Raw genomic sequence first — 228,337 nt, 5'->3', positions numbered from 1 at the left:
CGCACTTTTTATGGAAATGAACTGCCGCCCACAACACAAACGCGTCGCTAACGGGGCGCAAATATAGAACACCTTTTTATTATAGCAAGGACTTTTTTAATTTTATTTTTATTTGTTTTTTATAACCCTTTTAATGATCTTGTTTATAGTCGATTACAATAGTAAATTTTTACAAACTAATAGCAACCTAACTATACTTCACTTATTATAGTTGTTTATCATAAGCCTATTAGTTTGGTGTATTAGGGATAGTAGCGGCATCCTTTTGTATAAAACAAAAGATATAGCGGATAGCCCGCCGCTTTTGCTCCTTAAAAGTAAAAGCGGAATACCATAAATATTTATTAGAAACTTCACTTTGTCCTTTATATATATAGGTATATCTTTGTGGGCTAAAATTTACACTAAAATATAATGATAAAAATTACTCTGCCTGACGGTTCTGTTAGATCTTTTGATAAAGATGTAACTCCTTATGAAGTGGCTGTAGATATTAGCGAAGGATTCGCAAGAAATGTTATCTCAGCAAAATTCAATGACGAAGTTGTTGAAACCTCCACTCCATTGACCACAGATGGCAGTCTTACATTATATACATGGAGAGATGATGAAGGTAAAAAAGCTTTTTGGCATTCATCTGCCCATGTCTTAGCTCAGGCATTGGAAGAACTATACCCTAATGTAAAGCTTTGGGTTGGTCCTGCTATTGAAAATGGGTTTTACTATGATGTAGACCTCGGAGAGGATGTCATTTCTGAGAAGGACTTTAAGGCCATTGAAAATAAAATGATAGAGATTGCTCGCGGGAAACACAATTTTGAAATGCGAGAAGTTTCTAAAGCTGATGCCTTATCTTATTATAAAGGTAAGAATGAATATAAAGTTGACCTAATTGAAAACCTTGATGATGGCACTATTAGCTTTTGCGACCATTCAACTTTTACCGACTTATGCCGTGGTGGCCACATTCCTAATACAGGTATTATCAAAGCTGTAAAAATACTGAGTGTTGCTGGGGCTTATTATAAAGGTGATGAAAACGAAAAACAACTTACTAGAGTTTATGGAATATCGTTTCCGAAACAAAAAGAGTTGACAGAATATTTAGAGTTACTGGAAGAAGCCAAAAAACGTGATCACAGAAAACTTGGAAAAGAGTTAGAACTTTTCACCTTTTCACAAAAGGTTGGACAGGGTTTACCATTATGGTTACCGAAAGGTGCTGCTTTAAGAGAACGCTTAGAAAACTTTCTTAAAGCCGCTCAAAAGAAAGCAGGTTATGAAATGGTGGTCAGCCCACATATTGGTCAAAAGGAGCTGTATGTTACTTCTGGGCATTATGCTAAATATGGAGAGGATAGTTTTCAACCTATAAAAACACCTAAAGAAGATGAGGAGTTTCTTTTAAAGCCAATGAATTGCCCACATCACTGTGAAATATACAACAACAGACCTTATTCCTATAAAGAACTTCCTAAGCGTTTTGCCGAATTCGGTACGGTATATAGATATGAACAGAGTGGTGAGTTACATGGCCTAACACGTGTTAGAGGTTTTACGCAAGATGATGCCCATATTTTCTGTACGCCCGATCAATTAGATAGCGAGTTTAAAGAAGTCATTGATTTAGTGCTATATGTCTTTGGCTCGCTAGGATTTGAAAATTTTACAGCACAGGTATCGCTAAGAGATCCCGACAATCCTGAAAAGTATATAGGTAGTGATGAAAACTGGAAAAAAGCCGAAGATGCTATTTTGAATGCTGCAATTGACAAAGGATTAAATTATATTGTTGAGACGGGTGAGGCGGCTTTTTATGGACCGAAATTGGATTTTATGGTTAAGGATGCCCTTGGAAGACAATGGCAATTAGGTACAATTCAAGTAGATTATACTTTACCAGAACGTTTTGATCTTACCTACAAAGGCAGTGACAATGAGATGCACAGACCAATTATGATTCACCGTGCGCCTTTTGGAAGTATGGAAAGATTTATTGCTATTTTACTAGAACACACTGGCGGAAATTTCCCTCTTTGGCTAATGCCAGAACAAGCTATTGTACTCTCTGTAAGTGAGAAATATGAAAAATACGCCGAAAAAGTTTTAAATTTGCTAGAAAATGACGAAATTCGCGCCCTCGCAGACAACAGAAATGAAACTGTAGGTAAGAAAATTCGTGAAGCTGAAATGCAAAAGTTTCCGTTTATGATTATCGTAGGCGAACAAGAAGAAAAGGATAATACAATTACTGTGCGTGAACATGGTGGTGAAGACCTTGGCACAATAAGTGTAGAAGACTTTTCGAGAATTATAAAAGAAAGAGTAAATAAAAGTTTAAAAACTTTTAAATAATTAACGTTTAATTTAAATATATAAGTCATAGCAATACGTAGAAACAGAAGAAGTTATAACAGACGTGAATCCCAAGAGGATAAACACCGTATAAATTCTAAAATTAGATCCGAAGAAGTAAGAGTTGTTGGAGACAACGTAGAGGTAGGAGTATATCCTATTAAGAAAGCGCTTTCCATGGCTGACGAGCAAGGTTTGGATCTGGTTGAGATTTCGCCAAATGCGAAGCCACCTGTTTGTAAGGTCATGGATTATAAAAAGTTTCTTTACGAACAAAAGAAACGAGAAAAAGCGTTAAAATCTAAAGCAACAAAAGTTGTTGTTAAAGAAATTCGTTTTGGTCCTAATACAGATGACCACGATTACGAATTTAAAAAGAAACATGCTATTAAGTTTTTAAAAGATGGTGCCAAATTAAAGGCATTCGTTTTCTTTAAAGGACGATCTATAGTATTTAAAGAGCAAGGACAAATCTTATTATTAAGATTGGCACAAGATCTTGAAGAGTATGGTAAAGTAGAACAAATGCCAAAGCTTGAAGGTAAGCGAATGATTATGTTCATTGCTCCTAAAAAGAATAAGTAAAACCACCTACGCCTAGGCTTCGGTGGATGAAAATAAGCGAAACGTAAATTAAAACTAGGACAAAATGCCTAAAATGAAAACAAAATCGAGTGCTAAGAAACGTTTCAAACTAACTGGCACTGGTAAGATTAAAAGAAAGCACGCTTTTAAGAGTCATATATTGACAAAAAAATCTAAAAAGCGTAAGCTAAGATTGACTCATGATACTTTGGTACACAAAGCAGATGAGGACAATATTAAAACAATGTTACGTTTAAAGTAACCCTGTTTTAATCGGTTAAAACAATTTATAAACCCTGGAGTTAGGCAAAATTATTTAGCAAGTACCAATTTTGGTCGCCTACTACAAAAAACAATTAAAGAAATGCCAAGATCAGTAAATTCAGTGGCGAAGAGAGCTAGAAGAAAAAAAGTTCTTAAGCAAGCAAAAGGATACTGGGGAAGACGTAAAAATGTCTGGACAGTAGCAAAAAATGCGGTTGACAAAGCGATGCAATACTCGTATAGAGACCGTAGAAACAAGAAAAGAACATTCCGTTCGTTATGGATAATGCGTATTAACGCTGGTGCAAGACAACATGGAATGAGCTATTCAAAATTTATGGGAGGATTAAAAGCTAACAATATCGATTTAAACCGTAAGGTTTTAGCCGATTTAGCAATGAACCACCCAGAAGCTTTTGAAGCTATAGTTAAAAAAGTTAAATAAGGCTTTTAGCCAAATTAATAACAACATTTCGCTTAATAAAAATCCGATTCTCACGAATCGGATTTTTTGTTTTTAATCTTTACTTCCCAAAGGCTGTAATCACTAAATGTCTTCTAGAAGCATTATTTCTATGCTCACATAGATAAACTCCTTGCCATATACCTAGGTTAAGCTTCCCATCTGTTATCGGAATTTGAACTGATGAGCCCATTAAAGATGCTTTTATGTGAGCAGGCATATCATCAGAGCCCTCGAGGGTGTGCTTATAGTAAGGTTGATTTTCGGGCACCATTTTATTTATGTAACTTTCGAAATCTTGCCTAACTGTAGGATCAGCATTTTCATTTATAGTTAAACTTGCCGAAGTGTGCTTTATAAAGACTTGTAATTGACCAATAGAAATCCCCTTAATTTCAGGAATAGCGTTTAATATTTCAGAGGTTATCAAATGAAATCCTCTGGGATGAGCTCTTAATCTAATCTCTTTTTGAGAATATTTCATCTAAAATCTATTTAGATTCATCTGAAATTTCATCAATGGCTAACTTAAATTCTTCCCAATCAACAAGTTCATCACCATCCGTATCATAGCCTTCTATAAGTTTTGAACTTACAATACCACGAATAAAACCACTTATTTCCGCTTGTTTCAATAGTCTTTTAATTTCGTCTTTTGATAGTTTTCCATCACCATCCTTGTCAAAAAATGCAAATGCTTCTTCTGGAGTGTCAAAATGATTAGTGATTAAAATTTGAATTTTATTTAGTATATCTTCTTTTCTTCCCATTTTAACTTGGATTAATTACCAGTTTAAAATACAAAAAACTTATATGATATCATGTTTTCTGCTTCTTCTTTTTAGCAGCTGGAAACAAAACATTGTTGAGTATTAATCGATAACCCGGCGAAGTTGGGTGTAGATCTAGTTCTGTTTTTGGATCTCCTACTCTATGGGTGTAATCTTCTGGGTCGTGACCTCCATAAAACGTAAAGAAACCTTTTCCTTTTATACCATGAATATATTTGGCTTCACCATTGGTTCTATTTTCACCCATAACCAAAACATTAGATTTTATTTGATCTCTTGTAAATGATGTTGTCTGTCCCATAAAACCCTTTACCAAAGATGTATGGTTTTGTGTCAACATGGTTGGAATAGGATCCCATTTAGCAGAATACTCCATCAGAGAAAAATAGTCTGTTTTGAATGGAATTTGACGCTTCTGTGTCATATCGATAGATGAAAACTCATAAACATTTGGGCTTCTTTCTAAAATATAATCCTTAAAAGCAAATGTTTTTGAATAGTCAATTTTATTTTGATAACCAGGATCGCTGCCATCTCCATCAAACATAGGTTCACAGATATCAACTCCTTCTGCAGATAGTGCAATATCAAAACTATCTGTTGCAGAGCACATGGCAAACATAAATCCGCCACCAACAACATAATCCCTTATCTTCAATGCTACATCTAATTTGGCATCAGATACTTTATCATATCCTAATTTTGTCGCCAAGGCTTCCGCAGCTTTCTTTTCTTCTATATACCAAGCGGCAGAACGATAGGTTCTGTAAAACTTTCCATATTGGCCGGTAAAATCTTCGTGATGTAAGTGTAACCAATCATAGAGCAATAATTCATCCTTTAGAACTTCTTCATCATAAATGGTTTCATAAGGGATCTCTGCATACGTCAAAACCATAGTTACGGCATCATCCCAAGGTTGTTTACCATAAGGAGTATAAACAGCAATCTTTGGTGCCTTCTCTAAAACTACAGCTTCTTGGTTTACGGCTGGGCTACTGATTTTATCTAAAATTTCAGCAGCTTTAGAATCTGAAATAACCTCAAATGAGACTCCTCTTATTTGGCATTCGCGTTGAATGATATCTGCATCTGGCAATAAAAATGATCCTCCTCTGTAATTGAGTAACCATTTCACCTTAAGCTCTCGCTCGAGCGTCCAATACGTAACACCATAGGCCTTTAAATGATTCTCTTGCGATTCGGCATCCATAGGAATAAGAATATAAGAAGCATACGCATTAAAGCTGAAGAAAAGGGTAAATATTATTAAGACTATTTTTTTCAAGTTCATAGATTTAGAACGAAATATAGTCAAATTTTAGTCTATCGCTATGTGATTTATAATTCTTTTAAGACCTATAAAGCATATCTCAGTAACTTATTATAGTGTGGCTGACTCTGGTTTAGAAGTTCATTAAGATGCTCTGGGAATGGTTTCTCTTTTGGTTTATACTTTTGAAATCCACTTGATTTGTGCACATTATGATACCAGAATTTAGCCCATAATCCATCTTCTTCTCGTTGTTGTGGCTGCCAAGACAACATGTTTTCATCGAAAGGTATTTTGGCAAAATCACATAACTTTTGAAGTGTTTTTCTAGGGTTTTGTAATACTTTTCTAGAATCTAACACCGAGAAACGAATATTATGTTTTTTGAAATAGTCTAGTAATTCTATATGCAACTCATAACCTACATCATGAAGAGATGGATTTTTAATAACCTTATCAAAAGAAGGCAACATGTCTATCGGATCTCTAGTTAAAATCACATTAACGGTTTCTTTCATAAAATCCCTATCCAAATCCAATAAATGATGCGTCATATGCTTAAAGAACAGCACTGGCTTTTCAGTATTGGTCAACAGCATATCCACAACTTTATCTCCATCATTCTCCATGGTTTCTAGAATATCTTCTGCGCCTGGATGATAACTATGTGCTTCAGGATGATTTCTTAAATAAAAAGCATAAAGTGGTTCGTCAAACACTTTAGTATCTGATCGTTGCGCGAAGGAATACATTAAAGCTGTTGAAATATTGCGCGGCCCAGACCATAAACATATACGTTTTGTTTTAGCCATGTTTTACATTAGTTTCAATTAGTTCTTCATAAAGGTGGCTCAGTTTTCTCGTCATTTTACCAAATCCTCCTTCTCCAATGGTTCGTCCATCAATTTTTGTCACTGGAGTTAAACCTCCAAAAGTTCCGGTTACAAACGCCTCATCAGCTCCGTACACATCAAATAATGAAAAGTCTTTTTCTTTACAAGGAATATTATTTGAGCTACAGACCTCAATAACTTTGGCTCTGGTAATACCATTCATACAATATTTGCCGGTTGACGTCCAAACCTCACCATCTTTCACAATAAAAAAATTTGTGGCATTACAAGTAGAAACGAAACCGTTAACATCTAACATCAATGCTTCGTCTGCACCAGCTTCTATGGCCTGAATCAACGCTTGCACTTCATGCAGTTTACTATGGCAATTTAATCTTGGGTCTAAATAATCTGGCGAGCCTCTTCTGATTGTACTTGTAAATAAGCTAATTCCTTTTTCTTTTGAATCTTTGGATGCTTTTTTATACTCAGGAATTATGACCACATTAGGTCCTAAGATTGTTAACCTTGGATCTTGTGATGGTGTTTTTTTTATGCCTCTTGTAATCATTATTCTAACATGAACACCATCCGTCATGTTATTGGCATTTATGATTTTCCAAACTCTATTTGTCAGCTCTTCTTTTGTGAACGGTAACGACATCCCAACAGTCTTTGCTGATTGCCACAAACGTTTAAAATGATCTTCCAAGAAAACCAAAACACCATTATGTAATCGCAAGGCTTCCCAAACACCATCACCTACTAAATAACCACTATCAAACACAGATATCTTAGCTTCATTACGTTTAAAAAGTTCATCATTAATAGATATAAGAATAGAATCGTTTCTAGAATCATCTTGAGCATTGTGAGTGCCGTGTACCATACCAGTAATTTTTAAAGTAGAAAGATACTTAAAATTAGATATTTACAGCAAAAAAACTATGATCCTATTCTATTGTAGTTTGCTTACCAGAAAGCAAACTAGCAATGATTTTAGTACTTGGAAACTGGTCTAGAATAATTTTGATGAATACAGTTATTGGTATCGCCATAATTAGACCAGGAATTCCCCACAGAAAACCCCAAAACATAAGCATAACTAAAACAGCAATAACATTAATTGAAAAAGATTTACCCATAAATATAGGTTCTAAAATGGCTCCAAAAGTTACTTGTACTAAAGTTATTGCCAGTACAAAAAAGAACAACGTACTTGTTGGGTCTAACTCTACAAAGGCAAAGATTGAAAGGAAAATCACAGATATAAACGAACCAACCATCTGCACAAAATTTATGGCAAATGCAAATAGACCCCAAAAAATAGGGAAACTCACATCAAAAAATACACACATTAAACCCGTAAATAAGCCAGTTAGGGCACTTACTAATACTTTTACCTTAATAAATTTTATAAGATCTTTTTCAATCTTCATAAATGTTTTTACAGAAGTATATTTTTGCCTCAGCAATGTGTTGTTTAGAAGTTTATGAACATTTATTGATTCAGCCAACCATAGTACCACAAAAAACACGGTCATTAAAAGCATCGTTAAAAATGAATTTAAAAACCCAATTGTAGAGCCTAAATTTTCTTTTTGAAAAAATTGAGCCAGAGGGTTTTTATTGTCTTCAAATTCAATCCCAAAATTTTCAAAAGCATAAACTTTTAAATCACTCAATTTCTCCTCTGCCTTAGGAATGAACTCAGATTTTGTTGCTAATATTTCCTTACTAGATAATCTCACCAATTCAACTCCCAATTTTAAACCACCTGCAACCAAAAGCAAAACAATAATTATGCTAATAAATTTAGGTACGTTACGTCTGCCTAACCACCGCATTAATGGTAAAAACAATAACGCAATAAACATTGAGAATATTAATGGAATGAATATAAAGGAGAGTATTTTAAGTAGATAAAATACTAGTGGAATTACTATAATCAACAACAGAATATTTGTTGTACGTCTCTGTTCTAACATGAGGCAATTTTCTTAAAATAGCGAAATGTAAAGATACGTCAAAAAAGAATTGTGAAACTTATAAAATGCTGTTAAAAAGGTACTCCGTCATCTTCAGGCCCATCAAAAGCATCAGATGGGTTTGGTAAATTATCTGGTCTAAAAGTATCGTCATTGGCTGCGGCATTCATTTTTGAATGGAATTCACCAAAAGGTGTATCAAAATCATCGAGATTATCAAACTTACCTAAATGGCCAACGAACTTCAGTCTTATATTGTCCAATCCACCATTTCTGTGTTTTGCCACAATAAACTCTCCTTGTCCTTCGGTTGGTGAGCGTTCTTCATCATCCCACTCATCAATTTTATAATATTCTGGTCTATAAATGAAGGACACAATATCCGCATCTTGCTCAATCGCACCAGATTCACGTAAATCTGATAACAATGGTCGTTTACTACCACCACGTGTTTCTACAGCTCGAGATAACTGTGACAACGCAATAACCGGGACACTTAATTCCTTAGCCAAAGCCTTAAGGTTACGTGAGATAGTTGAAATCTCCTGCTCACGATTTCCCCCTTTCTGACTTCCACCAGCAGTCATTAATTGCAAGTAGTCAACCATAATGACTTTAATATCGTATTGTGATTTTAGCCTTCTCGCTTTAGCACGTAAGTCGAAAATAGATAATGATGGTGTATCATCAATAAACAGTGGTGCCTTTTCTAGGGTCTTAACTTTTACGTTAAGCTGTTCCCATTCATGCTTTTCTAATTTTCCTGTTCTTAGTTTTTCAGAAGATAAACCAGTTTCACTAGATATTAGCCTAGTGATTAATTGAACAGATGACATCTCTAAAGAGAAAAATGCTACAGCCTGATTAAAATCTACAGCAATATTCCTCGCCATAGTTAATGTTAAAGCGGTTTTACCCATACCAGGACGAGCAGCGATAATAATTAAATCTGAAGGTTGCCAGCCAGAAGTTAACTTATCTACTTTATCAAAACCTGTCGGAATTCCACTAAGACCTTCTTTATTCGAAATATCTTCTATCTTCTTTTTTGCCTGGATAACCAAACTCTGAGCCGTCTCGGTTGATTTCTTAACATTACCTTGAGTAACTTCGTAAAGCTTGGCTTCTGCATTGTCCAACAAATCAAAAACATCTTTGGTTTCGTCGTAAGCCTCTTCAATAATTTCGTTAGAAATCTTAATTAAGCTTCTTTGAATATACTTTTGAAGGATAATACGTGCATGAAACTCAATATGAGCTGAAGATGACACACGTTGAGTCAAAGAAATGAGGTAAAAATCACCTCCAATTAAATCTAGTTTTTCATCTTTCTTTAATTGGCTCGAAACGGTTAATAAGTCGACTGGTTCACTATTTTCAAATAATTTGAAAATTGCTTCAAAGATGTGTTTATGCGCATCTTTGTAGAAAGACTCAGGACTTAAAATGTCAATTACTTCGTCAACACCTTTTTTGTCAATCATCATTGCCCCAAGCACAACTTCTTCTAAATCAATGGCTTGAGGTGGTATTTTACCCTTCTCTAAGCTGATGATAGTGCTTTTATCGACTTTATAGCCAGGTATTGGTTTTGGTTGTTTCATAAGGAACAAAAGTAGTTAAATAGTATCGACGAACTGCATACTAATCAATTTTCAATCTCAACAGGTCTTCAACAATCTAACTGTTAATAACTTAAATATATTGTTAATAGCGATAAAAAAAACCGAAGCTTAAACCTCAGTTTTTTTTAGTTACCTATGTTTAGTGGATTTAATCTTTATAGACTCCCATTTCATCATATTTTTCCATGCGTTGTTTCACCAGTTCTTTTGGTGATAAGTTTTTGAGCTCTTCATAAGATTTAACTATCGCATCTTTAACAGCTGAAAATGTTTTTTCTCTATTAGTATGAGCTCCACCAAGTGGTTCTTTAATAATTTGGTCCACAAGCTTCATGCGCTTCATATCCTTAGCAGTTAGTTTTAATGCCTCAGCAGCTTGTTCTTTATATTCCCAACTTCTCCATAAAATAGAAGAACAAGACTCTGGTGAGATAACCGAGTACCATGTATTCTCTAACATCATCACTTTATCTCCTACTCCAATACCCAATGCACCACCTGAAGCTCCTTCTCCAATGATGACAGTAATGATTGGCACTTTAAGACGTGACATTTCTAGAATATTTCTTGCTATTGCTTCTCCTTGCCCTCGCTCTTCAGCTTCCAGTCCTGGATAAGCACCAGGAGTATCTATTAAAGTCACAACAGGAATTCCAAATTTTTCGGCAGATTTCATTAAACGCAAAGCTTTGCGATAACCCTCTGGATTCGACATTCCGAAATTACGGTACTGTCTTGTTTTTGTGTTATAACCTTTTTGTTGTCCAATGAACATGTACGATTGATCTCCAATTTTTCCAAGACCACCAATCATGGCTTTGTCGTCCTTAACATTTCTATCTCCATGAAGTTCTAAAAATGTCTCTCCGCAAAGCGCTTTAATATGGTCTAAAGTATAAGGTCTGTCTGGATGACGAGACAACTGAACACGTTGCCAAGCTGTGAGATTCTTATAAATTTCTTTTTTGGTCTCAGCTAGTTTTTTCTCAATCTGCTTACAGGTTTCGGTGACATCTACATCACTTTCCTCACCAATGATTTGACATTTAGATAGCTGTTCTTCTAGTTCTTTTATGGGTAATTCAAACTCTAAGTATTCCATACAATTTGAAATTGTTTTTTGTTTTAGTTAGTATGCAAATATAATAAGTTAATTGATAATTGTATTGGTTTTGGTTTTTCGCTTTTTGTAGTTTTTCAATACCGCATCCATAAGTACAGTTGCAATCACCAGAGTAGCACCTATATAAAACTGTGGAGACATTTTCTCCGTTTCGGGAAATAATATCAATGCCATAGCTATACCATAAACTGGTTCTAAATTATAGCTTAAAATTACAGTGTACGGACTAATATATCGCATTACTTCAACCGCTCCTATAAAAGCATATGCTGTACAGACTGATGCTAAAATGAAAATATAAATCCAATCCATTTGCGAAAGCGTAAAAAATTCAGCATTGAATTCCATACCTGACAAAAGGATAAACACTGTTAAAAAAAGCACACCGCTTATAAACTCGTAAAACGAAATCACCGTGGCATTATAACGTTCAATAAATCGTCCATTAATGACTGCAAACAAGGTTGAAAACAGTGCTGAAAGCAGACCTAAAACAATACCGTTGATATATCCCATTTCACTACTAGTTATTAGGAATACACCCAAAATCACTATTAGACCAAATAAGATTTCGTAACCTAAAATTCGTCTTTTGAAAAATATAGGCTCTATAAACGAAGCAAAAAATGCGCCCGAAGAAAACATAGCCAATGCAATGGATACATTAGCTTGATTAATGGCTTCAAAAAAAGTGATCCAATGTAGCGCTATAATGATACCCGCAGCAGAAAATTGCAAAAAGGTACGTTTAGTGATTTTAATGTTTAATCTGATGATTTTAATGTATAAGAGCATCAAAATTCCGGCTATAGCCATTCTGTACCAGACCAAAGCTAAAGCGCCAATAGTGATCAATTCACCTAAAATAGCTGTAAAACCAGCAATGAAAACCAGCAAGTGTAAATGAAGGTAATGCTTTAGTTTAGCGTTTGGCATTTTGCAGAAGGTATACTGCTAAAATACCAAATAATACATTAGGAAACCATACCGCGATGATTGCAGGGAAATTAGACTGTTCTGCCATAACACCAAAAATCTTATCGAAGAAAACGTAGATCATGGCTATGGCAATACCAAATGCCAAATTGACTCCCATACCTCCACGACGTTTAACGGATGAAACCGCCACAGCTATAATGGTAAGAATAAATATGGAAACCGGTAAGCTCCATTTTTTGAGCAGAACAACCTCATAACGACCTATATTGGGTGAACCTCGTCTTTTCTCTGCTTCAATAAATTTTAACAGCTCTCCATAGGATTTGGTTTCAGCTGCATATTCAACAGGTGTTAAGTCTTCAAGTTCAAAAGGCAATTTTATATCTTTTCTTCTTTCCTTTTCTACAGTTTCTATTCCGTTTTCAAAGGATCTCTTCAGAAAAGATGTCAGTCTATATGCACTGTCTTTTTCTATATATCTAATATTATCAGCAAATATTTTATACTTCAACTCATTGCCCTCAAAATGTTCGTAAGTAAAATTCATACCCACTTTACGTTCAGGAATAAAATTACTTACATAGATATAATCATTATCATTGATTTGCTGATAAACATCTCTTGTCTTTTGTACTTGTTTGTTCTTTTTTAAGTATTTGAATTTAAATTCATTAAAGCCTTGACTTGCAATTGGTGCTAAATACATGCCCAAAACCAAAGCAAATCCAGCAACAATGGTGGCACCTATTAAGTATGGTCTTAAAAATCTAGAAAATGACACTCCTGAACTTAAAAAAGCGACAATCTCTGTATTATTGGCCAACTTAGACGTAAACCAAATCACGGATAGAAATAAGAACAGTGGAAACAATAGGTTAGCAAAGTAAACCGTAAAGTCTATATAGTATGCGGTTACTTCACCAAAAGGGGCTTTGTTCTCTAAAATTTTACCTACTTTTTCAGCGAGATCTACTGTAATTCCTATAGGAATAAACAGTAGCAACATCATGAGAAATGTAAACAAGTAACGTTTTAATATGTACCAATCTAAGATTTTCAAGCCTTATAATCTTTTATCCATTTGTTTTACCATCTTGTCTTTCCAGGCTCCAAAATCACCTTCTATAATATGTTTTCTCGCTTCTCTTACCAACCACAGATAAAAACCAAGATTATGAATAGTAGCTATTTGCATACCTAGCAACTCTTTAACCGTAAATAAATGCTTTAAATAGGCTTTACTATACTCGGTATCTACAAAAGTGATTCCCATTTCATCTATTGGTGAGAAATCATCTGCCCACTTTTTGTTTTTAATGTTAATGGTTCCATGAGCTGTAAACAACATACCGTTTCTGGCATTTCTTGTTGGCATCACACAATCAAACATATCTACACCTAACGCTATATTCTCTAGTATATTGATTGGTGTACCTACTCCCATAAGATATCTTGGTTTATCTTCTGGTAAGATATCACATACAACTTCGGTCATGGCATACATTTCTTCGGCTGGTTCGCCAACGGATAAGCCTCCTATGGCATTTCCTTCAGCTCCTGCATTAGCAATATATTCTGCAGACTGTTGTCTTAAATCTTTATAAGTACTTCCTTGAACTATTGGAAAAAACGTTTGTTCATAATCGTATTTGAACGGTGTCTTTTTTAAATGCGTTAAGCAACGCTCTAACCAACGGTGCGTCATGTGCATAGAGCGTTTTGCATAGTTATAATCACAAGGGTATGGTGTACACTCATCAAATGCCATTATTATATCTGCTCCAATACTGCGTTGTACTTCCATTACATTTTCTGGAGTGAAAAAATGATAACTCCCATCGATGTGAGACCTGAACTTTACTCCCTCTTCCTTAATTTTTCGGTTTGCAGATAATGAATACACTTGATAACCACCAGAATCCGTCAAAATATTTCGATCCCAGTTCATGAACTTGTGTAGTCCACCAGCTTGTTCTAAAATTGGTGTTTGTGGTCTTAGATATAAATGATAGGTATTACCAAGGATAATATCTGGATTGATATCGTTCTTTAACTCGCGTTGATGTACTCCTTTAACAGAAGCTACCGTACCAACAGGCATAAAAATCGGAGTTTCAATTGTACCATGATCCGTAGTTATAACTCCAGCTCTGGCCTTTGTGTCTTTATCTTTTGCTAAGCGTTTAAAATTCATCAAAATTATGTCTGCTGGCAAATATAAATAACTCAATTGCATTCATGTCTTAATAAAGTTTAAAATTGTTAGCAAATCCTCAAAATCGTTAATAAGTGACTGCAATCCGTTTTTGTAAGGGGCTTATAAAAAACTATTTTTGCACCATCAATTTAAGCAACGCAATATGCCAAACATTCAGCAATTAGAAGATTTAACTACTCAAGTTCGTAGAGATATTTTACGTATGGTACATAAAGTAAATTCTGGGCATCCAGGAGGTTCACTTGGTTGTGCCGAATTTTTTGTTTCGCTTTATAACGAAATTATGGAAACCAAGGACGGTTTTGATATGGACGGTATTGGAGAAGATCTATTCTTTCTGTCCAACGGTCATATCTCACCAGTTTTTTATAGTGTTTTAGCAAGAGCTGGATATTTTCCTGTTGATGAACTCAATACGTTTAGGTTAATAGATTCTCGTTTACAAGGTCACCCAACCACTCACGAAGGTTTACCAGGTGTCCGTGTAGCCTCTGGTTCGCTAGGACAAGGAATGTCTGTGGCTATTGGTGCTGCTGAAACTAAAAAACTAAATAACGATAAGCATTTAGTTTACAGTTTGCATGGTGATGGCGAGTTACAGGAAGGACAGAATTGGGAAGCTATAATGTATGCTGCCGGAAACAAAATAGACAACTTAATTTCTACCATAGATGTAAACGGTCAACAAATTGACGGAGCCACGCATAATGTTTTACCTCTAGGAAATTTAAGAGCAAAATTTGAAGCCTTTGGATGGACCGTTTTAGAAATAAAAAATGGTAATAATATTGAAGCCATTCTAAAAGGTATGGCTGAAGCTAAAACAATGACCGGAAAAGGAAAACCTGTTTGCGTGCTTTTACAAACGGTAATGGGTAATGGTGTGGATTTTATGATGCATACACACGCTTGGCATGGCAAGGCACCAAATGACGAGCAACTAGAAATAGGCTTAGCGCAAAATCCTGAAACTTTAGGAGACTACTAATAGTTATTAATTAAAAAGATACCCACTTTCGTGGGCATTACTATGAAAACATATACAAACACAGGAAATAAAGATACACGCTCTGGCTTTGGAGCTGGTTTAACAGAATTGGGCAAAACCAATGAAAATGTTGTCGCACTCTGTGCAGATTTAACGGGTTCATTAAAAATGGATGAGTTTAAAGCCAACCACCCAGAACGTTTTTTTCAGGTTGGTATTGCAGAGGCTAATATGATAGGTATTGCAGCAGGTATGACCATTGGAGGTAAAATTCCATTTACTGGGACTTTTGCTAACTTCTCAACAGGTAGAGTTTATGACCAGATAAGACAAAGTGTTGCTTACTCAGATAAAAATGTAAAAATATGTGCGTCTCATGCTGGTGTAACTCTTGGTGAGGATGGAGCAACCCACCAAATTCTTGAAGATATTGGCTTAATGAAGATGCTTCCTGGGATGACAGTAATCAACACCTGTGATTATAACCAAACAAAAGCGGCAACTTTAGCTATAGCAAAACATCATGGTCCTGTTTACTTAAGATTTGGAAGACCTAAAGTGGCTAACTTCACTCCAGAGAATGGTGATTTTGAAATAGGAAAGGCTGTAAAACTTACCGACGGAAACGATGTTACCATAGTGGCAACAGGTCATTTAGTTTGGGAAGCTCTAGAAGCAGCAAAAGCATTACACGAAGAAGGTATTGGTGCTGAAGTTATCAATATTCACACTATTAAGCCTTTAGACGACAATGCCATTTTAGATTCTGTTTCTAAAACAGGTTGCGTAGTAACTGCGGAGGAACACAACTATTTAGGTGGTCTAGGAGAAAGTGTTGCCAGGGTTTTGGCATTGCACCAACCAACACCTCAAGAGTTTGTTGCTACAAACGATACATTTGGTGAATCTGGTACGCCAGCTCAACTCATGGATAAATATGGTTTGAATAGTTCTGCTATAGAGAAAGCGGTAAAAAAAGTTTTAAAAAGAAAATAACTTCATCTTGGCAACGTTTTTGATATTAGATACCTAATCTTAAAAACGAACAATATGAAAAATTTAAAAAAGTCAGCTTTCTTAGCTGCAATTTTAGCATTATTTAGTTTTAGTATAAGTGCTCAGGAAGGAAGTGCTTTTGGGTTTAAAGGCGGTTTAAACTATAGTGCCAACGGAGATTACTTTGAATCCATCGGTGAAAATGCAAAAAACCCTGATCGTAATATCGGTTACCATGTTGGTATCTTCGGTAAAATTGGAGACAGACTTTACTTTAGACCAGAATTAATCTACACAGCAACAAAAAGTGATTACGAGAATAATGATTTTAATGTAAGAAAACTTGATGCGCCACTTTTGGTAGGTCTAAAAGTTCTAGGGCCAATAAGTGTTTTTGGAGGTCCTTCACTACAATATATCCTTGATACAGAATTTGATGGGATTGAAATAGATAATGTGGAAGACGATTTTACAGTAGGTCTAAATTTCGGAATTGGATTAAGCTTTAATAAAGTTGGAATCGATTTGAGATATGAAAGAGGCTTTAATGATAACGAAGCTACTTTTATAAACAACAATTTAGGTTCTGGTACAGCAAGTAGAATTGATACAAGACCAGATCAATTAATCTTAAGTTTATCTATTGCTTTATAAAAAGCATCAATAAATATCAAAAAAAAAGCCGCTCATAAGCGGCTTTTTATTTTTATAACATAGAATCTATGAATCTTCCTGATTAGATTGGGTAGAATCTGCATCTAAGTAATTAGGAATTCCATCATTATCTGAATCGTCATTGGTAGGATCACCATCTTCATTTAAATCTTCATGAATGGTTAATACACCGTCTCCATCATCATCCAAATCTATATAATCTGGCGCTCCATCTTCATCAGTATCATCATCTAATACATCAAGGTTACCATTAAGATCTTCTAGGTGTGAAGGTACACCATCACTATCATGATCATCTTCTTGATATTGTAACAATTCAAACTTAAAAACTAAACTAGAATATGCAGGAATATCTGGTTGACTTCCAGAAAAATAAGCTAATCCTGATGGGATGAACATTACTCCCAAACCATAATCGTCGTATTCTACAATACCATTGTTAGTCATAAAACTACTCGCGGTATTAAATTCTGGTAAAATAAGTTGCCAGCCTCTAATTACTCCGCCAGCAAATCCTATACCTTGCATAGGCAGATCAATTGGTGTAGCTACTCCATCAAATATATCTTCAGTCTCAACTAAGAACCCTTCATATCTTACACGTACTTCATCCGTAAATTTAGGAGCTTCACCTCCACCTTGATTAAGTCGTAAAATATAATATTCGTAATCAGTTTCTAGATAGGTTGTAGAATGTGTTTCTACAGCATTAATAAGCAGAGTATTACCGTCTGGTACAGTTTCGCCCTCTAACAATTCAGTAATAAGGATATCATCTATTCTGTGATTGGTACCACTTTCAAACAAGCTAGAATTGTAGTAATGTGTATTTAAATAATCCATGATAGAATCCTTATCTGCCATTTGCTGTTCGGTTCTATCTCTTTCTTCAAATGTTACAGTAGGTCCATCATCTTCTTTACAAGAATTAAAGACGACTACAAGTGCCATTAAACAAAGTGTTAATTTTAGAGATTTTAGTTTCATATTTTTAGTATTTCATGTAATAGGTTACCACAAATCCATTACAAGGTTCATTATTGCTTAATTATTGGCCGCAAGATACATTAAAATAATATTTTTGTACAATAAGATTAACGTAGATTTTAGTTAAAAAATATATGCGTATTGATAAATATTTATGGTGTGTGCGGTATTACAAAACTCGCAGTGTTGCAACAAAAGCTTGTAAAAAAGGGCACATTAAAGTTAATGGTGTTGTAGCAAAACCATCGCGAGAGGTGTATCCAACGGATAAAATTGAGTTAAGAAAGGATCAAGTCATTTACCAATTAACGGTTAATGACATACCTCCAAATCGTGTCGGTGCCAAGCTTGTAGATATTTATAGAACGGATACAACTCCTAAAGATGCATTTGCTGCTAAAGAACTCTTAAAGTATAGCAAAGATTATTACAGGAAAAAAGGAACTGGGCGACCTACAAAAAAAGACAGACGAGATATTGATGACTTCTATGAGGAAGAATAATAAATAACCATTCTTTATCTTTGTAAAAAATAGCAAATGACACTAACAAAAAATACAATTTTAAGTCACAAGGAAATTGAGCATAAGATAAAACGTATAGCTTATCAGATTTATGAATGTAATGTTGATGAAACTGAAATTGTAATAGCTGGTATTGAAAGTAACGGTTACATTTTAGCTCGAAAAATAAAACAACAGCTAGATAAGATTTCTGATATTGAGTCTAATCTATGTAAGGTTACTATAGACAAAAAAGAACCGACTAGCCCTATAAAAACATCAATTGATAAAGAAGATTACACCAATAAATCTATTGTACTCATTGATGATGTCTTAAATTCTGGCAGTACACTTATATATGGTATAAAACACTTTTTAGATGTGCCTTTAAAACAATTTAAAACGGCTGTTTTGGTAAACCGCAATCATAAAAAATTCCCTGTTAAGGCAGATTTTAAAGGTATCTCTTTATCTACCTCGCTTTTTGAGCATGTGCATGTGAATTTGTCTAAACAACCTTATGAAGCTTATTTAGATTAACTCTAACAGAATAGCTTCTAAAATGTCTTTCTTTGTTTGATGATCTGTTGTGATTATATGCTGTGCTTGGTTGTAATATTGCGTACGTTCAAAAATATGTTTCCCGATAAATTCCAACAATTCTTCTTCTGAACTTAAATGGCTAATCAATGGTCGATTATCACGTTCTGCATAAAGCCTTGTAGCTAAAAGCGGTATCGATAACTTTAAATAAATAGTCACAACCTTTTTATCATCATTTAAAATCTTTAAATTATTTCCATAACATGGAGTACCTCCACCAAGAGCCAACACAATATCATTATAAGAGTCGATGATTTCTTTTAGATATTCAGTTTCTTTCTTTCTAAAATAGATTTCTCCTTTATCCTTAAATATATCTGAAATCGTTGCGTTTTCTTTTTCAGAAATATAGTCGTCAAGGTCTAAGAAATTGTATTTCAAAAGAGTAGCCAATTCCTTACCTATAGTAGATTTTCCTGATCCCATATATCCCATTAAAACTACTATCATTGGCGCTATATTTTGATTATTAATTGACTAGAGAAGCACACCACAAAAAAACAAAAATTTAAGCAAAAAAAGTATTGTTTTATTAATTAAACATTTTATATTTGCACCCTCGTTAAAGAGAACAATTATTGACCGGGTAGCTCAGTTGGTAGAGCATCTCCCTTTTAAGGAGAGGGTCCTGGGTTCGAGCCCCAGCCCGGTCACAAAAAGTTAAGCAAAAAAAAGCTTAACTTTTTTTTTATCTTTACTTCATTACTTTGCGCACGTGGCGGAATTGGTAGACGCGCCAGCTTGAGGGGTTGGTGGACATTAGTCCGTGGAAGTTCGAGTCTTCTCGTGCGCACTTTCTCATTTATTTTCCTTATTTTTTGTTAATTAAACTAATCTTACGAATATTAATCTTATTTTTGTTTAACTATTCGTAAAAAAAAGTGAACAATATTAAGAATCAATTTAGTATTAAAGATTTAGAAAATCTTACAGGTATTAAAGCCCATACCATAAGAATATGGGAAAAGCGCTATAATTTGCTTCAACCTAAGCGTACTGACACCAATATTAGATATTACGATCTCGCCAATTTTCAGAAATTATTAAACGTTAGTTATCTTAATAATAACGGGTATAAAATTTCTAAAATAGCAACTATTGAAGAGCACAAAATACCCCTTCTAGTTAGAGAAATAGCATCAGAAAACAATTTTGAAAGTCATGCAATAAATGCCTTTAAGCTGTCAATGCTAAATTTTGATCAAACTCTTTTTTACAATACTTACAATGGCCTATTAAAAGAAAAACCCTTCGATGCAATTTTCTACGATATATTTATTCCGCTTTTAACGGAAATAGGTCTTTTATGGCAAACTGATACTATTACTCCTGCCCATGAGCATTTTTTATCATCACTAATACGACAAAAAATATTAATCAATACTGAAAAAATTCAATCTAAACAGGTTAACAAGTCTAAAAAAACATTTGTACTGTACCTTCCTGAAAATGAAATACATGAATTGGGCCTGATGTTTATTAATCACCAATTGGTCAGTAAAGGATATCAATCTATTTTTCTTGGATTTAGTGTGCCATTAGAAAGCTTGGTAGATCTCAAAAATTACTATGATGAAATCATTTATATATCCTACTTTACCGTTAAACCAGAGAAGGATAACATTGAAAAGTACATAAATGATTTTAATAATTTACTTGTAGGTAAAACCAATACCAAACTTTGGATTTTAGGACAAATGCTAAACTCATTAGATTTAGATAATCTTCCAGAAGGTATTGAGGCATACAAAAGTATACAAGCATTATTAGATAATGTCTAATATATAAATGAGTAGAACAATTTCTATAATAGGTTCGGGTTTTTCAGCATTGTCTGCATCCTGTTATTTAGCTAAAGCTGGATACAACGTATCAATTTATGAAAAAAATGATACCGTTGGAGGAAGAGCTAGGCAGCTCATTAAAGATGGGTTCACTTTTGATATTGGTCCAAGCTGGTATTGGATGCCAGATATTTTTGAGAAGTTTTTCAATGATTTTGGGAAAAGCACAAGTGATTACTATCAATTAGACAAATTGAGCCCTGCCTACAAAATTTTCTTTTCTGATGAAGTTATTACTATTGGCGACCACATGGACCAGATTTGTGAAGAATTTGAACGCATAGAAAAAGGCAGCTCAAAACCTCTACGCAAATTTATCTCTCAAGCTCAAGATCACTATGATATTGCCATAAACAAAATAGTTTTAAAACCTGGTGTCTCCCCTTTTGAACTGGTTACTAAGGAAACAATTACAAAAGTAGATCGGTTTTTTAAGACGATCAGTTCTGAAATTAGAAAGAAATTTAAAAATCCAAAATTAATTTCAACCTTAGAATTTCCCGTGTTATTTCTAGGTGCAAAACCAAGTCAAACACCGTCATTTTATAGTTTTATGAACTACGCAGATTTTGGATTGGGAACATGGCATCCAAAAGGAGGAATGTACGAAATTGTCAAAGCCATGAGTAAATTGGCTGAGGACCTAGGAGTAACGATTAATACTAACAGCAATGTTGAAAAAATTGTTACAGAAAACAATAGAGCTATAGGTATAATAATCAACGGGAATACTGTTAGATCAGATATCGTTTTAAGTGGTGCAGATTATCACCACACGGAAACTTTATTAGATAAAAAAAATAGACAATACTCAGAAACTTATTGGGAGAAAAGAACATTTGCTCCTTCATCATTACTCTTTTATGTTGGTTTTAGTAAAAAACTTAAACGGATAGAGCACCATAATCTGTTTTTTGATACTAACTTTGAAAATCATGCTGAGGAAATATATGATGATCCGAAATGGCCTGAAAATCCATTATTTTATGTTAACTTTCCATCTGTTACGGACATTAGCATGGCTCCAGAGGGTTGCGAAACGGGATTCTTCCTCATCCCAATCGCACCAGGATTAGAAGACACTCCAGAGCTTAGACAACAATATTTTGATATTATAATAAACCGTTTTGAAAAACGAACAAATCAAAATATTAAAGAACATATTCTTTTTAGAGAATCATTTTGTGTTAATGATTTTATAAGTGAATATAACTCTTACAAAGGCAACGCCTATGGTATGGCAAATACCTTAAGACAAACCGCCTTTTTAAGACCAAAATTAAAAAGTAAAAAAGTAGATGGACTTTACTTTACTGGGCAGCTTACAGTCCCTGGACCCGGAGTACCACCATCGTTAATATCAGGAAAGCTTGTAGCTGAATTGATTGAAAAGAATGAACATTAAAAGTTAATTACATTAAGCCTATGAAATCAATTTTTGACAACGTATCTAAAGAGTGTAGCAAAGCAGTAACAAATGCTTATAGCACATCGTTCTCAATGGCTACAAAAATGTTATCCGATAGCATAAGGCAGGATATCTACAATATTTATGGGTTTGTAAGATTTGCTGATGAGATCGTAGATACTTTTCACGATTACGATAAGGAAAAGCTATTTAAAAATTTTGAAAAGGATTTGGAAAATGCCTTAACGGATAACATTAGTTTAAACCCCATTTTAAATTCATTTCAAGAAACCTATCATAACTACGGCATAGACAAACATCTTGTCGATGCATTTATGGACAGTATGAGATTAGACCTTAGTAAAAAGGATTATTTGACTGAGGAAGAGTATAAATACTATATTTATGGTTCTGCGGATGTTGTTGGGCTTATGTGTTTAAAGGTTTTTGTTAAAGGAGATAATGAAAAATATGAAGACTTAAAAGACTCTGCAATGAGTTTGGGCTCGGCTTTTCAAAAAGTAAATTTTCTACGCGATTTAAAAGCAGATTTTGAAGGTTTAAATAGAACATATTTCCCTAATACGGATTTAAACAATTTAGATGAAATTTCTAAACAGAATATCATTTCAGACATTGAAGCAGACTTTGCAAAGGGCTTAAATGGTATAAAACGATTACCTTTAGACGCTAAATTTGGTGTGTTTATGGCTTACCGTTATTACAATAAATTATTACAAAAACTCAAAAAGACACCTGCTTTAGAAATTAAATCTGCGAGAATACGCGTACCCAACTATAAAAAAGTAGAGTTACTTACTCGGAGTTATGTAAAATATCAATTGAACTTACTCTAAATTTTTAAAAGACGACTATTATGCAAACTGTTTTTTGGATATTGATTTTCTTAGGAACATTTTTTATTATGGAATTTAATGCATGGTTTACACACAAATACATAATGCATGGGTTTTTATGGAGTCTCCATAAAGACCACCACCACAAAGACCACGATAGCTGGTTTGAGCGAAATGACGCCTTCTTCATCTTCTATGCTGCAGTAAGCATAATATGCTTCTATCTCTGGAATTATGAAGGCTTATGGTACACATTGCCTATAGGCTTGGGGATTTTAATGTATGGTATTGCCTATTTTATTGTTCACGATATATTTATACATCAGCGTTTTAAGTGGTTGCGTAATATCGATAATAAGTATGCACGTGGTGTTAGACGTGCGCATAAAATCCATCACAAGCATTTAGGAAAGGAAAAAGGTGAAAATTTTGGAATGTTAATCGTACCGTTTAAGTATTTTAAATAGGTTACTCTGCCAGCAATTGGCCTAACTGGTTTCTTACAGTTTCACTATACCAGTCCACAGCACCAGATTCATCAATGACTATCTCTCCTTTTTTATTGATGATAAAAGTTCGAGGAATTGATCTTGTAATTAATTCTTTTGGAACGTCAGACCTTCTGATGTAAACAGGAAATGTATAATTCTTTTTGTTTTTGAAAGCTTGTATGGTCTTAGCAGACTCGTTAGTTACAAATAAAAACTCAACCTCATTACCATATTTTTCATATAGCTTTTGCAAACTCGGCATTTCCGCTATACACGGTGCACACCAAGTAGCCCAGAAATTAATCAACACCACTTTATTTTTTGTGTCATTAAAATTTAAAACCTCTTTATTATCTGATTTTAATATCCAATTGGAATATGTAACCTTTACTCTTTCGCCCTCTTCTATTAGTGATGATTGATTGATATAGCTCAATCCTTTATGCAAAACCACTTGAATGTGGGTTCGTGTCGCAGGAATTATCAGAAGAACAATTGCTACTACAAATATGATACTTGAAATATTTACCCGTTTGCGTTTAACCATAAAAATTAACATCAATGAAGCGTACTATTCAATAAAGAATACATACGCTTCAAATCTAACAAAATAAATGGAGTTTTTTAATTTCTGGTCACTAATCCCGTCGGTAAAGACGCTAGATTTAGACCAAAAGCATGGGTTGCTGGTGCGGTATCATTCCCAGCAGTTCCAACTAAAGGTTTTATAGCAAAAGGAGCAGGCGAATCGTCTGGTACAGGCTCTACCGAAATCACTACTGTTCTTCCTCTAATATCCAATGGAAATGTTTCGCCTGTTGGTGCATTCATAAAGAAATCTTCTCCAGGTACTGGTGGTCCTGCCTGTGCGGTACCGCTAAAAGATGCGGCACTATCTACAGCATTGAATTGTGTAAAAGTCCCTGTCGATAAAGGCCCTGAGTCACCCACAACCCATCCTTCATAAGCCCATCCAACTGGCAAAGTCGGTAAATTAAAGTTTGGAGATGGTGGCATACCTGGTGTACCGAACCAAACACCATATTGATCATTCATATTATTACCAGAAGTCTCATCCGTTGGAGTTCTTAAAAAGAAGGCTCCCGAAGCATTACTAAAATCTCCTATGAGATCCGTATTAACTGAAGCTGTACTGCCTGAAAACTCACCACGTAATATCTTAGTGGCTGCTGGTGCTGGGTCATTATCAACAGCTGGCTCAATTGAAAGCACAAAAGCCGAGGCCTCATTTAGTTGCATAGTATTTACCGAAAAACTCTGTGGAAAAACTACGCTACTAAATGTACCGGTAGAAACCGGGTTTTTATCTACAATAATCCAACCTTCATAAACATAATCTGTTCCTAAGGCTTCTAAACCACTCAGGTTTAAAGTCAACTCAGAATTTGTTGGACTGTTGTCGTCGTCACTACTGCAAGACGTGGCAAAAAAACCAAATGCCAAGGCTGCAAAAAACATTTTTTTAATCATCACTTTTTTTATTTTAAAATTTGTATTCCAAAATTAAAGTGTGAAGTTGTGATAAAATGTTAGCTAGCTAACACTAAGCTATATTTTTGAGTAATTTTATTTCTTTTCTATTGAAATCTATATGGTTATGGTTCTTCAACTCGTTCATTAAGATGTTGAGAGTTGGTCGTGAAGTACCGATTAAAGAGGCTATATCTTTTTGTGTATAAGGATGCTTTATGATCTTATTTCCTGTTTTTTCACAATCGTAACCGTAATCTGCACAAAGCTCATTAATGAATTCCACTAGACGGGTTTTAGTATCTTTAAACATTAATAATTGAAGTCTACGCTCTAATTTTTTAAACTTAAAACCAATAAACTTATAGACTTTAAAACTAAAGGTTTGGTTGTCTCTCATCAATTGGTGCATTGTATTTACTCCTACTGGACAAATTGACGTTTTATTGTCTATAGATTGGGCAAATTCATCTCTTTTTTGCTCTCCGAGTATGGCTTTTTCACCAAAAAGCTCTCCTTTACCTAGAATGGCCTTAATAACCTCAGAGCCATCTTCTTTGTAATAGCCTATTTTAACTTTTCCTTTTTCTATGAGGTAAATCTTATTGGCATTGTCTTCTTCAAAATAAATATAATCACTCTTTCTATAAGAATTAAAGTCGTGGCAATCCTTATATTTTTTGAACTTGTGTGGACAGAGCACCTTAAAAAGGTTAACATCGTCAAAGAACCATATTGACTGCATTTTTAGGGAAGGTTTTGTTAGATTAAGGCTTATGTCGTAAGATTTTACAAATCCTTACAATAAAAAAAGCCCTTAAATTTTAAGGGCCTTTCACAATCTATATATAAAGTACTTTATTATCTATTCTGCTCTTTAATTAAATTTAATGCAGAACCTTTATTGTACCATGCAATTTGCGCCGTATTATAAGTATGGTTTAATGCTATGGTATCTTTAGAACCATCTGCATGAACCACCTCAACATGTAGTGGCTTATCTGGTGCAAATTCATTTAAATCCAAAAAGTTGAACGTATCATCTTCTTGTATTAAATCGTAATCAGACTCATTAACAAACGTAAGTCCTAACATACCTTGTTTCTTAAGGTTAGTCTCATGAATACGCGCGAATGATTTTACAATTACAGCAGCTACTCCCAAATGTCTTGGTTGCATAGCGGCATGCTCTCTAGATGATCCTTCACCATAATTATGGTCACCGACAACTACTGACCAGATTCCATTCTTTTTATATTGACGCTGCACATCTGGTACGCCTCCATATTCTCCAGTTAATTGATTTTTAACAAAATTAGTTTTTTGGTTAAAGGCATTTACAGCACCAATCAACGTATTATTAGCAATGTTATCTAAATGTCCTCTAAAACGTAACCAAGGACCTGCCATAGAAATATGGTCGGTTGTACATTTACCAAACGCTTTAATTAATAGTCTTGCCCCTGTGATAGAGTCTCCAATAGGCTCAAAAGGCGTCAATAACTGTAAACGCTCTGATGTAGGATTTACATCAATATTTACCTTACTCCCATCTGCAACAGGCTCTAAATAACCATTTTCTTTAACGTCGAAACCTTTTGGAGGTAATTCCCATCCTGTTGGCTCGTCTAACATCACTTCTTCGCCATTTTCGTTAATTAACGTGTCCTTCATTGGATTAAAGTCCAATCTACCAGCAATGGCAATCGCAGCTGTAATTTCCGGTGAAGCGACAAAGGCGTGCGTATTTGGATTACCGTCTGCACGCTTAGCAAAGTTTCTGTTAAATGAATGTACAATACTGTTTTTAGGAGCATTTTTAGGGTCACTATATCTTGCCCATTGCCCTATACAAGGTCCACAAGCGTTAGTGAAAATCTTAGCATCTAATTTTTCAAACACCTGAAGGATTCCGTCCCGCTCTGCTGTGTAACGTACCTGCTCAGACCCTGGATTAATACCAAATTCAGCTTTGGTTTTAAGTCCTTTATCCAAAGCCTGCTGTGCGATTGATGATGCTCTCGACAAATCTTCGTAAGACGAATTGGTACAAGAACCTATCAATCCCCATTCTACCTGCATTGGCCAATCATTAGCCTGTGCTTTTTCAGTCATGTCCTTACCTACTTCTGTAGATAAATCTGGTGTAAAAGGTCCGTTTAATAAAGGGCCTAATTCTGAAAGGTTGATATCTATAACCTGATCGAAATACTGCTCAGGGTTTGCATAAACCTCATCGTCTGCAGTAAGATATTCTCTTATTTTGTTTGCTTCTGCTGCAACATCTTCTCTGTCTGTTGCTTTAAGGTAACGCTCCATAGAATCGTCATAACCAAATGTAGATGTTGTCGCGCCAATTTCAGCTCCCATATTACAGATAGTTCCTTTTCCTGTACAAGACATTGAAAGTGCTCCAGGCCCAAAGTATTCCACAATAGCACCTGTTCCACCTTTTACAGTCAGAATTTCTGCTACTTTAAGGATGACATCTTTTGGAGCTGTCCAGCCAGACAATTTACCTGTTAATCTAACACCAATTAATTTTGGAAATTTCAGCTCCCAAGCCATACCGGCCATGACATCCACAGCATCTGCACCACCTACTCCAATGGCTACCATACCTAAACCTCCTGCGTTTACAGTATGTGAATCTGTACCAATCATCATTCCTCCAGGAAAAGCGTAATTCTCTAACACTACCTGATGAATAATACCAGCTCCTGGTTTCCAAAATCCTATACCATATTTATTTGATACTGATTCTAAGAAATTAAATACCTCACTACTAGTACTGTTTGCGTGTTTTAAATCTGTAGCTGCACCATCCTTTGCCTGGATTAAGTGATCACAATGTACCGTTGTTGGTACCGCAACTTTAGGTTTACCAGCTTGCATAAACTGTAAGAGTGCCATCTGCGCTGTTGCATCTTGGCACGCTACACGGTCTGGTGCAAAATCCACATAATCTTTTCCTCTTTGAAAAGCTTTAGTAGGTTTGCCATCCCACAGGTGAGAGTATAATATTTTCTCTGAAAGGGTTAATGGTTTTCCAACAATCTCTCTCGCAGCATCAACTCGCTCCGTCATGTTAGCGTAAACCTTTTTAATCATATCAATGTCAAATGCCATATAGTATTTTTATGAGGTTGATAATTCAATTTTTTAGCAGTACAAAATTACGAATTCCTTAGCGTTTTTAAAAATATGTAACGAAATCGCATTTTTATTGAAAATAAATCACAAACTATTTATATCTCTGATAATTATATGAATAATTAACAGTAAAACAGGGATTTATATATCAATTTAATAAATTCTATTATTTAGAATAATTATGAATTTAAGGCTTTGTCCTATAAATTCTCAATAATATGAGGATGGTTACAACAATTCCAATGACCATAAATAGATTGCCAATTGTGAAAAGTTCACTTGCAAAAGTCCAATGCTGAATTTTAAAAAGTGTACCAATAATGGTAAAAGCAAGACCAATCAAAAAAATGATTATTGCAGGAATAAGTCTTCTTTTACTAGTTTTCATAAGATTTAAAATAGGCTTTCAATAATTTTTTCATCACTTACACCTTCAGCATCTGCTTTGTAGTTTTTAATAATTCTATGTCTTAGAATTCCTGTTGCAACAGCTTGAATGTTTTCTATATCTGGTGAAAACTTCCCAAGTGTAGCAGCATGAGTTTTTGCCGCAAGAATTAAATTTTGAGATGCACGTGGTCCTGCTCCCCAATCTACAAACTCCCTTACAATATCTGCAGCAGAATCTGCTTTTGGTCTTGTTTTACTCACCAAAGAGACAGCATATTCAATAACATTATCTGCCACCGGAATGCGTCTAATCACATTCTGAAAATCAATGATCTCTTGTGCAGTAAACAAAGGGTTTACGGTTGCCTGAACATCTGTAGTTGTGGTTTTTACCACATCCACTTCTTCCTTAAAAGAAGGATACTCTAAATTGATCGCAAACATGAAACGGTCCAACTGTGCTTCAGGCAATGGATATGTTCCTTCTTGCTCAATTGGATTTTGGGTTGCCAATACAAAATAAGGCAAGTTAAGTTTATAATTGTGACCTGCAACGGTTACAGCGCGCTCTTGCATTGCCTCCAACAACGCTGCCTGAGTTTTTGGTGGTGTTCTGTTAATCTCGTCTGCCAAAATAATATTAGCAAAAATTGGCCCTTTAATGAACTTAAAATGACGATTTTCATCAAGAATTTCGCTTCCTAAAATATCACTAGGCATTAAGTCTGGTGTAAATTGTATACGCTTAAAGTCTAAACCTAAAGCTTGGGCAATAGTATTTACCATCAAGGTTTTTGCTAAGCCTGGCACACCTATTAAAAGCGAGTGCCCACCAGAGAATATAGAGATTAAAATTTGATCTACTACATCATCTTGACCAATAATGACTTTAGCGATTTCTTGCTTTAGTGCCTTATATTTTTTTACAAAGTTTTCGATTGTGGTAACATCAGACATATTCTATTGTGTTTTTAGCCAGTTACTTTGGTAATCACAATCTCTGTATTCACCGTTGATCTTTATATAAGTCTCTGCAATGGTTTCTTTCTGCCATTTCTCTATGGCTTTTATTTGTTTATCCTGTAATGCAAGTTCCTTAATTTTTAGATAGTCTCTAGAGTAATCAGCCTTATGGTCATTAATTCTGTCCGTAACCGTCATAATCTTAAACTTAATTCTATTGATTCTATCTTCATCTTGTATTACTGGGCTAACCTCACCATCTTTTAAATCTTGAATCTGAGTGTACATCTCAGTGTCCATTTTGGTTAGTTCAAAATTAAAGTCTTGTGTTGTAGGATTGGTTAATTGACCTCCTTCATACTTGGTCTCTTTTTCATCACTAAACTCTCTAGCAGCTTCTGCAAAAGAAATGCTTCCATCAACTATTTTTTCCCTAACCATGTCTATTTCATCTTTTGCCTTCTGAATTGCTTCTGCCGTCAACTTTGGTCTCAATAAAATATGTCTTACGTCGTACTCTTGCCCTCTAATTTTTTCGAGATATATAATATGGTATCCAAAATCTGTTTCGAACGGTTCTGAAATTTCACCTTCTTGCAAGTTGAAAGCCACATCTCTAAACTCCTTCACCATTCTTGGTTGCTTTCTATTCATAGTTGGCAATAACCCGCCATTGTTTTTAGAGCCTGTATCTTCAGAATAAAATAATGCCTTAGTTGTAAAGCTGGCTCCGTTTTCTTCCACATCCTTTTTATAACCTTTAAGCTTTTCAATAACTTCTTGTTTTGCCTCTTCGGTAACCTCTGGAATAACAACAATCTGAGCAACCTTTAATTCCGTACCAAACGTTGGTCTTTCATCTTCTGGAATGTCATTAAAAAACGTTCTTACTTCCTCAGGAGTTATTTCAACATCTTTAATGACCTTAGTTTGCATTTCTTGAGCCAGATAATTATTCTTATTTATCTCATACATTTCTTCTCTAAGCGCTTCTTCAGAATCCTTCTTATAAAATTCTAACATTCCTTGCATGTCGCCATTTGTCTGCGCCATGATACCTTGTATTTGCTGCTCTACTAAAGACTGAATGTACAGTTCGTTAACTATTACACTATCTTGAACAGCTTGATGTGCATATAATTTTTTCTCCAAAAGGCTACCAAAAAGTTCGCAGCGTGTTATACCAGATAAATCCGCACCTTGGGCTTCTAACTGAGCAATTTCACGATCTAAATCAGACTCTAAAACAATGTAATCACCAACTACGGCTGCCACACCATCGGCTTTAATCCGTGTTTGGTTTACAATACTATCCTTAGCTTTTATTTTAGGTGTTTCTTCATCAGGAATAATTTCTTGTGAATGAATAAAACCAAAAAAGAACATACAGCAAAAAGCCGCTGTGCTAGTTATATATTTGAAATTTATTGTTTTTAATTGCATCTTTTGTAATATCATTTTCTAGTTGCTTAATAAGCTCTAACTTCCGTTTATTTATAACAATTTGTTTTATTGAAGGCATGACGTAATCCAATGGTGCATAATCATTATGCAAACGTACGTCATTAACTTGCATCAAATATAGGTTTAATGAATCTTTGAGTTGTAAGAAATTAGTTTTTTTTAACAGTTGGTTTTTATTTTCTTGATTTACAACAGGAACTTTTTCTGCTACCTGATTATATTTTACCCATAGTGAATCATTAAGTGAATAGCTCTTAAACTGCACAGACAAAGAGTCTAAATAGCGTTTATCCTTTAATTTGAAGCGTCTAAATCTCTTCTTTATGGTATCTAAATTAATTGGGTTTAAGGGTAAACTTATATATCTAAACTGTAATAGATCATCATTGAGTTTAAAAGACTCTTTATTGGCCTCATAAAATACTTCAGCTTCATTTTTGTTAACAGCCGTATCTATATTTTTCTTCACCAAAGCTTCTAAATAAGCTTTTGTGTAGAGGTCGTTCTTATATTGATCAACCAGTTTAGAAAAGTCTTCTTGCTTGTCTTCAGAAAGATTTAATAAAGCGCCATCCATAAGCAACAATTGTCTTGCCCAACGATTAATGTAAGCGTTGACCATAAGGAGACTGTCCTCTTTGCTTGCACCTTCGGGTACTACGTCCGCAACATCCTCTTTGTATAAATAAGAGTCGTTTACTCGTGCTATGGGTTCGCGATCATCAGTTGTTTTAAAGAAATCACAACCGTGAAGCAAAATACACGTGGTTAATATAAAGAGGGATTTTTTCAAAAAAATTATTGTTTTCTAATTTTAGATTTCACGTTCTGTAACACGTCTTCATTGACCTCAACGCTAAAACGTTTGTAAAGACCATCTATCCAGTTGGCCTCTAGTTGTTCTTGATAATCATTGATCACATTACCTTTTGCTTCTTTCAAGCTTTTGTTTCCTGCTGGTAAAACAGCCTTTACATCAAAGACATGGAATGCATCGTTGTGCTCATAAATTTTAGACACGCCTTCCTTTACTTCAAAGCTGGTTGGTAACTTACTATCATTTATATCGTAGGTGCCTTTGGTGAAAATGATGTTCTTTTTAGAGTCCGTATTCAACTCGGCATTAATGTCCTCCTGAGATTTACCCTTTTTCATCATTTTTAAAACCTTTTGGGCATTAGCTTCATTAGCAGAAGAAGCCATCACCACTTCTACTCTTTCATTCCATTGATATTTAGACTTATTTTTGTTGTAATATGCTTCTAATCCCACTGAGTCCTTTGAGGCTTTATTCCAGACTTCTTTTTCCATTAAATCAAACAACAATAATCCATCTCTATATTCCTTTAGGATATTAGCAAAATCTTGATTTTCTGACTCTAGGTTATCCTCTCTATATTGTAGAATCGATCTTTCAAAAAACTTATCTAATTCTTTATCTACGACCACAGAAAATGGCACGCTTTTATTTCCATAAGCACGCTGAGCAGACATGAGATGACGGCCAAATTCATTGTAAGTAAATGGTCTATCGTTGATTGTGAAAACCGTCTTGTCCTTATCGAAGTTTTCTGGCAGTCTCCATGAACGTGAAAAAAAGTCTTTGGATAGTATAGACTCAAAATAGGCTTTAGCTTCAGGATTATATGAGATTTCGTAACGCTTTTTCAACTCATTTACCATCGCTGTATTTATCAACTTAGACCTAGAGTCTCTTTTAACCCTTGCTTCTAAAGTAGGTTTTAACTCATCAAAAGTTTGAATGGGCTTAAGTTCTATTCGCTTAACAATATGCCAACCGTATTCTGTTTTAAAAGGTTGGCTTATATCTCCATCATTCTTTAATGCAAAAGCCTGGTCTTCAAACTCGGTAGAGCTCAGTTGACCACTTTTGAAAGGCGTTAATTTTCCACCGTTTTTGGCAGAGCTTTTATCATCAGAGAATTGCTTTGCCAAAGACTCAAAATTTTCGCCTTGTTGTATTTTTTTATAGATATCATTGATGCGTTGTTCAGGGTTTAAGAGTGAGTCCTTTTGCTCTAATGCAATCATGATATGCGCAGCTGTAATCGTACCTCTTGATGGTCGCTTGTCATTAACTTTTACAACATGATAACCAAACTGGGTTCTAAACGGCATGGAAATTTCACCCTTTGGTGTGTTGAAGGCTGCCGTTTCAAAATTATATACCATCTTAAATGCAGAAAAATAACCTAAGTCTTCTAAAAAAATGGTTTGCCCATTGTGCATGTCTTTCTTTACCGCATCAAATCCTTCATTTAAAACACGCTCCCTTAACTGTAAAACTTCATTATATGCATTTAATGTGTCCTTAGCATTTTCGTCCAACCTTACCAATACATGTGACGCATTAATGTCCATATTACTTCGGTCATAAGCCTCCTTAACCAAAGCTTCAGTAACTTTGTTTTCTGAGAGGTAATTCTTGGTCAGTTGATTTTTATATCTTAGAAATTCGCGCTGGTAATTTGCATCCTCATGCAATTTTAATCGTTTGGCTTCTTTTAATTTTAACTGATATTCTGTAAACAATTTTAAGTAGCCATCGACATCCTTTTGACTTTCGTCTTTTACTAAATCTAAATTTTTGTTGTAAACCCTTAAAAATTCTGAAGTCATTATAGGTTCGTCATCTACTTTCAACAGTACTTCATCTTTCTCTTGAGAAAAAGAAACGTTTAGTGCAAGCAACGCTAAAAGCATTAATTTAAATTTCACTTTCATATCTGTTCTTCTTTAAATCTTAACAATATTTAACCTAACGCTCTTAATTTAGAGGTTCAGCAAAAATAACATAAATCACCTATTCTACAAGTTGAAGAGCACGCATAATTTAATTGATATGTGAAGATCAACAATATGGTTATTACAACTTCTAAAATGGTAGAAACGTCGATAAATTAAAGTTAGTATTAGTGCTTTTATTTATCTTTAAATCTTTATCGTTATAACATGAAATATACGACTGAAATTATAATAAAAAAACCACTGAAAGAGGTCATAAACAAAATGAACTCTACCGAAAACATGAAGCATTGGCAAGAGGGTTTGGTTGGTGCGGAACACATTTCTGGTACACCTGGTGAATTTGGAGCCAAAATGAAGCTAAACTACGATTTCGGCAAACGCAAAATGGAACTGATCGAAACTATTACTAAACAAAATTTCCCAAATGAATTTCATGCTACATACAACACAAAAGGTGTTAGAAACATACAACAGAACTACTTTGAAAGTACTCCACAAGGTCACACCAAATGGATTTGCAAAAATGAATTTGAACCTACAAACTTTGTAATGAATACCATGTTGTTTTTAATGCCGAGGGCCTTTAAAAAACAAACCAAAAAATACATGACCAACTTTAAAAATTTTGTCGAAAACGGCAACTCAGTTGCCAATGCGTAGGCTAAAATTAATATGGGACTTTAGAGGTCCTGTCAGTCAGAAAACAGCAGAGCACCATTTGGTTCATCTAAAAGAATATATTGCTATAAACGATTTGAATATTACTATAACAGGTGTTGAAACCTTAAGTGAAATGCACAGTATTGCTTTCTTAGTTGTTGATGAGTCTGAAATGATACCTGTTAGAGATGCGTTAAAACCTCATCGAGGACAAGTTTACACCGAGGCTTAAAACAATCGCTTTAGGAAAGCCTGTATAAATCGTTTTGGTGGTACTGAAAGAATGATCTTTGAATCTTCAAGTAAACTCGACTCTTCATCTAAAAACTTGAATATGGTTTTAACATCAGCCTTTTTAAACATGGATGAAAATAATGCCGCTCCCTCATTATTATGATTCGCCAATACATCTAAGAAGATAGCATCGTAAAAGTGAAATTTTGATTTTCTATGAAATTTAGACAAGTCACTTTCCTGTTTTAAGAACCCAATTAAAGCCTTTGTTTTTTTTATTGTATTACTAAAGGTATAGCCTGTACTGGCTTTTGTCCATCCGCCTGCTGTGCCTATGTTTAAAATATGTTTAGAGTTCAATTCTGAAAACTTAAAAGCCGTCATTGGTATAGAGCCTTTTTCTTTCTCTATAACTTCATAATCTCCAATTCCTCGTTCTTCCAAATAATCTTTAATGGCATCCTCGTATTCTGGTTGTTCTAGTAAATCTTTTGAAAACAAGGTGTATTCAAACAGTGCTGTATTTTTATCCATTGGCAAGACATACATAAAACGTGTATTACCGTTCTGTGGCACTGTAAAATCCATGAAGGTTGCCATTGAATCATCAAAAGTTTCCTCTTTAGTTTTTACGAACCAACCAACAAAGTGCTGTTGCAGAACCGGATACTTTTTTTGAGACTCATACACTGAAGGGTTATGCCAACTATTAAATAGTTTTGAGCCAACATAACTCCCTTTTTTGGTAATAACCTGTACTCCATCTTTAAGTTCAGTAAAGCTATCTACAGTATTATTTATAAAGGTGATGTTTGGTTTTTTAAGTATAATTTCCCATAGTGATTTATAAAAATCTTCACTACGAATCATTTTATAATGGTATGGAGAAATATCAATCTGTTCTGAATAGGTTTTGCTTCCGAAGAAAACATTAGGCCAAGTTTTAGTGAGTAAATCGTCCCACTCACCTTTACCCTCTTCCCAACAGCACCAGGTTCTGTCGTTACCTTTAGCCTTTGCTTTATCAATGATTAAAATCGATTTATCATCAAAATAAGTGTCTTGTGCCATGCGATATGCCAGCATTAATCCTGAGGCTCCTGCTCCTAAAATGATATAATCGTGTTTCCTCATTTGTTGTTTAAAACGACCGTAAAGATACGGTTTATTGTAACTTGGGATTCTAATTTTTTTGAGCTAACTTAGAGGAAATACTGCTTAAAAAGTTGCTATAGATTTGACGCAACTCATTAATAGGTAAGGCAAATTATAAATCAAATAACATAAGTCATGAAAAAAAGTCTACTGATTATACTACTCTCAATCCTTTCATTTAGTTGTGACGAAAGCGAAAATAAGACCGAATCTTCTGAGGTTGAAGCGACACTTATTGCCAAAGGAAATCTTCATGGAGCCGGAGAAGAAAATATAGATCAACAGAACCTCGTTATTACAGACCAGAATTCCTGGGATTCGTTATTAAATCAAATGAACACCGTGAATAATGTATCAGACGGTTTTACAGAAACGGATATAGACTTCTCCAAATTCACAGTTATAGCAGTAATTGATGATATTAAATCAACTGGAGGACACAGTTTAGATTTAAATATTTCTATTGATTCTGAACATATTGTAGTGAACATCTCTGAATTAAGTCCTGAAGGAGTCGCAACAACTGTAATCACCCAACCTTACATTATCGTGAAAATACCTAATTCTGATTTACCTATAGTATTTCAGTAAACTACTATTAACCTATTATCTCGAATAATTTGGCGCTTCCTTAGTAATAGTCACATCATGCGGATGACTTTCATGAATACCACTTGCGGTAATCTTTACAAAACGACCATTCTCTTTTAAGGTTGCAATATCTTTGGCACCACAATAACCCATACCGGCTCTAAGTCCGCCTACAAATTGATGAATACTTTCATACAGTTCTCCTTTGTATGGCACACGACCAACGATTCCTTCTGGTACTAATTTTTTAATATCGTCTTCTACATCTTGGAAATAACGGTCTTTACTACCTTGTTTCATAGCTTCAACAGAACCCATCCCTCTATACGATTTAAACTTACGACCTTCGTAGATAATAGTTTCCCCTGGACTTTCCTTTGTCCCTGCTAAAAGTGAACCCAACATAACCGTATCTGCACCAGCAGCAATGGCTTTTGGAATATCACCTGTATAGCGTATTCCACCATCAGCAATCACAGGAACACCAGAGCCTTTAATCGCTGCAGCAACTTCTAACACAGCTGAAAATTGTGGAAACCCAACACCAGCCACAACTCGTGTGGTACAAATTGAACCAGGACCAATACCAACTTTTACTGCATCTGCACCTGCTTCCACCAAATATTTAGCAGCTTCACCTGTTGCTATGTTACCAACAATGACTTCAAGACTTGGAAATTTATTTTTTATTTCCTTAAGTATCGTTACTACACCTTTTGTATGACCGTGAGCTGTATCTATAACTACAGCATCTACTCCTGCATTAACCAATGCTTCTGCCCTCTCTACGGCATCACCTGTTACGCCTATAGCAGCTGCTACGCGTAATCTTCCGTAAGTATCTTTATTTGCTATAGGTTTTTGAGTCACCTTAGTGATATCTCTAAAGGTAATTAAACCTGCAAGCTTATCACCTTCAACTATTAGTAGTTTTTCAATCTTGTTGGCTTGTAAAATTGCCTCAGCATCTTTCAATGAGGTTCCAACTGGTGCTGTCACCAGATTCTCAGAAGTCATAACGTCAACGATGGGTTTGTCATTGGCATGCTCAAAACGTAAATCACGATTGGTAACAATACCTTTTAGTACACCTTTGTCATCAACAATAGGAATTCCTCCAATACTATGTTCTCGCATGGCATTTTTTGCGTCAGCAACAATAGCGTCCATAGGCAAAGTTACTGGATCGATTATCATACCGCTTTCCGCACGTTTTACTTTACGGACTTTACTGGCTTGCTGTTCTATGGTCATATTTTTATGAAGCACACCGATACCACCTTCTTGGGCCATGGCAATGGCCATTTTACTTTCTGTAACCGTATCCATAGCTGCTGAAACCACAGGAATGTTAATCGTAATGTTTCTAGTAAATTTTGTTTGAATATTGACCTCGCGAGGCAATACTTCAGAAAAGGCTGGAACTAAAAGGACGTCATCGTAGGTAAGACCTTCACCTAGGATTTTGTTTTCGTGTGCTGTCATGGCAATTAAGATTTAATTGCGTGCAAATTTACGCTTTTTATTTCACTTAACTCGCCTGAAAAAAGTTTAAGTATAAATTCATGAAGACCTTATTAATCAATAAGCATTACCTGAATAAAGATTCAACTAATATTTGATACAATGTTACTAAAATGTGACCTCTAACGTCGTAAACCAATTCCGCGGAGCAGAAGGGATAATTCCTGGGCCCGGATAACCGGTTGCTCTTCTTGTGAAATAGGCATTATCAAAAACGTTATTGACACCAGTTTCTAGCTTAAACATTTTGTAAGTGTAGGATAACGAAATATCTAAAATATCGTATTCTGGGATTTCGCCTATGACTCCACTTAAGTTTGACTCCAAAGAATTGGTGGCATCTGTAAACTGTCTCCCCAAATATGTGTATTGCGCATTAGCCATAAGATTTTTATAGCCAAATCTTAAGCCCGTTTTTAAATTAAGGTCTGGCACAAATTCTACCTCATTGCCTTCAATACCTGATTGTTCTGAACTTGTATATTCTGATTTAATTATTGAGGTATTGATAAAGTAGTTGAAACTGTAATCGTTATTCATTCTAAGGATTTTCTTCAAGTTAAAATCGAATAAGGATTCTACTCCGTACATTACAGCATTACCAATATTTCCACGTTCGCTAACCACACGACCATCATCCAAACCTTTTTGAACAAAGCCAATCCTGTCATTATAAAACAATGCAAAAGCACCTACATCGTAAGAGACAAAACGTTTGTAGTTACCTCTAAACCCTAAATCTACTGTAAAACCATCCTCATCTGTGATTTCTGGGTTTATAGTAAATGCCGGATTATTTATATTAATATCCGAGAAGGTTACCGAACGGTAATTTTGGGAAATATTTCCATAGACCTCTCCGTTTGAATTGGGTTTATAACTCAAACCTAAGCCTAGTAAAATGAAATTACGCTCAAAATCGCGATTGTCTTCAACGGTTTCTTCAAAAATAACATTACCAGCAGCATCTGTATTAATCCGTTGATAAAAACCTTCGCTTTCTGTTTTTATATACTCAAATCTAAAGCCTGGTGTTATTGAAAACTTATCATTTAAATACAAAATGTTTTCACCAAAAACGGCAATATTCAGATTTGGGAAATCAAAATCGGACTGATCTGGATAATTTGGATAGTCTTCTGTCTGTAAATTGAAATTTGGCCCAATACCAGCCGAACCTGGTCCTTGTTGCTGGCTGTTATTAGCGTTATAAAATTTTGAACCAATTAAAAACGTAGCGTCTTTATTGAAGAGTTTATATTCGCTCAATAACCGTGCTTCAAAACCATAGTTATTGAAATTCCCTTTTATTAAATCACGTTCTTGTCCTGGATCTACCTGATCTACGCGATTGGTTCTAAATCCCAATGCATTTCTGGTAGCATTCAACCCAAAAAAGTTAAATGTAAAGTTTGTTTTTTCTGAAAACTGATGAGCTAATTTAAAGTTGTACAACAACCAATCTACTTCAAACCAGTTACGCGCTCTATTACTCTGATAGGGATCTTCATTGAACATATTGTCCGTTAAACCTCCCGCTTGCTGAGCCAAATAATCGAGATAGGTTAATTCTGCTGAAAGCTTGGTACGTTCGGAAAGCTGATAACCAATGTGTGCAAAGATGTTTTTAGATTCAAATTCTGAATTTGGTCTAAAGCCATCTCCCCTTTTATAATTGAAAAATGTGTAGTAACTCCACTTGTCTTTTGTACCACTTACACTAGTGAAATTGGTATATAATCCAAAACTTCCCAAGGTATTTCTTGTAACTAACTCAAAAGGCTTGTTAGGATTTGGTTCTTTCATTACAAAATTGATAAGTCCTCCAAACTGTGTACCGTACTGCAAGGATGCAGCACCTCTAATCACCTGAATTTCCTTTAAACCTTCAGCTGCTGGCGAATAGTAACTTTCTGGATAACCCAACACATCTGCGCTGATGTCATAACCGTTTTGTCTGGTATTAAAGTTTGCCGTTCTATTTGGGTCGAGACCTCGTCCACCAATATTCAATTGTAAACCTGCATCATCATTTTGGTAAATGTTCAATCCAGCGACTTGACTGTAAATTTGCCTTGCATTATTCGTTGCTAAATTTGCCATGGACTGCTCCACTAAAACCACTTCGGTTTTTTTACCAGCATAGATTGCAGTCTCTTCGACATCCCTCAGTCTGCTCAACTCAAAGACTTTAGTTTTTCTGGCTGTAATTTCAACAGCAGTTAATTCCTCACCCAATGGTTCTAGAGTTTGGTTTAAAACCACATCTCCATTAATGGTAATCTGCACTTCCTTAATTTTAAATTCATAGGAAAAGAACACCAAAGTTATATCCGTTTTCTCAGTTGAGAACTCGTAATACCCTTGTGTATTGGTTGTTGTCAATCGACCTGAAACTTTATCATAAACCTCAACCTTATTGATAGGTTGACCAGCAGTGTTAGTAATTGTACCAGATACTTTTTGTTGAGCAAATGCCATGTAACCAACAATTACAAATATGAACAGTAAGCTATAATCCTTTAATTTCATCCTTTAATGGTAAAATCCAGTTTTTGGGTTTAAATGATTCTTTTTGTTTTAGCAAATCAACATCTGGATCAATAAAACGCTGACTTCGTCTTCCGTTTAAAGCCACATAGCTATCCACATAGATTTCTAAATTTTCGTGTCCTTGCGATTCAAAATGTTGTCCTAAATAATGTGCATACTCTAAAATGAAATCGGGTTGGGTACTCATTTCTTTTTGCTGCAAAGGTGTTAGGAAGTCTGAATTATTCACCAAGAACGATGTTTTGGTCTTTCCGTTAACCACTTTAAATTCGGCATAGCCTGTTTTTTCTATTAACATTACGCGCCATGAAAACCGATAACCTTCTTCTTTCCAAAACAGCTCACCTGGATACAGTACATAACGAAACGGTAAGAGTAACTGAATGGTAAAGAAAACCGTTAAGACCGGAAGTATTAAGTTTTGTCTTTTGTAATGGTAGACTTGAGTTTTAAGCTTTGTTCTAGTGGTCTTAATATTCTTGAATAATGTTCTAAATACACTAATAATTCGCTCGTGAATATTAGCATCGAAAAATATCAATGCAGATACAATCATAATGTACGGAAACATCCCTATTGGGAATAATACTCTGGTAAATACATGAAAGAACACGACTAAAGCAAATGCCACCCAACGCGTTTTTCGGTACAACAATAAAAATGGAATACATAAATCATACAGCATACCAGACCAACTCATAGCAACATGAAACCAGTGTTGTTGCATAAGGGTTTCGCCAATAAAGGGTAAATCATATTTAGATGGTAACCATATTTTTAATGGCTGTGCTTTAAACAACCAGTCGCTATTAATCTTGGCCAAGCCAGCATATACATATACAATTCCTAACAATAATTTTATACTATCAATTGTCCATTTAGGGATTTGGTTATATTCTTTTTTCTTGATTAAATTATCTAATGAATAGTAAGCATTGGCAGGCAAAAAACACATTAAAAAACTTAAAAGGCTTATAAAATAGTAGTGGTTGAGATACGTGGTCTTATCCATTAACTCAATGTAAGTAAAGCTTAGAAAGAAGGTAATTATAGCAATACGGTATTTTAAGCCCAATGCAACGCATAGCGCTGATAAACCGCAAACCACAAAAATAATATAGGTATAGTTACCCAAGGGTTTTACCCAATCTAACCCATAATAACTGAAGTGAAATTTTGGGTTTATATATAATGTCTCAATCCAGCCATAAGACCAAAACCTAACGATACTTAACAGCATCATAAGACCAAAACCAATTCTAAAAACAGCTAAAGGCGCTGCATTGGTTTTTGTATTTATATATGTGCTTATGGTCTTTGGCATAAATAAAAAAAGGATTCCCAATTAAGAGAACCCTTAGTTTCATATTATTTTGAATTAATCTCCGTCACTATCCGTAAAATCGATACTTACGTTAAACGCAGAAGCCATATCAACCTTTAGCAATACGACCGCACCTTGAAGCAAATCATACGCTTGGGTCATTTGGGTATTATCTTCCATAACCTGTTGACTAAAGCTATTGTTTAAAGATTGTATTTGTTGTTTTGTAGCTAAAAATTGGGCATTGATATCGTCCCTTAACTGTGAATTCTCTAAATAATCCAAGTAAGATGCAAAACTTTGGGAAGATGCTCCTGAGCCAACTATTGCTTGCCCATTAAATACTTTCTCAATTGTTTCCAACCCAAGTAATGCCAATTCTTTAGATACATCGTTTTTGTAATATGCTTCTACTTTTTCTGGCAATGGATCTACAGAAAAATTACCTGCAGGAATTCCTATTTTGTTAGCTCTCAATCCTTTTTCATAATAGTAAATAAAATCATTGACCATTTTATTGAAAGATCCTGTAGCGCTAGAAGATGTATTGTTTATAAAACTGTCTCTGTATGACCCTTGCCAATCACTTACCACAGTATTAATTATCGTTCTCATTTGAGCGATCACATCCGTGATATAATTTGCGTAACCTTCAAAATTAGGGTTGGTTGTAAACTTATCTAAAGGGGTTGTGTCTGAATCTGCCACGCCATGAATTAAAAAATCCAATGCCGGAAACCCTTGTGCATCATAATAGGAAATAGCATTTAAATCGTAATTACCCGATGCTGCACCTGCTTCAATATCTGAGACAGTAACAGGATATCTATTGAAGAATACAACAAATCCACTATTCTCATCTGCAGAAAGTGTTTCTGCAATACCAATATTAAATATCTCCACATGCTGCCATGCTTTGTAGGCCTCTAGCCAAGCATCACTCAATATATTCAAATTGGTTTGGTTAATGTCATTGATAAAGTCGCTTTTCGCGGTTTCCATATCTGACATTTTAGACTGAAAATTAACCAATGCAGGAACGATAATATTATCCGCATAATTGGTTAACAAAGCTGTTCTATCAAAATTATCATTACTGCCTCCATTGCTGTCATCTGAAGATGAACAGGCAACGATTACACTAACAATACTTAGAATGAAAACTATTTTCTTTAACATAGTTATATTTTTTTCATTTTTTGGTTTGCAAAAATACATTGTTTTCAACAAACCATAATCATCATTTTGAGACCAGTCGAGGAACAAATGAACTCGTTATGATATTGCTTTTCGACTGAGCTCAATATGACATTAATTATTCTTTTTTTTTAACTAATTGCTTGCTTGCTCTAACGTAAAGTTGAAACGTGCAGCTATTTCACTGGCCATGTTATCCAAGGTTGCTGATGTTACATCCCAAAATCCGTTGCCTTCCATTAATTCCGCTATATAGGCATCAACTTCTGCTTTTGTAAAGTATGGTGCATCAGTTCCTGGTTGTCTTGTAAATTGTAAGCTATAAACAAAACCAAACCCTTCAGATAAATCATGGAAAGCACTTGCGTAATCTGTTCCTAAAGTAGCTTTGCTAGACTGTAAATAGTAAACTGCTCTTATGCCAATAATTTCAGAAATTTTTTCTCTTATAATTTCGGCTTGCTCATCTCTTACTTCATAATTCTTAGCAACGATTGCTGCTCTACCCAATTTAAAGGCATCGTAAATATCTTGAGCTATACCAGTAAAATCTTCATCACTATCAACACGAGCTAGATATTTATTTAAGAAATTATCCGCTCCAAGTTGTGGCGCTAAAGGATCATCTGTACCATATAAGTAACCAAACGCTTCATCCCATTTGTGCTCCATATTGGTGTAGTTTTTCCCTTCTGCTAAAATTTCAGCATCGTTATCTGCTCTGTTAGTGCCAGCATCTAAAACCGAAGTACTTAGGTAGTTGTTTAGCATTTGATCTACCATAAGCGCACCAATTAATGCTTTGTTGATGGCTTGGTTATACTCAAGACCTTTTCCGTTTACATAGCGCATAGAACCACCAGCTTCTTGTATCTGACCTGCATTACCAGCAGTAGCCGTATTTTCCCAATTTGGAAAAACTTCTGATACCTGATTTGCTATCCAGCTATCAAAATCTGCTTTTATGACATTAGCTTCAGTTGTATTTGCAGAAAAATAATCCATTGAAGCAGCGGTTTTACTTCTTATATTTTTGGTAGATTCGTTTAATGCTGTAGTTGAAAAATAATTTCCGGTATTGGTAAACATACCATCTAATTCAGTTTCAGTCTTGGTATTGTCATTTAAGGCAGATACAAACTCACCACCCATTTCAATACGTGTAGTTTGTCCGTTATAATCTACTGTTGTACTCCCGTTTCTTTCAAATTGAAAAGTTGCAGGTGCGACGACTTGGTTACCAGCTGAACCATTATCATCATCACTAGAGCATGATGTAAACAAAGCTCCTACTACAAATAAACTCAAGGCAATTTTCTTCATTTTTTAATCGTTTATTATTCTTATTAAGACTTATTATAAATAATTTATTGCATTCCGAGTGCAAAAATAATACTCAATGGGAATTCTACAAAGTTTATTTAGATTAATTTTAAATAAAAATATAAAAATTTGACTTACAGATATTTAGATTTCAAAAACACGCTAACCTACTGATTATTAAAACATAATGATTTAACGAAGAATTCAGAAAAAATCTTTCTAATTTGCACCTATACCCGGAAGCTACTATACATAATAAGTTTAAATTCAGAAGAAAGTAGCACATACAAAAAAAGGCTTTCATCAAAAGTGAAAGCCTTAACTTTTATAATTTTAATCTGTTTTTTAATTTTCTGCCTGCTCTACCGTAAAGTTAAAACGAGCAGCTATTGCAAAAGCTATTTGGTTCAACGTATCTTCAGAAACATCCCAAAAACCATTGCCTTCCAAAAGCTGAGCTAGATACACATCTACTTCAGATTTAGTAAAGTATGGCGCCGATGAACCTGGTTTACGGGTAAATTGCAATGCATAAATAAATCCATATCCTTCAGATAAATCATGGAATGCGTTTGCCTTGTCAGAGTCTAAGTTAGATCTGCTTTGGCGTAAATAATAAATACATCTAACACCCATAATCTCAGAAAATTTTTCTCTAAGAATATCTATTTGTTGGTCTCTAAGTTCATAGTCCTTAGCTACAATTGCAGCTCTACCCAATTTAAACGCATCGTATATATCATCTGCTATTCCATTAAAATCAGGGTCTACATCTACTCGAGATATATATTTATTCATAAATAGATCTTGATTAAGCTGTGGGTTTTGGGCATTATCAGATCCAAAAGCCAATCCAAATGCTGCATCCCAACTATGTTCCATAGCGGTGTAATTACTTCCACTTACTAATACCTCATTATCATTGTCAATTCTATTAGTGGAGGCATCTAATACCGAAATACTTAAATAATTGTTTAACATCTGGTCTACCATTAAACCGCCAAGTAACATTTTACCTAAGGCCTGATTGTATTGCATACCTTTAGCATTAACGCGTCTAGTAGTAATGCCATCTGCTTCAACCAGCATACCTGCAACACCTACTGATGCCGCTGAATTCCAATTAGGATATACCTCATTTGCCTGACCAGAAATCCATGCATCAAAATCTGCTTTTATGGTATTTGCTACAGTCTGATTGTTTGCATAATAATCGAAAGATGCCGCTATATTACTTCTTAATTTAAAAGGGCTTTGATTTAATGTAGTCGTTGAAAAATAATTACCAGTATTGGTAAACATTCCATTTAATTCCGCTTCAGTTGATCCATTATCACTTAGTGCAGAAATAAACTCATCTGCCATGGCAATGCCATTTGCTTGTTGGCTATAGCTTACCGTACTACTGCCATTTCTACTAAATTGGTACGTGGATGGAACTTGGAATTGATTGTCGTCAGAATTGCCGTCATCACTGCTAGAACATGATGTAAATAGTACCACTATTAACACCATCATTGGGGCTAAACATTTCATTTTTATAGGGATTAAAATTACTTACTATAGGGTGATGTCTAAGACTGAAAAGTTAGGTTTTCAACTTATGACACTTGAAACAAATATACAATATGGAAATTAAATATTTAACTCTTTTAAATATTTCATTAACACAGATAAAAGCTTAAATAATACAAAATTGTATTAATAACTAGTTATCAGATAGTTAATCTAACAACAGTAAATTCTAGTATAAACTATCTCTTTTGAAATGAGCAATTTAACATTAGTATTTCATTACATGAAGGTAAATAAATAGATTAAAATAATTTTCTAAAGCGAGAGATAAGTATATTTTTGGTTCTCCAGATAAACTTATATGCAGTAGGTATAGGATCCGTAAAAATAAATTTCAATGCTGTGTTGTTTCTCATAAATTTTATATTGAAAACAAATAATTTTTCTTGCTTGATTTTCTTTATTAACCCCTTTAAACTTAGATATTTCACACACTCATATTCTGGTTTATTGAACTCTTGTCCTAAACTTGATAGGCAATATAAATAAGGGAAGTTGACACCTGCAAGCAACGATGCTTCAACTGACACCCAAAATCGTGTATTGACCTCTATTGCTTTAAATTGATTGGTATGATTATCATATCGCATATCTATATGGGCTACTCCACTCCAATTAAGTGATTTCATTAATTTTTTAATGACCTTATAAAGTTCTTCCTCATATAGAAACTCTAAACCAAACTGAGGTGAAAATTGGTTGGCGCCCATCATATTTCCTTTTTGGATTGTATGTGCTAAAATCTCACCATTTCTGCACAACACACTACAATCTATATCGTAACCTTCAATATACTCCTGTATTATATTTTCATATTTAAATTCTGCCTTATTAAAATGTTTTTTTAAGTCTCTTATAGTATCAAATTTAAAAATGCCTTGACCTCCACCAAAACCTTCAATTGGTTTTATTATCACAGGAAAATCTAGATTTTCTATTTTCTCCAAATCTTCAATCGCTGTAACAGTAACACTTTTTGCAAAAGGTAATTTGTTGCCTTTTAAATGTTTAGTCAGTTGGTTTTTGTTAAACGCAGTCTTGTAATCAGTCAGAGAAGGCAAGAGCCCTATTTTATCTTGCTCTTTAATTTTTGATTGTAGTTGAATAAGTGTTTTTATTCGCGTTTCAAAAATTGGCATAATCACATCAATATTATGCTTTTCTACTTCAGTATTTATATGCTCTATCCAGTCTAAATCAGAATGGGTTTGTACATAATATGAAAACCCCTTTATGTAACGAGAATATCGCATTGGGTTATGTTTATTGCTAGACATCACATAGATATCGATATCCTTTTCTTGAGACAAACAGTTAACAATGTAGAGTAAGAGATGACTTTCACCATCTGGAATTAAAACCGATATGTTTTTTTTCTTTGAGCTAACTAGCATCTAAAACTACTTTTTTAGCACTTTTACTCCCAAAATTTATAGGCAAAAAGAAAAGAATACAAAACCACATCAAAGAAATTTGTATACCATGCATTATTGTTCCGTTGAATACAAATCTTATCAATTGATCAAAAAGAAACAGTGACAGATAAAAGTTTGGTGTGAATTTTAGCAAGAAAATCAACGCGCCTCTATCAAATAAAACTCTGTTGCCTGATTTTACTTTTAGCCAATAAGGGTCAGTATTTACTTGATTCTGCTCATATTCAATATCGCTATTCAAAAAATATAATCCTACAAGAGGTCTGAAGAATGGGCGTACATTTCTGTTGATATAAACCTCAGATTTAAATTTAGGCCAGATTAGGAATATGAGGAGTATGATGACAATATCCTCAAAAAAATGACCGAACCTAAAAAGTGTCATCGTATACAATACTGCATGGAACAAAATAATCATCCAAACCGCTAACAAATGTTTTTTCCTAAACAATAAAAGAATTGCTATGCTAAACTCTATGAGCATGGAACTCCACGACAAAATCTTGGCAAACAACATCTCTGGCATTAATGCTGATACTGATAAGTAAAACTGATTTTCTTGGGAGTTCACCAACCAATTATGCATAAACTGTCCACTCCACCAATCAGGTTCAAAAATCTTATTTGTTGCAGCTCCAAAATACACTAAACTTAATTGTAAATATAATAGCCATGGCAACTCCTTCTTTTGGGTTAGACCTGCCAATAAAAATGCACAACCACATATAAACAGATGATTTCTAAACATTGGTTTAGAAGCCATTAGCATAACAATTAATGTACTGCCTAAGATAATGGACATTGTTCGTGGCTGTAGGTTAAAAAGTAACAACAAACCCGAAATTAGAAAAAGGCTTTTTATTGAAATTTTAAAAATATCCGGATAATTTAACACAGTATCTAAAGGCCTCAAAAAAGGCAAAAAAGGATCGCTTATATAGCCTAAAAATCCATGAACAACAAGCAACAGAAACAATAGCTTGCACATTAGCAATATATTGGGCTGCATATTTTCTACATTAAAATTTAGTGGAAAATATGGGCTACGGATTATATGTTTTATTGATTGAAATACCATATCCGTTCCTCGTTGCCATTGGTTGCGTATTTAACTTTTACAGAGGCATTATCCTCTTTTCCGTATGTAGATTCGTATTGCCTAATTATGCTAAAGACATTGTTGATGCTTCTAGGTTCCCAGCCTTTGGATTTATAGCGATACCTTTTTGCTATTTCCTTTTTGGTCAGAAATTCACCATTTACCTCTACATCAATATCTAAATAGGTATGTTCATCAAAAGGTGCCCAACAGAAAAACCGCTCTGGGACAAACTTGGCGTATATAATCAACACAATTTGCGAAATGATAAAAAGAATCCCTATTGTTTTTCTCAGTTTCATTGATTGGATTTAAATATAAAATTCTGCCGTAATTCTTTTGTTTACTCAATTCAATCCAAGAGTTACAAAATAAAAACAGCATGAATTTACATATCAATCTTAGCGCAAACCATTGACATAGAAAAACATAATCGTTTAAGGTGATTGTTTGCGTGTTGAAACAACTCTAGATTGCAGTAAAATAGGTTAAAAATCAGTGGTACTGAGTAAAAATCTTAGTAGCCTCGTTATAAGCACTTTCAAAACTCATGGCATTTAAATCATGAGCCTTTTTTTGGGTAAAGTAAGACAACATTTTCTCAGTTGGCATATTACCAGTTAGATCGTCTTTTGCCATAGGACAACCACCAAATCCTTGTATGGCACCATCAAAACGTCTGCAACCTGCTTTATAGGCTGCATCAATTTTTTCGAACCAGGTGGTTGGTGTGGTATGGAGATGAGCACCAAATTCAATTTTTGGATATTTAGGAATTAAATTAGAAAAGAGATAATCAATAATCTCTGGATCAGAACTACCTATAGTATCACTCAATGATAGAATGTTCACACCCATTTTTGCCAAACGCTCAGTCCACTCACCTACTATATCAACATTCCAAGGATCTCCATAAGGATTACCAAAACCCATAGAAATGTACACCACAACTTGCTTATTGGCTTTGTCTGCAATCTCTAAAATCTCGGAAAGTGTAACTACGGATTGGGCAATAGTTTTATGCGTATTACGCATTTGAAAGTTCTCTGAAATAGAAAACGGAAACCCTAGATAGCTAATTTCAGAATGTTGAGACGCGTCGTTAGCACCTCTAACATTAGCAATTATGGCAAGTAACTTACTTTTAGTAGTGCTTAAATCTAACTGAGATAACACCTCAGCGGTATCGACCATTTGCGGAATCGCTTTAGGTGATACAAAACTTCCAAAATCTATGGTGTCAAAGCCCACACGAAGCAACGATTGAATGTACTGTATTTTCTTTTCCGTTGGAATAAATTCCTTAATGCCTTGCATAGCATCTCTTGGACATTCTATGAGTTTTACCGCTTTATTCATTGGTTCAAATATAAGGGATAAAATACGTTTTTAAATCCTACAATAAAATGAAAATTGCAATCCCAATAAACACAACAATCTGAAGCCATTTTAAAACCAAACCTGAGTTTCTATGTTTTGTTATATACTTTTTTATCTGTCCTGCAAGCAAAGCAATTGAGGAAAAAATAATAAAAGACACCAACATAAAAATACCTCCCAGAATATAGAACTGAATCACAGTACTCATACTTTCAGAGAATAGAAATCCTGGGAAAAAAGCTAGAAAAAAAATAGTGACTTTTGGATTAAGTACATTCATAAAAAAACCCTGAATAAATAAACCTTTAAGGCTCTTTTTAGGCACGGTATTGGCATCCAAATCCAATTGTGAGCTAGACTTATGTACTTTATAGGCCAAGTATAGAAGATATAGAGCTCCCAATACCTTAATTGCGAAAAATAAATCTTCATTTGCTTTAATAATCGCCGAAACACCAAAAGCCAAAAGTGTAGTATGCACTATACAACCTGTAATTAGACCACTTACAGTAGCAAGTCCATGAGACTTTCCGTTGGTAATACTTTGCACCAAGACATAAATATTGTCTGGTCCTGGCGAGATTGCTAATGCCGAGGTCGCCAAAGCAAAGGAAAAAAGTATGTTGTAGTCCAAGGGTTAAAATTTGCACTAAAATAAGTAAAATTGATACATGCCGTAAAGCTTAAAATTCAAAATGACTAAGTTATTAGACTCATTAAGAATGGTATTTATAGGGAAAGGTTTGTCAGTACCTCTAGATATTACCGAAAGTAAAAAGCTGATTCTCAATTACAAGGTTTAATTCCCTATTCATCGGTTAAATCATACAAAAGTTTACTAAAATTTATATTTTAGTGCACTTTTTTCCCATTAACCTAATAAACGCTATGATTAAATTTACACAACTGCTACTCGCATTTACTCTTGTTTTTTGTTTTACCTCATCTACCACAGCACAATCAGATGAATGTGGATTCCAATATTCCCAAGAAGCTGAAAATTATTATAATTCCATTAAGGAACAAGTTAAAGTGCTAGAAGAGCAATTTATGCAAGAGCAACTCAACTCCAGATCATCTACAGTTATGACTTCTGTTCCTGTAAAAGCCCATATCATTAGAACTACTGCAGGATTTGGTGGTTTAACACCTACTGAGTTAGATGATGCTATGGCTATAATGAATACATTCTATGCTAATGCAGGTTTAGAATTTTTTCTATGCGAAGGGATTAATTATATAAATAATGATACTTATTACGACTTTGAAACATTTGAAGAAGATGCTTTAACTAGTGGCAACAATGTTAACGGTGTTATAAATATTTATTTTGCAAACTCTATTGTAAGTAGTAGTTCTGGTGGTGGTTTATGTGGTTATGCTTATTATCCAGGAGGACCAGAGACTATCTTAATGGCAAATAGCTGTACCACTAATGGCAGTACATTATCACATGAAATGGGGCACTTCTTTGGACTACGACATACCCATGGCAATAGTAATGTATATAATTCTACCGAAGAATTAGTTGATGGTTCTAACTGTGAGACCACAGGCGATTTAATTTGTGACACACCAGCAGATCCTAAACTAGGCAACAATAATGTGAATGCGGCTTGCGAATTTTTCGATTTCGCGCAAGATGGCAATGGAGAATATTACCAAGCTGATCCATTGAATGTAATGTCTTACTCTCGTAAGGTTTGTAGAACTCTATTTTCAGCGCAACAATACGCCAGAATAAATGCTATATACCAAGTCTCTAGAAATAACCTTGCCTGTCCTAACTTTAGTGCAGATTTTATAGCAGACGAAACTGAAAGCTGTTTAGACAATTTTACGGTTAATTTCACAGATAGCAGTGTTGGTGCAACCTCTTGGTCTTGGGATGTTGATGGAGATAACATCATTGATTATACAACTCAAAACGTAACTCACACCTACACCAATTTTGGAGATTATGATGTAGCGTTAACGGTCTCAAATGGAACAAACATCCTTAATAAAGTAAAACCTCAATATATTGAAGTTGGTGCACCATCAATTAGCACATCTACAATTACTATGAATCTTACATTAGATGATTGGCCTGCAGAGACCTCTTGGCAATTTTTAGATAGTAGCGATAATGTATTATATTCTGGTGGTCCTTACGAAGAAGGTGTTGACGATTTCACAACCAAGTCTGAAGTGTTTTCTATTAATACCAATGAGTGCTACAGTTTTATTATAAGTGATAGTTACGGAGATGGTATTTGCTGTTTCTCTGGCAATGGATTTTATGAGCTGTTAGACGAAAATAATGTCGTATTAGCAACTGGTGGTGATTTTAGCTTTGGTAAAGCAGATAATTTTTTCAACGGAACACTAAGCGTTGATGAGTTTAGTACTGAAAGTATTTCTATTTTTCCAAATCCTTCATCAAGCAGCATAGCAATTAAAACCAATACTTTACCCGATGCTTACAGTATCTATAATACTTTAGGACAAGTTATAAAGCAGTCATTTATTGCATCCGAAAGAGACCTTAATATTAACGTTGAGAGTCTAACTAACGGAATGTATTTTATAAAATTGAAAAAAGATAACTCTAGCCAAACATTATCGTTTATAAAAAACTAATGTTTAAGAATCTAAATATTAAAAAGGCGCAGTTTTTACTGTGCCTTTTTTAGTATTGCCTTATTAATTTCTTTTACAAGTCGAGGGCCTTCATAGATAAAGCCTGTGTATAATTGGACTAAATCGGCACCAGCTTCAAGTTTTTCTAAAGCGTCTTCTGCTGAGTGAATACCTCCTACTCCAATGATTGGGAATGCTTTATTACTTTTTTCAGCTAAAAACCTAATGACTTCAGTAGAACGTTGAGTTAATGGCTTACCACTTAATCCACCAACCTCTACTTTATTATTGCTTTTTAAACCTGTTCTAGAAATTGTAGTATTCGTAGAAATGACTCCATCAATCTTAGTAGTCTTAACAATGTCTATGATATCTAAAAGTTGGTCGTCAGTTAAATCTGGAGCAATTTTTAATAGAATAGGTTTTGAATTAGGCTTCTTAAAGTTTAGAACCTGTAAAGCTTTTAAAAGTTGAGTTAAAGGCTCTTTATCTTGTAACTCCCTTAAGTTTGGTGTATTTGGGGAGCTTACATTTACGACAAAGTAATCTACATAATCAAAAAGAGCATTAAAACAAATCTCATAATCATCAACTGCATTTTCGTTTGGTGTTACTTTGTTTTTCCCAATATTACCACCAATCAACACGCCTTTGTTCTTCTTCAAACGTTCAACCGCTTCTTGTACTCCACCATTGTTAAATCCCATTCTATTGATAATCGCCGAATCTTCCTTTAACCTAAATAATCGCTTTTTGGGATTACCACTTTGTGGTTTTGGTGTTAAGGTTCCTATTTCAATAAATCCGAATCCAAAATTGGCGAGTTCATTATAAAGTTTAGCATCCTTATCAAAACCAGCAGCTAAACCCACTGGGTTTTTAAATTTTAATCCAAATAACTCACGCTCTAAGGCTTTATCGTTAAGTAAATACATCTTTTTAAAAAGACCCTTTACACCAGGAATTTTTGAGATATTTCGTATTAAGGAAAATGTGAAATGGTGAACTTTTTCTGGGTCGAAACAGAAGAGAATTGGTCGGATTATTGCTTTATACATGAAAGAAAATTTGCTGTGCAAAAATAAGGCAATTCCCATCAAATTAAAAGAAACATATCCCAGACTTGTGCCTTAACCTACCGTTGATTATTTTTGAAAACAATCCAACATAATGATAGAGAAACAGCATATTATAGATCGTTTTATTAGCTATGTTACCATAGATACTGAATCCGACCCAAATTCAAAGACTACTCCAAGTACCGAAAAACAATGGGACTTAGCTCATAAACTGACTAAAGAACTGATTGCCATAGGCATGAAAGATGTTTCCATAGACAATAACGCTTACATCATGGCCACTTTACCTAGTAATGTAGATTATGATGTACCAACTATTGGTTTTATATCTCATTTTGACACCTCTCCTGATTTTACAGGAAAAAATGTAAAACCTAGAGTTATTGAAAATTACGATGGCAATGATATTGCACTTAATGCTGAAAAAAACATCATTCTATCGCCTAGTTATTTTGAGGACTTATTACTCTATGTTGGGCAAACATTAATCGTTACAGATGGTACCACGCTCTTAGGTGCGGATGATAAAGCCGGAATCGCAGAAATCGTTTCAGCGATGGAATATCTCATTAACAATCCTGACATTAAACACGGTGACATAAAAGTGGGTTTTACACCAGATGAAGAAATTGGTAGAGGTGCCCATAAGTTTGATGTCGAAAAGTTTGGAGCCGATTGGGCTTATACCATGGATGGCAGCCAAGTTGGCGAGTTGGAATATGAAAACTTTAATGCCGCTGAGGCCAACATAAAAGTAAAGGGCAAAATTGTACATCCTGGTTATGCCAAGGGTAAGATGGTGAATTCAATGTACTATGCTACCGAATTTATCAATACACTCCCAAGACTAGAAACACCAGAACATACCGAAGGCTATGAAGGCTTTTTCCACTTATATAGTATAGAAGGTAAAGTTGAAGAAACTCACCTAAAGTACATTATAAGAGATCACGATAAAGATAAATTTGAAGCTCGTAAAGCGCTGATGGATAAAATTGTTTTAGACCTTAATACAAAGTTTGAAGCTGAAATCTTTGAGATAGAAATCAAAGATCAATATTACAATATGAAAGAAAAGGTTGAACCTGTAAAACATATCGTAGATATTGCCGAGGAAGCCATGAAATCCTTAGGCATTACACCACTTATTAAACCTATACGTGGAGGAACAGATGGTTCGCAGTTGTCTTATATGGGTTTACCTTGCCCTAATATTTTTGCTGGTGGCCATAATTTTCATGGACGTTATGAGTATGTACCAGTAGAAAGTATGCAAAAGGCCGTAGAGGTAATTTGTAAGATTGCTGAGCTAACGGCTTTAAAAAATCGATAATACTAATTGTCTTAGTCTTCTAACAAAAGAATTTTCTTTATCCGATTTTTAATTTTATCGCATGGTAATTAGCTAGACTACATTCCACATCAAGACGCAACAGTAGAGGTGTTTTTTAGGGTTTTATTGAGTAATCCCATAGCAACATATAATATTGGTGATAGCAATAGTTCTTGAATTGTTCTGGCGAACCTGCTTAATGCTACAATCGGTTCTCCTGTTAAGAATAACCAATCAAACACACCAATTGCTGTGATAATACATAAGCCGGCAATATGTACCATATGCCATAGGGTAGACATCCATTTAACCTTCAACTTACCGAGATGATACGTACCTACAAAATAAACAGCTACAGTAAACAACAGTGCAATAACATGTCTAAGTTTTCTTGGAATTGATGCCGTAAATGTGTTTTCTGCAAAAAAGATGTGGTACACAGAATACAGCACAAAAATAATTAACAGCCCTATTATAAAACGCGCCTTATTCGACTTGTACAGATTCATTATTTAAATTTATTTTTCTAGCATATAACATCCATAATAAAAAGGTGAATGCGTAAATCGTTATTTTAAATAAATATTTATGCGCAAAATCGAAATAATATTCAAAATATTCGCGTAAATAAATTAAGCCTATACATCTACCAATATTGACAACATCTAGCAGTATGGCTCCCAATACAATATAAAGCAATTTTCTAAAAAAGCTAGATGGCATGCATACTATAAACCCTATATAAAGAACAATGAGTTCTAAACCGTTACAGACATCTGCAATATATAATACAGGTTTATTGTTGTGATAGATCATTGAGGTTTCTTCAGTAATGCGCTCACCTTCATAAATACTTGTCTTTACCTCTCTGACCGATTCAAAACCAGACATTGAACTAAATCGATTCAGTAGTTCTGCAGATGCTTCTCCAACATGTGTAGTTAGTGGGTAATCTAAAATCTTAGAGTCTAATAAAAACCCAACATACAAAATCTTCCATACAACAAAAAGCAATAAGGCCTTTCCGAGAAAAAGCCTTATTGGTTTTGGTATGTCTTGTAATAAATTTTTAATATTTATCACTTTTTATTATCGCGCAATTTTTTAACACCAAATGCTGCTGCGCCAATAACTAGGGCGATTAAGCCACCATCTAATGGGATTGCATCTACTGTGTCAGTAGCACCTCCTGGAGGGCCTTGAGCGTTTAGATCTGTTGTACTTACCATTGCAAAAACAATAGCTACGGTACTAATTACCTTAATAAAGGTGCTTTTTGAATTCTTCATTGTATTTGTTTTATTAATTAATAATTAACTTCTTGGTTACTGTTTTACCTTGAGAATTTAAGTGTACAAAATACGTACCCATGCTAAATTCTGCTCCAAGGTCTATAGTGATTTCCATACCACTGTTAAATCCTGTATTGTTATACAACTCTACACCTAACACGTCATAGATAGTAACTTCTAAATCATCCATTCCTAAAGGAACATTTAAGTAGAACTTACCAAGATTAGTTGGGTTAGGATACATGAGTACATTAGCGATATTTAAATCATCAATTGATAAAACAGAATTTGAAAATACTATTTTAAATCGATTATTTGCAACAGTACCTGGTAAACTAGAATCAACTGTGTAATCGTAGTTTACTATACCTGTTGCTGGTATCTCCGTATGTACATTTAAGTACGCATCGTATAAGAACGCCGTAGCTCCCTGTATAGCTGTACCTTGTGCTACTATAGTGTAGTTAGTACTTCTATAGGTATTGATTTCTAACGGAATCTCATCCTCATCTACTGGTGTTGCTCTATTCTCAATACTCAATAAGACACCATCATTATTGGTTGCAAAATTCTCATCGAGATTTGTAATGTTAACGGCATCATAAGCATCAACGCCATTATTGCCATTACTATCAAATAACACTAACACAGCATCTGTAGCGGTCCCACCGTTGGCCAATGTACCGCTCTCGTATAGTGATAAGCGCAATTGTCCTTGATCTGCCGTACTTCCATTTCTGAAAATATCAGTTTCAAGCTGAGAGTTATCTTTAGCTGATTGATCAATAACCACTTCAGAAAGACCAGCACCTGAGGTATATACCCATGCTGCTTGTCCTGCCTGTAAAAATTGATTCGCATCAGAGTCTCCTGCCGAAGCAATACCACTATCTGCAAACACCGCAGTGTATGCACCTCTTGTACCAAGAGTGGCATCCCAAACCCAGTAGAATACAGCGTCAATATTAGTAGACATACTTACAACATCTCCCATATCTACCTGAGACTGGAATGGATTACCGAATGCAACAAAACGTTGTTCTGGTACATTAACCGAAGTTACAAATGGTACACCAGTATTTTCAGGTGTTAATTCCCCTGTTGCTTTCAAGGTAGTAATAGATGGCGGAGCATCGTTATTGGTTAAATCCGTGTTTCTATCACCTCTAACTAAAATGTGATACATCGTACCAGGCATTAGATTCGTAGCGTTGGTATTTGCCAATTCTTCATATAAATAGGAATCATTATTAAATATATACGCTGACGGGTTACCGGTTTGGGTCACGTCAAAACCATCCGTATTTCCGGCAGGACCAGTAATATGTGTATCCTGTTGCCAGTTTTCTGAAATTGACTCAGATGTAAATACTGGCGATGCCAATTGACGGTATGCTCTTTTCGCTGGGATATAGCGTTCTACGGTATACTCACCAAAGAACAAACCAGAACCTGGACCTATATACGCAGTTCCTGTATCATCAGATTCAAATACAACAGCTCCGTTATTAAAATTATCAACAATACCATCGTTAGTCAATTCAACGTTTGGCTTTACAGTTATTGAAGTACCTGGGTCACAAATCACATTTGAACATTCAGCTACATAAAGATTTTGAGTTAAAACAGGATAGTTTGGTGCACCTCCTAAAATATACACGTTTCCGTATACTGATAAGCCTGGCGCAATACCACCAGCCCAGTTTCCTGGTTCTGTCCAATCGGTACTGACAGCTCCGGTCCAGAAATAATCTTCAAGTGGTAAATCACATGGATCTGGTGTCTCACAAGTAACACTTAACTCAAAGTTACCAACATCTCCAACATTCCATCCACCTATAGCGATATAATATGTCGTAGATCCATCGGATTCAAACGAAGTCTCAGCAAAGAAATCTGGTGAACCACACTCATCGTATCCTTCATCTACACTTGTTAAAGCACCAGAAGTACCAGTGTATACAAAAATCTCTGTATCAAAATCAGAACCAGCATTACACGTAGAAAGTGTTACTGTTTCTCCAGCTGTAGTTCCTGTAAATGAGTACCATACCCATGGACTATCTGGATCAGCAGGTGTGTCAGGACTATCTGGAGCATCAGCTTCATCTAAAGTAGCTCCTATTGTTGTACCTAATACTGTATCACCACAAGAAACTGCAATAGCGTCTTCGAATAAATCATTGTCTGGTGCTGGCTGTGGTTCCTCACAGCTTATCGCTAAATTGTAAGCACCAGAAGCCGAAGCAAACCCTTCAACTCTTATTAAATACGTTGTTGCACCATCTGATGTAAAGGTCACCTCAGACTGAAGCCCACAAGAATCGTCGTTGAAAAATAATAGTGTTCCATCACAAGCATCCAGGATACCAATATACGTATCGAAAGACGAGCCGCAAAGACTAACCGTTACTTCTGTACCCGCTTCAGTATCTTCAAGTTCGTAGTAAACGTCTGGTGAACCATTACCGCCTGAATTGGTAGCATTTTCTGTAGAACCAGATACTGTATCTCCACAGTCTATTGGTTCTGCATCTTCGCAGTTATCATTTTCTGGACCTTCTACAGGACATGTAAATGTAAAGTCTCCTAAAGAAGCATCACATGCATCGTCTGTTGTATCTATATTTATGGTAACATTTTGTCCACTATCATAAGGACCTAGAACATTTGTACCAAGAGTTACAGCTGTCTGTGTTGTACCATCATCGAACATTGGTGAGGAATTTCCAAGATCGGATACCTCAATAACAACGTCGAAGGTACCAGAACCCTCTGAGTTACATGTCTCATCTACATCAGCACTAGTAATTGTTGGACCTACACACGCTGGCGGTGCCTCACAAGTAATACTTAACTCAAAGTTACCAACGTCTCCAGCATTCCATCCGCCTATAGCGATATAATATGTCGTAGATCCATCGGATTCAAACGAAGTTTCAGCAAAGAAATCTGGTGAACCACACTCATCGTATCCTTCATCTACGCTTGTTAAAGCACCTGAAGTACCAGTGTATACAAAAATCTCTGTATCAAAATCAGAACCAGCATTACACGTAGATAGTGTTACTGTTTCTCCGGCTGTAGTTCCTGTAAATGAGTACCATACCCATGGACTATCTGGATCAGCAAATGTGTCAGCACCATCTGGAGCGTCAGCTTCATCTAAAGTAGCTCCTATTGTTGTACCAAATACTGTATCATCACAAGCAACTGCTATAGCATCTGCGAATAAATCATTATCTGGTGTTGGTGTTTCATCAACATCGGTTACCAATACTGTTATATTCTGAAAATCTTCTAAACCTCCGGAATCTGTTACTATAACTCTAAGGTTATAACCGTTATTACCTCCAAAATCCATAGGGTTTTCAAAATCTGGTGGATTTATAAAGGAAACCTCTCCTGTTGTAGCGTCTATGTTGAACAAAGCTCCATCTACACCATCTGTTGTTGATATAGAATATGTTAAATCTATACCAGCCAAATCATCTTCTGCATCTACAGCATCAACATCAGTGACGTCAGTTGTATTTTCTTCTACAGAAACTGTTATAGTTTGATCACCTAAAATTGTAGGTGGTGTATTAACTGGTGGTTCACAAGTAAGGCTAAGGTCAAAATTACCTATAGCATCAGAATCAAAACCACTTATATAGATATAATATGTAGTCCCAATTTCAGACTCCCAAGTAAATGTTGAAGTTAAATTAGGCCCACCTACTGGGAACTCAGTTGCGCACTCTCCATCGTCATCATTGTTCCCTTCACAGGTTAAATCTCCACAGGCTCCTGTATAGACGGTAATCTCTGTATCAAAGTCTGTCGTAGAGTTACAAGTCGAAGCTGTTACTGTATCTCCAGTTCCGTTAAAACTGTACCATACACCTACAGAAGAAGCACCGCTTCCACATCCATCACCAGCTACTCCATCTCCATTTGTTGCTCCTACGTTTGTACCACTGACGGTGTCGCCACAATCAATCGGCTCAGCATTATCACAAAGATCATTATCTGGTGCTTGTAGAGGTGATGTATACTCTAAGGTAATCCAATCACTGTATATATTATCTCCGCATATAGCACGAACCCAAACAAGAAAAGTTTGTCCTGGGTCATGTCCAGCAGTACCCGAAGGTTCGTTTACTACAGAAGCAGGCTCAGGTTCAGTTGCATCTGGTTGAGATAATGCAAATTCCCAAGAGGTTTCATCTCCTCCAGGTGTCCAAGTAAATGTAGTTGCTGTTGGCGACTGCGTTGTTGGAGCTAAATCTGTTGGTTCAGGACATTCTGGTGGTGCCACACATGTTAAATCTAACGTAAAGTCACCCGTACCGAAGTAATCGAAAATTCTTACCGTATAAGTTCCCGCTGCTGGCGCATCTAAAGTCACTTCCTCCGGGCTACCACTGTCACTACAGCCTATACTTGTAAGGTCGTCGCATGGACCAGAGTAAACAAATAGTACTCCATCAAAAGATGAACCTCCATCTACATCGTCTAGACCAACCGTATAACTGCTCAGCCCATCTGCTTCAAATGTGTAGAACAAATCCAATGCACTTGAGGACGCGAATCCGTTACACTCAGCATCGAGACCCGAAGCTGTCGCATTTTCATTGTTACCGGTTATAGTTACACCACATTCTAATGTTAGGGCTCCTGCACAACCATCGTTATCTGGTACTGGTGGAGGACAGGTATATGTAAAGTCACCTAAGCTAGAATCGCAAGCATCATCAGCTGTATCAATATTTATTGTAACGTTTGTGCCACTGTCATAAGGTCCTAAAACATTAGTTCCTAGTGCAACTGCGGTTTGTAAAGTACCATCATCGAACATTGGTGATGAATCACCAAGATCTGAAACCTCAACAATTACGTTAAACGTTCCACTACCGTCATCTGGGTCACAAAAGTCTTCTGAGACGACTGCACTGTCTATGGTTGGTGGTACACACGCTGGTGGTGCCTCACAAGTTACACTTAACTCAAAGTTACCAACATCTCCAACATTCCATCCGCCTATAGCGATATAATATGTCGTAGATCCATCGGATTCAAACGAAGTCTCAGCAAAGAAATCTGGTGAACCACACTCATCGTATCCTTCATCTACACTTGTTAAAGCTCCAGAAGTACCAGTGTATACAAAAATCTCCGTATCAAAATCAGAACCAGCATTACACGTAGAAAGTGTTACTGTTTCTCCAGCTGTAGTTCCTGTAAATGAGTACCATACCCATGGACTATCTGGATCAGCAAATGTGTCAGCACCATCTGGAGCATCAGCTTCATCTAAAGTAGCATCAATAGTTGTACCTAATACTGTATCACCACAAGAAACTGCAATAGCATCTGCAAAAAGGTCGTTAGCTGGTGCAGAACCTGAGCCTGAGCCTGGTTCTGAACCTGTCGTAACATTTACAGTGATCTGTCCTACAGATGTAGACGAAGAGGTTACTGTAAAATCAGAAAGCTCAAAAACCATATTAAAACCACCAGTAGCAATATAATAAGTCCCTGAAGGCAATTCGTTTATTGTTAAAGAACTCAATAACCCAGTTCCACCATCGTCATCATTAGCAATAAGGCCTCCGAATTCATCAAATAGACCAATTTCTGTATCAATGGTACTGCCTTCCGTATCTATAGTTATATCGTTACAGTCTGCTGAATAGTCTAGTGCTATCCATAACACACTCTGACTAGCTCCATCATATGAAATTGTAGTACCTGTCATCTCATCACAGTTATCAGCAAATAATACATCATCTAAAGGAGGAGTTGTTTGTGCAAACCCTAGCATACTAAAAGAAAACAAAAATACAAGCATTAAATGCTTCACACCTTTGGTAATTGGATGGTCATCGAACTTTTTAAAAATTGAAAAATAATTCTTTTTGGGTGGGGCCTCGAAGGTAATTTTTTCAGTCATTGAATAAAATGTTATTGGTTATAGCTAACCACAACATCATAGGACTAGAATTAATTAAATAAATAATAAATTGCAGTATACCAGTGGTAACTGCTTTAATAGTAAAGTTGGCGCTTAATTGTTTTGCTATTAACCAATCGCCTGATTATAAAGACCTTTAAAATTAATCAAAAAATTATGTTAAAGTTTTTTCTGTAAGGTTTTTCGATGAAATACAAAAAAACTAGGTTGTTTATCAATTTAAACTGTTTACTGAATGAATATTATTTTTCAATTTAAAATTTTGTGTTTTGTTTTTTAATTTAGTTGCTCCATAACTATATATAAGTTAGATTTATGAAAAAAGTCCACTCCGTTGAAGAATATGTAGAGCTCAATCCTACTTGGGCAGAAGCCTTAACACGATTGCGAAATATTATACTCAAAACAGAATTAACCGAAACGGTTAAATGGAGTATGCCAACCTATTGCCTTAATGGTAAAAACGTGTTAGGCCTAGGTGCATTTAAAAATCATTTCTGCCTGTGGTTTCATAATGGAGTATTTCTAAAGGATGAGCATAACTTACTTATCAATGCACAAGAAATCAAAACTAAAGCCTTAAGACAAATGCGTTTTATGTCAATAGATGATATTAATGACGCTGTGGTTTTGGCTTATGTTAAAGAGTCTATAGCAAATCAACGTGCAGGTAAGGAAATAAAACCCAAAAGAGTTACTAAGACTGTTGTAATTCCTGATGAGCTAGATACTGTGTTTAGGTCCAATTCAGAATTGAATACTGCTTTTAAAACTTTAACTCCTGGCAAACAAAGAGAGTATTGCGAGTATATTTCTGAAGCCAAAAGAGATGCAACTAAAATAAATCGCATCGAAAAAATCACGCCTATGATAATAGAAGGTGTTGGTTTGAATGATAAGTATAAAAACTGCTAGTGCTTCGACTTCGCTCAGCAACCAATAAAATAAACAAGCCGCTCAAAAATTTGAACGGCTTGTTCCTCAATTAATCAACCTTAAACTAAAAACCTATCCTAACACTTGGGGTTTTTACTCTAATTCCTGTTCGCCTATAGCGAGGTTGCATTTCATAATAATAATGATTATGGTACCCATGATAATAATACGACGCATGATTATAGTAATACTCACTATGATGGCAATGATGGTCACAATGGCGGTAATGCTCCTTGTAAGCATCCTGTTTTCCTCTTTTATATGCTTTATAAGCTTTTTTATCTCTCTTTTTTAAATCCTTTTCGTAGGCTTTTTGTTCTTTCCAAAATTCCTTTTCTTTCTTATCGCTTTCAGCATTAAACTGCTGTTCAAACTTTGCATCTTCTTCTCCTCTTTTTGTGTAATAAGATTTTTTATCAGTTTTTGTTTTCTCCTCTTCTTTTTCTACATCATTACTTTTTTCATCTGAGTTTTGAGGCCAACCTATAAGTGGCATAAGGCAAATAAATACAAATACTGTTTTCTTTATCATTTTCATAATTCAAAGTTTTAGTTTTAATCGTAACCGAAATTGGCTTATATATTTAAGACACCTCAAACTCAGTTTACCCTATGCCTTTTTTAAGGCACAAAAAAAGCCACTCTTTCAAGTGGCTTCCTATATTTTTATGCTATCAGCTTATTTTACAGTAGCTGGTGCGTTTAGTTTTTTACTCATTTCCATTGAGATTGCAGAACGGTCAAACTTTATTTTACCTGCCATGGTTTCTATAACACAGCTGCTATCTTTATCGTTTAACTCTACAACCTTACCGTGCATTCCGCTTTTGGTAATCACACGATCACCTCGCTTTAATTCGCTAGCAAATTTCTTTTCTTGCTTGGCGCGCTTCATTTGTGGTGCAATCATAAAGAAATACATCACGGCGAAGATGGCTATAAATGGTAAAAAAGATCCTAATCCTTCCATTAACTAGTTATTAATTGTGGTTATGACCTTCGTGACCTGGTTGCGTAGACGTCTTTTGAGGAGTTGTAGACAATGGGTTAACTGCTGTTTTACTAGGAGTTTTCTGTGGAGCATTTGGATCTTGCTCTACCATCGCTGTAATCTTAACAACTTCTGTACCTTTTTCGGTATTTGTAGTCATTGTTAAAGATTTAGAAACCTTTCCGTTACCTTTACCATTAAACTTTACAGTAAACTGACCCGTCTCACCTGGTGCAACTTCTTTAGTGTAATTAGATGGTACTGTACAACCACAAGTACTCTTAATGTTACTTACTACTAACATTGAATTACCTGTGTTGGTGTATTTAAAAATAGTTTCAACAGGAGTTCCGTTCATGATCGTTCCAAAATCATGCTCCATTTTGTCCATTTTCAATACTGGAAAATCACCAGCATTTGCATCTCTTTCTGCAGCAACAGCTACATTTTCAGATTTAATTTTACTAGCAGCATCATCTTTACAAGAAGTAAAAGCTACCATACATAATGCACTAAGTCCTAAGATTACCTTTTTCATTATTTATATTTTAATTAATTATATTCTAATTTACAGCTGGCAAAGGTAGTAATTATTTCAACGAATTAAAATTTTTAGGCTGACCTTAACATCTGGCTGAAAAAATTTATTGCACAATATATACTACATTAACCCTCTACCTGCTTTAAGATGAAGCTTGTCTGCCTGATATTCTTTTACAATTTTATCCAAAATGCCATTGATGAATAAACTACTTTTTGGTGTAGAATATTCCTTGGCAATCTCTAGATACTCATTGATGGTTACTTTGTATGGAATGGAAGGGAATTTTTGAAATTCGCAAAGCGCCATTTTAAGCAATACACCATCTACACTTGCCAAACGCTCACTATCCCAATTAGTGGTTTTAGCTGCAATTTCTTCTGCAAATTTTGAATCGTTTAAGATTGTTTTTTTTAGTAAGTCTTTTGCAAATTCCTTATCATCGTCATCCTTATAGAGGTTGGGCATTAATATGGTTTCTGGCGATGTCAGTTTTACTTTTCTCAATATTTTTAAGATGACTGTGTTTACTACAGGAAGATCATCTACCCAAGTCAGTTTTTTATCTTCAAAGTAATCATAGAGCTTATCGTTTGGTGCAATGACTTCAGAATAAACATCCAAAATAAATTGTTTATCGTGTTTAAAGGATTCCTCTGTATCGTTGATGTAATTTTTATAAAGATCACTCTTAATAATCTCTTTGAACAGAATATCTACATATTCAAAATCCAAGTCCCAATAATTAAGTTTTCTCTTTTTTAAAACATCCTGCAGCATAGCATTACTGCTTATAAATTGCAATAACTGATTGTCTTGTAATTTGATGTTTGGATTTCTATCAGTATCTGAACCTAAAAGTTTCTTTTGAAGTTTTTCGTTGTAATCCTTACTTTTTTTATTCAGCTCTGTAAGCAAGGCTAAAATAGAAAGGTATAAATCATACATACTATCTAAACTGTGCAGTAAAAATTTTTCATCTTTTGCAAGATCATCACTTTCAGTGCCTTTAAAAGCGTACAAGGATTGCATTACTTTTATTCTGATGTGTCTTCTGTTTAGCATATGTAAAGAACTACTTTTTGTTGGATTATTAAAAAAGGTGAACCTATTGAGATTCACCTTGCAAAAATACTATTATTTAACTCTGAAAAAAATTATTTAGAGTTTTCTCTTTTACGGGTTTCAATACGCTCTCGTGCGATATTTAAAGCTGCCGTATGTGTAGTTATATTATTCACTTTGGCATTATCTAAAATCTCTAAGGTTGTATTAAAAATATTTTCAGTCTTACGCATTATCTCCTGCTTATCGTAATCTTCCAATTCTGCATAAACATTGATTATTCCGCCAGCATTAATTAAAAAATCTGGTGCGTATACGATACCGCGTTCTTGCAATATTTTACCGTGCTTATTTTCTTCTGCAAGCTGATTATTTGCTGCTCCTGCAATTATCTTAGCTTGTATTTTATTAATGGTCTCGTCATTTATGGTTGCTCCTAGAGCACACGGTGCATAAATATCCATAGGTTCGCTATAAATATCACTCCCTCCATAAATCGTAGCACCATATTTAGATCGTACCTCTTCCAATCGTTCTTGATTAATATCTGCAATGGTAACATTGGCACCTTCATTAACCAAATGCTCCACTAAAGCCTCACCCACATGGCCTATACCTTGTACATAAACGTTTTTATCTTCAAGCACATCTGAGCCATATTGAAATTTAGCCGCGGCTTTCATTCCCATAAATACACCATACGCTGTTATTGGCGATGGATTACCTGCTCCGCCTTTACTTTCAGAAATACCTGTAACGTAAGGTGTCACATCTCTTACTGTATCCATATCATCTGTAGTCATACCAACATCTTCAGCTGTGATATATTTACCGCTCAATGAGTGCACGAATTCACCAAAACGTCTCATTAATTCTGGTGTCTTTTGTGTTTTGGCATCACCTATAATTACCGCTTTACCGCCACCCAGGTTTAAACCTGTGATTGCAGATTTAAACGTCATACCACGTGATAATCGCAGAACATCATTTAAGGCTTCCCACTCATTAGCATAATTCCACATTCTTGTACCTCCCAGAGCTGGTCCCAATACTGTATTATGGATACCAATAATTGCTTTTAAACCAGTATCTTTGTCGTTGCAAAAAACGATTTGCTCGTGATCGTCAAAAGAGTTTTGACCAAAAACAGGATCTATCTTTGAAAGCTCTTTAGCGCGTATTATATCTGATGTCATGTAATTTAAGATTTAAGGCTATTTGAAGATTATCTAAAAACAGCGAGCAAAAATAAATGAATATTGGAGGATTAGCAAAATATTAACGTCAAAATAAGATTATCGTAATACTTTTGACTGACCAAATACAACATGAAAGCATTAAAGCATCTTAATAAGTACTTTTTTAAGTATCGATACCGATTAATAGTTGGCATTATCATTACCATTGTGGCAAAGGTTTTTGCGCTTTTTACACCAAGGCTAGTTGGCGCTTCCATCAATGTGGTTTCTGACCGTTTGGAAGGAAAAATAACACAAGAAGTTTTTAGAGCAGAACTCATGACCAATATTTTATACTTAATTGGTGCTGCTGTGATTGCTGGTATTTTTACGTTTTTGATGCGACAAACTATTATAAACGTCTCTCGCCATATTGAATATGACCTTAAGAATGAGATTTATCAACATTATCAAATCCTATCACTAAACTTTTACAAATCTAATAGAACAGGTGATTTAATGAATCGTATTAGTGAAGACGTAGGTAAAGTCCGTATGTATGTCGGCCCAGCCATAATGTACACCATGAACACCATTACATTATTTACCGTTGCGATTATATATATGGTAAATACGGCGCCCAAATTAACAATGTATACCTTACTACCGCTTCCAATTCTTTCTGTTGCTATATATAAATTAAGTAAATTGATTAATAAGCGCAGTACGATTGTACAGCAATCTTTATCAACGCTATCAACATACACTCAAGAAACATTTAGTGGCATATCAGTTATTAAATCCTACGGTATTGAGCCACAAACCAGTACAGAATTCGATGACCTTTCTGCACAAAATCGTCAGAAACAAATCAATTTAACTAAGGTACAAGCTTTGTTTTTTCCGATGATGATTCTTCTCATAGGAATTAGTAACCTCATCGTAGTTTATATTGGAGGTACGCAATACATGAATGGCGAAATTGAGAACATTGGTACCATCGCAGCATTTTTAATCTATGTTAATATGCTAACCTGGCCAGTTGCCATTGTCGGTTGGGTGACCTCATTGGTACAACAGGCCGAAGCTTCGCAAGAGCGAATCAATGAGTTTTTAAATACCGAACCTGAAATTAGAAATAAAGCAAACGAACTAACTCCTATTAAAGGGGATATAGAATTTAAAAATGTATCATTTGTATATCCTGATACGAATATTGAAGCTTTGAAAAATGTAAGCTTTAAATTAAATTCTGGAGAAACCTTAGCGATTTTAGGGAAGACTGGTTCTGGTAAATCAACAATTCTAGATTTAATTGGTCGCCTTTACGATATTGATCATGGCCAAGTTTTAGTTGATGATAAGATTATTTCAGAACTTAACCTCCACAGTTTAAGAGAAAGTATTGGTTATGTACCACAAGATGCATTTTTATTTTCAGATACTATTAAGAACAATATAAAGTTTGGAAAGGAAGACGCTACCGATGAAGAAGTTATAGAAGCTGCACAAAACGCAAGGGTACACAAAAATATTATTGGGTTTAATAAAGGCTATGAGACTATTTTAGGCGAACGTGGCATTACATTATCCGGTGGTCAAAAACAACGTGTTTCTATTGCGCGAGCCATTATTAAAAAGCCAGATATCCTTTTATTTGATGATTGTTTATCTGCTGTTGATACAGAAACTGAAGAGAAAATCCTCAAAAATTTAGTGAAACTGACTAAAGATAAAACAACAATCATTGTTAGTCATCGTGTCTCCTCAGCAAAAAATGCGGATAAGATTATCGTATTAGAGGATGGAAAGGTTATACAGACCGGAACCCACGAAACACTTATCAATACAGATGGTTACTACAAAGAGCTTTACACTAAACAACTCTCTGAAAAAGAAATGCAATAATTTGTTTGTTAGTTAGGTTTTTTTTTAGATTTTTGATTTTGAATTTAAAAATTAAAGATTAGCTATGAGCGATTATGGAATGATGGACAAGGAAGAGATATATTCTAAAGTATTGCGCGCAGGGAGACGAACGTATTTCTTTGATGTTAGAGCAACTAAAGCAGGAGATTACTACTTAACTATCACGGAAAGTAAAAAGTTTACAAATGATGATGGATCTTATCATTATAAAAAACACAAAATCTACCTATATAAAGAGGACTTCTCTGAATTTAGAGAGATTTTGGCAGAAATGACCGATTACATTATCAACGAAAAAGGTGAAGAAGTTATAAGCGAGCGTCATCAAAAAGACTTTAAACGCGAGGATGACTTTGTAGCTCAAGAAGCAAAAACACCAGAAGATACTCAAAGCACAGATAACTTTACAGATATTAGCTTCGATGATATTTAAACTACTTTGTTAAATTATAGAAAAACCCTGATATTATCGTCAGGGTTTTTTTATTTTTAGGCTTTAACCAACATTATATTACATGCGACATATTGCGCTTTTACTTTTTTTAGCAACCACTACTCTATTTTCTCAATCCCAAACGGATTTATCATATTATTTGCCACAAGATGTTAGTTACGATTCTAATATTCCAACACCAAAAAGTATCATTGGGCATGAGGTGGGCGAATGGCATATCACTCACGACAAGTTAGTGCAGTACATGTATGCTTTAGCCGACGTATCAAACAGAATTACCATTGAAGATCGTGGAAAAACTTTTGAGGATAGACCACTTTTGTTATTAACGATTACATCTCCAGAAAATCATCAAAATCTCAACGCTATTCAAACCGCACATTTAGAAGCGACCGAAAATAATAGTGCCAATGTAGAGAGCAGACCAATTGTGGTTTATCAAGGGTTTTCCATTCACGGTAATGAACCGAGCGGTTCTAATGCGGCATTGGTAGCAGCTTACTATTTAGCAGCTGCACAAGGTCCGAAGATTGATGATTTGCTTAATAATACGATAATTCTGTTCGATCCATCTTTTAATCCAGATGGTCTGCAACGTTTTGCCTATTGGGCAAATACTAATCGTAGCATGAATTTAAATCCAGATCCCAACGATAGAGAATACAGCGAAGTTTGGCCTGGTGGACGTACCAATCACTATTGGTTTGATATGAACAGAGATTGGTTGCCTGTACAATTACCAGAATCTAGAGCAAGAATAGAAACCTTTCACAATTGGATGCCAAACATACTAACAGACCATCATGAAATGGGTACCAATTCCAGTTTCTTTTTCCAGCCAGGTATTCCTTCGCGTACGCATCCTTTAACACCAAAAATGAACCAAGAATTAACCAAAGGCATTGCAGAATACCATGCCAAAGCCTTTGACAAAATTGGTTCGTTGTATTATTCTGAAGAAAGCTTTGATGATTTTTATTATGGCAAGGGTTCAACTTTTCCGGATATTAATGGTAGCATCGGAATACTATTTGAACAAGCGAGTTCTAGAGGTCATATTCAGGAAAGTGAGAATGGCTTATTAACGTTTCCCTTTACCATAAGAAATCAATTTACCGCAGCCTTATCAACGCTTAAAGCTGCGAATAATATGCGTGAAGAAATTTTAGAGTACCAGCATAACTTTTTCAAAAATGCACGGAACGAAGCTTCAAAAGAAGGCAATAAAGCCATCGTATTTGGTGATGAAAAGGATGCAGCAAAAACGTATCATCTTGCAGAAATATTGAAGCGTCACAACATAAAATTCCACGACGTTAAATCTGATTTTTCAGCAGATGGAAAATCATACAAAAAAGGTTACAGTTACGTGGTTCCAAAAAATCAAAAGAACACAAGGCTTATCAATGCCATGTTTGAAAAGCGTACAACATTTCAAGACAGTTTGTTTTATGATGTTTCTGCTTGGACGTTTCCATTGGCTTTTAATTTAGACTATACAGAAACTACTACTGCAAATGCAGGAGCTGAAATTAATAATTTAACTCATAAAAATGGTGGAGTAAATTCTAAAAGCAACTACGCTTATTTGTTTGAGTGGCACGAATACTATGCTCCAAAACTTCTGAACGAAATCCTTAAAAAGGGTCTAAGAGCAAAGGTGAGCCTTAAAACGTTTAAGGCCAACGGCAAATCCTATGATTACGGCACTATAATGATTCCTGCTAAAAATCAGGATTTATCAAGCTCAGAAATTTATACATTCTTGGATGATGCAGCAAAGGAAAGTCATATCAATATTGACGCGGTTTCAACAGGTTTAAACGACGGCATAGACCTAGGAAGTCGTAATTTTAGAAATTTAGAATTGCCTAAAGTTGCACTATTGGTCGGTGATGGAATGACATCTTACGATGCTGGTGAAATTTGGCATCTATTAGATACACGCTACGACATCGTCGCTACTAAACTAGACACTAAAAGTTTTGGACGTGCTGATCTAAGTCGATATAACACCATCATTATGGTAAATTCTCGCTCAGGTCTAAATGACAACAATACCAAAAAATTAAAAAGCTGGATTCAAGATGGTGGTACTTTAGTAGCTTACAGAAGTGCGTTGCGTTGGTTAAACTCTAAAGAATTAATGAAAATTGATTTTAAGAAAAACAGCAATGTTACAGCAAAGAATATAAGCTACGAGCAGCGTGGTGATTTTAGAGGAGCACAGGTTATTGGTGGTGCCATTTTTGAAACCATGTTAGATCGCTCCCACCCAATTAATTTTGGTTATAAAAACGACAAATTACCAATGTTTAGAAACACCACCATATTTATAAATCCAGACAAAAACAGCTACAACAATCCGATTCAGCACACTAAAAATCCATTATTAAGTGGCTACATTTCTGAAGAAAACCTAGACAGCCTTAGCTTGTCGGTACCTTTAAAAATAGGTGGTATTGGTAGAGGAAATATCATAGCATTTACGGATAACACTAACTTTAGAGCTTTCTGGTATGGTACCAATAAGTTGTTGATGAATGCTATCTTTTTTAGGGATGAATTTTAACGTTATTGCGAGGAATGATGAACGATTGACGTGGCTATCTTTTCAATTTTAGTTATTTACAATAAGATTGCCACAGCCTAAAGGCTTCGCAATGACGGTTCAATTAAGACACTTGCGAACCGTTCTTAACTTTTGTTTCGGGATGCAATAGAAACACATCATCTTCCCTAACCGCTCCCATCACTAAGCATTCACTCATAAAATTGGCAATCTGTTTTTTGGGAAAGTTGATCACAGCTACTATTTGTCTGTTTACTAAATCCTCTTTTTGGTATTGGGTTGTAATTTGGGCTGAAGATTTTTTCACTCCTAAATCACCAAAATCTATAGTCAATTGATATGCTGGCTTTCTGGCATTTGGAAAATCATTGACTTCAATTATGGTACCTATCCGTAAATCTACCTTTGTAAAGTCATCGAAAGTTATCATTTTGTTAAGAGAATCGCCCATTAAATTTTGTAATTTTAAAGCAATAAAACTAAGGAATTAAATCGATATAAAACCATGGCACGGACAGAATCAAATATGTTACCACTAGGCACAAAAGCACCAGACTTTAGTTTAGTTGATACAAAAGACGACCAAGTAAAATCATTAGATAAACTCAAAGGAACCACAGGTACATTGGTTATGTTTATTTGCAACCACTGCCCTTTTGTGGTTCATGTGAGCTCTGAGCTTTCACAATTAGCAAAAGATTACATCTCAAAAGGCATAAAGTGTATTGCTATTAGTAGTAATGATGTGGAAAATTACCCACAGGATGCACCGCACTTAATGAAGCAAAATGCCATAGAAAATGAATATATCTTTCCATATCTGTATGATCAAACCCAAGAGGTCGCCAAAGCTTACGATGCAGCATGTACGCCAGACTTCTTTCTATTCGATGATAAATTAGAATTGGTCTATGCAGGTCAACTAGACGACTCAAGACCAGGAAACGGTATACCAGTTACAGGAGAAGACATACGAGCAGCAATGGATGCGCTGGTGGACAACAAACCTGTAAGCAAGGACCAAAAACCAAGTATGGGCTGTAATATTAAGTGGAAGTAAAAATTAATGTCTACTATAGATTATCATCTCGTTGACGTATTTACCAAAACTAAATATGGTGGTAACCAACTTGCCGTATTTCTAGATTTTGATGATTTGGCAAATGCTGATACCATGCAGAATATTGCTAAAGAGTTGAATTTTTCAGAGGTTAGTTTTATAAAGAAACAACTTAATAGAAATACTTTTGATGTTAGGATTTTTACTCCAGAATACGAAGTGCCTTTTGCAGGACATCCCACTTTGGGCACTGCTTTTGTCATTTCAAAACACATCACTAAACAACCAACACCTAAACTCAATATTCAACTAAAACATGCTACTATCAATGTTGACCTTGAAAACACTGGCTCTATAGACGAAACTCTTTTTACTATGACCCAAGCACAGCCAAAATTCATAGAAACTTATGAAATTAATACGATTGCTGAAGGACTAAATATAGACAAGAATGTCATCGATGCCTCAAAACCCATCGTAGAAATAAGCACTGGCTTACCTTACATCATAATTCCTGTGATTAATTTAGAGGCCATGAACCAATTAAATATTAAGGATTACGATCTTGAAAATTTTCTAAAAACTCACCAAAAACACAAAACTAACAGCCCTAGTAAATTGTCAACCTCATTATTTTTCGTCACCAGTGAAACTTTTGATAAGACCCATAATTTTAATGCACGGATGTTTTGTCTTGAAGGCGGAAAACTAGTCGAAGATGCTGCAACTGGCAGTGCTAATGGGTGTTTTTTGGCTTATTTATTAAAGTATGAATCGCCTAACATTTCAGCTATTGTCGAACAAGGCTTTCAAATGAACAGAAAATCATTGCTATATTTAAACGGTACAAAGGCTGATAGTGAATATCAAATCAAAGTTGGCGGTCACGTTGTAGACATAGGCTCAGGAAAATGGTCTATATAACTAAACTAAACACTATAAATTGAATATAAAACTCGAAACCAAACGTCTTATCCTAAGACCCATCAACGAAAATGATGCTCAAAATTTTTACGAGATGGATTCTAACCCGAAAGTTCATATCTATCTTGGCAATAATCCTGTGACTTCCATAAAGCAGTCCAAATCTAAAATTGAAGGGGTTTTACAACAGTATAAGGATTTTGGAGTTGGCAGACTGGCCATGGAAAAGAAAGATACTGGTGAGTTTATAGGTTGGTCTGGATTAAAATTTGAACGCGAATTACGTAAAGAGTTTGATTATTATGACTTAGGATATAGATTAAAAGAAAAATTTTGGGGAAACGGCTACGCTACAGAAGCTGCTATAGCATCACTAGATTATGGCTTTAATGATTTAAAACTTAAGGAAATTTGCGCCGCAGCAGATGTAAATCACATCGCATCTAATACTATTCTTAAAAAAATAGGCATGCAACCTTCTGGCACTTTTGAGTATGAAGGTGATCTATGTAATTGGTACATTCTAGAAAATACCCAAATACGATAAAACCTCTTTGAAAGAGGTTTTATCAATATTTAATATTAAGTACAACAGTATTTTTTATTGCTGTCGTAATGTAAAATTTATAGGTATGCTATATGGAACTCCTACTGGAACATTTCGTTGTTTTCCTGGTTCCATTTGAGGAAGTAGGCCGATAATACGTTCTGCTTCTTTCTCTAAAAGTTTATCTGGACCTCTAGACTGAATATTGGTAACGTAGCCATCTTTATTGATTAAGAAAAATACAAATACCTTTCCGTGAATATTCATTTCTGAAGCTGCTTGAGGATATTTAAAATGCTTTTGCAAATGCTCTTTCATTTTAATTTGGAAACAAGCTTTTAACTCCGCATTATTACCTGTACAACCTGGAAAAGTAGGCACCTTCTCTATTACAGCAAATGGAACTTCTATATCCTCTTCTATTTCTTCTACTTCAACCTCTTCAACACTTATCACGCGCTCCTCTATGATATCATCCTGACCTATTTCTGTACTTTCAACAAAAGTTTCTTCTATTTCTTCAACATCCTCTACTATAGTAATGGCTTCAGCAACTATTTTTTTAGGTGGCGGTGGCGGTGGAATATTAATTGTAGTAATAGGTATATCTTCCTCTAATTGTTCTGTCAACATTAAGGTATCATAACTAACGGTTTCTTTGACATAAGTTTTATGTTCTAATCCTATATAGGTTAGGAGTAACATTACGTTTAAACCAACAGCAAAATACAAACTGCTGTTTCGACCTACATTGGCTTTTGGATTCTTCTTGACTTGCATAACTTGAAAATTTTATACCTTAAAGTTACCCAAACAAAAGCGCAAAAAATATGACATTTATCATGTTTAATTGATAATCAACGAATTATATTTTATAAATTATCCAACTGGTTATCCGTACCATCTTCACTTATCGTCCAAAAGAAGCCCACAAAAAAGAATTGATCTGCAGCAGGTTTTAAGGCTCTTCTACTAAATTGTCCATTCATATCTGGTGAATTCGCATACTGATAACCGTTTACATTCTTAAAGCCCAACACATTATTAACTGAGAAGTATAGAATTTTCTGTTGATCTAAAAGATATGCCCAATTAAAACTTAAGCTATTAAATGCCTTAGTACGTTTGCTGAGAAATTCTTCGGTGTTTGGATTAGTATAAGGTCTTCCTGATGAATAGCTATAGGCCAATCCAATCTGGCTTTTCCAGCTATTTATCCAATACTTTCCAACAACGGATACATTGTGGTTGGTTGCAAAATTAGGTTGGGCAGATGCCTCAAAATTTCTATAGTTACGTTCTGTATCCAAATAAGAATAACTTACCCAATAATCTAAATTTTTAACACTTGTATTGTCTCTCCAAAAAATATCGACACCTTGAGCAAAGCCATCACCATTTGTGGTGTAATTACTTTCAAAACTTGTAAACTCTGTATCATACTTTATTAGGTTATCGTAATCCTTTCTGTAAGCTTCTGCCCTAAATATTTTACCGCCATTAACGTACTGATAGTTAAAAATGTAATGTGTAGTTTTTTCCGAATTTAAATCGTTTTCAAACTTTAAAATAGAACTATTTGGGTTTTGAAAAAAGTTGCCATAGGCTAATGAAATCTGTCCGTTTTTAGATGTCTTATATGCTAAAGCTGTTCTAGGAGAAAAATCTGTAGTATTAAATATTGAACTGTGATCTGCTCTCACACCGACTTTAAGAGCCAAATCCCTTGAAAATATTAAATCTGCCTCAGCAAAAGCTGCTGTGATGTTATTTCTAAAACCATAGGTTTCATCTATGGATCCGTCCTTAAAGTTTTCATTAAAATCAGTCACAAACTTCTCAGCGCCAAAACTCAATTTAAACCTACTATTGAACCGTTTCTTTAATTTTAGCTTAATATGTGCTGAGTTTTCTCTATCCTCTATATCACTTGTCATTACTCCTATATCATTTTTGGCATAAGTATAGCTCAAACCTGTACTTAAGGTCCACCCATTTCCAAGAACACCTTTATAGGAAGTATTGAGATAAAAATTATTGTTATTCAACTTAAAATCCAATCCATTTTCAAGATTGATATCTTCTTGGGTCAATTCAAATTTTGAAGTATCAAAAGCTGCATAAAACTTTAGCATCCCGTTTTCTAAACGTTGTCTAAACACGGTTTCTCCTTGCGCTCCTTGGTATGGTGTTTCCCAATCATTTCTGTCTTTAAAAATGGCTAAATAAGGTGCTAAATTAATATATGTTGCATTGAAACTTAAGGATGATTTTTCCCATTTCTGGGTGTTACCCAAAGCTGCACCAACAGTCATAATACCTATATCCGTTTTTTCCTGATCGGGTTCATCAATAGTATTTAATAATAACACACTAGATAAAGCCTGACCAAATTCGGAAGAGTAACCACCAGTGGAAAATGTAATACCATCAAACAAAAACGGCGAATAACGACCACGTGTAGGTATATTATTGGTTGTTGGCGAATATGGTGTAAATACTCTAATACCATCAATAAATATTTGTGTTTCGTCAGCATTGCCTCCACGGACAAACAGTCGACCATCTTCCGCTACATTGGTGGTTCCTGGTAGTGTTTGCAGAGCACCTACAAAGTCACCCAAAGCACTTGCCGTGGTCACCACATCTAAAGAGTTTAATACTGACACCTTACTGTTATCGTTGGCTTCAAACGTACCAGCACTTAAAACAACAGCATCCAAAGATTCTACATCTTCCCTTAGTGTTATTTCTAGGTTGGATAGTTTTGAAACATCATCAATAATCGTTTTGGTTTCATAAGATAGAAAGGAAATGACCAAAGTCTGCGTTCCTTTCTCTTCTGTAGTAAAATCAAATTTACCTTCGTCGTTAGATGTGTCACCATCGTAAGTGCCCTCTAAATAAATATTGGCGCCAACTATGGGTTGGTTTTTATGATCCACTACCTTTCCTGAAATTGTAGTTTGCGAATAGCTTAGGTTGATGAGACATAAGCAAATGATGGTGATTAACTTGTTCATTTTTTGATTGATTAAAAGTTCGTTTTTTGATACTGAAACAAATTCAGTATAAATTGATGAAACAAACTTCAATCATTTTTACAAGGCTAAAAATTCCATTTTACCGAACTGTAAAATTTTAATGATGAATTGAATTTTTCATCCTAAATTCCACTCATGAAGCTAACCAACATAGAAAAACAATTCTCCATCCTATTTTTTATCATCGTTCTTTTTGAATTGATTACAGGCAGTGCAGAAAACTTGAAAACGGCTCATTTCATAGCCAAACCAGCCATTGTTATAAGTTTGATTTTCCTATTTGTAAAAACTTCAGGACATCTTTCAAAAAACATAAAGAGTTTAACGCTCTTGGCACTAGTATTCTCATTGTTAGGAGATGTGTTGTTGATGTTGGTAGATCAATCACCTCCTTTTTTTACTGTTGGCTTAATTGCATTTTTGTTAGCCCATATTATGTACATCCTAGTGTTTTTGAAGCACAGAAACCAAAAGCAATCTGCCGTAGGGTTTATTATTGTGCTTGTAATATATGCGTCAGGATTGTTCTATTTGCTGAAGGACGGTTTGGGAGAGATGTTTATGCCAGTTACCATTTACATGCTAATCATTCTAGGTATGGCAACATCTGCATTTTTAAGACAAGGAAGCCTTAACACCTTGAGTTTTAAACTCGTTTTTATAGGTGCTATATTCTTTATGATTTCTGACAGTATTTTGGCTTTAAATAAATTTTATCAGCCCATTCCACTTTCCAATATTAGTATAATGGTCACCTATGCCTTGGCACAGTATTTAATTGTCTTGGGAATATTAAAAACACCCCTAAAGTCTCCTCAAGGGGACAATCCAAGCAAGTAAAATCTATTTCTTAAAAGGTCTGATGATTAGTCGTGCTGCTTTATCAAAATTGATATAGTTATACGACCAATTGAATAGTACAATAACGCGATTTCTAAACCCGACTAAAGACATTAAATGAATAAACATCCATATAAACCAAGCAAAAAATCCACCGAACTTATAATGCTTTAAATCCACCACGGCTTTATTTCTACCAATGGTTGCCATAGATCCTTTGTCATTATAAACAAATGGTTTCATCTCTTTACCATTTATAAGTTTCAACAGGTTTTTACCTAATAACGTCCCTTGTTGAATCGCAGGTTGTGCCACTTGAGGATGACCTTTAGGAAAAGCTTCAGTTTCCATTAGGGCAATATCTCCAATGGCAAAAATGTTGTCATAGCCTTCAACCAAATTAAAACGGTTAACATGGTAGCGATTGGTCTTTTCCATTAGAGCATCTGCCTTTAGACCTTTTACGGGCGCTCCCGTAACGCCAGCTGCCCAAATTAGAGTTTCGGACTGCATTTTTAAATCAGAATTTGTGGTAACGTTTACGCCATCATAGTCTTCAACGAAAGTTTTGCAATGTACTTTTACACCAAGCGCACTCAAGAATTCTTCGGCTTTCTTAGAAGCGTGTTCGCTCATGGCACTTAGTACACGCTCATTACCTTCCATGAGATGAATGCTCATATCGTCAGCGTTAAGATCGTGATAATCCCTAGGTAGAATATGATTTTTCAATTCTGCTATGGCACCTGATAACTCTACACCTGTTGGACCACCACCCACGATAACGAAATTAAGATAAGCTTGGCGTTCTTCCCTAGAATCTGCAATAGCTGCTTTTTCAAAATTTTGCAAAATCAAACTTCTTATATCCAAGGCCTGGGAGACAGTTTTCATTGGCATACTATTGGATTCAATAGTTTTATTGCCAAAAAAATTGGTTTTTGTTCCTGTTGCGAGGACGAGATAGTCATAACTCAGGTTTCCTATGTCCGTAACAATTTCATTTCGCTCTGGCACTATCTCTTTAACTTCAGCAAGTCTAAAAAAAGAAGTCTTATGTTTTTTAATGATTTTTCTCAGAGGATATGCAATGGAATCGGGTTCCAATCCCGAACTCGATACCTGATATAACAAAGGCTGAAATGTATGATAGTTATGTTTATCTATTAATACAACTTGTACATTTTTGTTTGCCAGTTTTTTAGATAAATTAACACCAGCAAAACCACCACCAATGATAACTATTCTTGGCAGGTTTGACTTAGGAATATTCATGAAAAGCAATTAATTTCTCTTACAAAGATAAGGATTAGCAAAGCCAAAATTTTATTTTTGAACAATATTGTAACAATACTTTAGTTACGACTACAAATAGATAACTAACCAATTTCATCAATTGAACAAAGAACTCGAACATAGTTTTGTTGAACAGTTGCAAAAGCATCAAAACATTGTACATAAGGTGTGTCGTTTATACACCAACAATAAGGATGCCCATAACGATTTGTTTCAGGAGATAACCATTCAGTTATGGAGGGCATATCCTAAGTTTAGAGGAGATTCTAAATTTAGTACCTGGATGTATCGTGTAGGATTGAACACAGCTATTACCCTGTATAGAAAATCGAAACGAAGGATTAACACCCAAGAGTTTGATAGTGTACAGTTTAAAATAAAAGCAGAAGAATATGATGATACTGAAGAGCAGCAATTGAAGCTTTTATACAACGCCGTGCATCAATTAAACGATATTGAAAAAGCCCTTGTTTTTCTGTATTTAGAAGATAAGGACTATAGAGAAATAAGTCAGACTTTAGGTATAACTGAAGTTAACGCACGAGTAAAAATGAATCGTGTGAAAAAGAAATTAAGAACAATTTTAAATCCGTAATACTATGGATGAGTTAGAATTATTAAAGAAGGATTGGAACAAGGATAAATCCGATTACAAAAACTATTCGGATACGGACATCTATCCTATGCTACATAAAAAATCGTCTTCTATTGTAAAGACCTTGTTTTATATCAGCATTGCAGAATTTGCATTTTGGATATTGGTAAATATACTTCCTTATCTACTGTCTGAAAAATACAGAGAACGTTTAGAAACAAGTTATGAAAACCCATTGTTTGTCGGTCTGTCTATTCTTAGTTTGGTTGTTATTGTACTGTTTATTTATTTACTTTTCAAATCATACAAAGCCATTTCCATTACCGATAGTGCGAAAAAATTAATGGAGAGTATTCTTAGAACCAGAAAGGTGATTAAGTACTATGTGATTTTTAATCTGGTGATGATTTTTATCTCTATACCTCTATCTCTTTATTTTGAATTTAATGAAAATATAGAATTTCACGACCAAGTTGAAGCCATGAACTCTACACAAACCATAGTGCTTTACGCTGTTACTGTTTTGGTTACTGGTGTATTCTTATTGGTGTTTTGGCTATTCTATAAGTTACTTTATGGTATCCTATTAAAACGCCTCAACAAAAATTATGATGAGCTTAAGAAGCTGGAAGTTTAATTTTTGTTGAGTTGTTGAGTCAAATTCGACAATTATTCAGAACAAAATAAAACTATTGGCAAGAACAAAGAAAATCAAGGGGCTTACCAATCCCTCAACTCTTTATTAAGTCGTTCTTTTTCCTCTAATTCTTCTTGCGGAATTACTTTTAAAAATGAAGGATGTTGCTCAATGGCATATTCAATCTTTTCAACAATATCGGCTATGGATTCATTTTCGTAATCAATTTCCAAAGGCTCTTTAATTTCAAAAGTCTGAAATATATTCTTCTTTTTAATTCTTAGTCCTTTTTTATCAAACGATCGTCTAAAACCGTCAATTACAATGGGTACAACAATAGGTTTGTAATGCTTTATGATATGTGCAGTTCCTTTTCTAATGGGCTTAAAAGGTGTTGTGGTTCCTTGTGGAAACGTCACCACCCAACCATCGTCCAAGGCTTTTTTAATGTTACTGATATCACTCATCTTTACCTGTCGATTGACATTCTGGCCCTTAGAACGCCACGTACGTTCAATACTAATAGAACCTGTGTAGGCAAATATCTTCGGAATCAATCCCGACTTCATGGTTTCCTTAGCAGCAACGTAATACATATTTAGCTTCGGATTCCAGAGATAGCCTACATTTTTAATGCTATCTAATCGGCCGCTTAAGCTCGCATTAAACACATGAAACATGGCAATAACATCCGCAAAATAGGTCTGGTGATTAGATATGAACAATACGTTGGTATCAGGTAGGTTCTTTATAATTTCCGAGCCTTCAATCTGTAGTTCATTAAAACCTCTAAAGCGCCTGTGCGTTAAAAGACCAAGGATTCTAATGAGCCATTTTTTTACCCAAAGTATATGTCCGAAAGGATTTTTTTTGAATAATCCCATAAATTAGTTTCAGTTTTAGTCGACTACAAAAATAACAAATATGACAAGCTATAGAACTTGTTTTAACAAGTCTTTTATTTCACCGAGCATCATGGCGGTTGCTCCCCAAACAATATGACCGTTTAATTTAAACGCAGGAACATCCACTTCAACATTAAAAGAAGTTGGCACTCTTGTAGTTATAATATTGGCATCATCTAAAAAACTATCGATATTCACTTCGATAATATCCTCTACCTCCTCGTCTTGCTTTATAAAATTCAATTTCACCTCAGACACAGCCACATGAGGGTACACCATAAAATTACTAGGAGGAATATATAAGGGAGACATGGGTTTAAGAACCTGTACAGCAGAAACAGGCACACCTACTTCTTCTTCCGTTTCGCGTAACGCAGTATCCATTATGTCCCTATCGACTTCTTCATACTTTCCACCAGGAAACCCAACTTGTGCAGAATGTACACCTTTATACGTTTTCCGTAAAATGAGCACCAAATAAGTCTCGTGCTCTGTATTAGGATAAAACAATGCCATAACACCAGCTGTTTTAGCATTTTTATGCTTGGCTTTCATTTTTTCAGCTAATTCCAGTCGGTATGGCGGAGACATTTTTGCATGCGATTGTTCGCCCAAAAGTTGAAGATGTTTTATTTTTACTACGGATTTTAAAAACGTATCAAAGCGCATTTATGAGATTTCGATTGGTTATAATTATAGCTTTATTTTTTTTGAATTGTGAAGATAAACAAACTTCAAAACAAACAAACACCTGTAAACAAAAAGATACTATTGTAGAAAAACCCAAAGAAATCCCTAAAAAGAAAACCAAACCAGAATTCCCTGTACTTACAGACAACAATGCCATGGAGTTCTTTTTAGAATATGAAAAAGAACACAAAGAAAACAAAGTGCGTATTTACACAGACTTTGGCAATATCGATATTTTGCTCTATGATAAAACCAAATTCCACAGAGCAAATTTCATTTACCTCACCAAACGTAATTATTTTGACGGTACACAGTTCTACAGAGTGGTACCAAATTTTGTGATACAAGGTGGTAGTAGTGATGATTATAACATTGCCAAACGACGCAGAAAAATTGGACATTATTTGCTTCCACCAGATACCAAACGTGGCTATACACATAAGCGTGGTGCTGTTTCCATGCCAAGTAGTGAAATGGAAAACGCCTATAAACTAGCGTCGCCTTTTCAGTTTTTTATCATTCAGCGCCCTACGGGAGCAGCTTATTTAGATAAGGAATATACCGTTTTTGGAGAAGTGATTGATGGCATGGATGTCGTTGATGAAATCAATGCCGTGGAAACAGACGAAGGAGACTGGCCACTGCATAATGTATATATAAGGAAAGTGGAAATTATAAAATAATTAAGACTTCCTTTTTTTAGATTTTAGTAACTTGTTTTCGTAATTGTTTGAATCAGCAAAACATAATTATTTGTCATGCTGAACTCGTTTCAGCATCTAAATTTTCGAATTGAATAAGATTCTGAATTCCTGTTTACCGACAGGCAGGTAATTTAGAATGACAATATTAGCTTTTGAATAACAACCATAAACTAACTACAATGATCACTAAATCAATCAAAATTGCCGCACTAGGCAGTATTATTCTCTTTGCAAGCTGTAAAGACGAACCAAAAAACGAAGACAAATTAATGACTGACAATATACTTCTACAAGAATGGGAAGGCCCTTACCAAGGTGTTCCTGCTTTTGATAAAATGAACGTAGCAGATGTAAAGGAAGCTGTTGAAAAAGGTATGGAAATGCAACTAAAAGAAGTTGAGGCCATTGCCAATAACAAAGAAGAACCAACTTTTGAAAACACCATCGTCGCTATGGAAAGTGCTGGCAAGGAATTGCAAAGGGTCTTTGCATATTACGGTATAATGAGCAGTAACATGTCTTCTCCTGAGTTTAGGGAAGTACAGGCGGAATTGGCACCAAAATTATCCGAATTTCAGTCTAAGATTTCCCAAAACGAAAAGCTTTTCCAACGCATTAAAGCGGTTTATGAGGCATCTCAAAAAAATCCGTTGGAACCTCAAGAGCAACGTGTTGTAGATTTAATCTATAAAAGGTTTGAAATGAACGGAGCAAATCTCAATGCCGAAAAGAAAAAGCGCTATGCCGAAATCAATAAGGAGCTATCAAAACTCTATACCAAATTTGCAAATAACGTATTGCACGATGAAGAAAACTATGTCACCTATCTAACCAAAGACCAATTGGGTGGTTTGTCAGAAAGCTTTATAAAATCAGCCGCAAAAATTGCAGCCGATAAGGGTAAAGAAGGCATGTATGCCATTACCAACACGCGCTCATCCATGGATCCGTTTCTCACCTACTCTACCGAACGTGAGTTACGTAAGCAGGTATGGGAGAATTATTATTCCAGAGGAGATAATGCTGATGAATATGATAATAATGAAATCATTGCAGAGATTTTAAGACTTCGTAAAGAACGTGTTGGGCTAATGGGTTACGATAATTATGCGGAATGGCGTTTACAAGACCGCATGGCAAAAAATCCAGAAAATGCCATGGATTTAATGTTAAAGGTCTGGCCAGCAGCCACAGCTCGAGTAAAAGAAGAAGTTGCAGATATGCAAGCGGTTGCCAATGAACTGGGTGACAATATTACCATTGAGCCATGGGACTATCGCTATTATGCCGAAAAAGTTAGACAAAAGAAATACGATTTAGATAGTGACGAAGTCAAACAATATTTACAATTAGATAAGCTGACAGATGCTATGTTTTTTGTAGCAGGAGAATTGTTCAATTATAAATTCACACCTGTTGAAGAAGGTTCTGTTCCTGTATTTCATGAGGATGTCAATGTTTGGGAAGTGACGGATAAGGATTCTGGTAAACACATCGGACTTTGGTATTTAGATCCTTATGCTCGAGAAGGGAAACGTTCTGGTGCTTGGGCAACCACGTATAGAAGCTCTACAACTTTTGAAGGTGAGACCAATGTTTTGGCATCTAACAATTCCAATTTTGTAAAACCCGCTCCAGGTGAGGCTGTTTTGGTGTCTTGGGATGATGCGACTACGTTTTTTCATGAATTTGGGCATGCATTGCACTTCTTTGCTGCAGATGTTAAATACCCAACCTTACAAGGTGGCGTAAGGGATTATACTGAATTTCAATCGCAATTATTAGAGCGTTGGCTATCCACGGATAAAGTGATTAATCAGTTTTTGGTGCATCATGAAACGGGAGAGCCAATTCCTGCTGAGTTGGTTGAAAAGATTAAGAAAGCATCAACTTTTAATCAAGGGTTTGGCACTACGGAGTATTTAGCGTCTGCACTAATCGATATGAAATTGCACTTAGCAGACCCAACAAACATCGACATTGATAAATTTGAACGTGAAACCTTGGACGAGCTCGGTATGCCAAAGGAATTACCAATGCGTCATAGAACACCACATTTTGGTCATGTATTTTCTGGTGAAGGTTATGCCACAGCTTACTATGGTTATATGTGGGCAGACGTTTTAACAAGTGATGCCTCTGAAGCTTTTAGAGAAGCCGAAGGTGGTTTTTATGATAGTGAAGTTGCAGACCGTTTGGTGAAATATTTATTTGCACCACGTAATGCTATGGATCCTGCGGAAGCCTATAGAAAGTTTAGAGGACGTGATGCCAAGATTGAAGCCTTGATGCGTGATCGTGGGTTTCCTGTTCCGCAGAGGTAATAATAATTTGAACACTAACTAATCAAAACAATATAATCATGAAAATTTTAAAGTACATCGCCATTATCATAGCCGTTTTAATCATTGGCTTTTTATTGTTGGGTTTATTAAAACCAGAAGTATCCTACGACAGTGAAATTGTAGCAGACAAACCCTTGCCAGAAGCTTGGGCTGTCGCTCAAGATGAAGCCAAAATGGCTGAATGGTTACCAGGATTTCAGAAAGTAGAACGTGTCAGTGGTACACCTGGTACTGTAGGAGCGGTATCTGATGTCTATTTTATTACCGATGGAGAGGAGATGGTGATTAGAGAAACCATTACCAACATTGTACCTAACGAGACCATTGAAATGACCTTCACCTCAGATTTTATGGATATGGACTATAAACTGAGTATGGCTCCAATGGATGGCAAAACAAAAATCACATCCAATACCACCACTGTGGGAAATGGCATACTAGCTAAATCCATGATGGCAATGGCAGGAAGTTCCATTAAGGCACAAGAAGAAACCAATCTTGAGAACCTTAAAAAAGCGATTGAACAAAATACTAAGGATTATTTTCCTGTTGAACAAACGATGAAAGAGGATGAAATGACTGTTGAAAATGAAGAAATTAATTAACATAGCAATTATTGCGCTGACCATCTATTCATGTGAATCGCAAACCAAAGACGAAACCACTAAAATTGTTGGAGGACGATGCGAAGGTTGTGAAGCTCTACTTGAATATGGTGACAAAAAATTGTCCAATATTGATACTCTACCAAAATTTGAAGCTTCTGAACCAAAGCTGAAAATTACGGGAACTGTTTATCAAAAAGATGGCAAAACACCAGCTTCAAATATTATTCTCTACATATATCACACCAATGAAAATGGAATATACGAAACCAAAGGTGATGAAAAAGGTTGGGCAAAGCGCCATGGCTATATCCGTGGTTGGATAAAAACAAACTCTGATGGCAGTTACACGTTTTACACCTTTAGACCAAGCTCCTACCCTAATACTTCAGCACCTCAGCATATACACATGACGGTAAAAGAACCGAATACTAATGCCTATTATGTTGATGATATTATGTTTGAAGATGATAAATTCCTAACGAATGAATTTAAGGAGCGTTTGGGACAACGTGCAGGTTCTGGTGTAGTACTTCCAAAAATGGAGAATGGGATTTTGCACGTAAAACGTGATGTGATTTTAGGTCGTAATATTCCGGATTATGACTAAGTAAATTAGAGCAATTTTTTAAACACATGAAACTAAATCTCACGTTTATTCTTCTTATACTTTTTTTTGGTTGTAAAAATCAAGAAGACATCAATTTAAGTATTGAGAATTTACCATCAAAAACCATTGATGCCCAACGTGAAATAGTTTCTGTTCTTACCGGAAACAAAAAATTAAGTACAGATTATACCATTAACAGCAGAACAACTCCAAAGGAACGTTTAATGACCAGACGATATTTATCTGAGGCTTTAAACCAATTGAATTTAAAAACACTAGAACACGATTATAGAGAACCAAACTCAAATGTTTTTATAGATCTATTGGTTAGTCCTTTCAAAGGGACTAACTTATATACAATCATTCCTTCTACCATTGAATCTGATGAATATGTTCTATTAGGAGCACATTACGATACTGCCAGAAATTGTCCTGGTGCTAATGACAATGCATCCGCTATGGCTCTTCTATATGGAGTCGCTAAAAAAATATCAAATGTTCCTGTAAGGCAAAAAAATGTGATGATTGTGTTTTTTGATCAAGAGGAAGAAGATTTAGTTGGTAGTAGAGCTTTTGCCAAATACCTTAAGAAGAAAGATTATAAGATTCACTCTGTTCATACTTTTGACCAAATTGGATGGGATAAGGATTTAGACAAAGCCGTGGAAATTGAGCTGGCAACTAAGAAACTTGAAGAAATTTACAGAGAGAAAGCCTCAGAACTTCAAATTCCTATCCACACGACCAAAGTGAACTCCACAGACCATCAATCATTTAGAGAATTGGGATATAACGCTTTGGGAATTACAGAAGAGTTTGCTAATGGTGACACAACACCGTTTAAGGATACACCAAAAGACACATTTGATACTGTTGATTTTGAGTATTTAGAATCAACGACCAATTTGGTTTTTGAAGTCATAAACCACATCGTAACCCAAAATTGACATGACTAATAAATCTAGTACTCTTTATACTGTAATTCTCGTATTGTCATTATTTCTATTTTTGATAAAAGGTTTTCAATATGCTGTATTGGGTAGTTATATACCTCTTGTTTTAGCCTTAGTAATATGTATGCTCTTTTATCTCAACCGAAAAAAGAAAAAAGCTTTGAATATACTTATTAAGATTTGGGCTCTTCTAATAATTATTTGGTCATTATTAAGGTTATTAATCGGTACTGCAGATCGATTTGGTAAAGAATTAATGGAGAATCATCTACAGGAAAACCTTGGAGTTACAGGCTCACTGATAAGTCTATTATTTTTAGTTGTTGGTTTTTATCTTTTCAATAAGAAAAGAAGACAACAATGGCTCAATTAGTCTTCTTTTTTATACAAACTCGGCAAACTAATTTTAAACTTAACCGCAAGAAGCCTAACGGTAATCACCACCAAGCCAGCTATAATAAATAAATAGTTTCTTTCTTCTAAAAATTGTAGCAGCAAGAAATACGTTAAGCCACCCAAAATACAAGCTGTTGCATAAATTTCCTTTCTAAATATTACAGGAATCTCATTGCACAACATATCTCGAATGACTCCGCCAAAGCAAGCCGTCATAGTCCCTAAAGCGATACATATAATGGGATGTAATCCTGCTACCAATCCGGTTTCGATACCCACTACAGTGTAGAGTGCAATACCAATGGTATCAAATAAAAACAGGGAGGTTCGCAAATATGAAATCCGCTTTCTAAAGATTACAGCAAATACTGCCGAAGCTGTTATGACATACACATAAGTCATATTCCGCATCCATGATACTGGCTCTAGACCTATCATTACGTCGCGTAAGGTTCCGCCACCAACAGCAGTAACAAATGCAATAATAAGAACACCAAAGGCATCCATGCGCTTATTCATGGCTACAAGTGCGCCAGAAATGGCAAAAGCTATGGTTCCTAGTATGTCTATTATTTGGAAAAACATAAGTTTATATTGTCATGCTGAACTTCTTTAACTTTGTTGAATCTTCGATTTCAGCATCTATTTGTTGGTTTAACTATTAGTATTTAAGATCCCGAAACTACATTCGGGATAAGCGATATTCTCAATTTTGAATGCTAAGACCCTTCGACAAGCTCAGCATAAGCGATTCACAAGCTTTTTCCAAAAGAAAAAGCGGTTCTCTGAGATACTTCGGCTACGCTCAGCATAAGCGATTCACAAGCTTTTTCCAAAAGAAAAAGCGGTTCTCTGCTTACATGTTTTGAGTATAGTAGTTATAGTCTTTAAGAATGGTGTCAATAAACTTAACGTCATATAACTTCGTCTCTATACCAAGCGTATCACAGATTTTATTTTTTAATAAAGTCAAGGTCTTAAAATCATTGTTCTTTTTAGAGATTGTAAAGGCTTCTTTTATAATTCTTACATCCTTATCTGTTAATTGCGTAACATTACTAAACACAGGTACGTAGTCGTCATTGATATCTTCAAGAATTGTGCTTGTTATTCTATGCTTTTTCTTTACACTAATTACAACAGTGCCAGCCGCTGCATCACCAACACGTTGTTTTTTATCAGAGAGAAGAATACTTAAAATTCCTATAGATGAAAAGAACAACCAAATGTCTATGATTCTCAACATCCAACGCACCATAAAATTGTACCATTGCGTTGGTGTACCATCAAAACGAACCACTTTTATTTTCATAATCATTTTCCCGACTGTCTGTCCTCCGAAAATGATATGGCACAACACAGAATAAAAAAATGCCGGCAAGGTAAAAAGACCTAAAAAACCACGCTTGGTCCAACCGTCTGCATCAAAAATTTCAGACAAGTTTACCAAGTTCTCCATAATGGTGATATAGGTGATTAAAATAATACCATCAATTAAGAAAGCCACCATGCGCTCACCCAAACCAATTAACTTGTAATCTAGGTTGACATTTTGTGCGGTGTTAATTGCTAATTTGCCCATGGAAATGTATATTCGTTTTAAAGAACTCTTTTAATCTTTTTTAGTTTGCTAAAAAATTGCTGTTTTTGCCCTATTTTTACCTTTTTATCGTTCCGTAGCTCTGCTATGCAACTCAAAAAAGCTCTCAATAGAACTAAAAACTTCTAATTTTCGCTTAAACTCAAAAAGTTTAAATGAATTCATAATTGAAATGATTTATGCGCGAGGCGTCTTTCGTGAAGCAAAATAAGGAAAAATGGATTGGTTTTGAAAACGCATTGGATAATAATGCTAAAATAAATCCAGACGACTTAGCTTCATACTATATTCAACTTACAAACGATTTATCTTATGCCCAAACCTACTATCCTGGAAGCAAGACGTTATTGTATTTAAATTCCTTGGCATCTCAAGCACATCAGAAAATTTATATTACCAAAAAAGAATCAAAAAACAAGATTATTTCGTTTTGGCGCGATGAGTTTCCACTGTTTTTTTACCAGTACCACAAAACCTTGTTGTATTCATTTTTAATATTCATGTCTGCTGTGATAATAGGCGTCATTTCAACTTTAAACGATGATACCTTTATTAGACTTATCTTGGGAGATGCATATGTGAATATGACTATTGAAAATATTGAGAATGGTGAACCCATGGCTGTATATAAAAGTGGTAGTAATATTGGAACCTTCTTAGGAATCACGATTAACAACATAAGAGTAGCCATTTTTGCCTTTGCGCTCGGAGTATTTTTTAGTGTGGGAACGGTTTGGGTTCTTTTTAGTAATGGGATTATGTTAGGGTCTTTCATCACTTTCTTCTACAACTATGGTATTCTCGAAAAAACCTCCACAGTTTGGCTACATGGCACTATTGAGATTTCTGTTATAGTAATTGCAGGCTGTGCTGGTTTGGTAATGGGTAATAGTTTTTTATTTCCAAAAACATTTTCCAGACGAATTGCCTTTATGAAAGGAGCCAAGGATGGACTTAAAATTGTAGTAAGTACCATTCCGTTTTTTATAATTGCTGGCTTTATTGAAGGCTTTATAACACGCTATGGTGAACAGATGCCTTGGTTTTTGGCTTATGGCATTATTTTTATTTCGCTTTTTGTCATTATATATTATTACATCATATATCCTATTTTATTACATAAAGCTTCGACTATTGAGCGCTCTGAAGCTCAATCTAATTTAATCCCCAAACCAGAATTAACGTGAACGAGAAATATATCGAATTAAGAACCCGAAGTACGTTTGGAGATATTATCAATACTTACTTTTTATTTCTAAAACATAATTTTAAAGCCTATACCAATTTGTATTTAAGGTATAACGCTATCAGTATTATCCTAACATTGATTTGTTCTTATCTACTGGTGACTGGCTTTATGGGACTGGTAAGTCGTGATTTTAGATTCGGAATGGGCAATAATGTAGCTACCGACAATTATTTTATTGCTGGTGCCATCATTCTCTTTTTAGTTGTCTTTATCACATCCTTGATCAACTATAGTTTTTCTAGTGCTTATCTCGCTGAATACGTAAAAAATGATGGTGAGATTGTTTCAAAAAATATTTGGAAAAGCATTTTAAGAAATATAGGTACTATCATACTTTTTATTCTCATTGGAGGACTTTTGTACATCGTATATATAATTATTTCTATGGTAGTATCTTTTATTCCATTATTGGGAATGATTATTCAGTATGGTTTAAGTTTTACGATGACTGCTATTTTTGGGCTAACCTTTATGTCTATCTTTTCAACAAAAAAAGGGTTTGGTGAAGCTATTTCAGAAGGTTTTGATTTAACCTTTTCTAATTTTTGGCGTGTAATTTTGTTCGGGTTGGTTATTGGGATATTAAATCTTATGATTACAGCTTTAATTATTTCTGTACCTACTTTTATTATTGGTATTTATTCCTATTTTTCTGTTGATAGTAATGTTGATATTACCTCAAGTACTTTTGCAACCCTATTATTTACTTTTGGTTTCGCTGCTTTTTTATTGTCCTTTATTTATACTCAAGCCCTGTCGCAAATATCCTATGGTATTCTGTATTACAACCTCTACGAAGTGAAGCACAATGTCTTTCTTCAAAAGAAAATAGATCAAATAGGTGCTAATGAGTAAATCAAAGCTCAGACATATAAGCACATCTATTGTGGCATCATTTTACGCTTCCATTTTATGGGCTCAAGATAATGTAGTGAAACGCGATTCATCAAATCTAGATGTAACGTACTTTAAAGATAATTTTAAGGATAATTACTCAGGAAACGATTTTAATTATTCCATCAACGATACTGGTGGCATCAATTTAATACAACGTATCCTCAGGTCCTTTTTCACCTGGTTAGGAGATACTTTTGGATTTGATATCGATTGGTTGGATTACCAAACCTTGGAATATATTGTATATGGCTTATTGGGAGTAATAGTACTTTATCTGCTTATAAAATTCCTATTACAGAGCCCAATATCTTCTGTATTTAAAAATGAAGACAAGGCTATAGAAGGTTTTACCTATGTTGAAGAAAACATAGAACAAGTTGATTTTGACAAGCTTATTAAAAAAGCAATAAAGCAAAACAACTTTAGATTAGCTACACGATACATGTATCTAAAAACGCTTAAAGTTTTGGCTAGTAAACAAACTATTGAATGGCACTATGATAAAACCAATTCAGATTATCTTAACGAGATAAAAGATTCTAAATTAAAAAGCTTATTTAAACGTGTGTCTTACATATACGACTACGTTTGGTATGGCGAGTTCCCTATAGATGAAGTAAGCTTCAATAAAAATAAAGACGATTTCAATCAACTTATAAAAACGACTAAGCATGGATAAGCGTTCTAAAATAGCGCTCTATATTATTGGTGCTGTCATCGTTTTTATGATGATTGCAGAAGTCACCAAACCCAAACCTCTTAATTGGAGAGACTCTTACTCTGCTTCCGATAAAATTCCGTTGGGTTGTTACATTCTTTTTAATGAATTGGAAACATTTTCTGCCGGTGAGATATTGACCTCAGAACGGACAATTTATGAATACCTAAAACGTGTTGATACTACAACTCCAAAATCATTGGTGTTTATCAACAACTACCTCAGTTTTGATAAAGAGGAATCATTGGCATTAATGGATTTTGCAGAGAAAGGCAACACGGTTTTTATGAGTGGAAATTACTTTTACGGTAATGCCATAGACTCATTAAACATAGCTGTAGTAAGACAATACAATAATCTTTACAAAAAAGAATCTGACCATAAATTTACTAGCCCAAGCTTACAAAAGAACAATCGCTTGTTTAAAGATGTTATAGAAAATAGTCATTTTAGCTCTATAGATACATTAAACACTACAATTTTAGGCACTGTAACCACTAAAGACGAGGATGATTTTGATGAAACCAATCCAAATTTTATTAAAGTAAATGTTGGTGAAAATGGTGGGCAGTTTATATTGCACACCAACCCTTTTGCTTTTACCAATTATCACCTTATGGCAGATAAAGCAGATTATGCTGCAACCGTTTTATCTTATTTACCAAAACAGCAAATTATCTGGGACAACAATTACAAAAGTGGGCGTAAGGTAATCACCAGCCCTCTGCGTTTTATACTGAACAACCCAGCTCTAAAATGGGCGTTTTATATCAGCTTGTTTGGCCTAATATTGTTTGTGATTTTTAGAGGAAAACGCACCCAACGTATTATACCTGTAATCAATAAACTGGAAAATGCCACAGTGGATTTTACCAGAACCATTGGAGAGTTATACTACCAACATGGAGATTTTTCCAATATCATTGAAAAGAAGATTAATTATTTTCTAGAGTTTGTTAGATCGCATTATTATTTGGACACCAATCAGCTCAATCAAAATTTTATTGAAAAATTAGCCGTTAAATCTAGCAACACAAAAGAAGACGCTAAAGCTTTAGTGGATTACTTAGTCTTTTTAAAATCGAAAACAAATCACAGTGAGCAAGAGCTCATAGAACTGAATAAAAAAATAGAACATTTTACAAAACATAAGTTATAATGGAAGATCAGAACACGCCATCATCAGAACATTTAGATGATACCAACCTCAATGAGGCAAATACCAGTAATGAACCTGTTGAACAGGCTTCAGAAGACTTTAAAAGTCGAATTGACCTCAAGCCTCTGCAAGATAGTGTTGAGCAGATAAAGCAAGAGATTGCAAAATTCATAGTTGGGCAAAATGAAATGATTGAACTGTTGATTATTTCTATACTCACTAATGGTCATTCGCTAATCGAAGGTGTTCCTGGTGTAGCTAAAACAGTGACGGCAAAACTATTGGCAAAAACCATGGATGTGGATTTTAGTAGAATTCAATTTACGCCAGATTTAATGCCGAGTGATATTCTGGGAACTTCAATTTTCAATGTAAAAAATAGTGAGTTTGAATATAAAAAAGGACCTATTTTTTCTAACATTGTTTTAATTGACGAGATTAACAGAGCTCCTGCAAAAACACAGGCGGCTTTATTTGAGGTTATGGCAGAGCGACAAATCACTATGGATGGTATTCGCTATGACATGGCACCTCCATTTTTAGTATTCGCTACTCAAAACCCAATTGAGCAAGAAGGTACTTATCGCTTGCCAGAAGCGCAATTAGACCGTTTTCTGTTTAAGATCGAAGTGGATTATCCGTCGCTTGAGGACGAAGTTCAAATTTTGGTAGATAATCACAAAAGACAAGACACTATGGATTTTAATACCATAACTGCTGTGTTATCTGCTGATTCCATTAAAAACTATCAAGATTTAATTAAGCATATCGTAGTAGAAGACAACCTTCTTAACTACATCGCTTCTATCGTAAACAATACACGTAATAATGCCAATTTGTATTTAGGTGCTTCACCAAGAGCGTCCATTGCCATTTTAAATGCTGCTAAGGCTAATGCTGCCATTAACGGTAGGGATTTTGTAACTCCAGATGATATTAAGCGTTGTACCAAAGCTGTTCTAAAGCATCGATTGGTGTTAACACCAGAACGCGAAATGGAAGCCTTTACGGTTGATAAAGTTGTGGATCAAATATTAGAAACTATTGAGATTCCGAGATAGTGAAGCGCTTATTTAAACATACCTATTTAACCTTTCGGTTTTTTATAATCGCTATCGCTTTTGTGGTGCTTTTTATTCTGGCATATCTATATCCAGGATTATTAGAAATTGCATCACTTTTATTCTTTGTGGCTGTTGGGTTAGTTCTTATTGATCTTATATTATTATTCAAACAAAAAGGGATTTCGGCCTCTAGAATTCTTCCGGAAAAATTGAGTAATGGAGACGATAATCCTATTGAAATAACACTTCAGAATAACTATAACTTTAAAACTGATCTGTTATTAATCGACGAGATGCCGTTTCAATATCAGAAACGCGATTTTGAAATTAAAACACAGCTCAACAAACACGATAAAAAGAAAATCACCTATACATTAAGACCGTTAGAACGCGGTGAATATTACTTCGGTAATCTAAATGTCTATGTAAATTCACCCATAGGTTTAGTGACCAGACGTTTTCAGTTTGCCAAAGATGCAATGGTACCAAACTACCCATCCTTTTTACAGTTGCGCAAATACATGCTTTTGGCATTTTCCAATAAGTTATTTGAGTATGGTTTGAAGAAAATTAGGCGAATCGGTCATACCATGGAGTTTGAGCAGATAAAGGATTATGTTACTGGTGATGATATAAGAAACATTAACTGGAAGGCGACAGCCAAGCGTAATCAGCTAATGGTAAATCAGTTTCAGGATGAACGGTCGCAACCTATATACAGCGTCATAGACAAAGGCAGAGCCATGAAAATGCCTTTTGAGGGTTTGAGTTTATTGGACTATGCTATAAATGCCACTTTGGTAATTAGCAATGTAGCGCTAAAAAAGCAAGATAAAGCAGGTATGTTTACGTTTTCGCGCAAGGTTGAAAATAAGGTAGTCGCTGAGCGTAGACCTTCTCAGATGAATAAAATTCTGGAAACCCTATACAACGTCAACACAGATTTTTCGGAATCAGATTTTTCGAGATTATATATAGACATAAAACGAAGTCTTACCCAGCGCGGCCTACTTCTACTCTATACCAATTTTGAAACTTTAGATGCATTACATCGTCAGTTACCTTATTTGCAAGCCATTGCTAAAAATCATCTTTTGGTAGTTATCTTTTTTGAAAATACAGAGTTACATAAACTCACAAATCTTGAAGCTCATAACACCTTTGACATTTTTCAAAAGACCATTGCAGAAAAATTTATGTATGAGAAGAAACTGATTGTTAATGAACTCCAGAAGCATGGCATTCAATCTATTTTAACAGCGCCAGAGCATCTAACCATTAACACGATTAACAAGTATTTAGAAATAAAAGCCAGAGGATTAATTTAGAAATAGCTAATGGCTAAATTAACAACTCATCACCTTAAAACTACAATTGAGTAATTACAATTATAGCAAAGAGAATGTTTGTCGGATATTTGAATCATCAATCAAAAACAAATAACCATTAAAAACAATTATTATGAAAAATTTTATTTTATCAATCACACTAGTATTAGCCACAGCTGTTGGATTTTCACAGGTAGAAGACAATGGTATTACAATCACAGTTACAATAGACAATGTAACTAATGACAACGGAAAAGTATTGATGTCTCTACACACATCTGAAACCTTTATGAAAGGGAAAGGAATCCAAGATGCAGAATCTGCAATTAAGGATGGGAAAATTACAATTACATTTGAGAATGTTCTACCAGGTGATTATGCTATTTTAGCTTTGCACGATGAAAATAGCAATGGAAGAATGGATTTTCAGGACAATGGTATGCCAAAGGAATCATTCGGTATGTCTAACAACGTTATGCTAATGGGCCCACCTCAATATGATGATGCTAAATTTAAAGTTGAAGACAAAGATTTAGAGCTAAATATTAGATTTTAATATTACGTATTCCAAGTAAAAAATTAAGGTCATTAGCAATGTTGCTAACGACCTTTTTTATGATCTGCGATTAATCATTTTTAACAGTACTTTATGATATATTTAATATCTGAAAAATAAGATTTTTCGCACCTTTGAACTTTCGCTAAAATTAAAATTCTTGTGTCAGGATTAGTGAGATAAGCCCTGAATTTTTTAAAGCAAAAGTTATTGGACACAAGATAATAAAATTGACGAAAAATCGTAAAAACCTTTGGATTAATTTCTAAGGGTTTTTCTCTTTTAATTAAACAGTTTCGCCCAACCAAGCCTTCATCATCCATACTGTTTTTTCTTGCTCGGTGATAAAATCACTCATCATGGCGTTAGTACCTTCGTCATTGGCTTCATCAGAAGATTCTAAAATAGAGCGTTCAATTTTAAGTAGTTCAGTGAGAGAATCCACAATAAGCTCAACAGCCTTATTATCTTGAGAAATGTTTTTCCCTACCGGAACTTTTGCTGCTTTGGTGTAATCATCAAACGTATGCAACGGTGTTGCTCCTAAAGTTAGAATACGTTCTGCTATTTCATCTACCTTTAGATTTGCATCTGTATACAACTCTTCAAACTTTACATGAAGATCGAAGAAAGCTCTTCCTTTAATATTCCAATGTATACCTCTTAAGTTTTGGTAATACAACTGAAAATTTGCCAACAATTGATTTAACTCATCTGCTAATTCTTTTGTTTTTTCGGTATCTAAACCTATACTATTTAATGTCATAATCTTTTCTATTTTTTGTGTAAAACAAATTTAGTTCACAACTAAAGCTTTTAAACTATAGTTTTTATAAATAGTTTTTATATTTTTATAGCCTAAATGAATACTTATGACAATCACACAACTTAAATACGCCTTAGCCATAGCGGAGCACAAGAACTTTACAAAGGCTGCGGAAAAATGTTTTGTTACACAACCTACTCTCAGTACTCAAATTCAAAAGCTTGAAGATGAATTAGATGTAACCATTTTTGACAGAGGTAAAAAACCCATTGAGCTCACAGATGTTGGTAGAAAAATCGTTTATCAAGCTCGAAACATTGTTAACGAAGCGGACCGGATTCAAGACATTGTTGATCAACAAAAAGGATTTATTGGTGGTGAGTTTAGATTGGGTATTATCCCAACTGTAATGCCAACCCTTTTACCAATGTTCTTAAATAATTTTATTAAAAAATACCCGAAAGTAAAATTAAAAATAGAAGAGCTTACCACTGAAGAAATTATAACTCGTATTAGCGATGGTCACTTAGACGCTGCTATTGCCGCGACACCTTTAGAGAGCGACAATATAAAAGAGCGTCCTTTGTATTACGAGCCCTTTGTTGCTTATGTACCTACCAATCATAGACTACGTGACAAGAAAACCCTCGAAGTTTCTGATCTTGAAATTGACGATATGTTGCTATTAGAGGATGGACACTGTTTTAGAGATGGTGTCATTAACTTATGTAAAGCCTTTAAAAATCAGATAGATGATCATTTTCAGTTAGAAAGCGGCAGTATTGAAACACTTATAAAACTGTCTAACGAAGGTATGGGCATGACGCTTCTACCCTATCTACACACTTTAGATATTAAAGAAAAGTTGAATCCTAACCTAAGGCACTTTGCCGAGCCTTCTCCAGCAAGAGAAGTAAGTTTAATATATCATAAAAGTGAACTTAAGATGCAAATTATTGATGCATTACACAGTTCAATTTCTGGTATTATTCGTGGAGCTATAGCTTTTAGTAATGTTGAGATTGTTAGTCCACTAGCAAAATAACTAGCAAAACATCAAATAAAAAAAAAGCGACTCGTAAGTCGCTTCTTTTTTATGCTTTTAAATATATTAGACATTGATTTAATTCTGGGTTTTGATTGATTAGGGACTGAATAAAAATTCTTAATTCCTCGAGTTCGTGAGGCAGTAAACGCTTTACTGCTTTTTGCACTTCCTTACAGAATAATGTCACATCAAAACTAACCTTGCTGAGTACCGTTTTAGTGTACTCGTACATTGCTCTCGCCATAGGTAATTTTAAGTTTTAGGTTCTACAAAAGTAATTTTTCTCTATAGGCTATTGTTTCAATTAACGACTTCAAGTTATAAAAAATTTGAAAGAATCTAATAAGTTTAACAGCTTATTATGTTAAAAGTATAATTACTACGTTGAGTACAAATAATTATAAAAGAGAATTCTTACATTTTAAGTCGTTGATTTACAAAAGCTTAATACTAAAACCTATTATCACCATCTAACAAATCGCCTAAACCGCCAAGAATACTGCCTTCACCTTTAGATTTTCCTCCACCTTTTGCTGCTGACGCTAAAACACGTCCTGCCAATCTACTAAATGGTAAGGATTGTATATATACTTTTCCTGGTCCACGTAGTCTTGCAAAAAATAAACCTTCACCTCCAAAGATGGAGTTTTTAATGCCTCCTACAAATTCCACATCGTAGTCCACACCTTGCGTGAAACCAACAAGACAACCTGTATCTACACGTAAAGTTTCACCAGCTTGCAAAGTCTTTTCTGCCATCGTACCTCCTGCATGGACAAACGCCATACCATCACCTTCTAACTTTTGCATAATAAAACCTTCACCTCCGAAAAGACCTCTTCCTAATTTTTTTGAAAACTCTATACCAACACTTACACCTTTTGCTGCACAAAGAAAAGCGTCTTTTTGGCAGATAAACTTTCCTCCAAATACATTTAAGTCTATCGGAATAATTTTTCCAGGATATGGAGATGCAAACGATACATTGCGTTTTCCCGTAAGGTCATTATAAAATGCTGTCATAAACAAACTTTCGCCTGTAAGGATACGCTTACCCGCTCCTAGAATTTTACCTAAAAAGCCTTTATCTTTTTGTGAGCCATCTCCAAAGATGGTGTCCATCTTAATACCATCGTCCATCATCATAAAACTTCCCGATTCTGCGATGACTGCTTCTTGTGGATCGAGTTCTATTTCTACATATTGCATTTCTTCACCGTAAATTCGGTAATCTATTTCGTGGGCATTTCTGTCTGTAAAGTCTGGTAATTTTTCCATGATATTTTTTCGTTTTTAGTTGATTCAATTATATGTTGTGGAAAATTGGTTTTTGTTACATATAAAATTATTGCAAGAATTAATGAGATTGCCACGCTTTGCTCGCAATGACATTAACTTTTAACTTTTTACTTCTAACTTTTCACTTTCAAAGTCCATTCAAAATTAAAAGAAGACACCTCCACTCCATCTTTATTAACACCATTTGAATTTAGCCAAACGGTTTGTCCTTCTCCAGTTTCAATCGCTTTTGCAATAGCCTCATCTATTTTATAGCCTTCTTTGCATTTAAAGGTGATTCTTCCTGTTGCTTTTTTTGTAAATGAGGCATTATTATTGGCTACCAACATAGAAATCTTTTTACCGCTTTCCCTTATTTTTTTCATCACCAATGCACCAGTCGTTAACTCAGCCGCCATACCTTGTACAGCCCAAAACATAGAGTTGAATGGATTTTGATTAATCCAGCGATGTTTTACAGAGACCACGCAAGTTGTATCGTCTAGATGCTTAGTTCTTACTCCCGTAAAGTAGGCTGCAGGTAGTTTAAACAAAAGGAACTTATTGAGTTTAGACGGTGATATATTCATGTTGAGGGTTTAAAATTTCCACTAAAATAATTGAAATATCCCAACACTACTAATGTTAAAAAAATGTTAATTTTTAGTACTATGCGTAACATAATACCTTTTTAAAGACATATATTTGTATAAGAAACTATTATATGCTTTTAAAAAATGATAGACAACCACCATAAAAATTTAGCGACATTCATACATTTGTCCACCTTTTCGAGGTTTATTATTCCGTTTGGAAATTTTATAGGTCCAATAGTGTTATGGGCAGCGAATAAAGAAAAGTCAGAATTCATCGATCAACATGGTAAGCAGGCCATTAATTTTCAGATTAGTGTTTTGTTGTATGCCATTATTATAGGTACCATAAGTGTTCCGTTTTTCATCTTTAAACTTTTTAGAGGTTTAGATTTTATCGATTTTCATGGATTTCATGATTTTCATATCAACGTAGGTGAACCCTCCCCTCTATTATATATAGGAGGTGGATTAGGCGCATTAGCTATAATAGCATTTATAATAGAATTAGCACTGATCGTAAGAGCAAGTTTAGCAGCAAGGGATGGAAACAACTATAAATATCCGTTGACCATTAATTTTTTAAAATAATTTAAACTGATTTATCACGCTAAAATTAATCAAAGTGTTATTTCAGTATTTCATCAATAATCAATCAAAAAATGAACAGTTTAATTGAATTAAAGAACCATATCACATGACACGAGCGCAATCAATAATTTTAAATGAAACAATATGCTGCGTGCGCGAACTGCATGTGACTTTAATAAAAAATAGAAAACACACATGAAAATAGAAAACACAAAAGCACAAATGCGTAAAGGTGTTCTGGAGTATTGCATCTTATCCATCTTAAAAGATGAAGATGCCTATGTTGCAGAGATTCTGGGCACATTAAAAGACGCAAAAATGCTTGTTGTAGAAGGAACTATTTATCCGCTATTAACAAGATTAAAGAATGCTGGACTGCTCAGTTACCGCTGGGAAGAATCCACATCTGGACCGCCTAGAAAATATTATGGTCTTACGGAAACAGGAAAACTGTTTCTAAACGAATTAAACTCCACATGGAGCGATTTACAAAATGCAGTTAACCTAGTAACCAGTACAAAAACAACGAAAAAATGAATAAAACAGTCAATATAAATTTAGCAGGTATATTCTTCCATATAGATGAAGATGCATATCTTAAATTACAACGCTATCTTGAGGCTATAAAACGTTCATTTACAGACTCTCAAGGACGTTCGGAAATCATTTCGGACATTGAAGCACGCATCGCAGAACTGTTCTCGGAGCGTATAGAAAACGACAAGCAAGTTGTTGGTATTAAATTAGTAGATGAAGTCATTGCTATTATGGGACAACCAGAAGATTATTTGGTTGATGACGAAATCTTTGAAGACGAACCACGTGCAAAACAATCGTATGACCGAAGACCAACAAAAAAGCTTTTTAGAGATACGGACAACTCATATATTGGTGGTGTTGCCGCAGGTTTAGGTCATTATTTTGCAATCGATTCTATGTGGATGCGATTGATCTGGTTATTATTAGCCTTAGGTTCTGGTGGTACGTTCATCTTTATCTATCTTATCTTCTGGGCCTTAGTGCCAGAAGCAAAGACCACAGCCGAAAAACTGACCATGACTGGTGATCCTGTGAACATCAGTAACATTGAAAAAAAAATTAAGGACGGCATTGATTCGGTTGCAGAAACTGTAAAGAATGCTAATTTAAAAGAGAAAGGGAATACGATATTAGAAGAACTCGACAATGTTACCGAAAGCATTTCGGATACAGTAAAAAATGTGGATTACAAAAAACAAGGTAATCGTATAAAGTCTAGTTCCCAAACGTTTTTTGACACTATAGGAAACATCTTAATGTTCTTCCTTAAAGTTATTGCAAAGTTTATAGGTGTCATCTTAATTATAGTTGGTATTAGCACCTTGATAGCTCTAATTGTTGCCCTATTTTCTATCGGAATTACGGATGCCGTTCACTTTCCAGGAATGGACTTTATAGATGTCGCCAATGCCGCTAATATTCCAATTTGGTTAGTCTCAATGCTTTTGTTCTTTGCTATAGGTATACCATTCTTCTTTATATTCTATTTAGGATTAAAGATATTGGTCAATAACCTAAAATCTATTGGTAATGTGGCTAAATTCACCTTATTAGGGTTGTGGTTAATTTCCATTATAGGTCTCGTGATAATTGGAATAAAGCAAGCTTCAGAACATGCGTTTGATGCTAAAGTAACGGCCAAAACCGAGTTGAATATAAAAGCCGGAGACACTATAAATTTAAGTATGACTGGCTTGGATAATTACAACAGTTATTACTATGACCATAGCAGCGGATTTAAAATTATTGAAGATGATAATGGTCGAAACCTTGTCTCTTCCGATGTTCGGTTTATTGTAAGATCAACAGCAGATTCTGTAGCCTCAATAATCGTAGAAAAAGAAGCCACTGGAAGCAATTATAACACAGCAAAAAAACGCGCAGAAAATATTAATTACAATTATGCTTTATCTGGTAATACGTTGAAACTTGATGCTTATTTAACTACAGATGTTAACAATAAGTTCAGTGAACAAGAAGTAAGATTAATTCTTTATATACCAGAGGGAACCATACTTTATACCGATAAAAATGTAAGACGATATCAACGCTACTCTATTGGGTATAACAATAATATTCTAAGAGATGCTAAAAGTGGTAAATACTTTAAAGTTATAAAGGATGATGTAGAGTGTCTTAATTGTGAAGAGGACGACGTTATAGAACTAGAAGGTGATTCACCATTTTACGAAAACACTCCTGGACCATCTTCGTCCAATGAAGAAGCGTCTGAAGTTAACGTTCAAATCAATGAAGATGGTGTTGATATTATAGTTAATGACAATTGAGGATAAAGATTCAACAGTTCGTCAGTTTTAAATTGAAAACCATAATTAAATCATACAAATTTGTATCATCAATCAATCAAAAAATGAACCAATCAATCAAATCGCTTTTGCTGTGCAGTATCGGATTCCTAATGGCTTCCGGTATTGCAACAGTTTAGGTGAAACAATCATCATTATCAATCAGAAAAAAAAACAGAAATCATGAGTACATTAGTAAGAGTAGTAGTAACAAGTATTTTAAGCATATTGATGCTGTCCTGTGACTTTTCCATGAATTTTGGAGAAGGCGTAGATGGCAATCGAAATGTTGTAACCCAAGAAAGAACCATTTCAAATGACTTTGAGTCCATAAAAGTGAGTCAAGGTTTAGATCTTTACATTACACAAAGTAATGATGTATCAATAAATGTAGAAGCAGATGAAAATCTTCACGATCTTATTATGACCGAGACAGAAAACGGTGTATTGAGAATCTACACTACAGAAAACATAAGAAGAGCGGCGTCTAGAAGAGTTAATCTAAATATAGTTGACATTTCAGCCATAAAGGCAACTAGCGGGAGTGACGTCTATTCAACCAACACCATAGATGTTGATGAGTTAGAACTTAACTGTACAAGTGGTGCGGACATAAGGTTAGATGTTAATACAACAACCTTAAATTGCCATTCTACCAGTGGTAGTGATATAAAACTTACCGGAACAACAAAAACGTTAATTGCCGAAGCTACAAGTGGTAGCGATATTGAAGCCTCGGGCTTAAAAGCGGAAACCTCAAAAGTAAAAGCCACTAGTGGTGCAGATATTTCAGTTAATACTTCAAAAGAGCTAACGGCAAGAGCAACAAGTGGTGCTGATATCAGATATTCTGGCAGCCCAGAAAAAGTAGATAAATCCGATAGTTCTTCTGGCAGTGTACGAGGAAACTAAACGCTAAAAAAAAACAAAAATAGAATTTTAATATTTTTGTAACTACTTAGCAATCAATCAATTAAAAACCGTTTTAAATTCTATATAGAGTTTGGGGCGGTTTTTGTATATATTTGTTTAATAGCTTTAAAAGTGACATTATCCTTGATTTGTGTCATATTTATAGTTTAATAAACATTATACATGAAAAAATTATTACTTATTCTGATTGCAACAATGGTGACAGCTCCAACCGTTTTTGCACAAGAAAAGATTAAAGGAGACAGAAATGTTACCATTAAACAAACGTACATAGATGATTTTCATACGATTGTTGTCAATGGTGATTTTTCTATTGAAATTGTATATAACAGTAAGCCTTCCGTAAATGTAGAAGCAGATGACAACCTACATGATGTCATACAATTTGATGTTGCAGATGGTGTACTCACTTTTGTAGAAACCATGCGAATTACATCAAAAAAGAAACTCCTTATAACCGTTAATTATGGTGATGCCCTACAGCATATTGAAACCAAAGGCGATGGAGAGATAAGGTCTTTAACTTCCATGGAGCTTGGTAATGCTACCTTGACAACTTCAGACAACTCTAGAGCTTATTTGAATATTAACGCCAAAAACTTTGTTTACAAAAGTTCTGGTAAATCCAAAACACGATTAAATTTAACGGCAGATTCAACCAAAGTAGAACTTAGCGATAATAGCAAACTAGATGCACTTATTAATAGTAAAGTAGCTGATTTTGATTTATTTCTGCGTTCTGATGCTGTTATTGAAGGCTCAGCAAACAGCTCTGTAATAAGATTGGATAACTCAACAAACTTCAATAGCCCAAAATTTGATGTTAAAACTGTAAATGCTACTTTAGAAGATAATAGTGACTTAACCATTTCGGCTGTTGACAGCATAACTATAGCGGCTTCTGGAGATAGTGAAGTCTATCTTTTTGGAAGTCCTGAAATTACCATAACATTGTTTGAAGACACAGCCAAACTTCAAAAAAAGAAACGTTGATACAATTAATTTTTAACGACAACTAGAGAAAAATCAATTTCAATCTCATTTGATACTTTAATAAGACCTAACATTTTCTTGGGTGGTTCTAACTGAAAGTCATTAATATCAATAGGCAATGTTCCGCATACAAGCAAATCGCCGTTACGTTTGTTGACCTGTATCAGGATTTCGTAAGACTTAGAGATGCCACATATAGTAATATCTACCGTTACGACCAATTCAGAATCCTCTATGCTACTCTCTGCACTAACTAAATCTATTCTTATTTTAGGATACACGTCAGATTTTAATAATTTATTAAAATCTTTATTTATTCCTTTATTTCCACAATTAAATGATAAACTCTTGAGTTCAAGTTTGGCTTTAGAAAATGATAAGTTATCACCAACCATTCTATAACTAATTGCTATAGAGTCAGATAATTCAGTAATATCGTATTGGCATTGGAAATCATTTACATTTGAATGACCTTTAATTATTAATTCACTTTCTGATGTTAAAAATGCTTTGAAAGTCTTAAAACCTGGCGATTTAAATGCATAAAAACTGCCAATACAAAAAATAAGAATACAAAAATATTTAATATTGCGCATGTACAATGAATATAGAAAGAAGGTCCCTATAAAGAGACCCTCTTATTTATTTAATTTTTATTAGAAGCTAATAACTGTTTCTAACATTAAGCCATCAAACTGACCTTCATCAAAAATACTACCTGAACTGTAGCCATCATGTTTTTGCGTCACATATTCAAGTTTTGCCATAATATTTTTGGTCAAGAACCAACCTGCAACTACATTGAATCTGGTAATTTCAATATCATCTCCAGAAATATCTTCAGAATCAACTTTGTTATATCTGGTACCTAAATAGAATTTTTCATTTTGTCCGAATCTGTAAATTAATTCACCAGCTAGTTGGGTAGCCGTTCTATCATCAGTTTCAGAGTTGGCTTTACCAGTAGCAGATTCATAAGTTCCAAAGAATTCTAAGCCTTTATATTTTACAAAAGGATTAAACATAAATGCCGTAATCTCATTTCTTAAACTAGGATTATAACGACCTGATCTAAAATTGGCCTTAGCTGTAGCATCCGTATCTTCTAGCACAAAATAATATCTAGATCCTGCTCTATCTGCAGAATACAAATATGAACTTCTAACGGCACCTGTATTGTATAAAGAACCTGTAAGTCTAAATCTAAAATCATCATTGATTTGCTTATCGTAACCGATTTTTGCTAAAAATGAAGCACCTCCAGTATCAGGATTGGCAACATCTTGGTTTAATTTACCATTAGTAAAGCCCACCATACCTAAAAATCCATTTCTCTGATAGTAAAGCTCGGCACCAACCTCTGTGGTAAAAGCATCCATAATAAGATTTCCTGCGAATGGATTATAAATGGCCTGTGCATTATCTGAACGTCTAAAGTGTGCATCACCATAATTGTTCTCCATATGTCCGACTTTTAAAGTAGTATAATTCATAAAATCTTCCATAAAGCCTTCACTAATAAAATCTAATTTATCGATTTGAAGATATCCACCCTTAACATAAGGTTCTGGGTGATGACGTGATGATAAATAAGTTCTTAAATGCATTCTAACACCATCATATAATACCACATCTATATCTAAATTTGCGGTAGCAAGATTAAAATTACCACCAATTTCCTTTAGTTCTACCGCACCAGAATTTTCGTGTGATAAATCCTGATACTGTAACGTAGATTGACCACCAATTCTTACATACACATCATTAAAGGATGTAATGGTATCTTTTGGTGCCTCAAACACGTTTATACCTCTTTTATCTGGTTGTCTATAATTGTCTAAATCTCTTTTACTCTTGTTTTGAGAAGACAAAGAGTAGCTGATCATTAAAACAAGGAAAATGCTTACTAATTTAAATGCTCTTTTCATATCTAATTGTTTTAGTTAATTTTAATTTTAATGGTTGATTTTTATTTCTGAAAAACTGATTTGAAAATAATTTTAATGTCATCGCCGGTCTTAATAGTGCCCAACAGTGCTTTAGGTGGTTCAATACCATAATCTGTCATTTTTATTGATTTTTCACCTTCAATCCATATTTTATTGTCTTTTAGTTTCAGTGTTAAATCAATAGTAATAGATTTTGTAACTCCAGAGATGGTCATATCTCCAATAACAGATACTTTATAATTATTATCTGACACCAATTCTAAACTTTTAACTGAAGACATCTTAAAAGTTATTGTTTTATACTCATCTGTATTTAATGCCTTGTAGGTGTTTTTATCCATTCCCGACTTTCCACTTTTAAGACTTTCGGATTCGACAGAAAAGGACAGGGCATTTAACTGTAAATCATCTAGGTTAGAAACAGTAATTTTACCATTCTGTGTTTCAGCATCAACATGCCAATCATGCAAGGATGATGTGCCGTGCACTTCTAAAAATGAAGCATTATCATCTAAATTGTAAGTTTGAGCTACTGAAATTTTTGTAAATAATAACAAGCAAAAAACTAAAGAAGCTGATAGGGTCTTTTTTCTTAATAAATTTGTCATAACTTTTATATTTATGGGTACAAAGATTGACATAAAAACATGGAATAATTATGACTTTTGTCATGTGAAGGTATTTTTTAAATATTTACCGAAAATATTTATATTCCAGATTACCCTATAAATAAAAAAGCCGAAGCTATAAACTTCGGCTTATCAATTATTATTATTTGATTCAATTAATTATAGGTAGAGGTAGATACCTCAAAATCAGATTCTTTAGCTGCTAAATAACGTTCTGCATCTAGAGCCGCCATACATCCAGTACCAGCAGCTGTAACAGCTTGTCTATAAACATGGTCCGCAGCATCACCACTTACAAAAACACCTTCAACATTAGTCTTACTTGTACCAGGTACTGCATTAATAATGTAACCTGTTTCATCTAAATCTAAATAATCCTTGAAGATATCAGTGTTTGGCTTATGACCTATTGCAACAAAAAATCCGGTTGCAGGTATATCAAACTTTTCATTTGTTTGGTTATTGAAAACCCTAACTCCAGTAACAACTTGGCCGTCACCTAAAACCTCTTCAGTTTCAGTATTGTATAATATCTCAATGTTTTCTGTGTTCTTAACACGGTTAGCCATAATTTTTGAGGCTCTAAACTCATCGCGTCTTACCAACATCGTCACTTTTTTACAAAGTTTAGACAAATAATGAGCTTCTTCACAAGCGCTATCTCCTGCTCCAACAATAACAACTTCTTGATCTTTATAAAAGAAACCGTCACAGACAGCACATGCTGAAACCCCTCCACCAAGTTGTAAATATTTCTGCTCAGAAGGTAACCCTAAATATTTCGCAGAAGCACCTGTAGAGATAATAACAGTTGAGGCATGAATTTCCTTTTCATCATTTACCCAAACTTTATGAACATCTCCAGAAAAATCCACCTTTGTTACCCAACCATGTCGCACATCTGTAGCAAAGCGCTCGGCTTGCTTTTGGAGTTGAATCATCATTTCTGGCCCAGTAATACCATCTGGGTATCCTGGAAAGTTCTCAACATCATTAGTCGTCGTTAACTGACCACCAGGTTGCTCACCTTGGTATAACACAGGAGCCATATTCGCTCTAGACGCATAAATGGCTGCTGTATAGCCTGCAGGTCCAGAACCTATTATCAAACATTTTATTTTTTCAATTGTATCAGACATATCTTGTATTTTATTACAGGACAAAAGTAGGATTTTTGATTAAATCCTTACATAGAAGTTATCAACACTAACAATGGTGTTATAAATATTATAAATCGCTTCACTTTGTCCTTTAAATTTCGTAATTTTTAAGTGTTAAATAGCAAAATCTAACAAATCATGACATCTAAATTCCTAATCTTTAGCCTCGCTCTGGCTCTTGCATTCTCTTGCAAGGAAGCTCCAGAAAATGACAACTCTACGGAAGTAGAAACAGAACAACAAGACAAACTTAATAGCCTTAAGGGCACATGGGAACTTACAGGCTTTTATAACTACAAAGACAATGTGGTTGTAGATTCTTTTGAGATGAATCCAGAATTTAGGCAACTAAAAATGTATTCTGATACTAAGGTAATGTGGTGCAAACACAGACCTGCAGATTCTTCGGAATGGTTTGGTTATGGCACTTACGATTACGATGGTGAACGACTGACAGAAGTCCTGGATTTTGGTTCAGCGGTTATGGATCAGGTAATTGCAGAGAAAAAGGAATTTATTTTTGAATTGGATTTACAGACGAATAAATTTCAACAAATCGAACTGGACGAAGATGGCAATAGGATATACTCTGAAAATTATGTGAGGGTGGAATGACTACAAAGAAAAGACCTCAGGTTTTAAGCCGAGGTCTTTTTTTTTTGTCAATAAACTAGATTGTTTTCTTTTTTAATCTACCGTGTCTTCTACATCGTCAACGACATCTTCTACATCATCTGCTACATCGTTTTTCGTTTCTCTACAACTTGTTAACGCTGTTGACATTGTAAATAATAATACAAATGCTAAAATTAATTTTTTCATAATGAATGGTTTTTAGTGTTAAAGTGGAATTTTATTCTTTTAAATATAATTAATTACTTTTTAACTAGGCCTCTAAATAATGAGGCTATAAAAAGTACCAAGAATATAAAGAAGATTACCTTAGCTATTCCTGCTGCTGCACCTGCTATTCCTCCAAATCCTAATATCGCTGCAATTAATGCAATTACTACAAATGTGATTGTCCAACGTAACATAATTTTATGATTTTAATGTTTAAAATTCAAAACTTGACTATCAAATTTCTTACTATAAAGTTAACTTAATCAACAGCTTATGATTAACTGATTCAAATTAAAAACTATCGTAAATCATATAAAAAAAGAAGGGCACTTATGACAAATGCCCTCCTTCGATCTAACCTACTAACTAAATTATTAATGGATATCTTCTAAAGCATTAATTTTTGTTAGACCTTCGTTAATAATATTTTTTTGTGATTGCAATATGGATTTAGTGCTCAGAGGCAGACTTGTTTCCTTTAATATCTCTTCATATTCATTTACTGCTGCTTTTTCGCCTCTTATTGCTTCTTCTAACATGGATTCTTCATCATCACTAGAAAATAGACTTTTTAAATCCATCCATGCTCTATGCACTGTCCCTGTTAGACTTCCCCCTTTATCCACATCTTGGTTAAAACTTCTAATCTCTCTCTTTAGTTCATGACCAAAGTTATAACGTTCTTGTGCTTTGTTTTCAAAGTAAGCTTTTAAAGAAGGGTTATCAACATTCTCGGCGGCCTTTTTAAATCCTTTCTCTGCGTCATAGGTTTTTTCCAACAACGCGTTTAGTTTATTTCCGACTTCTTCTGTGTATGTGCTCATAACTATTTTTATTTGATTATAGATAATTTACTTTTGGGATGTCTACCATTTATTAGTCTAAGTGTATCCCTCTTTCTTTTCTACCATAAAATTAAACAACAGCTTTAGTTAATCTTAATGCAAATGCTACAGAAATTGACACTAATGATTTAATTCATATTGTTGGTTTGTAATTGTTTATAAGCTTAAGCATTGAAGTCTCTGTTTCTGTTAATCCATCGATACTTTTACTTTAATGTTTGGAGAAATAAGGCTTAATTGTTCCATCGAGATAACTTTCGGTAATTTTTGGGTGCACATAATATTTTCTAACAACATTTCTTTTATTTCCCAAAGCTTTTACTGCGTTATCTACAGCTGTTAAGACTTTCTTATTTGCATGGTCTTTGTCTAGTTCGATTCCTAGCTTCATTAAGATTTCAAAACATATTTTACTTGCACCCCAAGTCCTAAAACCCTTAGCCGTAAATAGCTCACCGGAAATGTCTTGTAAATATTCATTAACCATCGACGAGCTATCCACGCAATGTTTTGCACCATCTTCATCGTAATACTTAAAATAATTCCCATCCAGGAATTTCCTCTCATTGCTGTATTAATTTTATAAGTTTTTTATTCTTAATCGTTACGCGGTGTGTTTTACCTCGCTTTCCTTTAAATTCAAATTTTAACTTATTTTTATATATATCTACATGCCTACTTCTAAGAGTAGATAAACCATAGGTGTTTTTTGTAGAAGCACAATAAGAATTACCAATTCTAATATGTGTTTCTTCGAGTAGGCTTATAATCAAAGCTAGAACTTTTTGCTTAGTCCATTTAGGCGACTCAAGGTCGGTCTCAATTCTCTTTCTCAATTCAGGTAAGCCTTGACCAAAGGCATACATTTTGTAAAATTCGGTTTGGTTTCTTAACCGGTTCCAATTGAAGTGGTAAATGTATTGTTTTCTCCCCTTTTCATCCCTCCCAATAGCCTATATATGAGCTATTTTATTAGAAGCTGTATTTAGGTTTTCCCAAGCGGGTGGTATAGTTAATTCTTTTATGCGTTTGAGAGTGGCTTTTTGAGTAACTGATTTACCATTTTTAGAATAGGTTATTTCACCCTTTCTAGATTCCCTCACTATATTCAACTTTTTGTCAGTTGCATATTTAAAATCAAAACTGTCGATAAATTTTTCGGGCTGGGTGTATAACCGCTTAGCGAAATCTAAATCAACAGTTTTGTTTCTCAAAGCATTTCTTCATAGAACTATCTATGATCCTTCATGTAGTTATTATAATTATTGGCTAAGTCTTTCTTTTGCTTTTCACTAAGAACTTTACCTGATAATTGAAAGAACGTGTGTTCCTCATCGTCTAAATGGTGCTCAACTTTTTCTTTCAAATTTTTGGCGATTTTTAACCATGCAGAAGAATCCATTTCGGTATCTTCTAGCTGTTCAATCAACTCGTCTATTTCATGATGCTCTGCAATACCGTGTCTAGCATGCTCTTGCATCATATCTGTTGGGATAAGAGGTTTGTAAAAATGTCGTTCTTCAGCATTTGCATGTATTGTTAATTCTTTTCTAAGTAATTTAAAAAGTTCTTTTCTTTTAGCAGTGTCTCCAGAAGTGTCCACCAATTTATCCAATAGATTTCTTTGAATATCATGATCTCTTCTTATCGCTTCGTAAATTGTCATAGTTTGTATAGTTATATTTTGTTGCTTATAAAATTAATAGGACTCTAAACCGAAGATGTGCTCATTTAAATTAAAATGTATCCCTTTTAGATGCAAATAGTAGTAAATTAGTTATATTAGCCGAACTTTGTCATAAATTTTTTAATCATACAATTATGCTTATTTGCATCCCTGATATTAGTGGTTTTACAAAATTTATGAGTGAGACAGACTATGAGCTAAATTCTAAGGTCGTACCGTCGTTATTAAACGAAATTATCTATTCTAATGAGATCGGACTAAAGGTGTCCGAAATTGAAGGTGATGCTGTGCTTTTTTTTAAAAGAGGTGAGTTGCCTCCATTAAAAGATTTAATAGCCCAATGTGAATTCTTTTATACCCAATTTTACAGACAGTTAAGGGCATTACATGATGATTTTAAAGATGTTAAAGATGGCAAAAAAATATCTCAAACCTTAGGCCTTAAAATAGTACTCCATTTTGCAAAAGGTGTAGATTCAGTACAGATAGGAAAACACATTAAACTTGTGGGAGAAGATGTAATTGTAGCTCACCGCTTGCTAAAAAATAAAATAGATTGTGAAGAATATATATTGCTTTCTAACGAACTATTAAAACAATATACCTTTAATGAAGCCGATACAAGCACATATTTGGATCAGCTGAAAAAAGGTAAAGATTATTATGAACATATAGGAGAAATCGAGTATTCCTACATTGATTTTAAACCTTTAATATAGAGCTAACTTATTTATGAAAGAAGTATTAATCAGTGCTAAAGACACTCGAGAGATTATTGAGCAACTCCAACAAAGTATAGGTGGAGAAATTATTGATTCTTGGGGAAAGTCTAGGTTAGATGTTAATAATAATACCGCAAAAGGAAACATAAGAGTAGTTACTTTTGATTGGGGAGTTAATGTTATGATATTCAACATTATATTTCATGAAGATATTACGTTAAAGATAGAAGCCACCGAGTTTAATCCGGTTCGTTTCATCTACAATTTAAACGGTGAATTTTACCATAGGTTTGGTATTAATAGCCGTGAAGAATTAGTAGAACGGTTCCAAACATTGATAACTACCAATAAAACAGATGGATTTGATTACTTTAAGTTTAAGAAAAATACCGAACTAGATATAAATTTCATTCAGATCATAAGAAAAGATTTTCTTAAAAAAAGAACTACAAAAGTATCTTCTCTAAATAGTAAACTGCAAAATGTTTTTGTTGACACCGACCACGAAAATAGATTTTCGCATTACGGAGCTTTGAATCTTAAAATGGCAGACCATGTCAAAAAACTGCATAACGTGAAGCAAAAAGGCATGGTGAAAATCTTAAAAATGGAAGCTCAAATTTACCAAATATTATCGTTACATATTCAACATTACAATAGACAGTCACAAGGCGTACCTTTGCCGACGTCTCTGGTAAAAAGTGAGTTAAAGAAAATAAGAAAGCTTGGCAACAAAATTCTTAAAGAGCCTTCACTAGACTATAATCTAGACGACCTCTCGGCAGAATGTGGGTTATCACAAGCAAAACTTCAAGATGGTTTTAAATTTCTTTTCTCCAGAACTGTTACCGAATATATAAGACATGTAAGGTTAGAATCTGCAAGAGAATTAATGAGAACAACAGATTTAAATATATCACAAATTGTGTACACCATAGGCTTTACCAGTAGAAGCTATTTTTCTAAAATATTTAAAGAAAAATACGGAGTTACACCCAACCAATTTAGGAAACAAATGGTGAGTAAGATTACAGTAGGCGCTGTATAAAATTACTTAAATATCCACTTGCGTATTAAAGCTATAAGTCCATATTTTCCAGTAAGTTTTAAAGCTGAACTTACCCAGTTTAATGGCTTTAGGTCTTCTTTATACTCATTTTTCATAAGTTTAAGTTCTTCCCAAGCAATATCTCGCTCTAACCTTAATCGTTTAAGGTTGTTCTCAATATCTTTAAATGATGAATATACTTTCATATCAATCGAAAAATTTTAAACTAAATGTTTTAATAATAAACCTGTTGATCTTTGCCCGGAGACTATAGATTATAAGTGCCACCGCCAAAAATATGATCCCAACAGATAGGTAACCCAATACCAAACTCTCAAAAACATTACCCAACTCAATAGCCAATGCTACGGCCAAGAAAATAATACCTATAAAAACTATGCCACCAATTAACAATATCTTGGCGAGCAAACTCATTGTCAGTGTAAGTTGTTGGAAGACCTTTAACTTAAAATATTGGTGAGACGTTTTTAAGTAACGCTCACCAATTTCTGACGCTTTATCGGTTGTATTATTAATATCATTAAATACACTCATTGACTAGGCTGTTTTTGCTGTCTTTGTTGATTTACTGTTTTTCTGAAGATTTTTATTTCTTTCCTTTAAGTCTTTCAACTTTGCTTCTAAGGTAGTAATGACATCTTCCGCCTTGTAACTTGCGTTAGACATAATAGATTCAACTTGACTATCTAAATTACCTTTTTGTGTTGAAATAGAATTTCCAATAGAATCTTTTAATTCTGTTGCCTTTTCTGCAAGTTGGTTTCTTCTCGCCTCAGCCTCTTCAGCGATTCGTCGTCTTGTTTCACTTCCTTTATCTGGCGCAAACAAGATTCCTAATGCTGCACCTGCTGCTGCACCTACTAAAATTCCTAAAACTGTATTTCCGTTATTACTCATATTATTTTGTGTTTAATTGTTATTGTTATTGTTATTTGTCGTTGACGCTAATATATAATCAATATACGGCCAACCTTAACTCTTTTGATATGGATTTTTGCTATTATGCCAAATACTTTTAGCGTTAAACATTTTTGTATTAGAATTAAGATAAAATCTCCAATAAATTTAAATTTGAACTAACAAACAAAACTATGAGCGACACCATAAATACAAATAATCCTTACAACGGGGAACACATTAAAACCTACAAGTTAGATTCGAAAGTTGTTTTGAATAAAAAATTAGAGTTGGCAAATGCCACCTTTAAATCTTGGAAATTGCTCGAAATAAGTGAGCGTGCTAAACTGTTACAAAAACTTGCTGATGAGTTGCTGGCAGATAAAGACTCGCTGAGCAAGCTCATAACTTTAGAAATGGGCAAACCCATAACAGAAAGCAAGGCCGAGATTGAGAAATGTGCTTTTTTGATTCAATTCTATGCACATAACGCAGACCAATTTTTAGCTGATGCCATCATAGAAACAGACGCACATGAAAGTTATATCAGTTACGATCCGCTAGGTTGTATTTTGGCGGTTATGCCTTGGAATTACCCTTTTTGGCAAGTGTTTAGATTTGCCATCCCAACACTCATAGCTGGTAATGTGGCCTTATTAAAACACGCCTCTAATGTCACTGGGTGCGCTATAGCGATTGAAAAGCTATTCAATAAGTCTGGTTTTCCAGAGGGTTGCTTTCAAACTTTATTGGCCGATCACGATACCATAGAAGAGATTATTGGCAATGATATTGTAAAAGCAGTAACCTTAACAGGAAGTGAAAAGGCTGGGAAAAGCATTGCTCAGACTGCTGGTAAACATCTTAAAAAAACAGTATTAGAGCTAGGTGGCAACAATGCTTGTATAATTTTAAAGGATGCCGATTTAGATAAACATCTAGATACCATTGTTAAAGCTAGAATGCAGAATTCAGGTCAAAGTTGCATTGCTGCAAAACGTTTTTTAGTAGAAGAAGAAATCTATGATGAATTCCTTGAGCAGTTCACCAAAAAAGTGAAGGCATTAAATTATGATGACCCTTTTAAGGAAGATACTAATATGTCCTGCCTGGCAAGACCAGATTTAGCTGATATATTAGAAGAGCAAGTTTCTAAATCTGTTGAAAAGGGAGCTAAAGTACATTATGGTAACACAAGAGGTGATGCCTATTATCAACCAACCATATTGACAAATATTACTAAAGATATGCCAGTGTTTAAAGAAGAGACCTTTGGGCCAGTTGCACCTATTATTAAAGTTAAGAATTTAGATGAGGCCATTGCAATGGCATCTAATTCTAGATTTGGTCTTGGGACTATGATATTTACCAAGGATTATAAAAAGGCTTCAAAAAAGGTTTTAGCTATTGAAGATGGAGCATACTTTATCAACGAAATGGTAAAATCAGATCCAAGGTTACCTTTTGGTGGAACAAAAGCTTCTGGATACGGGAGGGAATTATCTAAAGAAGGTATTTTGGAATTTGTAAATAAAAAGACGATATTTATTAATAAGTAAAAATATAAATTATGAAATTTGTAAAAGAAGAAGACGAAGAAAGAGATGATTATATTCTGCAGAAAGATGCGAAAACCAAATTTGGAGCAACTTTCATCATCATAACATTAATTATACTGATAATAGCCGTAGCAATTTCAGGTATATTTTTTGAATGGTACTAACAAAAAAAGCTCAGCATTTGCTGAGCTTTTTTTACTTAAAGTCGGGGTGGCAGGATTCGAACCTGCGACCTCCGCGTCCCAAACGCGGCGCGATAACCGGGCTACGCTACACCCCGAAATGGTTATCTTATCTTTTCAAAACGCATCCATAGTAATTGCAAAATCACAGCTACAATAGAAAACGGGTGCAAATATAATTTATTTCTTAAATGTAAAAGACCTTTTTATCATAAAAAAATACATTTATTTAAATCTTTAAATTGGAAATAAAAAAGAGTAATTTCGCCTTAGGCCCTTTATATTATTCCTTATCCTTTATGGCAAAAGTCTTTCAAATTCTAATCTTCCTTTTATTATTTACATTTAGTTCTTTTGCGCAAAATTTCAATGGGAAAATTTTAGATAAGGCTAACGGTATTGCGTTAGAAAATACTGCAATAATCAATCTAAAGACTTTAGACACCTCTTATTCCAATACTTATGGGAATTTTAAAATTATTGAAGGTGGCAAGTTTAAAATAAAACGGCTTGGCTACAATGAGGAAATTGTTGACATAGAACTTTCAACTTTTAAAATCATTGAATTGACTTCTGACCCTGCGCAATTAAACGAAGTCATCATAACAGCAAATCACCTACCAAAATTACTTAAAAAGTCCACCGCATCCATTGAAGTTATTGATCAATCTCAGATACAACGCTACAATAATGCCGATTTTTCTCCAATATTAAATTCTACACCAGGTGTTTTTATGCAAAGTGGAGCACTTAACACTAATCGGATAACCATTAGAGGAATCGGAGCAAGAAATCTGTTTGGCACATCAAAAATTAGAGCTTACTTTAAGGACATTCCTTTAACAAACGGAAGTGGCGAAACGACAATTGAAGATTTTGAATTGGGCTCACTATCTGAAATTGAAATTATAAAAGGAGCGACATCCAGCAGTTATGGTGCCGGATTGGGAGGAACCATTCTACTCAAACCCAAATATAATTTTGGTAATTCAACAAAGGTATCATCCGAGTTTACCGTTGGTTCATTCGGACTGATTAAGGAACTAACCAACCTCAACATTGGTCTAAATAAGAATGCCATTAATTTTACACATAGTATAACAGCGAGTGATGGTTATCGTGATAACAATGACTACAATCGCAATACGTTCACATTATCATCAAAACATATACTCAATGCTAAAAACGACATTTCAGTTCTAGCAAGTTTTGTTAATCTCAAGGCTTTTATTCCTAGTTCTTTGAATGAGTCGGATTTTATAAACAGTCCGAGTTCAGCAGCTTTTACTTGGGGAAGATCAAAAGGTTTTGAAGATTCAGATCGAGGAATTATCGGTTTAACCTGGACGCATCAATTCAATGAATCCTTCCAACAAGTCACTAGCATCTTTACTTCCTTCAGAAGCAATTATGAGCCAAGACCTTTTAATATTCTAAGCGAAAATAGTTTTGCCTATGGTTTAAGATCGAGATTATTGGGTAGTACTGAGCTTTTTAAAAAGAACTTGAATTTCACCATAGGCGGAGAATATTTTAAGGATAATTACAAGTACAAAACCTTTGAAAATTTATATGAAGATTTTGAAGAGGGAACTGGAAGCGTACAAGGAGATGAGCTTTCAAATTTTAAAGAGAACAGAAACTATTATAATCTGTTTTTTGAAAGTGATTATGAACTTTCTTCACGCACAACATTCACATTTGGCATCAACTTTAACAGAACGTCATACGATTTAGAAGACAAATTTGAAGTTTCAGACAATAATCCCGATCAATCTGGCGAGTTTAAATTCAAATCTATTGTTTCACCAAAATTTGGTGTTTCACATGCTTTGACTGATCATATCCATCTGTTTTCAAGCATTAGTCAAGGGTTTTCACCGATTTCATTAAGCGAAACCCTTTTACCGAACGGACAAATCAACCAAAACCTAAAACCCGAAACCGGCTGGAACTACGAAATAGGCAGTAGAGGACTCCTAGCAAAAGGAAAATTGCAATACGGTATTTCTGTTTATAGGCTAAACATTAGCAATTTAGTTGTATCGAGAAGAACTGCACAAGACGAGTTTATAGGCATCAATGCTGGCAAAACAAGACATGATGGTTTAGAGCTAAAATTAGATTACAGTGGATTGAGTTCAGATAAGCTTAAAATCAATACCTATATCAATTACACTCTCAACAATTTTAAATTTGATGAATTTATTGATGAAGACTCCAACTTTTCTGGCAATGATCTTACAGGAGTACCAAGTCAAGTATTTAACCTTGGTATCGATTACAGTTTCAACTTTGGGCTATATGGCAATTTTAATTACAGACATGTTGGCGAAATTCCTATAACTGACAGTAATAGTTTATATAGCGATGCTTACAGTATTACTTATGCTAAAATCGGTTATGAGAAAGCTTTTGGAGACCATTTCAGCTTAAACTTTTCCTTTGGAATTAATAACCTATTTGATACAACATATGCATCACAAATATTGGTCAACGCCTTAGGATTCAACGGTGCTGCACCACGCTATTATTATCCAGGAAATCCCATAAATTATTATGCTGCCATTCGATTAAATTATGTTTTTTAAGTATCTTGTCCTAAAAGAAAAACCATGAAATTCCTTTATTCAAAATTTGCAGTAATCTTACTAATGACATTAAGCTTCACGGCATGTGCGCAAGACAATAATCCTGTCAATAATCAAAATACCCATGAAGTCGTTGTTCCAGAATTAAATATTCCTTGGGGATTCACTTTTTTACCAGATGGAGCTATGTTAATCACCGAAAAAAGTGGTGAACTCATTCACTTTAAAGATGGTGAAAAGACGACTATTTCTGGCTTACCAGAAATATATGTTCGTGGACAAGGTGGACTTATGGATGTTATTCTTCATCCAGATTTTGAGAACAATAAATACATTTACATTTCCTATGTGTCGTCTGAAGGCGAAGGAGATGGCGGCAATACAGCAATAGCCAGAGCGAAACTAAACGGTAATACGCTTACGGATCTAGAAGTGTTGTACAAAGCGACTCCAAATACAAGAAGAGGTCAACACTTTGGCTCTAGATTGGTATTTGATAAAGACGGTTATTTATTTTTCACCATCGGAGAGCGTGGAGATAGAGACACCAACCCACAGGACATTACGCGCGATGGTGGCAAAACATATCGTATTAACGACGATGGAAGCATCCCAGAAGACAACCCTTTTGTAAACGATGCTGATGCCAAAAAAGCAATCTATTCTTACGGCCATAGAAACCAGCAAGGCATGACGCTTCATCCAGACACCAAAGAAATTTGGACGCACGAACATGGTCCGAGAGGTGGTGATGAAATAAATATTGTAGAACCTGGCAAAAACTATGGATGGCCAGTTATTAGCTACGGAGTTAATTACAGCGGAACAAAATTCACTGACCTTACAGAAAAAGAAGGGATGGAACAACCGCTTCACTATTGGGTGCCTTCAATAGCACCGAGTGGTATGGCATTTATAGATAGTGACAAATACGGAGATTGGGAAGGCAATCTATTGGTAGGCTCGTTAAAATTTAATTATTTGGATATGTGTACCATAAAAAACGGTAAGGTTGTAAAGGAAGAACGTTTGCTCAATGATATCGGAAGGGTTCGTTCTGTTGAACAAGGACCAGATGGTTATATCTACGTTGGAGTAGAAAATTTAGGAATTGTAAAACTGATTAGAAAATGATGAAAATATTTAAGCTTTTAATACTTGTATTACTGGTAACTTCATGTAATTCAGAAAAGAAGAAAACAACCAAAGTAGACTATCCGGAAAAGACACCCTTGGCTCAAAAAGACACAAAATTAACAGCCAGTATGGAACGCGGAAAATCAGTTTATAACGATATGTGCATTACTTGTCATATGGCAAATGGTAAAGGAGTACCTAAAGCATTTCCGCCATTGGCCAATGCCGATTTTTTAAGAGACAACCAAGAGGAAAGCATTAAAGGTGTTAAAAATGGCATGTCCGGAGAAATGGTTGTAAATGGCGTTACCTATAACAGTGCCATGGCGCCTTTAGGGCTTACCAACGAGGAAGTGGCAGATGTTATGAATTATATTAACAATAGTTGGGGAAATGATTATGGCGAATTTATTACTGCCGAAGATGTTGCAAAAACCATCAATAAATAGTACTAATTGGTTAAATTTGCACAACTAATATAATCTACAAATCACAATGCTTATAATCGGAATTGCAGGAGGAACAGGATGTGGCAAAACAACCGTTGTTAACACACTTCTTAACGAACTCCCTGAAGGTCAGGTAGGTGTTATTTCACAAGATTCTTACTATAAAGACACTTCTCACCTCAGTTATGAGGAACGTGTAAAGATCAATTTTGACCATCCACGTTCTATCGATTTCGATCTGTTGGCGCAGCACCTAAAAGAGTTAAAGGAAGGCAAATCCATAGACCAACCTGTATATTCTTTTGTCAAGCATAATCGTACAGGAGATACTATTTCTACAAAGCCTAGAAAGGTAATGATTGTAGAAGGGATTTTAATTCTTACCAATCCAGAAATCAGAGAATTGTTTGATATAAAAATATTTGTCCACGCAGATTCAGACGAGCGCTTAATCCGAAGATTAAAAAGAGATATTACGGAACGTGGACGTGATATAGACGAGGTTCTTACAAGGTATCAAAACACCTTAAAACCTATGCACCAGCAGTTTATTGAACCTATGAAGGAATATGCCGATATTATTATTCCTAACAACAAATACAACACAGTAGCTGTAGATATCGTTAGAACCATAATTAACGAGCGTTTATAATGGGAATCTTTGATAACAAATATTTAAAACCTTTTAAAAACATTTACCTGTTAGTTTTTATAGTATTTGCTATCTGGATGTTATTTTTTGATGCACATTCCTTATTATTTCATTACGAGCTCAACTCAGATATGAAAGAATTGGAATACCAAAAAGAGCATTATAAAAATGAAATGAAGAAAGACAACAAAGCCATTAAAGAGCTTAGTACTGAAGAAGGCATAGAACGTGCTGCACGTGAGAATTATTATATGAAGAAACCCAATGAGGATATTTTCATTATTGAATACGAAGATAGTATAGCCAAAGAAAAACAAGATGAGTAAACCTTTATTTGATGAGTTTGAAGGAGTATCTTCAAAAGCTTGGAAACAAAAAATTCAGGTCGATTTAAAAGGTGCGGATTATAACGACACCCTTATTTGGAACACCAATGAAGGTATTGATGTAAAACCGTTTTACCATTCCGATGAGTTTGAAAAATGGCCAGAAATATCAGCCAGTAAAGCCACAGCTTGGAAAATATGCCAGGCTATTGAAGTACAAAATGAAAACGATGCCAATATCGCTGCAAGAGACGCTATCGAACGTGGTGCTGAAAGCATCTTGTTTATTGTCAACTCCGAAAACATTTCAGTTTCTGATTTACTTTCAAACATCGATTTAATAACTATTGATGTTCATCTGAAATGTAATTTTCTATCAGAAGAGTTTACTAGTAAAATCAATAATGCCACGCTGAGCGAAGCTGAAGCGCCAAACAATATAACAACAATACACACAGACATCATTGGTAGCCTAGCCAAAACAGGTAATTGGTACAGCAACCTCAAGGAGGACCATTCAAAATTTGAAGGCATAGTAAAGCAAACCAATGAACTTAGCATTGACTTAAGCCTTTACCAAAACGCAGGTGCAACAATTGTACAGCAATTAGCTTATGGTTTGGCACATGCCAACGAGTATCTTAACCATTTAGATAACGTCATTGCGAGTGAAGCGAAGCAATCTCTCAAAGTGACGTTCAACGTCTCAGTCGGCTCAAATTATTTCTTCGAAATCGCTAAACTCAGAGCCTTACGACAATTATGGGCAACTCTAGCTTCAGAATATGATGTAAATACGAATTGCAAAATCATAGCAACACCAAGCAAACGTAACAAAACCATTTATGATTACAACGTTAATATGCTTCGTACCACAACAGAATGTATGAGTGCCGTTTTGGGAGGAGCAGATACTATTTGTAATTTACCTTATGACGCCTTGTATCATAGACCCAACGAATTTGGTGAGCGCATTTCTCGAAATCAACTCTTGGTTTTAAAAAACGAAAGCTATTTCGATAAAGTAAACAATCCGGCAGACGGAGCTTATTATATTGAAAGTTTAACCGAACAACTAGCAGAAAAAGCCTTAGATATTTTTAAGGATATTGAATCTAACGGAGGCTTTTTAAGTCAATTGAAAGAAGGAACGATTCAACGGAAAATTAAAGAAAGTGCAGCTAAAGAACAGGCTGATTTTGATGCAGAAAAATTAGTGCTTTTAGGCACAAATAAACATCCAAACCCTGCTGATAAAATGAAAAATGAGCTAGAAATCAATCCTTTTTTGAATATTGAAAAGCGCAAAACGTTAATTGAACCAATTATTGAGAAAAGATTATCTGAAAAATTGGAAACCAATAGATTAAAGGAAGAATAAAACTAAGTATAGATAAAATCTATAGTTTGTTTTTCATTCAAAAACGTATAAAATGTCAAGAAGAAATCTTCAACATATAAAACTTAATTCAAAACCTTCGGGTTATGAGCCACACGATGATAAAAAAGAATATATCACAGCTGAAGATATTAATTTAAAATCGACCTATTCAAAAGATGATATTGAAGATTTAGAACATTTGGATTTTGTTGCAGGTATTGCACCCAATCTTCGCGGTCCTTACTCAACAATGTACGTACGCAGACCATGGACGATTAGGCAGTATGCTGGTTTTTCAACAGCAGAGGAAAGCAACGCCTTTTACAGACGTAATTTAGCTGCTGGACAAAAAGGACTTTCCGTAGCCTTTGATCTTGCAACGCATAGAGGTTACGATTCAGACCACGAACGCGTCGTTGGTGATGTAGGTAAAGCCGGAGTTGCTATAGATTCGGTTGAGGATATGAAAATTCTTTTCGATCAAATTCCTTTGGATAAAATGTCGGTATCCATGACCATGAATGGAGCGGTTCTGCCCATTATGGCGTTTTATATCGTGGCTGCAGAAGAACAAGGCGTAAAACCTGAGCAATTGGCTGGCACTATTCAGAATGATATTCTAAAAGAGTTTATGGTGCGGAATACGTATATCTACCCACCTACTCCGTCCATGAAAATTATTTCTGACATCTTTGAGTACACGAGTCAGAATATGCCGAAATTCAACAGTATCAGTATTTCGGGTTACCACATGCAAGAAGCTGGTGCCACTTGCGATATAGAGTTGGCATACACTTTAGCCGATGGTTTGGAATACATTAGAAAAGGGCTGGAAGCCGGAATGGATATCGACACCTTTGCTCCTCGCCTATCATTCTTTTGGGCCATTGGGATGAATCACTTTATGGAGATCGCCAAAATGCGTGCAGCTCGTATGCTTTGGGCAAAATTGGTGAAACAGTTCAACCCTAAAAATCCAAAATCTTTAGCCTTAAGAACCCATTGCCAAACCTCTGGCTGGAGTTTAACAGAGCAAGATCCCTTTAATAATGTAGCAAGAACCTGTATTGAAGCTGCTGCTGCGGCTTTCGGTGGTACGCAGAGTTTACATACCAATGCTTTGGACGAAGCAATAGCGCTACCTACGGACTTTTCAGCACGAATAGCACGAAACACGCAAATCTATTTACAACAAGAAACCCATATCACCAAAACGGTTGACCCATGGGCTGGCAGTTATTATGTCGAAAAATTAACCCATGATATTGCACATAAAGCCTGGGATTTAATTCAGGAGGTTGAAGAATTAGGTGGTATGACCAAAGCCATTGAAGCTGGCATTCCGAAATTACGAATTGAAGAAGCTGCTGCAAGAAAACAAGCACGTATCGATTCGGGTCAAGATATTATAGTAGGTGTTAACAAATATCGTTTAGACCAAGAAGACCCAATACAAACTTTGGAAGTCGACAACCAAACCGTTCGCAACCAACAGATAGAACGCTTAAACCGTATCAAATCCACTCGAAATAACAAAGATGTCGAGAAAGCTTTGGCAAAATTGACCGAAGCCGCTAAAACAGGTCAAGATAATTTACTAGCTTTAGCAGTAGATGCGGCCAGAAAAAGAGCAACTTTAGGTGAAATCAGTGATGCCTTGGAAGCTGAATTCGGGCGATACAAGGCACAAATAAAATCATTTAGCGGAGTGTACAGCAAAGAAATAAAAGACGATAGCAGTTTTAAACGCGCAAGGGAGTTAGCAGATCAGTTCGCAGAACAAGATGGTCGCAGACCACGTATTATGATTGCCAAAATGGGGCAAGATGGGCATGATAGAGGTGCAAAAGTCGTCGCTACAGGCTATGCGGATGTTGGTTTTGATGTTGACATTGGACCTTTATTTCAAACACCAAAGGAAGCGGCCAAACAAGCCGTTGAAAATGACGTACATATTTTGGGTGTATCCTCTTTAGCCGCTGGACATAAAACTTTAGTACCTCAGGTTATAGAAGAACTAAAAGCTTACGGAAGAGACGATATTATGGTGATTGTTGGTGGTGTGATTCCAAAACAAGATTACCAATATTTGTTTGATGCTGGTGCAGTAGCCGTTTTTGGACCTGGCACTAAAATCAGTGATGCAGCGATTCAGATTTTAGAGATTTTGATTGACTAGTAACCCTAAATGAGCGGTAACAAACTGTTAACAACTTCAATTTCCTAAACTCGTAAATAATCGTATTTTTAAACCCTTAATAAACCAAATCATTTAATGGGTAAAATCATTGCAATTGCTAATCAAAAAGGCGGTGTTGGTAAAACAACAACCTCTGTAAATTTAGCGGCTTCTCTGGGCGCACTAGAGAAGAAAGTCCTACTTATAGATGCAGATCCTCAAGCCAATGCCAGTTCTGGCTTAGGTATTGACGTTGATGCTGTAGAAATTGGCTCCTATCAAGTATTAGAGCATACCAAATCAGCAAAGGAAGCCATTGTGGCTTCTAATGCACCAAATGTGGATGTGATTCCGGCACATATAGACCTTGTCGCGATTGAGATTGAACTCGTTGATAAGGACGACCGTGAATACATGCTGAAGAAAGCCATTTCAGAATTAAAATCTGAATACGATTATATATTAATTGACTGTGCTCCATCATTGGGACTGTTAACCTTGAATGCCTTAACGGCTTCAGATGCAGTGATTATCCCTATTCAGTGCGAGTATTTTGCGCTCGAAGGTTTAGGCAAATTGTTAAATACTATTAAAAGTGTACAAAAAATACATAATGAAGCGTTAGACATAGAAGGTCTTTTGCTTACGATGTTTGATTCGCGTTTGCGCCTATCTAACCAAGTGGTTGAAGAAGTACAGAAGCACTTTAGCGATATGGTATTTGATACCATTATTCAGCGTAACGTACGTTTAGGTGAAGCTCCAAGCTATGGCGAAAGCATTATTAATTATGACGTAAGCAGTAAAGGAGCGGCAAATTATTTAAGCTTAGCCAAAGAGCTTATAAAGAAAAATGAATTATAATGGCGAAGGCAACGAAAAAACAGGCATTAGGAAGAGGACTTTCAGCTTTGTTGAAAGATCCTGAAAATGACATAAAATCTGCGGAAGACAAAAATGCCGACAAAGTGGTTGGTAATATTGTTGAGCTCGATATTGAAAGTATTGAGGTGAATCCGTTTCAACCAAGAACCAACTTTAACGAAGAGTCGTTACGCGAGTTGGCATCGTCAATTAGAGAGCTTGGTGTTATTCAACCTATAACGGTTAGAAAGCTAGCGTTTAACAAGTACCAGTTGGTTTCTGGTGAGCGTCGTTTTAGAGCGTCGAAATTAATTGGACTCGAGACCATACCTGCATACATAAGAATCGCCAATGACCAAGAGTCTTTGGAGATGGCTTTGGTGGAGAACATTCAACGTCAGGATTTAGACCCAATAGAAATCGCGTTGTCGTATCAACGTTTAATTGACGAAATCAATTTGACTCAAGAGCAAATGAGCGAGCGTGTTGGTAAAAAGCGTTCTACCATTGCAAATTATCTGCGTTTACTTAAGCTAGACCCAATCATACAAACCGGAATGCGCGATGGTTTTATCTCTATGGGACATGGTAGAGCCATGGTAAATATTGAAAGTCAAATAGACCAACTCGAGGTATACGAAAAGATCATTTCCAATAAACTTTCCGTTAGGGCTACAGAGCAATTGGTTAAAAATCTAAACTCCGAAGACGATAAAAAATCAACTTTTGAAACTACTGAGACTCCGAAGTACATCAAAAAAGGAGCTAAGGATTTTTCAGAATATTTTGGCCATAAAATCGATGTGAAAGTCTCTAAAAATGGTGGTGGAAAGATTGTGATTCCGTTTCATTCTGAAGAAGATTTCAACAGAATTCAAAAATTAGTAAAGCGTGATAAATAAGTCACCATATTTTCTGATACTTTGTTTGTTTTCGGCAATGATCTCTTTTGCCCAGGAAAAAGACAAGGACAGCACGAGCATTGTGGTGGATAAGGACTTAGTGGTTATCGAAGAACAATCTTTTGAAAAGTCAGAGATTGATCCCTTAAGACCATCTAAAGCGGCATTCTACTCTGCTATATTGCCTGGTGCTGGTCAATTTTACAACAAGAAATATTGGAAAATCCCAATAGTTTGGGGAGCGATTGGTACAGGTGTTTATTTCTACATCAGAAATGACAAACAGTTTGACCGTTACCGAGATGCTTATAAAAGACGATTGGCTGGCTTTACGGATGATGAGTTTTCTGATGCCGATGGCAATCCATTGATTTCTAACGACGGTTTAATTCGTGCTCAACAACAATTTAGAAGAAATAAAGAAGTGTCTCTATTGGTAACCATAGGACTATACGCCTTAAATATTATTGATGCCAATGTGGATGCACATTTACTGCAGTTTAATGTCGATGAAAATCTGAGTTTAAGTCCGCATTATCAATACAACCAATGGGAGAATTCTTCAGATTTAGGACTGACACTCAATTTCAAATTCTAAACGCATGAATATAGCTTTACTCGGTTATGGCAGAATGGGAAAAAGCATTGAAGCAATTGCTTTGAAGCGTAAGCATACTATTTCACTAAAAATTTCCAATGCTAACGATGAGTTTGATTTTACCAACACCGATGTTGCCATAGATTTTAGTATTCCGACTGCTGCGGTTTCCAATATAAAGAAAGCTTTGGATGCTGGAGTTCCAGTAATTTCAGGTACTACTGGATGGTTGGAACAGTACCATGAGGTTATAGATTATTGCAATGCTAAAAACGGAACATTTTTATACGCCTCAAACTTTAGTTTGGGAGTGAATATCTTTTTTGAAATCAATAAAAAGCTGAGTGAACTCATGGCAACGGTAGATGGTTATTCGGTTAAGATGGAAGAAATTCACCATACCAAAAAATTAGACGCACCAAGCGGAACGGCCATCACGTTAGCAGAGCAAATTATTGAGAATACTGATTATAAAAAATGGACATTAGACCAGCCAAATTCTGATGAAATCCATATTGATGCCAAACGTATTCCTGAAGTACCTGGCACACATGAGGTGACTTATAATTCTGAAATCGATTCCATAAGCATTAAGCATACAGCACACAGCAGGCAAGGTTTTGCATTGGGAGCTGTTGTTGCGGCAGAATGGATTAAGGATAAAAAAGGTGTATATACCATGCGAGATGTGTTGCAAATCAATGTCTAATGTAGATTGAATAATGAATAATGACCTAAAAGATCGGACAAAGACATTCGCGCACCAAATTATAAAGCTGGTGTCTCAATTACCAAACGATTATTTATCAAATCATATTAAAAAACAATTAATCAGATGTGCAACATCAGTAGCCGCTAATTACAGAGCGACATGCATTGCACAATCAAAGCGAAGTTTTATTTCCAAAATAAGTATTGTCATCGAAGAGATAGATGAAAGTCATTTTTGGTTAGTGTTTATTATTGATGAAAATCTTTTACCTTCAGAGAGTTGTAAATCTTTGTTAAATGAAGCAGATGAACTTACAAGGATTTTTATATCATCAAGAAAAACTGCAAATTTGAACCTAAGAAATTAATCAATTGTCAATAGACAATTATCATTTAAAAAATTATGAGCTGGACACAGTGGTTTATCTTTTTACTGATATTACAAATTATACATGGCTTAGGCACATGGAAACTCTACCTTAAAGCTGGGCGACAAGCTTGGGAAGCCTTCGTGCCGGTTTACAATGCAGTAATACTTATGAAAATAATTTCTCGCCCTTGGTGGTGGGTAATTTTAATGTTTTTACCTATTGTAAATCTTATAATGATTCCTGCAGCTTGGGTAGAAACCGCAAGAGCGTTCGGAAAGACCACCAAACTAGATGCTTTAATCTGTATTGTTACACTTGGGTTCTATCTGTACTACCTCAATTATATGGAAGATGTTACCTATATTGAAAATAGGGAGCTTAAACCCAAGACCACAACTGGTGAGTGGATTACCTCTATCCTATTCGCCATTGTTGCAGCGACCATTGTTCATACGTATTTCTTTCAGCCTTTTGTTATTCCGTCGTCGTCCTTAGAAAAGTCTTTATTAGTAGGTGATTTTTTAATAGTAAGTAAAATTCATTATGGACCCAGAGTACCAATGACCACTATAGGTGCTCCTATGGTGCATGATACTATTCCTGTCCTAGGTGTAAAATCGTACCTATACAATGACAATTTTGAAGAGCGTAATTCGTCTTGGAAAAACAAACTGCAGCTACCTTATTTTAGGTTACCAGGTTTTGAAGATGTAGAACGCAATGATATTGTCGTTTTTAATCAACCAGCAGACACATTGCTGAATATGAACGATTTTAATCCAGACCGTAATTACTACAAGCCTATTGACAAAAAAACCAATTTAGTAAAACGCTGTGTTGGGTTGCCTGGTGACACTTTAGAATTGAGGAATGGCTATGTTTTTATCAATGGAAAACAAAATAAACTGCCACCACGATCACATTTACAGTTTTCTTATCGTCTCACCTTAAAAAAACCAATCAGTACACAAGGTGAGGAACGGTTATTTTATAATATGCTAGACAAAGCAGATATTGATGATGGTTTTAGATTTAATCCAAATGATGGCACGTTTTATTTAGCTGCTGTATCAGATGAAGCCGTAAACAAGCTCAGAGTACAACCTAATGTTGCCAGTGTAGAGCGCATTACCAGAGATGAAGGTGCTATAGAAGATATTTTCCCAAGAGACCCTAATTACAAATGGAATATTGATCACTTTGGTCCACTATGGATTCCTAAAGCAGGTGCTACCATACAATTAAATACTGAAAACATTACGCTTTACAAACGCGCTATTGGCGAATATGAAGGTAATAAGGTGGTGACTAGAGGTAATCAGATATTTATTAATGATCAGCCTGCAACGTCGTATACGTTTAAACAAGATTATTATTGGATGATGGGAGACAACCGTCATAACTCTATAGACAGTAGATATTGGGGATTTGTACCCTACAATCATATTTTTGGTAAGCCTGTATTTATTTGGATGAGTATAGACGGCATTAACGATGGTCTTAAAAATTGGAAGTTCCGTTGGGATCGTATTTTCACAACTGTTAGTGGTAGTGGTGAGCGTACCTCTTATTTTATACCATTTTTAGTCGTTATTTTTGGAATCTATGGATTTACTAAATGGAGAAAGAAAAGAAAAGCTAAATCTTAAGGTTTTTCTAACGTAATTATGGATTGTCTCATACATCCAACGTACTTTCCTAACATAGCGCATTTTGTTGCTATGGTTAACTCAAATTCAGTATGTTTTGAGGTTTGTGATAATTACCAAAAGCAGTCCTTTAGAAATCGTACTGAGATTTATGGTGCAAACGGAAAACTGGCTTTAACCGTTCCTGTTAGTTACACACAAAAGAACAGACAACTTTACAAGGATGTAAAAATCGCCAACGACGACAACTGGCAGCAACTGCATTTAAAATCTTTGCAGTCGGCTTATAGCATGTCGCCTTTTTTCGAGTTTTATATTGACGACCTAATGCCTTTATTCGAAAAACGATTCGACTATATTTTAGACCTAAATTTATACTGTTTTGAAATGCTTTTAGAGTGTTTGCAAATGAATTTGGTAACTTCCAAGACAAAGTCTTATGAAAAAGAGCCAGTTGGCAAAACGGATTTTAGACCACTTGTAATGCGAAACCATAAAGTCAACACGTTGGAAACTTACACACAAGTATTTACTGAAAAGCATGGCTTTATTCCAAATCTCAGTATTTTGGATTTACTTTTCAACGAAGGGCCAAATACAGAGTTATACTTAAAACGACAGAAACTGTAGGCTATGTTTAGATTCATAATCCATTACGGCTTACATTTCGGATTGCCATTGGTCATTGCCTTGGTTTTCTTTAAGAAAAACTGGCTCAAGGCTTATATTATTATGCTTGCCGCTTTTATCATCGATTTAGATCATTTGTTGGCAAGTCCTATATTCGATTCCAGTCGTTGCAGTATCAATTTTCACCCACTCCACTCCTTCTGTGCTATTGCAGTTTACTTCATATTGTTAATCCCTAAACCAACACGCATCTTTGCCATTGGTTTATTGGCGCATATTATTTCAGATAGTGTGGATTGTTTTTTAATCTAGTGCAATTGTCGCTTTAATGGGATAATGATCCGAAAGCTTGTTGTCAAAAGTCTTAAATCCATTGACCGTAAAACTTTCATCCACTAGAATAAAATCAATTCTGAGCGGAAAGAATTTAAAGTCGTAGGTTTTTCCAAAGCCATTACCAGCTTCTTCAAACGTATCCACTAAATCATCTCCTTTAATCTCTTTGTAGATGTAAGAGTAGGCCGTATTGTTGAAATCACCCGTTACAATAGTTTTGTAAGGGCATTTAGATTTATGTTTCAAGAACAGTTCTACTTGGGTTTGCTGAGCCTTAAATGTTTTACTTACTTGCTTAAAAAGTTGACCCGAAGTTTCCTTTTTCAAGATTTCAACATCAGTATTTACACCAGAGGACTGTAAATGGACATTATAAATCCTTATGGTATCCTTAGCTTTGACGATATCAGCAAATATCACATTATTGCTCGTGCCAGAAAACTCCAAAGAACCTGAGTTAATAATAGGGAATTTAGAAAACAAAGCCTGACCACGTTTAACAGCATTATTGAACGTTGTGTTATAGCCATAATAACCATTGAGCTCAACAGGATCTTTGGTTCTATATTCTTGTAAACAAAGTATGTCTGGCTGTTCTTTTTTGATGAGTTCCGTAATATCAGCTTTTACGGTCTTATTTGGTAACCATTCAAAAATATTAAAAAGCCTTACGTTATAAGACATCACAGAAATATTGTTCTCGTTTTCAACTTTTTTTGAGGACGAGAACTTATACATAGAGCTGAGATAACTCCAACCCAAAATCAACACCACCAATGATAATAGCATCTGCTTTTTTACCTGAAGCACCCAATAGATAAAAAACAGAATGTTCAATAATATCAACAAAGGCACACCAAGACTCAATACGGATAGCGTTGCAAAACTTTTAGGAGGCAGATAAGGCAAGAGGTAGGATATCAATAATAAGAAGGCTGCCAACGAATTGACAAGAAACATAATCTTATTAAAGAATTTTAATTTTTTCATACCAATTTTCAACTATCCCATTTTCGGAATTTTGAGATTAGAAGGTGCTTATTTTTTTCCAGCCTTAAAGAGAAATTCCTTCTCCTCAGCTGTAAGGCTCTCATAACCACTCTTGCTGATTTTATCGAGAATTAAATCTACTTTCTTCTGTTCATTAAACGTTTGAAACTCTTCTTTAGTCTTACCAGCATAAGTCCCTTTTGGTTTATTTCTGTGTACGGTCTTTAAATTGGATTTGGATTTAAACCAACCTGCTACAGTGTCCATGGCACGTTCAAAACCAGAACCTATGTCTTTACCTTCTTTTAATTTTATCGCATAAAAATAGCCTAGCAAAGCGCCACCAAGATGTGCTACATTTCCGCCTTGGTTCCAGCCAAACAATCCTAAAACATCCATAGCAACCAAGGCTATAGCAATATACTTGAGTTTTATATTAAAAAAAACAAGTCTAACTTCTGTCTCAGGCATATAAGCTCCCAAAAATATCAGTAAAGCACTTATACCAGCCGAAGCACCTACCAATGGTGGAGCATTTATAATAAATCCTTTAGGTAAAACATTATAAACAAAAAGAAACGCCAATCCACCAACAATGATTCCCAATAGGTAGATGTTCAATGCCATTTTAGGACGAAACAGGTTCAGTAACATTCTTGATATAAAATACAGTACCAAAAGGTTCAAAAGAATATGAAAAAAATCATAGTGAGCAAAGCCATAAGTAATAATAGACCATGGCTTATACAAAAAGTTAGAAAAGCTTGATGGCAAACTTAAATAGGACAAGGAATTGCCTGTTCTAGCAAACACTTTAATCAATTGCCCAATAATGAAAACGACTATATTAATTGCAATAATCTTTTCAAAAGCATTGAATCTATTGAACTTATATTTTAAATCTTGAATGGTGCTCATGGTTAATTCCAGCGGTATTTATCTCTTTCATTCTTCTTCCAAAAATACATCAATAAAAACCCTGTCAATGCTCCACCCAAGTGGGCAACATAAGCCGTATTGCTTGGACTAAATATAGAATGACCAGTGATTGCAGAAAATAAATCTAATATTATAATACCTGGTATAAAGTACTTCGCTTTTATAGGAATTGGCAAAAATATCAACATCAATTTAGATTCAGGATATAACATACCAAACGCTACCAACACACCCATTATTGCTCCTGAAGCTCCGACCATTGTGGTAACTATTGCTTGTCTAAAGCTATCAAAATCCTCACCCAAGATAGACGCCCAACGCTGGTCGTACTTTCCTTCAGCTATAAGATTTGCAACCTCAGCTTGGGAAATACCTGCTTCCATTAAGGTTGATAAACCAGTATTATACTGAAAATATAAAAATGCAAGTTGAATTACAGCTGCACCTAAACCAGACAAAAGATAGAAAATCAAGAATTTTTTCATGCCAAATACCTGCTCTACTGCTGTACCAAACATCCATAAGGCAAACATATTAAATAAAATATGCATAAAATTACCATGCATAAACATGTGCGTAATAATTTGCCAAGGTTCAAAAAGCGGGTTTTTTGGAAAGAATAAAGCAAACCATTCATAGAACATTTCCCTATTACCTACAAGATAGGTTCCAAGAAACATTATGATATTAATAATTAGTAAATGCTTAACAGCATCGGTTATTTGAGCTCTCATATACTACATAAATTTTTTTTCAATATCATCTACTTTCATAGTGATAAATGTTGGTCTATTGGTTGGTGACACGTTCGGTTCCTTACAGGCAAATAGACTATTGACCAAATGCTCTTGTTCTGTACCATTTAAGGACTGACCGTTTTTAATCGCCAAACTCTTTGCCATGGATTTTGCCAATAAATCCGTAGCACTAAAATTAGCGTCTGGCACATCATTTTGCACATCACTTATCAACTGTTCTAAAATGATAGATACTTCACTCTCTGGCACTCCTACAGGCACTCCTGTAATGGTAATTTCTTCCTCAGACAAACCAGAAAACACAAAACCTGTATGTTCTAAATCCGTTTTTAAATCCTTTATAATCTTGCTTTCACCTGGTGTGAAATGTAATTGCAATGGAAATAATAATTGCTGGCTTGTGGCTTCTTTAATGGTTATATGCCTTAGAAAATTTTCGTACAATACGCGCTGGTGTGCTCTGTTCTGGTCAATAATTAACATTCCCGACTTTAAGGTCGTTACTATATATTTTTGTTGTAACTGAAATGTGGTTTTAGCAGTTTCAACAGAAGCATCACTAAAGATTGATTCGGTTTTAGAATCGCTTTCAAAAGCAACTTCGGCAAAATCTTCCTGTTTATTGTTTCCTTTGGATTCTAAACCAACATAGAGACTTTCCCAAGATGCTGCAGGTGCTTTCTTAAATTGCCTGTGCTGGGAAGGTGGTTTAGTATTGGCTTCATCTGCAAATGGATTAAAACTTCTATCCACCTCAATCGTTGGCGCAGATGCTGCCTTGTTTTTATAATTGTACGGTGTCGTTAAATTGCTCTGATGTTCAAAATCCAAAACCGGAGCAATATTGAATTGCCCTAAACTATGCTTTACCGCTGAACGCAAAATGGCGTACAACGTATGCTCATCATCAAACTTTATCTCCGTTTTTGTTGGGTGGATGTTTATATCAATCGTCTTGGGATCTACCGTTAAATTCAAAAAATAACTAGGATGGTAACCGTCTTTAAGCAAACCTTCAAAGGCTGCACCAATAGCATGATTGAGATAAGGACTCTTGATAAACCGTTGGTTGACAAAAAAGAACTGCTCTGATCTGGTTTTCTTGGAATATTCAGGTTTACCGACAAATCCTGAGATTTTCAACACTTCCGTTTCCTCTTCGACTGGTACTAATTTCTCATTGGTTTTGTTGCCAAAAATATGAACTACGCGTTGTCTGTAATTTTCACTGGGAAGGTGAAACAATTCACTTCCGTTATGATAAAATGCAAAAGCAATGCTAGGATGTGCCAAAGCCACACGATGAAACTCATCAGTGATGTGTCGTAATTCTACGGTGTCGGATTTTAAAAAATTTCGTCTTGCCGGAATATTGAAAAACAGATTTTTAACTGCCACTGAAGTTCCTGTAGGAGTTACGGAAACCTCTTGGGATTTCACTTGGCTCCCTTCTATTTCTATGGCTGTACCCAATTCGTCCTCAGCGCGTTTGGTCTTAAGTTCTACATGCGCAATAGCTGCAATACTTGCCAAGGCTTCTCCTCTAAAGCCTTTGGTATTTAATTGAAATAAATCTTCTGCTGATTTTATTTTAGATGTGGCATGGCGCTCAAAACTCAAACGCGCATCTGTAACACTCATACCTTTACCGTTATCGATAACCTGAACGAGCGTTTTGCCCGCATCTTTTATAATGAGCTTTATTTCTGTAGCATCAGCATCAATGGCATTTTCCAGAAGCTCTTTAACTACAGAAGCTGGTCGTTGCACCACCTCACCAGCTGCAATTTGGTTGGCAACATGGTCTGGTAAAAGTTGAATGATATCTGTCATTAGCTGTTTGGGAAGAAAATAGACAAGTCGAAACCTATGATGATTAAAAACAATAAAATTAAAACTGCAGCTATGATGAGCACACGCTTGTTTACATTATCGTCTCTATCATTTTGATATTCATCTAAAGCTGCATTCCACTTACCCTTTATTCCTTTAGGTGGGTTTACAGTTTTTCGGTAGTCATCAAATTTATGCTTTAATTCATAAGGGTTACCATCACCTTTATAAAAACGAGGTTTATAATTATACTTTCTATTCTTTTTTAATTTCATTAAACCCATAATAACCCTATTTAATATACCCTTCTAGGATATACATTAAAATAAAAAGAGACAGCAACATAATAATTAAGGCAGGTAATGAAGTTAATAAACTCCCCTTACGTTTTGTAGTACCTTTTATTTTGTCCCATTTAGTCTCCAAGTCGTCTCTCGACTCTTTTTCTTTAGAATCCTGAAAACGAGGCTTATAATTAAAGCGTTTATTTTTTCTTTGATTAAACAAATTGCCTTGTAAATTAATACTTTGATTACCTCAAAAGTACTTAAAATACTAGGAAAAATAGCCTAAGGATTCCTTAAAATTATCAACAAAAAGGATGCCATGATGAAGTTGGGAAGTATAAAGTGTAAAGTATGTAGTAAAAGTATTTCAGGCTAAATCCTTACACTTTTACCATAATTAACTACTTAGTATTTTTTCTTAAGTAGGCCATTTTAATCGCTGCAATTGCCGCTTCGGTACCTTTGTTACCGTGTTTTCCACCAGAACGATCAATAGATTGCTGCATATTGTTATCTGTCAACACGCAAAAGATAACAGGAATATCACCTGTTAGATTCAAGTCCTTAATGCCTTGGGTAACACCTTCGCAAACAAAATCGAAATGTTTGGTTTCACCTTGTATAACGCAACCAATCACAATGATGGCATCTAACATACCAGAATCTGCATAGAAACTTTTAGACATTCTGGCAGCACCATAGGTCAACTCAAAAGTGCCAGGCACGTTCCAACGCACTATATTTTCTTTTACGGCACCACAGTCTAATAATGCATCAAAGGCACCTTGCCATAAGCCTTCAGTGATTTTTTCATTCCATTCTGAAACAACAATCCCAAACCGAAAGTCTTTCGCGTTTGGGATTGTGGCTTTATCGTAGTTCGATAAATTATGATTTGCAGTAGCCATGTCTATAAGCTTGCTTCTACTTTTCCTATTAAGACATCGACCTGAGTCGCTTCTGTAGAACTGCTAAATTCTGACTTAATTCTGTTAAGGTAATCTAAAGCTTTAGAGTTCTCACCTAAATCTATTGCCACACGAGCAGCTTTCAATAGATACATAGGTGTTGTAAATTCATTAATGTTAGCTTTAAAAGCTTTTTCGTAATATTCTAAAGCTTCTGGTAATTGCTCTAACTGAACAAAAGCATCACCAATGCCTCCTTTAGCAATTGGACCTAACATTTTATCATCGCTAGAAAAGTTACCTAGGTAAGTTACTGCGTTTTGATAATCCTTAAGGTTTAAATACGCCATACCAGCATAGTAATTTGCTAAGTTTGCTGCAGGTGTTCCACCGTATTGGTCAATAATATCTAACATACCATACTTACCTTCACCACCGTTTAAGGCCATTGTATAAAGTGAATCTGAAGCTACACCGTTAGTCGCTTCTTCAAAATACTTCTTAGCTTGGTACATGTCGTTCATAGCTTCTTTTTGTTGAGGCTCGGCAATAAACTTGTCATAACCCAAATAACCCAAAACAACCAAAGCTATGGCTGCAATTACACCAATAATATAATTTTGATTTTTTACAAACCACTCTTCGGTTTTAGAAGCACCTTCATCTAAAGTATTAAATACCTCAGCCGTTGCCGAGTTTTCCTCAGCAATTTCTTCCTTCTCCTTTTTGGTTTTTGGTTTGTAACCTCTTTTCTTATACGTAGCCATATATCTTCTCTATTAATGCGTGCGCAAAAATAAAATTTTTATTGGGATTTAAAAGCCTATTTATTTGTTATTTTTGAATAATAATTACGATTATTTCATTCTTCAAAACCTCAATAAACGCAAGGAAGTACGCCTACTTTTATGATTCTAAACTCACTATCCTTAGTCAATTACAAAAATTTTGAAAGTCAAGTTTTCAATTTCGATGCCAAAATCAATTGTTTTGTAGGTGCCAATGGTATAGGAAAAACAAATGCCTTGGACGCTATTTATCACTTAGCTTTCGGGAAAAGTTATTTTAATCCTATTGCGCTTCAGAATATAAAACATGGTACCGAGTTTTTTGTTGTGGATGGTAGTTTTACCAAGAACGAACGTACCGAAAAAATCATCGTATCCCTTAAACGCGGACAAAAGAAAATTATAAAACGAAATGGTAAAGCTTATGATAAATTCAGTGACCACATTGGGTTTATTCCATTGGTTATTATTTCACCTGCCGATCGTGATTTAATTATTGAGGGTAGTGATACGCGAAGAAAATTCATAGATAGTGTCATTTCACAAAGTGATAAAAACTACTTAACTGCAGTTATTGCCTATAACAAAGTGTTGTCTCAACGTAATGCGCTGTTAAAATACTTTGCGTTGAATAATACGTTTAACGCAGATACGCTTGCCATTTACAATGAGCAGCTTAACACTTATAGTAAAGAAATTTTCAAAAAGCGAGATGAATTTTTGAACGTCTTCATCCCAATTTTTAAGGAGCGTTACGAGGCCATAAGCCAAAGCAAAGAAGCTATAGACTTAAAGTACAAAAGCGATTTGTTTGATGGTGAATTGATAAATTTATTAGAATCTAACCTCAACAAGGACAAAGCCTTGCAATATACCAGTGTTGGAACACATAAAGATGATTTGGTCTTTTTGATTGATGATTTCCCGATTAAGAAATTCGGTAGTCAAGGACAGCAGAAATCATTTTTAATTGCCTTAAAGTTGGCGCAATTCGATTTTATTAAACAGCAAAGTGGAGTATCACCTATCTTGTTATTGGATGATATTTTTGATAAATTAGATGAAAACCGAGTGGCACAAATCATAAGTTTGGTAGATGACGACCACTTTGGCCAGATTTTTATAAGTGATACGCATGCGGATAGAACAGAAGCTGTGGTAAAGCAGATACACCAATCTTATAAACTATTTAAGTTATGAAGAAATTAATTTGGCTACTTAGTCTTGTTTTATTAGGGTGTTCAGAAAATCCTGAAACCTATATTCAACATCTTGAAGGCTATTGGGAAATAGAGGAAGTGACTTTAGCTGATGGTACTAAAAGACAATATACATTTAATGAAACCATTGATTATATTAGTTTGAATGACAGTTTATCTGGATTCAGAAAAAAACTAAAACCAGGGATTAATGATACGTATTATACTTCGGATGATGCCGAGTCCCTTAAAATTAAGATTGAAAACGGTGACTTAAATTTGTATTACAGTACACCCTATACTGAATGGACGGAGACGGTTTTAGAGGCTTCACCTGAGCGTCTTAAGATTAAAAATGCGGATAATAATGTATATTTATACAAACGCTATACTCCTATAAAATTAGATATTGAATAATTAAAAAGTTTACCGTTTCACGGCAACTAAAAGATGGCAAAGCGCAACAACGATAATCAACCCATAGAAGATATTCTAAAAGAGTTTGTAAAGACTAACAATTTACAATCTGGATTGGACAAAGTCAACGTGCGCGAAGCTTGGGTCAATCTCATGGGAAATGGAGTTAACAACTACACAACTGCCATTGAGTTAAAACATGAAACGCTTTATGTGCAATTAAGTTCTAGTGTATTACGCGAAGAATTGAGCTATGGCAATGAGAAAATTGTTAAAATGCTCAATGAAGCCATTGGAAAAGATGTCATAAAAAAATTAGTGCTTCGTTAGACTAAAACGCTAAAGTTTTCAAAAATTAAAAACGAATATAAGGCGCTCATTGTATCTTTACAAAAAGGACGCTAATGAGATTCCTAGTACTTTTATTCTCTATTATTTTTCTTCAATCTATGGTTTTATTCAATTTTAAATCCGATAGCGATATCAGCAACTGGAAAATTCTTGATGATGTGGTTATGGGTGGACGTTCCAACGGAAATTTTAAATTAAACAAGGACGGTCATGGTGAATTTTATGGTACAATTTCTCTTGAAAACAATGGTGGATTTTCTTCCTTGAGGTACTATTTCCCTAATACTAAAACCGAGGATTATTCACAGTTAAAAATTAAACTAAAAGGTGATGGCAAAACCTATCAATTTAGAGTAAAGCGTGAGCAATCTGATCGTTACTCGTATATATATGAATTCAATACTACTACCGACTGGCAGACTGTAACGATTCCGTTTTCAAAAATGTATGCTTCTTTTCGCGGGAATCGCTTAGATATTCCTAATTATGATGGTGTGCAAATGGAAGAAATCGCATTTTTAATTGGCAATAAAAAAGAGGAGCAATTTAAACTGCTTATCGACTCCATAATCTTAGAATAATATTTGGTATTTTTAAGTCCTAATTAATAATAGGTCTTAATGAAATACACCAAACTCCTACTCTCTTTCCTTTTAACCATTGGAATTTTTTTCGTTTTAAACACAAAATTGGGTGATATCCCTCCTTTAGGGAAATTTTTAAATCCACAATCAGGGATTTGGCAAAATGAAACTGATGAAGCCATTTCTGGTGAAATTTCCATTCCTGGTTTGGAAGAGAACGTAACTGTACATTATGATGAACAATTAATTCCACATGTGTTTGCACAAAATGAATCGGACTTATACAAAGCCCAAGGCTATTTAACCGCAAAGCATCGGTTGTGGCAGTTAGAATTTCAGACCTTTGCCGCTGCAGGACGCTTATCTGAAATCATTGGTGAAGGCGCCCTCAATTACGACCGAACGGAACGCAGACGAGGAATGGGTTACGGAGCAGACCAAGCCATTGCCTATATGGAACAGCACGATACCCAAACCTTAGGGTTTATCCAAGATTATGCTGATGGTGTTAATGCCTATATCGACCAATTAAGCCCTGAGAACTATCCTGTTGAATATAAATTACTGGATTACACACCTGAAAAATGGACTCCTAAAAAAACAGCACTGCTATTAATGTACATGACCAAAATGCTGGCTGGCGGAGATGAAGATTTGGAATATACCAATGCCTTACGTCTTTTTGGGAAAGAGAATTTTGATTTGCTGTTTCCAGATTTCTTTGATGTCAATGATCCCATAATTCCAAAGGAAACCGACTGGAGTTTTATCGATGTGCCACAAACACCACATCCGAATGCAGATGTGGTTTTAGATTCCATTTCAGAAACCATTGAGAAACCCAATCCAGATAACGGAAGTAACAATTGGGCTGTGTCTGGTGAAAAATCGGCTACTGGCCACCCGATTCTTGCCAACGACCCTCACTTAGGTCTTAATCTGCCCGCTATTTGGTTTGTAATGCAATTGAGTGCACCAAACCATAATGCTATGGGAGCGACCATTCCTGGTGCTTTGGGAGTCATTTCTGGCTTTAACCAGCATATCGCTTGGGGAGAAACCAATGCCACACGAGATGTGATTGATTGGTATAAAATTGAATTCAACAAAGACCGAACGCAATACAAATACGATGGTCAATGGAAAGACCTCACCATAAGAGTTGAGGACATTAAAATAAAAGGAAAGGAAAGTTTTAAAGATTCAGTGCTTTACACACATCATGGCCCTGTGGTCTATGACCAAAACTTTATGTCTGATGAAGAGTTAGTCGGCTATGCCATGAAATGGATTGGACACGAAGGAGGCAATAACCAAAAAACATTTTTAGAACTTAACAAGGCCAAAAATTATGATGACTATGTGAGTGCATTAAAATATTGGAATGCGCCAGCACAGAATTTTGTTTTCGCATCGACTGAAGGTGATATTGCCTTATGGATTCAAGGGAAATTCCCAAATAAATGGGAAGGCCAGGGAAAGTTCTTAATGGATGGTAGTAATCCAGACAACGACTGGCAAGGTTACATTCCACAAGAATTTAATGCCAAGGTTAAAAACCCTGAACGTGGATTTGTCAGTTCTGCCAACCAGCATCCTGTGGATGACAACTATCCTTTTTTTGTCTATAACGATGGTTACGAAACCTACCGTAACCGTGTGATTAATGATTTTTTTAAATCCAAGGCTAAGTTTAGCGTACAGGACTTTAAGGATTTACACAACAATAACTATAATCTCAAAGCCGCAGAATTAGTGCCATACATGCTAGAGCACATGGATACGTCTTCACTAACGGCAGAAGAAAAAGCCATCTACAACGAAATAAAAGCTTGGGAATTCAATAATGATATTGACGAAGTTGGGCCAAGTATCTGGAGACAATGGTATGGCAAACTTTACAACATGGTTTGGGACGAATTTGAAGTAGAAGACACAGCGCTCGAAAAACCATTTGCTTACCAAACCATTTATCTTTTAAAAAATCATGGCGAGCATGAGTTTATGGACATCGTTGAAACTGACGACAAAGAAACTGCTAAGAACTTATTTTTATTGGCCTTTAAAAAAGCGGCAGAACGTTTATTGGAAATAAAAAACGAAGAAGGAGACTATACTTGGGCCAATTATAAAGGCACTTATGCTGGGCATTTATTGCGAGGCTTGCCAGCCTTTTCAAGGTTTGATATTCCAATTGGTGGCGACCGAAACATTGTTAATGCCACCTCAGAGAACCATGGACCATCTTGGCGCATGATTGTTGAAATGACCACACCACCAACTGCCATTGGTATTTATCCTGGTGGGCAATCCGGAAATCCTGGTAGTAAATACTACGATAATTTTATAGATGATTGGGCTGAGGGAAAATACCACAGCCTTAACTTTTTACAATCCAACGAAGCCATAGAAGCCATCATTGGCACTCAAACCTTAACACCAGCTCACAATGAATAAGAACCTACTCAACTTTATAGCCACACTTGTATTAGCATTATTATTATCTCTTTTTTTACCTTGGTGGTCTATAATGACAGCAGCATTGGCAACCGCATTGTTTATACCATTAAAAAAAGCAGCTGTGTTTTTTGTACCATTTTTAGCCATCCTTTTGTTTTGGGCCGTCTATAGTTTAATGCTGAGCAGTGGTAATGATTATACTTTAGCTAAGCGCATAGCGGTTCTTTTGTCTTTAGGAGGCAACCCTTATGCGTTGATGTTGGTTACAGGTATTATAGGTGGATTGGCTGCTGGTATTGCTGCGATTTTAGGGAAGCAGTTGAGTTTGGTTTTAAGTAAAAACTAAAAGTAAAAGCTGTTTTAAACTAAACGGATAAGACAACCCCAAATGTTCTCTTATCCCGACAAATAACCCGATAAATCCATATATTTGTTTGGATATAACGAGTTGGCAACAAGTTTAGAGCAACATTATGAAAATTGACAGAGCAATAGAAATTTTAGAAGCATTGGCTTCAGGATGTTCACCGCAAACAGGCGAATTGATTGAAAATGATAGTGTCTTAAATGAAAGAGATGTAATACGAGCATTGGAAAAAGCAATTTCCGAATTGGAAAGAATTAATCGCTCGACTGAAAACCAACCTCAAAAAACTGAATTAAATATAACTAAAGAGGAAATTGACAAAACGATTAAACTATTTCAAAGTGTTGAATATAATCCAACTTATAGTCGTTTAACTCATTTCTTCTTGAAATCTAAAGAGTTTGAATTTCCGATTTTGAACTCAAATGAATTGTACGGAAAATATTTTGGCTACTACACGAAACAAGATTTACATAAATTTTTTAAGCATTATTTAATTGAAAACGGTTATTCACTTCACGGAAAAGTAAAAAAAGAAAGAAAACCGCAACCTTGGAAAGATATTGACTTTTTCCAAAAAGATAAATTTAACAATCTGACAGAAAAAGCGATTGAACAATTAAAAAACAAAATAAACGAAATCGGAATTTTAAAAACAGAGGATTTATCGGAATATATTGTTAATGCAAGAGTAAGACACTTTAGAGCCTACGAAAGTTGGACAGATAAAGAAAAAGAATTACTCGAAAAAGCAATGGAATATACGAATGACCTTGAATTACTGTCAGAATGTTTCCAAAGAGGAATTGGCTCAATCGAATCTTGTGGAAAAAGATTAATCTATGAAAAAAAACCAGTTGCCAACAACGTATAAAATTAATTGCTACTACAAGCATACTTACGAAAATCCTCGCGGATTTTCTATTCGGTTTGTATTTGCTAAATTAGTTGCTTAAACAACGCAACTAATCTTATACAAACACGTTATGCAACATTTAGAAAGGCAAATCGTCATCATCAGAAAAATCTATACTTCTGTGTAAATAATCAATTTTGTTTTTAATCTTAATGTTAATGATGTTTTGAAACTTTCTGGATAGATAAGATTTTTCTCTATGTGTCATGTTTTCTTCAGAGAAAGGCAATAGCATATCTTTTAAGGCTTTCATATCAGATAGATTCTCTATGTGCTGCATTTCATAAAATTTAGTCATAGTGTTTTTTTGCTTACAAACTCTATCAAGTTCATTTTCATAACTACGTTTAATGTGTGCTTGCTGTTCAAGTAATTCATTATACTTTCTGTCTTTTTCTTGATAGAGTTCTATCAGTTCGGCTTTGGTCTTTTTTAAAAGGTCTTGTGCTCTCATAATGTTTAGTAAAAAACGTTGCATAACACTGTATATAAATAAGCGTTTGGCAACTTTGTTAATCTTATTTTTAATTCAATTTTTCTGTTTGTTTGGTTACGGCAGATTTCCGTAGGAAATCACGCCTATTCATATACAAATACGTTGCCCACAATTAGATGAAACCGATTAAACTGATTCATATTATTATAATTTCACTGTTATTATTAGTTTCGTGTGATAGCGGAATTAAAAGCGGAAATGAATTATCAAAAGCGGATTTACATTATATTCGTGAATTAGGATTAATAAATAATAATGAACGAATAATACTGTTCGCATCTCAAGGTGGAAATCAGAAAAGCGGAAATTTTATTTCGGAACAAAGACTCGCCTCTTATTGGACTGAAAATCGTAAAGAAAATAATGAAATTAACTCTGCGGAATATAATGAAATTGACACCTTAATAACAAAAGATTTATCTAACGCTTTGACTTATGCTTCATACATTAAAGTAATTAAAAAAGACGGTTCTGAATTTAAAATTTATGTGGACGATAACCCTGAAAAAACGAATGAATTCTTTGACAGAGCAACTTCGGAATGGTTAAAAAGGAAAAAATAACTGTGGGCAACAACGTGTATAGTTCATTGCTTCTGATTTTCCTAAACGGAAAATCCTCGCGCTGAACTATCGCCAAGTTTTATTTGCTAAATTAGTGACCTAACCAACGCAACAAACCATACACAAACCGTTAGCAAATATTGTGGAATCCACTCAAACTCGCTAAATAAAGAAATAGAATTTATAAAAACTGAAAATTCTCTTACAAACGAAAAATTAATAAATGAAAAAAAGTATTATTCTTTTAATTCTAATAACGCTGAATAGTTGTAAACCTTCACCAACTTATAACGCTTTTGACAAAGAATTTGATATTTCATTAAGAGAAGTTGTGAAAAATGGTTGTGACACTATAACAGTTGGATGTGGATTTTTCAATTTGCGTGAAAAAAATGGAAAATTAAGGAACTATTATCAAATTTATGTTGAGGATTGGGATAATGTTGTTGCCAAAGGTTTTGATTACATTTTGGATACGTTATATCTTAAAGAGGAAAAAGAATTTGGAAAAATTAGTAATTTAAAAATATCAGAAACACAAATTATTGAATTAAATACTGAATTAAAAAAATATGGTTTTAAATTCTATAATCAGAAAGAAGATGAATTCGGAAATAATTCTGTTGAGATAATAAATGAATTATCGGAAAAAACATTTGAATTGGAACCTTTAACTGAATGGATAAACCAAAAAGATTTAGTTGTTCACAGACAATTGAGTTATTTCAAAGGAAAATAACATTTGCTAACACCGTGTATATTTTATTGCTTTCTTTTAGCCAACTTACGAAAATCCTCGCGGATTTTCTATTCAGTTTTTATTTGCTAAATTTACGCTAAACCAACGCATCAAAGCATACACAAACACGTTAGCACACATTTGAGAAAAGCATTATACATATCGACTATTTTATTGATTTTAAGTTGTGAAAACGAAACGACTGAAATTCAATACTATCCATCTACACCTGATTTCTCTACCGAAAGAGCTGTATTATTTGGATTGGATACTACTGATTTAAATTTTCGCCAAATCACAAATAAAGTAGCAAGCTATTATGGAAAATGGGAATATCTAACAATTGAATTTAATGATGGTCGAATTAAAAAACGAATTACGCCATTCGTTTATGATGGAGGATTAATAAAATATCGGAATGTACTTCCAATAACATCTGACTCGATTTTAAAAGAAAAAGGTTTTCCAATATCCGAATTGAAACAAATTCTTAAAAAACACTATCTGAATAAAGATGAGAATTTCCGATATGCGCAATCACCTAATAAAGCATTAGTCGAAGTTACAATAGATACAAGTAAAACTGGAAAAGAACTTGAAAAGGTATTAGTGAATTTGACAAGAGTTTTTGATGAAATAAAGGAAGAAGTTAATGATTCGATTGAATTAAAGGTTTTCTTTGACTATTTCAGGCAAATTCCGCCACCACCAATGCCGAAAATGGAATCTAAAAATGAATGAAAAACGTGTGCTAACACCGTGTATAATTAATTGCTTGGTCACTGCCGACTTACGAAAATTCCGCTGGAATTTTCTATCTGTGATTTGTTTGTTAACTTAGTTGCTTAACCACGCAACTAACCATACACAACCACGTTGGCAACAAGCTGAAGAAAAACCTTAACTAAAAATTAAAAATATGATTAAAAATTACATTTTCGTTTTATTTACACTTCTGATTTTAATCTCTTGTGGAAAAAGTAAAGAGGAAATAGAATTAGAAAAAGCCAAAATTGAGTTAGAAAAAACCAAACTTGAATTAGCAGAAAAAACGAAAAAAGAAGAGGAAAATAAGGTTAAAGAAAAAAAAGCGGAATTAAACAAAATTCACGAACAAAAAGTTAACGTTGGTAAAAGAAAAAAAATTACCGAATTGAATTTAATGCTTCAAAAATTACCTCAAGCAATCGAAAAGGCTGAACAGAACATTAGAGAAATAAATCAATTCAAAATTGGACGTTCTTCTTCAACTAAAGAGAAACAACTTCAAGAAGCGAAAACTCAACTTCGTGAAATTCGTGACTATGGAGAAAAAATAAAAAATGAAATTGCTCAATTGGAATATCATAAAACATTTGATTTCCAAAAAGACCCAGCAAGTGTTATGAAATACATTTTTGAGTCTGCTAAAAAAGGAGATTTTTCAAATTTTAGAAATTTATGCGACCCTTATGGAGAAAATGATTCTGACGTTAATCAAATTTGTTATGCAGAAATGCTAATGGAAAAGAAACAAGCGGATTTAAAAAGGGAATTTGAAAATGGTCGAGTAATTGGAAAAGCCAAAATTAATGGAGATAAAGCGGAAGTTGAATTCGCATTTGGAGCAAGTGCAAATCGACTTGAGAAAATGAAAATGATTAAGCGAAATGGACTTTGGTATTTAGGTGCATTTTAGAATAAAGCCAGTTGCCAACACCGTATAAAAATAATTGCGGTTTAGTGCTTAATCAAAGGTCGTTGCTTGTTTGTAACGTCTGATTTTCCTTCGGAAAATCCTCGTATACAAACCCGCAACTATCCTTATACATAACCGTTACCTGCAAGCTGAAAAAACGCCACCGCACGTTCAAGCACATTTCATTTTGCTCGTACCTCACAAAATAAAAAGAGCTTTCACTTCCCCACCACCACCCGAAAAAAAATTAAATGAAAACCGATTAATCGAAATTAATTATTAAATTTGACTGATTTAGGTCAAGTCAAAATAAGGAAAATGACGATTGGACAAAAAATAAGAGAATTACGAGAAGAAGCTCAAATGTTACAACGTGAACTTGCTTACAAGTTAGAAGTTGGTGATGCTTATTTGAGTAAAATAGAGAGAAACCAAAAAAACTTAAAAAAAGAACATTTGAAAACTATCAGTAAACTTTTCAAATACTCATATGAAGAATTGGAAACACTATGGTTAGCAAACAAAGTGTACGACCTAATAAAAGATGAAAAAAAAGCAATTGATGTTTTAAAAGTTGCTGAACAAGAAATAAAATATCGAAAAACAATATGACCTACTTTGAAGAATTAAGAGAAATAACGAAATCTATTCCAACTTCTATTGTTGATTTTACAATCCCAAGAGATAGAACTTCACCGCCAACACAGGCATCATCTAATTTTATTACAAACAAAGAACAAGGAGATTGGGCAGAAGATTTAATTTTTAGAGCAATAAATGAAACTTCAAGAAATTACGTTGCTGTTCGATACGGAAAATCTGATGATTTAATAGCAGGTGATGCAGGATTTGATGAATTCTATACCGACTTTCAAGACGAACTTGATACCATTGGAAAACGACCTGATTTATTAGTTTTTAAAAAAGAGGATTTTGACCAAAATCTTGGCTACGACATAAGTAAAATTGCACACTCTAAAATAACAGAGTACGTAAAAAAAGCAATTGCAGGACTTGAAATTCGTTCAAGTGCATTTCTGATTGATAAATATGAAAATGAAATGCAGGAAAGAACCAATTATCATTTAAAAGAAGCATTAAAAATCAGGGATGTTTTAATAAATGACTTTGCAGAAGAGTTCGAACATCCAAAAAAGAAACCTCATTTGGAAGTACTCAAAAGTATAACAGAGGAAACCATAAATGCAATAACTTTCAGAAGACCAAGTTGGAACTCAACAGAAAGGTTACAGCAATTAACTTTATTATTCAAAGACTTAAAAGAACATATTAAAATCGTCCAAAAAAGAGACTATTTAAGTATTACACCAAAAGTTGAAGATATAAAAGTTGTTTACAAGTGGGCTGAAACATTTAACGTTCCTCACTATTATTTTCAAGTATTCTTTGACAAATCTTACGGAATTTCTTTTAGCAATATTTTATCTCTAATTACTGATTCAGACAAAGAGGGAGAACATTATGAAATTTCCAAAGACATAAAAAATCAAAATAAAACCACTATTAAAATTAATACTAGAAACACCAATCAGGTTGCTTATAAAGTTGAAGAGCCAGAACATAAGAGTGTTAGACGTGAAATGGGTAGAGGAAGATTATTGTTTTATGTCACTTTTGATAAAGGAACAGCATATTTAGACATTGATAGCCTAAAAGATTTATTAAACATCGAAGATTTTTAAATATGAATTTAGAAAAAATATATACTAAAAAGACTGCTATCGACCATCGTAAAGAGTACGCTCAATTTTTTACACCACAACCGATAGCAGACCTTATGGCTGATTGGTTACTTGGTAATGAGTCATTAAAAACTGTTTTAGAGCCAGCTTTTGGTTTAGGTATTTTTTCAAGAACACTTTTAAAAAAGAAAAAGAATTTAAAAATCAAAGGTTTTGATATAGATGAGAACATTTTTAAAGATGCTTCCGTTTATTTCAAAACTCATAAAAACGTTTCTTTAAATCTTGAGGACTATATGTATAATGGATGGAAAAACAAATATGATGGTATTATTTGCAATCCACCTTATTTAAAATTCCACGATTACGACAATAAAGAAATTTTAAAAGAAGTAGAAAGATATTTAAAATTTAAATTTAACGGATTTACTAACTTATATACTCTCTTCCTTCTTAAATCTATTTTTCAATTAAAGAAAGGTGGTCGAATAGCCTATATTATTCCTTCGGAGTTTTTAAACTCTGATTATGGTAAACTTGTCAAGGAATATCTTTTAAAAACAAAGACTTTAAGACACCTTTTTGTAATTGATTTTAAAGAAAACGTATTTAATGATGCAATGACAACAGCTTCTATTCTTCTTTTAGCAAATGACGAACATAATTCTGAAATTGAAATAACCAATATCCAATCAAAATCTGACTTAAAATTAATTAAGGGGTACATTAGTTCATATCCAAATGCTAAAGGCGAATTTACTTACAAACCATCTGATTTAGACCAAGGTGTTAAATGGAGACAATATTACCAAGTTCAGAACTCTATAAATTATAAAAATCTCGTTCCATTTTCTACTTACGCTAAAGTTGTAAGAGGTATCGCAACAGGAGCAAATGAATATTTTACATTTAGAAAATCAAAAGCCGAAAAATATTCTATTCCCAATGAATGCCTTTTGCCTTGTATTTGTAAAGCGAAAGACGTGAAAGGCAATTTTTTCACTAAATCAAATTATAAGAGCCTCATCGAAAATGATGAATTGGCTTATCTTTTCAACGGTAAGGATTCAGAAAACAAAAAGGTTGCTGAATACATAGTTTTAGGTGAAAACGAAAAAGTAAATGAAAAGTATTTAACCAAAAAAAGAAAGCCTTGGTATTCATTAGAAAATAGACCACCCTCACCAATTTGGGTTTCTGTATTTAATAGAAATGGTGTTAAGTTTATTAGAAATGAAGCAAACATTTCTAACCTGACAACCTTTCATTGTGTTTATCCAACAAACTCGGATTTATTTTCAGATGTTCCTATAGATTTATTATTTGCTTACCTATTAACAGACGTAGCAAAAGAAATCTTTAGCGACAATAGAAGAGAATATGGTAATGGTTTGAAAAAATTTGAACCTAACGATTTGAACAAATCCAAAATGCTTGATTTATCTAAACTATCTCAAGAACAAGTTGAGAGAATTTTAAATCTTTATTCGGATTTTAAAGACACAAAAGAAGAACAATATATAAAACAAATTGATGAAATTTTACGGCTGGAATTTGCCAACGCTAAAAGCCATACACATTTGCAATTCGCTACAGCCAAAACACAAGCCAAAATTGCAAAAGAGTATGTCTTTGCCAACGCTGAATAAAAGTCTGAATAAAAAGCCAGCAGGTAACAATGTATAAAAATAATAGCGGTTTAATCGCTAAAACGAGAGTAAGTAAATATAAAAAAGGTCTGTGTTTAACTGAAAATTTAGTGTGTGTAAATCCGCTACTATTCTTATACTAGACCGTTGTAGCACATTTGAGAAAATGCATAGAATAATAATTATCTTTTCGATTTTTACTTTAATAGTCAGTTGCAAAACCAATGTAGATTGTGGAATTGACCCATTAATTGTTAAGTCAAATGATAGTATTATTTCAAAAGCAGAATCTGACTCAATCGGACAAAAATGGTGGAATGATTATTTAGAAAAAATAGAAGAACCAAAATTAAAGACTCTAGAAAATGAAAGCTATAGACTTCTGATTTATAATTCATTGGGAGAATCATCAAAAACTTATCGGATTTTTAAAAATTGGAATTCATATAAATTAGTTTATAAAGAATTTGGAAAAGTAAATTCTGATGAAATTTCAAACGAATTGCTAGTTAATAAGGAATCAGAACTATCGAAAAAAGAATGGGATGAATTTCAAGAATTATTACAGCATTCTGGATTTTGGAGTTTACCTGTTACGATTGACAGAATTGGACTAGATGGAAAAAGTTGGGTTCTTCAAGGAATAAATCCTAATGGAAATAAATGCACGAATAGAGAATATCACGTAGTTGCAAGATGGCAACCAATTGACACAATGAAAGTGATGCAATTGAATCGCAAACTGATTGAACTAAACGGAAAATAAAAACGTGCTACAACAAAGTACTGTGGTAAAAACCAAGTAAAACTTTAACAATAGACAAGCTTAAACCTAATAGCTCATTTCGCTTAAATCCTCTAATCAAACTTTCACCAAATAAAGAACACCCACGCTTTCACGTGGGTGCTCAACTAACAAAAAAACTCAAAAAACATCATGATTTCTCATGATACCGATTAACTGTAATCAGCAGTTAATCTTCTTTGCTAGCAACCAATCAACCTAACTTAATTTGCTTCCCCACAAACTAAGTGTTGACTATTCTAAAACCTATAGCTTACCGTTCCCTTAATAAAGAAAGGTGTACCAGGTGTAAAATGTATTTCTTCTACAGATTGCGCTTCGTTTTGCAAGCGAGATTCTGTAGCAAATTGTGTTTCGTTCCAATCCACATCAAATAGATTTTCTACAGCTAATCCTAATGTGACATTGTTTAATTGGTAATTAATATTTAAGTCCGTAACAAAGTAACCTTCGGCTACTATAGAATTGCCTTCATTGGCTGGTCGGTCATCTAAATATCTAAATCGTAATCCGCCTGAAAAGCCATCTAAATCGTTAACCGATAGTCCGCCAGCTAAAGTGAAATCTGGTGCCAATGGAATATAGTCTTCACCATCTGGTGCGTCTATGCTTCTGGCATTGGTCAGTGTAGCATCAGTATCTAAAAACAACCAATCATTAATTTGATAACGCAAACCTAAATCGATTCCGTAACGCCTTGTTTTTCCACTTGGTTCTACAATACCTGCATCACCTACATAGACAAACTCTTGTTCTAAAAACAAGTACCATAAAGCAGAGTTCACCACCAATTTTGAAAATGGTTTCCAGACAAAGCCTAAATCCGTACCATAAGAACGTGGTAAGATATCTTCACCTTCATTGGCTACCACTACTCTAGCATCGTTGGAATGAAATCCTAAACCAGATTTTAAGTACAACTGTAAGTTGTCTTTAGCATCGTAGTAGAAATTCAATTTTGGACTTAAAATCGTTTTATTTTCCGATTGTGTCTCGTAGTTGGTCTGCAATTGATCGTTGTACAGAAACTTAAAATAATCTAAGCGTAAGGCTGGCGCTATTTTAAACTTCCCGAAATCAAATTCAGCATTTACAAAAGCATCAATATTGGTTTGGTTGATGTCTCCAAGTTGTATGTTTTCTAATGTTTCTGTTCTGTTTAAGGTTCTCGACAATTCTACATCATCAACAATATCGTGTCTTACACCTAAACCCGTAGTTAAATTAAATTCTGTACTGCCTAAAAACGTAGTATAATTTAAAGCGGTGTTTGCACCAAAAATGTTTCGGTCTTCCTTTTGTCTAATTTGATCACCATTCACAGGATCTTCCAAGAAAAAGGTAAAGTTAGAATACAGTTCAAATGCATAGTGCGAGTAAAAGGCGTTGGCACTCAACTTTGTGCTTTCAGAAATGTACTTATCAAAAGTGACATTTAAATTAGTTCGCTGTGTTTCACCACCTTCGGTATCATCTATAGCTCCAAAACGTGTAATGTTTCCATTATCGACTTCGCGCTGTGGAATCTGACCAGAAGCATCCCAACGGCTTGTAAAATGCGATGCCGTTAAGGTCAACTTATCGTTCTCTGGCGAATACATAACATATTTACCGAAGAGATTTAAACGATTAAAATTCTGTGGAGATTCAAATGGTCCGTTCGTAGCAATGTATTCCATAGCGACGTAGGCATTTTTGTTCTTTACATTTTCCATAAGGTCGAACAATCCAACAGTACGCAACGTATTAAACTGACCGGCTGAAAATGAAATACTACTTTCCTTTAAGTAATCCTTAGTTTTAAAGTTAACATAACCAGCAGTATTAAAATCGCCTTCTGAAGCATAGTAAGCCCCTTTACCGAAATCAATTTTATTAACTGTTTCTGGGATAACGAAGTGTAAATCACTATAGCCTTGTCCATGTGCATGAGAAACCATATTCACAGGCATTCCGTCTACTGAGATGGAAACATCTGTACCATGATCTACATCAAAACCACGAAGAAAAATCTGCTCGGCCTTACCTCCACCAGCATGCTGACCGATGAATAAACCTGGTACTTTTCTAAGCACTTCTTGAGATGAATTAACAGGAGTAATATTCAAGTCTAACCTTGAAATTGTACTCACCGTATTTAATTCTTCTCGTATTACCATTTCATCTAATTGAAATATTTTTTCCTCTAGTATAATCTTTACCTCATCCGTGGATTCAACTTTAACGACTTTAGTTTTATAGCCTAAAAGTCCTATTCTTAAGGAATCACCTACTTTAGTTTCCGCTATCACAAACACACCATTTTCTGAGGTATGTGCGTGACTTTGAGAATTTTGATTATATACGTAAGCCGCCTCTAATGGCTGATTGAGCTCATTTAAAACCAAGCCCTTAACATTTTGGGCTTGTACTATAACTGAAAAACAACCAAATAATAGCAGCGCTAAAATTTGTTTCTTCATAATTATAGTTGTTTGATTTTTGGTGCCATTGTAGGTCCAAGTTCATAGAGACTGGCAACCAACTCACTTTTTAATTCCTTTACTTTTTCTGTTTTGCCTACAGCTTTATAGATTTCGGCAATGTGGTATAACACACCAGGCTCATAAGTTTGGCCTTCGACATATTCTTCAACTATGGCGTTGGCCTTTTCTACATCACCTATTTTGAAATAGCTCCAAGCCAGCAAATCATAAGATTGTGGTGTTGGTCTATTTTCTACTTCTTTTTTAGCAATTGCTAAAGCTTCCTCTGGCAATAGCATATCTTCAGCGTATAGCGTAACATTATATTTATTGTACATATCACCGTACATTTCATTTCTTACAGCTTCTTTATAATTATTGATAGCTTCAGATTTTAACTCACTGTCATTCATAAAGTCAGCAATTTCCGCTTTCAGCAAATCATAATCTGGTGCATGATAGTAGGTTGAAATATGATCTAATATTTTTAAGGCTTCATCCGGATTATTTTCATGTGAATATAAAATCCATGCAATTCCTTTTTTGGCGTAAGCATCGTTAGGATCTAACTCTAGTGCTTTTAAGTAATGGTTATACGATTTTTTAATCTCACCTGCATGACCATAAAAATCAGCAAGGTTAGTATAAGACCATTGTTTAATATCTTTAAGGTTTGAAGCTTCTGCAATAGCAGCAGCTTTTTCCATTTGTTCTATGGCACCATCTAAATTGCCTTTATGGTCTTCCCATTTGGCCAATCTAATAAGGTAGTCGAAATCAGATTTGTTCTTTATCTCTTCGAGATAAGATTCCGCATGCATATAGTTACCAAGTTCTAAGTGCACATCGAATAGCATTTTCTTGGTACTATTTAATTTTTCGCCATTCTCTTTTGCTTTTTCTAGCAGTTCTAAAGCTTCTTTAAAACGGTGCTGAGAAATGTAATTTGAAGCTAAGGCTCTATATTGCGATGCATATATACCGTTTGTTTGCTCTATACTTTTAATAAGGTCTTTTTCTGCTTTAATCAGATAATCTATATTACCTGTAGCATTAAATATCTGTGTGTATTCTCCGGCACGCTTCACTAAGTATGGAAACTCATCGGGATTTGATTTTAACTTATCTGTCCAGAATTGTGCATTGGACATTAATTTTTCATTATCTATAGTAGTTGACAGGTATGCTTTGTATTCTTCAGACTCAGTAACTTTATTAGAATTACAACTGAACGTCATTACTATTAAAATAAAGGGAAGTATTCTTTTTAGTATCATGATTATTGAATTTTTGAGTTTTGATTTAATATTAAAAAAATTCTGAAGTAGAAATTTTGTCCTACTTCAGAATTTCTATTTAGTATCTTACCAAGGAGATGCTAGGTAAGGGAACGATGATAAAAATGCTTTATCATTAGCGTCAACATTATCGTCTGATAATCCTGGGTTTTCAGTGAAATCTTCACCACCAAAGATTAACAATAGCTCTACTGTTATAACGTCATCAGCTAAAGCTCTACCCGTTAAAACATTAGTTCCATCAAAAAACGTCGTTGTACCGTCTAAAGAAACATTTAAAACATCAGTGGCTAATAAACCTGTAAATGCAGCTGCATCTAATCCTAATGCATTTTGGTCACCTGGATTTGCATAAGCTGGACTCAATCCAGTTAAATTAGCTTCAAACATTGCTTGAAATGAAGCATTTTGTTGTGATGGCACAGTAGTGTTAAAAGCATCTTTCATACCACTCGATACGAATACTGTATTAACAGCTGGTCTTGCCATTTGATCTTGTTGAACATAAGTCCCTGAGAAATCAGGTTCTGATGGAGGATTCATGTTACTATCGTCATCATTATTACAATTGTAAGCTGTCATTGACACTAAAATTGCAATAGCGAATAATTTTATTTTATTGAATTTCATAATTTTTAAATTTTAAATTTTTGAGTTTATTGTTTTCTTTTAGTTTCTACCCATGTGTTGATTGTCCCAGATCCACCAATTAAAGTTTTAGGAACTTCAACAACTACAGAGAGAACATTTGTACCAGCAAATGTGTCTGAACCTGGATCGTTGAAACTAGTTGCGTTACCAGCAATAATTTCACCATATTGAGCAAAATCCATAAAGAAAGGATCATCTCTTGGGCCAGCAAAAGCCATGATTCCACCAGAACTTGCTACGATAGCTGATTGTCCATAAGGTGTAATATCAACTACTGCTGTATTACTAGAGTTAGTCATAATAGTACTACTTAATCCTGCTTGAGTAGGTGAAACCGGACCGAATATATACATCTTACCATCTCGTGGAATAGCTTGTATTACTAAGTCTTCAACATTATCACCAGAAGTGTCTATGTTAAACTCAATCATTACATTTTCGTCAAACGAAGCAGCTGCTGTACTACCTGGAGCTAAAAGTCCTTGTACATTAGCAACAAACGCTATGTTTGAAGAATTTGAGCCTTGAAAGGCATAAAAGTCTGTGATATCACTTGTACCACCTGAAACAGCGGGAGCATCAATGTGATCGGCTGCGATTGCAACGAATGTAGCAATACCTAATATTGCCGTTGCGATTAAAATTTTTGTTTTTTTCATAATTTTGAGATTTTGTTAATTATTTGTGTCTCTGCCCTACTTACGAAAAAATGAAAGGTGCGGTTTTGTTAATATTTTGTTAACGTGAAAATGAGGTGTGTTTTACACAATCTTGTGGATATAAGATTAACTTAGATTATATTTGGAGATACACTTTTTTAATTTTGATTATGAACCCATCAACTAGTGGTTGGATTGAAAAATTTTATTCCCAAATTTCAAAAGGCAATATTCCCTTTAAGAATTATGAAAGTCTGTACAATGGACTAAAAGAAAACGGGTTTATTTATGGTGTTAACATTAAAATAGCCAATACCATAGAAAAAACCCATACCTATTCTGAAGATGAACTTGCCAAAATAAATCTTTTAACTGCCCTCTATCATATATATCATTATCACAAGGCGAAATTTAGCAGCAAGGAATTTATCACTGTACTTCTTAATTATTATAAGGAACTCGAAGTTTCCGATCTATCCATTTGGGATAAACTGGTCATCGGGAAAAGTGAAAGCTCAATGTTAGAACGATTGATACACGACCGTATTCAAATTGATGACAACCTACTGACTCGAAATTTTAACAAATCTATAACCAACGCTCTATTATATGTAGATGTCCTAACTTTTGAAACGCACCTTAAAAATAACATCAACATAAAAAACTATGCGGCAAACTTAGAAAGTAAAATCGTCGGAACACTTTATCAATCACTGAATTCTAAGAGCAAAATAACTGATCACGACAAAGAAGTTATTGAAATCATTGAAAACTCTACCTCCTTTATTGATGATGATGAAATGGATGTTGAAGATCTCATCTATGATATTGAATACAACATTAACCATCACGAAAAAAAGTACCTAATAGACCTTATGTGCTTATCCATTTGGGATGATGAGATACTCGAAAAATCGGAATTTAGGTTTCTTCAGAGTTTGGCAAAACGATTGGGTCTAAAAAGTAATGAAATACAAAAATCCCTTATCGATGTAGATGACTTTCATAAAAAACACAAAAAAGAAATTCTGCTATTTCAGCAAACCAACCCAATTTCAAATTTTTATGAAAACTCATCGCAATTGGTTACTAAGCTCTTAAGAAGAAATAGCAAGCGAATAGTAAAAGAACTCAACCAAAGTAAGGAATTACTAGCGCTAATAACCAAATCAACACATAGCGACTTAAGTAAAGAAGAACAAAAACAACTGCAATCCCAGTTACTGGATCTATTAAAAACCATTCCGAGTTTAGCCATCTTTATGCTACCAGGAGGTGCCATTCTATTGCCTCTTTTTGTAAAGCTGATACCAAATATGTTGCCTTCGGCTTTTGACGACAATAGAGTTGAAGACTAATTATTCTAACCAGTTTTTAAAATCCTTTACCCGCTCTCTAGCTACAATGATTTCTTGTTCGTTGTAATGGTTCAATTTAATTTGAAGTCTTGAGTTGGTATAACTAATAATATCTTTGATGGCATTAATATTCACATAAAACTTTCGGCTTACCCTATAAAACACATGTGGCTCTAGCTCGTCTTCCAGTTGATCTAAGGTCAAATCCAAAAGATAATTTCTGCCTTCATTGGTGAACACATAAGTACCTTTATTTTCGCTGTAAATACATTCTATATCATCAATATTGATGAGTTTTAGGTGTTGCCCAACTTTAACAGAAAAACGCTTTTTATATTCACGTTCAATCGGGTTGACCAATAGTTTTTTTATATCATCAAAATCTAAAGTCACGGATTGCCTCTGAGGTGTTCTATTCTTGAATTTTATAACAGCTTTTTTTAAATCGTCTTCATCAATTGGCTTCAATAAATAATCGATACTATTGAGTTTGAATGCCTGAAGCGCATATTCATCGTATGCTGTGGTGAATATAACCGCCGAATTAATATCTATAGCTTCAAAAATCTCAAAAGACAACCCATCGCTAAGCTGAATATCCAAAAAAATTAAATCTGGGTGCTCATTGTTCTGAAACCACTCTATGGATTCCTCAACGGAATGTAGCATGGTTTCCGCTTCAACATCCAATGATTTTAGCATACGCTGTAAACGTCTTGCTGATGGTTTTTCGTCTTCAATAATTATAATATTCATTTTTTGAGATGTAATTTTTTAGCTTCTTTATTAATAATCCTACTACCGATGAATGCCGTTATAAAAGTAGCTAACGCTACCATCCACCAAAAGTCTTTCATGTTATCTACAAAACGCGTCCCTACCTCTGCCCAAAAGGCGCAGTATAGGCCTACAACCGACCAACTCATAAAAAAGAAATGATAGGCAAACCAATTTTTTCCTCTTTTAAGCATTGGAATGATGCCTCCTAAAATGCTCACCAAACTTACGATAGCAAAAAAATGAAATAGGCTGAAACTTCCGAAATTCATAATGAAGAAAGCGCTAATATTCAATAACAACATGGATAACACATAAATGTAACCTATGCGTTTATGAAAAGTAGTTCCCTTTAAATTTAGCAAAACTATTGTGCCAGTTATCATAGCTATTACAGCGGTTATAAAATGAAACCAACCAATAATACTATGTATAATGTCGTTAAGGTAATTCATTCCCACATTTTCTTTTCCGTTTCCTCTTCTTGTGCAAATTTCTTCAACTTTTTATTCTCCCAATTTTTGTTGAATAGTGTCCGGTCTTTAAATACCTTGAAGCCGTGGATTCCAATAAAAACCGTCCAAGCCACTATAATAGATAGATTGAGACTTATTATATTGTTCTTATACGGACCTTCAACGATATATAAGTTATAGGATAACAGAACCAGCATAACAATATATCCAGCCAAATGAATGTAAAAAAGTTTTAACCGTCTTACTTTTTTCTTGGCTATACGCTGTTTTTCGTCATTGTTCATTTGCATCACATTACTGTTTTACGAGTTTACCTTCTTTCCAAACTGTTTTTTCATTATTCAATAACGAAATATCTTTTGTTACATCTCCATTAACCAATACCAAATCAGCCTTGTAACCTACTTTTATATATCCAACGTTGTCTAAACCAAAGGCTTTGGTGATGTTACTGGTTCCTGCTTTTAGAACTTCAACGTTAGAAAGCCCAGATTCACTTAATAGCTGTAATTCTTTGTACAAATCTGTACCGTAATTAATATTTGCATTAGGCGGATCAGTTCCTGCTAAAATCGGTATTCCGGCTTCATGCATTTTTTTAACCTCTAAAAATAATTGCTCCTTACTTAAAAATTGCGCTGCACCACTTCCCATAACTTTAAATACCTCTATGGTAGTCAGTAAAGTCGGAATGACAAAAAATGATTTCTCCTCAGAAAGTTTTTTAAGTTGGGAGGCCTCCAATTCCTTGTCCCACCAAATATGCACCAATCCATCAGCATCATTTGATATCGCATCAACTGCATTATCTAATCGACTTACATGAACCACAGCAATTCTTTCAGCTTTATGTGCTTCTTTGATAAGCTGAGCAACGGTTACGGAATCTAAAGTGGCTTTCCAAGGCTCAACAATAATTTTGATATAATCAACATTAGCCTTTACCCTATCATCAATAAATTTTTTAGCTTCTTCTGGTTTCATCAACGTTGGCACAGGAAATCCATACTGCGTGCCATGACCTTCTGGCGCAGTTGCTGCATAACCAGCAACATAATATCTGGCATAATTGGTAGAATCTTTGAGCTGGCGCATTGCAGATTGATAGGTTTCTACACCATGCATATCCATAACATTCAATACACCTGCTTTTGCTGCTTCCTCCAAAGATTGTGGTCCCCAAGCATGTACGTGCGCATTAGATAATGCTGGCATCAAGGTTTTACCATTTCCGTCAATGACTTCATATCCATCAGATGCTTTAATGGATTTTGAAATCTCTGTAATGATACCGTCTTCAACTTTAACCGAAGTGGATTCGATAACGATTTCACCATCAAAAACCTTCACGTTTTCGACAATAAAACTGTTTTGGGTATTACCAACAAAAACAAAGACTAAAAGGACTCCAACTAATTTGATTTTATACATGACTTCATTTTTTTATTAATTAATCTTTTGACTGCAAATTGCAGACTATAAACTGTATACTGAACCTACTCCCAATTTCGTTCTTCCTTATCCATAAACTCTTTCATTTTTCGTTTTTCCCAGTCCTTGCCGAAAAAGAAATCGGGACCAAAAACACCAATAAAATGAAAGAACAATCCAATACCCCAAAATACAGCTGTGGCATAAGGTCCAAAACCTCTAAATCCTTGATCTGAGTTGAGGCCAATCAACAATATCAAGAAGATATTGACAACAAGATAAACCGCAAAATGCCAGTAAAATCCAACTAAAGCATCTACTTTCTTCTTGGCGCGCAGATATGCTTCTTCTTTTCTAAAATCCGAAACTTTATCCTTTTCCTCATAAGGTTCTAAACTATACTTTTCCATCACTTTTATTTTTTATTCTTTAGAATTATTAGTTAATTCCTTGTTCATTAATTCTTCAATTTTTCGTTCTTCCCATTTCAATCCGAATTTTAGGGATATAAAATGCATAATCAGAACAATTCCCCAGATAAACCAGGTTATAAACACATCCAAACTCAACAATGAGCCAATAAAAGATTCCCATGTGCCTAGGCTGTCTGAAACCTTAAAACCCGTAATCATTAAGTTTACTACAATGTAAATTCCTAAGTGCGTATAAAATGCCTTTTCCTTTTCGACCTTATTCTTGGCTTTTATATATTTTAAATCTTGATTTTCCATAAGTCCTAATTTTTAACTCCAACGGCTTCTTTCATCTTCCTTGCGCATATATTCTTCAATTTTGCGTTCTTCCCATCTAGCACCTAAGGCACCATCATCTACATAAACCCTATACGCTTGAAACAATAAACTAATGCCCCAGCCTATCATCGGAAACCAAAACCATTGAATGGTATGTCTTGAAAATTGATACCAAATAAATACTAAAAACGGAATCACCAAGCAATAGGAAATTAAGCTGTAGTAAAATGCCTTTAGCTCTTCCACACGCTTGCGTGCTCTAACATAATCGTCATTTAGACGTTCTTGTGATTTTTGTGTTGTTCTCATGATTGATACTTGTTTTGTGAGCATAGGAATTGCAACCGCAAAATCCTTTTCTCTTTGATTGATGTAAACTTTTCGTTCAGACAGTAGTTTGTAGCGTTGTTTTATATTGTCCAACCCTACTCCACTACTCTTCTTTACAATTTGTTTGGGCTGAAGGTTGTTCATCACCACCAAGTGATTACCATCTTCATAGATTTTTATGTGCAACGGTTTGCTCGTGGTCACCATATTGTGCTTTACCGCATTCTCTAAAAGTAGTTGCAACGATAAGGGCACAACTTTACTTTCAGGATTTGACGCCTTCTCCGGAATTTCAAAAATGATGCTATCCTCAAAGCGCATTTTTATAAGCGACATATAGGTTTTTGCAAAATCCAATTCTTCATCCACGGTGACCAGTTCCTTGTTCTTTTGTTCTAGAACATAGCGATAGACTTTAGAAAGCGACGTCGTAAAACGCTGTGCATTGTCTGGGTTTTCTTCAATTAAACTGGTAAGTACATTTAAGCTATTGAACAGAAAATGCGGATCTAATTGGTTTTTAAGAGCATCGAACTTGGCACTTGCAGCACCAGCAATAACTTTTTGTTCCTTAATTTTATTTTTCTGGTAACGGTTGTAAAAATAAACCACATAAAAGGTGGAAATGATACTCAATGTAATCCACAGTCCGAAAGAATACCCTTTCCAAGATTCATTTTCTATAAAGACTTGAAACGGTATTTTATAAATCAATACCTCTATTAAAACTCTAAGAAAGAAAATACAGATGAGCGTAATAACAGTAGCACCAACAATACCATAGATTATACGTTTAGCAACCTCATAATCTCGAAACTCTCGTTTCTTCATATAATCAAAATACTGGGTATTGGTATAACTGATCACATATGTATAAAGCTGATAGAAGAAAAAATCAACCAAAAAATCATTGATCGTATTGTAGTTAAAACCTTTGGACAATAGGTTTCCAATTACAAAAATACCGCATCCAATGAAGAATGTAACTGTTAGAAATTTAATTGACTTTGACATAATTACTTTTTATTCTTTACAAGATTCCGCTACCTGCTCTGCACGCTCCTTTCCCCAGTTTGGATGAAACTCCGTCTCAGGCTTAAAGGTATCAAAAAGTTCAATTGATGCTTCAATATCCTTACAATATGGTGCTGTATCTTTTCCAAAATATTTGGCACTTCCCATGTCCCAATCGGCTTTACAAAATGCAGCTCTCGGATTTTTAGGTTCTAGTTGCAAGGCTTTAGCATACAGTTCTCCTATTTTTTGGCCATATTTCATACCGTAGGTCATGCCATCAAAGGCTACCCAATTGGTTAAAACCTGTGCTTGCATTATCAATAGTTCTGCATTGTCCTCACTTTTGGTCATGGCCAAATCCAAATGTTCTTGTGCCTTGTCTAATTGTGCTTTTAAAACCGCTTCGTCTTTTTCGTTCCAGCTTTTAAGACTATTGATCTGTGCGATGTAATAGTTGGGCAACCATTCTTTATCTTCTGCCTTTGCGATACGCTCAAACATATTCTCTGCCTCGTCCCATTTATCGGCTTCCCAAAGTTCAAAGGCTTTTGTCATCCCTTTTTCAAAATTGGTCTGTGCCATAATGTTGTGACCAACAATACTAATGATTAATACAACTGCAAATTTTACTAGTGTTCCCATAATATTTAATATTTGTCCTACGAAACTATATGTGAAGTAGGTTTGATACAAATATCCGTTGCATCCATAGGTTTTTAAAATGGGATTTACTGAATTGTAATTTTTTAAGGATGAGTTGTAGTTTCAATTATTAGAATAAAAAAAAGACCATCCGTACAGATGGTCTTTTCAATATAATATAAATGTGTGTTCTTAAAACATCTCTCTACCAGAGAAATGGAAAGCACCTTCAATAGCTGCATTTTCATCACTATCACTACCATGTACAGCGTTTTCGCCAATAGAAGCCGCATATAATTTACGGATAGTACCTTCTGCTGCATCTGCAGGGTTTGTAGCACCAATTAAGGTTCTAAAATCTTCAACAGCGTTGTCTTTTTCTAAAATCGCTGCAACGATAGGTCCACGAGTCATATATTCTACCAATTCGCCAAAGAATGGACGTTCTTTGTGAATGCCATAAAATTCTTCAGCATCAGCTGTAGTCATTTGGGTTAACTTCATTGCTACGATTCTAAATCCTGAAGCTGTAATTTTTTCTAATATTGCGCCAATGTGTCCTTTTTCAACAGCATCTGGCTTTAACATTGTAAATGTTCTGTTAGTTGCCATGTATTATTTTTTTATTGAGGTGCAAAAGTAATGTATTTCTTTAATTTATCAAGAGGTTCAAATATTAAATTAATGTCAGGCTGAGCATTACTGAGGAGCAAATAAATTTTGCTTCGAAAGTACCCAAGTGAAGCTTGTCGAAGCCCTTCAACATTAAGTATTCTATTTCATTGACACTTCGACTGCGCTCAGTGTGTCATAATTGTAATGACAGGATTCTTAATTTCATATTAAAACATTTAACCAAACCTCTAAAAATCGTAAATTCGCAACTTATGATTAAAACCCAGATTCCAGAAATAAAGGCGCTATTGAGCACACCAAGGCACATCGTTATTGTGCCACATAAAAATCCAGATGGAGATGCCATGGGCTCTACCCTAGGCTTGTACCATTATTTAAAACTATATAATCACACAGCAACGGTGATTGCACCTAATGATTATCCGGAGTTTTTAAAATGGTTGCCAGGAGACGATGCTGTTATGATTTTTGAAAACCAAACAGAGGAAAGCCGAACACTAATCGATAATGCCGATCTTATTTTTACACTAGATTTTAATTCTTTGAGTAGAGTTGGCGCCATGTCAGAAGCTTTGGAAAATTCCGAAGCCACTAAAATTATGATAGATCATCATCAACAACCAGATGATTATGCTGCATACACCTATTCTGATGTGAGCATGTCTTCTACTTGTGAGATGGTTTATAATTTTATTGAAATGCTTGACGATGCAAATAAAATCAATGCCACTATTGCCACGTGTTTATATGTTGGTATTATGACGGATACAGGTTCATTTCGCTTTCCGTCAACAACGAGCAGAACGCATGAGGTGGTTGGATGCTTAATAGAAAAAGGTGCTAACAATGCCCAGATACATAATAATGTGTTCGACACCAACAGTTACAGTCGTTTACAGTTGCTGGGTAGAGCCATGCAGAATTTAAAAGTGCTTCCTGAATTTAACACTGCTTACATTACGTTGTCACAAGCTGAATTGGATGAATTCAACTTTAAAAAAGGTGATACTGAAGGTTTTGTTAATTATGGACTTTCTTTAAAAGGCATTGTGTTTGCCGCTATTTTTATAGAAAACCATCAAGATGAGATTATTAAAATATCCTTACGAAGTAAAGGGTCGTTTTCTGTGAATCAATTTTCAAGAGCCCATTTTAACGGTGGAGGCCACGATAATGCTGCTGGTGGACGTAGCGATTTAAGCCTACAAGAAACAATTGATAAATTTATTAGTATATTACCGCAGTATAAAGATGAATTGTCCCAAGCGCTCAAGGCGCATTAAACTTTTCAGTATGAAAAACCTACATATCATAATCATAGTAATGTTACTGTGTTTCGGTTGTAAATCTCCCGAAGCCAGAATGCCAGAATCGGTACAGTCTGGTTCTTTTCTTAAAGAATCCGCTGAACGCAACAAAAAACTGAACGAGAAGGAGAAAAACCTTATTCAGTCCATTATAAAAAACAATCCAGATAAAAATTATATCGCTTCCGAAAGCGGATTTTGGTATTACTACAATACCAAAGTAGAAAGTGATACTATTCAACCTGAGTTTGGTGACATTTTAGATTTCGACTATAATATTTCAGACATCAACGGTAATGAAATCTACGATGTAGAAAACAGAACCTATGTGATGGACAAACAAGAATTGTTTACTGGTCTGCGCGAAGGTTTAAAACTTATGAAACCAGAAGAAAGCGTAACCTTTATTTTTCCATCTCAAAAAGCCTATGGTTACTATGGAGATGATAAAAAAATAGGAACCAATATTCCTTTAATTTGTGAAGTAACTTTAAATACAATAACCCAAGAAAATGATTAAAAAAGCACTTACAGCACTAGTTGTATTAGTGGTATTGGCAAATATCTCTTGCCAAGAAAAATACCCAGATTTAGAAGACGGACTTTATGCCGAAATTATAACCTCAAAAGGGACTATGGTGGCAAAATTGCACTATGACAAGGTACCTGTTACTGTTGCTAATTTTGTAGCACTTGCTGAGGGCAACCATCCTATGGCAGAGAAAAAGTACAAAGGGAAACCTTTTTATGACAGCCTTACGTTTCATAGAGTTATGGATAAATTTATGATTCAAGGTGGTGATCCAACAGCTACTGGTAGTGGAACACCAGGATATAGATTTGCTGCTGATTTTCATAAAGACCTTAAACATGATAAGCCAGGTATTTTATCAATGGCAAACGCTGGCGGTATTAACACTAACGGAAGTCAATTTTTTATTACTGAAGCACCATATCCAAGAGGAAACTTCTATGACGACAATGGGAACCTTAAGCCTTGTGACCAAAGAGGTGTAAGCTGTCATTCGGTTTTTGGTGAATTGGTTAAAGGCCTAGAAGTACAAGACTCCATTTCTAATGTAGAAGTTGTAAACCCTAGAGCACGTAATCACAGACCTGTTGAGGATGTGATAATTGAAGAGGTAAATATTATAAGAAAAGGTAAAGATGCAAAGTTCTTTGATGCTCCAAAGGTCTTTGAAGAAAAAATGCCTAAGGTTGAAGAGGAATTCGCTACAATTAGAAATGAAGCAGAAAAGAAAGCTGAAGAACTAGCCAAACAAGCCAAAGCTGATTGGCTAAAGAAAAATGAAGCCTTAGATGGTCGTCGTATAGATTCTCCAACAGGAATGGCCATGATTTTCACACATGAAGGTGATGGCGTTAAACCAAATCCATCTCAACAGGTAAAAATAAATTGCGCTGGTTATTTTGAAGATGGCACTTTATTCTGGACCACGTGGAAAGCTGTTGCAGAGAAAAACGGAATGTACGATGAACGACAAGAAAAACAAGGTGGTTATGCTCCGTTTACGATGCCTTATAACGAAACAGCAAGTTTAGTAGCTGGTTTTAGAGAAGCTATGTTAAATATGAAGATTGGTGATAGAGCCAGAGTTTTCATTCCTTATTATTTAGGTTATGGAGAAGCTGGAAGAGCACCAGTTATTCCACCAAAAACCAATTTAGTTTTTGATATTGAATTAGTCAGTATAGCTGAGTAAAAATTCTATAAATGAACAAACAAAAAAGGCAGCTGAATCAGCTGCCTTTTTTGTTTGTTATCTACTGTCATGCTAAATTTGTTTCAGCATCTAAAGTATTAATATGTTTTCACAAATAAATTCAGAATGACAAAATGATCACACTTTAGTCCTTCTGCGGAATATTCTTCAAAATCTCCAACACAAACTCCCAATACTTCTGAGCCGATGATATCTGTGCACGTTCATCTGGTGAATGCGCACCTTTAATATTCGGGCCAAAACTAATCATATCCATATTCGGGTAATTCTGACCAAGAATACCGCATTCCAATCCTGCGTGGCAAGCGGCCACATGAGGCTTTTCTCCATTGTTTAGTCGTTCGTAGATTGGCACCATTACTTTTAGGATATCTGAATCCATATTAGGTTGCCAACCAGGATACTCACCTGAGAATTCAACATCGCAACCAGCTAATTCAAACGTAGCACGTAGCCTATTTGCTAAATCCATTTTTGAGGATTCCACAGAACTACGGGTTAAACAGCCTACTTTAATTTCGCCATCCTTTACAATCACTCTTGCTATATTATTAGAGGTTTCAACCAAATCTGTAATATCAGCACTCATACGATACACACCATTGTGCGCAGCATATATAGCGTAGACAATTTGCGCTTGTGCTTCAAATGGCATTGTTTTTTCTGGTAGCTCTGTTTTAGAAAGGACAACTTCTAAGTCTGGCTCCATAGTTTTAAGTTCTTTTTTGATGGTTTCAGCTAACGCTGTTAGCAAGCTTGTGAGTATAGCTTCTTTATCTGCTTCAAAAACCACAGTGGCCACACTTTCTCTGGGTATGGCATTGCGCAAACTTCCACCATCTATTTCAGATATTTTCACATCTTCGATAACAGCATATAACAAACGGTTCATAATTTTGTTGGCATTACCCAAACCTTCATGGATTTGCATACCTGAGTGACCACCTTGGAGACCTTTTACCTCAATCTTATAGGCCATCATGCCTTCCTTCGCCACAGGCTCTTCATTATATGTACCTGTTGCCGTGATATCTATTCCACCAGCACAACCTACTCCAATCTCATCATCTTCTTCGGTATCTAAATTTAAAAGAATATCTCCTTTCAATATGCCACCTTTTAATCCCATCGCACCTGTCATTCCTGTTTCTTCGTCAATGGTAAATAAAGCTTCTAAGTCGGGATGTTCAATATCATCACTCTCCAAAATCGCCATAATCGTTGCTACTCCAAGACCGTTGTCCGCACCCAGCGTCGTACCTTTTGCTTTTACCCAATCTCCTTCCACAAACATCTCAATACCTTGGTTATCAAAATCAAACTCGGTATCATTATTTTTTTGATGTACCATGTCTAAATGCGACTGCATAACGATGGGCTTTCTACCCTCCATACCTTTGGTTGCAGGCTTTCTTATGATGACGTTACCCACTTCGTCTTCTATGGTCTCCAATCCTAGGTTTGCACCAAAGTCTTTCATAAACTGTATAACACGTTCCTCTTTTTTTGAAGGTCGTGGAACAGCGTTTAAATCTGCGAATTTATTCCAAAGTGGTTTTGGCTCTAAGTTTCTTATTTCCTTATTCATATTTATTTTTTATGCATGCAAAATTACAAAATACAGACCATTCTCACTTGTCATTCTTCTTTGAAATTTCGGAGGTTCCAAATCCTAAAATTTAAATTTTTAAGGATTGATTATTTCAAATGTTCATTTTGTCTTGACACAAAACGAACCAAAAAGTCAAAACGATTTATTAGGAAATTGCAAAGCACCATTCGCTAATACATCCAAAATCTTATAATCAATTAACTTTAAATTTTCAATCCTAGATTTAGATTTACAACATTAGGATTGCTCATTATTTCTGAAAATCGTTGCTTCCGACCTTGTCGGAATCTCAAGTTAGATTAAAATACAGATATATTCTAATGTTATAACAAGGCATTCATTATTTAGTTTAAAATTACTTAGCGCCTTAGCGTCTTTGCGAGAACAGTTCAATCCAAACTTTTCCCTATTTTTGATTCATGCTGAAAAACAAAAAACTAGGACTCGTTATTTTTCTTGGAATTCAAATTATATTGATTTCAATCTTAAAAAACTATCCAGAGTTTGTAGAGCGGTTTTATAGCAACGGACTTTACGTATATATCTCCAAGTTGATGCGTTATGTCTTTGGCTGGATTCCGTTTTCGGTAGGTGATATTTTCTATACCTTGGCAGGCATCTATGCCATTAGATGGTTGGTGTTAAACAGAAAGCGAGTAGTGAAAGACACCAAAAACTGGTTGTTGGATATTGGTGCCGTTTTATCAATTGCATATTTTGCTTTTCATATACTTTGGGCTTTCAACTATTACAGGCAGCCTCTATATAAATTCTTAAATCTTAAAGCAGACTATACCACAGAGCAGTTAGTCTCCTTTACCAAACGTCTTATTGACAAATCGAATACAATCCATAGTCAATTAGCCATAAACGATTCCACAAAAGTAGAAATGCCTTTTTCTAAACGTGAAGCTTTCGCTAAAGTTCTGAATGGTTATGAAAAACTTTCAGAAGAATATCCTCATTTATATTATGAGCCTAAAAGCATTAAAAAATCCATTTACAGTACCGCGTTAACGTACATGGGTTTTTCGGGTTATCTCAACCCTTTTACTAATGAAGCACAAGTCAATGGCTTAGTGCCAACTTACAAATTCCCAACAACCTCTTGTCATGAAGCAGCACATCAGTTGGGTTTTGCTGCTGAAAATGAAGCCAATTTTATTGGAAGTCTCGCTGCTATACACAATGATGATATTCATTTTAAATATTCAGGATATACTTTTGCTTTACGCTATTGTCTTGTGGAAATTTTTAGAAGAGACAAAGACCTATATTATGAAATTTTATCTACTGTAAATAAGGGTATTTTAAAAAACTATCAAGAGGTTGAAAGCTTCTGGAAGTCTTACGAAAATCCTCTTGAGCCTTTATTTGCAGATACCTACGATAGTTTTCTCAAAGCTAACAATCAATCTGCTGGCATGAGGAGTTATAGTTATGTTGTTGCCCTGCTAGTTAATTATTATGGTGATAAAGCATTGTAAACGTTAAATTATTCTATTTCAACCCTAGTTTTTGTGAATATTCCTATATTTAGTCCTCTAATTTAACTCATCAACTTTATGATAAAAGTACACTTACGGCTGCTCATTTTTATGTGCAGTTTCTCATTATTTGCACAAGACTACTTCCCTACCAACAGTGGAGTAAAAGCAACTAATTCTAACTACACTGCATTAACCAATGCAACTATTCATGTTTCACCAACAGAAGTCATTGAAAACGGCACGCTATTAATAAAAGATGGCAAGGTGGTTAGTGTTGGTAAATCGGTTAACCTTCCTAAGAATACAACTCAAATCGATCTCACAGGAAAAACTATTTACCCTTCCTTTATTGATATTTACACCTCGTTTGGTGCTAAAAAACCAGAACGTGGTGGTAATGGCCCAAGATATGCCGCAAGTCGAAGCGGTTTTTACTGGAACGACCACGTGATGCCAGAGCAAGATGTGATGGCTAGTTTCAAGTATGATTCAAAAAAAGCATCAGAACTTCACAAACTTGGTTTTGGTGTTGTAAATACACACATGCCAGATGGTATTGTTAGAGGTACAGGTGCTCTGATTGCACTGAACAATGATGCCGACAACTCTGTACGTGTCGTTGATGGCGAAACCTCGCAACATTTTTCATTTAGTAAAAGTGTAACATCGCGTCAGGCTTATCCTTCTTCTATAATGGGAAGTATGGCATTATTACGTCAAATGTACAATGATGCTAAATGGTATGCCGATGGAAATATTGACACTAAAGATTTATCTTTAGAAGCACTTAACGGCAACAAAAACTTATTGCAAATTTTTGAAGCTGGCAGTAGAGCTAATGTCTTGCGTGCTGATAAAGTTGGAGATGCCTTCAACATTCAATACACCATTCTTGGAGGTGGTGATGAGTATGAACGTCTAGACGAGGTAAAAGGTACAAATGCCACGTTAATTCTTCCAATTGATTTTAGAGCAGCTTACGATGTGGAGAATGCTTTTTTAGCATCCACATTATCATTGAGTGATATGCGCGCTTGGAACCAAGAGCCTCACAATCCGAGGTTATTAGCGGAAAATGGAATTCCGTTCGCTTTAACAACACACGGTCTTAAAAAGAAAAATGCATTTAAGACTAATCTTATAAAAGCCATTGAAAGTGGGCTTTCAAAGCAAAAAGCATTAGAAGCCCTAACAACAGTTCCTGCTAATTTATTAGGAAAATCTGATGTACTTGGAACGTTAAAAGAAGGAAGCTATGCCAACTTCTTAATCACGTCTGGTGATATTTTTGATAAAAAGACCAAACTCTATGAAAACTGGGTTCAAGGTAATGCACATGTTATTGAAAACATGAATGTAAAGGATATCGACGGTGATTATAATTTTAAATTGGCTGGTGATGATTATAAGCTATCCATTTCAGGAAGCACAAGTAAACCTAAAGCCAAATTAGAAAGCGGAGATAAAAGCCTTGGAACTAAAATGAGCTATACTGATGATTGGGTTAACTTAACCTTTAAAACAGCTGATAGCACAAAAAAGGAATTCGTCAGAGTTGTGGCAAATGCTTCAAGCGGAAATAGTTTAAACGGTAAAGCTATAATGCCTAATGGCAACGAGTTATCGTTTTACGCCAATAAAGCGGATAAAGAAGCTGAAGAAAAAAGCAAGGATAAAAAAGAAATGGACTCTAAGTCTGAAGATGCTTTTATGAGTCCAATCACATATCCAAATCTTGCTTTCGGATTTACCGAAAAACCTAAATCAGAAACCTTACTATTCAAAAACGCAACGGTTTGGACCAATGAAGAAGATGGTATCTTAGAGAATACTGACATCTTAATAAAGAATGGTAAAATTTCAAAAATTGGAAAAAATCTTTCAGACAGTGGTGCCACAGTTATAGACGCAACTGGCAAGCATATCACTGCTGGTATTATAGATGAGCACTCACATATCGCTGCGGCTTCAATTAATGAAGGCGGTCAGAATTCTTCTGCCGAAGTAACTATAGAAGATGTTCTGGATGATGAAGACATAGACATTTACAGAAATCTTGCCGGTGGAGTTACCTCTATCCAGATTTTACATGGTTCAGCAAACCCTATCGGAGGACGTTCTGCCATCATTAAACTGAAATGGGGAGAAGCTGCTGACGATTTAGTATATGACAACTCACCTAAGTTTATCAAATTCGCATTAGGCGAAAATGTAAAGCAGTCGCGTTCTAGTAGAAATGAGCGTTTTCCTCAATCTCGAATGGGAGTTGAGCAAGTGTTTATGGATTATTTCTCTAGAGCAAAAGCTTATGATGAGGCAAAGAAAAGCGGAAAACCATATCGCAAGGATGCCGAAATGGAAGTTTTGGCAGAAATCTTAAACAAAGAGCGATTTATCTCGTGTCACTCTTATGTACAGAGTGAAATCAATATGTTGATGAAAGTTGCTGAAAAGTTCGACTTTAACATCAATACATTCACACATATTCTTGAAGGTTATAAAGTTGCCGACAAAATGAAAGATCACGGAGTTGGTGGTTCTACCTTCAGTGATTGGTGGGCTTATAAATACGAAGTTAATGATGCCATTCCATACAATGCTGCTATAATGCACAATGCAGGAGTGACTGTGGCTATTAATAGTGATGATGCTGAAATGTCTAGACGACTAAACCAAGAAGCGGCGAAGTCAGTTAAATATGGTGATATTAGTGAAGAGGACGCGTTAAAGTTTGTAACGCTGAATCCTGCTAAACTTTTACATTTAGATGATCGCGTAGGAAGCTTAAAAGTTGGAAAAGATGCAGATGTCGTTCTGTGGTCTGACCACCCTTTATCAGTTTACGCCAAAGCTGAGAAAACCATTATTGAAGGTGTGACTTATTTTGATATTGAAAAAGATAAGCAAATGCGTGAAGCAGTTAAGAAAGAAAAAAATGAACTGATCAATCTTATGCTTCAAGATAAAAATAAAGGCTTAAAAACTCAGCCTGTAAAGAAGAAAGAAAAGGAATTGTTGCATTGCGACTCAATGGATAACGAACACATAGCACATAATCACAACTAAAAATAATAAACATGAAAAGATTAAATAAAATAAACGTCATATTGTTTTTGTTGTGCATTACATTAGGTTTTTCACAACAGACACCAGCACCAAAGCAATCAAATACAATCGCTATTGTTGGTGCAACTGCACATATAGGTAATGGTAAGGTCATTGATAATAGCATCATTATCATGGAAGACGGAAAGCTAAAAACCGTTGCAGATGCAACTACTTCTAAAATTGATATGACTGCAATGGAAGTCATTGATGCCAAAGGCAAACATGTATATCCAGGTTTTATAGTTTCTAACGGAACTTTGGGGTTGGTTGAAGTTGATGCTGTAAAAGCTTCCAACGACCTTTCTGAAATGGGAACTTACAATCCACATGTAAGAAGTATTATAGCTTACAATGCCGAATCTAAAGTTGTGGAATCCATGCGACCAAATGGTGTGCTTTTGGGACAGGTTGTTCCAAGAGGAGGTAGAATTGCAGGTACCTCATCAATAGTACAATATGATGCCTGGAATTGGGAAGATGCTGCTATAAAAATGGATGATGGTATTCATATGAATTGGCCAAGTAGTTTTAGTCGTGGTCGTTGGTGGTTAGGAGAAGATCCAGGTTTAAAACCAAACAAAGATTATGCAAAACAAGTGAAGGAGCTTAACGACTACTTTAACGAGTCTAAAAGTTATGACAAGGGTTCTAAAGACGAACGCCATTTACCTTACGAAGCAATGGCTGGTCTATTTGATGGCTCAAAGCACTTATACATTAATGCTGATGATGAAAAAGGTATTACAGACGCTGTGAATTTTGCTAAATCACAAGGTGTTTCCAATATCACAATTATCGGTGGTTATCAAGCTGCGGATATAGCAGACTTCTTAAAGCAAAATAATGTTTCAGTAATGTTACAACGTGTACATACAAGACCACAGCTTGAAGATGATGATTATGATTACACCTTTAAACAAGCAAAGGAATTAGTTGATGCTGGTGTTTTAGTAGCTTTGGAAACCAGCGGACAAATGGAACGCATGAATTCAAGAAACCTACCTTTCTATGCTGGCACTACTGTCGCTTATGGATTAACAAAAGAACAGGCTTTACAGTTAATCACCCAAAATGCTGCAAAGATTATGGGTATTGATGATATGTATGGCACCTTAGAAGTTAATAAAAGCGCGACATTATTTATCAGTGAAGGTGATGCCTTGGATATGCGAACAAACAAACTGACACATGCTTTTATTGACGGCAGAAATGTTAGTTTAGAAACACACCAAACCGAACTTTATAAACGGTATTCCGAAAAATATGGTAATTAATTTTAAATTAAAAAAGCGAGCCAAAGGGCTCGCTTTTTATTTCCTGTCATTCTGAACTTGTTTCAGAATCTATAACTAAAATTGAGAATCCGAAACGAGTTCATATTATTCAACAACATTAGCTCCTTCAGGCATCATAAACATAGTATTCTGTGGAGCATCTTCGGATAATACCACATCTGTAAATTCAACTGTATTTCGTTTTTCTGTTGGTTGGTTGTTTTCGTATTTATACCAATCTACACTTTTCGGCACTACCAAGCCACTAACGGTTTGCCAATTGTTGTATCGGATAAATTTAAATTCTTTGCTCTTTCCGTCTTTTCCAAAAGTAACCGTATAGGCTAACCATTCCATTTTTCCTGTTTCATCATAATAGTAGATAATGTATTGGTCATCTGGAGAGACACCGATTCCGGCTTCATAAGAAATTAAAATTCCTGGATAGGTTTTACCTTCAAAGGTTAAGGGTTCGGCTTCCTCATAAATGATACCATCATCGCCAACAATAAAAGGCATGGCATAGAAATACATCATCAATCCCTTATAAAATCTTGCGTTACCCTTATATTCATTTTCATCTTTTTCATTGACCCAAAGATTCTCACCATCGTAACCCATACTATAATTTGGAGTATCAATCAATTCTGCTCTTGTTTTTAAATGTGTAGTCGTCACTTCTTTTCCGTTTGGCTTTTCCATAGTAAAGGACAAAGTTTGCATTTTGTTCCATTGGTCTATGCCACCATGCGCTTCAAAAACTTTGGTTATCGCTTCGGGATAAATACTTGTTGTGATGTCTTCTTTAGAAACCTCATCGACAACTGTAGATTCAGGTTTTGTTTCATTTTTACAAGCAGAAATTAAAATTGCTAAAAGCAATATGAATGATAATTTTTTCATGTTTTGGTTTTTGGTTTTCATGTTTGACGTTACACATCGTGTAAAATTACATTACTTTTGTTTTAATATGATAAAAGCAATAACAAGTCCACAAAATCCATTTATAAAACAGCTTGTACAGCTAAAGGACAAGTCTAGAGAGCGCAAAAAAACCAACAAATTCTTAATAGAAGGAAAACGCGAACTTTCCCTAGCCATTAAAGGTGGCTACAAAATTGAAACCTTATTGTTTTTCCCGGATTTATTTTCAGAAAGTGAAGCGAAATCAATGTCAGCATATGACATAGAGATTATTGAAATATCAAAAGAAGTGTTTCAAAAATTAGCCCATCGCGATACAACTGAAGGTGTTATTGCAGTTGTCAATTCAAAATCACATCAGCTTGAAAATTTAGAGTTTTCATCAAAAAATCCATTAATTCTCGTTGCCGAAGCACCAGAAAAACCAGGCAACGTTGGTGCGCTTTTGAGAACTGCAGATGCAGCCAATGTGGATGCTGTGATTATTGCCAATCCAAAATCCGATTTATATAATCCTAATATTATTCGCTCTAGTGTTGGTTGTGTGTTTACCACTGAAATTGCAATGGCAAGCACAGAAGAGGCAATAGCTTTTTTACAAAAGTATAATTTCAATATTTTCTCAGCCCTTTTGCAGGAATCCGAACCTTATCATACCCAAGATTACACGTTACCCACAGCTATAGTCGTAGGTACAGAAGCAACGGGACTAACCCAAGAATGGCGTGATGCCGCCAAACAGAATATTAGCATACCTATGCAAGGAGTAATTGACTCTATGAATGTATCTGTTGCTGCAGGAATTCTTATTTTTGAGGCTAAAAGACAGCGAAATTTTAAATGAAAATTCCGCAAACAACAAGAACTAAAGAGCAAATTCCAAAATGAAACGTCACTGCGAGGCACGAAGCAGTCTCATAAAAATGTCGAAAAACCACGAACAGATTGCCGCGCTACGGTCGCAATGACAACTAATTAACGATATGACAGCACAAACCCTTTTCTACATCATCATAGCAATTATCATTGTTAACTTCATTAAGGATAAAATCCTTGATACCATAAACGCCAAACACTATAACGACCCAATTCCTAAAGAGTTAAGCGATGTTTACGATGAAGAGGAATACAGAAAATCACAAGCTTACAAAGCTACCAATTACCAATTTGGGATATGGTCTTCCCTATTTTCATTGGTATTAACTTTAGCATTTCTTTTTTTAGATGGTTTTGAATATGTGGATAATATTGCCAGAAGTTATTCTGACAACCCAATTGTAATCGCCTTAATATTCTTTGGAATCATTATGATAGCCAGTGACATCATCACCACACCTTTTGCCTATTACAAAACCTTTGTGATTGAAGAAAAATTTGGATTTAATAAGACCACTAAAAAAACTTTTATCTTAGATAAACTTAAAGGTTTATTGATGATGGTTATTTTAGGCGGAGGTATTATCGCCTTAATCGTTTGGTTTTATCAGGCGACCGGTGATTCATTCTGGTTGTATGCTTGGGGAATTGTAACAGCCTTTACGATATTTATGAATATGTTTTATTCACGATTGATAGTGCCTTTGTTTAATAAACAAACACCATTGGAAGACGGAGATTTACGCAATAAAATTTCTGAGTACGCGAAGTCCGTAGGTTACAATCTCGAAAAAATATTCATCATTGACGGCTCTAAACGTAGCACTAAGGCCAATGCCTATTTTTCTGGTTTTGGAAGTGAAAAACGTATTACGCTATACGACACCTTAGTCAACGATTTAGAGGACGAAGAAATCGTTGCTGTATTGGCGCACGAAGTTGGGCATTATAAACGCAACCATATCATTATTAATTTAATCACCTCAATTCTACTTACAGGATTGACACTCTATATTTTATCGATTTTTATTTCCAATCCGTTATTATCCAATGCCATTGGTGTTGACACTCCAAGCTTTCATGTAGGTTTGATTGCTTTTGGATTGCTCTACTCACCTATTTCAGAAGTTACAGGTTTAATAATGAATTACGTCTCACGTGTGTTTGAATACCAAGCCGATGATTATGCCAAAACCACCTATAAAGCTGAACCATTGATTACGTCTTTAAAGAAATTATCAAAGAATAGTCTTAGTAATTTAACTCCGCATAAAGCTTACGTGTTTATGCACTATTCTCATCCAAAATTATTGGATCGTATTAAAAATCTTAAAAAAGAATAATATGGATACAGACATTTGGTTCTATTTGATAGTAGGCTTGATGGGATTGCTTTTACCTTGGCTAAAAAAAATCGAACAATTTCAGCTAATAAATGTTCCAATTGTAGCCATTCTTGTAGGCTTAACCTGTTATCTACTACCGATAAACCTACCCATCCCAAATCCCATAAAATATAATGACGAAATATTAAGACTAACTGAAATTACGGTTATTATCAGTATAATGGGTGCTGGTCTAAAATTGAATCATAAATTTTCACTTAAAAACTACCGAATCCCTTTATTATTAGTAGGTATTACGATGATTGGATGTATTGCTTCAGTTGCACTCCTAGGTTGGTGGATTGGGCTTGTACCTGCTTCTGCATTACTTTTGGCAGCTGTATTTGCACCCACCGACCCGGTTTTAGCTAGTGATATACAAGTTGAAATTGAAGAAACGACAGAAGAAGAACATCCTGTGCAGTATTACCTCACAGTAGAAGCAGGCATCAACGATGGTATGGCCTTTCCGTTTACTTGGCTCGCTATTTTATTGGCACTAAATGGAATGACCTCTATGGACTGGGTCAGTGATTGGTTTATCGTCGATGTACTATATAGAATCATTGTAGGTATTATTATCGGATATGTTACTGGTCGTGTAATTGCATGGTTGTTCTTTGAATTACCAGACAGAGTAAAAATCGCACCCAAGCGACTTGGATTTTTAGCCGTAGCCATTACGTTTTTTATTTACGGTGTAACTGAGGCCGCACACGCATACGGTTTTATTGCTGTTTTCGTTTCTGCCGTTACTATTAGACAATTTGAAAAACAGCATCAATTCCATAAGGAAATGCATGATGTAGTTGCTCAAGTAGAGTTATTTTTAATAACGATAATTTTAGTTTTTTTAGGTGGTTATATTGCAACCTATTGGTTTAAAGAGCTCACATTACCTTTAATTTTGATTTGCTTAGGTTTCATATTTGTAATTAGGCCCGTTTTTGGAATATTACCCACCTTAAAATCGAAAATGTCTTGGAAAGAGCGTTGGGCTGTGTCGTTTCTAGGAATCAAGGGTATCGGATCTTTTTTCTATCTCGCATTTGCATTGAGTAAAGCTGATTTTTTGCATGAAGAAACTCTTTGGAGTACTGTTTCCTTTTTAGTACTTGTATCCATTATAGTACATCGGTTGGCTGGGGTCATAATTAAAAAAAAATTGCTTTAATCTACTTGATCAATTTGTTCCAATCTAAACCAATTAGATTCATTTAGAAGTAACAATAAGTGGTACTAATAAATAGCATTCTAGATGAAAAATATCATCATCCTCAGACGGATGCTTAATCAGGTATCACCTTTAGTACCTTCTTTTTATCAGAACTTTCTATAACGATAAATTGCAATTCGTTTTTAGTAAGGTCAATCGGAATAGACTCAGATTCCTGTAAATTATGCTGTTCAGAGTAAGTTTCCCTTCCAAGAATATCATAAACTTTAATTGTCACGACCTCATTGACACCTTTTACGTGTAATTGGCCATCAAAGTAATTGGCAGCAATAGTACCAGATATATTTGCGCTATCACTCAAAGTTGCATTACATTCAGGAAAAGAGAGGTAACCATTAAATGTAATGTTGTCAGAACCTTCTGTTCCACTTACAATGCCGCTGCCATAACCTTCGTCAGAAGAATAACCAGAGCCACTAATATATACACCAACAAAATTAAACGTATCGGTTGATGTTAATCCAATATCTGCCCAATCAAAACTAATCAGGTAAGAAATTTGTGAGTTAGAGTTTAAAGTAGAGTTAACCGCTGTGACAAAGTTTAACCCATTGTCTCCCACAGGACCATTAACTGGTATAGACCATAAACCGGCAAAATCAACATTAACAGCCACAGCATAGGATGCTTCAAAACCTGGTGGAAAAGTAATAACACTTCCAAAGCCCGAAACATTACTGTTTGTTATTGCAGTTCTGTGCGCATCTGCACTGTCATCAACACTTAGGTCAATATTATTACGCCCTGGTGCTCCCGTATCAATATAAAAAACCAAAATATCATTCATTTCATTGCCAGAAGTTGACATATGGAATTCCACAATACTATTTGGGTCACTGGTCAAAAAATGCCCTTCACCAACAGCTCCACTAAAGCCATTATTTCCGTTGGCGTAACATGGTGGTGGCGGAACTTGGGAGTCAACCTGTGCATTTTGCGAAAACACACATACTGATGAGAATATCATCAAAGAAGTAATAATTTTTTTCATACTATAGTATTTAAACTAAAGATACATTAATTATAAATTAGATTCAAAATTATACTTTACAAAAACCATTGCTCATTAAAAACCAATTCACTACTTTAGTTCTATGACTGAAGCAGCCATAGAGAAAGAAAATAAAGCCATTGCCAAAGCTTACAAAGAGTTGCTCAAAGTAAGCTACCAGACCTTGACTCCAAAGGACAAAAAAATGATTCGTCATGCCTTTGAGGTGGCTGTTGACGCGCATAAAGATCAGCGACGCAAATCTGGTGAAGCTTATATTTTTCATCCTATAGCTGTAGCAAAAATCGTAGCCCAAGAGATTGGCTTAGATGCCACATCTATTGCTGCGGCTTTGCTTCATGATGTTGTTGAGGACAATCCTAACTATACACTCGCAGATATAGAACAATTGTTTGGCGAAACAGTAGCGAGAATTGTAGATGGTCTTACCAAAATTTCATCGCTCGATACAGAAATGGATGTTTCATTGCAAGCGGAGAACTTCCGTAAAATGCTGCTCACCCTTAATGATGATGTAAGGGTTATTATCATTAAGATCGCTGACCGTTTGCACAATATGCAAACCATGGATTCCATGCGCGCTGATAAGCAAGTAAAAATTGCATCAGAAACTTTGTACATATATGCGCCTCTTGCTCACAGAATCGGACTATATAACATTAAAACCGAACTCGAAGATCTTGGTCTTAAATACACTGAACCAGAAGTGTACAATGATATTGCTGAAAAAATGCAAGAGAGCAAAGAGGAACAGGATGCTTACATTAAATCATTCTCTGAGGTCATTGAAAAGTCCCTAAATAAAGAAGGATTCAACTACGAAATTAAAGGACGGCCAAAATCCATCTTCAGTATTAGAAGAAAGATGGTAAAACAAGGCGTATCTTTTGATGAAGTCTATGATAAGTTTGCGGTTAGAATCATTTATAAGTCAGATTTAGAAAACGAAAAATTTCTCGCTTGGAAGATATATTCAGTGGTCACAGATCACTTTACACCAAACCCTATTCGACTTCGCGATTGGATTTCATCTCCCAAATCTACCGGTTATGAAGCTTTACACATTACTGTTGTTGGCCCTAAAAGTCGTTGGGTAGAAGTTCAGATTCGTAGTGAAAGAATGAATGAAATTGCTGAAAAAGGCTACGCAGCACATTATAAATACAAAAATAATAATGATAAAGAAGATAATCTAGACTTATGGATTAACAGACTACAAGAAGCTTTAGAGAACAATGAGGCTGACGCTGTAGATTTTGTTGAGCAGTTTAAGCTCAATCTGTACTCTAAAGAGATTTTTGTTTTCTCACCAAAAGGAGATTTAAAATCTCTCCCAAAAGGTGCTACTCCACTCGACTTTGCTTTTAGCATTCATACTGAAGTCGGCATGAAGACACGTGGAGCAAAAGTCAATGGTAAACTAGTACCACTTAGCCAAGAATTACAAAGTGGTGACCGTGTTGAAATCCTAACGTCCGAAAACGCTAAACCAAATGCCAACTGGTTAGATTATGCCACCACAGCTAGAGCACGAAGCAAAATAAAATCGGCATTAAATGCGCATACCAAAGAGATTGCAGAAGAAGGCAAAGAGATTCTTAGACGTAAGTTGAAACAGCTCAAAATCACCTTGAATGAAAAATCGATAAACGAGCTCGTTAATTACTTTAAATTAAAGACCTCTTTAGATTTATTTTATCGTGTTGGTATCGGCACAATAGATAATACAAAGCTAAAAGCCTTTGCTTCCTCTCGTAGCAATGCTTTTATGAGCTATATTAAAAATAAAATCCGAAAGCCAGATGTCCCAAAAGATATCGATAAAGATGAGATTACTTCTAAATACGACATGCTGGTTTTTGGCAAAGAAGAAGAGCGTCTTAATTATACCTTGGCCAACTGTTGCAATCCAATTCCTGGCGATAAAGTATTTGGTTTTGTAACTATAAATGATGGTATAAAAGTACACAAGAAAAACTGCCCAAATGCGGTGAGTTTACAATCTAATTATGCCTATAGAATTATGCCTGCAAAATGGATAGATTCTACACAGCGCACCTATACATCGCACATAAAACTCTCTGGAATAGACAATCTTGGTTTGGTTAACGATATTACGAAGCTAATCTCAGAAAATCTTCATGTGAACATGAAAAGCATCAGTTTCTCTAGTGATGATGGTATTTTTAACGGTGATATAACTGTTGAAGTAAAAAACCAGACCATGTTAAAAAACCTTATTGACAAGCTCAAAAAAATCAACGGGATTGACAAGGTGACTAGAGTTTAAAATCTAAAATCCGAAAAAAGTCGTCACTTCGAGTGAAATTAAAAGAAGTGAAATTTTGCACTTCGACAAGCTCAATAGAACTATTGAGAATTTTCTTGAAAACTTGTTCATTTCTTTCGTTTTTAATGCGAAATTAAATCATTCTTATCCTATAATTTTTGTGTAAATTTGCTCTTTATTATGAATGCAACAACAGAAGAAAGTAATCAGGAAATTGTAAAGCGCGTCTTTACACAATTCCTTGAAGACAAAGGTCATAGAAAAACGCCAGAGCGTTACGCTATCCTTCAAGAAATATACGACAGTGAAGAACATTTTGATATAGAGTCGCTCTACATTAAAATGAAAAACAAAAACTATCGTGTCAGTAGAGCTACGCTTTACAATACTATAGAATTGCTATTGGAATGTGCCTTGGTGCGCAAACATCAGTTTGGACAAAATCAAGCGCATTACGAAAAATCGTATTTCGATAAGCAGCACGACCATGTCATACTTACCGACACTGGTGAGGTTATAGAATTCTGTGACCCACGCATTCAATCTATTAAAAAAACCATTGAAGAGGTTTTTGACATCAACATAACTAATCATTCACTATACTTTTACGGTAACCGTAAAAAAGACGACTAACTAATTTTTTATAATGGCAGTAGATTTACTACTTGGATTACAATGGGGAGATGAAGGCAAAGGAAAAATTGTCGATGTATTTACCTCAAAATACGATATTATTGCACGCTTTCAAGGTGGGCCAAACGCAGGACACACTTTGGTTTTTAACGGCAGAAAGCATGTTTTGCATACTATTCCTTCTGGAATTTTTCATGACGACACGGTAAACCTAGTGGGTAACGGAGTGGTTATAGATCCTGTAATTTTTAAAAAGGAATTAGATAAACTCGATGAACAAAATGTCGATTATAAAAAATCTCTATGCATCTCGCGTAAAGCACATATCATTTTACCTACGCATCGCTTATTGGATGCCGCGAGTGAAGCTTCAAAAGGGAAAGCAAAAATAGGTTCTACACTAAAAGGTATTGGTCCAACATACATGGACAAAACCGGTAGAAACGGTATTAGAGTTGGTGATATTGAATTAGCCGATTGGAAGGACAAGTACAGAGCTTTGGCAAATAAGCACGAAGCGATGATTGATTTCTACAATGTGGATATTCAGTACGATTTAAAAGAATTGGAAACTGATTTCTTTGAAGCCATTGAAACATTGAAATCTTTGAAATTTATTGATTCAGAAGAGTTTATTCATCAAGCGCAATCTTCTGGTAAATCAATTTTGGCAGAAGGTGCTCAAGGTTCGCTTTTGGATATTGATTTTGGTACATATCCATTTGTGACGTCTTCAAACACTACTGCAGCAGGTGCATGTACTGGTTTAGGTGTGGCGCCTAATCAAATAGGTGATGTATTCGGAATTTTTAAAGCCTATACGACGCGTGTTGGTTCAGGACCATTCCCAACGGAATTGTTTGATAAAGACGGTGAAACCATGGCACGTGTTGGTCATGAATTTGGTGCAACTACTGGTCGTCCGAGACGTTGTGGTTGGTTAGATTTGGTAGCATTACGTTATGCCTGCCAAGTCAATGGAGTCACCCAATTAATCATGATGAAAGGTGATGTACTTTCTGGATTTAAAAACTTAAAGGTCTGTACGGCATACAAATACAAAGGAGAAACTATTCATCATTTGCCTTATAATATTGAAGCTGAAAATGTAACGCCAATCTATACTGAAGTCAAAGGCTGGTCAGAGGATTTAACTGGTATGACCGAAGCGTCGCAATTACCTAAAGAATTCAACGACTATGTGGAGTTTTTGGAAAATGAACTGAATATTCCAATCACCATTGTATCAGTTGGCCCTGATCGTAAGCAGACCATCATCAGGAAAACGGTATAGTTTTTGAATTTTTAGATTCTGTTAAAAAAACTGTTAACCCATACTAAAGCAATTCCAATAAGTGTTACATTGTAAAAAACATATGGCTTTGAATAGTTTTAAGAATCTACTTTTTGCAATTCTTTTTTTTGTTTCGGTGATTAGTTTTGCTCAAGAAAAACAAACGATTACCATAGAATATGCTGGTATTGCAGTTTCAGATCCCGAAATTGAGGATGGTGCTCTCGTTTTTCTACGTGACGAATCACAACAGGTGCATTTCGTTCATAAAGGCGTGAATATGTGGTGCGATAAGGCCATATATTACGAAGACCAAGATTATATTGAAGCCTTTAGTAATGTACAAATGAAGCAAGGTGACTCCATCAATATGGTCGCTAAATATTTAGAATACAGTGGTAAAACACAATTAGCTTTTGCACAAGGCGATGTGGTATTAACCGAACCGCAATCTGTATTAACAACAGATAAACTCCACTACGACAGAACACGTCAACTAGCCTATTACGATACCAAAGGTAAAGTTGTTAGAGATTCCTCAGGAACGATTACAAGCCAAATTGGTCGTTACTACATGAATGCCAAAAAGTATCAATTTACACAAGATGTGGTTTTGGTTAATCCTGACTATACTTTAAATACTGAGCGTTTAGATTTTTTTCCAGATAATGGTCATGCTTATTTGTTTGGACCTTCAACCATCGTGGGTGAAAAGAGTAAGATTTATACAGAACGTGGTTTTTATGACACTAAAACCAATATTGGGCATTTTCAACGCAATGCCAAGATAGACTATGAAAACAGAACAGTAATTGGTGATAGTTTATATTTTGACAGAAATAAAAGTTTTGCTTCTGCCACCAATAATATAAAAATCACCGACACCATAAATAACAGTGTCGTTAAAGGTCATTATGCTGAAGTTTGGCGTGATAAAGATTCAATTTTCATCACAAAACGTGCTTTGGCAATTACCGTACAAGAACGAGATTCAGTGTACCTCCATGCAGATACCTTAATGGTTACTGGCAAAGAAGAAAATCGTATTACAAGAGCCTATTATAATGCTAGGCTTTATAAAAGTGATTTAGCTGGTAAAGCGGATTCTATTCATGTTAACCATAAAACAGGGTTAACACAATTGATTAATCTCAGTCGTTTCAGTTCAACTGATGCTTTTGCCACAAAACGTAAACCTGCACTTTGGAATTTAGGCAACCAAATGACAGGTGATACTATTCACTTAATTTCTAATGTCGAAACCGAAAAACTAGATTCCCTAAAGGTTTTCAACAACGCGTTTTTAGTGAGCAAGGACACTATTAGTGAAGATGGTTACAACCAGATTAAAGGTCAACGGCTTATCGGTTTGTTTAGAGACAATGAACTATATAATGTAGATATTATTAAAAATGCCGAAACCATTCGTTATATGCGTAATGAAGCTAATGAGCTGATTGGCATTCAAAAATCTAAATCCGGAAGTATAAATATTCAGATCATAGACAAAGCCATTGAAGAAGTCATTTTTAAAAATCAAATAGATGGGAATATTTTCCCTGAAGCTGACTTCCCAAGAAGCGGAAGACGGCTCAGAGGTTTTGATTGGCGAGGTGAAGAACGGCCAATGTCTGTAGAAGATTTATTCAAGGATGATCCACCATTGGTATTGCCAAAAATTCAAGGACTAGAGGATTATGTGCCACCAGAGGATTTTATTGATGATAGTGCTGCAGAACGTATAGAGGAGGCAGGTAAAGATACACCTAACAAACCCAACAAAGCTGCAAGGAACTTGCCTAAGAAAACAACCGTTATGCCTTTAAAACCAAAGGTGAAACAGGTTGAAGAATCAAAAGAAGAGAAAGAAAAAGAAGGTCAATAATTGCAAGACGATTTTTTTAAATATCAAGCACAGACCACACCACATCCTTTGGCTATGGAAGTTAGCCATGCAAAGGGTTCCTATATTTATGACAAAAACGGAAAAGCCTATCTCGATTTTGTGGCTGGAGTTTCGGCATGCGCTTTAGGGCATTCTCACCCACAAATCGTAAATGCTGTAAAAGAACAATTAGACAAATATCTGCATGTAATGGTTTATGGGGAATATATCCAAGAGCCTGCACTACAACTGTCTAAGCTTTTAGCAAAGCATTTACCAGAACCTCTCGAAACCACCTACTTGGTCAATTCTGGCACAGAAGCTATTGAAGGTAGTATTAAGCTGGCAAGACGCTATACTGGTAGAAGCGAAATCATCGCAGCAAAAAATGCCTACCACGGCAACACTATGGGTTCATTGAGTCTCATGGATTTTGAAGAACGTAAAACACCTTTTCTTCCACTTATTCCAGACGTAAAACACATAGAATTTAATTCCGAAAGCGACCTGCAGCAAATTACAGAACATACTGCTGCAGTTATTCTGGAAACCATACAAGGCGGAGCTGGTTTTATTGAACCGACCAACAATTACTTAAAGAAAGTACAAGACCGTTGCAACAAAGTTGGAGCTGTTTTTATCCTCGATGAAATTCAACCAGGAATTGGCAGAACAGGTAAACTCTTTGGTTTTGAGCATTACAACTGCCAACCAGATGTCATTGTCACAGGTAAAGGTTTGGGAGGTGGTTTGCCAATTGGAGCTTTTACAACTTCAAAAGAAATGATGTTAACCTTAAGTGATAATCCAAAGTTGGGTCATATTACTACTTTCGGAGGCAATCCTGTTATCGCAGCTGCAGCATTGGCAACTTTAAAAGAAATTACGGACTCAAACCTTATGGAAGAGACTGTTAAAAAAGAGCAATTAATCAGAAAACACCTTCAACACACACACATAAAAGAAATAAGAGGTAAAGGATTAATGCTGGCAGCGCTTTTAGAAAATTCAGAGATAACAAATGAAGTTATTTTACGTGCTCAAGACCAAGGATTGATTTTATTTTGGCTACTTTTTGAACCCAAAGCCATCAGAATTACACCTCCTCTAACAATTTCTAATGAAGAAATCATTAAAGGTTGTAAGGTGATAACTTCTATTTTGGATTCGCTTTAATTTTATTTACATTAATCCAACAGACTGATTTACAAACACCAAAGAGCACTTTACATAAAGTATTATTTCAATGTTAATTAATTTGTTAAAAACATTACTTCAAAAATCGATGAAGTGCAAACGATAACTGTAATTTTATTTCAGTGAATCATTAAACCGCTTATGAATTACAGTCACGACGACGAAAACTTTCCGCTTACCAGATTTGAATCCATGTTAAAAACAAATGACATTTTGTTTTTTGATTCAAGTGAATTTGAAAACATCATTCACCACTATCTCGAAAATGGTAAAATTGCTTTGGCTAAACGCGCTATTAAGCTTGGTCTAGAACAGCACCCAACTTCAATCAACTTAAGATTATTTCAGGTTGAAATTTTAGTGATTGAAAATAAATTCTCTGAAGCTGATGATATTTTAGATATGCTCCATGTACTAGAGCCCACAAACGAAGAGATATTTATTCAAAAAGCTAATGTGTTATCTAAACAAGATGAGCACAAAAAAGCTATAGACACATTGCTTATTGCTATAGATATGTCCACCACTCCATCTGATGATGCAGATTTGTATGCTTTAGTTGGAATGGAATATTTATTCTTAGACCAGTTTGAAAACGCCATCATTTACTTTAAAAAGTGCTTAGAAACTGACACTTCCGATTATTCTGCACTTCACAATGTAGTGTATTGCTATGATTTTTTAGACCAAAACGAAGAAGCCATAACATATCTCAATAAGTTCTTGGATAGTCATCCTTATTGTGAAGTGGCCTGGCATCAATTGGGACGCCAATACTTCACTATAAAAGACTATGCAAAAGCCAATGCTGCTTTTGATTTTGCTATAATTTCCGATGATACTTTTGTAGGCGCTTATCTGGAAAAGGGTAAGGTTTTAGAAAAACTAAAACACTACGAAGACGCTATTGAAAACTACAAAATTACATTAGCATTAGACGAGCCAACCTCGTTTGCCTTGTTGAGAATTGGTTATTGCTATGAGAAACTAGGACAAGTAGATATGGCATTACAGTTCTTTAAAAAAACTGTTGAAGAAGATGCTTTATTAGACAAAGGTTGGATAGCGATTACAAAGTTTTATATGAAGCGCTTAAACTATTTAAAAGCTTTGCATTATATCAACAAAGCTGTAAATATTGATGGAGAAAATGTGCTGTACTGGAAACTCTTTGCAACCATAAACAAGCGACTGAACTTTCTTGAAGAAGCTGAACTCGGTTACAAACGTACTTTAGAGCTTGGCAATTACGAACTGGAAACCTGGCTCGAACGATCAGATATTCTTATTGCATTAGGCGAATACGAAGCGGCAATCTACAATTTAATACAAGGAGCAGAATTCTATCCAGAAAATGCTGAGATTGAATATAGACTTGGAGGTTTGTATTTTACCGTACACCAAACCGAAGAAGGACGTTTTCATTTAAAAAACGCCGTAACCCTAAATGCTGAATATAATTTTATCATTTCTGAGCTTTTTCCAAAGTTGAATGACAGACCTATGGTAAAGGCTATAATTTCAGAATCTAAAAAGGCTTCTAACTAATACATTTCTGCCTTAAATTTAAATCAGAATTCGTATAAAAAATCCATACCTTAGCGTTTCTTATATTTTAAGAAATGCAGAGACGTTTTATAGACTATTTAATAGTATCATGTAAGGGCATTGCAATGGGAGCCGCAGATGCTGTTCCTGGAGTTTCTGGTGGTACCATCGCTTTTATTTCAGGGATTTACGAAGAGTTAATTACAACCATTAGCAATATAAAACCGTCCTTGATAACGGTTTGGAAAAACGAAGGTTTTAAAGCATTTTGGAAAGCCGCCAATGGCAGCTTCCTTTTAGCTTTGTTAACAGGAATTGTTGTTAGCTTCGTAAGTTTTATGCGTCTTGCCAAATACCTTTTAGAGCATCATCCTGTACTGATATGGTCATTCTTCTTTGGGCTTATCGTTGCCAGTATTTATTATGTCGCCAAACAGATTACAAGATGGAGAATATTGACATTAGTCGCCATTTTAGTTGGTGCGCTCACAGCTTTCTACATCACCACCTTACCTTCAATGGGAGCTACAGACAATAGTTTATTTCTGTTTTTCGCAGGAGCTATTGCCATTTGTGCGATGATACTTCCAGGGATTTCCGGATCTTTTATCTTGGTGATTCTTGGTGCTTACAAGACTCTAAGTGATGCTATTCACGACTTTGATTTTAAACGTATAGCCATTTTTGCCTTAGGAGCTGTTGTTGGTCTATTATCATTCAGTAGGATTTTGAAATGGCTTTTTAAGAATTACCACAATGCAACATTGGCCTTGTTATCGGGTTTTATTGTTGGGTCGCTTAACAAAGTATGGCCATGGAAGCGCGTACTTTCTTGGAGAACAGATTCAGAAGGTCTTAAAGTTCCTTTTAAGGAAGAAAGTGTGTGGCCAACGGATTTTAGTGGAGAACCACAGGTTTTATATGCTATTATCCTAATGGTTGCTGGGTTTTTTACCATTTTGATCTTAGAGCGTCTCGGTTCAAAAAACCAAATCTAAATGCAGAGTACCAGAACATTTCCCGATAAAGTTTTTTTGGTCATTAAAGGGTTGGCTATGGGTGCTGCCAACAAAGTTCCTGGTGTTTCTGGTGGTGTGGTTGCATTTGTTGCAGGGTTTTATGAAGAGTTTATCTATTCGCTTCAACGTGTTAACAAAACCGCTTTCAAATTATTCTTTAATGGTAGGTTTAAAAGCTTTTTCCGTTACATCAACGGTAAATTTCTAGGTTTACTTTTCCTAGGAATGGTGGTCAGTTATTTTAGTGTATCTAAAATTCTCGATTACTTCATTGACAATTATGAACTCTATGTTTGGAGTACGTTCTTCGGGATGATTCTGGGATCTATTTATTATATCAGTAAGGATTTTAAGGCCTGGAACAGAACAACAATTACAGCATTGATTCTTGGTGCCGTAGTAGGAATTGGTATCAGTTTTTTAAATCCTGCTAAGGAAAATGATAACCTTTGGTTTGTTTTTTTCTGTGGCATTATAAGTGTTTCTGGTATGACGCTTCCTGGGTTTTCTGGTTCTTTTATTCTTATTTTATTGGGAAATTATGTCTTACTTCTTGTGGATTCCGTTAATGCGCTTTACGATACCGTTGCTGATGTTTTTACTGGCAATTTTGAGTTTCTAAAAAATGAAGTCAGAATGCGAATGCTCAAGGTACTTGCTGTATTTACCTTGGGTTCGGTTACTGGACTGGTTACCTTTTCGCACCTCCTAAATTATATTCTAAAACATTATAAAAACATAACCTTAGCGACTATAGTTGGGTTTATTGTAGGTTCGCTAGGAGTGGTTTGGCCATGGAAAGAAACCATTTACAAAACCTATGAAAATGGTAGTTATATTTTGGATTCCACTGGGAAACAAGTCGTTAAAAATTACCAGCGTTTTTTCCCTGAAGCCTCCACGGAAACTTATATCGCAATTGCTTATATTGCCCTAGGAATCCTCATTGTTTTGGGATTAGAATGGTATGGACAACGCACAAGACAAATCAAAATATAAATTCGGACTAGTAGGTCGTGATATTTCCTATTCATTTTCAAGAGGTTATTTTGCCGATAAATTTGAAAATGAAGGTTTACCACATACCTACGTTAATTTCGATTTACAGTCCATTGAAGAACTTGATGACATCATCAAAAACACTCCCAATTTAAAAGGCCTTAATGTCACCATTCCTTATAAGGAAGATGTCATCCCAATGTTGGATGAGCTCAACAAGCGTGCTCGTAAAATCGGAGCTGTGAATACGATTAGAATTACACGCTATCAAAAATTAATCGGCTATAACACAGATTATTACGGGTTTAAAAATTCACTAAAACCACATTTAAAAAAACATCATAAACGCGCTTTAATTCTCGGTACAGGTGGAGCATCAAAAGCAATTGCCCACGCGCTTAAAAAACTCAAAATTCAATATGATTACGTATCGCGTTCAGAGAAAGAAGGCGTAAAATTTTTGTATTCAGATTTAACTGATGACATTATTTCTTCATATACGATAATTATCAATTGTACACCTATTGGCACATTTCCAAACGTTAATGAATGTCCGGATATTCCATACGAAGCCATAACCAAAAAGCATATTCTTTACGATCTTATCTATAATCCTGAGCAAACTAAATTTTTGAGTTGTGGCGATATTAAAGGCGCAACAACGATTAATGGATTGGAAATGCTAAAACTACAAGCCGAAAAATCTTGGGAAATTTGGAATAAGTAGTGTTTGGTGTTTTTGGAAATGAAAGCTTTTAATCAATTCCAAAACTAACCGCATCAGCATATCCACTTCTAAACAAATAAACTTTTCATAAAGAAACATCTAAACGATTCAACGATTCAACCTCACCACGCATTTCCTTTGTAGTTCAAGGAGTTGTTAGTATCTTTAACCTCCTATAAAATATTGACACATGTCTGAGAATGATAACCTGCTAAAAGCAGATGGAAAAAACGAAGTAGAAAAAGAAGTATCTACTCCAAAAGAAGAAACCACTCCCGAGGTTGAAAACAAAACAGAAGTCACTCCTGAAAGTGAGGCTGAAACCAAAGCCGAAACTGAGAGTGAATCTACTAAAGAAACAACTTCAGAAAAAACAGCTGAAGCCGAGACAGAAGTTGAATCTGAGACTGAAACTGAATCTGAGACTGAAACTGAATCTGAGACTGAAACTTCTAAAAACGATCAACATGTCGATGAGATCGAAGCTGAAAATGCCGAGGATGCTGAAGACGAATCTAATGTAGAGCGTCATGAGGTAGAAGAAAAAGACTATCACGCCATGTCGATGCAAGATTTGGCTACGGAATTGAATCGCCTTTTAAAGCATCATAAAATTCAGACCATATCTAAACAGGTCAATCAAATCAAATCAGAATTCAATGCTAAATTCAGTGAACTTCTTGATCAGAAAAAAGAAGAATTTATTGAAGAGGGCGGCAATGAAATAGACTTCTATTACACCAACGATACCAAAAAACTGTTCAATCAGCTATATAAAGATTATAAGCAATCCATAAGTTCATATTACAAGGAACGTGAGCAAAACCTTAAGCAAAATCTCGAAAACAGATTAGCAATTATCGAAGAGATAAAAGGTTTACTTTCCGTTGAGGAAAATATGGGCACGACCTATAAAACCTTTAAGGAATTACAGGACAAATGGCGAAATGCTGGACCAATTCCAAGAGATAAATACAATAATGCTTGGAACACATACCATCATCATGTAGAGCGTTTTTATGACTTCTTGCATCTCAATAACGATTTGCGAGATATGGACTTTAAGCATAACTACGAGCAAAAACTAAAGATTATTGAGCAAGCCGAAGAATTGGCTAAAGATGATAACGTTAATCGTTCGTTTAGAGAGTTACAAGTGCTTCACAAACTCTGGAAAGAAGAATTAGGCCCTGTAGCCAAAGAACATAGAGAAGAAATTTGGGAGCGCTTTAGTAAGGCGACCAAAACCATACACGATAAGCGTCAGGCTTACTATGCAGATTTAGATAAGGCTTATGAGAAAAATCTTGAAAAGAAAGAAAACATCATTTCTCAAATACAAGCAATAGCAGAAGATAAAGCGAGTTCCCATGGTGCATGGCAAAAGAAGATAAAAGAAATAGAAGCACTACGAGAAGCCTTTTTTAATGCAGGTAAAGTGCCGCTTAAGGTCAATGAGGCTACTTGGGCAAAATTTAAGGATGCTGTAAGGACTTTCAATCGCGGAAAGAACAAATTCTATAAAGAGCTAAAGAAAGACCAATACGAGAATCTAAAAAAGAAGAAAGACCTTATAAAAATTGCTGAAGACAATAAGGACAGTGAGGATTTTAAGACCGTCACTCCTTTGATGAAGAAAATTCAAGCCGATTGGAAAAAAATAGGTCATGTACCAAGACGTGATAGTGATAAAATATGGAAACAGTTTAAAGCCGCTTGTAATCACTATTTTGATAGGATGCATGCTGAACGTAAAGCGGAAAATCAACATCTTTATGATGCCTTTGACAAGAAAGTAAAGTTACTGGATGAGTTAAAAGCTATGGAACTTAGTGGCGACAATAAAGCAGATGTTGAAACCTTAAAAACCAAAATTGCAGACTGGAAAGCCATTGGGCATGTGCCACAAAACAAACGTTATATCGATGGTAAATTCTATAAAGCCATAGATGAAGCCTTTGATAAGTTAAAAATGGACAAGTCTAAATTAGAAATGGTAAAGTTTGAGAGTAAACTCGAAAACTTGGCCAGCAATGATAACGACACAAGGCTATTGGACAACGAGCAAAACTTTATCCGTAAAAAAATCAGCGAAGTAAAGTCTGAAATCAATCAATTAGAAAACAATTTACAGTTTTTCTCTAATGTAGAATCGGACAATCCTCTAGTGAAGGATGTACATAAAAATATAGATAGACATAAAAAAGAGCTAGATACTTGGAAGGCTAAATTGTCTAAATTAAAAGGAATGTATTCTTAAAAATCAAAATCCATCTGTTATTCACAGATGGATTTTGCCCTAACTAAACTAAATTAACCTTAATTACAACCGCTTAAATAATAATTAAGATCTCCTACTAAGATTATAAAAACGTTTTGCTTTTATATATTCTATTTACGTGAGAAAATTCTGTTTGGATGTTTGGTTTTTGATTTTTAGAAAATTTTAACAAACCTGTGTTCTGTCATTCAGAGCGTAGCGAAGAATCTAAAGTGTGATTTTATAGATTCTTCAGTCACTTTGTTTCTTCTGAATGATAGGATAGGTCAAATAGACTTCGCCTCTTCCCAAAAGACATCCATCTCAGAAAGCGTCATATCTTTAAGTGGTTTGTTGAGTTCCTTGGATTTACTTTCAAGATATTGAAAGCGTTTCATGAATTTTTTATTGGTACGCTCAAGGGCATTTTCGGGATTTACCTTAAGGAAACGTGCATAGTTAATCATAGAGAACAACACATCTCCAAATTCACTTTCAATGGCGTCTTGGTTGCCTTTAGTGATTTCAGATTTTAATTCTGCTAACTCCTCCTCTACTTTTTCAAATACTTGTTCTGGTTGTTCCCAGTCAAATCCTACTCCAGCGACTTTATCTTGTATGCGATTGGCTTTTACCATAGCTGGTAAACTTTTAGGCACACCTTCCAAAACACTTTTTTTGCCTTCTTTGAGTTTTAGTTGCTCCCAGTTGCGTTTTACGTCGTCTTCATTATCAACTTTCACGTCTCCGTAAATGTGAGGATGGCGTTCCACCAACTTATCACAAATGCTATGGCAAACATCTGCAATATCAAAAGCATTGGTTTCACTTCCTATTTTAGAATAGAAAACAATATGCAATAACACATCTCCTAATTCCCCTTTTACCTCATCCAAATCCTTATCGAGAATGGCATCTCCAAGTTCGTAAACTTCTTCAATGGTAAGATGACGAAGTGATTCCATCGTTTGCTTTTTATCCCACGGACATTGCTCTCGCAACTCGTCCATAATAATCAACAAACGCTCAAAGGCTTTGAGTTGGGTGGTTTTATCGGACATATTTATTCTTCTTCGTCAGAAGAGTTTACAACATCTTCAGCATCAAGTGCACCAAGAAGATTGTTCTTTTGTAGTAAGTTATACCACTGAATAACTTTTTTGATATCTGAAGCATAGACACGGTCTTCATCATAATCTGGCAATACATCAAAGAAATATTCTTCTAAAACCAGCTTACCATCTTTATGACTAATTGATGTTGGCCCACCATTTTCCTTGTCCTTTATTTTCTTGAGAACTTCTCTTAAAGGTACTTCTTCAGTTAGGGTATAAATAGCTATTTCACTTAAAATACTGATATTGCTATGGGCTCCAACGGTAATTCTTTTTTTGTCTATTAACGATTGAACAACGGCACCTGTTCTGGTCTGTGTTACAATTTCGAAAAGTCCTGGCTTCCCAGAAATTGATAAAATTTTATCTAAACTCATATATATCTTTTATTAACGCTTTCTGCTCATTGCCGGAAAACGCATTTTGTAATCTATCTTAATTTTTCCTTTTGAAATGTTGGTCAACTTTCCTTTTATCAAACGTTTTTTAAAGGATGATAGTTTGTCAGTGAATAAAACACCTTCAATATGGTCATACTCATGCTGAATAACTCTGGCTATTAACCCATCGTACTCTTCAACATGGGTTTCAAAATTCTCATCTTGGTATTGAATTTTGATTTTTGGTTGTCTAAAGACATCTTCCCTTACATCTGGGATACTCAAACAGCCTTCATTAAAAGCCCATTCATCACCTTCTTCTTCTATAATTTGAGCATTAATAAATGTTTTTTTGAAGTCTTTCATTTGTGCTCTTTCCTCATCAGTAAGATCTTCATCTTCCGAAAAAGGTTCTGTGTCAACTAAAAACAAACGAATAGGCAAACCAACCTGTGGGGCAGCCAAACCTACTCCGTAAGCTCCATACATAGTCTCGTACATATTCTCTATTAGCTCAGTTAGTTTTGGGTAATCCTTATCGATTTCTTTTGCCTTCTTCTTAAGCACAGGATCTCCGTAGGCTACAATTGGTAAAATCATATTCTGTTTGTTTTCGGGTGCAAAAGTACAATTCTTATTTAAGAATTTGAAGCCAAATAACTCTGTAGAATCAATGTTGCGCTAATTTCGTCAATTAATGCTTTATTACGTCGCTGTTTTTTCTTCAACCCACTATCAATCATGGTTTGGAATGCCATTTTAGAAGTAAAACGTTCATCAACGCGTTCCACAGGAATATCTGGAATTGCCTTAGCCAATTTTTCCAAAAATTTCTGAATATACACTTCGCTTTCAGAAGCTGTATTGTCCATTTGTTTTGGTTCGCCAACAACAAATTTTTCAACATTTTCTGTTGCTATATAATCTTTCAAGAACGTAAGTAAATCTTTGGTATCAACAGTTGTGAGACCAGATGCAATAATCTGCATATCGTCCGTAACAGCCAAACCCGTTCGCTTGGTTCCATAATCTATGGCTAAAATTCTTCCCATGGTTTGCAAAGATAATGTATAAAAAAACGCCTCTTAACAAAAAGAAGCGTTTTTAATTAGCTATTAATTAAGTCGTTGATTTTATTACCCTCTACAGTTAAATCACGTTAATTATTTATAAGACACAATATTTTAAGTTAGGTCACATTCAAAGAAATTCTTTTTTCTAAAAAACAAGAAACTCTCAAGCTTCTAATCATGAGATCCCGCTGTAAAAGCGGGATTAATTCAACTAACTATATTGATTTTTTTGCTTCGCAACTATTCAATTTAGAGTTTCATTAAAAAGAAAACTCCTCAAGTTATGGGGAGAGGAGTTTTCAAAATTAGCTATTAATTAAATTCTCAGATCAACTTATTATAAAATAAATTATCATCGCATTTAACAGTAATAAGACACTCGTTCTTTGAGTGGGTCACAATTTTTTAAAAATATTTTCTGAAGCCTTAATATCGAGTTATCTTTGATAAAATTTTTATCGCATGAAACAACTACAATCCGTTATAGAAAATGCTTGGGAAGACCGTTCTCTATTAACTAATCGTGTTACTATAGATGCCATTAGAAGTGTTGTTAGTCTTATTGACGAAGGCACGCTTAGAGTTGCTGAACCTACAAAAGATGGGTGGCAAGTCAACGAATGGGTAAAAAAAGCCGTAGTGCTTTATTTCCCGATTCAAAAAATGGAAACCCATGAAGTCGGTATTTTTGAATACCATGACAAGATTCCTCTAAAAAGGGATTATATGGAAAAAGGTATAAGGGTTGTTCCTCATGCTGTGGCAAGGCACGGAGCTTACATTTCCAGTGGTGTTATTTTGATGCCAAGCTATGTTAATATAGGTGCTTATGTTGATGAAGGTACTATGGTAGATACTTGGGCAACCGTTGGTAGTTGTGCACAAATTGGTAAGAACGTTCATCTGTCTGGTGGTGTTGGTATTGGAGGAGTTCTCGAACCATTACAAGCTGCTCCAGTAATTATTGAAGACGGAGCTTTTATTGGTAGTCGCTGTATTGTTGTTGAAGGTGTGCGTGTTGAAAAAGAGGCCGTACTCGGCGCGAATGTGGTACTAACCATGAGTACAAAAATTATCGATGTCACTGGTGACGAACCCGTTGAAATGAAAGGTAGAGTACCTGCGCGTTCTGTTGTTATTCCTGGGAGTTATACTAAGAAATTCAAAGCTGGTGAATTTCAAGTGCCTTGCGCTTTAATCATTGGTAAACGTAAAGAAAGTACAGACAAGAAAACATCTTTGAATGATGCGTTACGAGAGTATGATGTTGCGGTCTAAAGCCCCATTGCCCTTTGGGCATTTCCCCTAAGGGGAAAATTAAAAGTTTCTAAAATTGAAAGTACTAGTTATTCAACAGAAAATGATAGGTGATGTTTTGGCTACAAGCATTTTGTTTGAGGCTATAAAACACAAATATCCTGATGCTGAATTACATTACGTCATCAATTCACATACATACCCTGTTGTAGCTGAAAATCCGTTTATAGATCAGTTTCAATTTTTCACTCCTGATCACGAAAAAAGCAAACGTAAACTCTGGCAATTTGCCAATCAATTACGAAAAGAAAACTTTGATGTTGTTGTTGACGTTTACTCACAAATCTCAAGCAACATCATTGCTTTACGCTCTAAGGCAAAAACTAAAATATCACTAGACAAAGGTCATAACACTTTAATCTATAACCATAGGTTTAAAAATAAATCAAAGGCTAAAACCAATGCTGGCCTAGCTATTGAAAACCGATTACAAATGCTAGAGCCTCTAGAAATTGACACGACTACAATTGTTAGACCAAAAATCTACCTCACCAATTCTGAAAAGGCAAATGCAAAGCAATTTTTGGAATCAAACGGAATTGATTTAGAAAAACCGCTTTTTATGATTGGTGTTTTGGGTAGCGGAAAAGATAAAACCTATCCGTTTGCCTATATGGCTAAAGTGATTAACAACATTGTAGCTGAACAACCTGATAGTCAGATTTTATTCAATTACATCCCGAAACAAGAAGCAGATGCTAAGGCTATTTTAGAATTATGTTCTGCCGAAACTCAAAAGCAGATTCATTTTGAGGTCTTTGGAAAAAGTTTACGAGATTTTCTTGCCATCACATCACACTGCGAGGCATTAATTGGAAACGAAGGAGGCGCTATAAATATGGCAAAAGCATTATATATTCCTACATTTACCATCTTTTCCCCATGGATAAAAAAAGAGGCTTGGAATATGTTTGATGATGGTAAAAAACATGTTTCTGTTCATCTTAAAGATTATGATGAACAAGCCTACACGGACATTTCTCATCCAAAGGAATTGAAATCAAAAACATTTGAGTTGTATGAAGATTTTAAACCTTCTTATTTTGAGGAAGAATTGAAAGAATTTTTAAAGCGACTAAACTAATCTTTTTTAATGCCGAAGTCAGTCCACTTTTTATTCTCTTTTTTAGTCGTTGCTCTGATGGCTAAATTTTTATCAATCGAATCTTGGGTTTTATAGCCTCTAGGATGATCTAAATGCAAACAAACCGCACTGTATCTAATCTGTTTAGACTTTAAACCATAGTTAAACAGGCGCTCACCTAACTCTCTGTCTTGGCCTCCATATTGCATGCGTTCATCAAAACCATTGATTGCCACTATATCTTTTTTCCAGCCAGAAGCATTATGGCCGTTCCAACTTGCGTTGGTTGGAGTCACCGTATTTAAAAATTGACTAGTAACACCCTTCGCAGTAAGCTTATTGTTTTTAAATGATGATTTTAAACCATGGGATTTCAACCATTTTACATTAAAACAACGTTGGCTAAGAATATCCTCTTTGGTTATAAGTTTGGAGATGGACATAGGCAACATAAAATATCCACCTGACAAAAAATACCCTTCTTCACGCTCATTGATATGAACTTCCACATAATCCTCTCTTGCCATGCAATCTCCGTCGCTCATTAAAATATAATCTGCATTACAGGCCACTATGGCTTTATTCAAAATTTGGGATTTTTGAAATCCATTATCCTCATGCCAGACATGTACAATGGGATAACTTACTTCGGACTTCATTCTCTCTATAAGGTCAAAAGTGGGTTGTTTAGAACCATCGTCTGCAATAACCATTTCAAAATCCTTGTAGGTCTGTGCCTCATAACTCCACATGACTTTTTCAAGCCATTCTTCAGAATTATAGGTGCTTATTATAACAGAGATTTCTGGTTGTTGCATGGTTAATTATGTCTTTATACCAAATACTGTCCATTTGGCCTTTTCTCGTTTTGTAGTAGCTCTTATTTGCTGATTTAAAACCTCAGCTTCAGTATTTCTATAAGGTCTATCGTGATGCAAATGTACACAAATAGCACTATATCTAACTTGTAAAAATTTGATGCCATTATTCATCATTCGCTCGCCCACTTCCCTATCCTCACCTCCGTACTGCATACGTTCATCAAAACCATTCACAGCTAAAATATCAGATTTATAGCAAGACACATTCATACCATCAAACGTAGCCTTGGTAGGTGTAATGGCATTTAGGAATCTAGACTTAAAATCTGATGTAGTGAGCTTGTTGAGTTTAAATGTTTTGGGTTGTCCTTTTGCTAAAAGCCAATCTCTATCAAAACATTTTTGCTCACTTATAATATCCTTTGTGATACTATTGGAAATCTTTTTAGTCAATTTAAAATAGCCACCGGACAATGCGTTATTTTTTCTTTTCAAACTTAAATGTGTTTTCACAAAATCTTCTCTGGCAATACAATCTCCATCCGTAAAAATCAAGTAGTCAGCGTTTGAAGCTAAAATCGCTTTATTGAGAATTTTGGTTTTTTGAAAGCCTTCATCCTTTTGCCAAACATAAGTTACATTGAGCTTGCTTTCCGCAGAAAATTTGTCAATAACTCGTTTTGTTCGTTCATCAGAACCATCATCTGCAATGATAATCTCAAAGTCCATTTCAGTTTGAATACCATAACTATGCAATACCAACTCTAACCATTCTGGTTGATTGTAGGTGCTGATAATCACAGATGCTTTTAAGTCTGATTGCATAACCACAAAAATACTATTTTTACACCAGCGAAAATGCAACTATGCTAAAACTATCTGGTGTTATAATAACGTTTAATGAAGAGCGGAATATTGAGAGATGTTTACAATCTCTAGTAAATGTTGTTGATGAAATTGTGGTTGTAGATTCGTATTCTACTGATAACACTAAAGCGATTTGTGAGCGATTCAATGTAAAATTTATTGAGCAAGAATTCTTAGGTTATATTGAACAAAAAAACTTTGCCTTAACACAAGCCAGTTACAATCATGTTGTGTCTCTTGATGGTGATGAGGCGTTGTCTGAAACACTTCAAAAATCTATTATTGATTTAAAATCCAACTGGAAATTCGATGGGTATTATGCCAATCGCTTTAACAACTTTTGCGGACAATGGATAAAATATTCCGATTGGTATCCTAATAAAAAATTAAGGGTTTTCGATAAAACAAAAGCTGAATGGAAAGGCATTAATCCTCATGACAATGTTCAATTACATGATGAAAACGCTAAAACCGGACATTTAAAAGGTGACATCTTACATTGGACGTATCAGACCTACGAGGAAATGGACAAAAAAACAGATTACTTCTCCACTATTGCAGCTAAAGCCTACTATGATAAAGGTAAAACTGCTCCTATATGGAAATTGATCTGGAATCCATCCTGGGCATTTTTTAAAGCTTTTATTTTACGGCTAGGGTTTTTAGATGGTCTAAACGGTTTTAGAATCTGCTACCAAACTTGGAAAATCACTTATTTAAAGTACTCTAAACTCCGAGACCTATATAGAACTAAGGCTTAGTTCTTTTTCTTTCTCCAGAAATAATATTTCTTTTTAAAGGCTTCTTTCTTTTTGAAACTTGAAGAGAATTTTTGCGAGAAATAATACATGCGTTCACGCACCTCTGCATGAGGTTTGTTAATCAGCTTGGCATATTCATCACTGATAATATCCAGCATATAATCTTTTGGAGATAAACGTGCAAAATTGGCAAGTCGCTCATTATAGCTTAGCGTTTTAAATTCCATACGGTTTAAATCTACCAGATAGAATTTATAGTCGTCACCATCTTTCTTTATCAGTGTATTTCCTGGTGAATGATCTAAAAAATGAATCCCTTTTTCATGCAGCTGAAACGTGAACTGTGTAAACTGCCTTAAGATGTTCTCATAATCCTCGCATTGTGGCTCATCAATAAGTTTACGAATAGTAAAATCGTAATTAAGTTGCTTACTGATGTAATAACTTTTTCCAAAAACGAAAAGTGAGGTATATTCGATATAGGCTTCTGGACTCGGAGTTAAAATACCTGAATCCAACAATCGTTGTGCATATAAAAACGAACGTTCTGCCTTACTCTTTCTAAAAAAACGATAGACAATTTTGTTAACTACATTAGGGACTTTAAAACCCTTAATATTGTAGCGTTCGCCTTCAATGTCTAAAATTTTAATCACATTTCTATAGCCTGTACCAATCAACTCCCCTTCGTGATTAAATTTTTCTAGCGTCCTTTCAATAGATGCTTTGGTTAAGGCTGAGTTTTTGTGGATTTTAATCTTTACAGGCATTATAGTTATGACTTTGCATGCAAAAGTAGCTATTTAATTCTTTAAATTTACCGACTATTAATTGGCATGTATGTTTAAACATTATCTCATTACGCGTTTTAATCTCAGAAATAAAAACTGGGACGTCACCAAGAACAATGAAACCTTGTTAACGCGCGAATGGATGACGCATCGCATTGGTTTATTCAGCAATTTTTGTTTGCCTTCGATTGCTAGTCAGACTAACAAAGACTTTCAATGGCTATTGTTTTTTGACCAAACTACCGATGATGATTTTAAACAAGAACTTGAAACCCTTTTAAAACCCTATCCCCACTTTAAATCATTCTATGTGGATGGTATGGATGCCTTTCATCCATCCATAAAAGCGTATGTTTCAGAAGATAGTAAAGACAGTTCTTATATCATTACGTCTCGAATAGATAATGACGATTGCATTCATAAAGAGTATATAGATACCATTCAGCATCAATTTACATCACAAGACTTTATGGCTATTGATGTTTTAAAAGGTTATTCGCTTCAAATTTCGCCTGAGATTATGTTGGGTAAAAAAGAGCATATTTTTAATCCATTTATCAGTTTGATTGAAAAAAATGTCGAACCCAAGACCGTTTGGTTTAGTGACCATAATATGTGGAAAAAAGAGTCTAGACGTATCGAAATAGCCAACAAACGCCTGTGGATGTCCATTATCCATGAGAAGAATAAAGTCAATGAATTTGATGGTTATGACAATGTGGATTGGAATAGCATAAAATCAGATTTTATTGTATCTGAAAGTATCGATAAAAAAGTCACCTCAGAAATAATTCCATACAGCCAATGGCGCTATTTAAGTTTTAAGAACAAACTCTACGTCAATTATGTGCTGGCGAGCAAGAAGTTTAAAAAAGCACTTGGTCTATATAAAATTAAGTAATATTGAAATCCCTACTTTTGTGGCTCTAAAACTCAATACATGCGATTAATACAGTTTACGGCATCCAATGGTTGGCGTGGCCACGAGCAGAAAATCATTTATTTATACGAAGCTTTTAAAGCCGAAGGCCATGTTGAGGATCAATGGATTGTTTGTCCAATAGATTCTGAAATCTATCGCATTGCAACAGATAAAGGTATGCAGGTTATTCCTTTTGAATTTAAATCAGAATACAGCTTATCATATGCCAAAACATTTAAAAAATTAGCGGAAGAGAAGAATGCTTCAGTTATTTTTATACATAGTAGTAAAGCACATACCCTTGCCGTTTTATCGCATTTTATTTATGGCATGAAAGTGCCTTTGGTATTATGCCGAACTTTGATAAAGCGTGTAGACACCAACTTTTTTAGAAAGTGGAAATACAATTACAAAGGCATTAAAAAAATCATCTGTGTTTCACAGCCTGTTGTTGAATCTTTAAAATTTGCAGTAAACGATCATAGCAGATTTACTGTGATTGGTAGTGTTACCGATGTTAACAAATTTAAAAAACAAGAAGCAATTGGTGTGTTACATGAAGAATTCAACATACCGAAGGATTATAAATTAATTGGAAATATTGCCGAATTTACCGGGTTTAAGGATCATTACACCTGGGTGGATACTGTTGAAATTCTCGTTAAGGAAAACAAAATAAAAGCGAAGTACATTCTTGTTGGAAAAGGCAGTATGGAACAAGACATTAGAAATTATGTCGAAGAAAAAGGCTTAACGGAGCATATCATTTTTACAGGGTTTAGGCGTGATGTGCCTGAAATATTACCCGAGTTTGATTTGTTCCTATTTACATCCAACAACGAACCCACAGGTGGAGTACTCTTAGAAGCTTATGCTTGCAAAGTACCAATTGTAGCTGCAGATGCTGGAGGGATTTCTGAAGTTATTGTTGATGGCGAAACAGGTCTTTTGGCTGAAGTTGGCAACGCAAAGGATTTTGCCGATAAAGTGACACTCTTAATTAATGATGAAAAGCTTCAAAAGACATTTACCGAAAATGGGTATCAATATCTTTTAGATAATTTTACAAAAACAGTGATTGCACAGAAAATGCATGACGAGCTTAAAAAACATCAGTTACAAGATTAATGCGTATACTCTTCTTTACAAATGAATATTCTCATCCCAGATTACCAAATTCTGGTGGTGTAGGCTCATTTTTAAAAATAATGAGCGAATCATTAACAGATAAAGGACATGAAGTATTTGTCTATGGATTTTCTAAAAAACCACTAGAATTTTCGGATAATGGAATCCATTTTAAGTTTTTTAAAAAATATTCTAAGCAATTTCGTTTTAAAGAGTTTAAAAGATCAATATCTACAAAATTAGGTCTCGGCAAGGCAGATATAAAATTCTTAGAAGGAGAACGAAAGTATTATGCAAAAAAGCTTAAGTCTTATTCCCAAAAGCACCAAATAGACATTATAGAATCCTTTGTATTTAATGGTTTTACGGCATATTTTGACAATTCCACTCCTCTTGTACTTAGGTTTCATGGATCGAGAGGGTTTTGGCATCGCTATCTTGATAAAGCACCTGAAAAAGCAAAAATAGAAATTGAAAAAAAAGCGCTCAATGCCACTCCCTTTGTTATAGCCAATTCAAACTTTTCAAAAGATTTTATAGAAGATTATTATAATGTAGATGTAGATACAGTCATCCACAATGGAATAGATACTAAGCTATTTGCGCCTGATAATACAATAAAGGAGTTGCCAAAATCTATATTCTATGTAGGAACCATGTCCGAGGCTAAGGGAGTTAAAGACTTAGCTAACATATTTAACAGTATTATAGAAGCACAACCTGAAGCAAGTTTACACCTCATAGGAAGAGGTGAGAGCTATTGGAATTATATAAATACCGAAGTGCTTTCAGAAAAAGCACAAGATAAAACTCAATATTATAATCACTATCAGCTATCGGAGATTCCTAAAAAATTGATGGAAGCATCAGTTATTGTAGTACCATCAAAAGGTGAAACTTTTGGATTTACCATAGTAGAAGCTATGGCGCTTGAAAAAGTGACTGTTGTTTCTAATATTCCTGTTGCTAAAGAAATTATATCTGATGGTGTTGATGGATTTATAGCTAAAGACAGCGAGGACTTTATAAAAATAATCTTAAAAATATTAGATGACTCTAATGATTATGATGCCCTAAAGAAAAGAGCTCGCGAAAAAGTACTTCACAATTTTACTTTAGAAAAAATGATCACTGACTCCATAAATTATTATAAGAAAATAATTGAAAACAATTCTCAATCTCTAGATTAATCCTTTGAAAAGAATTGTTCTATACCGTAACTTTGCAAATCCCAAGAATGGGTTGCAGTTATGAACCACAAACAAGCTCTAAAACACAATATTTTTGAAATCATCTCTCAATCTGCTGAAGAATTACAGCTAGACTGTTTCGTCATTGGTGGTTTTGTCAGAGATTATTTTTTAGAACGTGGCAACGCTAAGGATATTGATATTGTTGCCATTGGTAGCGGTATTGAATTGGCACAGCAAGTATCAAAAAATTTACCGCATCAACCAAAAGTTCAGGTGTTTAAAACTTATGGCACTGCAATGTTGCGTTATGACGATATAGAGATTGAATTTGTAGGTGCACGCAAGGAAAGTTATATCGAAGACAGTAGAAACCCCGTTGTTGAGGATGGGACTTTAGAAGACGACCAAAACAGGCGTGATTTTACAATTAATGCTTTGGCTTTAAGTTTAAACAAAGACAATTTTGGTGAACTTCTAGACCCTTTTAACGGCATTGAAGATTTAGACAAAGGTATTATCCGCACACCCTTAGACCCAAACATTACTTATAGTGATGATCCTCTGAGGATGATGCGAGCGATACGTTTTGCTACGCAGTTGAATTTTACAATTGAGGAAAAATCACTCAACGCTATTAAGAAAAATAAAGACCGCATAAAAATCATAACTAAAGAACGTATCGTTGTTGAGTTGAATAAAATTCTTGAAAGCGACACACCTTCCATTGGTTTTATGCTTTTAGAAAAAACAGGTCTTCTAGATTATATTTTACCAGAATTAACAGCCTTAAAAGGTATTGACGAAATCGAAGGTCAACGCCATAAGGATAATTTCTACCACACGTTAGAAGTGGTAGATAATATCGCCAAGACTACAGACAGTCTTTGGTTAAGATGGGCTGCTTTGTTACACGATATTGGTAAAGCGCCAACAAAGAAATTTCATAAAAAAATTGGATGGACCTTCCATGCGCACGAGTTTGTAGGCTCTAAAATGGTGTACAAATTATTTAAGCGCCTTAAAATGCCATTGAATGACAAAATGAAATTTGTACAAAAAATGGTATTAATGAGCTCAAGACCAATTGTATTGGCCTCCGAAGTTACGGATTCTGCCGTGAGGCGTTTAATTTTTGATGCTGGTGAACATGTAGATGATTTAATGACACTGTGCGAAGCTGACATTACCACTAAAAATCCTAAAAAGTTTAAGAGGTATCATAAAAATTTCAAATTGGTAAGGGATAAAATTGAAGAAGTTGAAGAACGTGACAGAGTTAGAAATTTTCAACCGCCAGTATCTGGTGAGGAAATTATGAAAGCCTTCAACCTAAAGCCCTCAAAGGAAATAGGGATTATTAAGGACGCTATAAAAGAAGCCATTCTAGAAGGAGAAATTCCTAATGAACATGAAGCGGCTTTTCAACTCATGATAGAAAAAGGGAAAGAACTAGGCTTAACTACAGCATAGCTATGATAAAGTTGGTTAGAACAGATTCTAGTAACATCGATTTCATTGAATTGGTAAAACAACTCGATGCCTATCTAAAAATCACAGATGGAGATGAGCACGATTTTTACAATCAATTTAATTCCATAGACAGTCTTAAACATGTTATAATAGCCTACGAAAACAACAAACCTATTGGCTGTGGTGCTTTTAAACCTTTTGGATCTACTAAGGTGGAAATAAAACGTATGTTCACATTGACAGAAGAAAGGGGAAAAGGTATCGCAACAAAAATTCTAAATGAATTAGAACATTGGGCACTAGAGTTAGGATATTCATACACCATTTTAGAAACGGGAAAACGGCAAACTGAGGCTGTAGAATTTTACAAAAAGAATAATTACTTAATTATACCCAACTATGGGCAATACATTGGTGTTGAAAATAGTCTTTGCTTTGAAAAATTATTGAGATATGAAAAAGGATAATAAAGCTGTTATTTATTGGCTTCTTATAGGCTGTGCTTTAATTTTTGTAATGGTCATCGTTGGTGGGATCACAAGACTCACGCATTCAGGCTTATCAATTTCAAATTACAAACTGATATCGGGTACCATTCCTCCAATGAATGAAGTAGAATGGAATGAAGCCTTCGACCTTTATAAACAATACCCAGAATACCAAAAGTTAAACTACGGTATGTCCTTAGAAGAATTTAAGGATATTTACTTTTGGGAATGGATTCACAGAGTTATTGGGCGCTTTATTGGCTTGGTATTTATTATACCCTTAGTTTATTTCTTAATCAAAAAGCGACTTTCAAAATCAACCATAAAAAAATCCATTATTCTACTCATTATGGGTGGTTTTCAAGGCTTTTTAGGTTGGTATATGGTAAAGAGCGGCTTGGTGGACAGACCCGATGTTAGTCATTACAGATTGGCAGCCCATCTTACAACCGCATTTTTAACTTTTGCCTACACGTTTTGGGTTGCTCTAGATTTAATGTTTCCCAATAAGAAACAGATTGATAAAAAGCTGCGAAACCTGATAAGAACTGGACTGATTGTACTCATTATTCAAATTATTTATGGTGCATTTGTGGCAGGATTGGATGCAGGTTGGATTCATAACCATTGGCCTTTTATGAGTGAAGGTAAGTTCATCCACGAAACGGTTTACATTGAGCAAAACCCAACATACCTCAACTTTATTGAGGGTAAAAGCGGTGTGCAATTTGTCCACAGAACATTAGCATACATCGTTGTTATTTTCATTCTCGCTATTTGGTATAAAGCCACACGAAATGAGATAACCCATTGGCAAACAAAAGGAGTGAATAGTCTTTTAATTATGGTTGGTGTACAGTTTTTACTTGGTGTTTTAACATTAATCTACGCTGTACCTGTTTGGCTAGGCGTGCTACATCAAGTTGGTGCATTTATCTTATTGAGCTGTATGGTATTTACACTTCACCGTTTTAGCAAATAAGGATTGCTGAAACTAATTAACCATAAACGCATCAACAAATAAACTGTTAAACATCTTATACATATTAATTAACTTTGAATTCAGAACTATTATCTTTGCATTATGATATACAGATTTAGAGTCATATTAGACAATGATACGGAAGATGATGTTTTTCGGGATTTAGAAATCCGAGAGACGGATACTATGGAAGACCTGCATAACATCATTACACAATCCTTTGGGTTCGATGGTATGGAAATGGCTTCTTTTTACATTAGTGATGATGAATGGAACCAAGGTGAAGAAATTGCCATGTTCGATATGAGCGAAACTGGTAACGAAGTAAAAATGATGAGCACAACCATCATTAAGGATATAGTGCACGAAGCCTCACCAAAGTTGATTTATGTTTACGATTTCCTCAACATGTGGACATTTTATGTAGAACTTGGGGAAATTGTTGAAGAAACTCAAGGTACTGACTACCCTAATTTAATGTTTGTGCATGGACAAATACCAGATGAAGCCCCAGAAAAAATATTTGAATCCGAAGATGATGATGACGATTATAATGAATTTGAAGACGAAATAGATGTCGATGATTATAGCGATTTAGATTTTGATGAAAATTGGAATTAAATCCAATCCACCAAACAACAATTAAGCATCTTTACGATGCTTTTTTTATTTTACTGTAACAAATATCAATGAGAATCGTCTTACCTACATAACCAAACAATGTTAATCAAAAAACACTATTAGTCATAGTGTCATATTGAGCGCAGACGAAACACAAGAAACCGAGAGATATTAAAGTTTTCGACTGCGCTCAAACTGACAAGACAGTGTGCTTTTTGAGAAACATAAAAACCAATCATATTTTGGAGCCAATCCTAACAATCAACAATCTCACAAAGAAATTTGGCTATTTAACAGCCGTAAAAGATTTAAGCTTTACCATCAACAAAGGTAATGTCTATGGTATTTTAGGTCCTAACGGAAGTGGTAAATCCACAACATTGGGCATTGTACTTAATGTTGTAAACAAAACCAACGGAGACTTTCATTGGTTTGATGGTAATACCACAACCCACGATGCTTTAAAACAAGTCGGAGCAATTATAGAACGTCCCAACTTTTATCCTTACATGACTGCTGAACAAAATCTAAAATTGGTTTGCAGAATAAAAGGAGTTGACCATAGTAAGATTGCCGAAAAACTGGAAATCGTAGGTTTACTAGATAGAAAAGACCATAAGTTCAAAACCTATTCTTTGGGTATGAAACAACGTTTGGCCATTGCTTCTGCCCTACTCAACGACCCAGAAATCCTAATTTTAGATGAACCAACCAATGGTCTCGATCCACAAGGTATTCATCAGATACGTCAGATTATAAAAGACATTGCTGCGGATGGCACGACTATTCTTTTGGCTTCACACCTTTTGGATGAAGTCGAAAAAGTATGTTCTCATGTTGTAGTTTTACGCAAAGGGGAAAAATTATATTCAGGTCGTGTAGATGAAATGATAAGCAGCCATGGCTTTTTTGAGCTAAAAGCTGAAAAGCACAGCGAACTTCTCAATGTACTAGAAAACAATTCAGATTTTGGCAAATTAAAAGTTGAAGGAGATCTCATAACGGCTTTCTTAAACGAACCTATGTCTGCACCAGAGTTTAATAAGCTAATGTTTGAAAAAGGTATAGTACTCTCGCATTTAGTAAAACGAAAAGAAAGTTTGGAGGAGCAATTCCTTCAACTTACAGATAAATTAAATTAATAAAAACCAACTTGTCCTGAGCGCAGTCGAAGGGTCAAAAAACAGCATAATCTATTTTTAGAATTAAGCACAACCAATCAATATATGTTACGTCTCATAAAATTAGAATTACAAAAACTTTGGTTAAATAAAACCAGTAGAGTTCTCATATTTATATCTTTTATTTTACCATTTACAGTACTGGTACTGTCTTCAATAAAAATTAATTTCTTTGGCTTTTTTACGCTAGAGCTTGGTGAGCTTGGAATTTTTAATTTTCCTATAATTTGGCATATCACTACGTTCTTTGCTTCCTACTTTAAATTCTTCTTTGCCATTGTGGTGGTAAGTATGATAGGAAATGAATACAGTAACAAAACCTTAAAACAGAACCTTATCGATGGACTCAGTAAAAAGGAATTTATACTTTCTAAATTCTATACCATTGTTTTCTTTTCAATATGTGCTACGGTTTTAATAGGTGTAGCTTCATTTCTAATAGGGCTTTATTATTCTAGCTATACGGAAGCTTCTATTATTTTCAGAGAAGTAGAGTTCTTGCTAGCTTATTTTGTAAAACTTGTAGGGTTCTTCAGTTTATGTTTATTCTTTGGAATGTTATTAAAACGTTCAGCTTTTGCGTTAGGTTTCCTTTTTGTTTTATACATTTTTGAATGGTTAATATTTTGGGGAGCTTATGAAGCTTTTGGTAATGCGGATAGTGCTTTTAAACTCAAAAACTTTTTGCCATTAGAGTCCATGTATAAGCTCATTGACCAGCCTATACAACGAATAGTAATGACCAAATTCCCGGAAAAAACAGATATCGCTTATGACTATGCAGTACATTGGTACGAAATCGCCATAGTTTTGGGTTGGTCTGCACTTTTTATCTTTTTGTCTTATCGATTACTTAAAAAGAGAGATTTATAATATCTTTGATAGCAATTGCTATAGATTTTTTAATACTAAAACTAGGAAAACAAGAGTTCTAGTTGTTATATAGTATTGTCGTGCAAGCATATTGCACATCAAAGATGTTATGAAAAAGTTAGGTTTTGCTATGCTCTTACTGATGTTTTGTACCCAAATTTTTGGGCAGAACGAAGCATCCTATTGGTACTTTGGGCAAAATGCTGGTCTTCGCTTCGATGCTACTACAGGCACGGTCACAGGGATTACAGATGGACAAATTAACACTTTAGAAGGTTGCACATCCATCTCTGATGAAAGTGGAAATCTTCAATTTTATACAGATGGTCAGACCGTTTGGAATAGAAACCATCAAATCATGGCTAATGGTGATTACTTTGGTGGTACAGGATTATTGGGTGACCCTTCTAGCACATCCTCTGGTCTAATTGTACCAAAACCAGAAGACCCAACACAATATTATATCTTCACTGTTGATGAACCACATCATGAAAATGCTGCCGTATATCCAAATCAATTTACCGGAAATTATGATAGTGGCGGAAACGTGCCATCAGCAGACGATGGTTTCAATAACGGATTTAATTACTCTCTAGTAGATATGACCTTAAATGGTGGTTTAGGTGATGTTGTTGACACCGAAAAAAATGTTCACCTTGTTACTTATGATCCAACTGATGATTTAGAAATACGTTACAAATGTGCTGAAAAAATAACTGCTGTTAGAGCTGAAGATTGTTCCTCGTTTTGGGTTATTACTCATTTTGGAGATAAGTTTTATGTGTTTTATGTAGACGTTAATGGAGTAAGCACTACACCTGTTATCTCAACCGTGGGACCTTATGTACCTATTGAAGGTTATCGAAGAAATGCTTTGGGTTATTTAAAAGCATCACCAGACGCTTCTAAATTAATAGTGGCCCATTTTGGGGAAGCTACAATTACAGCAGGTGATGCTGGTGGTGGTGTTTATTTGTACGATTTTGATAATGAAACAGGAGTTGTTTCTAATAATGTTGAATTGTACAGTGCGCAAAACAATGATAGTCCATACGGAGTGGAGTTTTCTGCAGAAAATCGCAAAGCCTATGCTACTATTGGTATTGGTGCTTCTGGCAACGGAGCAAGTCAAGTTTTGCAATGGGATTTGGAAAGTGCTGACATCCCTAATTCCATGCAAGTCATTCATTCTTCCAACACCATAAGTGCTGGTGCTTTGCAACTCGGCATTGATAGGAGGATTTATAGGGCTCAATTTTCTTTTGGAGCTCCTTCAAACGTGCATAGATATATTGGTGTTATTAATAACCCTGAAGCTGATGGTCTTGCCACAAATTATGATGAACAGGGAGTACTTTTAGACGTTGATGGTTTTAATCAAAACACTAGCAGAATCGGCTTACCACCATTTATTCAATCGTTATTTAACTCGCAGACGGATATTATTAGAAATGGCATCAGTACTACAGAATTGAGATTGTGCACAGGTGATGATTACACCTTACAAGCAGATGAAATTGTTGGTGCAGACTATGCATGGTCTTTTAATGGTTCGCCTTTAGCAGAAACATCCTCACAATTATTTGTAGACACACCTGGTTTTTATGAAGTATATATAGAACCCAACAATGGAGATTGCCCTATTGAAGGAAGTGCAGTTGTTGGTGTGTTTGATATTCCAGTTGCAAACCCACTAACAGATATTAGTGTTTGTGATAATTCTGGTAACGACGGGATTTTTGAAACATTTGATTTTACCAATAAAAATGGAGAAGCGCTCTTAAGTCAAAATCCATCGCAGTATAATGTTCGGTATTTTGAAACCATGGATGATGCCAACAATTTAGAAAACCAAATTGTATTTCCCTACACCAATATTAGTAATCCTCAGACTATATATGTAAGAGTTGACAATATGGACAATACCAATTGTTTTGACATTAATTCTTTTGAACTTCAAGTCTATAATACACCGCAGATCGTTCAGCTTAATAATATAGAATTTTGTGATAATGAAAGTGACCCAATGGATGGCTTCGCCAGTATTGAACTTGGTGATCTAATTCCAACTATTAGAGGAGCGCAAGATGAAACTGAAACAAACATTACGTTTCATCCAACTCAAACTGATGCAGATAACAATACCTCTTCGCTGCCACTTACGTATACAAATTCAACAGCCTTCAACGAAACCATTTTTGTTAGAATAGAGAATACAACCAACACCACTTGTTTTAGTACTGGTAGTTTTGAATTGATTATCAATGATGCACCTGTAGCCAATGATATAACGATTATACAATGTGACGAAGATGGTATTCCCGAAGGTTTTACAACGTTTAACATCAGCTTATTTAATGAAGAGGTCATTAATAATACTGCAGACCGAACTGTGGATTACTACCTCTCTCAGACAGATGCTGAAAACCAAGACAATGAAATCAATGCCGATGCCTTTGAGAATTTCTTTAACCCACAGATCATCTATGCAAGGGTGACCAACACCAATACAGGCTGTGTAAGTTTCAGTGAAATTTCATTAGAGGTCAGCACCACTTCGTCCAACAACGCTAGCCTTTCTGTCTGTGACGACGATGGTAATGAGGATGGCTTTGCCTCTTTTAACCTCAACGACAGTAATGCCATTGTACTGGCTGGTGCGCCTGCTGGTCTGGACCTTCAATATTACGAGACCTATCTAGACGCTCTTGTTGAATCTAATCCTCTTGGCAATACCTTTACAAATACTATTGCTTATAATCAAACCATATACGCACGCGTTGAAAACTCTAATGCTTGTTATGGTATTAGTGAGATTGAACTTACTGTGTTTGAGCTTCCTGATATAGAAACTCAAGCTGAGACCATATACTGTCTCAACTTTTTTCCAGAGACCATTGTCTTGGATGCTGGTATCATCAACGATTTACCAAGTAACTATTTCTTCGATTGGTCCACTGGTGAGGATACGGCAACTATTGAAGTTAATAGTCCAGGGACTTATACGGTAAGAGTCACCAATACCAATGGTTGTTTTAAGGACAGAACGATTACAGTCTTGCCTTCCAATATTGCAACGGTAACCGATGTAGAGATTGTAGATGCCTCACAGAACAATACCATTACAGTCATAGTTAGTGGCGAAGGTGATTATGAATATGCCCTTGATGACATCAACGGTCCTTACCAGGATTCCAATGTGTTTGAGGATGTGCAACCTGGATTGTACACGGTCTATATTCGTGATAGAAATAATTGTGGTATTACAGAAGAACTGGTCTCTGTGATCGGCTTCCCTAAATTCTTTACACCCAACGATGATGACAAAAATGACTTTTGGCAGGTAAAAGGCATCAACAATCGTTTTCAGGCCAATTCCTCAATTCTTATATTTGACCGTTATGGAAAACTGTTAAAAAAGCTCGATCCTCTTGGTCCTGGATGGGACGGAACCTACAATGGTGCCAAGATGCCTACCAGCGATTATTGGTTCAAGGTGCAGCTACAGGATGGAAGAACTTTTACCAGTCATTTTACACTAAAACGATGAGTTTAAAACCAAATCTATTTATAAAGTCTATAGTATTACTTTACTTTTTATGTTTCAGCATCATTAGCTATGGTCAACAGCCTAACGATTGTGTTAATGCAGTTACCGTTTGCGGCAATTCAAGTTTTAGTTTAGATGTTAGCGGTATAGGTATGCAAGAATTAACGGGTTCCAATACTTGTTCAAGCCAAGAAAATAATAGTATTTGGCTCGAAGTGACGATTGCCAATTCAGGGACTTTGGCTTTTACACTAACACCCGGAAGTACTGATATTAATGAGGATTATGATTTTTTCCTTTTTGGTCCTGATGTAAGTTGTGGAAATATTGGTCAGGCTATCCGTTGTTCTACCACAAATCCAGCGGCTGCTAATCAAGGAAATAATTTAACAGGTATGAATGCTACCTCAACAGAAACTTCTGAAGGGCCAGGAGCTAATGGTGACAGTTTTGTTGGTGATCTGGATGTTTTGGCCGGAGAAACTTATTTTTTAGTCATAGACAGACCCATTGGTAATAGCCCATTTTCTCTAGATTGGACTGGTACTGCAACTTTTCCTGATAATCCATCAAACCCTGTATTGACTAATCCAAATTCTACAAGTTTACCCAATTTGAATATTTGTGATGCATTAGCACCTTTTGATGATGCTATAACAGAATTGGATCTTACAACTTTGACACAAGATATTATAAATGGCGCAAGTGATGTTACTGTAACGTACCACGCATCTGAAAGTGATGCCAACATCAACGCTAGTGCTTTGGGTGATGTTTTCAATACGTCTGGAGGGAATCAAACTGTTTTCATAAGAATTGAAAATACTACGACGGGTTGTTTCATTATCAATGATTTTGAAATTAATGTCACCATATTTTCAAATTTCAATCAGCCGACCACTTATGAAGTTTGTGATGATGATGCGGATGGCGACGACCAAAATGGTATGACCACATTCGATTTTGATGTTAAGACGCAGGAAATTATAAACGGAATTGCTGGAGCAAATTATAACATCAGTTATTATTCAAGTCTAGCAAATGCTGAAACAGATACTGCTCCACTTCCTACAAATTATACAAATACAGTTCCTACTCCAACCGATATATTTGTTCGTGTAGAGGATTTGGATACTGGTTGTGTTGGTTTTACGTCTTTTGAAATTATTGTGGCAGCAAAACCAATTGCGAATGATGTTTCATTAATTCAATGTGACGAAGATGGTATTCCCGAAGGGTTTACAACTTTTAATATTAATGAAGCTTTTGATACTATTACTGGTAGTGACCCAAATGCTTCCATTATGTTCTACCTCTCTCAGACAGATGCTGAAAACCAAGAGGATGAAATCAATGCCGATGCCTTTGAGAATTTCTTTAACCCACAGATCATCTATGCAAGGGTGACCAATACCAATACTGGTTGTGTGAGTTTCAGTGAAGTTTCATTAGAGGTCAGCACCACTTCGTCCAACAACGCTAGCCTTTCTGTTTGTGACGACGATGGTAATGAGGATGGCTTTGCCTCTTTTAACCTCAGTGACAGCAACGCCATTGTACTGGCTGGTGCGCCTGCTGGTCTCGACCTTCAATACTACGAAACCTATATTGATGCTCTGGTGGAAAATAACCCTCTTGGTACGACATTTACCAATACCGTTCCCTACAACCAGACCATTTATGCTCGTGTGGAAAATTCCAATGCCTGTTATGGTATTAGTGAGATTGAACTTACGGTTTTTGAACTGCCCAACATTGAAACCTCTTTTGAAACCCGATACTGTCTCAACTTTTTCCCAGATACCATTGTCTTGGATGCTGGTGTCATCAACGATTCACCAAGTAACTATTTCTTCGATTGGTCCACTGGTGAGGATACGGCAACTATTGAAGTTAATAGTCCAGGAACATACACGGTAAGGGTCACCAATACCGATGGCTGTTTTAAGGACAGAACGATTACAGTCTTGCCTTCCAATATTGCCACGGTAACCGATGTAGAGATTGTGGATGCCTCAAATAACAATACCATTACTGTTATTGTTAGTGGAGAAGGTGATTATGAATATGCCCTTGATGACATCAACGGTCCGTATCAAGATTCTAATGTGTTTGAGGATGTGCAACCTGGATTGTATACGGTCTATATTCGCGATAGAAACAACTGCGGTATTACCGAAGAACTGGTCTCTGTTATTGGATTCCCTAAGTTCTTTACGCCCAACGATGATGACAAAAACGACTTTTGGCAGGTAAAGGGTATCAACAACCGTTTTCAGGCCAATTCCTCAATTCTTATATTTGACCGTTACGGAAAACTGTTAAAAGAACTAGACCCTCTTGGTGTTGGTTGGGACGGAACCTACAATGGTGCCAAGATGCCGACCAGCGATTATTGGTTCAGGGTCAAGCTCCAGGACGGAAGAACTTTTACTAGTCATTTTAGTTTAAAGCGGTAAGTTTTAAAAAACGTAACTTAGTTTTACCAAACCACAAATTTGAAAAGAGCACATTACATATTATGCTTTCTCCTGTTTGGTGTAACTATCCCTCTATTTGCACAAGACATTTCGTTATTTCAGCAATTTAATGGCAGATATGATTATGTGGCTATTGGTAATACCTTAAATATTCAGGAAAATGGATCTTTTGTTCCGTGTATTATAGAAACGAGCTCATCAGCAGATTTAAATCTTGATGTTGATCAAAATGTAGTCGCTGCTTACTTATACTGGGCTGGTTCTGGTCCTGGAGATTTTGACATTACATTAAATGGATCTCCTGTGAGTGCAGAGCGTACTTTTAGCGATAGTTTAGATGCTGAGCGTATATTCTTTGCTGCTTTTGCTGATGTCACCTCTATTATTTCTAATGAAGGTAATGGTACTTATACGATTTCAGATTTTGACCTTACTAATGTCATAGGACCTTATTGCAGTACTGGTACCAACTTTGGAGGTTGGGCGATATCCATAATCTACGAAGATGATAGTTTACCCTTGAACCAGCTTAATGTTTATGATGGATTACAGAGTGTACCCACATTTTTGAGTATCACCTTAGATAACTTAAATGTACTGGATAATGAAGATGCTAAAATCGGTTTTATTGCTTGGGAAGGCGACAGTGCTTTGGCCGTTAACGAGCAATTGACCATCAATGGAAATGTGATTAGCAATCCACCTTTAAATCCTGCCAATAATGCTTTTAATGGTACCAACTCATTTACGGGAGCATCTGACATGTACAATATGGATATTGATGTTTACAACATTCAGAATAATATTAGTATTGGAGATACTTCTGCCACAATTTCCCTAACATCTGGTCAGGATTTTGTAATGATAAACAATATCATTACTGTACTTAATAGCCAATTACCTGATGCCACTATTACTATCGATGATTATACAGTCCGTTGTGGAGATTACAACATCGACCTTTTTTATACGGTGAATAATTTTAACAGTACTGATATACTACCAGCTAATACACCTATTGCTTTTTATTTAGATGAAATTTTAATTGGCCAGAGCCAAACAGTTAACCCTATTGCTATTGGTGCATCTGAAAGTGGATCAATAACCGTAACGGTTCCAGAAAATACCAACCCTAATCTAACCATTACTGCCATCGTAGATGATGATGGCACAATGACAGGCACCATTACAGAAACCAACGAAAACAATAATTCTAATTTTTCTGATATTGAATTACTGGTTATTCCAGATATTGTTACGCTTCCAGGCCTTATTGGTTGTAACGAAGGTTTTGAAATCTCAACTTATAATTTGTTCGATGCTTTAGTGAATTTAGATTACGAAGATGATCAAATTTCATTTTACCTTTCTCTTGAAGATTTAGAAACCTCATCGAATGCTATTTTAATTCCGAGTGATTATAATAATATCTTCAATCCTCAAACCATTTACGTAAGGCTTGAGAGTCCACCTTGCTATGAAATATTTCAATTCAATTTAATCATAGAAAATTGCCCACCATACATTCCTGATGGCTTTTCCCCAAATGACGATACTTATAACGATTGGTTTAACATTCAAGGTTTATACGATATATTCACAGAACATGAGCTTAAAATATATAACCGTTATGGTGATATAATTTTTGAAGGTGATAATGAAAAACCTTGGTACGGCAAAATAAATAGAGGGTTGAACAATCATGGAAAAATTGTACCTGTGGGCACTTATTATTATGTTATAAATCTTAATGACCCCAACTATCGACCAATGGTAGGTTGGGTGTACGTAAATTATTGAAAATGTTAAGATTTTTATCCGTTCGTCTTATTCTTTTGGAACTGTAGGAAAATTACTTTAATTTTAGTATCACCTGTGAAAAGAATTTCGTTTAAGCTTCACAATTCTTGCACATTTTCCCTCATATAAATAAGTTACAAAAAGTCTCATAATTATGATTTGAGATTTGAAATATAACAATATTGAGTTTCAGGTTAAGGAACATTACCTGTTGAGGCTGTAATGTTTTAGAAATTTCAATTTGGGGAAAAGACCTCTTTTTTGAGGTCTTTTTTTATATATTTACATTAAAATGTTAACGTTTTATGTATTTTGTCGTGTTTTTTTGTATTTAATCTTTATACAGCTTACTTTCCCCACACACAAAAACAATACAAATAATCAGTAGCCCCAAAGTCTAAACTTATTTGTGTCATAAAACTTAATCTAAGCTCATGAATACTGTTCATCGTTCCCTCTATATAATTCTATGCTTTATATGTAGCAAAACTTATGCACAGCAGATAACGGTGGATGATACAGCCACACCTCAAAGTTTAGTTGAAAATACCTTAATACAAGGTTGTGTTGAGGTCTCAAATATAAGTTCACCTTCAAATGGTAGTTCAGTAGGTTTAGGGAGTTTTGGTTATTTTGAACGTGGTTCATCTAATTTTCCCTTTCAAAACGGTATTGTTTTAACTACAGGTAGTGCAAATTCAGCCGGAAATGGGCAAAATGACAATATTTTAAATGAAGGTAATGATAGCTGGACTACAGACCCAGATTTAGAAGCAGCACTTGGTATCACAAATACTTTAAATGCCACTTCTATAGAATTCGATTTTATATCTATTTCAAATCAGATTCAATTTAATTACATCTTAGCATCAGAAGAATACTTTGGTAATTTCCCTTGCGACTATTCTGATGGTTTTGCGTTTTTAATTCGTGAAGCAGGCACAAGCAATCCCTATGTTAATATTGCATTGGTACCAGGTACAACCACACCTGTAAATACCAACACTGTACATGATGAAATTGTTGGTTTTTGTGATGCTTCAAACGAACAATATTTTGAAGGTTATAGTTTAGGTGACACTAACTATAATGGTAGAACTACTGTTCTATCTGCCACGGCCGCAATTCAACCTAATGTACAATACCAAATTAAACTTATCATTGCTGATCAAACTGATGAAAATTATGATTCGGCAGTATTTATTGAAGGTAACAGCTTTAACGCTGCGGTAGATTTAGGTGAGGATTTTTCGACCTGTGCAAGTGATGTAACCTTAGATGGAGATATTGGAAACCCACAAGCTACATACGCTTGGTATTTTAATGATGTGCTTATCCCTACGGCAACACAACCAACTTATAATGTTTTACAAACCGGAAACTACCGTGTTGAAATTGAAATTCCATTATCTGGCAGTACGTGTACGATAGAGGACGATATTAATATTACCTTAAGTTCTACACAATCTTCAGATCCAATTTCGGATTACGAACTTTGTGATGATCTAAGCAATGATGGCATAGAAACCTTTGATTTATCAACTAAAGATGCCGAAGTATTAGCTTCTGTACCTGCATCTAACTATAATATTTCTTATCATTATACAACTACTCAGGCTCAAATGGGTATTAATGCCATTACCACACCAATACAAAACACAACCAATCCACAGGTAATTCATGTTAGAATTGAAGATACTGACAACGGCTGCTTGGCTTTTTCTACTATAAATTTAATAGTTCACTCTTTACCTACGATTATGGATCCAACACCACTTGAGGTTTGTGACGATCAAACGGCAGATGGTTTTACAACTATAGATTTAAGCATAAAGGATGATGAAATTACGAATGGACAGACCAATCTTGTTGTAAGTTACCATAGCACTGCTACAGATGCAGCAACAGGGAGCAACCCGTTGCCAATGCCTTATGTAAATACCAATGCAAACGAACAGGTTTTTGTCAGTGTACAACATCCACAATCGGGTTGTATCAGCACGACAACTTTAGATATAACTGTATTGGATAACCCAGTAATAAACACAGACGATCATTACATTGATGCTTGTGACGCTGACCACGACGGATTTGCAAATTTTGATCTAACGACTATAATTCCAGATGTGTTACAAGGAACAACTGGTGTAACAGTTACCTTCCACGAAACCAATGAGGATGCCCTTTCGGGTGCTAATCCTATAGCTGATGACACTAATTACGCCAACATAAATGCCGAAGAGCAAATTGTGTTTATTAGAGTTGAAGACAATAATACAGGCTGTGCTTCCGTAACTCCAATAGAAATTCATACCAATCTTTTACTAACAGCAACCGAAATCAATGATGCGATACTTTGTGATATTGATAATGACGGTGTTGAGGAATTCGATTTTTTATCTATTGCAGGTGGTATCATAAATGACATTCCAGATATTACTGTTGAATTTTACTTAACGGAAAATGACAGGGACAATCAGATGAACCCTTTAGATCAATCTGTTCCATTTACACCTAGTAGCAATCCACAGACTATTTACTTAGGTTTATCAAGTCCTACGTGTTACGATATTTCTCAAATTGACTTAATTTTGGTTCCAGTTTATGAGTTTGAAAACATTGTAAGTCAGTCCGTTTGTGATGAAGACCAAGATGGTTTTACGACAACAGATTTATCTCAGTTTGATGTTTTAGTCTCTGATGCACAAGATGGCTTTAGTGTTACTTATTTTTTAACTGAAGAAGATGCTACCAATAACACCAATGCATTACCAAACTTGTACACCAATACGTCTAATCCTTTTTCATTATATCCAAGAATTACATCCGATGAAACAGGATGCTCAGATATTACCTCATTTGAAATTACAGTTTTAGAAGCACCAATAACTTCTACTCCATCTGATATAGTTATTTGTGATAATGACCAAGATGGCATTTCTACAATTAATTTGCAAGATGTTATTCCACAAGTAGTTTCTAGTACTAACAACAGGCAGATAAGTTTTCATGTTAGCCAAGAAAATGCCGATAATGCGACAAATGCAATAACAAACGAAAGTAATTATAATGCCCAGACGGAATCCTTATTTATTCGTGTAGAAAATTCATTGACAGGATGTTATTCAACCGAAACATTAAATATCATCGTAAATACGCTTCCGGTGTTTACGGTAATTGACAATTATAGAATTTGCGAAGATAGCAGTGATGGTTTTGGCGATTTTATTTTTAATACTAAGGATGCAGAAATTTTAAATGAACAAACTGGCAAGCAAGCTTTGTATTATTTGAGTCAAAATGATGCAGATAACAGAGTCAATGCCATTGATAAAGATTCTAATTTTCAGAATTCAAGCAACCCTCAAACCATTTTTGTTAGGGTTGAAAATTTAACGGATCAAGATTGTTATGGTACATCTAGCTTTACAATAGAAGTGGGTACAAATCCAGTTTATAATCAACCAGTAGATTGGTTTGTTTGTGATGATATAGCCAATGACGGTTTTGAAACTTTCGATTTATCGACTAAGATTACTGAAATTTCCGAAGGCATTACAGAAAATTTAGACATTACATTTTATCTGTCTCAATCTAATGCTGAAAATAGTGTTGACCCTCTTCCACTTGAATACACCAATACCACAAACCCACAAACTATATTTGTGCAAATAGATAATGGAACCATTTGTAATTCCGTAACATCTTTTGAGTTGAATGTTATTCAAGTTCCAGATGTTAATGAGTCTATTCCACTTACATATTGTGATGCAGATTACGATGGCTTTACAGAGTTTGATTTAACAGAAGCTGAGTTTGAAATTCTGGATGTAAGACAAGATGATATAGAAATCACTTATTTTGAGAATTTTGAGGATGCAGAAACAAATTCTAACGTCATTCCAGATCCTGAAGTCTATACCAATACAAGTAATCCACAAACCGTATATATAAAAATCACTAATACCATTTCTAACTGTTATGTTCTGGTTCCCATAGATTTAATTGTAAATACTCCGCCTGTAATTAATGATTTTGTGTCCTATGATATCTGTGAGAATGAAAACAATAGCTTTGACTTAACTGAAATCGATGAAGTTATAATGGACGAGAGCTTTAATGTGCTTATCAATTATTTTTCAAACGAAACTGATGCTATAGCAAATGAAAATGCTCTAGACACCAATTACACCTACCAAACCAATAATGATACTCTTTTTGCTAGAGCAGAATATAGTACCACGCATTGTTATATAGTTTATGAGTTTAACTTAAATGTTAACCCTAATCCGATTGCAAATCAACCTAGTGATTTAGAAGATTGTGATGATGATTTTGATGGTCTTCTAGAGTTTGATCTCACGCAGCAGAATGCCAGTATCCTTGGTGGTCAAAATCCGTCCAATTATACAGTAACTTATCACAACACAGAACTAGAGGCAAACGAAAATAATTCCGCTTTAGACACTAACTATATAGCTTTTGATTCTGAAATCATTTTTGCTAGAGTAGAAAATAATAGCACAGGTTGTTACGATGTCACTCAGTTTTCAGTAATTATAAATCCTTTACCAATTATCGATATTGAAGATCAGGTCATTTGTTTAGACAATTTACCGTTAGTGGTCTCAGCAAATACCAATATTTCAACAGACACCTATTTATGGTCAACTGGCGAAACCACTCCAGAAATTGAAATTACAGAAATAGGCACCTATTGGGTAACGGTTACAACAGAATTTGGCTGTGAAAACACAAGGGTTTTTGGAGTTTCAGTATCTGAGGCTGCAACAATTGAGGCCACTGAGGTTGTGGACTTCTCAGACCCAAATAATATAACCATTACTATAAGTGGTATTGGAGACTATCTCTATCAATTGGATGATGGTGAACCACAAGAATCTAATGTATTTGAAAATGTTGGCATGGGCTATCATACGGTAACCATCATAGACCTTAATGGTTGTTCTGAAGTTACGCACGAAGTTTTGGTAATTGACATCCCAAAACACATGTCTCCTAATAATGATGGACAATTTGATACTTGGCACATTGTTGGTGTGGAAACACTACCTGGAACGGTTATCCATATCTTTGATCGCTATGGTAAACATTTAACAACACTTAAACACAACACACCAGGTTGGGATGGCACTTTTAACGGCAAGAAAATGCCTGCCAATGACTATTGGTTTGTTGCACAGGTAATGCGTGGCAATGAATCTTTTGAAGTCAAAGGACATTTTGCCATTCGTCGTTAAAAACAAGCCAATTAGAGTTAAAATTCTATTTAGTTGATTCTTTTAATTGCTTTTATCTATTTTTACGGTCTAGATCTTTATAGTTACCTGATTCCTATAGCTTTCTACGACAAAAAAAGCAATGATAAAGAAAAGTTTACTTACTCTTCTCTCCTTGGGCATGCATATATGTTTCCTATATGCACAGCAAATTACTACGGATAATTCTCAACAACCAGAGCAACTCATTCAAAATTTAGTTGGCAACAACTGTGCATCAGTTTCAAATATTTCTTCCCAGATTAATGGTAATGTCAACAGCATAATCAGTTATGGCAGCTTTGATAACGGAACATCAAACTTCCCACTGCAAAGCGGATTGGTTTTATCAACAGGTAATGTAGCCAGAGCTGGCAATGCATTTATTGGTGAAGATCTAAGTGATGGCGAAATAGATTGGGAAACGGATGCTGACATATTGAATGTTTTAGGTATAGACCAAACCTTGAATGCCACATCAATTGAGTTCGATTTTGTAACGGTCAATAATTTTGTGGTCTTCAATTATCTGTTTGCTTCAGATGAATACCAACAGGAATACCCTTGTAATTTTTCGGATGTTTTTGCAATACTTATCAAAAGGGCTGGCACTGCAGACCCTTATGTTAACATTTCCACGGTTTCAGATGATAATACCCATGTGAGTACCAATACCATCCATCCCGATATCAGTGGGTTTTGTGATGCTATAAATGAGGACTATTTTAAAGGCTACAATGTAGGTAGCACCAACTTTAATGGACATACTAACGTTTTAAGCGCAAACAGTGCTGTTATTCCGGGTGAGACCTATCATATAAAGTTTGTCATTGCGGACCATATTGATGAACGCTTCGATTCTGCGGTTTTCATTGAGGCAGAAGGTTTTGGTGGTGCCATAGATCTTGGACCAGACCAGTCCATCTGCGGAAACGATCTCACGTTAGATGCTGATATAAACAATCCTTCAGCCAACTATGCTTGGTTTTTAAATGGCGCTCAAATTGCTGGTCAAACCAATCCAACACTAGCGGTTGCTCAATCTGGAACATACACAGTCGAAGTCTCAATACCAATATCAGGTGGTAATTGTACAATGGAAGATACTATAGAAATAGAGATCATTCCCTTTCAACCAGCAGCTCCGATTTATGACCTTCCAATTTGTGATCCCGCACCTAGCGATGGCTTCTATGACTTTGATTTTCCATTGTTGAAAGATGATGAAATCTATGCTGAATTGCCTTCAACAAATTACACCATAAGTTATCACCATACTGAAGACGATGCACTAAACAACACCAACCCGATACAAGGAGATTACCAAAACACAGAACAAACAGAACAGATTTTTGTGCGAATTGAGAGTTTAAGTGGTGATTGCCTGCAAATAGGAAGTTTTAATATTGCAGTGAATAGTTCACCCAATACTTTAGAAACAACAGCAGCGGTCTGTAATGGACAAATAAATGATGGTGGATTTCTCATCTCATCTTTATCACACTTTGATTTTGAACTCTCAAACTACGAGTTCAACAGAACGGTAAGTTACTATCTTACAGAAAATGATGTACTAAACAATCAAAACCCTATAACTGAAACAGATGAAATTATTGGATCACCAAACTTTATTTATGCTCGTGTAGCGGATACCACTAGTGATTGTTCTTCAATAGAAAGATTAAATCTTGATTATCAGGCTCAACCAGACATTGGTATTGACACATATATAGTTAGCCAATGTACTGATCCAGAATATTTTGAAACTAGCGGATCAAATATTATTACTTATGACAATGTTTCTGTTGGCTTCAATTTGGATGATATTTTTGATGAAATTGAAAGCACCTATCCTGGCATTACCGTCCAAGTAGCCGTCCTTTTAGGTATAACTAGCGACCCAAGAATTTATAATACCACCTCACCTATTGCTACCATACCGCTTTTATTGAGATTTGAAGGGGAAAACTGTCCAACACCCTTAACTCTAGAGCTTCATAAAAATGTTCTATATAATATATTTGGTGAAGAAAGCACGGTTAGCAGATGTGATGATTTCTCAAATGATGGAGTATATGATTTTGATTTTATTGATGTATCAAATGAACTGTCCCAAGGGCAAGACGATATTCAATTTACATTTTACGAAACAGAAGACGACAGAGATAATGAAGAAAACCCAATAAGTCAATTTTCAACTTACACAGTAAATACTCCTTCTAAAGAATTATTCTTTACCTCCACCTACAATGATTGTGTTTATGATTCAAAGGTTGTTTTAGAAATCAATGAAGCTCCTGTTGTTTCATCACAAACTGTTGAAGCTTGTGGAGAGTTTAATGATACAGCAAATACTACCACTGTTCAACTAAGCCCTTTTAATAATCTAATGGCTCAAGGTTTAAACGGTGTTTCCGTCACTTTTTACGCCACGCAACAAGACGCAGAAAACAACGAAAACAGTATAGAAAGTATTGATGTGGCCGGAAACTCCACTCAAGTATTCTCTAGAATTACCACTATTTCTACAGGGTGTTTTAACATAATCACATTAGATATCAATATTCTTGAAAGTTTGGATATTGACTCTCCCTCACCTATTGTTGTTTGTGATGACGATCAAGATGGGTTTTCAATAGTTAATTTAGAAAGCGTAATACCTGATTTATCAATCGATGAAAATGATTTTGATATTTTCTTTTACGAAACCTTTGAAAACGCACTTAGCGACAGGTTTGCCATAGAAAATCCAGAAAGCTATAATGCTCAAACACAAAGCGTATATATTAGATTGCAGCGTGTAGGTTTGGATTGTTTTACGGTGGTCGATTTTGAAGTGCTCATTTATGATAACCCAATCCTAAACCCAATAGCAGACTTTGTCAATTGTACAACAAACGGAGCCAATTTTGCCGATTTTTATTTTGAAGACAAAGACTCAGAGATAATTAACGGTCAAGAAGGTATGCAAGTGTCGTATTACGAAACAGAAGACGATGCGATAAATAGAGTTGATGAGATAGACAAAACCTCTGCTTATCAAAATACGTCTAATCCACAGACGGTTTACGTTAGATTGGAAAATGAAACAGAGAACACTTGCTATAGAGTTGCTCCTATGCAAATTGAGGTGAAGGAAGCACCAATTTATAATGTACCATCAGATGTTTTTGAATGTGACATCAACAATAACGGCTTGGCCGCTACGGATCTAAACGATAAAATAGTCGAAATAAGTTTGGGCAGTCCATCGAACTTAGATATTACATTTCATTTAACCCCTTTAAACGCAGAGCTCGGAACCAATGAAATCCCTTTGGACTATATGCCAAGCAACAATCCACAACTCATCTACTCGCGTGTTGAGAATATAGACTCTGGCTGTTATAATGTAGATACATTTTACATCAATACGCTTTCGCTTCCAGAAGTCAACTATGGACAATCACTAACGACTTGTGCTAACAATTACGAGTTTGAACAACAATGGGATTTAACCGAAATAGAACTTCTAATTTTAGAAGGACGACAATACGGTATTGATTTTACCTATTTTGAAACTGAAGCAGATTTGTTCGCTGATACATACTCAATAAATAATCCTGAAACTTATACTAATTCTTTAGGCCAACAAACCCTTTATGTAAGAGTTAGAAATAGCGTTACGACCTGTTTTGCTTCAGTGCCTTTTGATCTGATCATCAACAGTCCACCAGATATTGACCCTATTGATACTTATGAGGTTTGTGCTAATACTGAAAGCTATGTGGACCTGTCGGATATTGATTT

Annotated in this window: 218 protein-coding genes and 3 tRNA genes; 120 read left to right on the top strand and 101 right to left on the bottom strand. The window is 35.1% G+C overall.

The genetic code is table 11. The annotated features are described in order from the left end of the window. Positions 1–414 precede the first annotated feature (414 nt). From thrS to rplT, 4 genes are all read left to right on the top strand, one after another. Positions 415–2,355 carry a threonine--tRNA ligase gene (gene thrS / locus F1003_RS12860; RefSeq protein WP_155089832.1) on the top strand — a complete coding sequence of 647 codons (1,941 nt, stop codon included), beginning with the start codon at positions 415–417 and terminating at the stop codon, positions 2,353–2,355. Positions 2,356–2,388: 33 nt separating this feature from the next. Then, entirely contained in the window at positions 2,389–2,940 is a 552-nt protein-coding gene (gene infC, locus F1003_RS12855) for a translation initiation factor IF-3 (RefSeq protein WP_162306979.1), read from the top strand. 64 nt (positions 2,941–3,004) lie between these two features. Then, positions 3,005–3,202 carry a 50S ribosomal protein L35 gene (gene rpmI / locus F1003_RS12850; RefSeq protein WP_155089831.1) on the top strand — a complete coding sequence of 66 codons (198 nt, stop codon included), beginning with the start codon at positions 3,005–3,007 and terminating at the stop codon, positions 3,200–3,202. A gap of 102 nt (positions 3,203–3,304) precedes the next feature. Beyond that, positions 3,305–3,649: a 50S ribosomal protein L20 gene (rplT, locus tag F1003_RS12845; RefSeq protein ID WP_155089830.1), complete on the top strand. Its 345-nt coding sequence runs from the start codon at positions 3,305–3,307 to the stop codon at positions 3,647–3,649. A gap of 79 nt (positions 3,650–3,728) precedes the next feature. On the opposite strand, the gene F1003_RS12840 is transcribed toward rplT, so the two are convergent. The 11 genes from F1003_RS12840 to tgt all read right to left on the bottom strand — a co-directional run bounded on the left by F1003_RS12840 (position 3,729) and on the right by tgt (position 14,433). Beyond that, positions 3,729–4,151, bottom strand: coding sequence for a secondary thiamine-phosphate synthase enzyme YjbQ (locus tag F1003_RS12840; protein WP_155089829.1), 423 nt, complete (start codon positions 4,149–4,151; stop codon positions 3,729–3,731). A gap of 7 nt (positions 4,152–4,158) precedes the next feature. Beyond that, positions 4,159–4,437, bottom strand: a complete 279-nt coding sequence (locus F1003_RS12835; RefSeq protein ID WP_155089828.1) for an EF-hand domain-containing protein — start codon at positions 4,435–4,437, stop codon at positions 4,159–4,161. Positions 4,438–4,486: 49 nt separating this feature from the next. Continuing rightward, positions 4,487–5,671, bottom strand: coding sequence for an asparagine synthetase B (locus F1003_RS12830; protein ID WP_155089846.1), 1,185 nt, complete (start codon positions 5,669–5,671; stop codon positions 4,487–4,489). Between the two features lie 146 nt (positions 5,672–5,817). Next, positions 5,818–6,543: a sulfotransferase-like domain-containing protein gene (locus tag F1003_RS12825; protein ID WP_155089827.1), complete on the bottom strand. Its 726-nt coding sequence runs from the start codon at positions 6,541–6,543 to the stop codon at positions 5,818–5,820. Then, positions 6,536–7,453: an aminotransferase class IV gene (locus F1003_RS12820; protein ID WP_155089826.1), complete on the bottom strand. Its 918-nt coding sequence runs from the start codon at positions 7,451–7,453 to the stop codon at positions 6,536–6,538. The genes F1003_RS12825 and F1003_RS12820 overlap by 8 nt, the downstream gene beginning before the upstream one ends. Before the next feature lie 64 nt (positions 7,454–7,517). After that, positions 7,518–8,552 carry an AI-2E family transporter gene (locus F1003_RS12815; RefSeq protein ID WP_155089825.1) on the bottom strand — a complete coding sequence of 345 codons (1,035 nt, stop codon included), beginning with the start codon at positions 8,550–8,552 and terminating at the stop codon, positions 7,518–7,520. Between the two features lie 71 nt (positions 8,553–8,623). After that, complete coding sequence (gene dnaB / locus F1003_RS12810; RefSeq protein WP_155089824.1) at positions 8,624–10,156, bottom strand: replicative DNA helicase; 1,533 nt, start codon at positions 10,154–10,156, stop codon at positions 8,624–8,626. A gap of 169 nt (positions 10,157–10,325) precedes the next feature. Next, positions 10,326–11,279 (bottom strand): acetyl-CoA carboxylase carboxyltransferase subunit alpha, encoded by a 954-nt coding sequence (locus F1003_RS12805; RefSeq protein WP_155089823.1) that lies wholly within the window; start codon positions 11,277–11,279, stop codon positions 10,326–10,328. Positions 11,280–11,327: 48 nt separating this feature from the next. After that, complete coding sequence (locus F1003_RS12800) at positions 11,328–12,236, bottom strand: DMT family transporter (RefSeq protein ID WP_155089822.1); 909 nt, start codon at positions 12,234–12,236, stop codon at positions 11,328–11,330. Beyond that, positions 12,223–13,245: an LptF/LptG family permease gene (locus F1003_RS12795; RefSeq protein ID WP_235898383.1), complete on the bottom strand. Its 1,023-nt coding sequence runs from the start codon at positions 13,243–13,245 to the stop codon at positions 12,223–12,225. Before F1003_RS12795 ends, F1003_RS12800 begins: the two co-directional genes overlap by 14 nt. 57 nt (positions 13,246–13,302) lie before the next feature. Continuing rightward, positions 13,303–14,433, bottom strand: coding sequence for a tRNA guanosine(34) transglycosylase Tgt (tgt, locus tag F1003_RS12790; RefSeq protein WP_155089820.1), 1,131 nt, complete (start codon positions 14,431–14,433; stop codon positions 13,303–13,305). A 166-nt stretch (positions 14,434–14,599) separates the two neighbouring features. On the opposite strand from tgt, the gene F1003_RS12785 reads away from it, so the two are divergent. From F1003_RS12785 to F1003_RS12775, 3 genes are read left to right on the top strand one after another with little or no spacing between them, the layout of a single operon-like run. Further along, a complete protein-coding gene (locus F1003_RS12785; RefSeq protein WP_155089819.1) occupies positions 14,600–15,445 on the top strand; it encodes a transketolase in 846 nt (281 codons plus the stop codon). Between the two features lie 42 nt (positions 15,446–15,487). Continuing rightward, the gene (locus F1003_RS12780) at positions 15,488–16,441 is read left to right on the top strand and encodes a transketolase family protein (protein WP_155089818.1); all 954 of its coding nucleotides are present in this window, start codon (positions 15,488–15,490) and stop codon (positions 16,439–16,441) included. 54 nt (positions 16,442–16,495) lie between these two features. Continuing rightward, on the top strand, positions 16,496–17,095 hold the full coding sequence (locus F1003_RS12775; RefSeq protein WP_155089817.1) for an outer membrane beta-barrel protein: 600 nt from the start codon (positions 16,496–16,498) through the stop codon (positions 17,093–17,095). 66 nt (positions 17,096–17,161) lie between these two features. Here F1003_RS12775 and F1003_RS12770 read toward each other — a convergent pair whose 3' ends face one another. Further along, positions 17,162–18,103 (bottom strand): FKBP-type peptidyl-prolyl cis-trans isomerase, encoded by a 942-nt coding sequence (locus F1003_RS12770; RefSeq protein ID WP_155089816.1) that lies wholly within the window; start codon positions 18,101–18,103, stop codon positions 17,162–17,164. Positions 18,104–18,237: 134 nt separating this feature from the next. Here F1003_RS12770 and F1003_RS12765 point away from each other — a divergent pair, with 134 nt between their 5' ends. Next, positions 18,238–18,606, top strand: coding sequence for an RNA-binding S4 domain-containing protein (locus F1003_RS12765; protein WP_155089815.1), 369 nt, complete (start codon positions 18,238–18,240; stop codon positions 18,604–18,606). 36 nt (positions 18,607–18,642) lie between these two features. Further along, positions 18,643–19,146: a phosphoribosyltransferase family protein gene (locus tag F1003_RS12760; RefSeq protein ID WP_155089814.1), complete on the top strand. Its 504-nt coding sequence runs from the start codon at positions 18,643–18,645 to the stop codon at positions 19,144–19,146. On the opposite strand, the gene F1003_RS12755 is transcribed toward F1003_RS12760, so the two are convergent. After that, positions 19,138–19,659, bottom strand: a complete 522-nt coding sequence (locus F1003_RS12755) for a shikimate kinase (protein WP_155089813.1) — start codon at positions 19,657–19,659, stop codon at positions 19,138–19,140. The two genes, F1003_RS12760 and F1003_RS12755, sit on opposite strands and share 9 nt — an antisense overlap. Positions 19,660–19,789: 130 nt before the next feature. Here F1003_RS12755 and F1003_RS12750 point away from each other — a divergent pair. The 6 genes from F1003_RS12750 to F1003_RS12725 all read left to right on the top strand — a co-directional run bounded on the left by F1003_RS12750 (position 19,790) and on the right by F1003_RS12725 (position 23,785). Beyond that, positions 19,790–19,862: transfer RNA gene (locus F1003_RS12750), tRNA-Lys, on the top strand. A 56-nt stretch (positions 19,863–19,918) separates the two neighbouring features. Then, positions 19,919–20,002: transfer RNA gene (locus tag F1003_RS12745), tRNA-Leu, on the top strand. An 88-nt stretch (positions 20,003–20,090) separates the two neighbouring features. Next, a complete protein-coding gene (locus tag F1003_RS12740) occupies positions 20,091–20,990 on the top strand; it encodes a MerR family transcriptional regulator (protein WP_162306976.1) in 900 nt (299 codons plus the stop codon). Positions 20,991–20,997: 7 nt separating this feature from the next. Continuing rightward, complete coding sequence (crtID, locus tag F1003_RS12735; RefSeq protein WP_155089812.1) at positions 20,998–22,458, top strand: bifunctional phytoene desaturase/3,4-desaturase; 1,461 nt, start codon at positions 20,998–21,000, stop codon at positions 22,456–22,458. 20 nt (positions 22,459–22,478) lie between these two features. Continuing rightward, the gene (locus F1003_RS12730) at positions 22,479–23,318 is read left to right on the top strand and encodes a phytoene/squalene synthase family protein (RefSeq protein ID WP_155089811.1); all 840 of its coding nucleotides are present in this window, start codon (positions 22,479–22,481) and stop codon (positions 23,316–23,318) included. Between the two features lie 20 nt (positions 23,319–23,338). Continuing rightward, on the top strand, positions 23,339–23,785 hold the full coding sequence (locus tag F1003_RS12725; protein ID WP_155089810.1) for a sterol desaturase family protein: 447 nt from the start codon (positions 23,339–23,341) through the stop codon (positions 23,783–23,785). Position 23,786: 1 nt separating this feature from the next. Here the strand turns inward: F1003_RS12725 and F1003_RS12720 are convergent, their stop codons facing one another. The 9 genes from F1003_RS12720 to F1003_RS12680 all read right to left on the bottom strand — a co-directional run bounded on the left by F1003_RS12720 (position 23,787) and on the right by F1003_RS12680 (position 34,015). After that, the gene (locus F1003_RS12720) at positions 23,787–24,356 is read right to left on the bottom strand and encodes a TlpA family protein disulfide reductase (RefSeq protein ID WP_155089809.1); all 570 of its coding nucleotides are present in this window, start codon (positions 24,354–24,356) and stop codon (positions 23,787–23,789) included. Positions 24,357–24,433: 77 nt separating this feature from the next. Continuing rightward, a complete protein-coding gene (locus tag F1003_RS12715) occupies positions 24,434–25,300 on the bottom strand; it encodes an anti-sigma factor (RefSeq protein WP_155089845.1) in 867 nt (288 codons plus the stop codon). Positions 25,301–25,373: 73 nt separating this feature from the next. Continuing rightward, on the bottom strand, positions 25,374–26,045 hold the full coding sequence (locus tag F1003_RS12710; protein ID WP_155089808.1) for a Crp/Fnr family transcriptional regulator: 672 nt from the start codon (positions 26,043–26,045) through the stop codon (positions 25,374–25,376). 116 nt (positions 26,046–26,161) lie between these two features. Continuing rightward, positions 26,162–28,429 carry an aconitate hydratase gene (locus F1003_RS12705; RefSeq protein WP_155089807.1) on the bottom strand — a complete coding sequence of 756 codons (2,268 nt, stop codon included), beginning with the start codon at positions 28,427–28,429 and terminating at the stop codon, positions 26,162–26,164. A gap of 211 nt (positions 28,430–28,640) precedes the next feature. After that, positions 28,641–28,841: a GldL-related protein gene (locus F1003_RS12700; RefSeq protein ID WP_155089806.1), complete on the bottom strand. Its 201-nt coding sequence runs from the start codon at positions 28,839–28,841 to the stop codon at positions 28,641–28,643. A 5-nt stretch (positions 28,842–28,846) separates the two neighbouring features. Then, a complete protein-coding gene (locus tag F1003_RS12695) occupies positions 28,847–29,800 on the bottom strand; it encodes an AAA family ATPase (RefSeq protein ID WP_155089805.1) in 954 nt (317 codons plus the stop codon). Between the two features lie 3 nt (positions 29,801–29,803). Then, positions 29,804–31,264: a peptidylprolyl isomerase gene (locus F1003_RS12690; protein ID WP_155089804.1), complete on the bottom strand. Its 1,461-nt coding sequence runs from the start codon at positions 31,262–31,264 to the stop codon at positions 29,804–29,806. After that, positions 31,212–32,063: a peptidyl-prolyl cis-trans isomerase gene (locus F1003_RS12685; protein WP_155089803.1), complete on the bottom strand. Its 852-nt coding sequence runs from the start codon at positions 32,061–32,063 to the stop codon at positions 31,212–31,214. The genes F1003_RS12690 and F1003_RS12685 overlap by 53 nt, the downstream gene beginning before the upstream one ends. A gap of 5 nt (positions 32,064–32,068) precedes the next feature. Continuing rightward, the gene (locus F1003_RS12680) at positions 32,069–34,015 is read right to left on the bottom strand and encodes a peptidylprolyl isomerase (protein ID WP_155089802.1); all 1,947 of its coding nucleotides are present in this window, start codon (positions 34,013–34,015) and stop codon (positions 32,069–32,071) included. 228 nt (positions 34,016–34,243) lie between these two features. On the opposite strand from F1003_RS12680, the gene F1003_RS12675 reads away from it, so the two are divergent. Then, a complete protein-coding gene (locus F1003_RS12675) occupies positions 34,244–34,699 on the top strand; it encodes an SRPBCC family protein (RefSeq protein WP_155089801.1) in 456 nt (151 codons plus the stop codon). Further along, entirely contained in the window at positions 34,692–34,931 is a 240-nt protein-coding gene (locus tag F1003_RS12670; protein WP_155089800.1) for a hypothetical protein, read from the top strand. The genes F1003_RS12675 and F1003_RS12670 overlap by 8 nt, the downstream gene beginning before the upstream one ends. Here the strand turns inward: F1003_RS12670 and F1003_RS12665 are convergent. Next, positions 34,928–36,067 (bottom strand): lycopene cyclase family protein, encoded by a 1,140-nt coding sequence (locus tag F1003_RS12665; protein ID WP_155089799.1) that lies wholly within the window; start codon positions 36,065–36,067, stop codon positions 34,928–34,930. The genes F1003_RS12670 and F1003_RS12665 overlap by 4 nt on opposite strands. Positions 36,068–36,223: 156 nt before the next feature. Here F1003_RS12665 and F1003_RS12660 point away from each other — a divergent pair, with 156 nt between their 5' ends. Continuing rightward, positions 36,224–36,679, top strand: a complete 456-nt coding sequence (locus F1003_RS12660) for a protease complex subunit PrcB family protein (protein WP_155089798.1) — start codon at positions 36,224–36,226, stop codon at positions 36,677–36,679. 15 nt (positions 36,680–36,694) lie between these two features. Here the strand turns inward: F1003_RS12660 and guaB are convergent, their stop codons facing one another. The 11 genes from guaB to F1003_RS12605 form a co-directional block, all read right to left on the bottom strand. Beyond that, positions 36,695–38,164, bottom strand: coding sequence for an IMP dehydrogenase (gene guaB, locus F1003_RS12655; RefSeq protein ID WP_155089797.1), 1,470 nt, complete (start codon positions 38,162–38,164; stop codon positions 36,695–36,697). Positions 38,165–38,311: 147 nt separating this feature from the next. Next, the gene (locus F1003_RS12650; RefSeq protein WP_155089796.1) at positions 38,312–40,735 is read right to left on the bottom strand and encodes a TonB-dependent receptor domain-containing protein; all 2,424 of its coding nucleotides are present in this window, start codon (positions 40,733–40,735) and stop codon (positions 38,312–38,314) included. Then, positions 40,716–42,080, bottom strand: a complete 1,365-nt coding sequence (locus F1003_RS12645; protein ID WP_155089795.1) for an HTTM domain-containing protein — start codon at positions 42,078–42,080, stop codon at positions 40,716–40,718. The genes F1003_RS12650 and F1003_RS12645 overlap by 20 nt, the downstream gene beginning before the upstream one ends. Positions 42,081–42,134: 54 nt before the next feature. Further along, positions 42,135–43,259, bottom strand: coding sequence for an imelysin family protein (locus F1003_RS12640; protein ID WP_155089794.1), 1,125 nt, complete (start codon positions 43,257–43,259; stop codon positions 42,135–42,137). A 153-nt stretch (positions 43,260–43,412) separates the two neighbouring features. Further along, the gene (locus tag F1003_RS12635) at positions 43,413–44,600 is read right to left on the bottom strand and encodes a DUF4856 domain-containing protein (RefSeq protein ID WP_155089793.1); all 1,188 of its coding nucleotides are present in this window, start codon (positions 44,598–44,600) and stop codon (positions 43,413–43,415) included. 345 nt (positions 44,601–44,945) lie between these two features. Then, entirely contained in the window at positions 44,946–46,136 is a 1,191-nt protein-coding gene (locus tag F1003_RS12630) for a DUF4856 domain-containing protein (protein ID WP_155089792.1), read from the bottom strand. Between the two features lie 281 nt (positions 46,137–46,417). Next, positions 46,418–47,569 (bottom strand): carboxylate--amine ligase, encoded by a 1,152-nt coding sequence (locus tag F1003_RS12625; RefSeq protein ID WP_155089791.1) that lies wholly within the window; start codon positions 47,567–47,569, stop codon positions 46,418–46,420. Then, entirely contained in the window at positions 47,559–48,413 is an 855-nt protein-coding gene (locus F1003_RS12620; RefSeq protein WP_162306975.1) for an HTTM domain-containing protein, read from the bottom strand. Before F1003_RS12620 ends, F1003_RS12625 begins: the two co-directional genes overlap by 11 nt. Positions 48,414–48,670: 257 nt before the next feature. Next, complete coding sequence (locus tag F1003_RS12615; RefSeq protein WP_155089789.1) at positions 48,671–49,012, bottom strand: hypothetical protein; 342 nt, start codon at positions 49,010–49,012, stop codon at positions 48,671–48,673. A 193-nt stretch (positions 49,013–49,205) separates the two neighbouring features. Continuing rightward, a complete protein-coding gene (locus tag F1003_RS12610; RefSeq protein WP_155089788.1) occupies positions 49,206–50,069 on the bottom strand; it encodes a hydroxymethylglutaryl-CoA lyase in 864 nt (287 codons plus the stop codon). Between the two features lie 37 nt (positions 50,070–50,106). Beyond that, a complete protein-coding gene (locus tag F1003_RS12605) occupies positions 50,107–50,724 on the bottom strand; it encodes a LysE family translocator (RefSeq protein ID WP_155089787.1) in 618 nt (205 codons plus the stop codon). A 254-nt stretch (positions 50,725–50,978) separates the two neighbouring features. Between F1003_RS12605 and F1003_RS12600 the strand changes: the two genes are divergently transcribed. Next, a complete protein-coding gene (locus F1003_RS12600) occupies positions 50,979–52,712 on the top strand; it encodes a T9SS type A sorting domain-containing protein (RefSeq protein ID WP_155089786.1) in 1,734 nt (577 codons plus the stop codon). Positions 52,713–52,747: 35 nt separating this feature from the next. Here the strand turns inward: F1003_RS12600 and F1003_RS12595 are convergent, their stop codons facing one another. Continuing rightward, complete coding sequence (locus tag F1003_RS12595) at positions 52,748–53,770, bottom strand: quinone-dependent dihydroorotate dehydrogenase (protein ID WP_155089785.1); 1,023 nt, start codon at positions 53,768–53,770, stop codon at positions 52,748–52,750. Positions 53,771–53,882: 112 nt separating this feature from the next. Here F1003_RS12595 and pepT point away from each other — a divergent pair, with 112 nt between their 5' ends. Continuing rightward, positions 53,883–55,124, top strand: coding sequence for a peptidase T (gene pepT, locus F1003_RS12590; RefSeq protein ID WP_155089784.1), 1,242 nt, complete (start codon positions 53,883–53,885; stop codon positions 55,122–55,124). Between the two features lie 89 nt (positions 55,125–55,213). Here the strand turns inward: pepT and F1003_RS12585 are convergent, their stop codons facing one another. Genes F1003_RS12585 through F1003_RS12570 form a run of 4 tightly spaced genes read right to left on the bottom strand, consistent with a single transcriptional unit; the run spans position 55,214 to position 62,354 of the window. After that, on the bottom strand, positions 55,214–55,633 hold the full coding sequence (locus F1003_RS12585; protein WP_155089783.1) for a hypothetical protein: 420 nt from the start codon (positions 55,631–55,633) through the stop codon (positions 55,214–55,216). Continuing rightward, the gene (locus tag F1003_RS12580; protein ID WP_155089782.1) at positions 55,611–56,207 is read right to left on the bottom strand and encodes an archaeosortase/exosortase family protein; all 597 of its coding nucleotides are present in this window, start codon (positions 56,205–56,207) and stop codon (positions 55,611–55,613) included. Before F1003_RS12580 ends, F1003_RS12585 begins: the two co-directional genes overlap by 23 nt. After that, on the bottom strand, positions 56,204–56,413 hold the full coding sequence (locus F1003_RS12575) for a PID-CTERM protein-sorting domain-containing protein (RefSeq protein ID WP_155089781.1): 210 nt from the start codon (positions 56,411–56,413) through the stop codon (positions 56,204–56,206). The genes F1003_RS12580 and F1003_RS12575 overlap by 4 nt, the downstream gene beginning before the upstream one ends. Positions 56,414–56,426: 13 nt before the next feature. Beyond that, positions 56,427–62,354, bottom strand: coding sequence for a DUF8693 domain-containing protein (locus F1003_RS12570; RefSeq protein ID WP_155089780.1), 5,928 nt, complete (start codon positions 62,352–62,354; stop codon positions 56,427–56,429). 336 nt (positions 62,355–62,690) lie between these two features. Between F1003_RS12570 and F1003_RS12565 the strand changes: the two genes are divergently transcribed. After that, positions 62,691–63,290: a YdeI/OmpD-associated family protein gene (locus F1003_RS12565; RefSeq protein ID WP_155089779.1), complete on the top strand. Its 600-nt coding sequence runs from the start codon at positions 62,691–62,693 to the stop codon at positions 63,288–63,290. 85 nt (positions 63,291–63,375) lie between these two features. Here the strand turns inward: F1003_RS12565 and F1003_RS12560 are convergent, their stop codons facing one another. From F1003_RS12560 to F1003_RS12540, 5 genes are all read right to left on the bottom strand, one after another. Next, complete coding sequence (locus F1003_RS12560) at positions 63,376–63,849, bottom strand: hypothetical protein (RefSeq protein ID WP_235898381.1); 474 nt, start codon at positions 63,847–63,849, stop codon at positions 63,376–63,378. Positions 63,850–63,990: 141 nt separating this feature from the next. Beyond that, entirely contained in the window at positions 63,991–64,281 is a 291-nt protein-coding gene (gene yajC / locus F1003_RS12555) for a preprotein translocase subunit YajC (RefSeq protein WP_155089778.1), read from the bottom strand. Between the two features lie 10 nt (positions 64,282–64,291). Further along, positions 64,292–64,840: a DUF1573 domain-containing protein gene (locus F1003_RS12550; protein ID WP_155089777.1), complete on the bottom strand. Its 549-nt coding sequence runs from the start codon at positions 64,838–64,840 to the stop codon at positions 64,292–64,294. 123 nt (positions 64,841–64,963) lie between these two features. Further along, positions 64,964–65,908, bottom strand: a complete 945-nt coding sequence (nusB, locus tag F1003_RS12545; RefSeq protein ID WP_235898380.1) for a transcription antitermination factor NusB — start codon at positions 65,906–65,908, stop codon at positions 64,964–64,966. 92 nt (positions 65,909–66,000) lie between these two features. Then, the gene (locus F1003_RS12540; protein ID WP_155089776.1) at positions 66,001–67,104 is read right to left on the bottom strand and encodes a Glu/Leu/Phe/Val family dehydrogenase; all 1,104 of its coding nucleotides are present in this window, start codon (positions 67,102–67,104) and stop codon (positions 66,001–66,003) included. Between the two features lie 132 nt (positions 67,105–67,236). On the opposite strand from F1003_RS12540, the gene F1003_RS12535 reads away from it, so the two are divergent. The 3 genes from F1003_RS12535 (at position 67,237) to F1003_RS12525 (ending at position 72,041) form a co-directional block, all read left to right on the top strand. Then, the gene (locus tag F1003_RS12535; RefSeq protein ID WP_155089775.1) at positions 67,237–68,994 is read left to right on the top strand and encodes an ABC transporter ATP-binding protein; all 1,758 of its coding nucleotides are present in this window, start codon (positions 67,237–67,239) and stop codon (positions 68,992–68,994) included. A 64-nt stretch (positions 68,995–69,058) separates the two neighbouring features. Next, positions 69,059–69,448: a PUR family DNA/RNA-binding protein gene (locus F1003_RS12530; protein WP_155089774.1), complete on the top strand. Its 390-nt coding sequence runs from the start codon at positions 69,059–69,061 to the stop codon at positions 69,446–69,448. 82 nt (positions 69,449–69,530) lie between these two features. Next, entirely contained in the window at positions 69,531–72,041 is a 2,511-nt protein-coding gene (locus F1003_RS12525) for a M14 family zinc carboxypeptidase (RefSeq protein ID WP_155089773.1), read from the top strand. Positions 72,042–72,144: 103 nt separating this feature from the next. Here F1003_RS12525 and F1003_RS12520 read toward each other — a convergent pair whose 3' ends face one another. Beyond that, entirely contained in the window at positions 72,145–72,492 is a 348-nt protein-coding gene (locus F1003_RS12520) for a tRNA-binding protein (RefSeq protein ID WP_155089772.1), read from the bottom strand. Positions 72,493–72,546: 54 nt separating this feature from the next. Here F1003_RS12520 and F1003_RS12515 point away from each other — a divergent pair, with 54 nt between their 5' ends. Genes F1003_RS12515 through F1003_RS12505 form a run of 3 tightly spaced genes read left to right on the top strand, consistent with a single transcriptional unit; the run spans position 72,547 to position 74,572 of the window. Further along, complete coding sequence (locus tag F1003_RS12515; protein WP_155089771.1) at positions 72,547–73,101, top strand: thioredoxin family protein; 555 nt, start codon at positions 72,547–72,549, stop codon at positions 73,099–73,101. A gap of 6 nt (positions 73,102–73,107) precedes the next feature. Further along, positions 73,108–74,025, top strand: a complete 918-nt coding sequence (locus F1003_RS12510; RefSeq protein ID WP_155089770.1) for a PhzF family phenazine biosynthesis protein — start codon at positions 73,108–73,110, stop codon at positions 74,023–74,025. Positions 74,026–74,044: 19 nt separating this feature from the next. Further along, positions 74,045–74,572, top strand: coding sequence for a GNAT family N-acetyltransferase (locus tag F1003_RS12505; RefSeq protein ID WP_155089769.1), 528 nt, complete (start codon positions 74,045–74,047; stop codon positions 74,570–74,572). A gap of 54 nt (positions 74,573–74,626) precedes the next feature. Here F1003_RS12505 and F1003_RS12500 read toward each other — a convergent pair whose 3' ends face one another. Both F1003_RS12500 and F1003_RS12495 read right to left on the bottom strand, forming a co-directional pair. After that, positions 74,627–75,352 carry an energy transducer TonB gene (locus tag F1003_RS12500; RefSeq protein WP_155089768.1) on the bottom strand — a complete coding sequence of 242 codons (726 nt, stop codon included), beginning with the start codon at positions 75,350–75,352 and terminating at the stop codon, positions 74,627–74,629. 92 nt (positions 75,353–75,444) lie between these two features. Continuing rightward, on the bottom strand, positions 75,445–77,595 hold the full coding sequence (locus tag F1003_RS12495; RefSeq protein WP_155089767.1) for a TonB-dependent receptor: 2,151 nt from the start codon (positions 77,593–77,595) through the stop codon (positions 75,445–75,447). Positions 77,596–77,751: 156 nt separating this feature from the next. On the opposite strand from F1003_RS12495, the gene F1003_RS12490 reads away from it, so the two are divergent. Then, a complete protein-coding gene (locus tag F1003_RS12490) occupies positions 77,752–78,456 on the top strand; it encodes a lysoplasmalogenase (RefSeq protein WP_155089766.1) in 705 nt (234 codons plus the stop codon). A 3-nt stretch (positions 78,457–78,459) separates the two neighbouring features. Here F1003_RS12490 and F1003_RS12485 read toward each other — a convergent pair whose 3' ends face one another. Beyond that, positions 78,460–79,731 (bottom strand): NAD(P)/FAD-dependent oxidoreductase, encoded by a 1,272-nt coding sequence (locus F1003_RS12485; RefSeq protein ID WP_155089765.1) that lies wholly within the window; start codon positions 79,729–79,731, stop codon positions 78,460–78,462. Between the two features lie 121 nt (positions 79,732–79,852). Between F1003_RS12485 and F1003_RS12480 the strand changes: the two genes are divergently transcribed. Together F1003_RS12480 and F1003_RS12475 are read left to right on the top strand one after the other, a co-directional pair. After that, positions 79,853–80,347 (top strand): RNA polymerase sigma factor, encoded by a 495-nt coding sequence (locus F1003_RS12480; protein ID WP_155089764.1) that lies wholly within the window; start codon positions 79,853–79,855, stop codon positions 80,345–80,347. Positions 80,348–80,351: 4 nt separating this feature from the next. Further along, entirely contained in the window at positions 80,352–80,984 is a 633-nt protein-coding gene (locus F1003_RS12475) for a DUF8845 family protein (RefSeq protein ID WP_155089763.1), read from the top strand. A gap of 83 nt (positions 80,985–81,067) precedes the next feature. Here the strand turns inward: F1003_RS12475 and F1003_RS12470 are convergent, their stop codons facing one another. Both F1003_RS12470 and F1003_RS12465 read right to left on the bottom strand, forming a co-directional pair. After that, positions 81,068–81,868 (bottom strand): lysophospholipid acyltransferase family protein, encoded by an 801-nt coding sequence (locus F1003_RS12470; RefSeq protein ID WP_155089762.1) that lies wholly within the window; start codon positions 81,866–81,868, stop codon positions 81,068–81,070. Positions 81,869–81,916: 48 nt separating this feature from the next. Beyond that, positions 81,917–82,558, bottom strand: a complete 642-nt coding sequence (locus F1003_RS12465) for an NUDIX hydrolase (protein WP_155089761.1) — start codon at positions 82,556–82,558, stop codon at positions 81,917–81,919. 2 nt (positions 82,559–82,560) lie between these two features. Between F1003_RS12465 and F1003_RS12460 the strand changes: the two genes are divergently transcribed. From F1003_RS12460 to F1003_RS12440, 5 genes are all read left to right on the top strand, one after another. Further along, entirely contained in the window at positions 82,561–83,262 is a 702-nt protein-coding gene (locus F1003_RS12460; protein WP_155089760.1) for a peptidylprolyl isomerase, read from the top strand. 200 nt (positions 83,263–83,462) lie between these two features. Beyond that, positions 83,463–85,607 (top strand): M3 family metallopeptidase, encoded by a 2,145-nt coding sequence (locus tag F1003_RS12455; protein ID WP_155089759.1) that lies wholly within the window; start codon positions 83,463–83,465, stop codon positions 85,605–85,607. Positions 85,608–85,645: 38 nt separating this feature from the next. Further along, positions 85,646–86,233: an SRPBCC family protein gene (locus F1003_RS12450; RefSeq protein ID WP_155089758.1), complete on the top strand. Its 588-nt coding sequence runs from the start codon at positions 85,646–85,648 to the stop codon at positions 86,231–86,233. Beyond that, entirely contained in the window at positions 86,217–86,843 is a 627-nt protein-coding gene (locus F1003_RS12445; protein WP_155089757.1) for a dioxygenase family protein, read from the top strand. Before F1003_RS12450 ends, F1003_RS12445 begins: the two co-directional genes overlap by 17 nt. A gap of 26 nt (positions 86,844–86,869) precedes the next feature. Continuing rightward, a complete protein-coding gene (locus F1003_RS12440; RefSeq protein ID WP_155089756.1) occupies positions 86,870–87,790 on the top strand; it encodes a M28 family metallopeptidase in 921 nt (306 codons plus the stop codon). Between the two features lie 375 nt (positions 87,791–88,165). Here the strand turns inward: F1003_RS12440 and F1003_RS12435 are convergent, their stop codons facing one another. Together F1003_RS12435 and F1003_RS12430 are read right to left on the bottom strand one after the other, a co-directional pair. Continuing rightward, positions 88,166–88,777: a trimeric intracellular cation channel family protein gene (locus tag F1003_RS12435; protein ID WP_155089755.1), complete on the bottom strand. Its 612-nt coding sequence runs from the start codon at positions 88,775–88,777 to the stop codon at positions 88,166–88,168. 271 nt (positions 88,778–89,048) lie between these two features. Then, positions 89,049–89,774: an RDD family protein gene (locus F1003_RS12430; protein ID WP_155089754.1), complete on the bottom strand. Its 726-nt coding sequence runs from the start codon at positions 89,772–89,774 to the stop codon at positions 89,049–89,051. Between the two features lie 197 nt (positions 89,775–89,971). Here F1003_RS12430 and F1003_RS12425 point away from each other — a divergent pair, with 197 nt between their 5' ends. The 7 genes from F1003_RS12425 to F1003_RS12395 all read left to right on the top strand — a co-directional run bounded on the left by F1003_RS12425 (position 89,972) and on the right by F1003_RS12395 (position 96,763). Then, positions 89,972–90,979, top strand: a complete 1,008-nt coding sequence (locus F1003_RS12425) for a stage II sporulation protein M (protein WP_155089753.1) — start codon at positions 89,972–89,974, stop codon at positions 90,977–90,979. Next, positions 90,976–91,896 (top strand): hypothetical protein, encoded by a 921-nt coding sequence (locus tag F1003_RS12420; protein ID WP_155089752.1) that lies wholly within the window; start codon positions 90,976–90,978, stop codon positions 91,894–91,896. Before F1003_RS12425 ends, F1003_RS12420 begins: the two co-directional genes overlap by 4 nt. Then, on the top strand, positions 91,889–92,617 hold the full coding sequence (locus tag F1003_RS12415) for a hypothetical protein (protein ID WP_155089751.1): 729 nt from the start codon (positions 91,889–91,891) through the stop codon (positions 92,615–92,617). Before F1003_RS12420 ends, F1003_RS12415 begins: the two co-directional genes overlap by 8 nt. Continuing rightward, positions 92,610–93,815 carry a DUF4350 domain-containing protein gene (locus F1003_RS12410; RefSeq protein WP_155089750.1) on the top strand — a complete coding sequence of 402 codons (1,206 nt, stop codon included), beginning with the start codon at positions 92,610–92,612 and terminating at the stop codon, positions 93,813–93,815. The genes F1003_RS12415 and F1003_RS12410 overlap by 8 nt, the downstream gene beginning before the upstream one ends. Continuing rightward, on the top strand, positions 93,815–94,876 hold the full coding sequence (locus tag F1003_RS12405; protein WP_155089749.1) for an AAA family ATPase: 1,062 nt from the start codon (positions 93,815–93,817) through the stop codon (positions 94,874–94,876). Before F1003_RS12410 ends, F1003_RS12405 begins: the two co-directional genes overlap by 1 nt. Continuing rightward, complete coding sequence (locus F1003_RS12400; RefSeq protein WP_162306974.1) at positions 94,876–96,207, top strand: DUF58 domain-containing protein; 1,332 nt, start codon at positions 94,876–94,878, stop codon at positions 96,205–96,207. Before F1003_RS12405 ends, F1003_RS12400 begins: the two co-directional genes overlap by 1 nt. A gap of 133 nt (positions 96,208–96,340) precedes the next feature. After that, entirely contained in the window at positions 96,341–96,763 is a 423-nt protein-coding gene (locus F1003_RS12395; RefSeq protein ID WP_155089748.1) for a DUF2141 domain-containing protein, read from the top strand. A gap of 286 nt (positions 96,764–97,049) precedes the next feature. On the opposite strand, the gene F1003_RS12390 is transcribed toward F1003_RS12395, so the two are convergent. Continuing rightward, positions 97,050–97,529, bottom strand: a complete 480-nt coding sequence (locus F1003_RS12390; protein ID WP_155089747.1) for a Dps family protein — start codon at positions 97,527–97,529, stop codon at positions 97,050–97,052. Positions 97,530–97,635: 106 nt separating this feature from the next. Between F1003_RS12390 and F1003_RS12385 the strand changes: the two genes are divergently transcribed. Beyond that, positions 97,636–98,574 carry a LysR substrate-binding domain-containing protein gene (locus F1003_RS12385; protein WP_155089746.1) on the top strand — a complete coding sequence of 313 codons (939 nt, stop codon included), beginning with the start codon at positions 97,636–97,638 and terminating at the stop codon, positions 98,572–98,574. Positions 98,575–98,623: 49 nt separating this feature from the next. On the opposite strand, the gene F1003_RS12380 is transcribed toward F1003_RS12385, so the two are convergent. From F1003_RS12380 to F1003_RS12370, 3 genes are all read right to left on the bottom strand, one after another. Then, a complete protein-coding gene (locus F1003_RS12380; protein ID WP_155089745.1) occupies positions 98,624–98,821 on the bottom strand; it encodes a hypothetical protein in 198 nt (65 codons plus the stop codon). 206 nt (positions 98,822–99,027) lie between these two features. Next, positions 99,028–99,855, bottom strand: coding sequence for a TIGR00266 family protein (locus tag F1003_RS12375; protein ID WP_155089744.1), 828 nt, complete (start codon positions 99,853–99,855; stop codon positions 99,028–99,030). A 134-nt stretch (positions 99,856–99,989) separates the two neighbouring features. After that, a complete protein-coding gene (locus F1003_RS12370) occupies positions 99,990–100,445 on the bottom strand; it encodes a DUF4442 domain-containing protein (RefSeq protein ID WP_155089743.1) in 456 nt (151 codons plus the stop codon). Positions 100,446–100,592: 147 nt separating this feature from the next. Between F1003_RS12370 and F1003_RS12365 the strand changes: the two genes are divergently transcribed. The 5 genes from F1003_RS12365 (at position 100,593) to F1003_RS12345 (ending at position 105,310) form a co-directional block, all read left to right on the top strand. Next, positions 100,593–101,039: a DUF4870 domain-containing protein gene (locus F1003_RS12365; protein WP_155089742.1), complete on the top strand. Its 447-nt coding sequence runs from the start codon at positions 100,593–100,595 to the stop codon at positions 101,037–101,039. Positions 101,040–101,234: 195 nt separating this feature from the next. Then, positions 101,235–101,576 carry a PadR family transcriptional regulator gene (locus F1003_RS12360; protein WP_155089741.1) on the top strand — a complete coding sequence of 114 codons (342 nt, stop codon included), beginning with the start codon at positions 101,235–101,237 and terminating at the stop codon, positions 101,574–101,576. Continuing rightward, on the top strand, positions 101,573–103,366 hold the full coding sequence (locus F1003_RS12355) for a PspC domain-containing protein (protein WP_155089740.1): 1,794 nt from the start codon (positions 101,573–101,575) through the stop codon (positions 103,364–103,366). The genes F1003_RS12360 and F1003_RS12355 overlap by 4 nt, the downstream gene beginning before the upstream one ends. A 201-nt stretch (positions 103,367–103,567) precedes the next feature. Continuing rightward, positions 103,568–104,296: a head GIN domain-containing protein gene (locus F1003_RS12350; protein WP_155089739.1), complete on the top strand. Its 729-nt coding sequence runs from the start codon at positions 103,568–103,570 to the stop codon at positions 104,294–104,296. Between the two features lie 183 nt (positions 104,297–104,479). Beyond that, positions 104,480–105,310: a GIN domain-containing protein gene (locus F1003_RS12345; RefSeq protein WP_235898379.1), complete on the top strand. Its 831-nt coding sequence runs from the start codon at positions 104,480–104,482 to the stop codon at positions 105,308–105,310. 5 nt (positions 105,311–105,315) lie between these two features. Here the strand turns inward: F1003_RS12345 and F1003_RS12340 are convergent, their stop codons facing one another. From F1003_RS12340 to trxB, 4 genes are all read right to left on the bottom strand, one after another. Continuing rightward, on the bottom strand, positions 105,316–105,906 hold the full coding sequence (locus F1003_RS12340) for a YceI family protein (protein ID WP_155089738.1): 591 nt from the start codon (positions 105,904–105,906) through the stop codon (positions 105,316–105,318). Positions 105,907–105,966: 60 nt separating this feature from the next. Beyond that, the gene (locus tag F1003_RS12335; protein ID WP_155089737.1) at positions 105,967–107,238 is read right to left on the bottom strand and encodes a hypothetical protein; all 1,272 of its coding nucleotides are present in this window, start codon (positions 107,236–107,238) and stop codon (positions 105,967–105,969) included. Positions 107,239–107,279: 41 nt separating this feature from the next. Next, the gene (locus F1003_RS12330; protein ID WP_155089736.1) at positions 107,280–107,867 is read right to left on the bottom strand and encodes a YceI family protein; all 588 of its coding nucleotides are present in this window, start codon (positions 107,865–107,867) and stop codon (positions 107,280–107,282) included. A 176-nt stretch (positions 107,868–108,043) separates the two neighbouring features. After that, on the bottom strand, positions 108,044–109,027 hold the full coding sequence (trxB, locus tag F1003_RS12325) for a thioredoxin-disulfide reductase (RefSeq protein WP_155089735.1): 984 nt from the start codon (positions 109,025–109,027) through the stop codon (positions 108,044–108,046). Between the two features lie 159 nt (positions 109,028–109,186). Here trxB and F1003_RS12320 point away from each other — a divergent pair, with 159 nt between their 5' ends. Continuing rightward, positions 109,187–109,663 carry a hypothetical protein gene (locus F1003_RS12320; protein ID WP_155089734.1) on the top strand — a complete coding sequence of 159 codons (477 nt, stop codon included), beginning with the start codon at positions 109,187–109,189 and terminating at the stop codon, positions 109,661–109,663. Positions 109,664–109,923: 260 nt separating this feature from the next. On the opposite strand, the gene F1003_RS12315 is transcribed toward F1003_RS12320, so the two are convergent. The 6 genes from F1003_RS12315 to F1003_RS12300 form a co-directional block, all read right to left on the bottom strand. Continuing rightward, positions 109,924–110,085 (bottom strand): DUF1328 domain-containing protein, encoded by a 162-nt coding sequence (locus F1003_RS12315; RefSeq protein ID WP_155089733.1) that lies wholly within the window; start codon positions 110,083–110,085, stop codon positions 109,924–109,926. 180 nt (positions 110,086–110,265) lie between these two features. Then, positions 110,266–110,715, bottom strand: coding sequence for a ferritin-like domain-containing protein (locus tag F1003_RS12310; RefSeq protein WP_155089732.1), 450 nt, complete (start codon positions 110,713–110,715; stop codon positions 110,266–110,268). Positions 110,716–110,947: 232 nt separating this feature from the next. Continuing rightward, positions 110,948–111,238 carry a hypothetical protein gene (locus F1003_RS17200; protein WP_368732364.1) on the bottom strand — a complete coding sequence of 97 codons (291 nt, stop codon included), beginning with the start codon at positions 111,236–111,238 and terminating at the stop codon, positions 110,948–110,950. A gap of 61 nt (positions 111,239–111,299) precedes the next feature. Continuing rightward, complete coding sequence (locus F1003_RS17195; protein WP_262884634.1) at positions 111,300–111,602, bottom strand: hypothetical protein; 303 nt, start codon at positions 111,600–111,602, stop codon at positions 111,300–111,302. A gap of 87 nt (positions 111,603–111,689) precedes the next feature. Next, positions 111,690–111,950, bottom strand: coding sequence for a DNA topoisomerase IB-related protein (locus tag F1003_RS16955; protein ID WP_235898378.1), 261 nt, complete (start codon positions 111,948–111,950; stop codon positions 111,690–111,692). Between the two features lie 17 nt (positions 111,951–111,967). Further along, positions 111,968–112,402 carry a hemerythrin domain-containing protein gene (locus tag F1003_RS12300; RefSeq protein ID WP_155089731.1) on the bottom strand — a complete coding sequence of 145 codons (435 nt, stop codon included), beginning with the start codon at positions 112,400–112,402 and terminating at the stop codon, positions 111,968–111,970. A 197-nt stretch (positions 112,403–112,599) separates the two neighbouring features. On the opposite strand from F1003_RS12300, the gene F1003_RS12295 reads away from it, so the two are divergent. Beyond that, complete coding sequence (locus tag F1003_RS12295; RefSeq protein WP_235898377.1) at positions 112,600–113,142, top strand: DUF2652 domain-containing protein; 543 nt, start codon at positions 112,600–112,602, stop codon at positions 113,140–113,142. A gap of 13 nt (positions 113,143–113,155) precedes the next feature. Then, on the top strand, positions 113,156–114,193 hold the full coding sequence (locus F1003_RS12290; protein ID WP_155089729.1) for a helix-turn-helix domain-containing protein: 1,038 nt from the start codon (positions 113,156–113,158) through the stop codon (positions 114,191–114,193). A gap of 2 nt (positions 114,194–114,195) precedes the next feature. On the opposite strand, the gene F1003_RS12285 is transcribed toward F1003_RS12290, so the two are convergent. The 3 genes from F1003_RS12285 to F1003_RS12275 are packed head-to-tail and all read right to left on the bottom strand — an operon-like array spanning position 114,196 to position 115,111. Beyond that, a complete protein-coding gene (locus F1003_RS12285) occupies positions 114,196–114,399 on the bottom strand; it encodes a DUF6327 family protein (RefSeq protein WP_155089728.1) in 204 nt (67 codons plus the stop codon). Between the two features lies 1 nt (position 114,400). Continuing rightward, complete coding sequence (locus tag F1003_RS12280; RefSeq protein ID WP_155089727.1) at positions 114,401–114,748, bottom strand: hypothetical protein; 348 nt, start codon at positions 114,746–114,748, stop codon at positions 114,401–114,403. Positions 114,749–114,751: 3 nt separating this feature from the next. After that, positions 114,752–115,111 (bottom strand): YtxH domain-containing protein, encoded by a 360-nt coding sequence (locus tag F1003_RS12275; RefSeq protein WP_155089726.1) that lies wholly within the window; start codon positions 115,109–115,111, stop codon positions 114,752–114,754. Between the two features lie 194 nt (positions 115,112–115,305). On the opposite strand from F1003_RS12275, the gene F1003_RS12270 reads away from it, so the two are divergent. After that, positions 115,306–116,670 carry an NAD-dependent succinate-semialdehyde dehydrogenase gene (locus tag F1003_RS12270; RefSeq protein WP_155089725.1) on the top strand — a complete coding sequence of 455 codons (1,365 nt, stop codon included), beginning with the start codon at positions 115,306–115,308 and terminating at the stop codon, positions 116,668–116,670. A gap of 11 nt (positions 116,671–116,681) precedes the next feature. Next, positions 116,682–116,834 carry a hypothetical protein gene (locus F1003_RS16855; RefSeq protein ID WP_202913894.1) on the top strand — a complete coding sequence of 51 codons (153 nt, stop codon included), beginning with the start codon at positions 116,682–116,684 and terminating at the stop codon, positions 116,832–116,834. Between the two features lie 41 nt (positions 116,835–116,875). On the opposite strand, the gene F1003_RS12265 is transcribed toward F1003_RS16855, so the two are convergent. Then, a tRNA-Pro gene (locus F1003_RS12265) sits at positions 116,876–116,950 on the bottom strand. Positions 116,951–117,151: 201 nt separating this feature from the next. Here F1003_RS12265 and F1003_RS12260 point away from each other — a divergent pair. From F1003_RS12260 to F1003_RS12190, 15 genes are all read left to right on the top strand, one after another. Continuing rightward, the gene (locus tag F1003_RS12260; protein ID WP_155089724.1) at positions 117,152–119,443 is read left to right on the top strand and encodes a TonB-dependent receptor family protein; all 2,292 of its coding nucleotides are present in this window, start codon (positions 117,152–117,154) and stop codon (positions 119,441–119,443) included. Positions 119,444–119,467: 24 nt separating this feature from the next. Continuing rightward, entirely contained in the window at positions 119,468–120,577 is a 1,110-nt protein-coding gene (locus F1003_RS12255) for a PQQ-dependent sugar dehydrogenase (protein ID WP_155089723.1), read from the top strand. Continuing rightward, positions 120,574–121,029, top strand: a complete 456-nt coding sequence (locus tag F1003_RS12250) for a c-type cytochrome (RefSeq protein WP_235898376.1) — start codon at positions 120,574–120,576, stop codon at positions 121,027–121,029. The genes F1003_RS12255 and F1003_RS12250 overlap by 4 nt, the downstream gene beginning before the upstream one ends. A gap of 46 nt (positions 121,030–121,075) precedes the next feature. Beyond that, positions 121,076–121,681 carry a uridine kinase gene (gene udk / locus F1003_RS12245; protein ID WP_155089722.1) on the top strand — a complete coding sequence of 202 codons (606 nt, stop codon included), beginning with the start codon at positions 121,076–121,078 and terminating at the stop codon, positions 121,679–121,681. Continuing rightward, a complete protein-coding gene (locus tag F1003_RS12240; protein ID WP_155089721.1) occupies positions 121,681–122,007 on the top strand; it encodes an FtsB family cell division protein in 327 nt (108 codons plus the stop codon). Before udk ends, F1003_RS12240 begins: the two co-directional genes overlap by 1 nt. Continuing rightward, a complete protein-coding gene (locus F1003_RS12235) occupies positions 122,000–123,388 on the top strand; it encodes a methylmalonyl-CoA mutase subunit beta (protein WP_155089720.1) in 1,389 nt (462 codons plus the stop codon). Before F1003_RS12240 ends, F1003_RS12235 begins: the two co-directional genes overlap by 8 nt. Before the next feature lie 52 nt (positions 123,389–123,440). Continuing rightward, positions 123,441–125,567: a methylmalonyl-CoA mutase gene (gene scpA, locus F1003_RS12230; protein ID WP_155089719.1), complete on the top strand. Its 2,127-nt coding sequence runs from the start codon at positions 123,441–123,443 to the stop codon at positions 125,565–125,567. A gap of 96 nt (positions 125,568–125,663) precedes the next feature. Beyond that, positions 125,664–126,431, top strand: a complete 768-nt coding sequence (locus F1003_RS12225; RefSeq protein ID WP_155089718.1) for a ParA family protein — start codon at positions 125,664–125,666, stop codon at positions 126,429–126,431. Beyond that, entirely contained in the window at positions 126,431–127,333 is a 903-nt protein-coding gene (locus tag F1003_RS12220; RefSeq protein WP_155089717.1) for a ParB/RepB/Spo0J family partition protein, read from the top strand. Before F1003_RS12225 ends, F1003_RS12220 begins: the two co-directional genes overlap by 1 nt. Beyond that, a complete protein-coding gene (locus F1003_RS12215; protein ID WP_162306973.1) occupies positions 127,323–127,931 on the top strand; it encodes a DUF5683 domain-containing protein in 609 nt (202 codons plus the stop codon). The genes F1003_RS12220 and F1003_RS12215 overlap by 11 nt, the downstream gene beginning before the upstream one ends. Positions 127,932–127,935: 4 nt before the next feature. Further along, positions 127,936–128,640: a 4-hydroxy-tetrahydrodipicolinate reductase gene (dapB, locus tag F1003_RS12210; RefSeq protein ID WP_155089716.1), complete on the top strand. Its 705-nt coding sequence runs from the start codon at positions 127,936–127,938 to the stop codon at positions 128,638–128,640. Positions 128,641–128,653: 13 nt separating this feature from the next. After that, a complete protein-coding gene (locus F1003_RS12205; protein WP_155089715.1) occupies positions 128,654–129,010 on the top strand; it encodes a four helix bundle protein in 357 nt (118 codons plus the stop codon). Between the two features lie 35 nt (positions 129,011–129,045). After that, on the top strand, positions 129,046–130,662 hold the full coding sequence (lepB, locus tag F1003_RS12200) for a signal peptidase I (protein ID WP_155089714.1): 1,617 nt from the start codon (positions 129,046–129,048) through the stop codon (positions 130,660–130,662). 18 nt (positions 130,663–130,680) lie between these two features. Then, positions 130,681–131,292 (top strand): WbqC family protein, encoded by a 612-nt coding sequence (locus F1003_RS12195; protein ID WP_155089713.1) that lies wholly within the window; start codon positions 130,681–130,683, stop codon positions 131,290–131,292. Positions 131,293–131,295: 3 nt separating this feature from the next. Continuing rightward, complete coding sequence (locus F1003_RS12190; RefSeq protein WP_155089712.1) at positions 131,296–131,604, top strand: DUF6122 family protein; 309 nt, start codon at positions 131,296–131,298, stop codon at positions 131,602–131,604. Here F1003_RS12190 and F1003_RS12185 read toward each other — a convergent pair. The 7 genes from F1003_RS12185 to F1003_RS12155 all read right to left on the bottom strand — a co-directional run bounded on the left by F1003_RS12185 (position 131,596) and on the right by F1003_RS12155 (position 138,110). Beyond that, the gene (locus tag F1003_RS12185) at positions 131,596–132,618 is read right to left on the bottom strand and encodes an endonuclease/exonuclease/phosphatase family protein (protein WP_155089711.1); all 1,023 of its coding nucleotides are present in this window, start codon (positions 132,616–132,618) and stop codon (positions 131,596–131,598) included. The genes F1003_RS12190 and F1003_RS12185 overlap by 9 nt on opposite strands. A gap of 48 nt (positions 132,619–132,666) precedes the next feature. Beyond that, complete coding sequence (locus F1003_RS12180) at positions 132,667–133,536, bottom strand: rhomboid family intramembrane serine protease (protein WP_155089710.1); 870 nt, start codon at positions 133,534–133,536, stop codon at positions 132,667–132,669. Positions 133,537–133,538: 2 nt separating this feature from the next. Beyond that, positions 133,539–134,291: a rhomboid family intramembrane serine protease gene (locus tag F1003_RS12175; protein ID WP_155089709.1), complete on the bottom strand. Its 753-nt coding sequence runs from the start codon at positions 134,289–134,291 to the stop codon at positions 133,539–133,541. A gap of 3 nt (positions 134,292–134,294) precedes the next feature. After that, positions 134,295–136,148, bottom strand: coding sequence for a DNA mismatch repair endonuclease MutL (gene mutL / locus F1003_RS12170; protein WP_155089708.1), 1,854 nt, complete (start codon positions 136,146–136,148; stop codon positions 134,295–134,297). Continuing rightward, the gene (locus tag F1003_RS12165; RefSeq protein ID WP_306461430.1) at positions 136,148–136,423 is read right to left on the bottom strand and encodes a riboflavin synthase subunit beta; all 276 of its coding nucleotides are present in this window, start codon (positions 136,421–136,423) and stop codon (positions 136,148–136,150) included. Before F1003_RS12165 ends, mutL begins: the two co-directional genes overlap by 1 nt. A 413-nt stretch (positions 136,424–136,836) precedes the next feature. Further along, positions 136,837–137,343 (bottom strand): 6,7-dimethyl-8-ribityllumazine synthase, encoded by a 507-nt coding sequence (gene ribH, locus F1003_RS12160; protein WP_155089706.1) that lies wholly within the window; start codon positions 137,341–137,343, stop codon positions 136,837–136,839. Between the two features lie 2 nt (positions 137,344–137,345). Continuing rightward, positions 137,346–138,110, bottom strand: coding sequence for a tetratricopeptide repeat protein (locus F1003_RS12155; protein ID WP_155089705.1), 765 nt, complete (start codon positions 138,108–138,110; stop codon positions 137,346–137,348). 141 nt (positions 138,111–138,251) lie between these two features. Here F1003_RS12155 and recF point away from each other — a divergent pair, with 141 nt between their 5' ends. The 7 genes from recF to F1003_RS12120 all read left to right on the top strand — a co-directional run bounded on the left by recF (position 138,252) and on the right by F1003_RS12120 (position 144,383). After that, positions 138,252–139,331 (top strand): DNA replication/repair protein RecF, encoded by a 1,080-nt coding sequence (gene recF, locus F1003_RS12150; protein ID WP_155089704.1) that lies wholly within the window; start codon positions 138,252–138,254, stop codon positions 139,329–139,331. Beyond that, positions 139,328–139,747 carry a lipocalin family protein gene (locus F1003_RS12145; RefSeq protein WP_155089703.1) on the top strand — a complete coding sequence of 140 codons (420 nt, stop codon included), beginning with the start codon at positions 139,328–139,330 and terminating at the stop codon, positions 139,745–139,747. The genes recF and F1003_RS12145 overlap by 4 nt, the downstream gene beginning before the upstream one ends. A 33-nt stretch (positions 139,748–139,780) precedes the next feature. Next, positions 139,781–140,077 (top strand): DciA family protein, encoded by a 297-nt coding sequence (locus tag F1003_RS12140; RefSeq protein WP_155089702.1) that lies wholly within the window; start codon positions 139,781–139,783, stop codon positions 140,075–140,077. A 74-nt stretch (positions 140,078–140,151) separates the two neighbouring features. Next, positions 140,152–140,679, top strand: coding sequence for a CIA30 family protein (locus F1003_RS12135; protein WP_235898375.1), 528 nt, complete (start codon positions 140,152–140,154; stop codon positions 140,677–140,679). 39 nt (positions 140,680–140,718) lie between these two features. Next, on the top strand, positions 140,719–143,139 hold the full coding sequence (locus F1003_RS12130) for a penicillin acylase family protein (RefSeq protein ID WP_155089701.1): 2,421 nt from the start codon (positions 140,719–140,721) through the stop codon (positions 143,137–143,139). Further along, complete coding sequence (locus tag F1003_RS12125; RefSeq protein ID WP_155089700.1) at positions 143,132–143,488, top strand: hypothetical protein; 357 nt, start codon at positions 143,132–143,134, stop codon at positions 143,486–143,488. The genes F1003_RS12130 and F1003_RS12125 overlap by 8 nt, the downstream gene beginning before the upstream one ends. Before the next feature lie 127 nt (positions 143,489–143,615). After that, positions 143,616–144,383 (top strand): hypothetical protein, encoded by a 768-nt coding sequence (locus F1003_RS12120; RefSeq protein ID WP_150544847.1) that lies wholly within the window; start codon positions 143,616–143,618, stop codon positions 144,381–144,383. Between the two features lie 121 nt (positions 144,384–144,504). Here F1003_RS12120 and F1003_RS12115 read toward each other — a convergent pair whose 3' ends face one another. Then, positions 144,505–144,879, bottom strand: coding sequence for a hypothetical protein (locus F1003_RS12115; protein ID WP_155089699.1), 375 nt, complete (start codon positions 144,877–144,879; stop codon positions 144,505–144,507). A 158-nt stretch (positions 144,880–145,037) separates the two neighbouring features. On the opposite strand from F1003_RS12115, the gene F1003_RS12110 reads away from it, so the two are divergent. The 8 genes from F1003_RS12110 to F1003_RS12075 all read left to right on the top strand — a co-directional run bounded on the left by F1003_RS12110 (position 145,038) and on the right by F1003_RS12075 (position 152,019). Continuing rightward, positions 145,038–145,484, top strand: coding sequence for a hypothetical protein (locus F1003_RS12110; protein ID WP_155089698.1), 447 nt, complete (start codon positions 145,038–145,040; stop codon positions 145,482–145,484). Between the two features lie 223 nt (positions 145,485–145,707). After that, positions 145,708–146,223, top strand: a complete 516-nt coding sequence (locus F1003_RS12105) for a hypothetical protein (protein WP_155089697.1) — start codon at positions 145,708–145,710, stop codon at positions 146,221–146,223. A gap of 141 nt (positions 146,224–146,364) precedes the next feature. Continuing rightward, positions 146,365–146,964: a hypothetical protein gene (locus F1003_RS12100; protein WP_235898374.1), complete on the top strand. Its 600-nt coding sequence runs from the start codon at positions 146,365–146,367 to the stop codon at positions 146,962–146,964. 178 nt (positions 146,965–147,142) lie between these two features. Further along, positions 147,143–147,901 carry a DUF4878 domain-containing protein gene (locus F1003_RS12095; protein ID WP_155089696.1) on the top strand — a complete coding sequence of 253 codons (759 nt, stop codon included), beginning with the start codon at positions 147,143–147,145 and terminating at the stop codon, positions 147,899–147,901. 318 nt (positions 147,902–148,219) lie between these two features. Then, positions 148,220–148,513: a helix-turn-helix domain-containing protein gene (locus F1003_RS12090; RefSeq protein ID WP_150315333.1), complete on the top strand. Its 294-nt coding sequence runs from the start codon at positions 148,220–148,222 to the stop codon at positions 148,511–148,513. Further along, a complete protein-coding gene (locus F1003_RS12085) occupies positions 148,510–149,604 on the top strand; it encodes an AccI family restriction endonuclease (RefSeq protein ID WP_155089695.1) in 1,095 nt (364 codons plus the stop codon). The genes F1003_RS12090 and F1003_RS12085 overlap by 4 nt, the downstream gene beginning before the upstream one ends. Before the next feature lie 2 nt (positions 149,605–149,606). After that, complete coding sequence (locus tag F1003_RS12080) at positions 149,607–151,253, top strand: HsdM family class I SAM-dependent methyltransferase (protein WP_155089694.1); 1,647 nt, start codon at positions 149,607–149,609, stop codon at positions 151,251–151,253. 166 nt (positions 151,254–151,419) lie between these two features. Then, the gene (locus F1003_RS12075; protein ID WP_155089693.1) at positions 151,420–152,019 is read left to right on the top strand and encodes a hypothetical protein; all 600 of its coding nucleotides are present in this window, start codon (positions 151,420–151,422) and stop codon (positions 152,017–152,019) included. 278 nt (positions 152,020–152,297) lie between these two features. Here F1003_RS12075 and F1003_RS12070 read toward each other — a convergent pair whose 3' ends face one another. The 4 genes from F1003_RS12070 to F1003_RS17185 all read right to left on the bottom strand — a co-directional run bounded on the left by F1003_RS12070 (position 152,298) and on the right by F1003_RS17185 (position 157,131). Then, entirely contained in the window at positions 152,298–154,520 is a 2,223-nt protein-coding gene (locus F1003_RS12070; protein ID WP_155089692.1) for a TonB-dependent receptor, read from the bottom strand. Positions 154,521–154,522: 2 nt separating this feature from the next. Beyond that, complete coding sequence (locus F1003_RS12065) at positions 154,523–155,800, bottom strand: tetratricopeptide repeat protein (protein ID WP_155089691.1); 1,278 nt, start codon at positions 155,798–155,800, stop codon at positions 154,523–154,525. Positions 155,801–155,887: 87 nt separating this feature from the next. Then, positions 155,888–156,451, bottom strand: coding sequence for a DUF4331 family protein (locus tag F1003_RS17190; protein WP_155089690.1), 564 nt, complete (start codon positions 156,449–156,451; stop codon positions 155,888–155,890). 26 nt (positions 156,452–156,477) lie between these two features. Continuing rightward, positions 156,478–157,131, bottom strand: coding sequence for a DUF4331 family protein (locus F1003_RS17185; RefSeq protein WP_155089689.1), 654 nt, complete (start codon positions 157,129–157,131; stop codon positions 156,478–156,480). Between the two features lie 170 nt (positions 157,132–157,301). Here F1003_RS17185 and F1003_RS12050 point away from each other — a divergent pair, with 170 nt between their 5' ends. Continuing rightward, positions 157,302–158,489 (top strand): LETM1-related biofilm-associated protein, encoded by a 1,188-nt coding sequence (locus F1003_RS12050; protein ID WP_155089688.1) that lies wholly within the window; start codon positions 157,302–157,304, stop codon positions 158,487–158,489. Here the strand turns inward: F1003_RS12050 and F1003_RS12045 are convergent, their stop codons facing one another. The 9 genes from F1003_RS12045 to F1003_RS12005 all read right to left on the bottom strand — a co-directional run bounded on the left by F1003_RS12045 (position 158,490) and on the right by F1003_RS12005 (position 164,526). Further along, on the bottom strand, positions 158,490–159,245 hold the full coding sequence (locus F1003_RS12045) for a LytR/AlgR family response regulator transcription factor (protein WP_155089687.1): 756 nt from the start codon (positions 159,243–159,245) through the stop codon (positions 158,490–158,492). After that, positions 159,242–159,721 carry a DUF2306 domain-containing protein gene (locus tag F1003_RS12040; protein WP_155089686.1) on the bottom strand — a complete coding sequence of 160 codons (480 nt, stop codon included), beginning with the start codon at positions 159,719–159,721 and terminating at the stop codon, positions 159,242–159,244. Before F1003_RS12040 ends, F1003_RS12045 begins: the two co-directional genes overlap by 4 nt. Next, a complete protein-coding gene (locus F1003_RS12035) occupies positions 159,718–160,032 on the bottom strand; it encodes a 2TM domain-containing protein (protein ID WP_155089685.1) in 315 nt (104 codons plus the stop codon). Before F1003_RS12035 ends, F1003_RS12040 begins: the two co-directional genes overlap by 4 nt. Positions 160,033–160,036: 4 nt before the next feature. After that, a complete protein-coding gene (locus F1003_RS12030; RefSeq protein ID WP_155089684.1) occupies positions 160,037–161,173 on the bottom strand; it encodes an amidohydrolase family protein in 1,137 nt (378 codons plus the stop codon). 65 nt (positions 161,174–161,238) lie between these two features. Continuing rightward, positions 161,239–161,583, bottom strand: coding sequence for a 2TM domain-containing protein (locus F1003_RS12025; protein WP_155089683.1), 345 nt, complete (start codon positions 161,581–161,583; stop codon positions 161,239–161,241). Positions 161,584–161,595: 12 nt separating this feature from the next. Further along, positions 161,596–161,904 (bottom strand): 2TM domain-containing protein, encoded by a 309-nt coding sequence (locus F1003_RS12020; protein ID WP_155089682.1) that lies wholly within the window; start codon positions 161,902–161,904, stop codon positions 161,596–161,598. Positions 161,905–161,916: 12 nt separating this feature from the next. Then, entirely contained in the window at positions 161,917–163,269 is a 1,353-nt protein-coding gene (locus F1003_RS12015; RefSeq protein WP_155089681.1) for a histidine kinase, read from the bottom strand. 9 nt (positions 163,270–163,278) lie between these two features. Further along, a complete protein-coding gene (locus F1003_RS12010; RefSeq protein ID WP_155089680.1) occupies positions 163,279–163,914 on the bottom strand; it encodes a tetratricopeptide repeat protein in 636 nt (211 codons plus the stop codon). A 192-nt stretch (positions 163,915–164,106) separates the two neighbouring features. After that, positions 164,107–164,526 carry a nucleoside-diphosphate kinase gene (locus tag F1003_RS12005; protein ID WP_155089679.1) on the bottom strand — a complete coding sequence of 140 codons (420 nt, stop codon included), beginning with the start codon at positions 164,524–164,526 and terminating at the stop codon, positions 164,107–164,109. 275 nt (positions 164,527–164,801) lie between these two features. Between F1003_RS12005 and F1003_RS12000 the strand changes: the two genes are divergently transcribed. From F1003_RS12000 to F1003_RS11990, 3 genes are read left to right on the top strand one after another with little or no spacing between them, the layout of a single operon-like run. Continuing rightward, a complete protein-coding gene (locus F1003_RS12000) occupies positions 164,802–165,833 on the top strand; it encodes a DHH family phosphoesterase (RefSeq protein WP_155089678.1) in 1,032 nt (343 codons plus the stop codon). Positions 165,834–165,843: 10 nt separating this feature from the next. Beyond that, the gene (gene gldI, locus F1003_RS11995; RefSeq protein ID WP_155089677.1) at positions 165,844–166,377 is read left to right on the top strand and encodes a gliding motility-associated peptidyl-prolyl isomerase GldI; all 534 of its coding nucleotides are present in this window, start codon (positions 165,844–165,846) and stop codon (positions 166,375–166,377) included. Continuing rightward, positions 166,370–167,581, top strand: coding sequence for a peptidylprolyl isomerase (locus F1003_RS11990; protein WP_155089676.1), 1,212 nt, complete (start codon positions 166,370–166,372; stop codon positions 167,579–167,581). Before gldI ends, F1003_RS11990 begins: the two co-directional genes overlap by 8 nt. 145 nt (positions 167,582–167,726) lie before the next feature. Here the strand turns inward: F1003_RS11990 and F1003_RS11985 are convergent, their stop codons facing one another. Then, on the bottom strand, positions 167,727–169,190 hold the full coding sequence (locus F1003_RS11985; RefSeq protein WP_155089675.1) for an aminoacyl-histidine dipeptidase: 1,464 nt from the start codon (positions 169,188–169,190) through the stop codon (positions 167,727–167,729). A gap of 443 nt (positions 169,191–169,633) precedes the next feature. Between F1003_RS11985 and F1003_RS11980 the strand changes: the two genes are divergently transcribed. From F1003_RS11980 to F1003_RS11970, 3 genes are all read left to right on the top strand, one after another. Beyond that, on the top strand, positions 169,634–170,701 hold the full coding sequence (locus F1003_RS11980) for a DUF3810 domain-containing protein (RefSeq protein WP_155089674.1): 1,068 nt from the start codon (positions 169,634–169,636) through the stop codon (positions 170,699–170,701). A gap of 78 nt (positions 170,702–170,779) precedes the next feature. Next, positions 170,780–173,770: an amidohydrolase family protein gene (locus F1003_RS11975; RefSeq protein ID WP_235898373.1), complete on the top strand. Its 2,991-nt coding sequence runs from the start codon at positions 170,780–170,782 to the stop codon at positions 173,768–173,770. 11 nt (positions 173,771–173,781) lie between these two features. Continuing rightward, on the top strand, positions 173,782–175,086 hold the full coding sequence (locus F1003_RS11970; protein ID WP_155089673.1) for an amidohydrolase family protein: 1,305 nt from the start codon (positions 173,782–173,784) through the stop codon (positions 175,084–175,086). Positions 175,087–175,191: 105 nt separating this feature from the next. Here F1003_RS11970 and F1003_RS11965 read toward each other — a convergent pair whose 3' ends face one another. Further along, positions 175,192–175,989 (bottom strand): DUF6503 family protein, encoded by a 798-nt coding sequence (locus F1003_RS11965; protein WP_155089672.1) that lies wholly within the window; start codon positions 175,987–175,989, stop codon positions 175,192–175,194. A gap of 67 nt (positions 175,990–176,056) precedes the next feature. On the opposite strand from F1003_RS11965, the gene F1003_RS11960 reads away from it, so the two are divergent. The 3 genes from F1003_RS11960 to F1003_RS11950 all read left to right on the top strand — a co-directional run bounded on the left by F1003_RS11960 (position 176,057) and on the right by F1003_RS11950 (position 179,445). Further along, on the top strand, positions 176,057–176,854 hold the full coding sequence (locus tag F1003_RS11960; protein ID WP_155089671.1) for a TrmH family RNA methyltransferase: 798 nt from the start codon (positions 176,057–176,059) through the stop codon (positions 176,852–176,854). A gap of 139 nt (positions 176,855–176,993) precedes the next feature. Beyond that, entirely contained in the window at positions 176,994–178,229 is a 1,236-nt protein-coding gene (locus tag F1003_RS11955; RefSeq protein ID WP_155089670.1) for a M48 family metallopeptidase, read from the top strand. A 1-nt stretch (position 178,230) separates the two neighbouring features. Beyond that, complete coding sequence (locus F1003_RS11950; protein WP_155089669.1) at positions 178,231–179,445, top strand: cation:proton antiporter; 1,215 nt, start codon at positions 178,231–178,233, stop codon at positions 179,443–179,445. A 115-nt stretch (positions 179,446–179,560) separates the two neighbouring features. Here F1003_RS11950 and F1003_RS11945 read toward each other — a convergent pair whose 3' ends face one another. Further along, the gene (locus F1003_RS11945) at positions 179,561–180,499 is read right to left on the bottom strand and encodes a hypothetical protein (RefSeq protein ID WP_155089668.1); all 939 of its coding nucleotides are present in this window, start codon (positions 180,497–180,499) and stop codon (positions 179,561–179,563) included. Between the two features lie 103 nt (positions 180,500–180,602). On the opposite strand from F1003_RS11945, the gene F1003_RS11940 reads away from it, so the two are divergent. The 10 genes from F1003_RS11940 (at position 180,603) to F1003_RS11895 (ending at position 194,372) form a co-directional block, all read left to right on the top strand. Beyond that, positions 180,603–182,810, top strand: a complete 2,208-nt coding sequence (locus F1003_RS11940) for a RelA/SpoT family protein (protein WP_155089667.1) — start codon at positions 180,603–180,605, stop codon at positions 182,808–182,810. A 180-nt stretch (positions 182,811–182,990) separates the two neighbouring features. Continuing rightward, entirely contained in the window at positions 182,991–183,443 is a 453-nt protein-coding gene (locus F1003_RS11935) for a Fur family transcriptional regulator (RefSeq protein WP_155089666.1), read from the top strand. A 13-nt stretch (positions 183,444–183,456) separates the two neighbouring features. Then, positions 183,457–184,737: an adenylosuccinate synthase gene (locus tag F1003_RS11930; RefSeq protein WP_155089665.1), complete on the top strand. Its 1,281-nt coding sequence runs from the start codon at positions 183,457–183,459 to the stop codon at positions 184,735–184,737. Positions 184,738–184,819: 82 nt separating this feature from the next. Next, entirely contained in the window at positions 184,820–186,622 is a 1,803-nt protein-coding gene (locus F1003_RS11925; protein WP_155089664.1) for an OstA-like protein, read from the top strand. Then, the gene (locus F1003_RS11920) at positions 186,623–187,798 is read left to right on the top strand and encodes an aspartate aminotransferase family protein (protein WP_155089663.1); all 1,176 of its coding nucleotides are present in this window, start codon (positions 186,623–186,625) and stop codon (positions 187,796–187,798) included. Positions 187,799–187,960: 162 nt separating this feature from the next. Next, the gene (locus tag F1003_RS11915) at positions 187,961–189,367 is read left to right on the top strand and encodes a tetratricopeptide repeat protein (protein WP_155089662.1); all 1,407 of its coding nucleotides are present in this window, start codon (positions 187,961–187,963) and stop codon (positions 189,365–189,367) included. A gap of 74 nt (positions 189,368–189,441) precedes the next feature. Then, positions 189,442–190,365 (top strand): polyprenyl-phosphate transporter, encoded by a 924-nt coding sequence (locus F1003_RS11910; protein WP_155089661.1) that lies wholly within the window; start codon positions 189,442–189,444, stop codon positions 190,363–190,365. Next, entirely contained in the window at positions 190,366–191,385 is a 1,020-nt protein-coding gene (locus F1003_RS11905; RefSeq protein WP_155089660.1) for a DUF368 domain-containing protein, read from the top strand. It abuts the gene before it with no gap. Then, the gene (locus tag F1003_RS11900) at positions 191,354–192,112 is read left to right on the top strand and encodes a shikimate dehydrogenase family protein (RefSeq protein WP_155089659.1); all 759 of its coding nucleotides are present in this window, start codon (positions 191,354–191,356) and stop codon (positions 192,110–192,112) included. Before F1003_RS11905 ends, F1003_RS11900 begins: the two co-directional genes overlap by 32 nt. Positions 192,113–192,302: 190 nt before the next feature. Continuing rightward, positions 192,303–194,372, top strand: coding sequence for a DUF349 domain-containing protein (locus F1003_RS11895; protein ID WP_155089658.1), 2,070 nt, complete (start codon positions 192,303–192,305; stop codon positions 194,370–194,372). A gap of 287 nt (positions 194,373–194,659) precedes the next feature. Here the strand turns inward: F1003_RS11895 and mazG are convergent, their stop codons facing one another. Genes mazG through ruvX form a run of 4 tightly spaced genes read right to left on the bottom strand, consistent with a single transcriptional unit; the run spans position 194,660 to position 196,919 of the window. After that, complete coding sequence (gene mazG / locus F1003_RS11890; RefSeq protein WP_155089657.1) at positions 194,660–195,433, bottom strand: nucleoside triphosphate pyrophosphohydrolase; 774 nt, start codon at positions 195,431–195,433, stop codon at positions 194,660–194,662. A 2-nt stretch (positions 195,434–195,435) separates the two neighbouring features. After that, positions 195,436–195,864, bottom strand: coding sequence for a DUF5606 family protein (locus F1003_RS11885; protein ID WP_155089656.1), 429 nt, complete (start codon positions 195,862–195,864; stop codon positions 195,436–195,438). 12 nt (positions 195,865–195,876) lie between these two features. Then, a complete protein-coding gene (def, locus tag F1003_RS11880) occupies positions 195,877–196,467 on the bottom strand; it encodes a peptide deformylase (RefSeq protein ID WP_155089655.1) in 591 nt (196 codons plus the stop codon). Positions 196,468–196,505: 38 nt separating this feature from the next. After that, positions 196,506–196,919, bottom strand: coding sequence for a Holliday junction resolvase RuvX (gene ruvX / locus F1003_RS11875; protein ID WP_155089654.1), 414 nt, complete (start codon positions 196,917–196,919; stop codon positions 196,506–196,508). Between the two features lie 483 nt (positions 196,920–197,402). Between ruvX and F1003_RS11870 the strand changes: the two genes are divergently transcribed. Next, positions 197,403–198,218 carry a 2,3,4,5-tetrahydropyridine-2,6-dicarboxylate N-succinyltransferase gene (locus tag F1003_RS11870; protein ID WP_155089653.1) on the top strand — a complete coding sequence of 272 codons (816 nt, stop codon included), beginning with the start codon at positions 197,403–197,405 and terminating at the stop codon, positions 198,216–198,218. Between the two features lie 55 nt (positions 198,219–198,273). Continuing rightward, positions 198,274–199,341, top strand: coding sequence for a glycosyltransferase family 9 protein (locus F1003_RS11865; RefSeq protein WP_155089652.1), 1,068 nt, complete (start codon positions 198,274–198,276; stop codon positions 199,339–199,341). Here F1003_RS11865 and F1003_RS11860 read toward each other — a convergent pair. Then, positions 199,338–200,159, bottom strand: a complete 822-nt coding sequence (locus F1003_RS11860; protein ID WP_155089651.1) for a glycosyltransferase family 2 protein — start codon at positions 200,157–200,159, stop codon at positions 199,338–199,340. The two genes, F1003_RS11865 and F1003_RS11860, sit on opposite strands and share 4 nt — an antisense overlap. Positions 200,160–200,165: 6 nt before the next feature. After that, positions 200,166–200,987 carry a glycosyltransferase family 2 protein gene (locus tag F1003_RS11855; protein WP_155089650.1) on the bottom strand — a complete coding sequence of 274 codons (822 nt, stop codon included), beginning with the start codon at positions 200,985–200,987 and terminating at the stop codon, positions 200,166–200,168. Positions 200,988–201,028: 41 nt separating this feature from the next. Here F1003_RS11855 and F1003_RS11850 point away from each other — a divergent pair, with 41 nt between their 5' ends. Then, positions 201,029–201,790: a glycosyltransferase family 2 protein gene (locus F1003_RS11850; RefSeq protein WP_155089649.1), complete on the top strand. Its 762-nt coding sequence runs from the start codon at positions 201,029–201,031 to the stop codon at positions 201,788–201,790. On the opposite strand, the gene F1003_RS11845 is transcribed toward F1003_RS11850, so the two are convergent. Beyond that, positions 201,787–202,560, bottom strand: coding sequence for a lipopolysaccharide kinase InaA family protein (locus F1003_RS11845; protein ID WP_155089648.1), 774 nt, complete (start codon positions 202,558–202,560; stop codon positions 201,787–201,789). The genes F1003_RS11850 and F1003_RS11845 overlap by 4 nt on opposite strands. A gap of 70 nt (positions 202,561–202,630) precedes the next feature. Here F1003_RS11845 and F1003_RS11840 point away from each other — a divergent pair, with 70 nt between their 5' ends. The 14 genes from F1003_RS11840 to F1003_RS11775 form a co-directional block, all read left to right on the top strand. Then, positions 202,631–203,482, top strand: coding sequence for a glycosyltransferase (locus tag F1003_RS11840; protein WP_155089647.1), 852 nt, complete (start codon positions 202,631–202,633; stop codon positions 203,480–203,482). A gap of 39 nt (positions 203,483–203,521) precedes the next feature. Further along, positions 203,522–204,631, top strand: coding sequence for a glycosyltransferase family 4 protein (locus tag F1003_RS11835; RefSeq protein WP_155089646.1), 1,110 nt, complete (start codon positions 203,522–203,524; stop codon positions 204,629–204,631). Beyond that, a complete protein-coding gene (locus tag F1003_RS11830) occupies positions 204,631–205,821 on the top strand; it encodes a glycosyltransferase family 4 protein (RefSeq protein ID WP_155089645.1) in 1,191 nt (396 codons plus the stop codon). Before F1003_RS11835 ends, F1003_RS11830 begins: the two co-directional genes overlap by 1 nt. A 60-nt stretch (positions 205,822–205,881) precedes the next feature. Further along, positions 205,882–207,294: a CCA tRNA nucleotidyltransferase gene (locus F1003_RS11825; protein ID WP_155089644.1), complete on the top strand. Its 1,413-nt coding sequence runs from the start codon at positions 205,882–205,884 to the stop codon at positions 207,292–207,294. Positions 207,295–207,296: 2 nt separating this feature from the next. Then, positions 207,297–207,761 (top strand): GNAT family N-acetyltransferase, encoded by a 465-nt coding sequence (locus tag F1003_RS11820; protein WP_155089643.1) that lies wholly within the window; start codon positions 207,297–207,299, stop codon positions 207,759–207,761. Further along, the gene (locus F1003_RS11815; RefSeq protein WP_155089642.1) at positions 207,748–208,764 is read left to right on the top strand and encodes a COX15/CtaA family protein; all 1,017 of its coding nucleotides are present in this window, start codon (positions 207,748–207,750) and stop codon (positions 208,762–208,764) included. The genes F1003_RS11820 and F1003_RS11815 overlap by 14 nt, the downstream gene beginning before the upstream one ends. A 102-nt stretch (positions 208,765–208,866) precedes the next feature. Then, positions 208,867–209,385, top strand: a complete 519-nt coding sequence (locus F1003_RS11810; protein ID WP_155089641.1) for an IS1096 element passenger TnpR family protein — start codon at positions 208,867–208,869, stop codon at positions 209,383–209,385. 242 nt (positions 209,386–209,627) lie between these two features. Then, a complete protein-coding gene (locus F1003_RS11805; RefSeq protein WP_155089835.1) occupies positions 209,628–210,527 on the top strand; it encodes an ABC transporter ATP-binding protein in 900 nt (299 codons plus the stop codon). A gap of 84 nt (positions 210,528–210,611) precedes the next feature. Then, the gene (locus tag F1003_RS11800) at positions 210,612–211,439 is read left to right on the top strand and encodes an ABC transporter permease (RefSeq protein ID WP_155089640.1); all 828 of its coding nucleotides are present in this window, start codon (positions 210,612–210,614) and stop codon (positions 211,437–211,439) included. A 109-nt stretch (positions 211,440–211,548) separates the two neighbouring features. After that, positions 211,549–214,989, top strand: a complete 3,441-nt coding sequence (locus F1003_RS11795; protein ID WP_155089639.1) for a T9SS type B sorting domain-containing protein — start codon at positions 211,549–211,551, stop codon at positions 214,987–214,989. Then, on the top strand, positions 214,986–217,448 hold the full coding sequence (locus F1003_RS11790; RefSeq protein ID WP_155089834.1) for a T9SS type B sorting domain-containing protein: 2,463 nt from the start codon (positions 214,986–214,988) through the stop codon (positions 217,446–217,448). The genes F1003_RS11795 and F1003_RS11790 overlap by 4 nt, the downstream gene beginning before the upstream one ends. 39 nt (positions 217,449–217,487) lie before the next feature. Continuing rightward, positions 217,488–219,269 (top strand): T9SS type B sorting domain-containing protein, encoded by a 1,782-nt coding sequence (locus tag F1003_RS11785; RefSeq protein ID WP_235898372.1) that lies wholly within the window; start codon positions 217,488–217,490, stop codon positions 219,267–219,269. 434 nt (positions 219,270–219,703) lie between these two features. Further along, positions 219,704–224,530 (top strand): T9SS type B sorting domain-containing protein, encoded by a 4,827-nt coding sequence (locus F1003_RS11780; RefSeq protein WP_155089638.1) that lies wholly within the window; start codon positions 219,704–219,706, stop codon positions 224,528–224,530. Positions 224,531–224,651: 121 nt separating this feature from the next. Then, a partial coding sequence (locus F1003_RS11775) for an FIDD domain-containing protein (protein WP_155089637.1) occupies positions 224,652–228,337 on the top strand: 3,686 nt, incomplete at its 3' end.

Source organism: Winogradskyella ouciana (assembly GCF_009709615.1).
Classification (GTDB): Bacteria; Bacteroidota; Bacteroidia; order Flavobacteriales; family Flavobacteriaceae; genus Winogradskyella; species Winogradskyella ouciana.
Note: the sequence above shows the minus strand (reverse complement) of the source record. Positions and strands in the feature narration are given on the sequence as shown.

What these genes read in the sequence shown, in the direction of transcription:
- F1003_RS12390 (WP_155089747.1), bottom strand. Translation starts at nt 97,529, where the DNA reads ATGACATTAAATAGTATAGGTTTAGATACCGAAAAAACAAAAGAATTA.
- crtID (WP_155089812.1), top strand. Translation starts at nt 20,998, where the DNA reads ATGAGTAGAACAATTTCTATAATAGGTTCGGGTTTTTCAGCATTGTCT.
- F1003_RS12670 (WP_155089800.1), top strand. Translation starts at nt 34,692, where the DNA reads ATGCGTAGGCTAAAATTAATATGGGACTTTAGAGGTCCTGTCAGTCAG.
- F1003_RS12830 (WP_155089846.1), bottom strand. Translation starts at nt 5,671, where the DNA reads ATGGATGCCGAATCGCAAGAGAATCATTTAAAGGCCTATGGTGTTACG.
- F1003_RS12080 (WP_155089694.1), top strand. Translation starts at nt 149,607, where the DNA reads ATGAATTTAGAAAAAATATATACTAAAAAGACTGCTATCGACCATCGT.
- F1003_RS11895 (WP_155089658.1), top strand. Translation starts at nt 192,303, where the DNA reads ATGTCTGAGAATGATAACCTGCTAAAAGCAGATGGAAAAAACGAAGTA.
- F1003_RS12330 (WP_155089736.1), bottom strand. Translation starts at nt 107,867, where the DNA reads ATGACAAATTTATTAAGAAAAAAGACCCTATCAGCTTCTTTAGTTTTT.
- F1003_RS12780 (WP_155089818.1), top strand. Translation starts at nt 15,488, where the DNA reads ATGAAAACATATACAAACACAGGAAATAAAGATACACGCTCTGGCTTT.
- F1003_RS12065 (WP_155089691.1), bottom strand. Translation starts at nt 155,800, where the DNA reads ATGATACTAAAAAGAATACTTCCCTTTATTTTAATAGTAATGACGTTC.
- F1003_RS12665 (WP_155089799.1), bottom strand. Translation starts at nt 36,067, where the DNA reads ATGAGGAAACACGATTATATCATTTTAGGAGCAGGAGCCTCAGGATTA.
- F1003_RS11975 (WP_235898373.1), top strand. Translation starts at nt 170,780, where the DNA reads ATGATAAAAGTACACTTACGGCTGCTCATTTTTATGTGCAGTTTCTCA.
- F1003_RS12450 (WP_155089758.1), top strand. Translation starts at nt 85,646, where the DNA reads ATGAAAATTTTAAAGTACATCGCCATTATCATAGCCGTTTTAATCATT.
- F1003_RS12365 (WP_155089742.1), top strand. Translation starts at nt 100,593, where the DNA reads ATGATAGACAACCACCATAAAAATTTAGCGACATTCATACATTTGTCC.
- F1003_RS12815 (WP_155089825.1), bottom strand. Translation starts at nt 8,552, where the DNA reads ATGTTAGAACAGAGACGTACAACAAATATTCTGTTGTTGATTATAGTA.
- F1003_RS12595 (WP_155089785.1), bottom strand. Translation starts at nt 53,770, where the DNA reads ATGTATAAAGCAATAATCCGACCAATTCTCTTCTGTTTCGACCCAGAA.
- F1003_RS12625 (WP_155089791.1), bottom strand. Translation starts at nt 47,569, where the DNA reads ATGCTAGTTAGCTCAAAGAAAAAAAACATATCGGTTTTAATTCCAGAT.
- F1003_RS12290 (WP_155089729.1), top strand. Translation starts at nt 113,156, where the DNA reads ATGAAAGAAGTATTAATCAGTGCTAAAGACACTCGAGAGATTATTGAG.
- F1003_RS12145 (WP_155089703.1), top strand. Translation starts at nt 139,328, where the DNA reads ATGAAGAAATTAATTTGGCTACTTAGTCTTGTTTTATTAGGGTGTTCA.
- ribH (WP_155089706.1), bottom strand. Translation starts at nt 137,343, where the DNA reads ATGGCTACTGCAAATCATAATTTATCGAACTACGATAAAGCCACAATC.
- F1003_RS11965 (WP_155089672.1), bottom strand. Translation starts at nt 175,989, where the DNA reads ATGAAAAAATTATCATTCATATTGCTTTTAGCAATTTTAATTTCTGCT.
- F1003_RS12105 (WP_155089697.1), top strand. Translation starts at nt 145,708, where the DNA reads ATGAAAAAAAGTATTATTCTTTTAATTCTAATAACGCTGAATAGTTGT.
- F1003_RS11940 (WP_155089667.1), top strand. Translation starts at nt 180,603, where the DNA reads ATGACTGAAGCAGCCATAGAGAAAGAAAATAAAGCCATTGCCAAAGCT.
- F1003_RS12125 (WP_155089700.1), top strand. Translation starts at nt 143,132, where the DNA reads ATGAATAAGAACCTACTCAACTTTATAGCCACACTTGTATTAGCATTA.
- F1003_RS12175 (WP_155089709.1), bottom strand. Translation starts at nt 134,291, where the DNA reads ATGAGAGCTCAAATAACCGATGCTGTTAAGCATTTACTAATTATTAAT.
- rpmI (WP_155089831.1), top strand. Translation starts at nt 3,005, where the DNA reads ATGCCTAAAATGAAAACAAAATCGAGTGCTAAGAAACGTTTCAAACTA.
- F1003_RS12440 (WP_155089756.1), top strand. Translation starts at nt 86,870, where the DNA reads ATGAAACTAAATCTCACGTTTATTCTTCTTATACTTTTTTTTGGTTGT.
- F1003_RS12340 (WP_155089738.1), bottom strand. Translation starts at nt 105,906, where the DNA reads ATGCGCAATATTAAATATTTTTGTATTCTTATTTTTTGTATTGGCAGT.
- F1003_RS11905 (WP_155089660.1), top strand. Translation starts at nt 190,366, where the DNA reads ATGCAGAGTACCAGAACATTTCCCGATAAAGTTTTTTTGGTCATTAAA.
- F1003_RS12315 (WP_155089733.1), bottom strand. Translation starts at nt 110,085, where the DNA reads ATGTTACGTTGGACAATCACATTTGTAGTAATTGCATTAATTGCAGCG.
- F1003_RS11930 (WP_155089665.1), top strand. Translation starts at nt 183,457, where the DNA reads ATGGCAGTAGATTTACTACTTGGATTACAATGGGGAGATGAAGGCAAA.
- F1003_RS12770 (WP_155089816.1), bottom strand. Translation starts at nt 18,103, where the DNA reads ATGAAACTAAAATCTCTAAAATTAACACTTTGTTTAATGGCACTTGTA.
- F1003_RS12355 (WP_155089740.1), top strand. Translation starts at nt 101,573, where the DNA reads ATGAATAAAACAGTCAATATAAATTTAGCAGGTATATTCTTCCATATA.
- F1003_RS12645 (WP_155089795.1), bottom strand. Translation starts at nt 42,080, where the DNA reads ATGCCAAAGACCATAAGCACATATATAAATACAAAAACCAATGCAGCG.
- F1003_RS11915 (WP_155089662.1), top strand. Translation starts at nt 187,961, where the DNA reads ATGAATTACAGTCACGACGACGAAAACTTTCCGCTTACCAGATTTGAA.
- F1003_RS12690 (WP_155089804.1), bottom strand. Translation starts at nt 31,264, where the DNA reads ATGATATTACAAAAGATGCAATTAAAAACAATAAATTTCAAATATATA.
- F1003_RS12015 (WP_155089681.1), bottom strand. Translation starts at nt 163,269, where the DNA reads ATGTCAAAGTCAATTAAATTTCTAACAGTTACATTCTTCATTGGATGC.
- F1003_RS12205 (WP_155089715.1), top strand. Translation starts at nt 128,654, where the DNA reads ATGAATAATGACCTAAAAGATCGGACAAAGACATTCGCGCACCAAATT.
- F1003_RS12335 (WP_155089737.1), bottom strand. Translation starts at nt 107,238, where the DNA reads ATGAAAAGAGCATTTAAATTAGTAAGCATTTTCCTTGTTTTAATGATC.
- F1003_RS12040 (WP_155089686.1), bottom strand. Translation starts at nt 159,721, where the DNA reads ATGAATTACCTTAACGACATTATACATAGTATTATTGGTTGGTTTCAT.
- F1003_RS12470 (WP_155089762.1), bottom strand. Translation starts at nt 81,868, where the DNA reads ATGGGATTATTCAAAAAAAATCCTTTCGGACATATACTTTGGGTAAAA.
- F1003_RS12720 (WP_155089809.1), bottom strand. Translation starts at nt 24,356, where the DNA reads ATGGTTAAACGCAAACGGGTAAATATTTCAAGTATCATATTTGTAGTA.
- F1003_RS17185 (WP_155089689.1), bottom strand. Translation starts at nt 157,131, where the DNA reads ATGAAAAAAACAAAAATTTTAATCGCAACGGCAATATTAGGTATTGCT.
- guaB (WP_155089797.1), bottom strand. Translation starts at nt 38,164, where the DNA reads ATGACAGCACACGAAAACAAAATCCTAGGTGAAGGTCTTACCTACGAT.
- lepB (WP_155089714.1), top strand. Translation starts at nt 129,046, where the DNA reads ATGAGCTGGACACAGTGGTTTATCTTTTTACTGATATTACAAATTATA.
- F1003_RS12310 (WP_155089732.1), bottom strand. Translation starts at nt 110,715, where the DNA reads ATGAGCACATACACAGAAGAAGTCGGAAATAAACTAAACGCGTTGTTG.
- scpA (WP_155089719.1), top strand. Translation starts at nt 123,441, where the DNA reads ATGTCAAGAAGAAATCTTCAACATATAAAACTTAATTCAAAACCTTCG.
- F1003_RS11980 (WP_155089674.1), top strand. Translation starts at nt 169,634, where the DNA reads ATGCTGAAAAACAAAAAACTAGGACTCGTTATTTTTCTTGGAATTCAA.
- F1003_RS12180 (WP_155089710.1), bottom strand. Translation starts at nt 133,536, where the DNA reads ATGAGCACCATTCAAGATTTAAAATATAAGTTCAATAGATTCAATGCT.
- ruvX (WP_155089654.1), bottom strand. Translation starts at nt 196,919, where the DNA reads ATGGGAAGAATTTTAGCCATAGATTATGGAACCAAGCGAACGGGTTTG.
- F1003_RS12695 (WP_155089805.1), bottom strand. Translation starts at nt 29,800, where the DNA reads ATGTCTGATGTTACCACAATCGAAAACTTTGTAAAAAAATATAAGGCA.
- F1003_RS12275 (WP_155089726.1), bottom strand. Translation starts at nt 115,111, where the DNA reads ATGAGTAATAACGGAAATACAGTTTTAGGAATTTTAGTAGGTGCAGCA.
- F1003_RS12700 (WP_155089806.1), bottom strand. Translation starts at nt 28,841, where the DNA reads ATGAAAACTAGTAAAAGAAGACTTATTCCTGCAATAATCATTTTTTTG.
- F1003_RS12035 (WP_155089685.1), bottom strand. Translation starts at nt 160,032, where the DNA reads ATGCAAATGAACAATGACGAAAAACAGCGTATAGCCAAGAAAAAAGTA.
- F1003_RS12820 (WP_155089826.1), bottom strand. Translation starts at nt 7,453, where the DNA reads ATGGTACACGGCACTCACAATGCTCAAGATGATTCTAGAAACGATTCT.
- F1003_RS11820 (WP_155089643.1), top strand. Translation starts at nt 207,297, where the DNA reads ATGATAAAGTTGGTTAGAACAGATTCTAGTAACATCGATTTCATTGAA.
- F1003_RS12155 (WP_155089705.1), bottom strand. Translation starts at nt 138,110, where the DNA reads ATGGCTACGTATAAGAAAAGAGGTTACAAACCAAAAACCAAAAAGGAG.
- F1003_RS11925 (WP_155089664.1), top strand. Translation starts at nt 184,820, where the DNA reads ATGGCTTTGAATAGTTTTAAGAATCTACTTTTTGCAATTCTTTTTTTT.
- F1003_RS11825 (WP_155089644.1), top strand. Translation starts at nt 205,882, where the DNA reads ATGAACCACAAACAAGCTCTAAAACACAATATTTTTGAAATCATCTCT.
- F1003_RS11815 (WP_155089642.1), top strand. Translation starts at nt 207,748, where the DNA reads ATGAAAAAGGATAATAAAGCTGTTATTTATTGGCTTCTTATAGGCTGT.
- F1003_RS12345 (WP_235898379.1), top strand. Translation starts at nt 104,480, where the DNA reads ATGAAAAAATTATTACTTATTCTGATTGCAACAATGGTGACAGCTCCA.
- F1003_RS12190 (WP_155089712.1), top strand. Translation starts at nt 131,296, where the DNA reads ATGTTTAGATTCATAATCCATTACGGCTTACATTTCGGATTGCCATTG.
- F1003_RS11810 (WP_155089641.1), top strand. Translation starts at nt 208,867, where the DNA reads ATGATATACAGATTTAGAGTCATATTAGACAATGATACGGAAGATGAT.
- thrS (WP_155089832.1), top strand. Translation starts at nt 415, where the DNA reads ATGATAAAAATTACTCTGCCTGACGGTTCTGTTAGATCTTTTGATAAA.
- F1003_RS12110 (WP_155089698.1), top strand. Translation starts at nt 145,038, where the DNA reads ATGAAACCGATTAAACTGATTCATATTATTATAATTTCACTGTTATTA.
- F1003_RS12525 (WP_155089773.1), top strand. Translation starts at nt 69,531, where the DNA reads ATGCGACATATTGCGCTTTTACTTTTTTTAGCAACCACTACTCTATTT.
- recF (WP_155089704.1), top strand. Translation starts at nt 138,252, where the DNA reads ATGATTCTAAACTCACTATCCTTAGTCAATTACAAAAATTTTGAAAGT.
- F1003_RS11885 (WP_155089656.1), bottom strand. Translation starts at nt 195,864, where the DNA reads ATGAGTTTAGATAAAATTTTATCAATTTCTGGGAAGCCAGGACTTTTC.
- gldI (WP_155089677.1), top strand. Translation starts at nt 165,844, where the DNA reads ATGAAAAACCTACATATCATAATCATAGTAATGTTACTGTGTTTCGGT.
- F1003_RS12705 (WP_155089807.1), bottom strand. Translation starts at nt 28,429, where the DNA reads ATGGCATTTGACATTGATATGATTAAAAAGGTTTACGCTAACATGACG.
- F1003_RS12260 (WP_155089724.1), top strand. Translation starts at nt 117,152, where the DNA reads ATGGCAAAAGTCTTTCAAATTCTAATCTTCCTTTTATTATTTACATTT.
- pepT (WP_155089784.1), top strand. Translation starts at nt 53,883, where the DNA reads ATGATAGAGAAACAGCATATTATAGATCGTTTTATTAGCTATGTTACC.
- F1003_RS12070 (WP_155089692.1), bottom strand. Translation starts at nt 154,520, where the DNA reads ATGAAGAAACAAATTTTAGCGCTGCTATTATTTGGTTGTTTTTCAGTT.
- F1003_RS11860 (WP_155089651.1), bottom strand. Translation starts at nt 200,159, where the DNA reads ATGCAACAACCAGAAATCTCTGTTATAATAAGCACCTATAATTCTGAA.
- F1003_RS12350 (WP_155089739.1), top strand. Translation starts at nt 103,568, where the DNA reads ATGAGTACATTAGTAAGAGTAGTAGTAACAAGTATTTTAAGCATATTG.
- mutL (WP_155089708.1), bottom strand. Translation starts at nt 136,148, where the DNA reads ATGACAGATATCATTCAACTTTTACCAGACCATGTTGCCAACCAAATT.
- F1003_RS12430 (WP_155089754.1), bottom strand. Translation starts at nt 89,774, where the DNA reads ATGGGCAAATTAGCAATTAACACCGCACAAAATGTCAACCTAGATTAC.
- F1003_RS12010 (WP_155089680.1), bottom strand. Translation starts at nt 163,914, where the DNA reads ATGGGAACACTAGTAAAATTTGCAGTTGTATTAATCATTAGTATTGTT.
- F1003_RS12765 (WP_155089815.1), top strand. Translation starts at nt 18,238, where the DNA reads ATGCGTATTGATAAATATTTATGGTGTGTGCGGTATTACAAAACTCGC.
- F1003_RS12270 (WP_155089725.1), top strand. Translation starts at nt 115,306, where the DNA reads ATGAGCGACACCATAAATACAAATAATCCTTACAACGGGGAACACATT.
- F1003_RS12005 (WP_155089679.1), bottom strand. Translation starts at nt 164,526, where the DNA reads ATGGCAACTAACAGAACATTTACAATGTTAAAGCCAGATGCTGTTGAA.
- F1003_RS12560 (WP_235898381.1), bottom strand. Translation starts at nt 63,849, where the DNA reads ATGAAAATGATAAAGAAAACAGTATTTGTATTTATTTGCCTTATGCCA.
- F1003_RS12375 (WP_155089744.1), bottom strand. Translation starts at nt 99,855, where the DNA reads ATGGAAAAATTACCAGACTTTACAGACAGAAATGCCCACGAAATAGAT.
- F1003_RS12410 (WP_155089750.1), top strand. Translation starts at nt 92,610, where the DNA reads ATGGATAAGCGTTCTAAAATAGCGCTCTATATTATTGGTGCTGTCATC.
- F1003_RS12500 (WP_155089768.1), bottom strand. Translation starts at nt 75,352, where the DNA reads ATGCAAGTCAAGAAGAATCCAAAAGCCAATGTAGGTCGAAACAGCAGT.
- F1003_RS12185 (WP_155089711.1), bottom strand. Translation starts at nt 132,618, where the DNA reads ATGAAAAAATTAAAATTCTTTAATAAGATTATGTTTCTTGTCAATTCG.
- F1003_RS12535 (WP_155089775.1), top strand. Translation starts at nt 67,237, where the DNA reads ATGAAAGCATTAAAGCATCTTAATAAGTACTTTTTTAAGTATCGATAC.
- F1003_RS12775 (WP_155089817.1), top strand. Translation starts at nt 16,496, where the DNA reads ATGAAAAATTTAAAAAAGTCAGCTTTCTTAGCTGCAATTTTAGCATTA.
- F1003_RS12520 (WP_155089772.1), bottom strand. Translation starts at nt 72,492, where the DNA reads ATGGGCGATTCTCTTAACAAAATGATAACTTTCGATGACTTTACAAAG.
- F1003_RS11935 (WP_155089666.1), top strand. Translation starts at nt 182,991, where the DNA reads ATGAATGCAACAACAGAAGAAAGTAATCAGGAAATTGTAAAGCGCGTC.
- F1003_RS17195 (WP_262884634.1), bottom strand. Translation starts at nt 111,602, where the DNA reads ATGTATGCCTTTGGTCAAGGCTTACCTGAATTGAGAAAGAGAATTGAG.
- F1003_RS12475 (WP_155089763.1), top strand. Translation starts at nt 80,352, where the DNA reads ATGGATGAGTTAGAATTATTAAAGAAGGATTGGAACAAGGATAAATCC.
- F1003_RS12220 (WP_155089717.1), top strand. Translation starts at nt 126,431, where the DNA reads ATGGCGAAGGCAACGAAAAAACAGGCATTAGGAAGAGGACTTTCAGCT.
- F1003_RS11795 (WP_155089639.1), top strand. Translation starts at nt 211,549, where the DNA reads ATGAAAAAGTTAGGTTTTGCTATGCTCTTACTGATGTTTTGTACCCAA.
- tgt (WP_155089820.1), bottom strand. Translation starts at nt 14,433, where the DNA reads ATGAATTTTAAACGCTTAGCAAAAGATAAAGACACAAAGGCCAGAGCT.
- trxB (WP_155089735.1), bottom strand. Translation starts at nt 109,027, where the DNA reads ATGTCTGATACAATTGAAAAAATAAAATGTTTGATAATAGGTTCTGGA.
- F1003_RS11970 (WP_155089673.1), top strand. Translation starts at nt 173,782, where the DNA reads ATGAAAAGATTAAATAAAATAAACGTCATATTGTTTTTGTTGTGCATT.
- F1003_RS11840 (WP_155089647.1), top strand. Translation starts at nt 202,631, where the DNA reads ATGTTTAAACATTATCTCATTACGCGTTTTAATCTCAGAAATAAAAAC.
- nusB (WP_235898380.1), bottom strand. Translation starts at nt 65,908, where the DNA reads ATGCTAAACAGAAGACACATCAGAATAAAAGTAATGCAATCCTTGTAC.
- F1003_RS12660 (WP_155089798.1), top strand. Translation starts at nt 36,224, where the DNA reads ATGAAAAAAAGTCTACTGATTATACTACTCTCAATCCTTTCATTTAGT.
- F1003_RS12715 (WP_155089845.1), bottom strand. Translation starts at nt 25,300, where the DNA reads ATGATTAAAAAAATGTTTTTTGCAGCCTTGGCATTTGGTTTTTTTGCC.
- udk (WP_155089722.1), top strand. Translation starts at nt 121,076, where the DNA reads ATGCTTATAATCGGAATTGCAGGAGGAACAGGATGTGGCAAAACAACC.
- F1003_RS12825 (WP_155089827.1), bottom strand. Translation starts at nt 6,543, where the DNA reads ATGGCTAAAACAAAACGTATATGTTTATGGTCTGGGCCGCGCAATATT.
- dnaB (WP_155089824.1), bottom strand. Translation starts at nt 10,156, where the DNA reads ATGAAACAACCAAAACCAATACCTGGCTATAAAGTCGATAAAAGCACT.
- F1003_RS12805 (WP_155089823.1), bottom strand. Translation starts at nt 11,279, where the DNA reads ATGGAATACTTAGAGTTTGAATTACCCATAAAAGAACTAGAAGAACAG.
- F1003_RS12135 (WP_235898375.1), top strand. Translation starts at nt 140,152, where the DNA reads ATGAGATTCCTAGTACTTTTATTCTCTATTATTTTTCTTCAATCTATG.
- mazG (WP_155089657.1), bottom strand. Translation starts at nt 195,433, where the DNA reads ATGTCCGATAAAACCACCCAACTCAAAGCCTTTGAGCGTTTGTTGATT.
- F1003_RS12425 (WP_155089753.1), top strand. Translation starts at nt 89,972, where the DNA reads ATGCGCGAGGCGTCTTTCGTGAAGCAAAATAAGGAAAAATGGATTGGT.
- F1003_RS12600 (WP_155089786.1), top strand. Translation starts at nt 50,979, where the DNA reads ATGATTAAATTTACACAACTGCTACTCGCATTTACTCTTGTTTTTTGT.
- F1003_RS12395 (WP_155089748.1), top strand. Translation starts at nt 96,341, where the DNA reads ATGAAAAATTTTATTTTATCAATCACACTAGTATTAGCCACAGCTGTT.
- F1003_RS12240 (WP_155089721.1), top strand. Translation starts at nt 121,681, where the DNA reads ATGGGAATCTTTGATAACAAATATTTAAAACCTTTTAAAAACATTTAC.
- F1003_RS12000 (WP_155089678.1), top strand. Translation starts at nt 164,802, where the DNA reads ATGATTAAAACCCAGATTCCAGAAATAAAGGCGCTATTGAGCACACCA.
- F1003_RS12630 (WP_155089792.1), bottom strand. Translation starts at nt 46,136, where the DNA reads ATGAAATGTTTAGCCCCAATGATGGTGTTAATAGTGGTACTATTTACA.
- F1003_RS11850 (WP_155089649.1), top strand. Translation starts at nt 201,029, where the DNA reads ATGCTAAAACTATCTGGTGTTATAATAACGTTTAATGAAGAGCGGAAT.
- F1003_RS12130 (WP_155089701.1), top strand. Translation starts at nt 140,719, where the DNA reads ATGAAATACACCAAACTCCTACTCTCTTTCCTTTTAACCATTGGAATT.
- F1003_RS12730 (WP_155089811.1), top strand. Translation starts at nt 22,479, where the DNA reads ATGAAATCAATTTTTGACAACGTATCTAAAGAGTGTAGCAAAGCAGTA.
- F1003_RS12460 (WP_155089760.1), top strand. Translation starts at nt 82,561, where the DNA reads ATGAGATTTCGATTGGTTATAATTATAGCTTTATTTTTTTTGAATTGT.
- yajC (WP_155089778.1), bottom strand. Translation starts at nt 64,281, where the DNA reads ATGGAAGGATTAGGATCTTTTTTACCATTTATAGCCATCTTCGCCGTG.
- F1003_RS12360 (WP_155089741.1), top strand. Translation starts at nt 101,235, where the DNA reads ATGAAAATAGAAAACACAAAAGCACAAATGCGTAAAGGTGTTCTGGAG.
- F1003_RS11855 (WP_155089650.1), bottom strand. Translation starts at nt 200,987, where the DNA reads ATGCAATCAGACTTAAAAGCATCTGTGATTATCAGCACCTACAATCAA.
- F1003_RS12515 (WP_155089771.1), top strand. Translation starts at nt 72,547, where the DNA reads ATGGCACGGACAGAATCAAATATGTTACCACTAGGCACAAAAGCACCA.
- F1003_RS12800 (WP_155089822.1), bottom strand. Translation starts at nt 12,236, where the DNA reads ATGCCAAACGCTAAACTAAAGCATTACCTTCATTTACACTTGCTGGTT.
- F1003_RS12405 (WP_155089749.1), top strand. Translation starts at nt 93,815, where the DNA reads ATGGAAGATCAGAACACGCCATCATCAGAACATTTAGATGATACCAAC.
- F1003_RS12575 (WP_155089781.1), bottom strand. Translation starts at nt 56,413, where the DNA reads ATGAAGAATTCAAAAAGCACCTTTATTAAGGTAATTAGTACCGTAGCT.
- F1003_RS12585 (WP_155089783.1), bottom strand. Translation starts at nt 55,633, where the DNA reads ATGAATCTGTACAAGTCGAATAAGGCGCGTTTTATAATAGGGCTGTTA.
- def (WP_155089655.1), bottom strand. Translation starts at nt 196,467, where the DNA reads ATGATTTTACCAATTGTAGCCTACGGAGATCCTGTGCTTAAGAAGAAG.
- F1003_RS11900 (WP_155089659.1), top strand. Translation starts at nt 191,354, where the DNA reads ATGGACAACGCACAAGACAAATCAAAATATAAATTCGGACTAGTAGGT.
- F1003_RS12300 (WP_155089731.1), bottom strand. Translation starts at nt 112,402, where the DNA reads ATGACAATTTACGAAGCGATAAGAAGAGATCATGATATTCAAAGAAAT.
- F1003_RS12550 (WP_155089777.1), bottom strand. Translation starts at nt 64,840, where the DNA reads ATGAAAAAGGTAATCTTAGGACTTAGTGCATTATGTATGGTAGCTTTT.
- F1003_RS11845 (WP_155089648.1), bottom strand. Translation starts at nt 202,560, where the DNA reads ATGCCTGTAAAGATTAAAATCCACAAAAACTCAGCCTTAACCAAAGCA.
- F1003_RS12635 (WP_155089793.1), bottom strand. Translation starts at nt 44,600, where the DNA reads ATGAAGAAAATTGCCTTGAGTTTATTTGTAGTAGGAGCTTTGTTTACA.
- F1003_RS12455 (WP_155089759.1), top strand. Translation starts at nt 83,463, where the DNA reads ATGATCACTAAATCAATCAAAATTGCCGCACTAGGCAGTATTATTCTC.
- F1003_RS12675 (WP_155089801.1), top strand. Translation starts at nt 34,244, where the DNA reads ATGAAATATACGACTGAAATTATAATAAAAAAACCACTGAAAGAGGTC.
- F1003_RS12725 (WP_155089810.1), top strand. Translation starts at nt 23,339, where the DNA reads ATGCAAACTGTTTTTTGGATATTGATTTTCTTAGGAACATTTTTTATT.
- F1003_RS12370 (WP_155089743.1), bottom strand. Translation starts at nt 100,445, where the DNA reads ATGAATATATCACCGTCTAAACTCAATAAGTTCCTTTTGTTTAAACTA.
- F1003_RS12385 (WP_155089746.1), top strand. Translation starts at nt 97,636, where the DNA reads ATGACAATCACACAACTTAAATACGCCTTAGCCATAGCGGAGCACAAG.
- F1003_RS12090 (WP_150315333.1), top strand. Translation starts at nt 148,220, where the DNA reads ATGACGATTGGACAAAAAATAAGAGAATTACGAGAAGAAGCTCAAATG.
- F1003_RS12140 (WP_155089702.1), top strand. Translation starts at nt 139,781, where the DNA reads ATGGCAAAGCGCAACAACGATAATCAACCCATAGAAGATATTCTAAAA.
- F1003_RS12485 (WP_155089765.1), bottom strand. Translation starts at nt 79,731, where the DNA reads ATGAATATTCCTAAGTCAAACCTGCCAAGAATAGTTATCATTGGTGGT.
- F1003_RS12095 (WP_155089696.1), top strand. Translation starts at nt 147,143, where the DNA reads ATGATTAAAAATTACATTTTCGTTTTATTTACACTTCTGATTTTAATC.
- F1003_RS12445 (WP_155089757.1), top strand. Translation starts at nt 86,217, where the DNA reads ATGAAGAAATTAATTAACATAGCAATTATTGCGCTGACCATCTATTCA.
- F1003_RS12650 (WP_155089796.1), bottom strand. Translation starts at nt 40,735, where the DNA reads ATGAAATTAAAGGATTATAGCTTACTGTTCATATTTGTAATTGTTGGT.
- F1003_RS12320 (WP_155089734.1), top strand. Translation starts at nt 109,187, where the DNA reads ATGACATCTAAATTCCTAATCTTTAGCCTCGCTCTGGCTCTTGCATTC.
- F1003_RS12530 (WP_155089774.1), top strand. Translation starts at nt 69,059, where the DNA reads ATGAGCGATTATGGAATGATGGACAAGGAAGAGATATATTCTAAAGTA.
- F1003_RS12195 (WP_155089713.1), top strand. Translation starts at nt 130,681, where the DNA reads ATGGATTGTCTCATACATCCAACGTACTTTCCTAACATAGCGCATTTT.
- F1003_RS11870 (WP_155089653.1), top strand. Translation starts at nt 197,403, where the DNA reads ATGAAACAACTACAATCCGTTATAGAAAATGCTTGGGAAGACCGTTCT.
- F1003_RS12680 (WP_155089802.1), bottom strand. Translation starts at nt 34,015, where the DNA reads ATGAAAGTGAAATTTAAATTAATGCTTTTAGCGTTGCTTGCACTAAAC.
- F1003_RS12565 (WP_155089779.1), top strand. Translation starts at nt 62,691, where the DNA reads ATGAAAAAAGTCCACTCCGTTGAAGAATATGTAGAGCTCAATCCTACT.
- F1003_RS12380 (WP_155089745.1), bottom strand. Translation starts at nt 98,821, where the DNA reads ATGGCGAGAGCAATGTACGAGTACACTAAAACGGTACTCAGCAAGGTT.
- dapB (WP_155089716.1), top strand. Translation starts at nt 127,936, where the DNA reads ATGAATATAGCTTTACTCGGTTATGGCAGAATGGGAAAAAGCATTGAA.
- F1003_RS12795 (WP_235898383.1), bottom strand. Translation starts at nt 13,245, where the DNA reads ATGTTGCTACTGTTTATTCCTATAGGAATTACAGTAGATCTCGCTGAA.
- F1003_RS12540 (WP_155089776.1), bottom strand. Translation starts at nt 67,104, where the DNA reads ATGACATCAGATATAATACGCGCTAAAGAGCTTTCAAAGATAGATCCT.
- F1003_RS12465 (WP_155089761.1), bottom strand. Translation starts at nt 82,558, where the DNA reads ATGCGCTTTGATACGTTTTTAAAATCCGTAGTAAAAATAAAACATCTT.
- F1003_RS11800 (WP_155089640.1), top strand. Translation starts at nt 210,612, where the DNA reads ATGTTACGTCTCATAAAATTAGAATTACAAAAACTTTGGTTAAATAAA.
- F1003_RS12085 (WP_155089695.1), top strand. Translation starts at nt 148,510, where the DNA reads ATGACCTACTTTGAAGAATTAAGAGAAATAACGAAATCTATTCCAACT.
- F1003_RS11790 (WP_155089834.1), top strand. Translation starts at nt 214,986, where the DNA reads ATGAGTTTAAAACCAAATCTATTTATAAAGTCTATAGTATTACTTTAC.
- F1003_RS12280 (WP_155089727.1), bottom strand. Translation starts at nt 114,748, where the DNA reads ATGAGTGTATTTAATGATATTAATAATACAACCGATAAAGCGTCAGAA.
- F1003_RS12285 (WP_155089728.1), bottom strand. Translation starts at nt 114,399, where the DNA reads ATGAAAGTATATTCATCATTTAAAGATATTGAGAACAACCTTAAACGA.
- F1003_RS12510 (WP_155089770.1), top strand. Translation starts at nt 73,108, where the DNA reads ATGTCTACTATAGATTATCATCTCGTTGACGTATTTACCAAAACTAAA.
- F1003_RS12225 (WP_155089718.1), top strand. Translation starts at nt 125,664, where the DNA reads ATGGGTAAAATCATTGCAATTGCTAATCAAAAAGGCGGTGTTGGTAAA.
- F1003_RS16855 (WP_202913894.1), top strand. Translation starts at nt 116,682, where the DNA reads ATGAAATTTGTAAAAGAAGAAGACGAAGAAAGAGATGATTATATTCTG.
- F1003_RS12115 (WP_155089699.1), bottom strand. Translation starts at nt 144,879, where the DNA reads ATGAGAGCACAAGACCTTTTAAAAAAGACCAAAGCCGAACTGATAGAA.
- F1003_RS12025 (WP_155089683.1), bottom strand. Translation starts at nt 161,583, where the DNA reads ATGGAAAAGTATAGTTTAGAACCTTATGAGGAAAAGGATAAAGTTTCG.
- F1003_RS12020 (WP_155089682.1), bottom strand. Translation starts at nt 161,904, where the DNA reads ATGGAAAATCAAGATTTAAAATATATAAAAGCCAAGAATAAGGTCGAA.
- F1003_RS12045 (WP_155089687.1), bottom strand. Translation starts at nt 159,245, where the DNA reads ATGAATATTATAATTATTGAAGACGAAAAACCATCAGCAAGACGTTTA.
- F1003_RS11955 (WP_155089670.1), top strand. Translation starts at nt 176,994, where the DNA reads ATGACAGCACAAACCCTTTTCTACATCATCATAGCAATTATCATTGTT.
- F1003_RS12165 (WP_306461430.1), bottom strand. Translation starts at nt 136,423, where the DNA reads ATGAAATTAAAAAAGAATAGAAAGTATAATTATAAACCTCGTTTTTAT.
- F1003_RS11960 (WP_155089671.1), top strand. Translation starts at nt 176,057, where the DNA reads ATGATAAAAGCAATAACAAGTCCACAAAATCCATTTATAAAACAGCTT.
- F1003_RS12250 (WP_235898376.1), top strand. Translation starts at nt 120,574, where the DNA reads ATGATGAAAATATTTAAGCTTTTAATACTTGTATTACTGGTAACTTCA.
- F1003_RS12755 (WP_155089813.1), bottom strand. Translation starts at nt 19,659, where the DNA reads ATGATAGTAGTTTTAATGGGATATATGGGATCAGGAAAATCTACTATA.
- F1003_RS11945 (WP_155089668.1), bottom strand. Translation starts at nt 180,499, where the DNA reads ATGAAAAAAATTATTACTTCTTTGATGATATTCTCATCAGTATGTGTG.
- F1003_RS12295 (WP_235898377.1), top strand. Translation starts at nt 112,600, where the DNA reads ATGAGTGAGACAGACTATGAGCTAAATTCTAAGGTCGTACCGTCGTTA.
- F1003_RS12840 (WP_155089829.1), bottom strand. Translation starts at nt 4,151, where the DNA reads ATGAAATATTCTCAAAAAGAGATTAGATTAAGAGCTCATCCCAGAGGA.
- F1003_RS12835 (WP_155089828.1), bottom strand. Translation starts at nt 4,437, where the DNA reads ATGGGAAGAAAAGAAGATATACTAAATAAAATTCAAATTTTAATCACT.
- F1003_RS12490 (WP_155089766.1), top strand. Translation starts at nt 77,752, where the DNA reads ATGAAGCTAACCAACATAGAAAAACAATTCTCCATCCTATTTTTTATC.
- F1003_RS12710 (WP_155089808.1), bottom strand. Translation starts at nt 26,045, where the DNA reads ATGCAGTCAATATGGTTCTTTGACGATGTTAACCTTTTTAAGGTGCTC.
- F1003_RS11835 (WP_155089646.1), top strand. Translation starts at nt 203,522, where the DNA reads ATGCGATTAATACAGTTTACGGCATCCAATGGTTGGCGTGGCCACGAG.
- F1003_RS11985 (WP_155089675.1), bottom strand. Translation starts at nt 169,190, where the DNA reads ATGAATAAGGAAATAAGAAACTTAGAGCCAAAACCACTTTGGAATAAA.
- F1003_RS11780 (WP_155089638.1), top strand. Translation starts at nt 219,704, where the DNA reads ATGAATACTGTTCATCGTTCCCTCTATATAATTCTATGCTTTATATGT.
- F1003_RS12570 (WP_155089780.1), bottom strand. Translation starts at nt 62,354, where the DNA reads ATGACTGAAAAAATTACCTTCGAGGCCCCACCCAAAAAGAATTATTTT.
- F1003_RS12030 (WP_155089684.1), bottom strand. Translation starts at nt 161,173, where the DNA reads ATGTATAAAATCAAATTAGTTGGAGTCCTTTTAGTCTTTGTTTTTGTT.
- F1003_RS12075 (WP_155089693.1), top strand. Translation starts at nt 151,420, where the DNA reads ATGCATAGAATAATAATTATCTTTTCGATTTTTACTTTAATAGTCAGT.
- F1003_RS11910 (WP_155089661.1), top strand. Translation starts at nt 189,442, where the DNA reads ATGCAGAGACGTTTTATAGACTATTTAATAGTATCATGTAAGGGCATT.
- F1003_RS12435 (WP_155089755.1), bottom strand. Translation starts at nt 88,777, where the DNA reads ATGTTTTTCCAAATAATAGACATACTAGGAACCATAGCTTTTGCCATT.
- F1003_RS12255 (WP_155089723.1), top strand. Translation starts at nt 119,468, where the DNA reads ATGAAATTCCTTTATTCAAAATTTGCAGTAATCTTACTAATGACATTA.
- F1003_RS11950 (WP_155089669.1), top strand. Translation starts at nt 178,231, where the DNA reads ATGGATACAGACATTTGGTTCTATTTGATAGTAGGCTTGATGGGATTG.
- rplT (WP_155089830.1), top strand. Translation starts at nt 3,305, where the DNA reads ATGCCAAGATCAGTAAATTCAGTGGCGAAGAGAGCTAGAAGAAAAAAA.
- F1003_RS11830 (WP_155089645.1), top strand. Translation starts at nt 204,631, where the DNA reads ATGCGTATACTCTTCTTTACAAATGAATATTCTCATCCCAGATTACCA.
- F1003_RS12640 (WP_155089794.1), bottom strand. Translation starts at nt 43,259, where the DNA reads ATGTTAAAGAAAATAGTTTTCATTCTAAGTATTGTTAGTGTAATCGTT.
- F1003_RS12120 (WP_150544847.1), top strand. Translation starts at nt 143,616, where the DNA reads ATGAAAATTGACAGAGCAATAGAAATTTTAGAAGCATTGGCTTCAGGA.
- F1003_RS12785 (WP_155089819.1), top strand. Translation starts at nt 14,600, where the DNA reads ATGCCAAACATTCAGCAATTAGAAGATTTAACTACTCAAGTTCGTAGA.
- F1003_RS12760 (WP_155089814.1), top strand. Translation starts at nt 18,643, where the DNA reads ATGACACTAACAAAAAATACAATTTTAAGTCACAAGGAAATTGAGCAT.
- F1003_RS12495 (WP_155089767.1), bottom strand. Translation starts at nt 77,595, where the DNA reads ATGAACAAGTTAATCACCATCATTTGCTTATGTCTCATCAACCTAAGC.
- F1003_RS17190 (WP_155089690.1), bottom strand. Translation starts at nt 156,451, where the DNA reads ATGAAATTCAATAAAATAAAATTATTCGCTATTGCAATTTTAGTGTCA.
- F1003_RS11990 (WP_155089676.1), top strand. Translation starts at nt 166,370, where the DNA reads ATGATTAAAAAAGCACTTACAGCACTAGTTGTATTAGTGGTATTGGCA.
- F1003_RS12235 (WP_155089720.1), top strand. Translation starts at nt 122,000, where the DNA reads ATGAGTAAACCTTTATTTGATGAGTTTGAAGGAGTATCTTCAAAAGCT.
- F1003_RS12615 (WP_155089789.1), bottom strand. Translation starts at nt 49,012, where the DNA reads ATGAAACTGAGAAAAACAATAGGGATTCTTTTTATCATTTCGCAAATT.
- F1003_RS12620 (WP_162306975.1), bottom strand. Translation starts at nt 48,413, where the DNA reads ATGTCCATTATCTTAGGCAGTACATTAATTGTTATGCTAATGGCTTCT.
- F1003_RS12050 (WP_155089688.1), top strand. Translation starts at nt 157,302, where the DNA reads ATGAACCCATCAACTAGTGGTTGGATTGAAAAATTTTATTCCCAAATT.
- F1003_RS12610 (WP_155089788.1), bottom strand. Translation starts at nt 50,069, where the DNA reads ATGAATAAAGCGGTAAAACTCATAGAATGTCCAAGAGATGCTATGCAA.
- F1003_RS12415 (WP_155089751.1), top strand. Translation starts at nt 91,889, where the DNA reads ATGAGTAAATCAAAGCTCAGACATATAAGCACATCTATTGTGGCATCA.